The organism is Olivibacter sp. SA151, assembly GCF_054130995.1.
In genome coordinates this window covers 2,998,914-3,229,599 of the sequence record NZ_CP096391.1, presented here as the reverse complement: position 1 = coordinate 3,229,599, position 230,686 = coordinate 2,998,914, and the positions used below count along the sequence as shown (strand labels likewise).

210 protein-coding genes, 1 tRNA gene and 1 riboswitch (2 of these 212 only partly in view) are annotated in these 230,686 nt (G+C 39.4%); of the genes, 71 read left to right on the top strand and 140 right to left on the bottom strand.

Annotation, left to right across the window (positions count from 1 at the left end):
- A protein-coding gene (locus tag M1D52_RS13320) for a peptide chain release factor 3 (RefSeq protein WP_013666900.1) crosses the window boundary here: on the top strand, positions 1-493 show its end. Its footprint begins 1,094 nt before the window's first position; the window shows 493 of its 1,587 coding nt (coding positions 1,095-1,587); the start codon falls outside the window, past its left edge; the stop codon is at positions 491-493.
- Between the two features lie 20 nt (positions 494-513).
- Here the strand turns inward: M1D52_RS13320 and M1D52_RS13315 are convergent, their stop codons facing one another.
- The 9 genes from M1D52_RS13315 to M1D52_RS13275 all read right to left on the bottom strand — a co-directional run bounded on the left by M1D52_RS13315 (position 514) and on the right by M1D52_RS13275 (position 10,939).
- The gene (locus tag M1D52_RS13315) at positions 514-1,950 is read right to left on the bottom strand and encodes a COG3014 family protein (RefSeq protein ID WP_437392785.1); all 1,437 of its coding nucleotides are present in this window, start codon (positions 1,948-1,950) and stop codon (positions 514-516) included.
- Positions 1,951-1,971: 21 nt separating this feature from the next.
- Positions 1,972-2,565 carry a penicillin-binding protein activator LpoB gene (locus M1D52_RS13310; RefSeq protein WP_013666902.1) on the bottom strand — a complete coding sequence of 198 codons (594 nt, stop codon included), beginning with the start codon at positions 2,563-2,565 and terminating at the stop codon, positions 1,972-1,974.
- Between the two features lie 30 nt (positions 2,566-2,595).
- Complete coding sequence (locus M1D52_RS13305) at positions 2,596-2,973, bottom strand: hypothetical protein (RefSeq protein ID WP_437392784.1); 378 nt, start codon at positions 2,971-2,973, stop codon at positions 2,596-2,598.
- 187 nt (positions 2,974-3,160) lie between these two features.
- Positions 3,161-4,282, bottom strand: coding sequence for a YncE family protein (locus tag M1D52_RS13300; RefSeq protein WP_437392783.1), 1,122 nt, complete (start codon positions 4,280-4,282; stop codon positions 3,161-3,163).
- A 2-nt stretch (positions 4,283-4,284) separates the two neighbouring features.
- Complete coding sequence (locus M1D52_RS13295; protein WP_437392782.1) at positions 4,285-6,306, bottom strand: TonB-dependent receptor plug domain-containing protein; 2,022 nt, start codon at positions 6,304-6,306, stop codon at positions 4,285-4,287.
- Positions 6,307-6,312: 6 nt separating this feature from the next.
- Positions 6,313-7,173 carry a cell surface protein gene (locus M1D52_RS13290; RefSeq protein WP_013666906.1) on the bottom strand — a complete coding sequence of 287 codons (861 nt, stop codon included), beginning with the start codon at positions 7,171-7,173 and terminating at the stop codon, positions 6,313-6,315.
- 102 nt (positions 7,174-7,275) lie between these two features.
- A riboswitch (cobalamin riboswitch) is annotated at positions 7,276-7,465 on the bottom strand.
- A gap of 66 nt (positions 7,466-7,531) precedes the next feature.
- Positions 7,532-8,779: a glutamate-5-semialdehyde dehydrogenase gene (locus tag M1D52_RS13285; protein ID WP_437392781.1), complete on the bottom strand. Its 1,248-nt coding sequence runs from the start codon at positions 8,777-8,779 to the stop codon at positions 7,532-7,534.
- A gap of 65 nt (positions 8,780-8,844) precedes the next feature.
- Positions 8,845-9,927 carry a glutamate 5-kinase gene (gene proB / locus M1D52_RS13280; protein WP_437360689.1) on the bottom strand — a complete coding sequence of 361 codons (1,083 nt, stop codon included), beginning with the start codon at positions 9,925-9,927 and terminating at the stop codon, positions 8,845-8,847.
- A gap of 166 nt (positions 9,928-10,093) precedes the next feature.
- Positions 10,094-10,939 carry a universal stress protein gene (locus M1D52_RS13275; protein WP_130856006.1) on the bottom strand — a complete coding sequence of 282 codons (846 nt, stop codon included), beginning with the start codon at positions 10,937-10,939 and terminating at the stop codon, positions 10,094-10,096.
- A 186-nt stretch (positions 10,940-11,125) separates the two neighbouring features.
- On the opposite strand from M1D52_RS13275, the gene M1D52_RS13270 reads away from it, so the two are divergent.
- Positions 11,126-11,668 carry a TetR/AcrR family transcriptional regulator gene (locus M1D52_RS13270; protein WP_013666910.1) on the top strand — a complete coding sequence of 181 codons (543 nt, stop codon included), beginning with the start codon at positions 11,126-11,128 and terminating at the stop codon, positions 11,666-11,668.
- A gap of 251 nt (positions 11,669-11,919) precedes the next feature.
- Here M1D52_RS13270 and M1D52_RS13265 read toward each other — a convergent pair whose 3' ends face one another.
- Positions 11,920-12,282 carry a hypothetical protein gene (locus tag M1D52_RS13265; RefSeq protein WP_437392780.1) on the bottom strand — a complete coding sequence of 121 codons (363 nt, stop codon included), beginning with the start codon at positions 12,280-12,282 and terminating at the stop codon, positions 11,920-11,922.
- 243 nt (positions 12,283-12,525) lie between these two features.
- On the opposite strand from M1D52_RS13265, the gene M1D52_RS13260 reads away from it, so the two are divergent.
- The 3 genes from M1D52_RS13260 to M1D52_RS13250 are packed head-to-tail and all read left to right on the top strand — an operon-like array spanning position 12,526 to position 15,264.
- Positions 12,526-13,848 (top strand): M23 family metallopeptidase, encoded by a 1,323-nt coding sequence (locus M1D52_RS13260; protein ID WP_437392779.1) that lies wholly within the window; start codon positions 12,526-12,528, stop codon positions 13,846-13,848.
- A gap of 31 nt (positions 13,849-13,879) precedes the next feature.
- Positions 13,880-14,539: a TatD family hydrolase gene (locus M1D52_RS13255; RefSeq protein ID WP_130856003.1), complete on the top strand. Its 660-nt coding sequence runs from the start codon at positions 13,880-13,882 to the stop codon at positions 14,537-14,539.
- 5 nt (positions 14,540-14,544) lie between these two features.
- Positions 14,545-15,264, top strand: coding sequence for a tRNA threonylcarbamoyladenosine dehydratase (locus tag M1D52_RS13250; protein WP_437392778.1), 720 nt, complete (start codon positions 14,545-14,547; stop codon positions 15,262-15,264).
- A gap of 263 nt (positions 15,265-15,527) precedes the next feature.
- On the opposite strand, the gene M1D52_RS13245 is transcribed toward M1D52_RS13250, so the two are convergent.
- Positions 15,528-16,049, bottom strand: coding sequence for a hypothetical protein (locus tag M1D52_RS13245; RefSeq protein ID WP_437392777.1), 522 nt, complete (start codon positions 16,047-16,049; stop codon positions 15,528-15,530).
- 101 nt (positions 16,050-16,150) lie between these two features.
- Between M1D52_RS13245 and M1D52_RS13240 the strand changes: the two genes are divergently transcribed.
- Both M1D52_RS13240 and M1D52_RS13235 read left to right on the top strand, forming a co-directional pair.
- Positions 16,151-16,762, top strand: a complete 612-nt coding sequence (locus M1D52_RS13240) for a MarR family transcriptional regulator (RefSeq protein WP_013666916.1) — start codon at positions 16,151-16,153, stop codon at positions 16,760-16,762.
- 9 nt (positions 16,763-16,771) lie between these two features.
- Entirely contained in the window at positions 16,772-17,482 is a 711-nt protein-coding gene (locus M1D52_RS13235; protein ID WP_013666917.1) for a DUF3307 domain-containing protein, read from the top strand.
- A gap of 105 nt (positions 17,483-17,587) precedes the next feature.
- Here M1D52_RS13235 and M1D52_RS13230 read toward each other — a convergent pair whose 3' ends face one another.
- The 4 genes from M1D52_RS13230 to M1D52_RS13215 form a co-directional block, all read right to left on the bottom strand.
- The gene (locus M1D52_RS13230) at positions 17,588-19,543 is read right to left on the bottom strand and encodes a heavy metal translocating P-type ATPase (RefSeq protein WP_437392776.1); all 1,956 of its coding nucleotides are present in this window, start codon (positions 19,541-19,543) and stop codon (positions 17,588-17,590) included.
- Positions 19,544-19,595: 52 nt separating this feature from the next.
- A complete protein-coding gene (locus M1D52_RS13225; RefSeq protein ID WP_437360702.1) occupies positions 19,596-20,807 on the bottom strand; it encodes an efflux RND transporter periplasmic adaptor subunit in 1,212 nt (403 codons plus the stop codon).
- 30 nt (positions 20,808-20,837) lie between these two features.
- On the bottom strand, positions 20,838-25,217 hold the full coding sequence (locus M1D52_RS13220; RefSeq protein WP_437392775.1) for a CusA/CzcA family heavy metal efflux RND transporter: 4,380 nt from the start codon (positions 25,215-25,217) through the stop codon (positions 20,838-20,840).
- Between the two features lie 196 nt (positions 25,218-25,413).
- Entirely contained in the window at positions 25,414-25,824 is a 411-nt protein-coding gene (locus M1D52_RS13215) for a hypothetical protein (RefSeq protein ID WP_437392774.1), read from the bottom strand.
- Positions 25,825-25,929: 105 nt separating this feature from the next.
- Here M1D52_RS13215 and M1D52_RS13210 point away from each other — a divergent pair, with 105 nt between their 5' ends.
- Positions 25,930-26,802 carry a DMT family transporter gene (locus M1D52_RS13210; protein WP_013666922.1) on the top strand — a complete coding sequence of 291 codons (873 nt, stop codon included), beginning with the start codon at positions 25,930-25,932 and terminating at the stop codon, positions 26,800-26,802.
- A 124-nt stretch (positions 26,803-26,926) separates the two neighbouring features.
- Positions 26,927-27,253 carry a YegP family protein gene (locus M1D52_RS13205; protein WP_013666923.1) on the top strand — a complete coding sequence of 109 codons (327 nt, stop codon included), beginning with the start codon at positions 26,927-26,929 and terminating at the stop codon, positions 27,251-27,253.
- 134 nt (positions 27,254-27,387) lie between these two features.
- On the opposite strand, the gene M1D52_RS13200 is transcribed toward M1D52_RS13205, so the two are convergent.
- Both M1D52_RS13200 and pnuC read right to left on the bottom strand, forming a co-directional pair.
- Positions 27,388-28,497 (bottom strand): acyl-CoA dehydrogenase family protein, encoded by a 1,110-nt coding sequence (locus M1D52_RS13200; RefSeq protein ID WP_013666924.1) that lies wholly within the window; start codon positions 28,495-28,497, stop codon positions 27,388-27,390.
- 11 nt (positions 28,498-28,508) lie between these two features.
- On the bottom strand, positions 28,509-29,117 hold the full coding sequence (gene pnuC / locus M1D52_RS13195) for a nicotinamide riboside transporter PnuC (RefSeq protein ID WP_013666925.1): 609 nt from the start codon (positions 29,115-29,117) through the stop codon (positions 28,509-28,511).
- Between pnuC and M1D52_RS13190 the strand changes: the two genes are divergently transcribed.
- Complete coding sequence (locus tag M1D52_RS13190) at positions 29,116-30,456, top strand: AI-2E family transporter (protein WP_083812311.1); 1,341 nt, start codon at positions 29,116-29,118, stop codon at positions 30,454-30,456. The two genes, pnuC and M1D52_RS13190, sit on opposite strands and share 2 nt — an antisense overlap.
- Before the next feature lie 62 nt (positions 30,457-30,518).
- On the opposite strand, the gene M1D52_RS13185 is transcribed toward M1D52_RS13190, so the two are convergent.
- Positions 30,519-32,360, bottom strand: a complete 1,842-nt coding sequence (locus M1D52_RS13185; RefSeq protein WP_437360713.1) for a DNA topoisomerase 3 — start codon at positions 32,358-32,360, stop codon at positions 30,519-30,521.
- Positions 32,361-32,479: 119 nt separating this feature from the next.
- Between M1D52_RS13185 and M1D52_RS13180 the strand changes: the two genes are divergently transcribed.
- Both M1D52_RS13180 and M1D52_RS13175 read left to right on the top strand, forming a co-directional pair.
- Positions 32,480-33,262, top strand: a complete 783-nt coding sequence (locus tag M1D52_RS13180) for a M90 family metallopeptidase (protein WP_437360715.1) — start codon at positions 32,480-32,482, stop codon at positions 33,260-33,262.
- Between the two features lie 311 nt (positions 33,263-33,573).
- Positions 33,574-35,202 carry an NADP-dependent glyceraldehyde-3-phosphate dehydrogenase gene (locus M1D52_RS13175; RefSeq protein ID WP_013666929.1) on the top strand — a complete coding sequence of 543 codons (1,629 nt, stop codon included), beginning with the start codon at positions 33,574-33,576 and terminating at the stop codon, positions 35,200-35,202.
- A 72-nt stretch (positions 35,203-35,274) separates the two neighbouring features.
- On the opposite strand, the gene M1D52_RS13170 is transcribed toward M1D52_RS13175, so the two are convergent.
- Together M1D52_RS13170 and M1D52_RS13165 are read right to left on the bottom strand one after the other, a co-directional pair.
- Positions 35,275-36,564 carry a M16 family metallopeptidase gene (locus M1D52_RS13170; RefSeq protein WP_437392773.1) on the bottom strand — a complete coding sequence of 430 codons (1,290 nt, stop codon included), beginning with the start codon at positions 36,562-36,564 and terminating at the stop codon, positions 35,275-35,277.
- A 1-nt stretch (position 36,565) separates the two neighbouring features.
- Complete coding sequence (locus tag M1D52_RS13165; protein WP_013666931.1) at positions 36,566-37,801, bottom strand: M16 family metallopeptidase; 1,236 nt, start codon at positions 37,799-37,801, stop codon at positions 36,566-36,568.
- 116 nt (positions 37,802-37,917) lie between these two features.
- Here M1D52_RS13165 and M1D52_RS13160 point away from each other — a divergent pair, with 116 nt between their 5' ends.
- Together M1D52_RS13160 and lat are read left to right on the top strand one after the other, a co-directional pair.
- On the top strand, positions 37,918-38,802 hold the full coding sequence (locus M1D52_RS13160) for a 1-aminocyclopropane-1-carboxylate deaminase/D-cysteine desulfhydrase (protein ID WP_437360721.1): 885 nt from the start codon (positions 37,918-37,920) through the stop codon (positions 38,800-38,802).
- A 137-nt stretch (positions 38,803-38,939) separates the two neighbouring features.
- Positions 38,940-40,271 carry an L-lysine 6-transaminase gene (lat, locus tag M1D52_RS13155; RefSeq protein ID WP_437360723.1) on the top strand — a complete coding sequence of 444 codons (1,332 nt, stop codon included), beginning with the start codon at positions 38,940-38,942 and terminating at the stop codon, positions 40,269-40,271.
- 4 nt (positions 40,272-40,275) lie between these two features.
- Here lat and M1D52_RS13150 read toward each other — a convergent pair whose 3' ends face one another.
- The 3 genes from M1D52_RS13150 to M1D52_RS13140 form a co-directional block, all read right to left on the bottom strand.
- Complete coding sequence (locus tag M1D52_RS13150; RefSeq protein ID WP_437360725.1) at positions 40,276-41,550, bottom strand: hemolysin family protein; 1,275 nt, start codon at positions 41,548-41,550, stop codon at positions 40,276-40,278.
- A gap of 99 nt (positions 41,551-41,649) precedes the next feature.
- Positions 41,650-42,630: a GlxA family transcriptional regulator gene (locus M1D52_RS13145; protein WP_013666935.1), complete on the bottom strand. Its 981-nt coding sequence runs from the start codon at positions 42,628-42,630 to the stop codon at positions 41,650-41,652.
- A gap of 146 nt (positions 42,631-42,776) precedes the next feature.
- The gene (locus M1D52_RS13140) at positions 42,777-42,998 is read right to left on the bottom strand and encodes a CDGSH iron-sulfur domain-containing protein (RefSeq protein ID WP_013666936.1); all 222 of its coding nucleotides are present in this window, start codon (positions 42,996-42,998) and stop codon (positions 42,777-42,779) included.
- Between the two features lie 126 nt (positions 42,999-43,124).
- On the opposite strand from M1D52_RS13140, the gene M1D52_RS13135 reads away from it, so the two are divergent.
- Positions 43,125-43,595, top strand: coding sequence for an NUDIX domain-containing protein (locus tag M1D52_RS13135; protein WP_013666937.1), 471 nt, complete (start codon positions 43,125-43,127; stop codon positions 43,593-43,595).
- A gap of 27 nt (positions 43,596-43,622) precedes the next feature.
- On the opposite strand, the gene M1D52_RS13130 is transcribed toward M1D52_RS13135, so the two are convergent.
- Entirely contained in the window at positions 43,623-44,681 is a 1,059-nt protein-coding gene (locus M1D52_RS13130; RefSeq protein WP_130855985.1) for a DNA topoisomerase IB, read from the bottom strand.
- A gap of 661 nt (positions 44,682-45,342) precedes the next feature.
- Between M1D52_RS13130 and M1D52_RS13125 the strand changes: the two genes are divergently transcribed.
- From M1D52_RS13125 to M1D52_RS13115, 3 genes are read left to right on the top strand one after another with little or no spacing between them, the layout of a single operon-like run.
- Positions 45,343-52,386, top strand: coding sequence for an SDR family NAD(P)-dependent oxidoreductase (locus M1D52_RS13125; RefSeq protein ID WP_437392772.1), 7,044 nt, complete (start codon positions 45,343-45,345; stop codon positions 52,384-52,386).
- 10 nt (positions 52,387-52,396) lie between these two features.
- A complete protein-coding gene (locus tag M1D52_RS13120) occupies positions 52,397-56,680 on the top strand; it encodes a type I polyketide synthase (RefSeq protein ID WP_437392771.1) in 4,284 nt (1,427 codons plus the stop codon).
- Positions 56,668-56,970: an acyl carrier protein gene (locus M1D52_RS13115; protein WP_013666941.1), complete on the top strand. Its 303-nt coding sequence runs from the start codon at positions 56,668-56,670 to the stop codon at positions 56,968-56,970. The genes M1D52_RS13120 and M1D52_RS13115 overlap by 13 nt, the downstream gene beginning before the upstream one ends.
- Positions 56,971-57,093: 123 nt before the next feature.
- Here M1D52_RS13115 and cfa read toward each other — a convergent pair whose 3' ends face one another.
- On the bottom strand, positions 57,094-58,203 hold the full coding sequence (cfa, locus tag M1D52_RS13110) for a cyclopropane fatty acyl phospholipid synthase (protein ID WP_437392770.1): 1,110 nt from the start codon (positions 58,201-58,203) through the stop codon (positions 57,094-57,096).
- Positions 58,204-58,383: 180 nt separating this feature from the next.
- Here cfa and M1D52_RS13105 point away from each other — a divergent pair, with 180 nt between their 5' ends.
- Together M1D52_RS13105 and M1D52_RS13100 are read left to right on the top strand one after the other, a co-directional pair.
- On the top strand, positions 58,384-59,850 hold the full coding sequence (locus M1D52_RS13105; RefSeq protein WP_130855981.1) for an MDR family MFS transporter: 1,467 nt from the start codon (positions 58,384-58,386) through the stop codon (positions 59,848-59,850).
- 128 nt (positions 59,851-59,978) lie between these two features.
- The gene (locus tag M1D52_RS13100; RefSeq protein ID WP_437392769.1) at positions 59,979-60,980 is read left to right on the top strand and encodes a fatty acid desaturase; all 1,002 of its coding nucleotides are present in this window, start codon (positions 59,979-59,981) and stop codon (positions 60,978-60,980) included.
- An 85-nt stretch (positions 60,981-61,065) separates the two neighbouring features.
- On the opposite strand, the gene M1D52_RS13095 is transcribed toward M1D52_RS13100, so the two are convergent.
- The 9 genes from M1D52_RS13095 to M1D52_RS13055 all read right to left on the bottom strand — a co-directional run bounded on the left by M1D52_RS13095 (position 61,066) and on the right by M1D52_RS13055 (position 70,706).
- The gene (locus tag M1D52_RS13095) at positions 61,066-61,626 is read right to left on the bottom strand and encodes a biliverdin-producing heme oxygenase (RefSeq protein ID WP_289553109.1); all 561 of its coding nucleotides are present in this window, start codon (positions 61,624-61,626) and stop codon (positions 61,066-61,068) included.
- Positions 61,627-61,804: 178 nt separating this feature from the next.
- Positions 61,805-62,032 carry a hypothetical protein gene (locus tag M1D52_RS13090; protein WP_130855978.1) on the bottom strand — a complete coding sequence of 76 codons (228 nt, stop codon included), beginning with the start codon at positions 62,030-62,032 and terminating at the stop codon, positions 61,805-61,807.
- Between the two features lie 478 nt (positions 62,033-62,510).
- A complete protein-coding gene (locus M1D52_RS13085; RefSeq protein ID WP_437392768.1) occupies positions 62,511-63,806 on the bottom strand; it encodes a S41 family peptidase in 1,296 nt (431 codons plus the stop codon).
- A gap of 49 nt (positions 63,807-63,855) precedes the next feature.
- Positions 63,856-64,842 (bottom strand): hypothetical protein, encoded by a 987-nt coding sequence (locus M1D52_RS13080; protein ID WP_157622257.1) that lies wholly within the window; start codon positions 64,840-64,842, stop codon positions 63,856-63,858.
- Between the two features lie 173 nt (positions 64,843-65,015).
- A complete protein-coding gene (locus tag M1D52_RS13075) occupies positions 65,016-65,612 on the bottom strand; it encodes a hypothetical protein (protein WP_013666949.1) in 597 nt (198 codons plus the stop codon).
- Between the two features lie 57 nt (positions 65,613-65,669).
- Complete coding sequence (locus tag M1D52_RS13070; RefSeq protein WP_437392767.1) at positions 65,670-66,635, bottom strand: hypothetical protein; 966 nt, start codon at positions 66,633-66,635, stop codon at positions 65,670-65,672.
- A 14-nt stretch (positions 66,636-66,649) separates the two neighbouring features.
- Positions 66,650-67,453, bottom strand: a complete 804-nt coding sequence (locus M1D52_RS13065; protein WP_149105706.1) for an HmuY family protein — start codon at positions 67,451-67,453, stop codon at positions 66,650-66,652.
- 23 nt (positions 67,454-67,476) lie between these two features.
- Entirely contained in the window at positions 67,477-68,235 is a 759-nt protein-coding gene (locus tag M1D52_RS13060) for an HmuY family protein (protein ID WP_437392766.1), read from the bottom strand.
- 92 nt (positions 68,236-68,327) lie between these two features.
- A complete protein-coding gene (locus M1D52_RS13055; protein WP_437392765.1) occupies positions 68,328-70,706 on the bottom strand; it encodes a TonB-dependent receptor in 2,379 nt (792 codons plus the stop codon).
- Between the two features lie 180 nt (positions 70,707-70,886).
- Here M1D52_RS13055 and M1D52_RS13050 point away from each other — a divergent pair, with 180 nt between their 5' ends.
- Genes M1D52_RS13050 through M1D52_RS13040 form a run of 3 tightly spaced genes read left to right on the top strand, consistent with a single transcriptional unit; the run spans position 70,887 to position 73,621 of the window.
- Positions 70,887-71,723, top strand: coding sequence for a heme/hemin ABC transporter substrate-binding protein (locus tag M1D52_RS13050; RefSeq protein ID WP_437392764.1), 837 nt, complete (start codon positions 70,887-70,889; stop codon positions 71,721-71,723).
- A 2-nt stretch (positions 71,724-71,725) separates the two neighbouring features.
- Positions 71,726-72,763 (top strand): FecCD family ABC transporter permease, encoded by a 1,038-nt coding sequence (locus tag M1D52_RS13045; RefSeq protein WP_130855972.1) that lies wholly within the window; start codon positions 71,726-71,728, stop codon positions 72,761-72,763.
- A 9-nt stretch (positions 72,764-72,772) separates the two neighbouring features.
- Complete coding sequence (locus tag M1D52_RS13040; protein WP_437393128.1) at positions 72,773-73,621, top strand: heme ABC transporter ATP-binding protein; 849 nt, start codon at positions 72,773-72,775, stop codon at positions 73,619-73,621.
- On the opposite strand, the gene M1D52_RS13035 is transcribed toward M1D52_RS13040, so the two are convergent.
- From M1D52_RS13035 to M1D52_RS12990, 10 genes are all read right to left on the bottom strand, one after another.
- Positions 73,614-74,585 carry a helix-turn-helix transcriptional regulator gene (locus M1D52_RS13035; RefSeq protein WP_013666957.1) on the bottom strand — a complete coding sequence of 324 codons (972 nt, stop codon included), beginning with the start codon at positions 74,583-74,585 and terminating at the stop codon, positions 73,614-73,616. The genes M1D52_RS13040 and M1D52_RS13035 overlap by 8 nt on opposite strands.
- A 152-nt stretch (positions 74,586-74,737) precedes the next feature.
- Entirely contained in the window at positions 74,738-75,271 is a 534-nt protein-coding gene (locus M1D52_RS13030) for a hypothetical protein (protein ID WP_437360754.1), read from the bottom strand.
- A gap of 95 nt (positions 75,272-75,366) precedes the next feature.
- A complete protein-coding gene (locus M1D52_RS13025) occupies positions 75,367-75,906 on the bottom strand; it encodes an SAM-dependent methyltransferase (RefSeq protein WP_013666959.1) in 540 nt (179 codons plus the stop codon).
- Positions 75,907-75,981: 75 nt separating this feature from the next.
- Positions 75,982-77,322: an APC family permease gene (locus tag M1D52_RS13020; protein ID WP_437392763.1), complete on the bottom strand. Its 1,341-nt coding sequence runs from the start codon at positions 77,320-77,322 to the stop codon at positions 75,982-75,984.
- A 91-nt stretch (positions 77,323-77,413) separates the two neighbouring features.
- On the bottom strand, positions 77,414-77,869 hold the full coding sequence (locus M1D52_RS13015; RefSeq protein WP_157622258.1) for a hypothetical protein: 456 nt from the start codon (positions 77,867-77,869) through the stop codon (positions 77,414-77,416).
- 74 nt (positions 77,870-77,943) lie between these two features.
- Positions 77,944-79,242, bottom strand: coding sequence for a condensation domain-containing protein (locus M1D52_RS13010; RefSeq protein ID WP_437392762.1), 1,299 nt, complete (start codon positions 79,240-79,242; stop codon positions 77,944-77,946).
- Positions 79,226-80,557: a condensation domain-containing protein gene (locus tag M1D52_RS13005; protein ID WP_437392761.1), complete on the bottom strand. Its 1,332-nt coding sequence runs from the start codon at positions 80,555-80,557 to the stop codon at positions 79,226-79,228. The genes M1D52_RS13010 and M1D52_RS13005 overlap by 17 nt, the downstream gene beginning before the upstream one ends.
- A gap of 5 nt (positions 80,558-80,562) precedes the next feature.
- Positions 80,563-81,759 carry a glycosyltransferase gene (locus M1D52_RS13000; protein ID WP_437392760.1) on the bottom strand — a complete coding sequence of 399 codons (1,197 nt, stop codon included), beginning with the start codon at positions 81,757-81,759 and terminating at the stop codon, positions 80,563-80,565.
- A gap of 21 nt (positions 81,760-81,780) precedes the next feature.
- Positions 81,781-82,980 carry a glycosyltransferase gene (locus M1D52_RS12995; RefSeq protein WP_013666965.1) on the bottom strand — a complete coding sequence of 400 codons (1,200 nt, stop codon included), beginning with the start codon at positions 82,978-82,980 and terminating at the stop codon, positions 81,781-81,783.
- 46 nt (positions 82,981-83,026) lie between these two features.
- On the bottom strand, positions 83,027-83,803 hold the full coding sequence (locus M1D52_RS12990) for an alpha/beta fold hydrolase (protein WP_289553126.1): 777 nt from the start codon (positions 83,801-83,803) through the stop codon (positions 83,027-83,029).
- 174 nt (positions 83,804-83,977) lie between these two features.
- On the opposite strand from M1D52_RS12990, the gene M1D52_RS12985 reads away from it, so the two are divergent.
- A complete protein-coding gene (locus tag M1D52_RS12985; protein WP_013666967.1) occupies positions 83,978-84,352 on the top strand; it encodes a YccF domain-containing protein in 375 nt (124 codons plus the stop codon).
- Between the two features lie 48 nt (positions 84,353-84,400).
- Here the strand turns inward: M1D52_RS12985 and M1D52_RS12980 are convergent, their stop codons facing one another.
- The 6 genes from M1D52_RS12980 to M1D52_RS12955 form a co-directional block, all read right to left on the bottom strand.
- Entirely contained in the window at positions 84,401-84,913 is a 513-nt protein-coding gene (locus M1D52_RS12980; protein WP_437392759.1) for a hypothetical protein, read from the bottom strand.
- A 199-nt stretch (positions 84,914-85,112) separates the two neighbouring features.
- A complete protein-coding gene (locus tag M1D52_RS12975) occupies positions 85,113-85,700 on the bottom strand; it encodes a DUF4202 domain-containing protein (RefSeq protein ID WP_013666969.1) in 588 nt (195 codons plus the stop codon).
- Positions 85,701-85,849: 149 nt separating this feature from the next.
- Entirely contained in the window at positions 85,850-86,713 is an 864-nt protein-coding gene (locus M1D52_RS12970) for a DUF4249 domain-containing protein (protein ID WP_437392758.1), read from the bottom strand.
- A 36-nt stretch (positions 86,714-86,749) separates the two neighbouring features.
- Positions 86,750-89,074: a TonB-dependent receptor gene (locus tag M1D52_RS12965; RefSeq protein WP_437392757.1), complete on the bottom strand. Its 2,325-nt coding sequence runs from the start codon at positions 89,072-89,074 to the stop codon at positions 86,750-86,752.
- Between the two features lie 53 nt (positions 89,075-89,127).
- Positions 89,128-89,430 (bottom strand): hypothetical protein, encoded by a 303-nt coding sequence (locus tag M1D52_RS12960; protein WP_437360776.1) that lies wholly within the window; start codon positions 89,428-89,430, stop codon positions 89,128-89,130.
- A 117-nt stretch (positions 89,431-89,547) separates the two neighbouring features.
- A complete protein-coding gene (locus M1D52_RS12955) occupies positions 89,548-89,781 on the bottom strand; it encodes a hypothetical protein (protein ID WP_013666973.1) in 234 nt (77 codons plus the stop codon).
- A gap of 479 nt (positions 89,782-90,260) precedes the next feature.
- Between M1D52_RS12955 and M1D52_RS12950 the strand changes: the two genes are divergently transcribed.
- Positions 90,261-90,449: a hypothetical protein gene (locus tag M1D52_RS12950; RefSeq protein ID WP_013666975.1), complete on the top strand. Its 189-nt coding sequence runs from the start codon at positions 90,261-90,263 to the stop codon at positions 90,447-90,449.
- An 18-nt stretch (positions 90,450-90,467) separates the two neighbouring features.
- Here the strand turns inward: M1D52_RS12950 and M1D52_RS12945 are convergent, their stop codons facing one another.
- Positions 90,468-92,813: a sensor histidine kinase gene (locus tag M1D52_RS12945; protein ID WP_437392756.1), complete on the bottom strand. Its 2,346-nt coding sequence runs from the start codon at positions 92,811-92,813 to the stop codon at positions 90,468-90,470.
- 215 nt (positions 92,814-93,028) lie between these two features.
- On the opposite strand from M1D52_RS12945, the gene M1D52_RS12940 reads away from it, so the two are divergent.
- Complete coding sequence (locus M1D52_RS12940; RefSeq protein ID WP_437392755.1) at positions 93,029-94,498, top strand: MFS transporter; 1,470 nt, start codon at positions 93,029-93,031, stop codon at positions 94,496-94,498.
- A gap of 184 nt (positions 94,499-94,682) precedes the next feature.
- Here M1D52_RS12940 and M1D52_RS12935 read toward each other — a convergent pair whose 3' ends face one another.
- A complete protein-coding gene (locus tag M1D52_RS12935) occupies positions 94,683-94,943 on the bottom strand; it encodes a hypothetical protein (protein WP_130855956.1) in 261 nt (86 codons plus the stop codon).
- Positions 94,944-95,278: 335 nt separating this feature from the next.
- Here M1D52_RS12935 and M1D52_RS12930 point away from each other — a divergent pair, with 335 nt between their 5' ends.
- Complete coding sequence (locus M1D52_RS12930) at positions 95,279-95,488, top strand: hypothetical protein (RefSeq protein ID WP_013666979.1); 210 nt, start codon at positions 95,279-95,281, stop codon at positions 95,486-95,488.
- Between the two features lie 20 nt (positions 95,489-95,508).
- Here M1D52_RS12930 and M1D52_RS12925 read toward each other — a convergent pair whose 3' ends face one another.
- The 4 genes from M1D52_RS12925 to M1D52_RS12910 form a co-directional block, all read right to left on the bottom strand.
- Positions 95,509-96,540, bottom strand: a complete 1,032-nt coding sequence (locus M1D52_RS12925; protein WP_437392754.1) for an SDR family oxidoreductase — start codon at positions 96,538-96,540, stop codon at positions 95,509-95,511.
- A gap of 109 nt (positions 96,541-96,649) precedes the next feature.
- Positions 96,650-97,435, bottom strand: coding sequence for an alpha/beta hydrolase (locus M1D52_RS12920; RefSeq protein ID WP_437392753.1), 786 nt, complete (start codon positions 97,433-97,435; stop codon positions 96,650-96,652).
- 87 nt (positions 97,436-97,522) lie between these two features.
- The gene (locus M1D52_RS12915) at positions 97,523-97,768 is read right to left on the bottom strand and encodes a hypothetical protein (protein WP_013666981.1); all 246 of its coding nucleotides are present in this window, start codon (positions 97,766-97,768) and stop codon (positions 97,523-97,525) included.
- 14 nt (positions 97,769-97,782) lie between these two features.
- The gene (locus M1D52_RS12910) at positions 97,783-98,493 is read right to left on the bottom strand and encodes a YciE/YciF ferroxidase family protein (protein ID WP_437392752.1); all 711 of its coding nucleotides are present in this window, start codon (positions 98,491-98,493) and stop codon (positions 97,783-97,785) included.
- Between the two features lie 341 nt (positions 98,494-98,834).
- Between M1D52_RS12910 and M1D52_RS12905 the strand changes: the two genes are divergently transcribed.
- The 3 genes from M1D52_RS12905 to M1D52_RS12895 all read left to right on the top strand — a co-directional run bounded on the left by M1D52_RS12905 (position 98,835) and on the right by M1D52_RS12895 (position 101,263).
- Positions 98,835-99,608, top strand: coding sequence for an OBAP family protein (locus M1D52_RS12905; RefSeq protein WP_437392751.1), 774 nt, complete (start codon positions 98,835-98,837; stop codon positions 99,606-99,608).
- 63 nt (positions 99,609-99,671) lie between these two features.
- Positions 99,672-100,187: a CinA family protein gene (locus tag M1D52_RS12900; RefSeq protein WP_013666984.1), complete on the top strand. Its 516-nt coding sequence runs from the start codon at positions 99,672-99,674 to the stop codon at positions 100,185-100,187.
- Between the two features lie 20 nt (positions 100,188-100,207).
- Entirely contained in the window at positions 100,208-101,263 is a 1,056-nt protein-coding gene (locus tag M1D52_RS12895; protein ID WP_437392750.1) for an AI-2E family transporter, read from the top strand.
- A gap of 5 nt (positions 101,264-101,268) precedes the next feature.
- On the opposite strand, the gene moaCB is transcribed toward M1D52_RS12895, so the two are convergent.
- From moaCB to nirB, 16 genes are all read right to left on the bottom strand, one after another.
- Positions 101,269-102,180, bottom strand: coding sequence for a bifunctional molybdenum cofactor biosynthesis protein MoaC/MoaB (gene moaCB / locus M1D52_RS12890; RefSeq protein WP_437392749.1), 912 nt, complete (start codon positions 102,178-102,180; stop codon positions 101,269-101,271).
- Positions 102,181-102,232: 52 nt separating this feature from the next.
- Entirely contained in the window at positions 102,233-103,330 is a 1,098-nt protein-coding gene (locus tag M1D52_RS12885) for a ThiF family adenylyltransferase (RefSeq protein ID WP_437392748.1), read from the bottom strand.
- Positions 103,331-103,341: 11 nt separating this feature from the next.
- Positions 103,342-103,575, bottom strand: coding sequence for a MoaD/ThiS family protein (locus M1D52_RS12880; RefSeq protein ID WP_013666988.1), 234 nt, complete (start codon positions 103,573-103,575; stop codon positions 103,342-103,344).
- 1 nt (position 103,576) lies between these two features.
- On the bottom strand, positions 103,577-104,317 hold the full coding sequence (locus tag M1D52_RS12875) for a sulfite exporter TauE/SafE family protein (RefSeq protein ID WP_013666989.1): 741 nt from the start codon (positions 104,315-104,317) through the stop codon (positions 103,577-103,579).
- Complete coding sequence (locus M1D52_RS12870) at positions 104,310-105,509, bottom strand: molybdopterin molybdotransferase MoeA (RefSeq protein WP_437392747.1); 1,200 nt, start codon at positions 105,507-105,509, stop codon at positions 104,310-104,312. Before M1D52_RS12870 ends, M1D52_RS12875 begins: the two co-directional genes overlap by 8 nt.
- Positions 105,510-105,530: 21 nt before the next feature.
- Complete coding sequence (gene moaA, locus M1D52_RS12865) at positions 105,531-106,511, bottom strand: GTP 3',8-cyclase MoaA (protein ID WP_013666991.1); 981 nt, start codon at positions 106,509-106,511, stop codon at positions 105,531-105,533.
- Positions 106,501-107,139, bottom strand: coding sequence for a nucleotidyltransferase family protein (locus M1D52_RS12860; RefSeq protein ID WP_437392746.1), 639 nt, complete (start codon positions 107,137-107,139; stop codon positions 106,501-106,503). The genes moaA and M1D52_RS12860 overlap by 11 nt, the downstream gene beginning before the upstream one ends.
- Positions 107,140-107,148: 9 nt before the next feature.
- Entirely contained in the window at positions 107,149-108,330 is a 1,182-nt protein-coding gene (locus tag M1D52_RS12855; RefSeq protein WP_437392745.1) for an XdhC family protein, read from the bottom strand.
- Positions 108,331-108,335: 5 nt separating this feature from the next.
- Entirely contained in the window at positions 108,336-109,523 is a 1,188-nt protein-coding gene (locus M1D52_RS12850) for a cysteine desulfurase family protein (protein WP_437392744.1), read from the bottom strand.
- Between the two features lie 324 nt (positions 109,524-109,847).
- The gene (locus M1D52_RS12845; protein WP_013666995.1) at positions 109,848-111,095 is read right to left on the bottom strand and encodes a hypothetical protein; all 1,248 of its coding nucleotides are present in this window, start codon (positions 111,093-111,095) and stop codon (positions 109,848-109,850) included.
- A gap of 9 nt (positions 111,096-111,104) precedes the next feature.
- Positions 111,105-112,364, bottom strand: a complete 1,260-nt coding sequence (locus M1D52_RS12840; protein ID WP_437360799.1) for an alginate export family protein — start codon at positions 112,362-112,364, stop codon at positions 111,105-111,107.
- 62 nt (positions 112,365-112,426) lie between these two features.
- A complete protein-coding gene (locus M1D52_RS12835; RefSeq protein ID WP_013666997.1) occupies positions 112,427-113,098 on the bottom strand; it encodes a response regulator transcription factor in 672 nt (223 codons plus the stop codon).
- On the bottom strand, positions 113,095-114,954 hold the full coding sequence (locus tag M1D52_RS12830; RefSeq protein ID WP_437392743.1) for a sensor histidine kinase: 1,860 nt from the start codon (positions 114,952-114,954) through the stop codon (positions 113,095-113,097). Before M1D52_RS12830 ends, M1D52_RS12835 begins: the two co-directional genes overlap by 4 nt.
- 39 nt (positions 114,955-114,993) lie before the next feature.
- Positions 114,994-115,860, bottom strand: coding sequence for a formate/nitrite transporter family protein (locus tag M1D52_RS12825; RefSeq protein WP_377608852.1), 867 nt, complete (start codon positions 115,858-115,860; stop codon positions 114,994-114,996).
- Positions 115,861-115,878: 18 nt separating this feature from the next.
- A complete protein-coding gene (nirD, locus tag M1D52_RS12820; protein WP_377608850.1) occupies positions 115,879-116,295 on the bottom strand; it encodes a nitrite reductase small subunit NirD in 417 nt (138 codons plus the stop codon).
- Positions 116,296-116,313: 18 nt separating this feature from the next.
- On the bottom strand, positions 116,314-118,815 hold the full coding sequence (nirB, locus tag M1D52_RS12815) for a nitrite reductase large subunit NirB (RefSeq protein ID WP_013667001.1): 2,502 nt from the start codon (positions 118,813-118,815) through the stop codon (positions 116,314-116,316).
- Positions 118,816-118,930: 115 nt separating this feature from the next.
- Between nirB and M1D52_RS12810 the strand changes: the two genes are divergently transcribed.
- Complete coding sequence (locus tag M1D52_RS12810) at positions 118,931-119,650, top strand: SAM-dependent methyltransferase (protein ID WP_377608848.1); 720 nt, start codon at positions 118,931-118,933, stop codon at positions 119,648-119,650.
- Here the strand turns inward: M1D52_RS12810 and cobA are convergent.
- The gene (gene cobA, locus M1D52_RS12805) at positions 119,647-120,369 is read right to left on the bottom strand and encodes a uroporphyrinogen-III C-methyltransferase (protein ID WP_013667003.1); all 723 of its coding nucleotides are present in this window, start codon (positions 120,367-120,369) and stop codon (positions 119,647-119,649) included. The genes M1D52_RS12810 and cobA overlap by 4 nt on opposite strands.
- Before the next feature lie 231 nt (positions 120,370-120,600).
- Here cobA and M1D52_RS12800 point away from each other — a divergent pair, with 231 nt between their 5' ends.
- Genes M1D52_RS12800 through M1D52_RS12785 form a run of 4 tightly spaced genes read left to right on the top strand, consistent with a single transcriptional unit; the run spans position 120,601 to position 128,066 of the window.
- Positions 120,601-121,773, top strand: coding sequence for a molybdopterin molybdotransferase MoeA (locus M1D52_RS12800; RefSeq protein ID WP_437392742.1), 1,173 nt, complete (start codon positions 120,601-120,603; stop codon positions 121,771-121,773).
- A 26-nt stretch (positions 121,774-121,799) separates the two neighbouring features.
- On the top strand, positions 121,800-123,101 hold the full coding sequence (locus tag M1D52_RS12795) for an MFS transporter (protein WP_437392741.1): 1,302 nt from the start codon (positions 121,800-121,802) through the stop codon (positions 123,099-123,101).
- Between the two features lie 10 nt (positions 123,102-123,111).
- On the top strand, positions 123,112-126,621 hold the full coding sequence (locus tag M1D52_RS12790) for a molybdopterin-dependent oxidoreductase (protein WP_437392740.1): 3,510 nt from the start codon (positions 123,112-123,114) through the stop codon (positions 126,619-126,621).
- Positions 126,622-126,626: 5 nt separating this feature from the next.
- Positions 126,627-128,066: a rubredoxin gene (locus M1D52_RS12785; RefSeq protein ID WP_437392739.1), complete on the top strand. Its 1,440-nt coding sequence runs from the start codon at positions 126,627-126,629 to the stop codon at positions 128,064-128,066.
- A gap of 92 nt (positions 128,067-128,158) precedes the next feature.
- Here M1D52_RS12785 and M1D52_RS12780 read toward each other — a convergent pair whose 3' ends face one another.
- The 3 genes from M1D52_RS12780 to M1D52_RS12770 form a co-directional block, all read right to left on the bottom strand.
- Entirely contained in the window at positions 128,159-128,338 is a 180-nt protein-coding gene (locus M1D52_RS12780; protein ID WP_013667009.1) for a hypothetical protein, read from the bottom strand.
- Between the two features lie 100 nt (positions 128,339-128,438).
- Positions 128,439-129,065, bottom strand: a complete 627-nt coding sequence (locus M1D52_RS12775) for a TetR/AcrR family transcriptional regulator (RefSeq protein WP_013667010.1) — start codon at positions 129,063-129,065, stop codon at positions 128,439-128,441.
- Positions 129,066-129,166: 101 nt separating this feature from the next.
- Positions 129,167-130,051 carry a helix-turn-helix domain-containing protein gene (locus tag M1D52_RS12770; protein WP_157622261.1) on the bottom strand — a complete coding sequence of 295 codons (885 nt, stop codon included), beginning with the start codon at positions 130,049-130,051 and terminating at the stop codon, positions 129,167-129,169.
- Between the two features lie 188 nt (positions 130,052-130,239).
- Here M1D52_RS12770 and M1D52_RS12765 point away from each other — a divergent pair, with 188 nt between their 5' ends.
- A complete protein-coding gene (locus M1D52_RS12765; RefSeq protein ID WP_457941568.1) occupies positions 130,240-130,737 on the top strand; it encodes a hypothetical protein in 498 nt (165 codons plus the stop codon).
- Positions 130,738-130,762: 25 nt separating this feature from the next.
- Here the strand turns inward: M1D52_RS12765 and M1D52_RS12760 are convergent, their stop codons facing one another.
- The 4 genes from M1D52_RS12760 to M1D52_RS12745 all read right to left on the bottom strand — a co-directional run bounded on the left by M1D52_RS12760 (position 130,763) and on the right by M1D52_RS12745 (position 137,158).
- Positions 130,763-132,523, bottom strand: a complete 1,761-nt coding sequence (locus M1D52_RS12760) for an ABC transporter ATP-binding protein (protein ID WP_437392737.1) — start codon at positions 132,521-132,523, stop codon at positions 130,763-130,765.
- A complete protein-coding gene (locus M1D52_RS12755; RefSeq protein WP_437392736.1) occupies positions 132,513-134,234 on the bottom strand; it encodes an ABC transporter ATP-binding protein in 1,722 nt (573 codons plus the stop codon). Before M1D52_RS12755 ends, M1D52_RS12760 begins: the two co-directional genes overlap by 11 nt.
- A gap of 34 nt (positions 134,235-134,268) precedes the next feature.
- Positions 134,269-135,840 carry a M61 family metallopeptidase gene (locus M1D52_RS12750; RefSeq protein WP_013667015.1) on the bottom strand — a complete coding sequence of 524 codons (1,572 nt, stop codon included), beginning with the start codon at positions 135,838-135,840 and terminating at the stop codon, positions 134,269-134,271.
- A 91-nt stretch (positions 135,841-135,931) separates the two neighbouring features.
- On the bottom strand, positions 135,932-137,158 hold the full coding sequence (locus M1D52_RS12745) for an MFS transporter (RefSeq protein WP_165446959.1): 1,227 nt from the start codon (positions 137,156-137,158) through the stop codon (positions 135,932-135,934).
- A gap of 376 nt (positions 137,159-137,534) precedes the next feature.
- On the opposite strand from M1D52_RS12745, the gene M1D52_RS12740 reads away from it, so the two are divergent.
- Positions 137,535-138,074, top strand: a complete 540-nt coding sequence (locus M1D52_RS12740) for a pyridoxamine 5'-phosphate oxidase family protein (protein ID WP_013667017.1) — start codon at positions 137,535-137,537, stop codon at positions 138,072-138,074.
- A gap of 35 nt (positions 138,075-138,109) precedes the next feature.
- Here M1D52_RS12740 and M1D52_RS12735 read toward each other — a convergent pair whose 3' ends face one another.
- The 5 genes from M1D52_RS12735 to M1D52_RS12715 form a co-directional block, all read right to left on the bottom strand.
- Positions 138,110-138,766 carry a hypothetical protein gene (locus M1D52_RS12735; RefSeq protein WP_437392735.1) on the bottom strand — a complete coding sequence of 219 codons (657 nt, stop codon included), beginning with the start codon at positions 138,764-138,766 and terminating at the stop codon, positions 138,110-138,112.
- A complete protein-coding gene (locus M1D52_RS12730; RefSeq protein ID WP_013667019.1) occupies positions 138,763-139,596 on the bottom strand; it encodes an ABC transporter permease in 834 nt (277 codons plus the stop codon). The genes M1D52_RS12735 and M1D52_RS12730 overlap by 4 nt, the downstream gene beginning before the upstream one ends.
- Positions 139,593-140,444 carry an ABC transporter ATP-binding protein gene (locus tag M1D52_RS12725; protein WP_013667020.1) on the bottom strand — a complete coding sequence of 284 codons (852 nt, stop codon included), beginning with the start codon at positions 140,442-140,444 and terminating at the stop codon, positions 139,593-139,595. The genes M1D52_RS12730 and M1D52_RS12725 overlap by 4 nt, the downstream gene beginning before the upstream one ends.
- The gene (locus tag M1D52_RS12720; RefSeq protein ID WP_013667021.1) at positions 140,419-141,000 is read right to left on the bottom strand and encodes a hypothetical protein; all 582 of its coding nucleotides are present in this window, start codon (positions 140,998-141,000) and stop codon (positions 140,419-140,421) included. The genes M1D52_RS12725 and M1D52_RS12720 overlap by 26 nt, the downstream gene beginning before the upstream one ends.
- A 227-nt stretch (positions 141,001-141,227) precedes the next feature.
- Positions 141,228-142,421, bottom strand: a complete 1,194-nt coding sequence (locus M1D52_RS12715) for an anhydro-N-acetylmuramic acid kinase (RefSeq protein WP_437392734.1) — start codon at positions 142,419-142,421, stop codon at positions 141,228-141,230.
- 190 nt (positions 142,422-142,611) lie between these two features.
- Here M1D52_RS12715 and M1D52_RS12710 point away from each other — a divergent pair, with 190 nt between their 5' ends.
- Positions 142,612-144,882, top strand: coding sequence for a S41 family peptidase (locus tag M1D52_RS12710; RefSeq protein ID WP_437392733.1), 2,271 nt, complete (start codon positions 142,612-142,614; stop codon positions 144,880-144,882).
- A 112-nt stretch (positions 144,883-144,994) separates the two neighbouring features.
- Positions 144,995-147,520, top strand: coding sequence for a family 20 glycosylhydrolase (locus M1D52_RS12705; RefSeq protein WP_437392732.1), 2,526 nt, complete (start codon positions 144,995-144,997; stop codon positions 147,518-147,520).
- Between the two features lie 77 nt (positions 147,521-147,597).
- On the opposite strand, the gene M1D52_RS12700 is transcribed toward M1D52_RS12705, so the two are convergent.
- The 7 genes from M1D52_RS12700 to M1D52_RS12670 all read right to left on the bottom strand — a co-directional run bounded on the left by M1D52_RS12700 (position 147,598) and on the right by M1D52_RS12670 (position 153,162).
- Positions 147,598-148,383: a DUF4261 domain-containing protein gene (locus M1D52_RS12700; protein WP_242627180.1), complete on the bottom strand. Its 786-nt coding sequence runs from the start codon at positions 148,381-148,383 to the stop codon at positions 147,598-147,600.
- A gap of 272 nt (positions 148,384-148,655) precedes the next feature.
- On the bottom strand, positions 148,656-149,156 hold the full coding sequence (locus M1D52_RS12695) for a hypothetical protein (RefSeq protein WP_013667026.1): 501 nt from the start codon (positions 149,154-149,156) through the stop codon (positions 148,656-148,658).
- 26 nt (positions 149,157-149,182) lie between these two features.
- Positions 149,183-149,833, bottom strand: a complete 651-nt coding sequence (locus M1D52_RS12690) for an MgtC/SapB family protein (protein WP_013667027.1) — start codon at positions 149,831-149,833, stop codon at positions 149,183-149,185.
- Positions 149,834-149,865: 32 nt separating this feature from the next.
- Entirely contained in the window at positions 149,866-150,546 is a 681-nt protein-coding gene (locus M1D52_RS12685) for a DUF2490 domain-containing protein (RefSeq protein WP_130855919.1), read from the bottom strand.
- Positions 150,547-150,559: 13 nt separating this feature from the next.
- Complete coding sequence (locus M1D52_RS12680) at positions 150,560-151,189, bottom strand: hypothetical protein (protein WP_457941564.1); 630 nt, start codon at positions 151,187-151,189, stop codon at positions 150,560-150,562.
- 26 nt (positions 151,190-151,215) lie between these two features.
- Entirely contained in the window at positions 151,216-152,664 is a 1,449-nt protein-coding gene (locus M1D52_RS12675; RefSeq protein WP_437392731.1) for an amino acid permease, read from the bottom strand.
- Between the two features lie 213 nt (positions 152,665-152,877).
- Positions 152,878-153,162, bottom strand: a complete 285-nt coding sequence (locus M1D52_RS12670) for a hypothetical protein (RefSeq protein ID WP_013667031.1) — start codon at positions 153,160-153,162, stop codon at positions 152,878-152,880.
- A 476-nt stretch (positions 153,163-153,638) separates the two neighbouring features.
- Between M1D52_RS12670 and M1D52_RS12665 the strand changes: the two genes are divergently transcribed.
- From M1D52_RS12665 to M1D52_RS12650, 4 genes are read left to right on the top strand one after another with little or no spacing between them, the layout of a single operon-like run.
- Positions 153,639-154,133 carry a YbhB/YbcL family Raf kinase inhibitor-like protein gene (locus M1D52_RS12665; protein WP_041388467.1) on the top strand — a complete coding sequence of 165 codons (495 nt, stop codon included), beginning with the start codon at positions 153,639-153,641 and terminating at the stop codon, positions 154,131-154,133.
- The gene (locus M1D52_RS12660; protein ID WP_437392730.1) at positions 154,126-155,217 is read left to right on the top strand and encodes a glycosyltransferase family 9 protein; all 1,092 of its coding nucleotides are present in this window, start codon (positions 154,126-154,128) and stop codon (positions 155,215-155,217) included. The genes M1D52_RS12665 and M1D52_RS12660 overlap by 8 nt, the downstream gene beginning before the upstream one ends.
- Positions 155,218-155,253: 36 nt before the next feature.
- On the top strand, positions 155,254-156,252 hold the full coding sequence (locus tag M1D52_RS12655; protein ID WP_437392729.1) for a glycosyltransferase: 999 nt from the start codon (positions 155,254-155,256) through the stop codon (positions 156,250-156,252).
- 13 nt (positions 156,253-156,265) lie between these two features.
- Positions 156,266-156,994, top strand: coding sequence for an SDR family oxidoreductase (locus M1D52_RS12650; protein ID WP_437392728.1), 729 nt, complete (start codon positions 156,266-156,268; stop codon positions 156,992-156,994).
- A gap of 59 nt (positions 156,995-157,053) precedes the next feature.
- On the opposite strand, the gene M1D52_RS12645 is transcribed toward M1D52_RS12650, so the two are convergent.
- The 9 genes from M1D52_RS12645 to M1D52_RS12605 all read right to left on the bottom strand — a co-directional run bounded on the left by M1D52_RS12645 (position 157,054) and on the right by M1D52_RS12605 (position 162,410).
- Positions 157,054-157,416, bottom strand: coding sequence for a response regulator (locus tag M1D52_RS12645; RefSeq protein WP_013667037.1), 363 nt, complete (start codon positions 157,414-157,416; stop codon positions 157,054-157,056).
- A gap of 334 nt (positions 157,417-157,750) precedes the next feature.
- Positions 157,751-157,882, bottom strand: coding sequence for a VOC family protein (locus M1D52_RS12640; RefSeq protein ID WP_437392727.1), 132 nt, complete (start codon positions 157,880-157,882; stop codon positions 157,751-157,753).
- Positions 157,867-158,529, bottom strand: coding sequence for a chloramphenicol acetyltransferase (locus M1D52_RS12635; RefSeq protein ID WP_130855912.1), 663 nt, complete (start codon positions 158,527-158,529; stop codon positions 157,867-157,869). The genes M1D52_RS12640 and M1D52_RS12635 overlap by 16 nt, the downstream gene beginning before the upstream one ends.
- Before the next feature lie 112 nt (positions 158,530-158,641).
- Positions 158,642-159,637: an MvdC/MvdD family ATP grasp protein gene (locus M1D52_RS12630; RefSeq protein ID WP_041387557.1), complete on the bottom strand. Its 996-nt coding sequence runs from the start codon at positions 159,635-159,637 to the stop codon at positions 158,642-158,644.
- Positions 159,627-160,601 carry an MvdC/MvdD family ATP grasp protein gene (locus M1D52_RS12625; protein WP_437392726.1) on the bottom strand — a complete coding sequence of 325 codons (975 nt, stop codon included), beginning with the start codon at positions 160,599-160,601 and terminating at the stop codon, positions 159,627-159,629. The genes M1D52_RS12630 and M1D52_RS12625 overlap by 11 nt, the downstream gene beginning before the upstream one ends.
- A 61-nt stretch (positions 160,602-160,662) precedes the next feature.
- Positions 160,663-160,839, bottom strand: coding sequence for a microviridin/marinostatin family tricyclic proteinase inhibitor (locus tag M1D52_RS12620; protein WP_013667042.1), 177 nt, complete (start codon positions 160,837-160,839; stop codon positions 160,663-160,665).
- A 120-nt stretch (positions 160,840-160,959) separates the two neighbouring features.
- On the bottom strand, positions 160,960-161,718 hold the full coding sequence (locus M1D52_RS12615; RefSeq protein ID WP_437392725.1) for a DMT family transporter: 759 nt from the start codon (positions 161,716-161,718) through the stop codon (positions 160,960-160,962).
- The gene (locus M1D52_RS12610; protein WP_437392724.1) at positions 161,715-161,894 is read right to left on the bottom strand and encodes an EamA family transporter; all 180 of its coding nucleotides are present in this window, start codon (positions 161,892-161,894) and stop codon (positions 161,715-161,717) included. Before M1D52_RS12610 ends, M1D52_RS12615 begins: the two co-directional genes overlap by 4 nt.
- Positions 161,895-161,990: 96 nt before the next feature.
- Entirely contained in the window at positions 161,991-162,410 is a 420-nt protein-coding gene (locus M1D52_RS12605) for a hypothetical protein (protein ID WP_437392723.1), read from the bottom strand.
- A gap of 267 nt (positions 162,411-162,677) precedes the next feature.
- On the opposite strand from M1D52_RS12605, the gene M1D52_RS12600 reads away from it, so the two are divergent.
- On the top strand, positions 162,678-163,271 hold the full coding sequence (locus M1D52_RS12600; RefSeq protein WP_437392722.1) for a PAS domain-containing protein: 594 nt from the start codon (positions 162,678-162,680) through the stop codon (positions 163,269-163,271).
- Between the two features lie 74 nt (positions 163,272-163,345).
- Here the strand turns inward: M1D52_RS12600 and treZ are convergent, their stop codons facing one another.
- From treZ to M1D52_RS12580, 4 genes are all read right to left on the bottom strand, one after another.
- Positions 163,346-165,154, bottom strand: a complete 1,809-nt coding sequence (gene treZ / locus M1D52_RS12595; RefSeq protein WP_437392721.1) for a malto-oligosyltrehalose trehalohydrolase — start codon at positions 165,152-165,154, stop codon at positions 163,346-163,348.
- Between the two features lie 72 nt (positions 165,155-165,226).
- Positions 165,227-165,742: a ferritin-like domain-containing protein gene (locus tag M1D52_RS12590; RefSeq protein WP_013667047.1), complete on the bottom strand. Its 516-nt coding sequence runs from the start codon at positions 165,740-165,742 to the stop codon at positions 165,227-165,229.
- Positions 165,743-165,779: 37 nt separating this feature from the next.
- Positions 165,780-166,007, bottom strand: coding sequence for a hypothetical protein (locus M1D52_RS12585; RefSeq protein ID WP_130855904.1), 228 nt, complete (start codon positions 166,005-166,007; stop codon positions 165,780-165,782).
- 474 nt (positions 166,008-166,481) lie between these two features.
- Entirely contained in the window at positions 166,482-166,937 is a 456-nt protein-coding gene (locus M1D52_RS12580; RefSeq protein WP_437392720.1) for a hypothetical protein, read from the bottom strand.
- A gap of 104 nt (positions 166,938-167,041) precedes the next feature.
- Here M1D52_RS12580 and M1D52_RS12575 point away from each other — a divergent pair, with 104 nt between their 5' ends.
- The gene (locus tag M1D52_RS12575) at positions 167,042-167,761 is read left to right on the top strand and encodes an FRG domain-containing protein (protein WP_130855902.1); all 720 of its coding nucleotides are present in this window, start codon (positions 167,042-167,044) and stop codon (positions 167,759-167,761) included.
- On the opposite strand, the gene M1D52_RS12570 is transcribed toward M1D52_RS12575, so the two are convergent.
- From M1D52_RS12570 to M1D52_RS12530, 9 genes are all read right to left on the bottom strand, one after another.
- A complete protein-coding gene (locus M1D52_RS12570; RefSeq protein WP_437392719.1) occupies positions 167,758-168,948 on the bottom strand; it encodes a zinc-dependent alcohol dehydrogenase in 1,191 nt (396 codons plus the stop codon). The genes M1D52_RS12575 and M1D52_RS12570 overlap by 4 nt on opposite strands.
- A gap of 87 nt (positions 168,949-169,035) precedes the next feature.
- A complete protein-coding gene (locus M1D52_RS12565) occupies positions 169,036-169,710 on the bottom strand; it encodes an SRPBCC family protein (protein WP_437392718.1) in 675 nt (224 codons plus the stop codon).
- Positions 169,711-169,778: 68 nt separating this feature from the next.
- On the bottom strand, positions 169,779-170,516 hold the full coding sequence (locus M1D52_RS12560; protein WP_437392717.1) for a DUF72 domain-containing protein: 738 nt from the start codon (positions 170,514-170,516) through the stop codon (positions 169,779-169,781).
- A 10-nt stretch (positions 170,517-170,526) separates the two neighbouring features.
- Complete coding sequence (locus tag M1D52_RS12555; RefSeq protein WP_130855899.1) at positions 170,527-171,252, bottom strand: hypothetical protein; 726 nt, start codon at positions 171,250-171,252, stop codon at positions 170,527-170,529.
- Positions 171,253-171,257: 5 nt separating this feature from the next.
- On the bottom strand, positions 171,258-171,539 hold the full coding sequence (locus M1D52_RS12550; protein ID WP_013667057.1) for a hypothetical protein: 282 nt from the start codon (positions 171,537-171,539) through the stop codon (positions 171,258-171,260).
- Between the two features lie 52 nt (positions 171,540-171,591).
- Positions 171,592-173,232 (bottom strand): alpha-amylase family protein, encoded by a 1,641-nt coding sequence (locus tag M1D52_RS12545; protein WP_437392716.1) that lies wholly within the window; start codon positions 173,230-173,232, stop codon positions 171,592-171,594.
- A complete protein-coding gene (locus tag M1D52_RS12540) occupies positions 173,229-174,866 on the bottom strand; it encodes an alpha-amylase family glycosyl hydrolase (protein ID WP_437392715.1) in 1,638 nt (545 codons plus the stop codon). The genes M1D52_RS12545 and M1D52_RS12540 overlap by 4 nt, the downstream gene beginning before the upstream one ends.
- Before the next feature lie 34 nt (positions 174,867-174,900).
- Positions 174,901-175,797 (bottom strand): SDR family oxidoreductase, encoded by an 897-nt coding sequence (locus tag M1D52_RS12535; protein WP_437392714.1) that lies wholly within the window; start codon positions 175,795-175,797, stop codon positions 174,901-174,903.
- Positions 175,798-175,875: 78 nt separating this feature from the next.
- Positions 175,876-176,070: a hypothetical protein gene (locus M1D52_RS12530; protein WP_437392713.1), complete on the bottom strand. Its 195-nt coding sequence runs from the start codon at positions 176,068-176,070 to the stop codon at positions 175,876-175,878.
- Between the two features lie 278 nt (positions 176,071-176,348).
- On the opposite strand from M1D52_RS12530, the gene M1D52_RS12525 reads away from it, so the two are divergent.
- Complete coding sequence (locus tag M1D52_RS12525) at positions 176,349-176,519, top strand: hypothetical protein (RefSeq protein WP_437392712.1); 171 nt, start codon at positions 176,349-176,351, stop codon at positions 176,517-176,519.
- Positions 176,520-176,546: 27 nt separating this feature from the next.
- Here M1D52_RS12525 and M1D52_RS12520 read toward each other — a convergent pair whose 3' ends face one another.
- The 3 genes from M1D52_RS12520 to M1D52_RS12510 form a co-directional block, all read right to left on the bottom strand.
- On the bottom strand, positions 176,547-176,747 hold the full coding sequence (locus tag M1D52_RS12520) for a hypothetical protein (protein ID WP_013667063.1): 201 nt from the start codon (positions 176,745-176,747) through the stop codon (positions 176,547-176,549).
- A 138-nt stretch (positions 176,748-176,885) separates the two neighbouring features.
- Entirely contained in the window at positions 176,886-177,092 is a 207-nt protein-coding gene (locus tag M1D52_RS12515; protein ID WP_013667064.1) for a KTSC domain-containing protein, read from the bottom strand.
- Positions 177,093-177,109: 17 nt separating this feature from the next.
- Positions 177,110-177,904: an adenine nucleotide alpha hydrolase family protein gene (locus M1D52_RS12510; protein ID WP_041387560.1), complete on the bottom strand. Its 795-nt coding sequence runs from the start codon at positions 177,902-177,904 to the stop codon at positions 177,110-177,112.
- 188 nt (positions 177,905-178,092) lie between these two features.
- On the opposite strand from M1D52_RS12510, the gene M1D52_RS12505 reads away from it, so the two are divergent.
- The 4 genes from M1D52_RS12505 (at position 178,093) to M1D52_RS12490 (ending at position 181,136) form a co-directional block, all read left to right on the top strand.
- Positions 178,093-178,836, top strand: coding sequence for a nucleotidyltransferase (locus tag M1D52_RS12505; RefSeq protein ID WP_013667066.1), 744 nt, complete (start codon positions 178,093-178,095; stop codon positions 178,834-178,836).
- Positions 178,836-179,585 (top strand): metallophosphoesterase family protein, encoded by a 750-nt coding sequence (locus M1D52_RS12500; protein ID WP_013667067.1) that lies wholly within the window; start codon positions 178,836-178,838, stop codon positions 179,583-179,585. Before M1D52_RS12505 ends, M1D52_RS12500 begins: the two co-directional genes overlap by 1 nt.
- A 111-nt stretch (positions 179,586-179,696) precedes the next feature.
- Entirely contained in the window at positions 179,697-180,347 is a 651-nt protein-coding gene (locus tag M1D52_RS12495) for a response regulator (RefSeq protein ID WP_437392711.1), read from the top strand.
- Between the two features lie 150 nt (positions 180,348-180,497).
- Positions 180,498-181,136 carry a response regulator transcription factor gene (locus M1D52_RS12490; RefSeq protein WP_013667069.1) on the top strand — a complete coding sequence of 213 codons (639 nt, stop codon included), beginning with the start codon at positions 180,498-180,500 and terminating at the stop codon, positions 181,134-181,136.
- Between the two features lie 216 nt (positions 181,137-181,352).
- Here M1D52_RS12490 and M1D52_RS12485 read toward each other — a convergent pair whose 3' ends face one another.
- On the bottom strand, positions 181,353-181,871 hold the full coding sequence (locus M1D52_RS12485) for a GNAT family N-acetyltransferase (protein WP_013667070.1): 519 nt from the start codon (positions 181,869-181,871) through the stop codon (positions 181,353-181,355).
- Between the two features lie 211 nt (positions 181,872-182,082).
- Entirely contained in the window at positions 182,083-182,301 is a 219-nt protein-coding gene (locus M1D52_RS12480; protein ID WP_013667072.1) for a hypothetical protein, read from the bottom strand.
- 598 nt (positions 182,302-182,899) lie between these two features.
- Between M1D52_RS12480 and M1D52_RS12475 the strand changes: the two genes are divergently transcribed.
- Positions 182,900-183,172 carry a hypothetical protein gene (locus M1D52_RS12475; RefSeq protein WP_437392710.1) on the top strand — a complete coding sequence of 91 codons (273 nt, stop codon included), beginning with the start codon at positions 182,900-182,902 and terminating at the stop codon, positions 183,170-183,172.
- On the opposite strand, the gene M1D52_RS12470 is transcribed toward M1D52_RS12475, so the two are convergent.
- Together M1D52_RS12470 and M1D52_RS12465 are read right to left on the bottom strand one after the other, a co-directional pair.
- Positions 183,169-184,134, bottom strand: a complete 966-nt coding sequence (locus M1D52_RS12470; RefSeq protein WP_437360876.1) for a TIGR03885 family FMN-dependent LLM class oxidoreductase — start codon at positions 184,132-184,134, stop codon at positions 183,169-183,171. The two genes, M1D52_RS12475 and M1D52_RS12470, sit on opposite strands and share 4 nt — an antisense overlap.
- 180 nt (positions 184,135-184,314) lie before the next feature.
- Positions 184,315-184,578 (bottom strand): hypothetical protein, encoded by a 264-nt coding sequence (locus M1D52_RS12465; protein ID WP_437392709.1) that lies wholly within the window; start codon positions 184,576-184,578, stop codon positions 184,315-184,317.
- A 294-nt stretch (positions 184,579-184,872) separates the two neighbouring features.
- Here M1D52_RS12465 and M1D52_RS12460 point away from each other — a divergent pair, with 294 nt between their 5' ends.
- Genes M1D52_RS12460 through M1D52_RS12450 form a run of 3 tightly spaced genes read left to right on the top strand, consistent with a single transcriptional unit; the run spans position 184,873 to position 188,608 of the window.
- Entirely contained in the window at positions 184,873-186,648 is a 1,776-nt protein-coding gene (locus M1D52_RS12460; protein ID WP_457941557.1) for a carbamoyltransferase family protein, read from the top strand.
- Positions 186,649-186,656: 8 nt separating this feature from the next.
- Positions 186,657-187,646, top strand: coding sequence for a glycosyltransferase family 2 protein (locus M1D52_RS12455; protein ID WP_013667077.1), 990 nt, complete (start codon positions 186,657-186,659; stop codon positions 187,644-187,646).
- Complete coding sequence (locus M1D52_RS12450; RefSeq protein WP_013667078.1) at positions 187,643-188,608, top strand: glycosyltransferase family 9 protein; 966 nt, start codon at positions 187,643-187,645, stop codon at positions 188,606-188,608. Before M1D52_RS12455 ends, M1D52_RS12450 begins: the two co-directional genes overlap by 4 nt.
- Positions 188,609-188,610: 2 nt before the next feature.
- Here the strand turns inward: M1D52_RS12450 and M1D52_RS12445 are convergent, their stop codons facing one another.
- The 4 genes from M1D52_RS12445 to M1D52_RS12430 are packed head-to-tail and all read right to left on the bottom strand — an operon-like array spanning position 188,611 to position 193,697.
- Positions 188,611-189,678 carry a glycosyltransferase family 9 protein gene (locus M1D52_RS12445; RefSeq protein ID WP_013667079.1) on the bottom strand — a complete coding sequence of 356 codons (1,068 nt, stop codon included), beginning with the start codon at positions 189,676-189,678 and terminating at the stop codon, positions 188,611-188,613.
- On the bottom strand, positions 189,679-191,175 hold the full coding sequence (gene rfaE2 / locus M1D52_RS12440) for a D-glycero-beta-D-manno-heptose 1-phosphate adenylyltransferase (protein ID WP_437392707.1): 1,497 nt from the start codon (positions 191,173-191,175) through the stop codon (positions 189,679-189,681).
- The gene (locus M1D52_RS12435; protein WP_013667081.1) at positions 191,138-191,758 is read right to left on the bottom strand and encodes a D-glycero-alpha-D-manno-heptose-1,7-bisphosphate 7-phosphatase; all 621 of its coding nucleotides are present in this window, start codon (positions 191,756-191,758) and stop codon (positions 191,138-191,140) included. The genes rfaE2 and M1D52_RS12435 overlap by 38 nt, the downstream gene beginning before the upstream one ends.
- Positions 191,748-193,697 (bottom strand): glycosyltransferase, encoded by a 1,950-nt coding sequence (locus M1D52_RS12430; protein WP_437392706.1) that lies wholly within the window; start codon positions 193,695-193,697, stop codon positions 191,748-191,750. Before M1D52_RS12430 ends, M1D52_RS12435 begins: the two co-directional genes overlap by 11 nt.
- Positions 193,698-194,155: 458 nt before the next feature.
- Here M1D52_RS12430 and M1D52_RS12425 point away from each other — a divergent pair, with 458 nt between their 5' ends.
- Positions 194,156-194,632: a hypothetical protein gene (locus M1D52_RS12425; RefSeq protein WP_437392705.1), complete on the top strand. Its 477-nt coding sequence runs from the start codon at positions 194,156-194,158 to the stop codon at positions 194,630-194,632.
- Here M1D52_RS12425 and M1D52_RS12420 read toward each other — a convergent pair.
- Positions 194,629-195,783 carry a baeRF7 domain-containing protein gene (locus tag M1D52_RS12420; protein ID WP_013667084.1) on the bottom strand — a complete coding sequence of 385 codons (1,155 nt, stop codon included), beginning with the start codon at positions 195,781-195,783 and terminating at the stop codon, positions 194,629-194,631. The genes M1D52_RS12425 and M1D52_RS12420 overlap by 4 nt on opposite strands.
- Positions 195,784-195,821: 38 nt before the next feature.
- On the bottom strand, positions 195,822-196,397 hold the full coding sequence (locus tag M1D52_RS12415) for a DUF4142 domain-containing protein (RefSeq protein ID WP_013667085.1): 576 nt from the start codon (positions 196,395-196,397) through the stop codon (positions 195,822-195,824).
- Between the two features lie 359 nt (positions 196,398-196,756).
- On the opposite strand from M1D52_RS12415, the gene M1D52_RS12410 reads away from it, so the two are divergent.
- The 3 genes from M1D52_RS12410 to M1D52_RS12400 all read left to right on the top strand — a co-directional run bounded on the left by M1D52_RS12410 (position 196,757) and on the right by M1D52_RS12400 (position 198,663).
- Positions 196,757-197,203, top strand: coding sequence for a low affinity iron permease family protein (locus M1D52_RS12410; protein WP_437392704.1), 447 nt, complete (start codon positions 196,757-196,759; stop codon positions 197,201-197,203).
- A gap of 277 nt (positions 197,204-197,480) precedes the next feature.
- Positions 197,481-197,942 (top strand): ferritin-like domain-containing protein, encoded by a 462-nt coding sequence (locus M1D52_RS12405; RefSeq protein WP_130855877.1) that lies wholly within the window; start codon positions 197,481-197,483, stop codon positions 197,940-197,942.
- An 85-nt stretch (positions 197,943-198,027) separates the two neighbouring features.
- A complete protein-coding gene (locus M1D52_RS12400) occupies positions 198,028-198,663 on the top strand; it encodes a LuxR C-terminal-related transcriptional regulator (RefSeq protein ID WP_041387569.1) in 636 nt (211 codons plus the stop codon).
- 75 nt (positions 198,664-198,738) lie between these two features.
- Here the strand turns inward: M1D52_RS12400 and M1D52_RS12395 are convergent, their stop codons facing one another.
- A complete protein-coding gene (locus M1D52_RS12395) occupies positions 198,739-200,928 on the bottom strand; it encodes an ATP-dependent helicase (protein ID WP_437360892.1) in 2,190 nt (729 codons plus the stop codon).
- A gap of 86 nt (positions 200,929-201,014) precedes the next feature.
- Entirely contained in the window at positions 201,015-201,878 is an 864-nt protein-coding gene (locus M1D52_RS12390) for an AraC family transcriptional regulator (protein ID WP_437392703.1), read from the bottom strand.
- 233 nt (positions 201,879-202,111) lie between these two features.
- Here M1D52_RS12390 and M1D52_RS12385 point away from each other — a divergent pair, with 233 nt between their 5' ends.
- Both M1D52_RS12385 and M1D52_RS12380 read left to right on the top strand, forming a co-directional pair.
- On the top strand, positions 202,112-203,131 hold the full coding sequence (locus M1D52_RS12385) for a zinc-binding alcohol dehydrogenase family protein (protein ID WP_437392702.1): 1,020 nt from the start codon (positions 202,112-202,114) through the stop codon (positions 203,129-203,131).
- A 96-nt stretch (positions 203,132-203,227) separates the two neighbouring features.
- The gene (locus tag M1D52_RS12380) at positions 203,228-203,761 is read left to right on the top strand and encodes an OmpA family protein (RefSeq protein WP_013667095.1); all 534 of its coding nucleotides are present in this window, start codon (positions 203,228-203,230) and stop codon (positions 203,759-203,761) included.
- A gap of 93 nt (positions 203,762-203,854) precedes the next feature.
- On the opposite strand, the gene M1D52_RS12375 is transcribed toward M1D52_RS12380, so the two are convergent.
- Positions 203,855-204,238 carry a helix-turn-helix domain-containing protein gene (locus tag M1D52_RS12375; RefSeq protein WP_013667096.1) on the bottom strand — a complete coding sequence of 128 codons (384 nt, stop codon included), beginning with the start codon at positions 204,236-204,238 and terminating at the stop codon, positions 203,855-203,857.
- A gap of 323 nt (positions 204,239-204,561) precedes the next feature.
- Here M1D52_RS12375 and M1D52_RS12370 point away from each other — a divergent pair, with 323 nt between their 5' ends.
- Positions 204,562-205,653 (top strand): Gfo/Idh/MocA family protein, encoded by a 1,092-nt coding sequence (locus M1D52_RS12370; RefSeq protein WP_437392701.1) that lies wholly within the window; start codon positions 204,562-204,564, stop codon positions 205,651-205,653.
- 31 nt (positions 205,654-205,684) lie between these two features.
- On the opposite strand, the gene M1D52_RS12365 is transcribed toward M1D52_RS12370, so the two are convergent.
- The 3 genes from M1D52_RS12365 to M1D52_RS12355 are packed head-to-tail and all read right to left on the bottom strand — an operon-like array spanning position 205,685 to position 208,329.
- Positions 205,685-206,434 (bottom strand): DeoR/GlpR family DNA-binding transcription regulator, encoded by a 750-nt coding sequence (locus M1D52_RS12365; protein WP_437392700.1) that lies wholly within the window; start codon positions 206,432-206,434, stop codon positions 205,685-205,687.
- Between the two features lie 22 nt (positions 206,435-206,456).
- The gene (locus tag M1D52_RS12360) at positions 206,457-207,098 is read right to left on the bottom strand and encodes an HAD family hydrolase (protein WP_437392699.1); all 642 of its coding nucleotides are present in this window, start codon (positions 207,096-207,098) and stop codon (positions 206,457-206,459) included.
- Between the two features lie 16 nt (positions 207,099-207,114).
- Positions 207,115-208,329: an MFS transporter gene (locus tag M1D52_RS12355; protein WP_437392698.1), complete on the bottom strand. Its 1,215-nt coding sequence runs from the start codon at positions 208,327-208,329 to the stop codon at positions 207,115-207,117.
- A gap of 283 nt (positions 208,330-208,612) precedes the next feature.
- On the opposite strand from M1D52_RS12355, the gene M1D52_RS12350 reads away from it, so the two are divergent.
- Positions 208,613-209,461 carry a cold-shock protein gene (locus M1D52_RS12350; RefSeq protein ID WP_130855869.1) on the top strand — a complete coding sequence of 283 codons (849 nt, stop codon included), beginning with the start codon at positions 208,613-208,615 and terminating at the stop codon, positions 209,459-209,461.
- 126 nt (positions 209,462-209,587) lie between these two features.
- On the opposite strand, the gene M1D52_RS12345 is transcribed toward M1D52_RS12350, so the two are convergent.
- Positions 209,588-212,518 (bottom strand): FAD-binding and (Fe-S)-binding domain-containing protein, encoded by a 2,931-nt coding sequence (locus tag M1D52_RS12345; RefSeq protein WP_437392697.1) that lies wholly within the window; start codon positions 212,516-212,518, stop codon positions 209,588-209,590.
- A 399-nt stretch (positions 212,519-212,917) separates the two neighbouring features.
- On the opposite strand from M1D52_RS12345, the gene M1D52_RS12340 reads away from it, so the two are divergent.
- The 3 genes from M1D52_RS12340 (at position 212,918) to M1D52_RS12330 (ending at position 215,234) form a co-directional block, all read left to right on the top strand.
- Positions 212,918-213,583, top strand: coding sequence for a FadR/GntR family transcriptional regulator (locus M1D52_RS12340; RefSeq protein ID WP_013667103.1), 666 nt, complete (start codon positions 212,918-212,920; stop codon positions 213,581-213,583).
- Positions 213,584-213,614: 31 nt separating this feature from the next.
- A complete protein-coding gene (locus M1D52_RS12335; RefSeq protein ID WP_130855866.1) occupies positions 213,615-214,832 on the top strand; it encodes an MFS transporter in 1,218 nt (405 codons plus the stop codon).
- Positions 214,833-214,928: 96 nt separating this feature from the next.
- Positions 214,929-215,234 (top strand): hypothetical protein, encoded by a 306-nt coding sequence (locus tag M1D52_RS12330; RefSeq protein WP_013667105.1) that lies wholly within the window; start codon positions 214,929-214,931, stop codon positions 215,232-215,234.
- A 76-nt stretch (positions 215,235-215,310) separates the two neighbouring features.
- On the opposite strand, the gene M1D52_RS12325 is transcribed toward M1D52_RS12330, so the two are convergent.
- From M1D52_RS12325 to M1D52_RS12310, 4 genes are all read right to left on the bottom strand, one after another.
- A complete protein-coding gene (locus M1D52_RS12325) occupies positions 215,311-215,529 on the bottom strand; it encodes a hypothetical protein (RefSeq protein WP_437392696.1) in 219 nt (72 codons plus the stop codon).
- Positions 215,530-215,565: 36 nt separating this feature from the next.
- The gene (locus M1D52_RS12320) at positions 215,566-217,842 is read right to left on the bottom strand and encodes a cation:proton antiporter domain-containing protein (protein WP_437392695.1); all 2,277 of its coding nucleotides are present in this window, start codon (positions 217,840-217,842) and stop codon (positions 215,566-215,568) included.
- Between the two features lie 104 nt (positions 217,843-217,946).
- The gene (locus M1D52_RS12315; RefSeq protein ID WP_437392694.1) at positions 217,947-218,651 is read right to left on the bottom strand and encodes a LytR/AlgR family response regulator transcription factor; all 705 of its coding nucleotides are present in this window, start codon (positions 218,649-218,651) and stop codon (positions 217,947-217,949) included.
- Entirely contained in the window at positions 218,648-219,391 is a 744-nt protein-coding gene (locus M1D52_RS12310; RefSeq protein WP_437392693.1) for a sensor histidine kinase, read from the bottom strand. Before M1D52_RS12310 ends, M1D52_RS12315 begins: the two co-directional genes overlap by 4 nt.
- 307 nt (positions 219,392-219,698) lie before the next feature.
- On the opposite strand from M1D52_RS12310, the gene purL reads away from it, so the two are divergent.
- From purL to M1D52_RS12295, 3 genes are all read left to right on the top strand, one after another.
- Complete coding sequence (purL, locus tag M1D52_RS12305; protein ID WP_437392692.1) at positions 219,699-223,358, top strand: phosphoribosylformylglycinamidine synthase; 3,660 nt, start codon at positions 219,699-219,701, stop codon at positions 223,356-223,358.
- A 698-nt stretch (positions 223,359-224,056) separates the two neighbouring features.
- On the top strand, positions 224,057-226,486 hold the full coding sequence (locus tag M1D52_RS12300; protein WP_437392691.1) for a TonB-dependent receptor domain-containing protein: 2,430 nt from the start codon (positions 224,057-224,059) through the stop codon (positions 226,484-226,486).
- A gap of 175 nt (positions 226,487-226,661) precedes the next feature.
- Positions 226,662-226,907 (top strand): hypothetical protein, encoded by a 246-nt coding sequence (locus M1D52_RS12295; RefSeq protein ID WP_457941738.1) that lies wholly within the window; start codon positions 226,662-226,664, stop codon positions 226,905-226,907.
- A 14-nt stretch (positions 226,908-226,921) separates the two neighbouring features.
- On the opposite strand, the gene M1D52_RS12290 is transcribed toward M1D52_RS12295, so the two are convergent.
- On the bottom strand, positions 226,922-227,098 hold the full coding sequence (locus M1D52_RS12290) for a DUF6496 domain-containing protein (RefSeq protein ID WP_437392689.1): 177 nt from the start codon (positions 227,096-227,098) through the stop codon (positions 226,922-226,924).
- Between the two features lie 249 nt (positions 227,099-227,347).
- On the opposite strand from M1D52_RS12290, the gene M1D52_RS12285 reads away from it, so the two are divergent.
- The 3 genes from M1D52_RS12285 (at position 227,348) to M1D52_RS12275 (ending at position 229,216) form a co-directional block, all read left to right on the top strand.
- Entirely contained in the window at positions 227,348-228,538 is a 1,191-nt protein-coding gene (locus M1D52_RS12285; RefSeq protein ID WP_437392688.1) for an ATP-binding protein, read from the top strand.
- 69 nt (positions 228,539-228,607) lie between these two features.
- Positions 228,608-228,931 (top strand): hypothetical protein, encoded by a 324-nt coding sequence (locus M1D52_RS12280; RefSeq protein ID WP_437392687.1) that lies wholly within the window; start codon positions 228,608-228,610, stop codon positions 228,929-228,931.
- A 209-nt stretch (positions 228,932-229,140) separates the two neighbouring features.
- Positions 229,141-229,216, top strand: a tRNA-Gly gene (locus M1D52_RS12275).
- Positions 229,217-229,243: 27 nt separating this feature from the next.
- Here the strand turns inward: M1D52_RS12275 and M1D52_RS12270 are convergent.
- Positions 229,244-230,686, bottom strand: partial view of an SbcC/MukB-like Walker B domain-containing protein gene (locus tag M1D52_RS12270; protein ID WP_437392686.1) — the end only. The gene runs 1,623 nt beyond the window's last position; 1,443 of the gene's 3,066 nt are visible here — the last part of the coding sequence; the start codon falls outside the window, past its right edge — the gene reads right to left on this strand; its stop codon occupies positions 229,244-229,246.

The window sequence follows — 230,686 nt, the reverse complement described above, 5'->3', positions numbered from 1 at the left end:
ATTATATGATGCCGGTAACTTTAAAATTGGCGATACATTGACTGAGGGCGAAACGTTAAAGTATTTGGGTATTCCAAGCTTTTCTCCGGAAATTTTTAAAGAGCTGGAAAACATGGACCCGATGAAAACGAAGCAATTGGAAAAAGGAATTACGCAGCTTGTGGATGAGGGTGTGGCGCAGCTTTTTACGCAAAATCTGGGAAGCAGAAAGTTTGTTGGTACGGTGGGTGAGCTTCAGTTTGAAGTGATTAAATTTCGCTTACTTCATGAGTATGGTGCGTCATGTAATTTTAGGGCAATCAGTTTCACAAAAGCAAGTTGGATAACATCCAATGATCAAAATCAGATGGAAAAGCTCATGCGGTCTCAGGCCAATCGTATTGCTTTTGATAAGGAAAATAGACCCGTGTACCTTTCAAACTCCAAGTGGGATATTGATTCAACAATGCGTGAGTATCCCGATGTTGTGTTTCATGAAACCAGTGAGTGGTAAGTTGAGCTTGATTCAGCTAATTAACGTAGCGTTGGATAGCTTAAAAATTGTAAGTTGCCGTTGCCCTTTACGGTAAGGGTATCGGTATGGAAATTGCCGTCTTTGCTCTTCAGTTGGAGGGCGATTTTGTTTTCTCCTAATTTTAGTGGAACCCTGGTGTAAAGTATTTGGTTCGGGAGGGATTGCCAATTTCGTGTGTCAGCTTTTTCAGAAAGTAGACTGTATAATTGAACGCCGAAACCTAATCCTTCCAGTAATGCATTGTCTTTTCCGTTTTTTCCGGAACCTTTTGCGCTTTCCTTTAATGCGTACTCGGCACCTTTTTTTATGGCTAAACGGGTAAGTGTTTTTCCCATTTCTTTGCCAAAACGTTGTTTTAATGTTTCTACAGCTAATGCGTTGATATCTTCCGCTTTTTCAAAATAAAAATGGTTACTGTCAACGTTAATCGAAGCGTCCGTAAAATAAGCTGGTTTTGAGACGTATTTAGGAAAGGCCACCCGCACACTATGTACATCGTTCAAACTGGTACTGTTATTACGGTACACATCATGATCAATTGGAATAAGAATCGTTCCCGCTGCATTGGTAAATACAAAATCACCATTACTTCCTTTAACCAAAGAAAACACTAAATCCTCTTGTTGCTTAATGGGTGCCAAGCCGTTTTCCCAGAATAAGACGAGTTCTCCTCCCGCACCTACTTGGTAATGTTTGTAAGGCATATTGAAAATTTTCTCAAAACGTTGAAGCTCCGATTCGAAACCATTAAGGTAGGCCATTCGCATTACATCATATTTTAAACCGGTTGGGATGGGGGTATCGTAATAGATCGTGTCCTTTTGTTTAAGATACACTTCTACCGCATTTCGATAAGCGATAAAGGCATTATTAACATCCCGATCACGTTCATAAATAAGCCCTTGTAACATAAGGGAGAAAGCGTCCTGAGAATATCTATTGGCCTTATCGTTGTATTTATCTGCTTGCGCCTGCGTTTGTAAACTAATGCGTCTGGCCTCTACAATGGCTTCCTCAGTATTATTCAGGTATATATAATTGAGTGCCTTGTAATAATGAATCATAAACTTTTCAAAGTCTTCGCCCTTATAGTTTTGCGTCATTGGATTTACCAGTGTTCCAACTATCGCATCTCGGGTGTTCCCTAAACCGATTTCCAGCAACCTGTCTGCTTCGTTAAAATAACGGTTACTAGCCTCGTAATTACCATTTAATTGACTAACACGGCCAAGTTCCATTAAGTACAGCAATTTGTTACGGGGTTTCTTTAATAAAGAGTTCCTTTCGAGATCTTTTTCTGCTGCCAGGTAATCACCTTCTGCGATTTTTTTGTAGTATGATGCGACTCGCTCGTTATAACTTGCACAGCCATAAACAAATACCATCAAAAATAAACCCATTAATGATATTGGTATTTGTTTAGAATATTTCTTCATACTGCAACGATGATTCAACTACTAGTTTTTAACGTATTTAGCAATTTTTTTATCTCCAATCCAGACAACTTCATTTGTTTGGATGTCGGTCAATTCCAAATCTACCTGGTAATAAACAACTTTTTGCCTTTTATGTGAATCGACTATAGAGTTGATCGAGCCTTGAAGTATATAGTCAGCACCATTTTCCAGTCCAAACTTCTTCATGGTAGAAAGCGAAGCGTTTTCCTGCTGATCGGCCTTTTCTGCTCTTAGCTCTTCGCGCTTCTTCCCTCCCTGAACTAAGCGTACCCGTTGTGTTTGTATAAAAGCTCTTTCTACATCTTTTACAAAGGTTTCAGCATCAATATGCTCATGGCTTTTATTTTGCATCATACCTACAATTACTACTGGTTTTTTCCCGGCATGCTTTTCTAGATGATCAGCTAACCAATCCGCTCCAAGAATCGTTTTTGTCATTTCGTCAGCTACCATCCTCGAATCCGTATTATTCCAATTTCCACTGATATCTATGGTTTCTTCGGGACTTACACGAGTGACTTGGCGTGCACAGGAAAATATAGTGAAAGAAGCAGCCGTTATAGCGGCGGAAAATAAAAAGTGCTTAAGTTTCATTTTAATTTTTTATTTTTTAAGTTAAAAGTGTTAATACCAAAAGCCTCTGGAGTTGAATCCTAAACCCACATATGGCGACCAACCCCAATTGTTATAGCCGTAATAACCAAATCCAATGGAAGGATAATACCAATCATTATAGTAGGGATTGGCCATTCGCTCTAAATGCCTTCTTTCTCGTCGTAAGGCTCTTCGCTCTTCTCTTGCCTGGTACCAATCATACGCCTTGTAAGTTTGTTGAATGGTCGCTCCCTGGTAACGAAGTAACGAATCACTTAGCCTCACATAGCGTTGAAGACTTCTATTGAAGTTTGGGTTTTGATCTGCCGATTCTATTTTCTGAGCGTTTGCCACTGCAAATGACAAGAATGTCATGCAAAGTAGCTGAAATATACCCTTCTTGTTCATAACAAAGAAAATTAAATATGAGCAAAGCTATTAAATTAACATAGATATTTGTCAATAAACGTTAGCTCACAAGCAATAATTTTGTACTTCTGTTGATTTTGACAATAATTAAACACAATAGATTAATAGAGGTTAATTTTTTTATCCCGTAAAACCATGAAGGGAAAAAGTTCCTCCAACCTATTGATCAATTACCCAAAAATGCCATATGGGCGGGGATATCACCTGTTTCAAAAGACCTTAATAACCTACCTGTTGCGTTGAACTCATACAATGTTCCCGGACTAACATAGTTTTTTGCATCCGTTAGATAAACGTTTTTAGTATTAGCATCAACGGCGATGCCATACGGGATGGTGATGCGGCCGGCTATGTCAGTATCTATATAAGGAAAACCGTTATTCAAGTCGTTAATCAAAAATGAATTAAAAAGAATCGTGTTCTTTTGTGCGTCGCTATCCCATTCGGTAGCATAGGTATATATTTTTTCGTCGTCAATCCAAAAATTACTTACGGGTTTATCCAATTGTTCTATTATACGATCCGTGTAGGGATCGATGAAAAAAAGATTAGAATGCTTGCCTTTATAATCTCCCCTGGACGTTACGTAGATTTTGCCGTGTTGATCTACTTTTACTTGTTGTAGGTTTATGGCAACATCAATTCTCTTTAGCTCTTTGAAGGTTGGCAGATCAATAACGGACAACGTTCGCTCATAGGTATTCGGATTGTATCCGCCTGAATTGGCGACATAAAGCTTATTGTTAGAAACAGCAAGCCCTTCCGGTTGCCGACCTACTGAAACTTCTCTCAAAATGTTTAGCGACATGGTATCGATTTCAACTACCGTTCCGTTCGGAGAATTAGGACCTAAGGATATGGATGCGTTATACGAGCTGACATAGACTTTCCCCTGTGCGGCTGTTATATAGCGGCAGTTAATAAGATCAATCGACTTAATACGTTTGGCAGTAAACGCATCTAGTACTTCTATTTTATTGGATGCGTTTACAGCAATGTATAGTTTGCCTCCATACAGTTGTATATCATTACCGACATCGCCCAAACCCAAGACAACGGATGGATTAGCTCGCTGATATACATTTCTCTCATAGGTTCCGGTAGTAAAATCATAAAAGTCGAGAGACGCTTTGTTCATCGACATATTACCCTCGTTCAGTAAATATAGGCCCCTACTAAAACGAAAGGTTTCCTCTGCTAAAGGGATTGTATCCTTTCTGCAAGTACTCAAAAGCCCAAAACCGAGTATCACAATGAAAATATAAAATATTGTAACTGTATTGCGCATGCTTAATATTTAAATGATATTCTTATACGGAAATTTCTTCCCGGCATAGGGAAATTTTTAACAACCTCGTAGGGTTGATTGAGAAAGTTATTCATTTCCAACATCAAATTCAGCTTTACCTTTCCTGTAAAGGTAAGATCCTCTTTTCCGATTGAAATGTCATGTGTGTACCAAGGTTGCAAGTAATTGTCTGCACGATTAGCTGCCTGACTGTACCGCTCACCGGTATAAAGAAAGCTATAATTTAAACGAAAGCTTCGATAGTCCATTTGTACTATTAATGAACCGCTATGTTTCGGGATATACGGAATCTGCTGTCCGCGATTAAAGGCTTGGTGATTTTCCTGATTTTTTGTCATATCCAATGCCTCTTCGAACGTATAATTCAATCCCATGGTAATATTGGCCTTTTTAAAGGGCTGATAAACCACTTTTGCCAGGACATCGACACCCTTTGTTTCTACGCGATCTAAGTTATACATTATCCAACGGAATTGATTATTGGCCGGGGAGGCAATTATTTTGTCGTTAATCGTGTTATAGTATACATCTGCCTGTATACTGAAATATTTCAGTGCCTTTGCTAAAGACTTCCCATAAGTTGTACCTACATTGAATTGGTTGGCATTTTCGGGCCTCAATGAAGTGTTTCCAATATCAGTATAATATAGATCATTGAAGGTAGGCATTCGGAAAATGTTCTTATAAAATGCCCTTATTCGGAAATCTTGATAAGTAAAGGGCTGCCAGGATATAGAAAAAGTGGGGCTCAGCCTGCGTTTAACTCCTGCGCCCGCATCATGTTTTGCATGATCTTGTACCAAGGTTGCCAACAAACTCGATTGAAAGGTAACCCGATCTACTTTATATTGCGACGCTAATGCTAAGAGCGTAGTATATCGCGTAGGATAGGCAAAATCGTCTAAGTTCGCGTTTAATTTATTCCATTGCCAGTCCGCACTTAATGACAGGCCCCATTGTCGGGTCACTTTATATTGATTAGCGAACGATAAAAAGATTTCCTGTTGCCTGAAATTATTCTCCAGCGGTCCTTCGATCTTAATGATATTCGGGTTTAAATAATACGTATAATCATTTGCGTATTTAGCATTTACCAAAAACGAATACCGGTTGAGTTCTTTTCGATAGGAACTTTGAAAAAAAATATTGCGATCTTTTTGACGCTGTCCTGTCTCCGGACTTGTGGGTTTCAATCGATTGGCAATAATTGCGTCGGGAAGTCCCCTATCAGATGAATAGATGTATACATGACTACGCCAATCACCGGATAACCATTTTCCATTGATGATTGATTCTGCTCTAAAAGCTTTGATATCGGCGTTTTCTCGGTAAGCCACCGTATCATAGTTTGGGTCTTGCAATCGGAATTTATATTTTCCGCTCGCCTGAATATATTCGGTGCTGATAGTAGCATTTAAATTTTCGTTGATTTTTCTTTCAACTAATAAAGAAGGATTGATTAGGTCAAAAGAGCCATGCTTTAAACCTGCGGTTAGATTATAATCTTTGCCTTCTTTAAATTGAGGTGTTTTACTTTGTAAATACATATAAGAAGCCGAGGCAAAACTTTTGGCCGGTTGTAGTAAAGCTTGGCGGTCGCCATTGTAAAGGCTAATTTGTTCTATGTTTTCAAGCGAATATTTTCCGAGGTCAACTTGTCCGTTTTGCATATTGCCTACAGCAATACCATCTAAGAGTACTTGTGTATGACTGGACCCCATGCTTCTGACATTGATAGTTTTTAGTCCCCCCACTCCTCCATAGTCCTTTAGCTGGACTCCGGAAAGGAAGCGTGTGGCATCTGCTACCGATAAACTATTTAATCCTTTCAGTTCGTTAGAAGTTAAAATCTGGACAGGAACCGCCGATTGAATGGTGAGGTTGTTTTTTGTGCCATAAATGGAAACGGTGTCCATTTTGTTTGTTTGCGCACTTACATTTCGCGTAAGAAAAAGCGTAAAAAGGACAAGCCAAAAAGAAGGGTATAGTGAATAATTATTCAAGTGTTATCAAGGGATATTAAGATCTTCTACAGCCGTTATTTCAGTGGATAGCTCTCCTAGCCTTCCAAGATCTGCCAAAATACCGGTTTGTATCTTGATAAAATTAATAGAAGGAAGATTTACCTTTACCCCTTTTTCGTCTATTGCATCGGCGATGTCTATCTCATCTCCATTATACCTATTGTCTGCATAGCCATAAACAAATGGCGCGCTCGTAATAAAGTCGGGGTTTGTTTGATCAATATTAGTGCTAGGGAGTAAAGAGCCCTGCAATGAATAGGAGTCCTGATCAATCCAACTCGGGAAATAGAGTTGGCGATGTGTATTATTCCTTTTTATTTTTCCTTCATTTCCTGAGCTATCTTTCCACAGAATATCGGAAGTATCTGTAGCAGGCTTAAAATAAGTAACCATATAATCACGCACGTATCCGGGTTTCCCAAATTCACTTCCTTGGATTTCATACCAAGTATCATCCGGAATCCCATTACCGTTTTCGTCTCTCATGAGCCAGACAACTCCCGGTTCTGCAAAGTTGTCCATGGAATTACCATAAACGACGATATCTGCTTTATCAGGTACGTTAATCACCGGGTGGTCGAACCCCAGAACAATGTATCCCCCAAAAGCGCCCAAAGAAACGATTCCTTGATTGCCTCTCAGAATGCTTCGCGCGCCGTTTTCATTATCTAATGATTGACTGATAAATTGTCCGGGTGCCGGTTGGTAGTCAAAGAGTTCTGTTACATATTTGATCGGCCCGGTATCAGTTGGTTCGGTATCGCTCTTTGAGCAGGCCTGTGTTAAGCATGCGGTACAAAGGCCGAAAAAAAGAGTTCTTTTACGTATAACGATTCGTTTTAACATAGCTTGATCCGTTAAGGCAGTAAAAGAAGCGGCAGAATAACTCCTTGTTTATAAGTATAATACAGGGTAAAGTTTAATCTGATGCTTCAATCCACGAAAGCCTAGATTTTTTATTATTCGGCAGGTATTCTGACTTGTTCTCAATTGTTTCGCCTTCCCATACATCCTGTACAGTGGCCAATGAAACATAGTTTAATGAACTTACAGCTGCGGGACAGTTTTGGATTTGCACCAAATTCCCTTTTTCATTTCAATCTAATCTAGATTGAAAACCAAATAACAGGACAAACTTAGATAAAATGCACGACATTGCGAATAGCTACGACGACTAATCAGTATTTTGATAGCTAATCTTAAGCTATTCTCTTATTTGCCCATCGCCCCTAACTATCCACTTGTAAGAGGTCAGTTCCTCCAAGCCCATGGGGCCTCTCGCGTGCAACTTTTGGGTGCTGATACCTATTTCAGCACCTAGACCGAACTGAGCACCATCTGTAAATGCGGTAGAAACATTTGCATATACCGCGGCTGCATCCACGGTATGTAAAAATCGAGCGATTGTTTCAGGGTTTTCAGCGATAATGGCTTCGCTATGTTTAGAGCTGTATTGCGCTATATGTGTAAGTGCATCGTCAATGTCTTTTACCACTTTTATGGCCAGTTTAAGCGAAAGGAATTCGGTTCCGAAATGGCTTTCTTCCGCTTGACGAAGTAAATGTTGAGGGTAATGACTTTCAAGCTGTCTGTAACTTTCTTCGTCGGCGAAGAGCTCAACTTCTTTATGGGATAAAGGCTCTGTCAGTAAAGCTAAATCAGCTAATCGTTCTTTATGTACAAGCAGGCAGTCTAGCGAATTACAAACACTGACACGGCGAGTTTTTGCATTATGAATAATAGCTTTTCCTTTTTCCACGTCGGCAGATACATCAAAATAAGTGTGGACAATGCCTGCGCCTGTCTCAATAACGGGGATCTTACTCGCGGTACGCACATAGTTTATTAACTGCTGGCTACCACGAGGAATAAGTACGTCTACATAACCCACAGCTTGTAGTAAAGCCTCTGTTGCTTCGCGTTCGGCAGGCAATAAAGTTACGACCTTTGACGATACATTGTGCCTCTCAAGCACAGTTTGTATGATTTTAACAATAGCCGTATTAGAAAATGCTGCGTCGCTGCCCCCTTTTAATAGCGTCACATTGCCTGTTTTAAAGCAGAGAGCGAATACATCAAGCGTTACATTTGGACGAGCTTCGTAAATGACACTTATAACACCCAGTGGAACCCTTACTTTTTCAATATGAAGCTTATTAGGAAGCGTGCGACTTTCAAGGATGCCCCCAATTGGATTTTTAAGATGAGCAACATGCTCTATATCGGATGCGATTGCTGATATTCGGTGTTCACTTAACAGTAATCGGTCATATTTCGGATCATCAGTCGGCATCCTATTAAGGTCCTTCTGGTTTTCTTCCAATAAAAAAGAAGTCTTATTTCTAATCTCATTCGCAAGATCAGTCAGTATTAGGTCGATCGTTTCATTTGATAGACGCAGCATTTCTTGTTGTGCGTCTTTCGCATGCTGAAAGTATTGCAAGTAATTCATCTTTTACAGTATTTTGTCTTGCCTTTGTAGGTTACCGCTAAAATGGGTACCTGATAAAAATTAAACTAATAAACAGAGTACAGGTAATCGTAATGAACAAGTGGTTTTTGATTTTTTACACCCATCCGTTCACGCGCTTTGTCGGCACCATATTGAGCAATTCCCCAGCCAATAGTTTGCTGGTGTTCGTCGAGTATCTTGATAACATCACCTTTCTTGAATTCACCGGATACAGCAGTTATGCCAATAGGCAAAAGGCTGCTAACTTTACCGGAAGTCAGTACCTCTTTGGCGCCGGTGTTCAGTTGAACCGTACCCGATGCAGCGCCTTCCGCATGTGCAATCCATTTCTTCCGTTCGGATTTGTGTTTTTCCGGTAGAAAATGTGTATGCACCAAATCTTCAAATAATAGATCTTTTAACACATTGTCGCGTTTGCCGTTTGCAATATGTACCGCAATTCCCAGTTTTGCAACTTTACCCGCAATAGAGGCTTTTGTAATCATGCCGCCTCTCCCAAAAGTAGACTTCTCGGCTTTGATAATAGCGGAAAAATTATATTCATTTTGTTTAACCTTTTCTATAATATGCGTATCGGGAAGTTTGGGGTCACCATTATATATCCCATCTATATTAGATAGTATAATCAGCGCATTTGCGTTTAACATAGATGCGATTAGGCCTGCTAATTCATCATTATCCGTAAACATCAGCTCCGTTACCGAAATCACATCGTTTTCATTAACGATGGGAATTACATCATTCTGTAATAGAGAATGGAAACAGTTTTTCATGTTTAAGTAATGTACCCGATCACGAAAATCTTCCTTTGTAACCAAAACTTGCGCGCATAGCATCTCGTGTTCGTTAAACAGTTGCGAGTAGGTGTTGATAAGTTTTACCTGTCCGATGGAAGATAATACCTGTCTTATAGCAACGGTATGTTTAGCTTCTTTTATCGAGGGAAGTAAGCTTCTGCCTGATGCAACAGCACCGGACGACACGACGATCAATTCAATACCCTTTTTCTTTAAATAGACTAATTGTTCGACGAGATGCTGAATACGGGAATAATCCGGTAACCCATTTTCTTTTGTTAGCACATTCGACCCTATCTTGACAATAATCCTCTTGTAGCTAAATGCCATTTTTTAAGCTGAATTTTATTGGAACCAATAAGCGGGGCTTAGTGGTTTCCAAATTAACATCTTTTTATCGCAATAGGCAAAAAAATGACAATAAAATATTCAGAAGGCTTATCCTTTGTTATTATTTGAATTACAGTGCCTTAATATTTGCCAGCTCTATACAAGGCTACGTTTTATTTATAACAAGCATCGGTACAACCGCATGAAAAGCTAAATCTTCTGCTAAGTCGGACAGAAACAACTTGTGAAAGAAGGACCTATGTCTTTTTGTAAATAAGACTAAAATGGAAGGTTTCATGCGCACCAGCTGATCTCTTAGGTTTTTTAACAGCGTATGAACCGGATTCGTTTTCTCAAAATGGAACGTAATGCCATAGTTGTATTTTTTTTCAACTTCCTGTTGATTATACTTGTCCGGTATAAGAGCCAGATCCGGAACAAAATGTAGTACTTCAATAGGGGTTTTAAGTGCGGAAGAAAAATTAACAACCCTTTCAATCTCCGCATCAAAATCTTGCAGATCTGATGCATATACGATCTTGGTAAAAGGTTGAATTGCATAGTCTAGCGGTACAACAATTACGGGGACATCAGATTTTGTTACCAAATTGCCGGTATTTGTTCCGAAAAGCCGGTCTATCTTGTCCGCTCCCTTCGTGCTCATGCATATATAATCGATACCCGAAGTTTTTGCGCAGTAATTTAACAAGGCACTGTCTGCTCTAACGCCTCTGATTACTTCTACAGAAAAGCGCTTTGGCTGGATTCCCATTTCGTTATATATACCTAAAACGAACTCCTCCAGTTTTACCTGATATGCTGACTGTTCCTTATCCTCGGTGAGAGAAGTTTGAACAACAGGATCTTCCTTGACAGCGAATACTTTGGCTAAATGATTCACATATATAAACTGTAAATGAATTTCAGCGTCCGTTTGATTTGCCAAATGTATGGCAAAATGAATACCGGCAAGGGAATTAATGGAAAAATCAGTTGGCACTAAAATTTTCATAATCTTTATTTTTTAAGTTAACTAAAGCAACTTTACGTTAAAGTTACCGCTAATTTTTCAATATTTTAATGACTTAGATCACCTTCCCTTTTTAAACACTTGTTGAAATCGATGCGATCGGATAAATATTTGCAAAGAATAATATCTTTGCAAATAATCTGAACATGCAAGCATTAGAATTGCTCTATGAAGAAACAGGGAGCCAATAGAAGAGAAAAAATAATGGAAGCTGCACTTCTGCTGTTTTCAGTTAAAGGCTATGCAGACACATCGACTAAATTGATTGCCAAAGAAGCCAATGTTTCAGAGGCCCTTATATTTAAACATTTTGAGAATAAAGATAAATTGTTATTTCACCTTATTAAATCGGGTTATCGCAGGGTACTAGTCCAGAATAAGGGAATGTTAACCTATCATGATCCCAAATCTTTTTTGCGTTATATGATTGACCTTCCCAAAAAATTAGTAAGTGAAGAGCCACTTTTCTGGAAATTGCAAGAAAGGCTTTCTCATCATGAATTTTCGAAGCAACAGCATATATTATTTATGAAACCTGTTGATACGGTTGTTAATAAAGCGTTTACCGAGTTGGGAATGGAGAATCCCGCACTTGAAACGCAATTTCTTTTATTGTTGATTGATACACTGTGGAAAAAAGAAGCTACCGGGGATATGGAGAACATAGATGAAATTGCGAGACTGATAAAGATGAAGTATGGCTTGGAGTGAAACAATTGTTTTACCGAAAGGTGAGTGTTTACTTACTTAATTTTCAAATATTTTTTTGGTTTTACGTTTTAAACGTTACATTTGTTCAACTAATCAATTATAAAACTAAGATTTTTTACATAGAGCATCCGTGAGTTTTACAAAACCCTTGCAAAACTCACGTTTTTCTTTATCCTCGAGATGGTTCGCTAACGGGCGAAAAGTCTTTTACTTCTCCCCGTGTTAATAGTAAAAACGAATTGCTAAATATATTATTGTTTAACTAAATGTTTTCCTTCATAATCACGATCGTCTGCCCGGTCTTTTTCTAATGCAAATGATTTTATTTGAGGTTTAATGGGGTTCAAATGAGTACCTTCTTGTTTCTCCTCTTCTTTGGTTTCTACATTTCCTACGGCTCGTACGGAATCTAAATATTGAAAAAGCTCTTTCAGTGCTTTGCAAATGTTTCTTAAATATTTTTCATTCGTAGAACAGAGAACACTATCGTTGAGATCTCCAATGTCTTGAAAGTGAAGTGTCGTAATTTTTCCATTGCTAATAACAGCATGGAATTCGTTGGTATCCGGAAAATCCCATTTAAGTTGATGTATAGTAGTAGTTGTAATCTCCATGGTGATATGGGTTAATGGTTAATGAAATAGTGCATTTTAAATTTTCCCCAGATGGTTTTAATCACGTAATAGTTACCAATATGTATACCACTTTTCCGTATCTGAAGAAGAGTAGATCAGTCTATCCATAATATTTCGGCGTATTACACAATAAAATTGTTCTTTTTTTGTTATTCTAATACATTATTTAGATTTTAGTACACAAATTTGATACATAACAGTAAATCGCCCAAACCCGACTATATGAAATTCAATAAGTATACCATTAAGATCCTGGTAGTTTTAATACTTGTTTTAGGATCAGGTATTGTATTCTTTTCTGGATTCGAAATAAATAGACCATCAGAAGAATCACCCACCAAAGCAGTAAATGCCCAAGAGAAGATTCCGGTTCCACTTCCAAAGCAATTCAATCTAGCTGTCGATTCCTTCGATGTTCACAATAATAAGGTTGAGAGAAATCAATTCATGTCCAATATTCTGTCGGCTTATCAGGTTGATCCTGTTACGATCAGCAAACTTGCTGATAAATCAAGAGCTATATTCAATGTACGTAAAATTTCAGCCGGAAATCCATATACGATCTTTACGTATAAAAGTAACCCACAAAAAGCAGCCTACTTTATTTATCAACCGAATCCGATAGATTATATTGTATATGATCTCCGGGATACGTTAAATGTGTATGCTGGTAAGAAGGATGTTGCTGTCAGGTTGGAAACCGTGTCGAGTGATATCAATCATTCGCTTTATGAAGCGCTGCAGCGGAACGGTGCAGATCCACAACTAGCTATCAAGTTAGCGGAGATTTATGGATGGGCGATCGATTTTTATGCGATTGGTGAGAATGATTGGTTTAAAATCCAATATGAAAGGCGATATGTAGATGATCGGCCTGTAGATGCAGGTCATATTGTGTCTGCGGTGTTTTCACATAAAGGCAAGGAATTGTCGGCATTTTATTTTCAGACAGACAGTACAACTAAAGGAGAGTATTATGATGAAGAAGGTAATAGCGTAAGAAGGGCTTTTTTGAAAGCACCCCTGAAATTTAGCCGGATAACCTCGCGGTATACAAAGCGGCGGTTGCACCCTGTACAGAAAATTTGGAAGGCGCATTTGGGAACCGATTATGCTGCTCCGAGAGGCACACCCATCATTGCTACCGGTAATGGCGTGGTTACCGAGTCGGCCTTCTCTAAATTCAATGGTAATTATGTGAAAATAAAACATAATGGAACTTACACTACGCAGTATTTACACATGAGCAAACGGGCGGTTCGTTCCGGTCAACGTGTTCAACAAGGTCAAGTTATCGGCTACGTGGGAAGCACGGGATTGGCTACCGGTCCACATGTCTGCTACCGTTTTTGGAAGAATGGAAAACAAGTGGATGCACTAAAGCAAAACTTTAGAGAAACCACGCCCCTTCCCTCTAAATTTCTATCGGCTTTCAAGGCTGTCGTAGCAAGAGAGCAAGAGGTTCTCGCTTCGCTCAACGTAGTTGCAGGAGATGCATTAGCGTCTTCCACTGAGCTAACTGATCGTGAGGAAAAAGCGCTGTAAAAATAAAAATCATTTTGTTTAGGTAGATCTTTTGCGAAAGTTTATAAACATTCATACCCATAATAAACAAACAGAAGGGGTTGTAAGTGTTATTAACCTTGGAGATAACTACAACCGATGCCTTGATTTCAATCCGTGTTCGATTGGTATCCATCCTTGGTTTGTGACAGATACCTCCTTTAAAGGTCAACTGGATGAGCTAGCAAACTATGCTGCACATGAAACGGTTTTCGCAATCGGTGAATGTGGTTTGGATAAACGGTGTGAGACCGAATGGCTTCTTCAGGAAAAGGCTTTCTTTGAACAAATAAAGCTTGCGAATCGGATTGATAAACCCCTACTAATTCATTGCGTAAAGGCTTTTGGCGAAGTTGTTCAGTGCCTGCAAAAAGTTAACAGCAAAGTGCCTGTCATTTTTCATGGTTTTAACAGGGGCATAACTGTTGCTCGTACTTTGATAGAGAAAGGATATTATTTGTCATTTGGCCGTTCTCTAATTAGAGATCAACATCTTGAATCGCTAAAAGCATGTCCGCTCACTCAACTCTTTCTGGAAACAGATGATGCCGAATTAGAAATAGAAACGGTTTACAACAAAGCATCGGTAGTGCTAGGTATGCCGGTAGAGGCATTGGCCGTACAACTTCACGAGAACTATGCCCGTGTTAAAAAGACAAAATTTAATATATAAAATACATGCAAGAAACAGCTTGGTTGTCAAGAACAGAAGTTCTGATAGGTAAGGAAAATTTGAATAAATTAATTAATAGCCATGTAATGGTACTGGGCTTAGGTGGTGTCGGTTCGTTTGCAGCCGAATTTTTATGTAGAGGAGGTGTAGGAGAAATGACCATAATCGACGGCGATGTGGTGGATCCGAGCAATAGAAATAGACAACTGCCCGCATTAGCAACAACGCATGGGCAATCAAAAGCGACATTAATGGCTGAACGCTTGTACGCCATTAACCCCGAATTGAAATTGCATGTCATCAACGATTTTATGAGCCCTGAACGCATTGAATCCCTAATTAATATGAATCCGGATTATGCGGTAGATGCTATAGATAGTATAACACCCAAACTTTCTTTTATTAGGCAAGCCTATGCAAAACGAATCCGTTTTGTCAGTTCAATGGGAGCCGGTGGTAAAGTAGATCCCACCAAATTGGAAGTGGTTGATATTTCACAGACTTACAATTGTCCATTGGCGCAACATATTCGTAAAAAACTTAAGAAACACAAAATTTACAAAGGAGTTAAAGTCGTTTTTTCTTCTGAGCTTCCTGATAAGAACTCACTGATCTATACAGATGGAAGTAACTATAAAAAATCTGCTTACGGCACGATGTCTTACATACCGGCAACATTTGGAGCGGTGGCTGCCTCAGCTGTTATAAGAGATTTAATAAAATAGTTTTTTTCTTATTTCTTTATAAGTAAAAAGGCCTCCAGGGAGATTGGAGGCCTTTGTTATTATTAAAAAAAGCGGCCGGATGGCCTAGACATAGGATTGCAAATATACTGAGAAAGTCTAGAATTGTTTCATAATTCTATTGTTTTTTTCATATTTATAAAATATTGTCTTCTGATATGCCCTTTGTCGCCATTCTTTTTTAATTCTATTGATCTTTTGTTTAACAATATCTTAATAGTTAATAATTGTAGCTAATCCGGTAATCATTGCACAGTCCAACCATCCTTGGTTAGGCTCAGTTTAGCTTCATGCTTTTTTATTTGGCTATAGTCTTTCTTATCTAACTTTGAAAAGGGATTAACATTTATATACTTGGTTGTAAAGGTAACAAGGGCGGTTTTTTGTTGTTCGCTGACTTGTACCGACACAACCGAATCAAGTACCTCCTCTGCGATTTTTACCTTCTGGACAGAGCTTAACTGCCCTTTATCGGGAGGCAATAAGAGCTCACTTGCTTTGTCAGTAAAACGAATAATAGCCTTTTGATTCTCTCCTGTTTTATGATTGCGTTCTACCTGTACTAATCCATCTTTTTCCAAACCGGTATCTAACACTCGACGTCCGTCTTCGGCATCTTTCGTATAAATTTGATAGCTCTGAATCTGCGGATATTTTCTATGCTGCTCAATGAGCTTGTACGCCTCTTCCTTTGTTAACGATATTTTATTACAGGCGCATACTATAAGTGCTGCAGAAAATAAAAATAAGATTTTGAAAGTCTTCATTTTATATAGTTTTATCATGTAAAAATATAGGTTTTAACGATTTTTATAGATTATTTAGCCGATATTTTTTAATATCGGATTTTTGTCCGATATTGCTGCTCATGATAGCGGTACTAACAGGAGATATAATCAATTCAAGAAAGGCGAAATCTGCGAGAGAATGGAATGATCTGTTAAAGGAAAGTCTTTCCAAGGTGACTGAAAGTGATACAGACTGGGAAATCTTTAGAGGCGATAGTTTTCAGCTGGAACTATCAAATCCAGTAAATGCCTTGCATAGCGCTTTGTACTTAAAAGCGAGCTTAAAGACCGTAAAGGACTTAGACGCTCGAATATCAATAGGTGTTGGAGCGAAAAGCTTTACAGGAGAGCGTGTCACCGAATCATATGGTGACGCCTACCTTTTCTCGGGCGAACAATTTGAATTACTTAAAAAAAATAAACAAACTTTGGCCATTCGAACCGGGAACAATACTTTTAATGAAGATTTCAATTTGTTTTTCAGGCTTGCCCTTACCTTCATCGACAATTGGACACCAAATTCGGCTATGTTGGTACAAACGGTTTTTGATCATCCGACCTTATCACAAAAGGAATTGGGTGAAATTTTGGGAATAAGCCAGTCGTCGGTAAGTGAACGGTTTAATCGTGCCTATCTTGCGGAAATTAGGGATCTCATTGAATTGTTTGAAAAAAGACTGAAATCAATTTAATAACTTATAATGGAGCTGTTTTTAAGGTTGTTATTGGCCCACTTGATAGGCGACTTCTTTATACAAAGTGATAAAGGCGTAAAGTCAAAAGAACATAAGAAAGTAAAATCCCCTTACCTCTACTACCATTGTTTGCTTCATATCGGTTTGGCATGGTTGATGGCTTGGGATATCCAATTTTGGCCTTATGCTGTTTTCATTGGATTGACACATTATTTAATCGATTTGGCGAAACTATATTTTCAACAAAAGAAATGGCAGGTGGAGGCGCTAATTGTTGACCAGATCTTTCATGTTTCAATTATTGCTGCGGCCGTTATAATGGCTGAAAGTGTGGAGATACGCTCTTTGGACAAGCTGTTCGATGCGGAAAAACTGGTCCTATACCTTTCCCTGCTATTTCTCACAAAACCATGTTCAATACTTATTAAAACGGCTATTTCTAAATGGACACCTCAAGAGGACGGAAGGGTTGACAGTTCATTGCAGAATGCGGGGAAGTGGATTGGTTATTTGGAGCGATTATTGATTTTTGTCTTCATTATCGTAGGAAAGTTCGACGCGGTTGGTTTTTTATTGGCCGCTAAATCAATTTTCAGATTTGGCGACTTGAAGCAAGGTGATGACAGAAGACTGACTGAATATGTGTTAATAGGTACATTACTAAGCTTTGGTATTGCTGTCGTGGTTGGCTTGTTTTATTACGGTTGGTTTGGATAAGAGGAACGTCTAGGCGTATTGCTTCACTATCATCCCGATTCTAGCGTTTCAAATCATTCCATTCAATGCGCGACGAAAATGCAACTTATAGACGTTCCCCCTGTTTTAATTTTTATAAGCCAATAATCTCAACGCATTAAGAACGACCACCAAGGTAGAGCCTTCATGAGCGATAATAGCCAGGCCAATAGAGGCAAGCTCGAACATAGTTAGCGGAATGAGAAGCACGACTACTCCTAAGCTTATCCACAAATTCTGACGAATAATTGCTTTCGACTTACGGCTTAGGCCGATCGCAAAAGGCAGGTTTTCTAACTTGTCCGCCATCAAGGCTATATCTGCTGTCTCCAGTGCAACGTCCGAACCCGCCGCTCCCATTGCGATTCCAACCGTACTTTTTACCATGGCGGGGGCATCGTTCACCCCGTCGCCCACCATGGCTACCTTGCCTTCTTCGTCTGTGAGTTGTTTAACGGCTCTTACCTTATCTTCAGGCATTAAATCACCGAACGCGTCTGTTAATCCGATCTCCTTTGCAATAGAATTTGCAACCTGTTGATTATCGCCCGTTAACATGATCATTCGTCGAATGCCAAGCTTTCGGAGCGCTGCGAGTGTTTCTTTTGCGCCTACTCGGGGTTTGTCCATTACAGAAATAATTCCGAGAAAATCTTTTCCTTTTTTAACTAACATCACCGTTTTTCCTTCTGCTTCTAATGTCTCCACTTGTTCTTTATAATCTTGTGGAAGATTCCCATCGTCACTTGAGAAAAGAGCCTTATTCCCTATCAAAACTAAGCTGTTGTCGATCGTACCTTTCACGCCTTTACCCGTAACACTTTCTATATCGATAGCCTCACTTATCCTATTAGGTTCAACGATTTCATTAATGCCGTTAACGATTGCCTGAGCTAAAGGGTGATCGCTTTGCTGTTCGACAGCTAGAACTGTGGAATAAAATTCTTGCTTATCAACTCCGTCGAATATGATTAGTTCAGCTAACTTTGGCTTGCCTTCTGTCAAAGTCCCTGTTTTATCGAAAGCTACGGCATCTAATATACCCAAATCTTCAAGTGGCCTACCTCCTTTGATCAAAACTCCTCCTTTAGCTGCACGAGCTACACCACTTAATACAGCACTCGGTGTAGAAATAGCTAAGGCGCATGGGCTCGCCGCTACCAAAACTGATATGGCCCGATAAAAACTTTCGTTGAATGTTTCATCAACAATTAAAAACGCGAAACATAGTAGGATCACTAATAAAAGAACGGCCGGAACAAAATATCGCTGAAATTTATTGGTCAATAATTGGGTAGGCGACTTTTGTTCTTCTACTTCATTAACCATATGTATTAATCGTGCAATGGTCGAATCTTTCGCCTCTTTTATTACCTGGACCTCTAGCACTCGGTTTCCGTTGATAGTGCCCGCAAACACCCGGTTTTTTTGATCTATCTTCTTAACTTTGGAATAATCTCTCGTAGGGGCATCAATGGCCATTTTATCTACCGGAATACTTTCACCTGTAATTGGTGCCTGGTTAACAGTCCCCTCACCTCTTACGACAACCCCGTCTGCCGGAACTTTGCTATTCGGTTTTATACGTATAGTATCCCCTAATTGCAATTCTTCTATTTTGATCTCCACTTCCTTGCCTGCTTGCAGTAACAGGGCGGTCGGCGGGGCTAAATCCGTCAATGCTTGTATCGATTTACGTGCTTTACCGAGTGCATAGTGTTCTAAAGCATGACCAAGACTGAATAGAAAAAGTAACAGGCCGCCTTCTGACCATTTTCCTAATATAGCTGCTCCAACTGCTGCGGCAAACATGAGAAAATCAATCTCGAAAGCTCCTTTCGCTATGGTTTTGATTGCTTCTTTTAATGTGAAAAACCCGCCGAAAAAATAGGCCAAAATAGAGGCTGCCAATGCCATGAATGTTTCGTTGTTTATTGATAGTAAATAGCCGATGCCCAAAGCGAGCCCCGAAAGCAGCGCAAATACGAGCTCCATATTGGAAAAAAAACCGGTATTGTGCTGCTCTTTATGCTGTTCTTTCATAATAATAAAATTAATAAATAAAAAAATTAGATGCCCTTGTTCATAATCATTGTTAATGACCATGCTGATTGCCGCCGTCCATTTTGGCTTGAATGAATACCGCGCCGGATGTGGCGACTTTAACACTGTCAGGTAATACATCGATTGGGATAATTTCGGTGTAGCCGAGCGAGCTTGCACCCTTTTTTATTCGAATACGTTTGAAGAGATATTCTTTTTCTTTGTCTGTGTTGATCTTTTCTTCGTTAACGTAAAATATATAACTGTTACCCTCTTTCTGAGCAATTCCGTCATTAGCAATCGCGTTAACCGTGGTATTTCCGATGCTTAGTATCGCATTTACACCCATTCCGTCTATGAACCCATCCCGATTGCCTACTATTCGTGCATGCACCGCAACCGCTTTATTTTCTCCTTCGAAAGAACTTCCTACTTTATCGACAATTGCTTTGCCCTCTTTGTTGGGATTATTTGAAAGGCTGAATGTGATTTCCTGCCCTATTTTTACTTTCTCCAAATCTTTCTCATAAACATACAGATCGAGATCTACTTCCTCATTATTAACAATGCGTGCAATAATCATCCCTGCATCAGCACTGGCACCAAGCCCCATTTCAACACTGGCAACAGTGCCGGCCATTGGAGCTGTTACCGATAGGCTTTCTCTTATGTTTTCTACGCTTAGTTTCGGGGCATCTATGCCGGCCAAACTTAGCTGTTTCCGGATAGATGCGAGTCGGATTTGTTGTTGGGCAAGCTGCGCTTTTATGTTTTGGTAATTCTTTAATGCACCGGCATTTCCTCTCATGAGTTCCTCTTGTCTATTTAATTCGATCTTTGTAAGCTCGATGCTGTTTTTTAATGTCAGATACTCCTCTTGCAATACGATAATTTCCGGATTAAGCAGCGTAGCGATTAGTTGTCCTTTCTTTACAACAGAGCCGGGAGAAATATATAAGGATTGTATTTTTCCTCCATATAACGACGATATGGAGGCTTTATCTTGATTGTGTACCCGAACAAAACCCACAGCTTGCAAGCCGTTTTTTAGATCCTTTTTTTCAATATAACCTAAGGTAGCATCGATGGCCTTGAGTTGATCTTCGCGAATACTGAGCAGGCCGAACGTTTTAGCCTCTTTTGAGGTGTTTTCTGCCGTTTCGGTGCGGAAAGAATTGGTTGATGCTTTATTTGAGCGATTTGACTGACAGGATAGATTCAACAGGACGGCACAAACGCATCCCCATAATTTTATTCTTTTCATTTTTTGTTTTTTTGAGCTATGCTGGTATGGTTATTTCCCTGTTAGATAATTTATAGTGGCTACCACCTGATTATACCGATTAAGTGTTTCAAGGTATTGGAGGTGGGTATTAAAAGCTTGTTCTATACTTTGTGTATAAGCTACGTAGTCAATCTCACCTTTTCTATATCCTAATCTCGAAGAGGCGATCAATTCGTCCGCTTCTTGCAGTCCACTATCTTCATAAAATATAAGGGCAGCCTGTAACGGTCGGTAATAACTTAATTGTTGCATAAAAGTCGTTTTTAAATTACTGAAGGTCTGCTCATATGCGTATTCAGCAGCTTTGGTTGCCAGTAGAGAAGCTTTTACTTTCGCTTTTTGTGCGGCTAAATTAAATAGAGGTACTGCGACCCCTAGAGAAACACCAGCTATTTTAGTTCTTTGTCCGTATGATTTGTTTATTCCTTCTGGATTCCATCCCTGAAGAATGAGTTGCTGTTGATAGCCAACAGTGATATCCGGTAAAAAAGCCGATTTCTGTACCTTGACCGATTCTTCCGCTACGCGGATTTGTTGATTAGCAAAAGATAGCAGCGGGTTGTTTTTAAGTGCGACACTATCTGTTGTTGATAAAATACTTAATTTATAATCTTCTTGCTCTTTTATATCGTATGGTTCGGATACATTAAGCAAACGCATCAACTCCTGCAAAGCAGCTATTTTAGCAGCGCCTGCCTGTTGCTGTTGTAATTGAAGCTGTCGATAACGATTGGATGCAATCAGTAACTCGGTCTTTGAAGTTTCTCCTGTATTATAACGCAGTTCGGCGATTTTGAGAAATTCATTCAAGATGCTATCCTGTTTTGTCCGGAGCTTGAGTGATTGATTGGCATAAACGAGATTAGCAAAAGCGATACGCACTTCACGTATAAGGTCGTTCTTACTTACTGTTAGACTTGTTGCCGCTAATGTGGTTTGTTCTTCTAACAGCTGTCTTTTAGCACCGTATACCGTTGGGAAGCTGAATGTTTGACCAATACCTATGTTGTTGTCCGGACTGGCGCCTTCTAAAGGAGATTGCGCTGCCGAAATATCTATGTTGGCCGGATCAAAAGCGCTTTTTTCCAAAGCTTTCTGTCTAAGCTGATTTACATCAGCTTCTTTAAGTCCAGGATTGTTTTTCAAGGCCATGTTTATGGCTTCGTCTAAGCTAATTCTGCCTTGGATCATGTCTTGTTGATTTTGAGCGGAAACGATAAGGGAAGGTCCGGTAAGCAGTACTAGCGCTAAGGAAATCATTCGGATCAAGCGTTTAGGACTCCTAAGTTTGAAAGAGTAGAAAAGAAAATAAAGTATCGGCAAAACAAATAAGGTAAGGAGTGTCGCAGTTACTAAACCTCCTATGACAACGGTGGCCAATGGCTTCTGAACTTCAGCCCCGGAACCGGTGGATATAGCCATAGGTAGAAACCCGAGGGACGCCGCTGTTGCTGTCATCAAAACAGGTCTCAGCCTGGAGAGTGATCCTTCAAGAATACGGCGTAGGATGTTTCCCTGTCCTGCTTTTTTCAACTGATTGAATGTACTAATCAATACGATACCATTCAATACGGCTACGCCGAACAAAGCAATAAAGCCGACGCCGGCTGAAATGCTAAATGGCATATCACGAAGCTTTAGAGCGATTATTCCACCGATAGCCGACATCGGGATGGCGGTAAATATTAATACGGATTCTTTCGTCGAGCCGAATGTAAAAAACAGTAAAACGAAAATTAGCAACAAAGCTAGGGGTACTGCGATGAGTAGTCTCGATTTTGCTTCTTGCAGATTCTCAAACTGACCTCCAAAGGTATAAAAGTAACCATCCGGTAATTTTACTTCTTCATCAATTTTATTTTTGATGTCGTCAACAACACTTTGGACGTCACGACCTACAATATTGAAACCGACTACTATACGTCTTTTTGCATCGTCGCGACTAATTTGCGCGGGGCCATCTTTAAACTCGATATTTGCCAGCTGAGAAAGTGCAACTTGTTCACCATTTGAAATCGGCACGAGCAAATTACGAACATCGTCAATATTGTTTTTAACAGTACTATCTAAGCGTAAAACTAAATCAAACCGCCTTTCATTTTCATAAATTACACCGGCAATTGCACCGGCGAAGGCCGTATTTAGTGCTGTGTTTAGTGCTTTGATGGTTGTACCGTAGTTTGCAAGTTGGTCATAATTATAGGTTACTGTAATTTGCGGTAATCCACTGATGGGCTCGGGTAATACACCGGAAGCTCCGCGAACGGTGGCGATTGAAGTTGTCACCTTATCAGCATAAGTCGCAAGCGAATCTAAGTTCTCGCCAAAAATTTTGATTGCCACATCTTGCCGAATACCCGTCATTAACTCGTTAAAGCGCATTTGTATGGGCTGATTGGCTTCGATATAGACGCCTGGTAGTAAATTTAACGCCTTCTCCATATCGGTCGCAAGCTGCTCATAACTGCGGTCGCTTTTCCATTCTGATTGATTCTTTAGAATAACCATGAGATCGGTTGCTTCAGGTGGCATTGGATCGGTTGGGACTTCAGCAGAACCCGTTTTTCCAACCACCATTTTTACTTCATCGAAAGTTTTGAGAATTTTAGCGGCCTTCATCGACGTTCCGATACTCTGTGAAAGTGACGCACCTTGTGGAAGTACACACTGAAAAGCAAAGTCACCTTCTTTTAGTTGCGGAATGAATTCTGCTCCCATTCTTGAGAATAGGTATGCACTTCCTCCAAAAAGCAACAAGGTAAATGATAGAATCCAATAGGGTGCTCTTAATGCTTTTTTTAATAAAGGAGTATAAAACCGTTGTAATTTATACATTAAACGATCGGAAAAAGTCTTTTTTTGTATCGGTTTTTTAGAAAGAAAAAGCGCGCACATCATCGGGACATAGGTCATGGAAAGTATGAGAGCACCAATGATCGCAAAACTAACAGTCTGCGCCATTGGTTTGAACATTTTCCCCTCAATACCCGTTAATGCTAGAATAGGGATGTATACCATTAAAATAATGATTTCGCCAAAAGCAGCACTCGATCGGATTTTTACAGCTGAATCAAATACATGATCGTCCATTTCTTCTTGGTTTAATCTGAAGGCAGATTTTCGTAGGCCAAAGTGATGCATTGTCGCTTCTACGATAATAACTGCTCCGTCTACGATCAAGCCAAAATCGATCGCACCTAAACTCATCAGATTGGCACTGACACCGAAGATGTTCATCATTGAGAATGCAAAAAGCATGGAAAGTGGAATAGCAGATGCAACGATAAGGCCGGCACGAAGGTTACCCAGAAACAGGACAAGAACCAAAATAACGATCAAGGCACCTTCTATTAGGTTACTTTTGACGGTATCAATGGCGCGATTCACTAGATTTGTTCGGTCTAGATAAGGTTCGATTACAATATCTTTGGGAAGCGACTTTTGTATCGTCCGCATCTTTTCCTTAACTAGCTTTACGACCTCTGCACTATTAGAGCCCTTTAACATCATAACCACACCTCCCACTGCCTCCCTTTCTCCATTATAGGTTAAAGCGCCATATCGTATGGCTCCGCCAAATTGTGGACTGGAGACATCTTTAATTAAAATTGGAACACCCTTACTATCTTTTTTGATCACAATGTTTCCAATATCGGTTAAACTCCGCGCCAAGCCGAGTGAACGGATATAATAAGCATTGGGCTTTTTATCGATATATGCCCCGCCTGTATTCTCATTATTGTTTTGTAAGGCGGTGAATACTTCGGCAATTGTAATGTTATAAGCCTGCAATCTATCCGGACGAACTGCAACTTCGTACTGCTTTAATATTCCGCCGAAGCTATTAACCTCGGCTACACCGGGAGTTCCATACAGTTGCCGCGCTACTATCCAATCTTGCATTGTTCGAAGATCAGTAGGTGAATATCGTTTTTCAGCACCTGGTCGGGGATGGATGATATATTGGTAAATTTCCCCTAAACCGGTACTGATAGGTCCCAATTTCGGTTCGCCGATACCTGGTGGAATTTGGCTTTGAGCTTCTTTTATACGCTCGGCAATCTGTTGCCTTGCCCAATAAATATCTACTTTCTCTTTGAATACTACCGTAATCACTGAAAGACCGAAACGACTAATACTTCTTATTTCGATCATCTGCGGAATGGTGGCAACGGATAGCTCAATTGGAAAAGTAACTAATCGTTCGATTTCCTGAGCTGCCAGACTGGGAGCACTGGTAATTATTTGCACCTGATTATTGGTAATGTCAGGTAACGCATCAATAGGAAGTTTAGTTGCAGACCATACCCCCCAAACAATGAGTACAAAGGTAAATATACCTACAATCAGCTTGTTTTTTATACTAAAAAAAATGATTTTATTCAACATAAGTTACACGTAATGTATAGCATACCGTAACGGTATCTATACAAATTATTCCAATATGACTAACGATTGTTCACGGGCGGATTATAAGACTTTCCCGTGAATGACATTTTTATGGAAGGTGTAATCTGTTATGCGTCAATAGCAAAAAAGGTAATTATTGAAGAATTACCATCACTAAACACATAGTTTCTAAGTATTACACAACATCCTTAAAGACTAATGTGCTTTTTGGAGGCTGCCAGATACTTGATACCTGTTCATTTGAGAAGTAAACTGTTAAAGGGATTGCCGGACAAGTTTGTAAGGGTATATACGGTAACCAATCATTCGTTGCCGGAAGAATTTTAAAGTTATGTAGGGAATAACTGCAACTTTCATTATGGTGATGATCACAGGGGAAATTTGTGTCTTCTTCATTATCTGAAGCATCATGCTTTTCAACTCCCTGACTGTGCTCTTTCAGAAATTCTAAAAGTGATATTTTTCCATGATCTTCTAAATGATGAGCGTAGTGTGCAGGAAACGAGGTCACAAATAGCAAAGCATCTTGTGGAATTATCATCCAAATAAAGAAATAGATAACACTTATTTTCTTTAATATTGCCATCGCTATTGATCAACTACGAACAAAGCTATTAAAAATTATTGAAAATGAATAGGATCCTTTTCCGTATTGTTCGAGCGGGATACCGAACTAAGCGATGACAAACACATGTATATAAAGCAATTACAATATATACTGGCGGGCCTAGTATTCGCAGTTTTATGGTCGTCTGCGTCCATAGCTACGAAATGGGGATTACAGGTTTCACAACCTTTTGTTCTAGCGATTACTCGATTTTGTCTGGCCGGCGGCATTATGATTTTTATTTCTCATATTATGCTGAAACATCGTTTACCTCATGGGAATGAATGGAAACAGCTGTTTGCCTACGGTATTCTCAATATTGGCGTTTATTTGGGATTGTATGTCCTTGCTATGCAGCACGTGTCCGCAGGTCTTGGATCACTTTTTCCCGCAACAAGTCCAGTTTTTGTGAGTGTGATTTCCGCGTTGGTTTATAAACAACGAATCACCGCCAAAATATTGTTCAGCTTAAGCTTGTGCCTCATCGGTATTGTTGTTGCCGCCTATCCTTTATTAATGAAGAGCTATGCGTCCCCTATCGGTTTGTTTTTGCTTCTACTGAGCATGTTATCTTACTCGTTGGGGTCTATTTACTTCGCTAAGAAGAACTGGCAGAAACTAAATATACTTACTATAAATGGTTGGCAAACGATATTAGGCGGTTTACTGCTTGTACCCTTCATGCTCTTCTATTACGATCGGTCCCTAAATACTTATAATATAACATTTTGGAGCGCGGTGAGCTGGTTAGCATTTGTTGTTTCGATTGGTGCTGTTCAAATTTGGCTTTACTTGATTAGGCAAGATGCCGTTAAAGCCTCTTTTTGGCTCTTTTTGTGCCCAATATCCGGTTTTTTTATTGCCTGGTTGCTTGCCAACGAACCAATTGATGCATATACCGGCCTAGGTGTAATGTTGGTGATAGCGGGGCTAGCCCTTGTGTTAAAAAGAAAATAGATCGGATAAACCAATCCGTACATGCCATACGATCATTTGTTACTTTAAAAGAAATAAAATGGATAAAACCATTGTTATTAAATAACTTAATTATTATGTTTGTTTAGGTATTAAACTTATTGTTATGGGAAAATTTGTTATTAAAACAGCTAAAAACGGCCAATTTTATTTTAATTTAAAAGCAGATAATGGTCAGGTGATTTTATCAAGCGAACAGTATACAACCAAATCAGCTTGTAATAATGGTATATCGTCCGTGAAAGAAAACGCAAAGTTAGATGAGCGGTACGATAGCAAAGAATCTAGCAATGGAAAATTCTTTTTCAACTTGAAGGCAAAAAACGGACAGATTATTGGTACCAGCGAGATGTATGAAACGAGTTCCGGTCGTGATAATGGTATCAGTTCCGTTAAGAAAAATGCACCTGACGCCACAACCATAGAAGAATAAAGAAATAGAATGGTAGCTAACTTAAGTTGGCGGCACCAAAAGTTGTATAGGATCCGATTCTACGGAAAATGTACAACTTTTTTTATTTTATGCGATGTTTACCTTGCTATATATTGCTGTCGACCAATTTATTACTAGTCAATTTCATCGATGATAGGCGATGTAAACAGACTGTGTTGACTGGCAGTGAACAAGTCTCTCCACATACGATTAATTTCTTCGGTGGGTCTAGCTGCTTTCATACCACAATAGGGATATAGTTTGGCTACCCATTGCTGCGCGGTCTTAACCAACAAACGAGTATGTTTACTGATTTGTTCGAGTAGAGCTAAGTCGATAGCATTCGTTGTATTCAATTGCATCCAGGATTTTTCAACTAATTCATAAAGTTCGCGTTGTAAGTTATTCATTTCCAGTTTGGCATTTGACAAATATTGATCGGGTAACTTCATTTTCCCATGGTAATTATCCCGTACGTCACTGTACTTTTCATCAAAGATTTCGTGGCATAAATCGAGAAACCTACAGGTCATACCGAGGGTGTTAACGCATAATGTAGCTTCTGCGAACTGTTGAAACGGATAACGATAAATCGGAGCCTTTAATATTGCACCTTGGGGGTCTATTTTGAAAGCCCTCCTCTTTTCTACTTTTAGATTATTTACCTCAAAACTATGACTCGCTGTTGCTTTCAAGCCCATGGCATTCCAGTCGTGCAAAATGGTGACTTCATCCTGTAAAAAGAAAAAGGATTTTACTACCGGCTTCTTTGCCGCATCCAGTAACGGTTCTCCATTTTGGTAAATTTCACAATTTGCCGTGAAAACAGTATTATGTGCAGCCCCGGTGGCATATTGCCATTTACCGGATACTAAATAACCCTCTTCCATTATTTCAGCATGGCCACCTACTCGTCCGCTGCCACCGAAACACACTTTTTTGTTGCTGAATAAGGGGTGTGCGATGTCCTGATTTAAAAAGCCGACAAACATGTTGGCTCCGCTGCAGAGCGTCACCGTCCAGCCTAGGCTTCCATCTATTTCGGCCAACAACCGTTCTATTTGAAGGGCTTCTGTTAGGGAGAGGTCTAGCCCGCCGTAAGCTTTGGGTACAAAGAGATTAAAAAGCTTGTTTTCGTATATAACTGCTAATTGTTTAGTTGTTAAGCTACCTTGTAATTCGGCTTCTAAGCTTTCTTGACGCAATTCTGCAGCTATTTTTTTTAATTCTTGAAGAAGTTTCATTGATTTATCATTTATACATTAAGCTGTCGGTAAATCTTCTTTTTCCATGCGAAATAACCAAAAATGGCGACAATGAAAAGTATCAACGTTAATATCGCATAAAGCAAAAGATCTTTATGAATATAAAGCGGGATCGCAAAAGCGTTGCTTATATTCAGTAGCAACCAATTTTCAATTTTTCTTTTTGCCAATAACCACATCCCGGCCCAAGCCGTTACACTTACCCAAGTATCCCACAGTGGGACGGTAGAATCCGTGAAATGGATGAGAATCTTATATAGAAAAGGCGTTCCCAGCAAAAGAAAACCAGCAACGACCAGCCAATCACTTGTTGAGCAGGTCGTAATGGGCACCTTTTCACTACTTCCTTTTCTAAGCCAGTAATACCATCCATATATGCTCATTACGAGGTAGTAGGCATTTAATAAAATTTCCGCATATAGGCCCGCTTCGTACAAAACAAACATCGTAATGAGAATACTGATAATGCCGCAGGGATACAGAGCTACTTTGTTGTACCGTGCCAGTAACACCTCCGCTATTCCGAAAAGGACTCCAAACCATTGTATCAGTGGTGTTTGTATTAACTGTTCTTTAAAGATAGTTAGCCATTCTGCCATGTCACGCATTTTAACGAGCTATTTGCCTATTAATTTTACAAGAGCTGCGAAGTTAAGCTTAATTTGTGCCAAATTTGAAATATTCATCGTTTCTTCTGCAGCGGGAAATAATCTCAATTTTCACCAAATACAGCACAACGAAAACAATTATGCTAAGCTATTGTTAAGTGATGGATTTATTAAAGATTCATTTATTCACATGTTAAATTCCCCTTCTCCGGAAAAAAGACCTTATTCTTTTGAGTTGGCTTCAAGCTTATTGTCATTAGTACTCATCATTGCAGTTCTCTACTTTTTACAAAGCGTGCTTGTCCCTCTCATGTTTTCTATTCTAATTGCTATTTCGCTTTATCCCGTAACCAGGTTCCTCGAAAGGTTCAATGTTCATAGAGCACTTTCAGCAATTCTTTCTGTTATATTAGCGATATTAGTTATAGCCGGACTCATCTGGTTTATTGTACATCAGGTAATCGTGATTGGCCATAACGGAACAGATCTTCAAAGTAAATTCTTGACCATATTTAATACCATCCAACAATGGATAACTGTTAAATTCGGTGTTGAGCCGGGGGAGCTGACCGCAAAGGTAAAGGAGTTGTCTAATCGGGCTTTATCGAACGCAGGCACCTATCTTTCAGCTGCTTTTGGCTCTGTGGGCGGTATTTTAGCAGGTCTTGTGATTGTGCCACTTTTTTCTTTTTTCCTTCTTTATTACCGGGATTTTTTTCGCGAATTTTTCTTTCATGCCTTCCGCAGTACATCGCAAGATAAAGTTCACGAAACCCTTAATCGTATTTATAGTGTTGTTCAAAGCTATTTGCTTGGTTTGATTACGGTAATGGCTATTGTTGCCGTTTTGAATACGGTTGGATTACTGTTGATGGGAGTGGAATATGCTTGGTTCTTTGGCACCTTAGCATCTCTACTGATGTTACTGCCTTATATTGGTATTGCCATTGGGTCTATACTACCTGCAGTGTTTGCACTTGCCACGAAGGATAGTTATTGGTATGCCATTGGCGTTGTCGCTTGGTTTCAAGTTGTGCAATTCTTGGAAGGCAACGTTATTACACCGAATATTGTCGGTAGTAAAGTGAGTATTAATCCGCTAATGGCGGTAATTGCTATTTTGCTTGGGGGAATGTTGTTCGGACTAGCGGGTTTAATACTGGCACTGCCGTTAACGGCGGTTATTAAAGTTTTATTTGACGCTATTCCTTCCATGAAAGCTTTTGGTTTTCTAATAGGAGAACCCGAAAAATATCATTTGAAAAAGCATTCGACAATGGTATTACTAAAAAGATGGAAGTTAAAGGATAAATTAGATAAGGATAAATAACTTGTTCATCATGATCGACTGTCAGCGATTGCGCAATTTTTGACAATCGCTGATAATACATTTTATCCCTGATCTTCCAACAAAAGCTCAAGTTCTTTTCCTGCTATTAATAGCTCTTCCGTGATTTTTCTCGTGTACTGCTTAATTTCTTCTTTAAATGCCTTGACGGACGCTCCGGAGCGTATTTCTTCCAATCGCTTTTCCCATTGACCTGTTAGCTCCGCTTGTGCAATTAGTTTATCTTTCACTATGTCGTATACAGCAAGCCCGGTTTCCGATGGCAGTAAGTTCTTTTTCTTTCTTGTAATATAAGAACGCTTTATCAAGGTTTCGATGATTGATGCGCGCGTTGCCGGAGTCCCTAGCCCACTTCCTTTCATTGCATATCGCAGTTCTTCGTCCTCAATTTCCTTACCTGCCGTTTCCATTGCTTTCAATAAGCTTGCCTCGGTATAAAGTGGTTTAGGCTTGGTTTGTTTTTCAGCGATGCTTTTTTCTATAATAGCCAAGCTTTCGCCTTCACTTACTTTCGGTATGGTGTTGTTCTCCGGTTGATCTTGATCATTCTCTTCCGGTTCATTGTATACGGCGCGCCAGCCCGCAGATCGAATTACGGTACCATTTGCGATGAATGTTGAACCTGATTCAATGGTAATCTTAGTGAGGTCCTTCACACAGACTTCATGAAAAGCCTCTAACATCCTTCCAATAATCATGTCATATAGTACCTGCTTATCAGGTGACAGGTTTCGTGCCGGTTCTCCCGTCGGTAAAATAGCATGGTGATCTGTCACTTTCTTGGCATTGACACTTCTTTTGTTGAGTTTGTTATTGGCCAAAACTATAGCTTGTTTCGAAAAAAAAGGATGTTGTTGTTGCTTTTCGATGAGTTGCGGAATGGTTTCAAAAACATCATCACCTATATATTGACTACCTGTACGAGGGTATGTTATTAATTTTTCCTCATATAGGCGTTGTAGAATTGCCAGCGTTTCATCAGCGGTGTATCCTTTCTTTTTGTTCGCTTCTTGCTGTAAGCTACTGAGGTCGTGCAGCAATGGAGGTTGCTCCTTTTTTGTTTTTGTTTCGACTTTGCTGATATCCCCCCCTGTAGCAAATCCATCTGCTACACTTTTGACGGCATTAAGAATTTCTTCTGCCTCTTCCCTTTTATAATAGTTTTTTTTGGAAACGGCTTTGAAGTTCTGCCCGTCCTTTTGCAAGGAAATGATGACCTGAAAATAAGTCTGAGGGATAAAGTTCTTGTTCTCCAGGTATCGAGCGCAAATCATTGCCAAGGTGGGAGTCTGCACCCGACCCAAGGATAACACGGTTTTAGATCCGGCTGATATACTCAGGGCTTGGGTCGCATTCATCCCTACGAGCCAATCAGATTCAGAGCGGCAATGAGCTGAATAAAACAAGGTATCATAATCCTTGCCGGGTTTAAGGTTCCTAAACCCATCTTTAATGGCTGCATCAGTCTGTGAGGAGATCCAAAGTCGCCTAAACGGCTTTTGACAATGGAGATAATGATAAATGTATCTAAAGATAAGCTCTCCTTCCCTACCGGCATCCGTTGCTACAATAATCTCCGTCGCTATATCAAAAAGAGCTTTTATGGTATTGAGCTGCTTGCGTACAGATGGATCCTCAATCATACCTTCGTTCGTTCTGATTTTTCGAACACTCAGCTTTAGTTTTTGCGGAAGCATCGGCAGATTTTTTACTTTCCATCCTATATATCCATATTCTTGCGGTGGGGCTAATTGCAGTAAATGACCAAAGGCCCAGGTGAAGGAGTATCCTTTGCCTTCTATATATCCGTCTCTTTTCGTCGTAGCTCCAAATACCTTTGCCAGATCACGTGCTACAGACGGCTTTTCTGTTATAATGATCTTCATTAAGATTGCTTTTGGAACCGCTAAATTAGGGTATCTACGCTTAAATTTCGTCTTTTTTTATTAGATGATTGATTGTCTTTTGTTTAGCAAATTGTATTTTAGTTTACTTTAAAAATAATATGGAAATCTTATCATACCTCTTTTTTGGAATAACGATTTCGATCGTGTTATTGTTTATCTGGTCAAAGAGGAAACGAGCCGGGAGAAAGGGGGCGCAGGAAGGCTTGACCGAAACTTATAGCGGGATATTAGAACAATACGTATCCTTTTATAGGGACCTTAATGACGCGGACCAAGAGCGCTTTCTTAACGAGATTACCATTTTTTTAAGAGACGTGCACATTGAAGGTGTTGGTACAGAGGTGAATGAGCTGGACCGGGTCTTGATTGCCTCGAGCGCTGTTATCCCAATTTTTAATTTTCGCGGTTGGCGCTATAAAAACCTTAGTAACATTGTCTTATATCCTGATACGTTTAACAGTGACTTTCAATTTGTTGGCGCACGCCGAAACACGTTGGGTATGGTAGGCGAAGGTTTTATGAATGGCCAAATGATATTATCGAAAAGTGCCTTACATCACGGATTTTCGGAAAATAGCAATGAGAGTAATACAGCAATTCACGAGTTTGTTCATCTGATCGATAAGCGAGATGGAAGTGTCGACGGAATCCCTGAGCTTCTTTTGGCACGCCCCTACGTGATTCCCTGGATAAAAATGATGCATGCTGAAATGCATCGGATTAAAGCGGGTCGTTCCGATATTGATCCTTATGCGCTAACAAATGAAGCAGAATTTTTGGCTGTTGTATCGGAATATTTCTTCGAAAAGCCAACTAAATTCAGAGATCACCATCCCGAACTTTTCGATCTCCTGACAAAGATGTTTGGTAAAAAGCCTTGAAAAATGGACTTCGCTCCGTTCTATCCTGCATACGATTAACTCGTTTGTTTAGCAAGAAAGAAGCGGTAAATGGTTGCCTTGTTTGTTGGTTAAAGCAGCTGCTAAAACGAAAAAGGATTTAGTATTAGATTTTCAGTCCTTTTTTGTTTGTTAAAATAAAGCCTTAAAAATTATTTAACTGTTTATTAATATGCGTTTTTGTTGTGAAAATATTAATAAATTATCTATTTTCACCAAATCCAAACAGAAGGCGATGATAAGTTGCCACAGCTTAATATCGACTGTTTTACAATCATTATCAAACAAAAGAAATGAACTTTAACGATCAATTAAAATCTCTATTTGTACCGGAAAGCGAAATACCGGAAGAGTTTGCCATTCATGAAGAACTCCATCAGCGAGAATATCTCTGTGATGGGGAGATGCGTAGCTGGACAGGTCCTGTCAGCGAAGTGTACTCGCCTATATGTGTACCCGACGCGCAAGGAATTTTGCAGCGTAAATTTATTGGCACCTATCCTATTTGTACCGACAAGGAAGCCTTGGAAGCACTGGATGCCGCTGTAAACGCCTATGACAACGGTCGTGGCGAATGGCCTACTATGAGTATTGACAATCGGATTAAATGTCTACAAAAATTTGTTTTCAAAATGAACGAGCAACGCTCGTTAGTAGTTAAGCTGATTATGTGGGAGATTGGGAAATCTCATACGGACGCGGCGAAAGAATTTGACCGGACAGTTGATTATATAAACGCTACGATTGATGCACTAAAAGATATAGACCGTCAGTCATCCCGATTTGAGATCGAAGAAGGCGTCGTAGCACAGATAAGACGGTCGCCCATTGGTGTAGTTTTATGCATGGGGCCATTTAACTATCCTTTAAATGAAACATTCACAACGCTGATCCCGGCGATTATTATGGGAAATACGTTGCTTTTTAAACCACCGAAACACGGTACATTATTGCATTATCCTTTATTGAAGGCTTTTCAGGAGTCTTTTCCAAAGGGTGTAGTTAATACGATCTATGGACGAGGAGCAACGATTACACCGGGCCTGATGCAAACAGGCAAAATAAATGTGTTAGCTTTTATAGGTTCAAGTAAAGTAGCAAATGACCTTAAAAAACGCCATCCAAAGATTAATCGCTTGCGGGCTGTACTTAGCTTAGATGCCAAAAATGCGGCAATCGTTACTAAAAATGCCGATATTTCGCTTGCTGTTAATGAAACTGTATTGGGCGCTTTATCATTTAATGGACAGCGGTGCACCGCTATTAAGATCGTTTTTGTTCATAAGGACATTGTGGATGATTTTCTTATTAAGTTAGGGGAAGCCATTGCAAAATTGAAATTCGGTATGCCTTGGGTTCCGGGTGTTAGCTTAACCCCCTTACCGGAGCCAGGTAAACCGGAATATTTAAAAGAGTGCATCGATGATGCTCTCCTGCACGGTGCAAAGGTCGTTAACGAAAATGGCGGAGCTAGTCTAGCTTCTTTTGTTTACCCCGCAGTGGTTTATCCTGTAAATGAAAAAATGAAATTGTATCGCGAAGAACAATTTGGCCCCGTTATTCCGGTAATTCCCTATGACTCGATTGAGGAGCCAATTAAATATCAGATTGATTCTCCCCACGGTATGCAGGTAAGTATTTTTAGTAATCATGCGCAGGAGATTGCATCGTTGATTGATCCATTCGTAAATCTCGTTAGCAGAGTGAATATCAATAGCCAGTGCCAAAGGGGACCTGACAAATTTCCCTTCACTGGTAGGAAAGATAGTGCAGAGGGCACCTTGTCTGTTGTAGACGCTTTGCGTTCCTTCTCTATTCGATCATTGGTAGCCACCAAAATGAATGACAAGAATAAAGAACTCATCAATGAAATTGTAAATCATCAAGATTCTAATTTCTTGAGTACTAATTTTATATTCTAAAAAAGAAGCAGTCTCCGGTTCTTGACGAAGACCCCTATCGGAGACTGCCTTTATGAATGCGTTTATTTCGGATTAACCAACCATTTTGCCAACTACTACCTTGATCATATTATTATAATCAAGATATTTGTTAGCAGTATTCATAATGGTTTCGGGTGTACTACTTTTTACAATCTGTAAGTGGCGATTATAGTATGTTAAATCCAATCCAACGAAGTGTACGTTTTTAAATTTATCTACATGAGAGAAAACGTTTTCCAGTGAGCCAAGAAAAGCACCATTCACGTAATTTTTTACTAAGTTTAGCTCTTCTATCGGTATTGGCTCATTTCGCAAACGATCGATTTCTTTTTCGATTTCTACCAGTGTTGCATTGGTTACCCCTACGCCAACTTCAGTTGCTATGGTAAAAAAAGCCCCATATTTTAAAGATGCGATGCCTGATCCGATGCCATACGTAAAACCTTTTTCTTCGCGAATATTGGACATCAATCGTGAACCGAAATAACCTCCTAAAATCGTGTTTAATAGCTGAAGTGAAGAAAAGTCAGGATGCTTCCGGTTGATGGTTTGGTAGCCTACTCGAATAGCTGATTGTAAGGCATCCGGTCGTTCAATAAGTATGAGATTTCCCTTTTGCGAGCCCTTGTCCACCATGCGCTGTTGCGTTTGATCAAGCGGGCGGGCATCCCATTGATCTCCGAAAATCTTTCTAACAGTTTGATGGACTTGGTTTGTCACTCTTCCCGATATAAATATCGTGCAATTACCTGCATTTATCTGGTGCTGATAGAGCTTCAAAATATCCGAACGCTCTAATCGATCATAGTCTTCTATTTCGGGGGAATATGCATATCGATTGCTGTCGAAAATAGTTTTGTTAAAAACTCTTCTTGCAACAAAGTCGTTTTTCTTTAATGATACAGAAAGATTTTGTTTGTTGTTACGAACATAAGTATTTAGCTCACTTTCGGGGAAAATACTTTCTGTTAGAACGCTTTTTACAATAGGCAATAACTTCTCTACGTGCTTATTTAGGGCATATAAAGTAAGAGAGGTATGATCAAAAGAATACTCCGGCTGCAAAAATGCGCCATAAAAATCTACTTTTTCCGCTATTTCCGCGCTCGCATATTGTTTAGTGCCCTCCAAAAACATACCGGCTAAGGCAATATTAAGTAATGGAAGGTGCAGATCTTCGGTATTCAGGTTTTGAAATACCCATTCTATTTTTACCAAATCCTGCTCCCCGGAGTTGAAAACAAAGAGATCTACTCCGTTTTGTAACACTTCGTGTTCGGGTTGCAAAAGCCTTACTTCTTCTACAACATTAAATTGGGGGGCAATGGTTCTGTCTATCATGCTAACTTGCTAAATAAAATAAAGTGGACGAATTTTCTAATTGAAATATTTGTTGTGCTGTCTTCTGTATATCCTCAGGGGATACATTTAGGTATTTTACAACTTCGTCGTTAAGCATATCTGCGTTGCCTAGCAATTCAAAATATGCCAGATTCATCGCCTTGTCGAGAATTGACATCTCTGCAAATACCATGGTCGATTCTATTTTATTCTTTACCTTTTCAAGTTCATATCCCAACACGGGCGTATTTTGTAAATCACGTAATTGTTCCCATACAGCGTTTTCGGCAAGCTCCATTGTGGTACCTGGCAAAGGTTTACCTTCTACTATAAATAAACCATTATCTAAACTGCCCAATAAATAAGCATTTATTTCACTGAAAAGCGATTGCTCTTTTACTAATCGACGGTACAATCGGGATGAATTACCTCTTGATAATATGTCTGAAATCAAATCGCAGGTATAATAGTCTTTTGAACGCCTATCGCTCATATGGAATGCCATATAGAGACTATTAACCGGTACATTGGCGGTAACTACCTCTCTTCGCGCCTCCAATTGCTTTGGCTCCGCCTCAAGATTGCGAATATATTTGGTACCGGAAGAAATGGAGCCGAACCACTTTTCGGCTAAATCTTTTACCACACTTACGTCCACGTCTCCTGCAATAACTAATATGGCATTTTGCGGCGTGTAATGTTTCTTAAAAAAATCCTTCACATCTTGTATTGATGCCAGTTCTATGTGGGAAATTTCCTTTCCGATGGTGGCCCATTTGTAGGGATGCTGTTTGTATGCCAACGGTCGTAACTTAAGCCATACATCTCCGTAAGGTTGGTTAAGGTAACGTTGCTTGAATTCTTCCGATACTACTTGTTTTTGCGTTTCCAGGCTTTTTTCGCTAAACGCCAAACTTAACATGCGGTCGCTCTCCAACCAGAAAGCAGTTTCCAGATTAATGGCAGGCAGCGTTATGTAATAATTTGTGATATCATTGCTGGTAAAGGCGTTACTTTCGCCACCAACTCGTTGCAGCGGCAAATCAAACTGAGGGATATTAACGGATCCACCGAACATCAAATGTTCAAAAAGATGAGCAAACCCCGTCTTATCGGGTTCCTCATCCCTTGCTCCTACATCGTAAAGTATATTGAGTACGGCCATTGGAGTCGACTTGTCTTCGTGTACCAATACCCTTAAGCCATTGTTTAACGTGAACCTTTCATATTTTACCATAGATTGTTGTTTTATTTTGGGTTAGCAAACCTACTATAAATTTTAGAATAAAAAACCTAACAATCTAATATTTGCCGGCTTTTCCGTTTAGTTTTGTATGGCAAAAATTACGCAGCATGTTTCCTTTTAATTTTTTTAGTCCTATAGAGCGACTACGATACGAGCCTTTTTATAAAAAGAACTATACAGTAGATATCAAACGAGATGATCTGATCCATCCCTTTATCTCAGGCAACAAATGGAGAAAGTTAAAGTATCTGTTGCAAGATGCTCATAAAAACGGAAGGAATCATTTGGTAACATTTGGCGGAGCTTGGTCCAACCACCTCCTTGCAACCGCCGCTGCCGCTGCTTCATTCGGATTTAAATCTACCGGCTTTGTGCGAGGCGAGCCGGTAGACAACGCCAATCTGAAACTTTGTCAATTATTTGGTATGCAGCTTATATTTGTTGAAAGAGAGGCTTATAGAAATAAACAACATGTGTTTGATCGCTACTTTGGACAGCATAAATATGCCTATTTCATCAACGAAGGAGGCGCTTCCTCTCTGGCTTTACTCGGTTGTGCGGAAATAATTGATGAGCTTCACGCAGATTATGATCATATCTTTTGCGCCTGTGGGACGGGTACGACTTTAGCTGGCTTAAGTATGGGATTAAAACAGCGTAACCAACAAACCAAATTACATGGTGTTTCTGTTCTCGCCGGTGGTGATTTTCTCTTAGAGGATATAAAAAAATTGTACGATGAAGCAGACAACATTACAATACATACAAGCTATCACTTTGGTGGATACGCAAAAACAAAACCGCCATTAATGGATTTTACTAAGTCGTTTGTTAGCAGCACCGGTGTCTTAATAGAACCTGTGTATACAGCTAAAACCTTCTATGCGTTGATGGATTTGATTGAAAACAATTACTTCCAAGAAGGTGCAAGAATTTTAGTCCTGCATACCGGTGGACTAATCGGTATTTTAGGTAAAATAGACGAGTTTTAGTGATATTTTGTTGAATTGGTATTTTTTTGTCATAAATAATAGGTTGAAATTGAAATATGAAATAATTATTCGGTATAAATTGCGTTTTTTTGAAATTTTATCTTATGTTTGATAATAAACCAAATCAATAGCATTTTATGAACAGGATCTCCATTACTCCCGAAAATGCACAGGCCATTATTGGTAAACACGTACTTACTGATGGTTATGACTTAACATTGGATCTAAAGAAGAGCCAAGGCGTTATGATGTACGATTCAAAGCATGGCAGAGAAATTCTCGACTTCTTCACTTGCTTTGCTTCCGTACCACTGGGTTATAACCATCCTAAAATGTTAAATGATGGCGATTTCAAAGAAGATTTACTACTAGCAGCATTAACAAATCCATCTAATTCGGACATTTATACAATGCAGTACGCTAAATTTGTAGACACATTTGATCGTGTGGGGATTCCCTCTTATTTACCGCACGCTTTTTTTATTGCGGGAGGTGGTTTGGCCGTGGAGAACGCGCTGAAAACAGCAATGGATTGGAAAGTACAAAAAAATTTCCAAAAGGGATATATTAAAGAAAGAGGGTTTAAAGTTATACACTTTCAGAAAGCTTTTCATGGTCGTACAGGTTATACCCTTAGTTTGACCAATACACAACCGGAGAAAACGAAATGGTTTGCCAAATTTGACTGGCCCAGAGTGAGCGTTCCGTATATCGAATTTCCTTTTACTGACCAAGGATATGAAGATCTTCTTAAACGCGAAGAACAGTCGCTAGCTCAAATTAAGCAAGCTTTTGCCGACAATAGAGATGATATTTGCGCTATTATTATTGAACCTATACAATCTGAGGGTGGCGATAATCACGTAAGGAGAGAGTTCTTGGAACAACTACGTATTTTAGCGAATGAAAATGATGCGCTTTTAATTTACGATGAGGTGCAGACCGGCGTAGGTTTAACAGGTAAATTTTGGTGCCACGAACATTTTGGGGCGAAGGCGAGGCCTGATATTATCGCATTCGGGAAGAAGATGCAGGTCTGTGGCATTTTAGTAGGCGAAAAAATTGATGATATAAAAACAAATGTCTTTAAGGTTCCCTCACGGATTAATTCTACTTGGGGCGGAAATTTGGTTGACATGGTAAGAGCGACTAAAATTTTGCAAATCATTGAAGAAGACAAGCTCGTTTCGCAAGCCGCCGAACTCGGTGAATATTTACAGCAAAAGCTTTTGACATTAGCAGACAAGTACACGATAATTAATAATGTTAGAGGTCGAGGATTACTAGCAGCTTTTGATTTTCCGAACAAAGAAAGTCGAAATCATTTTTTAAAGAAAAGCCTTGATAAAAATGCGTTATTGTTGGGATGTGGAGAGCGAAGCATTCGTTTTCGGCCAGCTTTGGTAATACAACGTGACGATATTGACAAGGGTGTTAGTATAATGGGCGAAGTTCTTCAGTCCTTGTAATAGGCTATTCGGGAATGCGGGTAATAAGTATCTTATCGATACGCATTCCATCCATGTCAACAACCTCAAGCTCAAAATTATTCCATCTAACTTTTTCAGTCAAGGTAGGGATATGGTCTAACAGTTTTAACAATAAACCTCCCAGCGTGGTGAAATTATTGGTTTCAGGGACATCAGACACCTTGAAATATTGAATAAATTCAAAGAGGGGCAACTGACCGTCAGCTAACCATGTATTTTCAGAACGCTGTATAATTTGATAATCGTTTGCTGTATCCGTCTTATCACTTATCAATTCATCTAATATATCATTGATAGAAATCAGTCCCTGAAGATCACCATATTCATCTAAAACGATTCCATAATGCTGCTGTGCGCTTCTTAATAGCTCCAAAACTCGATAGGCCGCGGTATATTCCGAAACAAACAGCGCTTTTCTGACATGGCGCTTCAGGTTCGGTGAAGAAGTGGAGGATTCTTGCAGAAAAAGTTCCCTAACCGAAACCAGTCCTAGTAAATTATCCAACGATCGTTCACATACCGGATAAACCGAATGAGGTCGACTTCGGATTTTTGATTTTATGGTCTCCCAATTATCGTTTATATCAATCCAAACAAGATCCATGCGATGAGTCATTAGTTCGCCGGCCCTTCTATCTCCTAATGAAAAAACACGCCGGACAAGATCTTGTTCTATTGGTTGTATTTCCCCTCCCTCCGTACTATCTTTAATGATGGCATTTATTTCTTCTTCAGAGACGGCCTCATCATGATAGTCCTTTATTCCAAATAAGTTAAAAAAAAGATTGCTGGTTTTCGTCAAAATCCAGATAATAGGTAAAGAGATTCTGGAAAGTATGGTCATTGGCGCCGCGATAGTTGTCGCAATTGCCTCAGGATAATGCAAACCTATCCGTTTTGGAATGAGTTCACCGAATACAATAGTAAGATAGGTAATAAATAAAACGACTAAAAAGACTGCAACTGATTCCGCGTAAGGGGCAATTAACTCGATGCTTCTTAAATAGTTGGCCACGGTCAGCGTTAAACTTTTGCCGCTAAAAAGTCCGGTAAGAATACCAACAAGCGTAATACCTATTTGAACCGTTGATAAAAAGGTCGTTGGATTGTTGGCTAATTCGAGCGCTTTAGCTGCCCCCGTATCCCCTTTCTTTATTGAAGCTTCCAGCTTGAACTTTCTGGTTGAAACCAAGGCGAGCTCACTCATCGAAAAAAGGCCATTGATAAGAATGAGTGCAATGATGATTACAATTTCCATTATTCTATTAAATAAATCTAAAAGACGGGTTTATCTCTATCTTTATCTAACAAAATGGGCATCTATTGGTTTTTAGTACTTCTGAAGTTCTTATTCTATTTAAACGGCAATCTGTCTATTATACTTACTTTTATATTGTGTTGGTGAAAGGCCCGTGATACGTTTGAAGGTTGTCCGAAAGGACTTGGAATCACTATAGCCCACGTTATACATTACCTCATTTACGTTTTCATTGCTTGTCTCAAAACTTAACTTGGCGGCTTCCATTCTGACGCGTTGTATGTATTCTAAGATCGTGTTGCCGGTTGCCTTTTTAAAGCGTCGTTCAAAGTTCCTTCTTCCAGTGGCCAATTTATCCGCAAGATCTTCAACGGTAATGCGTTCGCGGAAATTCTCCTCAATAAGCTCCTGTGCACGCCGAACGGTTAAATCTTCATGATCTTTCTGTCTTTGAAAGATGATAAACTGAGATTGATTGTTTCTTTCGATATCAATTTCAAACATTTTCGATGATCGAATGGCCATTTCACGCCCGGCAAATTTCTCCACCAAATACAGGATGAGATTTAGCGACGAGTAGGCACCCCCACTTGTATAAATTCCCCTTTCGTCCGTAATAACCTTGTATGGCATCAGTTTCACGTGTGGGAACATACTACTGAATTCATTAGCCGATAACCAATGCGTTGTGCAGCTTCTACCGTTTAACAAGCCAGTAGAGGCCAAAAGAAAGGCACCGACACATAATGAGGCAATTTCGGCCCCAAGTTGATATTGCTTTTGAATCCAAGGCACAAATTCACGATTTACGGCTACAATATCTTTCATATTTCCGTGAATAGCAGGAATAACAATGAGGTCTGTTTTTTTTAGCTGATGAATCGTCGTGTCAGAACGTATGCTAAAGATTCTGCCCGATGAAACTGCTTCGTCTGAAAGGCCCACTATCTGAATGTCGAAAAGAGCTTCCTTTCCGGTGCTTTGTAGCGCTTCATTAATTTTAGAGAACATTTTATAGGTGGCTTCCATGCTACTCAAGCTCGTTTCGCCTATTGGATTAAGTAAAGAGATATGTTTCATGGAACGAGGTTTTAATGTTAAAATACCGCCTTAAACGCTTTAATTCAGATAACAAATTTAGCATAAAAGGGTGTCGCAAGCAACACCCTTTTATGACGCAATTTGCCTTGAATGACAACTGCTTTTAAATTTGGAGAATCGTTGTTCTATTTTTTCGGCGGGAGATCGAACGCGATTGCTTCGTGTTCGAAATGTCCTTTATGAGAGCCGTCGCAAAACGGTTTTTTTGATGACAGGCCGCAACGACAGATCGATACAACCGTGCGTCCATCCAAACCATATGGTGTACCGTTTTTGTCAACTATTTCAAATTCTCCTTCCACCCTTAGGGAGCCGTTTTCGTTGATTGTTAGTTTAGTTTTAGTCATGAGTTATAATTTGTGCAAAAGTATAAATATGTGGCAGCTCCTGTAAAAATAAACGCAATTCAGATTGATTCTTCGATTTTCTCTGACAGAAGGTATACATTTGTCAATTAAAGAGCCCTTATACTTATGAAAAGAAGCGCAGGTATTTTGCTTTATCGACTAAAAGACGGAAAGGTGGAGTTTTTCCTCGTTCACCCCGGTGGGCCATTTTTTGCGAAAAAAGATCAGGGCTTTTGGACGATCCCTAAAGGAGAGTTTGAAAATGCCGAACCTCCACTTTCCGCAGCAAAACGCGAATTTGAGGAAGAGACGGGATGCTCCATTGAAGGCGAATTTATTGAGCTGGACCCTGTGATTCAAAAGGGCGGAAAGAAAGTCCTATGCTGGTTGTTGGAAGGGAATATGGACTTGGATAACATCCGAAGTAATACCTTTGAGATGATATGGCCTCCCAAATCGGGAAGAATACAACAGTTTCCCGAAATAGACAAGGCTGGATGGTTTTCCATAGACGAAGCAAAACGATTGATAAACGAAAAGCAAATTTCGTTCCTTGATCAGGCTTTTTCTCTCCTTAGTGCTCGGATGAATAGTTGAATAATCACTTCGTCCTATTTGGATCAATCAAGAAGTTAATCTCAATAGGATTTGCTGGCTTTTCTTTAAGTTATGAAGAAATGTTATCAAGAGTGGTTCGACTTCATGAATAGGCAGTGATTTCACTTCATCGCTAGTAGTTTTGCGAAGATAGCTTTGCAAGCTGCCCGCTAAATAGGCATCAATTAAGTCATTACAAACATATGAAGCTCTACATACGGCTCTTGTGTTTCCCAATTTTTTAGCAACGAAATCCAGACAGGCATTTAGGTTCTTTTTATAAGACTTCACCTGTTGCTCTTCAGTGCTTAGCTCAAGTAGGTACTTAAAAGCCCATAAGGTTGCATACCATGTTCTAAAATCCTTTGACGTAAAGTTCTGTCCGGTGTGCCTTTGGATATATTCATTTAAATCGCCGGAATCTAAGGAGCAGATTTCCTGATCGTCATTATAATATTGAAAAACCTCTTGGCCTGGAATTTCCATAACCTGACGAAGCCTCTTAGTCAAACTACGATTACTGAGTTTAATGTTGTGCTTTTTGCCCTTTTTTCCTGTAAAGTTAAAAGTAACAATTTGTCCTTCTATTTTTACATGTCGACTTCGTAAGGTCGTTAATCCATAACTGTTATTCTCCCGTCGATAGCGGTCGTTCCCGGCGCGCATAAGAGTGTTTTCCATGATGCTGAGTGCAATGGCAGAAACGCGGTCTTTACCAAGGTTTCGTTGTCTGCAATCAGCCGTAATCGCCTCTCTCAATGATGGTAGTACCTTTCCAAAGGCGAGGATACGATTAATTTTGTGCTTTTCTCTTGTTTCGTTCCATAGCGGGTGATATAAGTATTGCTTTCTCCCCTTATCGTCCAATCCGGTGGCCTGAAGATGGCCATTATCGTAAGGACTTATCCAAACGTTTTTCCAAGCTGGCGGAATCACTAAACTTTTTATTCTTTTTATTAGTTCTTTATCAACGATCGGCTTTTTATTGATGTCTAAATAGCAATATCCCTTCCCCTTTTTTACCCGAGTATAACCATCAGAACTATCATTACAATAGCGCAACTGCTGCTTGCTTACTTTTAACATAACTGTCCGAATTTAGAATAGTTAACATATATTACTAAGCTTTTGTGTGAATTAGGGAGCTGGATAATCGAATGTTTTTTACTAAAGTGTCAGACACTTCATTTTAGCACATGATGACGCAGAATAGGCTTAGCATGTTTTTTGGTACCGCATTAGATTTATGCTAATGCGGAGGGCGCTCGCATAATATTTGGAACTTTTTTTATGCGTATTTAACATGGAATCGAGCTTCTTTAATGTTTTCTTAACAAAAAATCAACAAAACCATCATTACCGATCGAAAAACAGTTGAAATGTTGCCGATTTGCTTTAAAAAACCAATGAACAAAATGAACAAAAGAAAAAAGTCCATCATTTACTAATTTGCATCACAAATAACAGATAGAAATGCTTTGTTATAATCTCACGCTATTCGAGGCAAACACAAAAGAATGATGATTGCATATTGTAATTTAAAGACACCTCTTCTATTTCTTTGTTCGCTTTTGAATTTATGCACATACAAAGCAAATTAATAAAACGAATGCTGATTTGGCCTTCGTAAGAACCTCACATAATAGTTCATCAAATTTATGAAACAGAACAATAAGCAGATCCCTTAAACGAAAAAAATCCAACCAACTATTTTTTATCGTTTACTACACTTATAATTATTAGCATCATGAAAACAGCAAAGTTGATTGGTATTACCCCTTTCGAGCTTCCTGATTTGGCTTTATTGAAGGCACTTAGTAAAACCCCTTTTGTACCGGTTCTCCATATCGGTAGAAATCACGATCAGATAGAAAAAATATACGATAATATAAAATCCTATAAGCCAAAGTCCATAGGTCTTTGTTTTCCTGACTCTCACATTCCATCAAAGGAACTTCCATCGTCTGTAGCATATATTATTATGCCATTTTCTAACGAAATCTCAATGGAGGCTATTGACGTAGAAATTATTTTTCAAGTTTATTCTGTGGAAGAGGCAAGACTCGCCAAGGCCAGAGGTGCAAAAACAATTATTATTAAGGGAAATGAATCGGGAGGTCAAGTTGCCTATGAAGCCACTTATATTCTATTCCAGCATGTGATCCAGGATTTTGATCTGCAAAGTCTATCAGTATGGGTACAAGGTGGTATAGGGATTCATTCTGCCGCAGCACTTATTGGATTAGGAGCGGACGGAATCGTAATGGATAATCAACTATCGTTATTCCCGGAATGTAAGGCACCGCAAGCGCTAAAAAATGTCATTGAAAAATTAAACGGCACCGAAACTAAATTAGTCGGTAACTTCCGCGTATTAAATCGCCCTAATGCACCGGAACTTCCCCAAGGTGCTACTTTCTCGGATTTACTTCCATACTTGAATGGAAACTATACACTGGAAGACTCTTATTTGCCTATGGGGCAAGATGTTATCTTGTCAAAAGGACTTGTTAGCAACTATAAAACAATCAATCACCTCGCATCCGGTTTACTTGAAGCTATCAATGGTCATATTAAGCAAGCCAAAACTGAGCATGTGTTAAGAGAAGATAATCCTTTAGCGGAGGAGCTTAAGATACGCTATCCAATAGCGCAGGGACCAATGACTCGAGTGAGTGATCTTCCAAGTTTTGCGGAAGCTGTATCTTTGGGAGGTGCACTGCCTTTTGTAGCACTTTCGTTAATGACGGGTGAAAAAGCAAAAGAATTGATCGTAAAAACGAAAAAAGTGCTTCAAGACCAAACCTGGGGTGTCGGAATCCTCGGTTTTGCGCCGCAAGAATTAAGGGAGGAACAGTCTCGCTACATTTTAGAGGCAAAGCCCCCTGTCCTACTCGTAGCCGGTGGTCGTCCGTCCCAAGCGATTCCTTTTGAAAAAGCCGGGATTAAAACCTTCTTGCACGTTCCTTCTCCTACCCTTCTTGACCTATTTATAAAAGAGGGTGCAAGAAAGTTCGTATTCGAAGGAAGAGAGTGTGGGGGGCACGTTGGTCCGTTATCGTCTCTGGTACTTTGGGAACTTCAAATTGAGCGTATTTTAAAAGAGGAACAGCTACCATCATTTGAACTATTTTTTGCCGGTGGAATACATGATAGTTTTTCAAGTGCCTTTGTATCCATCATGAGTGCTCCATTAGCTATCGGTGGTGCAAAAATTGGTGTGCTCATGGGGTCAGCTTATATTTACACAAAGGAGGCGGTTGATTCGGGTGCTATTCTGCCTGGTTTTCAGGAACAAGCGATAAAGCAGGCGGAAACCGTTCTGTTAGAAACTGCTCCCGGCCATGAAACCAGATGTTTGCAATCGCCTTTTACCTCCTACTTCGAAGAAGAAAAGCGGAGACTTGAAAAGGATGGTGTCGATAAAAAGCAGATATGGGAATCATTGGAGCAGTTAAACGTGGGGCGTTTGCGCATCGCTAGCAAAGGAATCGAACGGGTATCTGAGAATCTGATATATCTGAACGAGGATGTGCAATATCAAAAGGGTATGTACATGATCGGACAGGTAGCCGCTTTAAACAATAAGATCAGAACCATAGCTGATTTACATGAAGATGTCGCCAAAAACAATTATAAACATATTGAACATGCAGAGACCTTTACCTTAACAGAAACAACCAATCATGCGATCGATATAGCTATTATTGGAATGGCATGTATCTATCCGGGAGCACAGGATATTGACGCTTTTTGGCGGAATATACTAGATGCTAAAAATTGTATTACGGAGGTACCTGATGAAAGATGGAATAAAGAGATTTATTATGATCCATTAGATACCAACGGCAGCAAATCTCCATCAAAATGGGGTGGATTTATACCGAAGATCGAATTTGACCCGCTTGAATTTGGAATCCCCCCGCAGTCGTTGGCCGCTATTGATCCAACACAGCTGTTGAGTCTGCTTGTTGCAAAGCGGGCACTTGAACATGCAGGTTATGCCGCGAAGGACGCTAATAAGGAGAATGTATCGGTTATCATAGGTGCGGAAGGTGGCAATGACTTGGCCAATAATTACAGTTTCAGAGCACTTTTCTCGCAATTTTTCGGCGAAATACCGAAGGAAGTTGATGAATCTTTACCAAAACTTACTGAGGACTCGTTTCCGGGGGTATTGGCAAATGTAATTGCCGGTCGAATTACCAATCGATTAGACCTTGGTGGCCGCAATTATACAGTGGATGCTGCATGTGCTTCTTCGCTGGCGGCTATCGACTTGGCATGTCAAGAGCTCATCCTCAACAAATCTGATATGGTGATTGCCGGAGCGGCGGATTTACATAATGGTATCAATGATTATCTGATGTTTGCCAGTACACATGCTCTTTCGAAAAAAGGTCGATGCGCAACCTTTGATGCGGAGGCTGATGGCATCGCTTTAGGCGAAGGTGTGGCAATGGTTGTGCTGAAAAGATTGGAAGATGCTCAACGGGACGGTGATCAAATTTTTGCCGTGATTAAAGGTGTAGGCGGCTCCAGCGATGGAAAGAGTCTGGGGTTAACAGCACCTCGACTTGCCGGACAAACGAAGGCATTGGAAAGAGCCTATTCGCAGGCGGGTTTATCCATATCATCTGTTGAACTCTTCGAGGCACATGGTACCGGCACGGTGGTTGGAGATCGCACTGAATTGAGTGCATTAACGCAGGCAATGGTTAAGAGCGGAGCCATCCCGCAACAAAGCCATCTTGGTTCAGTTAAAACCCAAATTGGGCATACAAAATGCGCGGCAGGTATGGCAGGCCTAATTAAAAGTGCGTTGAGTGTATATTACGGAATTAAACCACCGACTATTAACTTAAAAGAACCTAATGGTTTTTACAACGAAAAAACAAGTCCGTTTGTATTTACCGACAAAGCTGGTTTATGGTCCAATCCACAACGAGTAGCCGGAGTTAGTGCTTTTGGTTTCGGCGGCACAAACTTTCATGCCGTTATTTCCAATCATGCAGATAACAAGGAAATACCGTTCTCTGTTACGAAGCAATGGCCCGCGGAGCTCTTTGTTTTCAGAGGAAATGATTACGAAGAGGCCAGTCTCCTACTCAAGAAAACAAAACGATTAATTGATCTGAACGACTCGGTAAAGTTACGTGATATTGCGTTCTCTCTTGCTACCTATAGCAATGCTCCGGTACAATTATCTATAATCGCTGATTCCATAGCAGATCTGCAATTCAAGATAGATTTGGTATTGTCCGGTACGCATGCGAAGGATACATACATAACAAAGGAGGTTAAGGGAAAAACGGCCTTCCTGTTTGCTGGTCAAGGAAGTCAGCGAATACACATGGCTAGAGAGCTATTGGTGAACTTTCCACGGATGAGATCACTTCTCAGTCGTTACCCGGCATACGAAAAAATACTTTTTCCTAGCAATGCTTTCAGTGAAGAAAGTTTAAAGAAACAAAAGGAAGCCATTAAAGATACGCGTATGGCGCAACCGCTTTTAGGAATAATAGATATAGCGATTGCTAACCTTTTGAGTGATCTTGGCGTCATCCCCGATATGCTGGCAGGCCATAGCTACGGAGAGCTTCCGGCACTCGCATTTGCAGGGGTGTTCAATGAGGGGGATCTCGTTGCTTTAAGTAAAGGGAGAGCCGAAGCTATCTTGGCCTCGACAGGTGACGACAAGGGGATTATGGTAGCCGTAAACGGTGATAAAGCGATGATCGATCAGTTGTTGTCTTCGAGAAAGAACATATACGCCGTCAATCATAATTCTCCACAGCAATGGGTTCTAGCAGGTGAATCCGCTGTGATGGAAAGCTTTATGCAGGTCTTAAAGGAACAAAAAATTTCCTACCGGCAACTGGAAGTAGCCTGTGCTTTTCATAGTCCGTTAATTGCAAAGGCGGAATCTCTTTACGCTGATTTATTGAACGGTTTTTCATTTAAACAGCCTAGCATTCCTGTTTGGTCAAATACAAGTGCTGCTTTATACCCAACGGAAAGTACCGAAATCAAGAACCGTTTGGCTTCTCATATTGTCAATCCTGTGCTTTTTTCAGACCAAATAGAAGAAATGTACGCGAATGGTGCCCGAATTTTTATTGAGGTTGGGCCAGGTAAGACGCTAACAAGTTTGACAAAGTCGATTTTAGGCAAGGAAGAGGTTGTTATACATACAGAGGAAAATGGAAAACACGGTATTTTTCAACTATTAGTGGCTTTAGCGCAATATATAGCTACAGGGAAAACCGTACAGATAGATGTTTTATTTGCAGATCGACAAGCAACTTGGTTAGATCTGGACAACCCGGAGAAACTCAAGAAAAGTTCCTCAATCTGGCTCGTGGATGGTCAGATGGCGATGCCTGCTCAAGGCAAGCTACCCGCTTACAGTGCACTGCCTGTAACGAAGCCTATCATTAATTTTAAAGAACTGACCGTGCAAAACAACACAAAAAGTGATACTTTATCGGTACAAGGATCTGCTGAGCAGCTCACCTTGGAATATTTAGCAGGTATGAAGATGCTAATTCAAGCACAACGGGATGTCCTCCTCGCCTATCTAGGACAGCCTAGTACGAACAATTATATCCATACAAATCCTAATACGGTTCCGGCATCAATGCCTAGTCTCATTGAAAAGAGAGAACAATCTCCGGATCCTGTAGGTAAGAAAGCTAATGAAAACGAACTAATAACATCCGGTCCAAAAACGACAAAGCCTTTGTCTACGATTCTGATGGACGTGGTAAGCGAAAAAACAGGTTATCCAAAGGATATGCTAGGAATGGATCTGGATCTGGAAGCAGATTTGAGTATTGATTCCATTAAGAGACTCGAAATTATTGGCGAGTTGCGTATACAGTTAAGTAACTTTCAGTTTAAAAATAAAAGCCAAGATGAAATGGTGGAACAATTGGCTTCCATCAAAACACTTAATGGTTTACTTGGATGGTTTGACGCAAACATTATAAACGATGTTAATGAAACCTTAACAACGGAAATAACCCGGCAACAACCTGCGCTTCAGAAAGGTGATATCCAAGATATGATTCTAGGAATCGTAAGTGAGAAAACAGGATACCCAACGGAAATGCTCGGTCTTGATCTCGACTTGGAGGCTGATTTAAGTATAGATTCCATCAAAAGAATCGAAATAATCGGTGAACTCAAAGGTAAATTAGAGGCTATTATGCCTAGCGATGAGGAAAACCAAGAGCAAATGGAAAAGCTGTCTGCGTTTAAAACCTTAAATCATTTGATCGATTGGATAGCCGCCAAACTATTAGCTAACGGTGAATCTAAAAGCCTTGCAGATAAAGAAAAGCCGTTCGTTGACACCTTACTTGGAAATAACGAACTTAGTGATACATTGAAACGGATCAAGTTTGAATTGACAGATGTTCATGCTTTATTAAAACAGGAATATCCTAATACCTTGCAAGGTGCAAAAGTTGCCATTACACGCGATGGGAATCTCGGTTTTCTGATTAAAGAGAAGCTGGAAGAACGAGGCGCAATTGTCGATATTGTACCACAAGAAAAAGACCTGGCAGGCTATGACGGACTGGTAATTTTAGATATGGTCGCATCTAATCACCGATTAAATATTATCGATGCCGTCCGCATGGTAAAATCCTTGGATATGAACCGTGTTAAGTGGGTCTATGTGTTATCTGATCACGGTGCTCATGTTGATAAGAATGAAGACCCCAAATTTCTACGAAGTTATCAAGGATATACGGGTTTTATTAAAAGTTTAGATAAAGAATATGATCAGGCAAAATGTCGGACCATTCATTTTATGAATGAAACAAAAGAAGATAAAATTCCTGACTTATTGATTGATGAAATGCTTTGCACGGATGAGCCATCAGTTATCTATTACAAAGATAATTTTAGACATGCAGTTAAAGAAACGAACGATCCTTTACAGACTGCAAACAGAAGTCCGTTTGTTATGGATAAGGATGCTGTTGTTCTTGTTTTAGGGGGTGCCCAAGGGATTACCGCCGCGTTAACTACACATTTAGCGAAGGAGTATCCTTGTAATTATGTGCTAGTAGGCCGGTCTTCATATCCGAGTGACGTGGACTCAAATCAGATTATCATGCAAAGCAAAGAGGAAATCAGAAAGAGCCTAATTGAGCAAGGGTATTCCAAGTCACCTGCAGAGATTGAACAAAGGACAATACAGTTGCATAAAACACAACAAATCCTAAGTAGCATGCAGGCTATTAGGGAACAAGGTGCAAATGTGAGTTATCATGCTGTTGACGTAAGAGATGAAGATGCGCTAGTGCTTCTGATACAGGAGCTCTATAAGAAATATGGCAGAATTGATGGCGTAATTCATGGAGCAGGTATTTTGGAAGATAAGTTGTTTGAAAATAAAACGGCTGATTCCTTCGAACGGGTCTTTAGTACGAAAGTGACCCCATTACGCGTACTCGCTGAACAATTGAGAAATGATACGCAATTTATTGTGTTCTTTTCCAGCATAGCTTCTGTTTATGGAAATAGAGGCCAAACCGATTATGCAGCGGCAAACAGTGTGCTGGATCATTATGCAGAGGTGTTACGAAAGAAAATGAAAGGTCGAGTAATGGCAATCAATTGGGGACCATGGAAAGGTGCCGGGATGGTGTCCTCCAGCCTCGAGAAAGAATACGAACGCCGAGGCATATCTTTAATTCCTTTGGAGAGAGGAAAAGAAACATTTGCCAATGAAATAAAATATGGAAATGAGAGTCGGGTTTTAATTATGGCATAGTTACGCAGAAATGAATAAAAAAGATATTGCAATTATCGGGATGTCTGCTGTATTTCCGGGAGCTCCCGATATCAATTCGTATTGGAATAACATTTTAAAGAAAGTTGATGCTACGGGACCCATACCGTCAAGTAGAATTAACGAACGGTATTTTATTCCCGATGATGAATCCTACGATCGATTCTATTGCTCGCGTGGTGGCTTTATTGATGATTATGCGCATTTTGACCCCGTTACATTCGGTATTCTTCCACTTGCTGTAGAAGGGATGGAACCTGATCAATTACTCACGCTTCAGTTAGTTCATAGCGCTTTGGAAGATGCCGGTGTTTGGAAGAACAAATACAAACTTGATAGAACTTCTATTATCATAGGAAAAGGCAATTACGTGGGGCCTGGGGCGACGCGAGCGGTCGAAGTTGTACATGCAGCAGAGCAGCTGGTGAATGTTATACGGCACTTAATGCCGGATTTAAAAGAGGAGGAGATCAAGCGGATAAAAAAGGAGTTCCAGAAGAAAAAAGGGCGCTTCACTCCGGATACTGCGATGGGCCTCATACCTAACCTGATTGCTTCATTAGTGGCTAATCGTTTTAACCTAGGAGGAGCCGCTTATACCGTTGACGCTGCCTGCGCAAGTTCTTTATTGGCTATAGACCATGCCGTGAACGAATTAGTAAACGATCGATCGGATATGGTCATTGCCGGAGGTGTTCATGTCGGCCAAAACGCCACATTTTGGAGTATTTTCCATCAATTGGGAGCGCTTTCCAAACGGCAGCAAAGTAGGCCGTTTGATAAGGACGCCGACGGATTAATAATTGGTGAAGGTTGTGGTTTCGTAGTCTTGAAAACGCTCGATAAAGCATTATTAGACGGTGATCGGATTTATTGTGTCATAAAAGGTGTCGGTATAAGCAGCGATGGTTCGGGAACGAGTGTCATGAGTCCCTCCACCAAAGGACAAGCGAGGGCAATCGAACAGGCATGGCAACAAGCTGGTTTGTCTGTTAACGATATCGGTTACTTAGAGGCCCATGGTACCGCCACGGTTATTGGCGATCGTACTGAACTGGAAACGCTTAAATTGGTGTTTGGTTCGGCTAGCAAAGGGAATAAAGCAAAAATCGGGAGTGTAAAATCCATGATTGGACATGCGATGCCCGCGGCTGGCATTGCCGGTGTAATAAAAACGGCTCTAGCCCTGTATAATGACACGCTGCCCCCTACCCTGCACTGCGATTCACCTATTGAGGTTATGGCCGAAACTCGATTTGAACCGGTAAATGAACCGATAAACTGGTCTAACAGCGGTTTACCGCTAAGGGCCGGTGTAAATGCCTTCGGTTTTGGCGGCATCAATGCGCATGTTGTATTGGAAGCTTTTACAGTAAAAAATACGGTACATCAGGCCAAGCTAACAGCAGAGGATGAAGTGCGAGTATTGGCACGAAAAAGTGTGGATGAATTAATATTAGCGCTAGAAAGTGACAGCAATGATATAGGCGATGGTGATTTTCGCATAGCAGTTTTTAATCCAACGGTAGACCGGATTAAAAAGGCGATCAATATCGTGACTAAAAATAAGCCCTGGCGTAATAGACAGGATATATGGTATACAAATGCGCCGCTACTACGCGGAGAGAAGAAAATTGCTTTTCTATTCCCCGGTCTAGATGGCTTATCATCGGGCGAAACCGAAAGTGTTTCCAAATACTTTAAAATAGAGCAGGAGTTTCTACTTGAAGATTCTATGCATGAGACAAAAGTTTTTGTTTCTGCCTTGAATCAACTTCAAAATAGTAGAACGATTGATCTAGCGATGAAAAAACTCGGGGTTGTACCGGATATCAATGCAGGACATAGCATGGGCGAGTGGCTGGCGGCCATGTCAGCAGGTTTGGTTACAACGAGTTCTGTCAAACATCTAATAACAAAGCTTGATCCTCAATTGTTTGAAGTAAGCTATGCCAGGTTTATCGCAGTTGGTTGTAGTTATGAACGTATTAAGGGGATTTCAGAAAAAATTCCGTCCCTCTATTTAGCAAATGACAATTGCCCTCAGCAAGTAATACTCTGCGGTACATACGAAGCAATTGAGCAGCTCATTACAGAATTGAAGGTACACCAAATTTTTCATCAGGTTTTACCATTTCAATCCGGTTTCCATAGTCCTTTTATTAAAGATAGAGTGCCTCAAATATTGGAAGGCATCGAAGAAATAGATTTTTTAAGGGTAAAGATTCCAGTTTGGTCTGCCACAAACCTGGCCCCTTACCCTGATACAGTGGAGGCGATAAGACAACTTAATGTTGAACATTTAATACAGCCGGTTAGATTCAGGGAGCTTATTGAAAAATTATACCATCAAGAACAAGTGCGTGTTTTTATCCAGATTGGAGCAGGCGGCATAACAGGCTTTGTTGATGATACCCTCAAAGGAAATCCATATAATGCTTTATCTGCTACTTCTCCCTATCGAGATGGTTTATCTCAGTTGCGAAGAATACTTGCCTCATTGTATGTCGACGGTAAAGAAGTCGACTTAGATTTTTTAGGTCTTCAAACAAAATCACAGAAGGCTGCATCTGTTAAGTTAAATCTTGGTTCACCGCTTGTAAGCACATGGGATTTTCCGGTCCATTCATCGTTTACAAAGCCACCTAAAGATACCGGTTATGTGAGAACACAACGAACGGTAAAACATCCACTTGCAATGGCTGTGATGGACAATATGGAGGAAGCGATGGGTATGTATTCGGATCTGATCGAACTGATTGAAAACAAGGAGTTTTTGAATCCACTACCACAGCGTTTTAATAGGTTTGGAACCGAATCTCATGTGCCCGGGCATTTTGAAACACCGTTCAATATTTCGCTAGATCAGCATCCCTATCTTATAGACCATGCACTGGTAAAACAAAAGCCAGGGTGGCATTGTCCGGAAGATATGGATCCGGTAATTCCGATGACAATGATTTTGGAATTGCTAGGTGAAGCTGCTTTTAATCACGAAAGACAACGAAAGTTGAGCAGAATACAACAGATCCGGGTTTTCCAATGGATGAATGTGAGTAAGCCGTTCAGGGAAAAAGTAGTTGGTGAGAGGAAAAATGACTCTATATGGAGCGTCCGAATTGATAAGTATGCCGAGGCGGAAGTTGTATTAGCCGAAAAATTGGAGAGCTCTTCTTTGCAACTGTTAACGGTGGGTAATTTATTGGATATACAAATTGATCCCGTAACCATTTATGATCGACACATGTTCCATGGGCCAGCTTATCAAGGTATAAAAGCTGTCAATTCTATTGGTGATAAGGGAATAAGGGGAATAATCGTTGGCAGTGGAGGAAAAGGCTCACTGCTAGATAATGCCGGGCAATTATTCGGCTTATGGTTGCAATTAACCTTAAAGGTGAATAAAGTTGCATTTCCTATCAAAATCGATGAAATTATATTTTATCAGGATTTCGCTGATCAGACAGGCGAATTCGAATGTACGTGTTCGCTAACGGACATCAATGACGAAACGGCTACCGCCAACTTTCTGCTTAAAAGAGACGGAAAGGTCTGGGCGGTGATTAATGGATGGCAGAATATACGGTTGGAGTTTGACGAACGCCTATGGCAAGTGTCTATGTCTCCTAAATTCAACCTACTGTCGGAGGAGATATATCCGGAGGTATTCAAATTTCACAAGGCTTACCAAAAAGTTATTTCGTGGGATTTTATTGCAAAACGTTACTTGCCACTAGCGGATCGTAACTTCCTAAACGGCTTAGCGCTTAACAAGAGAAAGAAATGGTTAGTTAGTCGTGTTGCCTTAAGAGATGCGATAAGATCATTACTCTTAAGAGAAACGAACACTGCCTATTACCCCATAGAATTTAGTATTGCTAAACTTGCTACCGGACAGCCCGTTATACAAGGGCCTTTAGCTGCAGATGTTCAGATCTCAATAGCACATAAAAATGATGAAGCCGTAGCCATTGCACGACTCGGTAAACCTGTTGGAATCGATATGGAAGAAATCAAGTCGAGAGGGGTGGGTTTTGAAGAAATCGCCCTGACGGCCAACGAACGACTTTTGTTAAAAGGAAAAGAAGATCGGGACGAGTGGATTACGCGCTTTTGGGTAGCAAAAGAGGCTTATGGGAAGTCAATTGGGAAGGGCTTGGCCGGCAATCCAAAGACTTATCAAGTAGGTGCAATTGAAGGGGATGAGCTGATTATTGAAAGTATAAAAGTTAAAACAATTAAGTACAACAATTATATCATAGGATGGACACTGTAGAAAATTACAACAAACTAAAAAGTGAGGAAATCTTTAGCTTATTGAAGCAGTTTATAACAGATATTATCGGTGAAGAATTTATTGAAGAAATGGACATCTCGATGGAAAGTTCTTTTACAAAAGATTTAGAGATGGATAGTATTGAGATCGTCTCTTTTTCGGAAAAAGTAAAAGCACATTTTGGAGAGGGTATCGATTTTACCGGTTGGCTCTCTGGTTTGGATTTGGATCAATTGATTGATTTAAAAATAAAGGACATCGTAAATTATATACTTTCTTCTCAAGTTTAATATTCCATTTAATCCGTAGGATGTCTGGAAGTCGCTACGCTGCCAGCGTCAGGGTTCTTTCATTACATGAACTAAACATGTCGGTCCACAAAGACGGCTTTTAGACATCCTCGGAATGGGCTCTTAACGTACAGAGAAATAGCGGGCTATATTCCGTTTTTTTGATAAGACCAATTGCCAAACGTTATTATGACGGGCTTTAAACGAAGCTGCACTTACATTTAAATAATACAGCCACATCCTGTAAAAGAGATCGTCATAACTGTTTTTTATGCAATGCCAATAGTTTTTAAAATTTTCTTGCCAGGCATTCAGGGTCAACTCGTAATCAGGACCAAAGTTATGCCAATCTTCCAACGTGAAATAAGGTTCCATGGCAGCGGTTAATTGCCTTGGTGAAGGTATTAGTCCGTTTGGAAATATATACTTATGTATCCACGGATCAGTTGCTGTTGAAGCCTCGTTTCCACCAATACAATGAAGCAGAAAGAGACCGTTGGATTTTAAACAATTATGCACTGTTTGCATAAAGATGCGATAGTTTTTGTATCCGACATGCTCGAACATTCCAATGGAAACGATACGGTCAAATTTTTCATCCAAGTCGCGATAATCCTGCAATCTAAATTCAACGGGCAACTTATGGCACCATGTCTTGGCAAACTCAATCTGCTCCGCGGCAATGGAGATTCCTGTTACGGTAACACCATAATTTTCACTTGCAAACTTTGCAAAACCGCCCCAACCGCAACCTATATCCAAAACAGTTTGACCGGCGGATAAATCCAGTTTTTTACAAATAAGATCGAGTTTTCTTTCTTGGGCCTCCTCTAGAGTCTTGGCATCTTTCCAATAGGCACAAGAATACATCATCGTTTTTCCGAGCATATATTGATAAAGTTCGTTGCCAATGTTATAATGCTTTAAGGCTACATCTATCGATCTTTTCTTATTCTGTAAATTAAATAGCCTTGATTTCAGATAGTACCAGAATAGGGTTGGTTTTCTTTTAAATTTGTCACTTAAATTAGCTTGGATTAAACGATATAAGAGTTCCTCAATATCGTTTGAAACCCACCAGCCTTGCATAAATGACTCACCTAAACCGAGCGAACCTCGTTTTAGAACTTCTTTATAGAATCGACTGTCAACAACCTGTAAGTCGTGGGGTCTGGAACCGTTAATCTGTATATCACATGGTGCTAAAAAATCGTTCAGTAAATCTCTTAACATAGCGTTCAAGTTAAATTAGTTCAGTTAAGCAACTATGTTTTTAACAGTTAAAGGGGTAAGATGTTTATTATCGGGTGAAGTTCTCGAGAATAAAGCGCCGATTAATCTCAATATAAACCGGCATGAGATATGAAGTTGATCAACTAGAGTTTATATACGATTTGAGTATCTTTGCAAAACATGTTAATAAACAGGTCCTTTGTACTCGCTACATTAATGATGGCTACGTCCATGGCCGCAATTGATAGTAGCATTGTAAACGTTTCTTTGCCGGTAATGCGAAATGATTTCGGGGTTGATCTTAACCAAATTGAATGGGTAATCACCGCCTATATGATTTCGTTCTCGCTTTTTATACCCTTGACGAACTGGCTAAAGAAACGCTTCGGCTACTATTATTTGTTTCTTGGAAGTATTGTCATTTTTACCCTTGGTTCCTTATTGTGTAGTCTTTCGGTAAGTTTGGACATGCTAGTTATTTCCAGGATAATACAGGCTATAGGCGGCGGATCGCTATCCCCCACTTCGCTGGCAATTTTAAGCGAGACCTTTCCGAAAGAAGAACGGGGTACTGCAATTGGTTGGTGGGGAATGGGAAATGTGATGGGCCCCGCCTTGGGCCCAACACTTGGTGGAGTACTCACGCACTACTTGGGCTGGGAATCTATTTTTTATATTAACATACCGATCGGGGCTTTAACGATCTTTTTTTCAATACGTTACTTAAGCTTTTTAAAGCGGCAAGTGGATAAGGAAAGTAGGTTTGATGTAAGGGGATTTATATTCTTTTCAATCTTTATTATCATTTTACAATACACGATATCGACGATCAGTAAGCAAGGCTTTTTATCTGTTTCATTTTTCGTTGGCCTCCTGATTACACTTTTGATGCTGTACTTCTTTGTACAGTCAGCAAAGAAGCCCCAATCACTGCTCGACCTGAATGTTTTTAGAATAAGGCAATTTAATGTTGCTGCTACGATAACGATTATTCGATCTTTGGCTCTTTATGGCGGCATGTTCTTTTTACCTTTTTTGCTTCAGGGACTGTTAGGTTATACCGAAATTGAATCCGGTTTGTTAATGCTGCCAAACGCATTAATTATGCTGGTAAGCAGGCCATTATCGGGTAGATTAGCCGATAAAGGAATGATCCGAAATATATCAATTAGCGGTATTTTAATAGTATCTATTTCTTTCTTTATGCTGGCTAGAATTGATATCGGTGTTTCCGTATGGTTTATTTTGTTTACGATGGCGATAAGAGGACTCGGCATGAGCCTACTGGTAGCACCGGTTTCTACAGCACTTCTCAATGCTGTTAAACCAAATCAGACGCAAACTGCAACGGCGCTGAACAGTTTGTTCCTACAGGTAGGAGGCTCCATTGGAATAGCCGTAAGTGCAGTTATACATACATTTATATATGATCGTTATTTGGAAAACCAATACCCGGATCAAGTAGCGGAACATTTCGCCTTGCAAAATAGTTTTCTAATAACGGCCGTTATTATCCTGCTAGCTGTTTTGCCTGCGCTAAAACTGCCGCAAAAATCGAGTCTTATCTATATGCTTCGCAATAGAAATAGGGATAAAAAAGGAGATATAAGTGCTGAGGAAAAGGCTAATTTATTGAATAAGAAATGATTGTGTGTCGATTAATCGTTTTGATTTCAAAAAGAGAAATAATTTCGTGAATTTTTACAAAAAAATTGCATTTCTAATACTTTTGCAATATCTTACACGTTATTAAGAACAAACCCTAATGTGTATAAATGAGTAAGAAAAAGAGCTTTAGCTGGTCGGAAAATTGTGAACCGCATAAACTTAGAACCAAAGAAATCATATCCAGTCATCCCGAAATTCGACATTTAATAGGTAGAAATCCGTATACCTTTTTAGTGATAGTCCTATGTGTAGGTATACAAATAGCCATGTCATGGATTTTGTATGATGAATCGTGGTGGTTTATCTTCCCATGTGCTTATTTAATTGGTGCTTTTGCATGTCATACATTATTTATTTGTATCCATGAATGTTCACACAATTTGATCTTCAAAAATAGAGTGCTTAACACACTTTCAGGCATTTTTGCAAATTTACCCCTCGTATTCCCAAGTTCAGTATCCTTTCAGAAGTATCACTTGAAACACCATGCTTTTCAGGGCATCGAGGAATTGGATGCTGATATGCCCAGTGAATGGGAGGCAAAGCTGGTTAACAACTCTACGCTGGGAAAAGCACTATGGTTACTTTTATATCCTATTGTTCAAGCATCGCGCTTGGGACGGATGAGCAAAGAGATTAAGATGTTTGATAAATGGGTAGCGTTGAATTATCTCGTACAGCTCATCTTTATGGGTTTGATTTTTTATTTCTGGCAGTGGAAAGCAGTGGTTTATTTAGTTGCCAGCTTTTTTTTCTCGGTAGGGTTGCATCCACTTGGTGCTCGATGGATTCAAGAGCATTTTTTAACCCATGATGAAGATCAGGAAACAAAAAGCTACTATGGGGTATTAAATGTTGTCAATTTAAATGTCGGCTATCATAATGAACACCATGACTTCCCATCAATTCCATGGAACAATTTGCCAAAAATTAAGGAAATTGCAGGTCCTTACTATGACTCCTTGGGCCATCACAGATCTTATACGCGTTTATTATTAAGGTTTATTTTTGATAGAAAATTGTCACTTTATTCGAGAATGGCACGTGATAACAGAGGGAAAACAAAGGCTACCCCAAGCAATAGCAAATCAGTTGTCAACGTAGAATAATCGGATTATAACGGTTACCTTAAGTAATAAACAGAAAGGCCGAATTATTTCGGCCTTTCTGTTAGGTTTTAAAATCATTTACGCGTTAAGCCACTTCTTCGCGTTCAAATGTTCTTCCAAATAGCGAAAAAGTGTTGTTGGCGGCTTTAATGGCTAGGTTCTCCTCTCCTTCATTTTTAGCGTGCGCATTTAAAACAGTTACAAATATGCTCCATTTCTGTGGGGTTTCTGCTCCATAGCCTGAAAAGAAGGACAATCCCCTTGTTATGCCAAGCTTTTCAAGCATTTTAACAATGATACTTCCTCCCATAATTGAACCTTCTAACACATATAACGCACCTAAGGCTTCTTGAACCGTTGTTATAGTAGGAGCTTCTACTTCGGGTAGCTGATCTGTACTTTCGCCTAAAGCTTCTATATCGGCTTTTATGTAGCCGGAATTTCTTCTTTCTTTATAATCCGGTAAAACAGCGTCTGTAATATAGGGCTTGATAGCCTCTTCTACCGCATTAAAATAGGCGTAGAAAAATTTTAGAAATTCAGCATAATCCTTATCACCGTTGATTGCTTTTAATTTTCTCACTACTACGCCTTCCAATTGTTGATGAGGTGCTTTTGTAGCTTCTTTTATTTTAGTACTTAACATATTTTGTTATTCGTTATTTGTTGTTAATATGACCGATAACCGATATCTAATTAAACGATCGACTGAAACAAAGATTGTAAAATTTGAAAATAAAGTCTGTATGCAATCCGCTTAATTTTGTATCAATTTCGTCGACGGTTGACCTACGACTGCAAGTGAAAGAAGACGTTTATCTTACCTAATTTATAACTATCTTAAGTAAGACGGAAGTAAACTCCGGTAAGTTTTTAATATCTTTAGGTAACATTAAATTAAATATGGCCAACTTTGCAATAACTTTTTGTGCGTTCGTTATAAACGCAAGCACTTTTACTGTAAACAGTACTGCTATTATTGCAGAAGTATTTGCATTTGTTGCAGCTTTACCTAAAGTTGTCATAAACTCACATAATTTTGTTGCAACCATTCGTAAGTTTCTTATAGCTGTAACCATGTTCATACGAGCTCCATGGAACACTATAATAAAGTTGCGAACCTTTGCTATAAAAACAACTAAGTCTTTTGTAGCTCAACGAAAGTTAATTGCAAAAGCGAAGGTTTTTCTAATCAACGCAGCTACTTTTGTTGCAAATTAGATCAACTTTGTTGTAAAGCAATCGACTATTGCTGTAAACTTACACACCTTTATCTTAACTGTCGTTGTGTTTGCTTCAAGCTTGGGTAAATAAATCAGTTTAGCGACGGGCACCGCCTTAACCTAACCACGTTTACTTGTTTTCAAAGGAGTTCATGAGTTCATCGTTTCGCTCTTCGGTTTTGCGCATGTTTGGATTAAACCAAAGCGATAACAGCGAAATCGTTGAGTCAATATCACTTCAATTCCCCTTGCTTTTACCAGCCCATCTGTAAAGGCCTTATTAGCATGATGGCAACTGGCGCACTGTTTATTTCAGCTTGAATTGCTTTTTATATATAGGTATATAATTTCCCGATAGGCTCGTTTGAATTGTAGATGAATTTTCTTTGTTCATATCCTCGTGACTACTGCTTGTAAAAGATTTTCGATTTGAAAAGCTGCTCGAGTTGAAGCTACCTCCTATTAAGGAAAGAGCGGTATACAATCCTGGTTCATCTAGATTACCCAAGGAAGTATCGGTAGAAAAAGTTATTGTCACATCTGGTTGCATCCCTTCAAAATAATCATACCAACCCACGGCATTTTGCAAAATAAAACTGCTGAGATAAATGGTATAAGAACCAATATGAACACCAAAAAAGCCTACCGGTTTACCATATGTTTTTTGGCCAATAAGCTTAACATCAAAGTAAGGTTTTAAACTACTGATCAATAATTCACTGGCTGAGGCGGTATTACCGGAAATGATAAAATAAACATTGTTAATCGTTTCGAGATTGCCGGCTTTTTGAAACAGAATGGTATTGAAGCTTTTGCTATAGTTCACATCCGCCATGGTAGCTAAACGCTCTTTATAGCGCACTGCGTTACCATTGGCATCTCTATATAATTGATTTTTAAGGATGGTGGCCTTTCCGTTTTGCATCAGGTCATTAAATTTCTCACTGTACATGACCTTTCCGGTTAAGTTGGAAGGCACGATTAAATTAGCCAGGTATTCGGCAGTCTCAACATAACCACCCCCATTTGATCGAAGATCAATAATAAGGCCGGTAATCCCTATTTTAGCGAAGGAAGCGAAAATAGCATTCAATTGCTCTTTAATGGCAGTAAGAGCGGGAAAAGAGGCGAGGGAAAGATAGCCGATTTTTTTATTATCAGTTTCAACAACCTTATATAGAGGCATGAACTCCGAACCGGTGTTCGCTATAGTGGCCATTGTTGAGATGCCATTGTTTGGAGTTCCGTGCTCCAGGTATGAATATTTAGGACTGCCTGCATATACAGGCAACTCATAAGAATTGCCTGTTTGAGGGTTGACGTTCATCTGTGAAATATCGTATAACTCCGATTTATAAGCCCTTAATTCAGGACTGACAGCTCCGTAACGATTTCGAGGATCAAATTCAGTATAGCTGGGCAAAGTTTCACGCCATAAATACACTTGTTTTGCGTAAAGGAAAATAGAATCCAATGTAAACTCCACCGGTGTACCGGTTGTTGGCGAAACTACTTCGTCTGTTAATCCTAAATCCTCCTTTTTACAGGAAAAAAGAATTGTTACTAAAAACGGATAGCATAATATCTTGCTAATTAGACGCATGAATTGTTTCTTTTCTCTTTAGTAGCCATTCAATGATATTCATATACTATTACTCTGTCACCGTAAGAGTATTGTTTAAAGAAAGCGTATTAATCGTGTCCGAGAAATAAGGAGTGGACTCATAGATAAATCGCACCGAATGATAGGTGTTTAGTGGGAAATCAACCGGAATTCTTAACGTAATTTCATCGGATGAGACGTTTACTATTTCTACCGGTATATAAGTTCTGGAATTTTGATTATTCAAGAGCAGTTGGGTTACTTTGTCTAGGTTTTTCCCCGCCAGCTTATATTCTTCTCCTCTTTTCAATGTAATGGCTTCGTTTAAGGGTATGTTACTTGGCCGCGGATCTTCAATTACTTCAAAATCTCTTTCTACAGTAATGGTATACGGAGCACTTTCTAATCGAACAGACGTGTAGGTGCCGACAGTCATTTCATCTGGAATAGCCCAAATATTTAGCGATGTACTATTGGAAATAGGTACTTCCACTTCTCGCCCATCTGCTGTGAGAAAAAAGACTTTCAGTTGCCCTTCCGTTGTATTGAAATAATCTCCGGCGAAACTAAGCTGATCACCAACTAATATGAAATTTTTATCGTTGTAACTTGTTATGCCACTGAAGTCCGTCACATAAGGTTTCGGTACATTAATGATTCGTTTTAGTTTATATACCTTGGCTGTTCCGTCTTCGGCAGTAACCGTAAAACTTGTACCGTCTGTAAAAGCTATCGGCGTATTGGAGGCAGGTTGTACATTAGCTCGCTCCGATACTGTCACCGTAGGCGTCACGGTTTCGGGAACAGCTTGCTCGGGTGGCCAATAAATAATGATTTCGTTATTGTCAACAGCTGCTTTTAGCACAGCGCCGTTGGCATCGATGATACTGAAATTGATAATCTCCGCATAGGGATAATCTATGTATTCCTTTTTGCACGAAGAAAATGCAATACATATTAAGCTAACAAGACACCAAGGCTTTACGAAATTTTTAAAAGGGTACATTTCTTTTTTACAGCTATATAATGGTTTCATGTAAATAATTGTAAGTCAATTTTTTTTCATTCTATTCCTTATCTTTGCCTCAATAAATACCATGAACAATCCGGGCATTTATTAAAACTTGCAGGCTAAGCCTGCTAAATACTGCTGAAATAGGGTTTGCACGCGAATGTATAACCCTGTTTCAGTATTTTAAGTAGGGTGTTTTATTTCAATCTTTTAGTGGAGAAATCAACGTCCGTGTGGTAAGGGCCGGTTCCAGTACCTACAATGGAAGTTAACTGCACAACGAAGACCTCAGTTGCGGTGCTCAAATTAGTGTTATTAGCCACTACAGCATAACGATTAGCTACCGGTGTTATAGTCCTGGTGCTTGAGTTATAGTTATACCAACCGATTACCGCGCCATTGCTTCCTAATGTGGTAACGCTCCAATTGGTTGTACTTAAATTAGCCAATGTTATTGCCGATACGTTGCTTACACTAGGGAGATCTATGTAACCTAAATTATAGCCATTTGCCTCGGTGATATTGCCGTTAAAATTCTGGTTAAATACGACCTCGTTTCCACTGGTGCTAACGGCATTATCGAAAAGGCTATATCCTACATTTCCCCAGCCCGATGCCGAAGGCGTGGTAGCCGTGTTCGTAAAGCCACCCGTTGCAGTTCCTCCAACAGGAATAACCGCCGTTTCTTGTTCTAATGCCAAATTCGGCTCAGCTGTTTCTGATTTATTACAAGCAGTAAATGTTAAAGCTAAAAAGGCGAATGCCGCCATTGATTTTAAGATATTTTGTTTCATTTTTTCTTTTTTAATTAAACTTATATATAACTAATAGGCAATGCCCGGATTGTTTTCTTATTCACTGACAACGGTTATGGGCCAATTCGTGCTGAATGGACTAAAAGTTCCGAAAAATGCTGTCGGATAGTATTGTCCAGGAGGTACACTGTTGGGTACGCGAATCACGGCTTCGGTACGCGTATAGCTTTCGATTGGTAGTAATACCTTTTCGCCATTTACGATAATGCTAAATTCCCGAAAATCGTGGAAGACATTGGAAGTCGTTTTTATGGTGAAATTATCCCCACCCCTTACAGTAATGGTATGATGATCTATAACGGGTTGCTGGTACGTCAATCGCACGGGATACTGACTTTCCGCTGATAAGGCCTGCACCTTAACCTTAACCTTATATAAACCCGTATCTAATGTTTGCGGTATTTGTAAGTTACCGAATGTATAAAGCTTTTCGTTGCCAATTATTGAGACCGTTACGTTGGCAGGACCGATGCCGGTATTGGCAGAAAGTGCGGTTTCTTGTCCTGCTTCGTTCACTAGGTACGCTGAAATCTTGGCTGGATCATTGGTGTTAAAATTGCCACGAAGTACAATGTTAGAAGCTCCTACGCCCCATGCTGTAATAGCCGTTTCACTCGAAAGTTCTTGAATAACTAAGGGAGCAATTTGTTGTAACACAATGATAAGTTTATACGTAGCCGTGCTCTGATCAGCCCCTTTTACGGTATAAGTGATAGAACTGTCCAATACAGCAACAGGCTTTACTTCCTCTTGCAAGCGGGCACCATCGGCTACGGTTATTTCGGGATCGATAACATCTAATTGATAATAAAATGGTAAGTAAACAGTAATCGTTTTATCGCTCTCATCAATTGCTCCTAAAATAGTACCATCTGCTACAGGTACTTTATAGGCTACAATTTTACTGTTGGAAAGTGGAGGAAGATTCGCTGTTTTTGTACAGGCACTGAGGCTTAGAAAAACGATAATAATGAAAAATAGGTTTGCTGACTTTCGTTTCATTTCAAATATATAGATTAGGATTTAATTTCAAAGGTGGTGCTGCCTTTGGGGACAAGAACATACTCAAAGGTGAAAAACATATGGGGAGTGTTTCTAAACCATTTATCAGACGTGAAAGCATCCTGATAACAACTGATCATTCTGATTTTGGCATAATTACCCTTTGCTGTGCGAATTACAATGGTTCTAGCTTTTACGACTGTTCCATTCGTTAACGTTAAAGGATTACTAAGTGCGTAGGCCACGTGTTGTTTGTCGTAACTTCCATCTCCTACTATTGTTCCACTGAAATCATATAAATACCAGCCTATCCCCTCGCCAAAGTCCCCGGCAATATCGGTGCCCACGATTCCGCTTCCGGTTTTAAATAGATTGTCTGCCGGAATGGTTGTTACTTCGTCAAAGGCTTGTTCAAGCACCAGAATCCCTCCCTGACCGGCACCACCATATCCATTACTGGTGCTGTTTTGACCATTATTAGCACCTAAGAAGCTGTTATACAGGTGGGTGAATGAAACATCCCAACGCTGTGTTTTTGCATAGGTCAGCTGCACTTCTTTCTTATCCTCCAAAGAGAAAAGTACGGCTGTTTTTGCCGAGGTGGGGTTCTCATCGTCTGTTTCCATCGCTAGGTTTTCCACTCGTTGCAAAGTGTAAAATGGGACTGTTTCACCGGGCTCCTCTTCTTTCGGTTCTTCCACGGGGCTTGTATTGTCCTTCGAGCAAGATGTGTTTACTAAAGCGATCGTAAATAGAAGACAAAAAATCATGTAGACTATCTGTGATTTACGGTTTAAAGAATATGGTACTTGTATCATACTTTTCTATGTTTTGAAAATGACTAATTAGTTGTAAGATTTTTACTCCCATCCTCTTGAACAAAATAGCGGAAGGTATAATAAGGTGCCGGCCAATTCAGATCAGTTACTGATGGCGGATTACCTTTGTATACATTAATAAGCTCAAGCTTGGCGTATTTACCACTGGCAAGACGAATGACATATACCCTGTTCTTAATGGGTACTACCAAATGCGTGTTAAGGCTATAATTGAACCAACCATTCGAATTTTCTCCTGATGCCCAACCGATTTTACCGACCTTACTTTGATTAAATACCTCATCGGATGGGGCTTCGGTTACGGAAGCATAAGGTCGGTCGTACTTTACAACAGCGGTCTGTGTTGCCGGACCTTCAAATCCCGGATTAAATTCGTCACCGGCATTATTGACATAAATCTCGCTATTGTAAGGCCCTGTGAAGGCCAGATCCCATTCGGCTGTTTTAAAATAGCGGGCCGAGTCGGCCGCATCACGTATCCAAATTTGTCTCCTATCGCTTAGACGATAAAGAAAAGTATAAAACGGTCGTTTTTCTTTACCATCCACACCATTCGACATGGATGCATCTGTATCTCCTGCCAGGTCATATATGATTGTACTTTTCCCATCTTCGTAACCTGGAGTTACTGCTTCATCTGTTTTACTGCAGCCACTTATTAACGATAGGCCGATAGCAACACTTAAAAATAATCTTCTATCGGCATCGAATAGCCAGTTTAGGTATCGGAACCACCGGCATCTTGATTTTATTGTTTTCATGTTGTTATTAGTATTCGTTTTAGCCTTTAGTTATTGGCTGTTTGTTATTGGTTAATGATTATCCGTATTCATCATTCCTCGTTCATAGTTTATCATCCCTCTTTAAAAAATCGATAAGTTACTCCCGCTAACACGACACGGCCTAATTGTCCGGGCATCAGATAATCGGTGTAATTAGCGATGTTTTCGGCTGTGACTTGCAGAGTCAGGTGTTTTTTAAATATCTTTTTCTCAATTGATGCATTGAAGAGCAAAAAACCATTAACAAAAATGTCAAATCGATCGATGTAGTAATTTCCGTTAGCATCTTCAAAAGGATATTTACCACGATAGTTCAACCTAAAAGTAAGTCCAAGGTCCCAAGGCTGATAGTTATAAAAGACACGGAGATTGGCCATATGTCGTGAGCGATTTTCCAATCCCCAGTAGTCGGAAGTCTCCGAGCGAAAAGTTTCTCCGGTTGTAGGATTGCGAAGAGTGTAATATGGCCAATTCCCCGTTAAAATGCTATCCTTCACGCTTAGGTCTTTGGAAACCAGGTATTGGTAACCTATTGAAAGATCCAAATCCGGTAAAGGTCTATAAGAAAATGAAGCCTCGAAGCCTTTATTGTTAACCTTTGGAAGATTTAAATAGGAATAGATCATTTGTCCATCGCCTGCCGTGGCTACCTGAAAACTGTTGATTTGGTTCTTTATGTGATGGTAAAAACCACTCAGCTCTACCTGCCACGTACTTGAAGGAGCAATTGTCGCAGTCAGGTTGAAAGTATTGCTTTGTTCAGCCTGTAGGCCATCTTGTTGTAATTTATTGAACGTATAATTTCGCAGTTCACTCAGCTGCCCAGCCTCTTGCATGGCCGTTAATTGTGTTCTGGCAATGTCTGCTCCCAATACCGTGTAGCCAACGAGCGGATTAGTGAAAATTTGAAAACGTTGACGAAAATCGGGTGTTTTAAAGCCGGTACCAAAGGCCGCTTTGAGTGTTACAAAGTGAGCAGGAGTATAAGTAATCCCCAGATTAGGATTGAAGCGACCACCATAGTATGCATGATAGTCATAACGACCACCCCCTAAGATTTGTAGATGATTCGTTAACTGCCATTCCGCCTGACCATATACAAACCCATTTTTCATAGAAGGAACATCACCAAGTAATTGATCTTCCATCGTTTCCAGTGTACCGCCAAAGCCACTGGTTAATGATAAATCGGTAATTCTATTATAAGCGAATTGCTGTTCTAAGCGGAAGATGGATTGTGAAAAATTGCTCTGCTCACCCGGTGAGCCGGTATCCCATATGATTTTCGAATGCCAGGTATAATGCGTGAAATAAAAACGGCTGAGGGATTGCAAGCCATTTTGGTAAGAAGTATTTAAATAGGTTGAGGCGTTGATATCGCCCTCATTCATATCATCTTTATAGGTATCACTTCCATATCCACGTGTCATCACTGATTCCCGCAATCCATAACGCCCGCTTGCACCAATGCTCGTGTTCTTACTTAAACGATAACGCACTCGGCCTTGTAAGGTATAATTGTCTGACGGCGGCACGGTAGTACCCCTAGTTTGATACCGACTGTTTACATTGAATCCATCGCTGTGATAGAAATTGGCGGATAAGCTGGCTTCCCCTCGATTGGATGCAAAAGGTGTTTCGCCTTCTAAGGTGGCATCTAGCATATTAAGCGATCCATAACGCAAGGATGCCGCTCCTTGCGTTTGTAGGGCGCCATGGCGAGTAACAATATTGATGGCACCTCCCATTGCCTCACTTCCGAAAAGACAGGATGCGGCTCCTTTGATGATTTCAACACGTTCAATGTTCATTACGCTGATCCGCGACAAATCAAAACTTCCTCCATTACGGCCAACCATAGGCTGTCCATCTATTAAAATCATGACATATTCTGAAGAAAAACCTTGTAACTGAACGCCTACCGAACGGTTTCCCCCGGCAATGTTATTGACGATGGCAATGCCCGTTTGTTCCTTTAATATTTCATCCAATCGTCGACTTCCCATCAATTCAATTTGTCTACGTGTTATAACGGTTACCGGCATGGCCGAATTAATCGTCGAGATAAGGTTATCCTCTTGAATATGCTTATCGGTAACGGCTACTTCATTTAAAGCATGTTCGTCTTTTATTAGTATTATTCTTATATGTGTAGTCTCATTCTCTTTGATGTCTATAGATTGCGTATAGCTTTTATAGCCTATACGGGTAATAGCTAAGGTGTAGGTTCCAGCATATAAATCATTGATTTTAAAGGAACCATCACTCTCTATCGCTATTAAATGATTATCGGGGTTTAAAGTTAAAGTAGCAGCAATAGTTTGTCCCTCTTCGTTAGAAACCGAACCAATTAGCCCCCCTTTGACTTGGCTATATACAACTGAAGGAAACAAGCAAAACATAAACATGTAGAATCTGAGCATTTTTGCCTCAATATTATTTTTAATCATTCTAAATAATGATACAAATGTTGAGATAATCCATTAAAAAGGTTGTATGAGAAACGCCTTATTTTGTATGAATTCCGCCATAAACGGAAGAATGCATTGAATATGAAGCTTTCGTATTTTGTAATTGTTCTAAATAACGTTTGTTTTGCGTTGTAATTTTTGCGTGTATCAATAACATATATGAAAAGAGAATTATTTCTTACTTTTTTAATGGGTTGCATTATTTCTTCCTGTTATGCAATTCCAAACAGGATTATAACACTTAGTGGTGCGCTGACGGAGACTGTAGATGCCTTAGGGCTTGGCGCCAAGCTTGTCGCGACGGATGTGACGAGTATTTATCCTGCTTATGTCAAACAGTTGCCACGGGTCAGTCGGAACCGATCGGTTTCTACGGAGGGTTTATTGTCTTTTGCGCCCGACTTAATACTAGCGCCAAAAGGTCATGTTAGCAAAGAAATACAGCATCAACTGAAAGCCACCGGCATACGTTTAGTTATTTTTGATCAACAGTACAGTTCTCGGGGAGCTATCGAATTTATCCAATCCGTCGCAGACGCACTTGATATACCTGAAAAGGGAAAGATACTTGCCCAAAAAACTGAAAGGCGACTTCAAGCTGCAATAGCGGCAGTCAAAGCGTCTAAACAAGTGAAAAAGAAAGTGTTATTTATATATGCACGAGGTACGGGTACAATGAGCGTGGCAGGTAAAGGCAGTAGTATTGATGCAATTATCAGATTAGCAGGTGCAGAAAATGCCATTCAAGAATTTTCAGATTTTAAACCTTATACCACAGAAGCTATGGTAAGGGCTAATCCCGATATCATACTGATGTTTAACTTCGGTTTGAGTAGCCTCGGCGGAAAGGCTTCCGTTTTAAAGATGCCAGGCATCAAATTAACCAAGGCCGGTAAGAACGAGCGCATTATTGATATGGATGGTCAACTTCTTACAAACTTTACGGTTCGTTTACCTGATGCGATTTTAGCACTACATAAGGAATTGGTAAAGTGAACATGAGAAAGTCAGTTATATATGCTTTACTGATCAGCGGTCTAGTGTTGATTGTTTTTTTTTCGTTAACACTTGGAGCTTTTCAGATTTCCATGCGTGAAGTGATGACAATTTTGGCTAAGCTGTTAGGTTTTTTCAAAGGACAAGTGGATGCGACCAGTGAAGGCGTTATTTATATTGTCCGACTTCCGCGTTTACTATTGGGACTACTCGTAGGAGCTGCACTTGGTATATCCGGTGCTGCCATTCAGGGGATATTCCGTAATCCACTTGCGGAACCTGGCTTGATAGGCATCTCCGCGGGTGCTTCTCTTATGGCGGTTATTGTCATCACATTGGAATTAAGTTTACTTGCGGGATTAAGTAGTCTGTTTGGATATTATTTATTATCATTCGGAGCCTTTATCGGAGCTGGTGTCGTCGCTTTCATGGTATATAATATAGCACGGACCAACGGTCGTGCCAATGTAGCCACCATGTTACTTGCCGGCATCGCGATTAATGCCTTTGCTACGGCGTTGACTGGGCTAATGACCTATTTGGCGAACGAACAACAATTACGTACCATTACATTTTGGATGCTGGGTAGTTTGGGTGGAGCCACTTGGCAGACAGTGGGGAGTGCTGCTCCTTTCATTCTAATTCCTTTAATTATCTTACCGTTTTTAGGAAAATCATTGAATGCCTTTTCTTTGGGCGAGACACAGGCTAGCATTTTGGGATTAAACCCTAACCGGGTGAAGATGCAAGTGGTGGTGTTGGCCACGATGGCTGTTGGCGCTTCGGTAGCTGTATCCGGAATTATCAGTTTTGTTGGCTTACTCGTGCCGCATATTATTCGTTTAGTGGGGGGAGTTGATCATAAGTTTGTATTACCGGCATCTGCAATATTTGGCGCACTTACTTTGGCCGTAGCGGATGTACTGGCGCGCATTTTAGCGGCTCCGATTGAATTGCCGATTGGCGTAATTACCGCCCTTTTGGGTTCACCCGTTTTCTTGTTTATACTTATTAAAGAGAAGAAAAAACTCTTTAGCTAACATAAATTCATTATGCTTACAGCCACTGCCTTGAACTATAAGGTTGGAAAACATCATTTGCTGCGTGACATCAGCTTTCAGATCCGACCAGGAGAATTACTGGCCGTTCTTGGTGCGAATGGCGCCGGAAAATCGACCTTAATAAATATCCTGAGCGGAGAAAAAAAGCCAACATCAGGTAAGGTCTTACTTTTTGATAAGGAATTGTCATCCTATTTACCGCAAGAACTGGCCAAGAAAAGGACAATTCTCCAGCAACACAATAGTGTACATTTAAACTTCTCAGTTAATGAAGTTCTTCTTATGGGAAGGTATCCACATTTTAGGTTTCGCCCGGATATAAAAGATCTCATTGCTGTGGAGGAAGCGATGGAGGTATGTGGTATCAGCCATCTTGTAGATCGGTCTTATCTATCGCTTTCGGGTGGCGAGCAGCAACGCGTCCAATATGCCCGAGTACTGTGTCAAATTTGGGATCAACCCGAAAGCCTTTTATTGATGGATGAGCCTGTTGCTGCCTTAGACCCTCAATACCAGCAACAGACAATGGCAATTGCCAGAGCATTTAGCCAACGGGGTTATATGGTTATTGCTGTATTGCATGAAATCAATTTGGCAGCACAATACGCTGATCGTATCCTCATGCTAAAGGGTGGCAGAAAATGGCTGGATGGTACGCCGGTTGAGGTTTTGACACCTAGCCATATTTACGCTATTTTTAGCACGGAAGTTGATGTGATGGTTAATAAGAGAACCTTGCAGCCAATAGTTATTCCAAAACAAATAAATCTTGATATTAACCGTTTCAACTCGCTATTTTATCCAATTGCGATTGGTCATACGGAGGTTACTACCTAATATCACTCGGTGCGATCCCAAAATATTTTTTAAAGGCGGCACTGAAATTCTGTTGATGGTTATATCCAGTTGCATTGGCTACTTCGGCTATACTTTTGCCTTCATCCAGTAAAAGTGACCGGGCTTTTTCCATCCGAACCCTCGTTAGGTAATCATATATGGTAATTGAAAAATAATCTTTAAATGACTGGCGCAGTTTGGATTCACTCATGCCAATCTCTTCAGCTAAGGTCTTTTGCGTTGGAGCTTGTGCGTAACGTTCGTCTAGAATAGCCCTTGCTTTAAGCAATTTAACAACGTCGTCACTAGCTAATGGTTCTCTTTCTTCTATAAAGCTGTCATTTAGCTGCTCTAGTTGATATACAAGCAGCTCAGATATTTTGGACTCCGTATGGATGCGGCGTAATTCACCGGTACGTTTATTGTCTTTCAGTTCGGATATAACTTTGAGCATTTCATGCGTAACAAACATGTCGTCGTGAGCAAAAGATGTATATTGCCCCTTATTGATCTTTTGTACAAAATCTTCATGTAAAACGGATTCAGGTGCAATCAGCCTGAAATAAAAATCTTTTGATAAAACAACCAGGAAGTAATCGTATTCAGCACCCGATTGTAGTTCGTAATCTTCTACGAAGGAAGGTATGTAGCGTACATTATGCCGCCCCCTGCCATGAAAAGATGTCTTGATTTTTCTGTTATCCTGATGCCGATAGAATACAAATTGGCTTGTAACGGTTTCGCCTTGAACTTCTGTATGTATGCGAACCGGCCCTTTGAAACTCATTTCGGAATAAAGAATGAATAGACCGCCGGTAGAAAGCTGATAGTTGGCCATATGAATAGGATGGCGTTCTATGACGGTCTTTTTTTCGTTCAGGGGGCTATTTGGAAGACAGGTGTCGGGTATGTCTTCTATAAATAACCAATCCTGTAAGCCTTCAATTCTACTTTTTACAATCATGATTTGGCTATTATTTTCACAAATATAAGCTATTACTTTAATTTATACTTATTCTAAATAATATATTTCATGATTGGTCTTGCCACTAATACATGTTCTTTGTCGGTTACGACGAGGCTATAGGTCTTGTTTATAAACTGTTTAAAAGGCTGTTATTGGTTTTCATTAACTTTTTCCCACCAATGTTGCAGTCTTTTATCCTCAAGATCTTCTTTTTCAGATAAATCGATGCTTTTATTTACCATGTATAGGTTGTTTTCCTGTAGCGTATCGGGTTCCGGAAAAGGAGAACTATAATTTTTACTTATTTTTATTTTTCCGGTTAGTGACTCAACAGATTGTCCCTGATCACGATCATAAGCAGCTATTCTAAAGGTTGACGGCGCCATTACCTCCAATTTCATTAAGCTTGTATAGATATAAACGGGATACTTTTCTCGATCGATCTTAAAGAACATATCCCCATTTGCTCTCCAGCATTGTACGTTGTCTATAAGGGTATCCTTTAATGTACTCTCTTTATCAATAACATAGAGTATATCGGTGCCGTTTAATTTTTTAACTTGAGCGGGTAATGGGATATCGCCATTTAAACTCGAAATTTTCTCCTGATTGTCATTGGTTGACTGAGTGCATCCATGGGTCAAAATGACTAACAAAAGCAAAAAAAATAGAGAAACTCGCATACTTAATTTGGTTGAATAGTATGCAAAATAGGCAATCAAAATTTGATTGTCAATTTATTTATATTCTTCCTTACAAAAAACTTAAAAGTGTATAACTATTTGACATCAGGAACTGTCCACAAATAAATAGTTGAGTTACCCACTACCATTTGTTTATCGGGCTTCCAGTCACCCATATCGAAAGCATGTGAAACAACGCGTGTTCCAGGTTTTAACTGGAGTAATTTTGGACGTAATTTCATATTAACAGAAGGCAATAGATAAAGCGAAACCACCGAAGCCTTACTGAAATCGGCTTTGAACAGATCTTGTTGTAAAAAGGCAACCTTATTCTCTACAGCTGCTTTTTGTGCATTTTCGCGTGCTTCTTGAATACGTTCCGGATCTATATCAATTCCCACAGCTTTGGCGCCGAATTTCTTTGCGGCTGTTACTACTATACGACCGTCCCCACAACCCAAATCATATAACATATCGTTTGGCCCTACATTGGCCAAGGTCAACATCGCTTCCACCACCTCCTGTTTAGTAGGTACGTAGGGAACATCCTTGTCGATCATTTGCTGGGCTTGCATGGTAATTGGAACCATGAATGCCAGCATCAACATACCGTAAAGAACTGTAATTGCCTTCATCTTATTGGATTTTAGTTAACAACTTGATTTTCTTAACGTTTTGAAAAAACAATAGTTTTTATTTTTTCAAAATTGTTACCTTCGAAAAAGACTGAAAACGATAAATCCAATAAATAATACGAATACGCCGAACATAGCCCCCACACCGGTATAGGCTAAGCTGCTATAAAGGAGCAGGGAGCTACTTATACAGAAGATGGCGGGGAGCACAGGATAAAGTGGAACTTTGAATGGGCGTGTTATTTGAGGGTCTTTTTTTCTTAGAATAAATACTGCCACGCCGACTAACAAAAAGAAGAACCAAAAGACGGGTGCCGTGTAGTCAACTATCGTTTCAAAACCTTTCCGAGTCATTAATCCTAACAACACTAAAATAGTAGCGATTATTCCTTGTATTATTAAGGCTTTAACAGGGGTAGACGTTCGATGATTCCACTGGCTCAAACTCTTAAAAAAGGGAAAATCCTGACCGAGTGCATAATTTGAACGAGCTCCTGTAATGATGGTAGCGTTTGCAGAAGTCAATGCGGAGATGGCAACAAGCAGGCCTATAAATTTTGCTGCATTTTCTCCCCATATAAACCGCATTAAATCGGCTGCGACCGCATCGGAAGAAGCCATTCGTTCGTGTCCTAAGACATAAATAAAGGTGTAATTGACAAGAAGGTAGACAATTGTAATGATCAAAATACTCCAAACCAACGCTTTAGCCATGCCTTTAGCCCCCGTTTTCAATTCAGCCGAAATATAGGCGGCTTCATTCCATCCACCAAAGGTTAATAGTACGAACACCATTGCCATCCCTAAAGAAGAAGAGGTAGATATATCAGATTTAATCGGCAGAGACGACGCTTCTATTGTAGGGGTAACGAACAAACCGACAATGATAATCAATACAATGCCGCCTACTTCCAACAGCGTAAAAAGCTTTTGTGCGATAGCACCAAAAGTGAGCCCCAGTATATTTAGAACGGTTAGTGTTATAACGATCGCAAGGGCATACATTCCTTCAGAATAGGGGCCGATTGTGTAGAATTGCGTTGCATAGTCACCGAAAATAAAAGCAAGTAACGCAATGGATCCTGTTTGAATGACTACCATTCTTGTCCATGCAAATAAAAAGGCAAGAGGTTTTCCGTATGCACGGTATAAAAAATGATAATCGCCCCCTGTATGCGGATAGGTAGCACACAATTCTGCATAGCTCAATGCCCCTATAAGGGAAACCGCTCCTCCTACTAACCAGGTAAGTAGAAATAAGGTGTCATTGCTTGTATTGAGTGCCACCAACGAAGGTGTTTTAAATACGCCGGCTCCGATCACAATTCCCACGATGAGCGCGACCGCGTCTACCGTGCCGAGCGTTTTCCGGGGCTTGTCATTTAAGCTGGCATTTTCTATTGATTTCCAGGGCACGTATTAGACAAATTAAAGAGTATAAACCATATAAGCCTCTGCTTTAATACAAACTTCGGTTGCCAATTGTTTTTAGAAGTAAAGAAAGCCTCTATTGACCTTTTATTTCCGTACCGGATTTTTGTATTAGCGAATTCAGTTTATGGGTACTCCAAAAAGTGTAGTAAACGGCTATCAGACAAGCAAAAACTGCATTAAAACAAGCCAATAGCGCACCGTCAAAGGTATACTTTGGAGGGACGATATAGTGGATAAACAGTAATCCAATAAAGGTAATTGCTAATGACGTTAAACCATTGTAAAGTCCTAATCGTAAAAACAAAGAGGTGTTTAAGCTATCTAATTTTCCTTCCAGGCCCAAGGGAGTAGCTACTATAAATTCAGTCGCCTTTTTCAGAAAATCAACGGTAATCGCCAACGGAATAAATAAAGCCATGGGTAATATAAATCGAGCGAAGCAGAACTCTCCTTTAAAAAGTGCAACAGAAGCAGGATTCTCAAAACTATAATAAGGAATGAAACCGTTGAATACTAAATTAGGTAACATATACCAAATAAGCTTTTTGCGAATGAATATTCGGATTGCTTTATATTCACTTATTTTTTTTGCTGGATGCGTCGTCATGAATTAACCGTATTAATTGGTGTAGGGATCGTCTCTTCTTCTATTAGACTGCTGAGTTTTTGTATTGCCTGTTCTAAAAATTGATTCGCATCCTTTTGGGGTAACACTGCGTCATTTGAAGTAAATGTTATATCTAAAACGTTGTTATATGTGCTCATTACCATCGTGTTCGGGTTTTTCCATGGGAATGCTACAGTCGGACTGTAGATTTGTTCAACCGTGAACTTGTCAAAATGTGAGGGGATCGCTAGATTGCCCATGTTAGAGAAGGTAAAATCATGTGAGCCTTCGTTTACTCGTAAATGATTTAATAGTTTGAGAACGATGGATTGAAAATGTGCATTTATGTAGGCAACTTCATTAGCATTGATTTTAGTTAAACCGACTTGTAACTGTTGCTTTAGATCTTTAGCATGCTCCCAAACGGATGTATTTTTGCTACTTTTAAGGTCAACAATTGGCGCAAAAGCAAAAAGCTGGTCCTCTTTTAAACTAGTTATATATTTTCTGATGTCTACAGGGCATATTAATTTCCCTTTTGGTTTGGGAAAAGCGTGCGCTCCAACGTCAAAAAATACCGCAGACATTAATGTATATAAAGAAACCTGGTTCTTTTTACAACAAGTAAGGAGCTTTCGGGTATCAACTGATGAAAAGCGGTGGCGCACCATATAGGTGTTATTCAAGTCAATTGTTTTGCTCTTATCCAGCTGCTTTGGTAAAAATAGATGGGCAGCGCACTTTCCTATCAAAGCTTTCAAATTTAGTTGGACTCTTCTGATAGTGGATAATTTATGCGACACCAAATCATTTCCAACCAAGGCTTGTGATTCACCGATATCCTTGCTAACGTCATCCAGCAAAAGAAGGAACTCTCGTAAAACGGCCGTAATGCTAACACCATCCGCTATGCAGTGTGGACAAATAAGTATAAAATCCGACGTCGGATTGCCACGTATCCATATTAATTTAGCAAGTGGGCCTTGACTTACATTGAAATAGTCTTGCCAGCTTTTCTTAATTAAATTTAACCATTGAGTTTCATTGAACCGATCATATATCGTGATCGGAATAATCGGTGCATTTTCCGGTAAAATAAACGATGGATACCCATTTACCTGTTTAATGACGGCACGTAAAAGTGGATGCTTTTGTTGAAGTTTATTGAGTGCCGCTTGGATTTGGTCCTGATTGAACAAACCGTTTAAGCTAAATGGAAAAATGCAATTGATGGCTTCTGTTTCGGCCACATACATGATCCGCTCTCCAACAGATAATCTACGTTGTGTTATCATGGTTTTTCTTTGCTGAGGTTATTAATAAAATCATCTCATTTCGTACAAATTCAATAATGCTTTTTGCTTTTTCTTGAGGTAAAAAGCCTTCATTTGATACGAAGGAAAAGTCCAATTCATCATTAAAGGTTGAGCAGATAATGGTAGAAGGATTAGCAAAAGGACCAATTACCATAGGGCTAAACACTGTTTCCAACGAGAAATTTTGATATTCATTTTGTAATGGTATTCTTCCAATATTTGAAAACATAAGGTCATTTCCAACCTTTCCGTAAGTCAGCATTTTTATCATGCGGGGCAGAGCCCTATGTAATTTTTCAAAGGTCATTAGAAACTCGTAAGGTTTTAATGCCTTTATTTGTTTATCCACCACGGTCTGAAGTATTTGTGCTTCAGGCCAGAATGATTTATGGTTCGCCTTTTTATTGGTTAATGTCAGTACCATCCCGAAAGAGAAGAGCTGATTTTCTCTTATTTGTTTAGCAAACTTCCTGATATCTACGGGACAGGAAATTTTGTTTTTTGACTCCGGTCCAGCCACTTTTTCATAAGCTTTAAGCAGAAGCAAGCCAATTGCAGTATTTACCGTAACGCCGTGTTTTTTACATATGGAAACCCAGATTGAGGTGCTTTCACGATCTAATTTTGAATGGAGCAAATAATCCCGGCTTCTGGTTAAGGTGCCACTGTTCTTGGTAGAAGTAAAGATAGCCGATATAGATAAAGCGGTTTTCAGAAGGCCGGACAAACAGGAGGTTTTTACTTGATTGATCTTACTTTTACGAACTTCTATAGGGATGATATCATCGATTCGCAGCAATCGGTTTTGCTTGTCAATATTTGATTCTTTGCCATCGAGAAAAGTCAGCAATTCACGTATTAAAAGTACGCCTCCTCCGCCATCGCATATGCAATGATGGAAAGACAGAATAAGATCTGAAGTTACATGGTTCGACAAACAGCTAACATGAAACATAGGCCCTTTCACGACGTCAAATTTAAGTCTAAGTCCCGCCAACGCTTCCTCCTGCCATTGATTGGCATGTTGCCACTCTTTTACAGTCAATGGAATAGGACTAATGGTGTCCGGGATGAAAAAATAAGGTTTTGGTGATGTAATCTCTGCGATTGCCATTTGAAGCTGAAGGTATTTAGCTTGCAATTTGGCTAAGGCTGCGACCAAAGATTCATGTTCTATTTTACCTTTCAACCTAATAGCGAATACGCCATTAAATGGTTCAGTTCCATCTCCAACCAGCGTTCGTTCTAAAAAAAGAAGCGGTCGTTCTTTCCTATATACGTTAATATCCGGCATGGTAGCTAACTATAAATCAAATCCTCCGCTTGAGCTGTTTGCTCTAATAAAATTACTGCGCTATCATTACTTCCCGCGGCGAGAAAAGTCTGTTTAACGTGGCCGGCCTGTTTTTTATAATCGGGTTGCTCGATGAGCTCCCATACTGCCTTCCGAAGATCTGCAATCCGCATGCGTTTGTAACGAATTTTTTTTCCGCAACCGGCTTTTTCAACGAGATCAGCAGTATGAAAATGATCATAGGCAATAGGCGTTATTAATAGGGGCAATTCGTTCAAAATAGCATCGTTAACGGTATTAAATCCTCCATGGCAAATAACCAAATCCATTTTTTTCATCACTTCGGATTGTGGAACAAAACCCTGAACAATAAAGTTTTCGGGCCAATCTTCTATGATCTCCGGTTTTGTCGCGGCAACGATGGTTAAAGGTTCATCTCTAAAAGCTTCAATGACTTTTAAAAAAAACTCCTTTCTAATATCTTCCAATAAAGTTCCCAAAGAAACGAAAACTTTAGGCCCCTTACTTTTTTCCAGTCGATCCCAGTCGAACGCAACTTTGTTTGGACGTCCTGCAACCGGGCCTACGAATCGCATATGGGATTCGGGCTTTGTTATGGAAGCAAAGTATTGTGAGGTGAAAACAAGATTAAGTTTTCGGGAATGAAAAATTAATTCATTTCGCTCAACTCCGAGTTTTCTTTGCAAACTGAACATTAGATTTTGTTGCCATTCCCATATCTTTGGACTATTCATGGCATTTGCACCTAAATCTGGGGGTACCGGTGTTGTCGTAACATAGGGTATTCCATGTTGATAAGCACAAATACCACCGGCAAAGGTAATGCAATCACTTACGACGACATCTGGCTTAAATGTGCTTATTACATCATTCAAGCCCTGATACATAATCTTACAAAATGGAATGTAAGTATCTTCCAGCGCCAATTTCCAAGTTTCAACACCGGAAAGTAGCGGTCCTTGATCCTGCATTATTAAAATCCGCTCGATTTCTTCACCGTGCTTATCCCAATAAATTGCCGGAACAGTAAAAACCCCTCCTTCTGGAACTTGTTCTGCTTTTATATTGACCAAAGATACCCATTGCACTTCATGGCCTCTCTTTAAGAGGCTAGCCCCAACACTTAAGGTTGGGCTGACATGTCCAAAAAACGGGGGGACCACAAAAAGGAATTTCGACATAGCTGTTATTTAAATTGTAACCTAATCGGCTATTATGGAATTGTAAGCAAAGTCTTCCAGAAGCTGCGCAGCATACGAAACGCCACCGGCTAATTGAAATGAAGAGCAAAGCTTCTGTGCTTCTGTTTTAAAGCTAGGCTCTGTTAAAACACGTTCAAGTGCGTCTTTGAGATGTTCCGATTTGAATCGTTTATAATTAAGCCGCAAACCACTCCCTGTGGCAACCACCCTTCCGGCAACATAAGATTGGTCGTAAGCGATAGGCACTACAACCAGGGGAATCCCCTGCATAAGGGTCTCACAAACCGTATTGTGGCCTCCGTGGCAAACAACGGCGTCCATTAAGGGGAGTAGTGAAAGTTGAGGTACCTTTGGCGCCACAATAAAATTCGAAGGCCATTTGTCAAATAAAGCCGGATCGGAAACAACCACCACCGATATATCTCGATTGCCCAAGGCTTCGATAACCTTTGCAAAAAAATCTCGTTTAAAACTGTGATCAAATGTCGTTCCTATTGAAACTAATACTTTTCGCTGATGGTTCATGGCTTCCAGGGTTTTCCAATCAAAATTGAAATTCACTGGTCTGTCGAGAACTGAAAGGCCGACAAACCGATAGCCCTTCGCTAATTCCATATCACCGAAGAAATCACGCGATGTATAAATGATCGTTAGATCTTCTGAACAAGCTATGGATCGATTCAGGTTGAGTCCTAACTCTTGTTGAAGGGAAATAATCTGATTGTCTTCCCATTGTGAGACGCCCGGTAGGTCCTGTTGCATTTTAACGGCTGCCGGTGCGGTAACAGATGTGACATATTTGACATCTGCTTGTATAGCAACTATCGCTGCACTGAAAAGTTGATGATCATTAACGATTAAATCCGGTTGATAAACCTTAACCCAATCGCGAATTCCATGATACATGAATCGATTAAGAGGAATAAGTACATCTTCGTACAAAAATTTCACGCTTTCTATGCCTATTACGTTTTTTTCGGAAATTTTAGTTAAAAAAACATGCTGTTGCGCACGTTCTGCCTCGGAAGTATTGTATTTTAGTGGCAAAAACTCACCGCCTGGTGGCAACATGGCCTCAAGTTTCTCATCAACGCTCAACCAAGCCACTTTAAAGCCTTTTTCCAGCAACGCTTTACCTAAACTTAATGTCGGGTTTACATGCCCCATCAGGGGAGGTACAACAAATAGTATTTTTTTCATGGAGCTGTTTTTTTAGTCGACGCCCTATTTATTCATTCGTGTGCTACTATGCCAACACAGCTTGTTTGGATAGAAATCCAAGTAGTTTGTTCGCGATCAACTCAGGTGCCTGCATCGGTAAGTTATGATCTCCCGGTAAGGTTACGAATTCTGCGTTGACAATATGTTTTGCTAGAAACTTACCCGATTCAAGGCAATTAGACTGCTTGCCGTAGATTAGTAAAGTGTTTTGTGTTATACTACTTATTGGGGCGCTTGAGAAATATGCTATCTCCTTCTCCATATCATCCTTAATACTGGTATGATCAAATAAGTATTGATACATTCGATGATTTTTCTCGAGCTGGCGTTTTCCCATTTTGACTTTCGTCGTATCCGTAAAGTTTTGTATATAATGTTCAAGAAATTCTTTGCTATAGATATCGATAATATCCATCGTTTTCCGATCGCCTGGGTCGGGAGCTTCGATTACACCTAACCTATCAATCCTACTTGGATATTTTAAGCAGGTATTTAATGCAACCAGGCCTCCGAAACTATATCCAACGAGATGTACCTTTTCAAGCATTAACGTATCCATGAGGTCGATTAAATCGTATGACATATCATCAAAACGGTATCCATGATCAACTCGGGAAGAGAGACCATGACTTTTTAAATCGTACATAATGACATGGAAGTATTTGGCTAAAAGAGGCGCTATTCGAAAATAGTATACAGAAAGATTGCTGAACATACCATGTATTAATACGATTGTTTGAGGGGCATCTTTGTTCAGTTCCTGAATATGTATTTCTCTATTTTGAATCTGTATATGTGGCATCGGCTACAACTTTTAAATCTCGCTTTTTGCTAAAATACATGGTATATGATTTAATTGAGCACAAAGAGCCTAAAGCATTTTGTTCACTTTTTTGCTATCTTGAAAACAACTTCAATATGTAACAAATTGGAGTGAACATTATCTATAGAAATATAAAAATGACGAATTGGACTTATGAATCTTATCGGTAACTTAATTTGGCTTATTTGTGGAGGTTTTTTAGCGGCGCTAGGTTACTTAATCGGCGGGTTGGTGTTATGTGTGACCATTATAGGAATTCCTTTTGGCATCCAGTGTTTTAAATTAGCAGCTATTGTTTTATTTCCATTCGGGAAGCGCGTGGTTAACACGCCAACTTCGTCCGGCTGCTTAAATTTGGTTGCCAATTTGATTTGGATTCTATGCGGTGGCTTATATACGGCGCTCAATCATCTCTTTTGGGCAGTTTTGTTGGCTATTACCATTATAGGCCTCCCTTTTGCTAAACAACATCTTAAGCTTTTGGAAATTTCGCTAATCCCTTTCGGAAAAAAGGTGGTAGAAAATTAGTGAATGGCGTTTTACAAAGTCTGACGGTGAATGAACGATGTCATTGGATCATTTTTTTTCAATTACGTTATGGTCGTCCATTACCCCATGCAGCAATTGTTGTGCATAAGCCCTTAATTGGAAAATATGGTTATTTAAGCCATAGTAAAGAATAAAAATAACAAGTGCCCATGCAGCCAGAATACTTGTGACAGAAATGATCTGTATTCCGAATAAATAAAATATATAGAAGGCCAGAACTAATAAAAACAGAGCAATGGATGTTATTCCTTTTATAATAGTAGATTTACTGCATGGTTGTACATCGTAAATGATTTTTGTCCCGCTTTCCAAAGGATGCAGCTTAAAAGAAACTTCACCGGCTCCTCTAAAGCTTTCGTATAATGAAGGCTCGCGTTTTATCTGTATCCGGTCATCATAAACCTTCATGTAAGAATGTATCGCAATTTGCTGATTATCATAATTGGTTATACGAATGCTACATAGACGTTCTATGATATCTTTTTTTGATAATTCGGTGTATATCTCTTTCACCGGAAGAACCTTTTTCAATAGTTTCATGGTCGATTCACAAGATGCTAATATTCAAACCGAAGTTCAATATCATTGTATATACTAAGGTACGCATTTGTGATAATTTCACAATATTTATGTGAATATTTGTTTTATTTAGAGAAATATTGATGTAGGTTGTGCTGTGGAGCTTAGGAGTGCTCCAATATAGCTAACCGTTTTATGGACGTAATGTTTTGAGGGTATATTAATGAATTAGTTTTAGCGCTTCTTTAATATATTCATGCCCATCGGGGGAATAAGGCAAGGAAAGCGCGAAGCTATGGCCGTGGGCATCCATTTTTAGCAGGGACTTTTTTAAGATATTTACAATTTTATCCCGATGCTTGCGATAGAATTCTTCGTACTGATAAGCAAGAAATACAAGGCAAAGCGCATTTTCCATTGTTTGGACAGCTGAATTTACCTTTATTTTCTTTTTAAGGATAATATTTTGGACTGCATTAATTTGATCGGTTGAGTAGCCGACCTCTTTTAGAATTTCGCTTGCTTTCTTTGCGTGATAAATAGCCAGTTCTTTCCGCCATTTTAAATAACCTTCTCTATCGGGTGCGTAGCTTTCACGTGGGATTTCCCAGCGACCGATATGCTGACACCTTGACGCAAGAAGCAGTGTCTCTTCTGCCTGAGGATCCAGCTTTTTTATCCAATCATGTAATTTGATTGCCAAGAAGTATTCTTGGGGGAAGGATTGCCCCTCCCAAATAATTCGGTTTGGATCTCTTTTATTATAAGCGTCAAATAAATCGAACGCTTGTTGCAGTTTGTCATTCATACACGATGTCGATAAGCTTTGGTAAAAATAACATATTGTATGAAATATAAGCAATTTTTTATCAGTATTAGTCGAGCTGGAAAACAATAGAGTACCTCCTTAACTTTTGTCTTCGACAATAAGGAGGTACTCATGTTTTTTTGATTCGCTTACGGAACGCTGATTTCTTTACTTTGTATGTTATGAGCGCTAAAGTATCCCAAGGCATTTCCTTGTATGTTGCTCACGGGGTTAGAAGGCGTGGCTGATTGGTTTTCTCCCGTTGCACTATTATCCAAACTAAAGAAATATTTGTAGACGGCTTGATCGATACCTAACATTTCTACCCGTACAAGATCGCCGCTTCTGATGCGTCTGTTTTCCGGATTGTCTTCATCTTCGCCCACATCTGCATATAACCTAATCGAATTTGCCCTCCCGTTAGACAACTCATCGTTTATAACAAAAATCTGTTTCTTTTTTACTCCATTTACATATAATAGAAAACGGTAGCTATTCACTACGTTGGCCGGGTCCTGAAAATCAATCGTTGGCAGTTTATAATTATCTCCGAATATCAGGTCATCAACAATATAAAGACTATCCATCTTAACCAATGCGGGCATGGTAGAACTTGAAGTAAATATTTCAGTACCAATCTGTACTCGTAAGTTATACGTATGTCCTTCTAAGCCTCTCAAAGTAGGTGCAGTATAAGTTCCGGCTTCGGTTTCCTGCAGCTCATGCGTTTCGGCCCCCTCACTAATAAAGACCTGCGCTCCTGTAACAGTTACTCTGCTATTATCGTCATTAAAATCTTTTGTCTTGCTTATCAATACTTTGCATCCCCCCTCTTGATCCGTTATAACTCCTTCTATTACATAGCGTTGATCAGCTCCTTTGAGTTCGATATCAATTTCTTTCTCGCAGGAAGAACTTAATAGAACGCCTACAGTTAAGCATATGATGCTAAACAACCTATTCCAATATTTCTTAAAGACTGTATAGGCTATAAAGTTTGAACGATCGTTCATTATAGGATGTATATTATTCAAATGCATGGTAATAATTTATTTAAACTTAAAATTGTATGAAACTGAGGGGATGAACTTAAAAAGAGCGATTTGATTAGCAACTGTTTTATTGGGATCATTCTTACTATCCATAAATTCAATGGTGTAAGCATTCTCTCTACCATAAGCGTTGTATAGGCTAAAGCTAAGTTCAGAACTCCATCTTTTTTTCTGCTTTAGCTGCATGGTTGCACCTAGGTCTAATCGGTGGTAATTAGGCATGCGATAACTGTTACGTGCTGTGTAATAATAAACTGTGCGATCGTCAATTATGTATTTTCCGGCGGGGAAAGTAACAGCGTCACCGGTATAAAATACCCAGTTGGCTGATAATGTCCACTTCTTGTTTAGTTGGTACATGGCTACAATAGCTATATCATGTGTTCGATCTTGTCGGGCATTATACCATTCGTTATCATTAATCCCATCGATTTTACGTTCTGTTTTTGATAACGTATAACTTATCCATCCCGTTAATCTGCCTGTACTCTTTTTTAATAACCATTCGATCCCATATGCCCTGCCTTTTCCATACAGCAGCTCGGTTTCAATAGCGTTGTTGCTATTGTAAACGTCGGCACCATCCCGATAATCGATTTGGTTTTGGAGTGTCTTATAATAAGATTCAACGCTAAGTTCGTAGCGATTGTCTGCCAGGTTTCTGTAATAACCTATTGAAAACTGATCTGATAATTCGGGCTTTATAATATTTGTACTTGCAATCCATTTATCTGTGGGGCTCGTGCTGGTACTATTAGAAATTAAATGGAGATATTGCGCATTGCGAACATAAGAAGCTTTAACTGAATTGGCACTGTTCCATTGATAACTGGCAGCGAGGCGAGGTTCAAGATTTACGTACGTTTTTACAAAATCACCTTTGCCATAATGCGTGGTGTCTATAACTTTACCTTCACTGTTAACATTGTAGAAGTCCCCTTCGCCAAGTATACTAAAAGTACTTAACCTCAGACCGTAGGTTAGGTTAAACTTATCTGACACGCTCCAAGTATTACTTGCATAAATCCCATTTTCCCATGAATAGCGGTTCTGCATGCGTATATCATTAATCGATGACTCTTCATTTTTGCTTCTTACCTCACCTGGTTTGATATTATGGTATATGGAATTAAGTCCCATTCTTATACTATTGCGGTTATTAGGATACCATTGAAACTCTTGCTTAAAGTTATAATCGCGTATGTTTGATCGGATATCAAAATTATTAGTTCCACTGTTAATAGATATATTGTAATCGTAATTGCTGTATATCAATGATGTATTTGAAAAAAGTTTGCTGTTGAAAACATGATTCCAACGCATAGTTGCAGTTTTATTTCCCCAATCAAGTCCGAACAAGTCGCCAACACCAAGATGATCTTTTCCTAAATATCCTGAAAAGTAAATGCGATCCTTCTCACCCAATTGATAATTCAATTTTGCATTTAAATCATAGAAATACAGCGAATTACTATTTATACTTGAATCGTTTGATAATTTTAGAAACATATCTGCATACGTTCTGCGTCCTGTTAAAAGAAAAGAAGATTTTCCTGTTTGTATGGGGCCTTCCACGTTCAGTTTAGCTGATATAAGTCCCACACCTCCACTTACATTGAAATCCTGATTATTTCCGTCGTTCATTTTGATATCCAGAACGGATGATAACCTTCCACCGTATTGTGCAGGCATACCTGACTTATAAACAGATACATCTTTTATTGCATCTGAATTAAAAGTTGAAAAAAAGCCAAGTAAATGCGAAGCGTTATATACGTTAGCTTCGTCTAGCAGTACTAAATTTTGATCAGCGGCTCCTCCTCTCACATACATCCCACTACTACCGTCTCCTGCTGATTTAATACCCGGTAATAATTGCAGCACTTTGACAACATCCTTTTCGCCCATTAAAACGGGAACTTTTGCAATTTCATTGGGAGTGACTCTTTCTAGTCCCATCTGAGGGCTACTTAAGCTTCTACCCCTACTTGAAGATATCACAACTTCATCCAAGGTTTGGGCATCATCTATTAATTCTACATGCAGGGTGATATCCTTATTTACGATGATTTGCTGGCTATAAGGTGCAAACGACACATTGGAAATTGTCAGCTCGTATGTACCGGTCGGTACGGTGAGCGAATAAAAACCATATTCATTGGTCTGCGTTACATATCTACCCCCAGCACTTATTGTGGCACCAATAACAGTTTCTCCTTTACTGGCTGATTTAACAGTGCCGCTAACGGTAAACTTGTTTTGGGAAAAACATGGAAGAGCGAATAGTGCTCCAATAACAAAGAATAGAAAAGCTTTCATCATGCATCTTATTTTAATGCATGACAACATACTCTCTATACACCCCTATTCGTTCGCTAAAGTTTTGGATTTTTTTTAAATGGAATATTACCTTGTGAAGATAAAAAAGCATTTACCTCGTCTTTGTTATAGACAATTTTACCTTTTTTTGTTCCATAATTGATGACGGCAGAAGTAACGTGGGAAGGATCGACCTGATTTCCGTATTTTTTTGGGTAATGCTCTTCGATACCGATCCACGGTTTGTCCCTATGTATATAATATCTTATAACAATATAGTCGAAATTATCGCTTGATACCGGACCTTCTGAATCTTCAAAACCTAGTTTTAAAAGATCGTCACGATTTATAGTTGCCATTATTTCTAGATTAAATCGTACTGCCTATCTCCTTTTTCAGAATAAGGCAACTGTAAGGTAAACAATATACAGCAACTTTTGTTTCCCTGCAGGAGCGACTAGTCTTGTCTTTGCGATTTAGTTAAGGTTATCAAAATCCACTCTTCTTACCCAGTCGGGAGTGTAACTGTTTTCTTTACAAGGGATTTCGCTGATCAACTGCCCCGTCACTTCACAGTAGCCTAATCCATTTTTCTGACAATACAATGTCGCCGCTTCCATAGTCGGAGCTGTGATATAAGGCCCCAACCATTTTTTAAGTTCCCTGGTATGTGGATCTATTGCCGTGATTTCTGTTACCCATTTTTTCATATCTCCTATTGCGCCAGCTTTAAAATTTCACTCAACTATTATCACTATGGATACCGAACCTTAGCTTTTGACCATTTTTTACGATGTATATTCATTTCATTCTTTGAAATAAATAGCAAACGCCACAAGTGATCCTAAAAATAAAGTAGCACCGCATATGATTATTACCACGCTAAAGTCATTGTGTACAATGGCAATTGCGAAACGAAACAACATGGCGGCCGCAATAACTAGTGCGAATGCCACCCACATCTTATTCCTGCGTTGCCTCATATATTAGAATGCCCAATAGCCTTGCCAAAAACTGATTCAATATGCCGGTGTAGGTGTTTAAATTGCGACGAAGGAAGAAATTATAATATTACATACACAAAATTCTTGATTTAGGACATGTTAAAAACCGTTCCATTTTTTTTCCATTCTATAAAAACACTAGGGCGTTTGGGCTGTTACCTTAATGTAGCAATAGCATAGAAGACATGACAGAAGACAAAGCGAATAGTTCGAAAACGAAGATGGAAACCGATTACGGAAAACATGAAGAAAATCCTGGGCCGCCGAAAGCAGCACTTGAGGAAAAGGATGATAAAAAAGTAGGTTTTACGATCCATTGGGCGATCATTGTTGCAATAGTAGCGCTTGCTATTGCTTATTTTTTCTTTATGTAACTTAATTAAGGATTCTTTTCAACTTTTTCCTTTCTTATAAGGAAAGTGGATATGAATCTTTGTTCCGTTTCCTTTCGTTGACTTTATGTCAACAGTACCATTTAATAATTTGACTTTGTTTTGGATTGTGCCTAGGCCTATTCCGCGTTTTGGAGATACTTCTCGGAAACCCACGCCATTATCTTCAATAGAAATGGAGATTATGTCGCCATTAAGTGTTATTAAAATAGACGCTCGAGTAGCTCGTGCATGTTTAATAATATTGATGATGAGCTCTTGAACCATTCGATATACGGCTATTTCGATATGTTTGTCAAGTTTTCTATCCAGCCCCTGAAATTGGCAGTTAAAATCGATAGTCTTATTGAACTGCTCACATATATCTTCGATAGCGGCTTGCAAACCAAAGTCCTCTAAAATAGCAGGCATCAGCTCGTGTGATATCCTCCTGCTTTCTCTAATAGCTTCCGTTAACAGCCGTTCAGCTTGTTTTAGTGAGTTGAAATGAATTGCAGGATCATTTTCCAATTTAGGATTCAATTGCTCCAAGTTAAGCTTTACACTGTACAATAACTGTCCTAAACCGTTATGTAAGTTTTCGGCGATCCGCCGCCTCTCTTCCTCCTGAGCATTCAGCGTTGCCATAAAAATCTCCCGTTGCTGTTTCTTTTCCAGTTCGTTTCGTTCCAGCCTTAATTGAAGGTTCTTCTTTTGTAAATATACCTGCTCGGTAATATCCAGCGAGATACCTATGATATGAGTTGGTCGGCCATCACTATCTCGTTTAAATACCGTTCTCCGTGTCTGAATCCAATGCAATCTGCCATAACCATCTACTAGTCGATATACAAGCTCTTTTATTTCGTCGTCCTTCGTTGTTTGCCTGAGCGCATCAATGTTATTATCAAATTTTGCGCGGTCGTCCGTGTAAATTATTCGATCGAAAAGCTCGGCGCCCATTTCTTTGATGTCGTTCAATGACCTATTGAGAAGTTTAGCTAGTTTATTGTTCCCATATACCATCTGCATCGAACGGATGTCAATTACATATACCATATCAGGTGCAGCTTCAGCGATACCTCGTAAAAGCGCATCGTCCTCCTTTATCTTTTCTTCAGCGATCTTCCGTTCGGTTATATCAAGATTAGTGGCCACCAAGCTATCGTCCATTTTAACAAACATACAAGAGAACCACTTATGAAAGCCATCGTATGTATATAGATATTCCATCTGCTCCGGCTTACCACTTTCGATTACACGGAGCATCATGTCAAAAATACCCACCTTTTTTATTCCGGGATATTCTTGTAAGTAAAGCTTCCCTTCCAAGTCTGAGCGCTTAGTTTCCCGTTCAAGTTCTTTACTGACGATCTTTATGCGGAAATCGGTTACGCGGCCGCTGTCATCGCGTATCGCCTCCAACACAGACATGCCAATTAAACTTGTGTCAAAAATGGATTGGAGTAACTGGTTGCTTTTTCTCAGATTAATTTCGGCTTCTTTTCTTTCCGTAATATCCAAGCCTTTTACCACTAAACCGTCATTTAGCTTAATTAGCGTCATATCATACCACCTCAGTGTTCCATTTATAGAAAGAGGTTGTTCAAATGTACTATCCTTGCCGGTTTCAACTATCCGTGAATAACGATCGAACAGATCGAGGTGATTAGCATACGACGATATGTTCGTGCCGGCAATATGCCCAAAAATTCGCTCCCCCAACTTATTTGAAAAGACGTATCGAAAGTCGACAATCATGCCCTCTTCATCTCGAATGGCCTGCAATACTTGCGTTATATTTTTTGAACTGTTCAATGTTGCCCGCAAAAGATCTTGACTTTCTTTTAAGGCTGCTGTCTGTTCCTTAACCTCTCGTTCTAATTGTAATGTAAATTCTTTTGTAAGTTTTTCTGCTCTTTTTCTTTCTGAAATGTCGTTAAATAATATAGCTACTTTATTGGTATCATGTTCCATCGGAAAGGCGTCCACTTCATACCAACCGCCGATAAGAAGCTCGGCTTGCGCTTCAAAGTGTCGCGCTTTGCGGCTTTTCGCTATTTCCCCATAAATTTGAAACCAGTGCTCCTCATGTGATGGTTCTATTTCTTTCATTGTACGACCAACGGCGTTCTTAATGCCCGTTTGTCGTTCGAATGCTTTATTTACCTGTATAAACCGATAATCGATAGGGACTTCCCGGTCGTTCCAGATTAGCTCTATAATACAGAAGCCTTGATTAATATTGTCGAGAAGGAAAAAATACTTCTCTTCTGTGAGTTGTTTTTGTTGAGTCAACAAGGCAAGATTATGCTCATCGTGATCGATTCTATAATTATTTTTATGGTGGTTGTCGCCGGGTTTCATGTTTTTTTGACAGGATCTATGTTCGCAATAAGAACGTTATAGTATCTGTTTTGTTTAACACATACAATAACTAAATCTGTCTTCCGTTGAATTTGCTTCGTATCATTATGACTTTCTTATCTTAAAAGAAAAAAATTATAGCATACCGGAGAATCTTTACTCATGAGACTTTTAGGAATAATAGTTGGACTAATATTCAAAAAATCTGTACTCTCATGAAGCTAACGCCTAAAGAAGTATTAACAGAAGAGGAAATTCGCCATGGACTTAATATGGTTATATGGGACGGACTCGCTGCTGAAATCATGACCTCTTTTACAAGCGGAGCGTTTTTAGTTGCCTTAGCGATTTTGATAGGTGCTAATAATGTTCAGATCGGTTTGCTTGCCGCATTACCCATGATTACCAATCTCTCCCAGCTCATATCAATATGGCTTGTGCGTAAATATAATAATCGAAGGGCTGTAGCCGTTTTCTGTGCTTTTTTAGCAAGGACACCCTTGGTTCTTATAGGTCTTACCGTATGGTGGACAACAAACATTTCGGTAAATATATTGATCTTCTTTCTTTTTTTCTATTATTTTTTTGGCTCTATCGCAGGGCCCAGTTGGAACTCGTGGATGAAAGACATGGTTCCTGAGAATATGCTGGGAAGTTATTTTTCTAAACGCAGCAGGTATACGCAAACAGTAAATGTTATTTTAAGCATAATATTGGCGCTTTTACTCGATTTTGTAAAAAATCGTTATCCGCAATACGAATTATATACGTATGCAACCTTTTTTATAATCGCAGGTGGCATAGGGATTTTAGGAGGATATTTATTGTCTAGGGCACCGGAACCTCAGTCTTACTTGACGAGTGCCAATATTTTTTCTTTGTTCACACTTCCGTTAAAGGACGACAACTTCAGGCGATTACTTGTTTTCAACTCAGCTTGGGTATTTGCATTAAACATCGCTACGCCATTCTTCACTGTTTTTTTAATAAAAAGCTTAGGCTTACCGCTGTCGTATATTATTGTTTTGGGAATTATAAGTCAACTATTCAGTATATTGACACTACGTATATGGGGCATATTTTCTGATCGATATAGCAATAAAAGTATTATTAGATTAAGTGCCCCACTCTATATCGCCTGTATTATTGGATGGTGTTTCGTAGGGATTTATTCACATTTATATGCCAACCTCGCGCTATTGGTAATCATATATATTTTGAGTGGGATCGCTACGGCAGGTATTAACTTATCATTAACGAATGTTGGCTTAAAATTAGCGCCAAAGGGCGACGCTATTGTTTATTTATCGGTAAAGAATATCGTCACGGCCGTTTTTTCATCGCTTGCACCATTAATCGGTGGCTTTTTGGCAGACTACTTTACCGATATAAAAATTTTGGTGACCGCCCAGTTGAGCAGCCCCTATTATAGCAAGCTGGTTAAACTCCTTTCTTTACATGAATGGAATTTTCTTTTTTTAATCGGGGCGCTACTTGCCTTGGTTGCACTTGAGTTCTTAGGTCGCGTGAAAGAGGTTGGCGAAGTTGAAAAAGACATTGTCAAACGTATTATGCGAACGAGTATAAAAAATAACCTACGTGAATATTTTGTAATTGGAAATATTATCAATTGGCATGAGCAGCTGGTTGCCATACTGAAACGAAGAACAAAAAAAACACCTTAGTTTCATTTGCGCATAAGCTAATATTACCTGATAGCAAAATTAGACCAAATTTCTATACGCTTTTTCTTTGCTTTACTAATGGTGTCTTTGTATGAGAAAGAATAGATTACCCTTTGGTATTAGTGACCAAACAATATGAAAATAGCAAAAAGCGACTTCAGCTATTTGTAAAAAAAGCGATCGCTTATTTAAATCTCTCCGTGTTTAGTACTTTGTTTAGGCCGAAATGGGAAATTAAGGCCTTTCCAATGTTATCGACGCTTTGTTGATCGGCCACCCCATTGACTAAACGCCATGTGCCTTCACCATTGCTAATAATCGACAACTGCTCTCCTCCCCCCCTGTTAATAACGAAAACATCTCCTTGCCGTAATACATCTACAGTCTCTATTTTACCTGCTCCATTGATATCGATATTTATTTTGTTATTCTTGTTTGGTATCATGTTACATCTATTTGTGAGTCGTATACCATCGGGTGCAATATTCCTGCCATCGACCAATTTTGCCCATGCTTAATATTGACTGTTTAAAAAATGCACAGATTTTCAGGATATGAATTTATCTATGTTAAAAAGAGTTACAGCGGTATACAAATTTTAGTACACCGAAAAAATCGGTCCAAATGAAAAGACTGCCTCGCCAAATATAAATGTTGTTGGACCGACTCGCTAAAAATAGAAATTTGGGGTAAATACCAGCTGCAATCAAAAGACTATCATCGAAAGCGTATATTTAAGTCAAATGGAATAAAAATTGATCTATCTATTAAAAAAACACTATGAAAAGCTCAAAATTGCTCTTTTATATTTTCTTCGTTGTCTTTTTTATAAATGGTTGTGGCTGTGACAGTCAATCACCTGATGATGTAGAAGAACAGTTCGATCCGGACACGATTGAAAAGCAGCAGCCTTCAGATTCAACTTTAAGTGAAAAAATGTATCCAATGAACACCGATAGCGCTGCTCAAAGGGACAGTTTAAGAAAATAAAAGCAGCTAATAGAGACGAATTATTCAGACAGTTGACGTTTTCTTGCAATTCCTTTTACCTTCCTGGATAATAGCGGTGCTACTAACAACAGAGCCGTTAATCCGAGGATCCCTAAGGCACCTTTCGCTAAAGTAGGTACGATCTTCTCTTTCGTAGCGTATCGCCACCCACCTATTATACCTACATTATAGGCGAGCGGAAGAAAAACATTACCATCAGTTTTCGCCGATAAATCTGCGCGTTTCAGGTATGATGAAATTATCCTATAAGAAAAGTACGAAGTTAGCTTTGGGAAAAGCCGGTAAGCAAGAGAAAGCGCGGCGGCAGACAGATGAACCCAGTTAAAGCTTGCAGGATCATCAGCTAATTTCAATATACTTTTTGCAAATCTGACAGGGTCATGTACAGGAGGCATCGGTTGAATCACTTTTCCGGTATAGTTGGCCGCATGCGACATACCCGGTGTATCAAGAAAAGCAGGATATACATCGCAAATATGAATATGAGGCCATTTCCTTAATTCCGCCTTTAATGCATCTGAGAAACCTCTAATACCAAACTTACTGGCGGAATAACTTACGCCATAAGGTACTGGTAAAAAGCCGCCAACCGAGATATTATTAATGAGCGTTCCTCTGCCCTGCTTCTTAAAATAGGGTATTACTGTATGCGCACCATGTAAATAACCCATTAGGTTGGTCTGAATAAGTTGATCATGTACTTCTATAGGCATATCTTCGAAATTGCCTACCGCCAGAACACCGGCATTGTTAATCCATATATCAATTCTTTTTTTAAAAGAGGCTGCCATATCAGCCAAGCGAATAACTTCTAAAGGCTTGGAGACATCGGTTTGCTGGACGAGAACCTCAGCTCCAAGAGATCGGCAATCGGATGCCAGCTCTTCTAGTGCTTCTATGTTTCTAGCCGCTAATACCAAGGTTGCTCCTGCTAGAGCGAACTGTTCTGCCATTGCTTTACCTGATCCACTAGACGCGCCGGTTATGACGATGACTTTATCACTGAAATTTTTCCTATATCTTCTTTTCATATCCCTTTCTTCTCTAGTGGTCTCAAGCATCAGACAGTCGCGCCACATCACAAGAACTGTTTAAGGGTGCCGCAGTACCGTAGGTTGAGAATGATAGCTATAAGCTATGCTATATTAATTTTACAGAGGGTTCGGTTTGCTGGCCTTTAATCCAGGTATATACATAATCCGCCACCTCTTCCCATCCTGGTTCTCCACAGATGAAATGGCTTCGTTGGGGAAAAGATTTAAAATTGACAATGCTCTCACTATCTGTATAAGCCCTTGCATTTTTTTGCGCTAAAGCCACGGGGATAATTTTGTCTTCTTCCCCTATTATAAAAAGTAATGGGATATGTGGTTTATTTAAATCGACTTGGCCTACCGGTCCCATACAATCGCGTAAAATATTACGACTATCATAAACAGCGTAGTCCTCCCAAGCTATGTCGGAAGTGCTTTTATCTAATGTGTTGGCAAAAAATTGATAGAAAGAAGTTTCGTCCATCACAAAAGGCTTATTGCCCTTTAACGGATTTGTTATCAGCGCACTGTTTTTAATAAAGTTCCAATCGAATTCAAGCATAGCATTCGGTGCAACGGAACTAATGGTTACAGCAAGGCTAACTAAGTCTTTATTGGCAAGTAACTGGGCTATTAAACCGCCAACTGAATGACCGATAACGACTGGCTTGTCATGCTTCAAAATTTCATGCGTCATACTCGCTACCACCTCGTCTAAATGTAGATCGCCAAGATTAGCAGGTGGATTGCTCCTAAGAATAGCAGGTTCGTCCTCATGTAAAGGCCAAAAAAGCGAACGGCAATTATAACCACGCGCTCCGAAGAATTTTTCCCACGGTTTCCAACTTTTGGCAGTTAAGAACATGCCATGAATAAAAATTATATCTTTCATTCTTACATAATTGCTTTTGCTTACTATTGAGTTCCCCGGTATATTTAAAAACCAGCCTTCGTTTATTATAAGATGGAGCTAATTCTATCAAAATACAACATCACTATTTGGATTGTTCGCCCTTTCTCGAAGACCATTAACGATTACCGACAATATTTCCGGATTAAAATCCTCTTCATCGACAACTTTCCAATCCTCACCCTCCTTTACAATCACAAACGATTCTTTATCCGGATAAAGAATCCGCCAGCCCTGTTGTCCGTTATAGTCCTCAGGTTCAGCACTCAAACGTACCACAGTGTCGGTAACAGGTTCTTTTATTGTAAATTCCATAACTCAACCTTTGTTTATTTCTTAATCTTTGATTCCCCGTTCATTTTATCAGTTTTATTAGCTTTACTCCCTTTGCTTGTCCCCGTAGGTGATTTAGTCCCTTTAGCTCCCTGTTTTGCAACATTAGTCTCCCGTTCTTCTTTCAGCGGCGCTTTTGACGATTTCTTTCGGCCGCTTACACTTATCGGTATTGGCTCATCTGACAATTCACGCTTAGCGGCTTTATTCAGCTGTTCTTCCGCCAGTTTAGTCAATTTAGCGTCTGTCGCTTTTTCTTCTTCTAAACTTTGTTTAAGCAACCCTACTATCGAATTGTATCCGAGTAATGTTGCCAGATTGATAAGACTGCCATAGCAGGCAATTTCATAGTGCTCAACCTTTTGCGCTGCAATTACCAAGGCTACATCTCGCTGGAAAGATCCTTCCTCTGTTTCGTCAATAACTCGCCAGCCTTCATCAAATAATCCCTGCATACCGAGACTGCTTCTTTCATTGATTGGTTTTCCTAACTGATCAAATATTTGCTCTATTCGTCTCAATTGTTCATGCGTCTCGCTCATATGCATATCGAAAGCCTTCTTAAGTTCATCGGTCGTTGCCGTGCTTTTCATGGTGTGTAGCACATTTCCGAGATGTTTTTCCGACCAATATATTTCGCTGATCATAGTATGGAAAAAAATAGATAGTGTAGAGTTTTCGCTGCTCAATTCTTGTATGTTGTTCATAATACTGAAGTAAATCGTTTATTGTTTAAATTACTTAACATTCCTATACAATATCTCTACCTAATTGCCTTAAAAAAATACATTCTTAAAAATAAATGGATAAGGTGTTCAAAACGGCATTTTCAACTATATTCTTCAAACATATTAACATTGATCTTTTTTTGGCTTCATTTTAATAGTGTACTAAAATACATAATAGAGTGTCTTACATCTTAGATAACAATTGGAATGGAGTGGTACTGCTTTAGTAAATGGTTTACTTAATATCTTCCTTAGAAAGCGTATCCTCAAAAACATGGCATCTTAATTGGAACATAATGAAACTAACTAATATCGACTCTATGAGAACACTAGTGCCCATCGTTTCCGTTGTTTTTATTTTTGCTTGTGGAGGAAATAACACGCAAACATATATGAATGAGCAGGGAAAAGATAAAACAATCAAAGACAAAGCATTAAACACGGGTGCTGATATACTACAGAATAAAGCTCCTTTAAGTGCATTTAACGTCTATCTAAACGGCTTTCACTTTTACAATGGTAATATGGATGCTCAAATGGAAGCGCATCATTATGTTAGCCAATTAAGTGAAGATTTCTATCAAGCTATTATTTTTGATGGCAATTCGAAAGACTCGAAAATAATGGGTATTGAATATATAGTCACTGAAAAACTGTTTAATACCTTGCCCAAGGAAGAAAAAAAACTATGGCACTCGCATCATTACGAAGTCAAATCAGGTACGCTGGTTGCACCTGGCATTCCGGAAGCAGTGGAAAAGGAACTCATGGAAAAATTAATTTCCACTTACGGTAAGACCATACATACATGGCATACCGATCAGCAACATACCTTACCCATAGGCAGTCCCATGCTTATGATGGGATTTACACGCGATGGACAATTAAAAAACGATCTACTACGAGATAGGGATCACAGATTAGGCGTTTCATCTAGAGAAAGAAAAAAACAACGAAGTGAAATTCCTTTCCCAACGGTGGATCCGATGGCTAATGCTTGGGAGAAAGGTGAGTTACGCCAATTTATCGTTTCTGATCAAGTTGATAGTGCGCAAGATAAACATCAGGGATTATTGCCCCAAAGAACGAAGTAATCTTTAACAGGCTACAGAACAAAATAAAATTAGGATGGTTATTTCTATAGTAATGATATAATTATGATAGAAACAGATTCAGTAGCCATTGAGCAATGCGCTAAATTACTTAAAGACAACCGTTTAACTATCGCCTTTGCTGAAAGCGCTACCGGGGGTAGTTTGACATCAACCTTCGCGAAACTGCCAGAGGCGGGGAGCTTCCTAAAAGGTGGCATAGTTTGTTATGATGCGAAGCTTAAAGAAAAACTCCTAGGTGTACCTAAAAGCTTGGTAGATCAGTATTCCCCCGAATCAAAAGAGGTAACACAAGAAATGGCCGTTCGGCTGAAAAATTTAATAGATGCTGACGTGTTAGTGGCGGTAACTGGATTGCCAAGTGCCGGAGGTAGCGAAAGTGCTGAAAAGCCTGTTGGAACCATGTTTTACAGTATTGTTCTTGGAAAGAAAGTGATGAACTGTCGAGAATTGTTTACGGGAACACCTGACGCCATTATTAGTCAGACGATCGAACAAATTGGTAAAACGATTACCAAAGCACTGATAAACCATCATCGTTTAGCAAATACTGCAGTTTAAAAGAAATAATAGAGAAGATAATGTCGGAAAATAACTCCCGGGACACCGAAAAAAATGATTTAAAGCATTATACAAGAAAGTTGTGGATAACTGTTGGCATCATCTCTCTCCTGGTTATTGTTATTTTTATCTTAAAGGCTGCGTTTAATGTCTTGCTTATGGTTTTTGCCGGTTCACTGATGGCAATATATTTTCATGGGCTGGCCAACCTTTTAGAAAGAAAAATTAAACTCAGTCATGGATGGTGCCTGTTAATAGGCATCTTTATAACGCTTGCGTTGGTGGGTGTTCTGTTTTGGTTTCTTGGAGCGAAAATTTCTATGCAGGTAGGTGAAATGACACAGGATATACCGGAAATTTTGAAGGATGTAAGGGAGCGTTTAGGCCGTTCTGACATAGGCAGGAAATTACTTTTTTATCTGTCTGACGGAAATGGCGAAAAGATGATGAAATCTTTTCAGGATGTGTTTCGAACGAGTTTTGGGGTGGTGGGCGATATGTATATCATTCTTTTTATCGGGATTTTCTTTACGGTTAACCCTAAACTATATCGTGAAGGAATTATAAAACTGATCCCCCCCGGAAATAAAAAGCAAGCAAGGGATGTAATCCGAAGGCTGGACTTCACATTGAAAGGATGGTTAAAGGGGATGCTAATTGCGATGTTTTTCATCGCTTCGTTATCCTTTATCGGATTGTCCCTTATCGGTGTTCCTATGGGACTCGCCTTGGCTTTTCTAGCCGGTTTTCTGAATTTTATTCCAAATTTTGGGCCTTTAATCGCTATGATTCCTGCCGTTTTGATCGGATTTACCGTAAGTGCCAATACCGCGTTATTAATCGCCCTGCTTTATGTGATCATTCAAGCAATAGAAAGCAACGTTGTTACTCCAATGATCCAAAATGTAATGATAAAGATTCCCCCCGCGCTCATAATAATCAGCCAAGTATTGTTCGGAACGCTAACGGGAGGTTTGGGAATTATATTGGCCACCCCGTTGTTAGTGGTTATTATTGTTTTAGTTGACGAATTATATGTCAAAAAACAACGTCCCATGACGGATCAATTGGATTGATTGGGTTATCCATGGTTAAATCCATTTTTTATTTTAAAAACGTGTAAAATAGCTGGGAACAACGCATCTATACTTTCCTCAACCCCTCTTGTGGAGCCCGGCAACGTAATGACCAGCATTTCTCCGATAAAACCTGCGATGCCTCGCGATAGCATTGACAAAGGCGTGCGCTGTTGCCCATATGCGCGGGCGGCTTCCATAATTCCAGGGATCTCTTGATCTAATAAGGGCCGTATGGCGTCAGGGGTTACATCACGTGGTGAAAGGCCCGTACCTCCGGTATAGAGCACCAGTTGATAACCATTTTCTTTAAAATAATTTGCCTTTTCCCGGATAATATCTTTCTCGTCGGGGATAATGATGTATTCGCTAATCTGAATATCATATTTTTTCAGCTTACTTGCTATGATTTTTCCCGAACGATCTTCTTTTACACCTTGTGCAATGCTATCCGAGCAGACTACAACGGCGCATTTAAACGGTATCGGTACGGCTTCCCGAAGGTTCGATTTTCCTCCTTTTTTACTCTCTAGCCTGACGCCTCTTATCTCTATTGCCCTATCGATCGGTTTTAGCATATCATATATGGTAAGAGCAACGTTCATCGCACCATGCATGGCTTCCACTTCAACCCCTGTTTTGTAAATTGTGTGTACTTCCACTCGAATAACGATCGATAGCTCTACTATTTCAAAACTGATATGTGCATATTCAATGGGAACGGGATGGCAATCGGGAACCAAATCAGCTGTTTTCTTGATAGCTAATAGGCCGGACGCCCTTGAAAATTCGAAAATGTCTCCTTTCGGAACGGCCTTATTACGAATGGCATGTATTGTCTCTTCTGATGATACTTGTACAGTAGCGATAGCAACCGCTTGTCGTAATGTGTTAAATTTATAAGTAATATCAACCATTTTACTTCTCTGTTTTTTTCAATAAGCTTTTTTATTAGGTAACATCACGAGATTAAACCGGACATGCCAATGAGCTTATCCCACCTTTTAAACTATAAACTCTCTTCTGCTGCACCTCTACGATTTCTTTATACTGTTCGGCAGCAAATAAGCTGCGCTTTCCGCTCTGACAGACAAACACAACAGTATCTTTTTGAATCAATTTGACCTGGTCCTTTAAAGTAGACAACGGGATTCTTAGATGATTGTATTTAGTGATTTTTGGTTTCTCGGAAATCTCGCGCACATCTACAATATCTACTTGGTCGTTCATGTATAATGCAGCCAATTGATCGGAATTGATTTCTTCTACGCTTGCAATTGGCGCAGAACACAAATATCCGTAGTCAATTTTTCGAAAATCTTCTTGGCTTTTTGGTTTTAATTGACTGCTCAACTCAGTGCTGTCAATTTCTATCGTATAACTTTGGTTATTTAGCGCGTTATAGGTTAAAAGTTTTCCTATAAGTGGCTCACCGATTCCGGTTACCAGCTTAATACACTCATTTGCTTGAAAATTGCCAATAATGCCGGGTAATATGTTTAAAACGCCAGCTTCACTACAGTTCATAATCTCGCCATTTCGCGGAGGAGAGGGGAAGATATCACGGTAATTTATACCATTTGCAAAAATAGCGACTTGACCCTCGTATTTAGATACAGCTCCGTAAATCAGTGGTTTTTCCAGAATAGCGCAGGCGTCATTGATCATATAGCGAGTTTCAAAGTTATCGGTACCGTCAATTACAATGTCATAATCTGCTATAATATCCAGCGCATTCACAGAGGTGATCCTTTCGTCGAATAAATCAATCTCAACTCCCGGGTTTACCTGTAGAAGCACACTTTTAGCGCAATCAACTTTCTTCTTCCCAATATCTTGCGTTCCGTATAATATTTGCCTATGGAGGTTACTCAATTCAATTAATCCATCGTCTACGATACCAATTCTCCCAAGACCTGCGGCAGTTAAATAAAGTAAAGCAGGACATCCCAGTCCGCCAGCTCCGATCATAAGTACCGACGATTGCAAAAGTTTCTTCTGTCCTGCAACGCCAAACTCGTTTAAAATAATTTGTCGGTGATAACGCTCGATTATGTCTTTTTCCATTTTCTCACCTTTTACCCTCCCGAGAACGGTGGAAGTAAAGCTACTTCTACTTCTTGGGATAGTGCTACTTTCGTTCTAATGATTTTCTTGTTGATTGCAATTACATACTTGGTCTGTGTAAGCAAAGGATATTGGTCCGTTAAAACGGCGTTCAGTTGATCTGTGTCTTCGACATGATCCATTTTCAATTGCGAACAACCCGTAATATCGGTTAATTGACCAAAGAATAATATTGAAATAGACATTTTATATCAAATTAGGTAAAAATAATTTGAAGGACGCGACCATCAGAACTAAGGCCAGTAATAACTTGATTGCTGATTGTTGAAAACGTAAGGCACCAAAATAGGAGCCAAATAATCCTCCTGTAAAGGCAACAAGCACATAACTGACCATATCCGGGCTAAACGTTATACCCTTTGTTATTTGACCGAACAAACCTGACAACGAATTTACAAAAATAAATAAGGCACTGATGGCCGCCGTTTGTTTTTGATTTGTCCAGGCTAGCAATAATAAGATGGGCGAGAGTATGACCCCACCTCCTATTCCCAGCAATCCCGACAAGAAACCTATACTTCCTCCAATCAAGAGCAACCAACCTATAGCCGGCTTTTTTGTTTCATCTACTTCTATATCTTTAAAAAATAAAAAACGAATGATCGGGATGAGTAGAAATATACCTAATAGCTTTTTATAAAGATCGGCATGAACCACCATACTTCCTCCCACGAAAGCCATTGGTATAGAAGCTAATGCGAGCGGCCAGAATAATCTACTATTAAAATATTTTCCCTTATAATAATATGTGAATGAAGTAAGTGCTACGAAGAGATTAAGCATGAGGGCGGTTGGTTTCATTACGGCAGGCGTAATCCCGAACAAAGCCATAAGGGCAAGGTAGCCACTAGCTCCGCCGTGTCCGACGGAAGAATATAAAAAAGCAACTGCAAACAGTACTATGTAAAATACCAATAAATTATCCATAAGTGGGAATTAAATGTATTTCAACCAACTCGTCTTCTAAATAGGTTTTCATTTCCTCATTCAGTACAACAAGGCAATTGGCCATAGCGAACGAGCGTAGCCTATAAGATTCCTGCGCATGGAGTATGGTGACTTTATCATTATCGTAATATCCTTTCAAAAAGTGTGTTAATTGATTATTTTTTGTATACGATATTCGTAAGGGTACCTTTAATGTTTTCAATTGCTTTTCGTGTCCTCCAAAGGAGCGTAGTGCCGGCCAAACGTACTCGTAAAAACAGGTTAAAACAGATGAGGGATTTCCGGGCAGTCCAAAGACCATCTGTTCTGACTTCCTTCCGAAAAATAACGGCTTTCCGGGGCGCTGTTTAATCTTATGAAAAAGCTTTTCTACTTCACATGCTTCAGCTGCCCTTACCACAAAATCGTAATCTCCAACGCTTACACCACCTGTAAGAATTACCACGTCTGCAAATGCCAATGCGTTTTGTAGCTGGATAATTGTGTCATCTAAGTTATCTTTCGCATAATATGTTTTAACTCTGTTTATTCCCATTTGCAGCAAGGCAGCTGATAACATAGCAGAAGATGCCTCATATACTTCACCATGAGCAAGGGGCGTACCCGGCTGTTTAAGTTCATCGCCTGTAACAATAACAGCGACGGAAGGTGACGTGAATATATCAACCTCGCACAGACCAATTCCACATAAAAAGCCAATGGTAGCCGGGCCAAGCACGTTACCGGCGGCCAGAGCTTGCTCTCCCTCTTTGATTTCCGAGCCTTTTAATCTCACGTTATCGCCTAAGGAAATAGACGGATCTTTGATCACAATCTGATTATCTTTTAGTTCAATTAATTCTTGCTTGACAACCGTATCTACGCCTAAAGGAAGTGCAGCACCGGTAAAAATACGTGCCGCATTGGTTTCCGGTACGCGAAGCGGCCCCTTACTTCCTGCAGGAATCTCATGGGTTACAGAAAGTGATTGTTCTTGTTTCCAATACTTAAAGGAAAAAGCGTAGCCATCCATCGAAGATTGATGAAATGCAGGAATATCAATCGGAGCATATAAATCAGTTGCCAAGACCTTTCCCAAGGCGTCTTGAACAGGCACACGAAGAATTTTCTTCTTAATTTGCTGCTCATTAATTATGTTTTTTGCTTCCTCAACGCTAATCAATCGATCCATATATCTGTGTTTATTTGTCTATTAGCCTCCGATACTAATCATGCTTCTATTTTTGAGGCTCTCCTGCTTAAGCTTGCTGAAATCTACGCTAAATTGTCCGCCTAATTTTTCTGCTTTTGTTGATATGTTTTGTAAAATCAACGGTTCGAGCGGTAAACCATCTCTCAGGGCGCTCAATAAATCACTCTCATTTTTTGAGAATAAACAATTCTTCATTTTTCCATCGGCGGTTAATCGTAAGCGATTACACCCTTCACAAAACGGCGCACTCATTGTACTAATAACTGAAAACCGCCCCTTATGCCCACTGACCTTATAATGTTTGGCCGTGTCGTGTAATGATCCTTCAATCACTTGAATTTTGTGTTTTGATTCAACGAGACTTACGATTTCTTTGAGGCTGAATACTTGATTGCTTGTCCATTTATTACCTTCAAAAGGCATAAATTCAATAAATCGTACATCCAAACTTTCCTCCTTTGTCCATGCCACAAAATCCAATATTTCATCTTCATTAAAATCCCTCATCACCACCATATTGATTTTCACCTGAAAACCCTGTTGTAGCGCCATATGAATATTTCGCATAGTTAAATCGAATTTATCTCTTCGGGTTAACCTTTTGAACTTTTCGGCTGATAGGGTGTCCAAGCTAATATTAAGTGTGCCAATACGTGCCTTTCGTAAAACATCAAAATAACGATCTAATAGAATGGCATTGGTTGTAATATGCAAGCTTACAGGCAGTTTCGCCAGACGCAAAATAATGTCGCCAAAATCACTTCTAACCATCGGCTCTCCTCCCGTAAGTCGAATTTTATTTACACCTAATCGGACAAAATGACCAGCTATGATTTCTAACTCGGTTGCGGACATTAAATGTTTCATCGGCGTAAAGTCGTAACTCTCTTCGGGCATACAGTAAAAGCAGCGCAGGTTGCATCTATCAGTTAACGATATCCGCAAATAATCATGTACCCTATTGTATCTATCAACTATCATTTTTTCGCTGTTTTAATTGCTTTTTTTCAATCGTTGAGGCAATTAGACGTGTGTAAGCCTCTTCTGTATCCACATCTATTTCACCGTACGACAGCGGAATGGCTATTGCTTCTGCGCTATGTTTTTGGATGAGTTTTTTTGCTCCTATATCTCCTGTTAAGAGAGTCAGCTCTTTGAACAATGTTTTATTGAACAGAGCAGGCACGCCCAGTTGATCCGCGTATGAGCTCGCAACTATTTTTGCATCTGTTTTTCGCTGCTCTTCCATCAGTCTATTTATATGTTTCTTGCTTACATAAGGCTGATCACATACCATAATAATTATGTTCTCGATTGCCGCATAATGTTTTAAGAGATAATCAACTCCACACCGGATGGAGGAGGCAATACCGTTTTTAAAATCGGGATTATAAACAAGGTTAATCTTTTGTCCTCGTATTTCGTCTTTTACGAGATCTGCAGCTGCACCCAACACGACGACTAATGCAGCAGGATTCGTTGCTTCAGCAATCTGAACACTCCGGCGAACCAAAGTACTCCCGCGATAAGATAGCAGTTGTTTCGGCCTACCAATGCGTTGAGAGGAACCGGCCGCTAATAAAATAATTCCATTCTGTATATTTTTCACCTTTGATTACTATCCTATAAATTGCTTGTTATCCGGTATGACAATCTCATCGTTTCGGTTATGGATTTTTCCGGGATAATCCCGTAAAGACCCGCCATCTCTCCTAGCAAAAATAGCTTTTATTTCGGCAATTACAGACAGCGCTATCTCCTCCGGTGTTTCTGCGCCTATATTCAACCCCATGGGGCTATACAAATGAATTAAAGCCTCTTCTTGCCAATGGGCACCGGCTTCACGTAATTCCGTTAACATGCTGTGCTTTTTCTTTTTTGGACCCAGCATGCCGATATAGGGTACTCTGTTTTCTGATAGTAAGGAGTTTAACAAGCTTTTGTCATATTGATAGTTATGAGTCATTAAGACGACAGCTGTCCTGTCATCTAATAAAACCTCATGCAATGCCTTATCGGCATCAGCAACAATTAGATGACAGGATGGAAAACGTGATGCTGTTGCATAAGCCGGTCGGCCGTCGATTAATGTAATCTGCCAACCTAACACTTCAGCCATGTCTATTAACGGAAAAACATCATTTCCTGCCCCCGCGATCACTAAGGAAATATCGGGAGCTAAATATTCAAAAATTGCCGTGAGTTCTTTGTGGTTTGAAGACATCGTCGAAATGTTGTATTTTACAAGATACGTATGCTTATGCTCAAGTGTTTTATTGATATCATGTAAGAAAATATCAATTGATAGGGGTAGTGCGCCGGACTTAACAACCATTTTATTGTTTTTCATCAGCAAATAGGTTCCTTGTAAGGGATTCCATTTGTCGTCTAAGGAGAAAAAAGTAACGATCACGCTTGGGTCTCGCGTGTCTGCGGCTTTTCTCAGAAGTTCAATAGGGTTCGCATCATCATTTGTATTGATAGGTTCAATCAATATGCGAATAATACCATTACAGCCTAGCCCCATGCCAAAAATAGCATCCTCGTCGTCGCTCGTATCATAGGTTGCCAATAGCGGTCTTTGTTCCGCAATAGCCATAAGCGCCTTTCGTAGAGCGTCTCCTTCTAAGCAACCGCCACTAATGGCGCCGGTAAGGGTGCCATCTTCACTCACCAGCATCCTCGCACCCGGCCCTCTGTAAGAGGATCCGTCGACGTGTACAACCGTCGCCAAGGCTACACGCTGTCCCTTTTGACAAGCTATATCATATGCTCTTAAGATTTGCCTTATTTCTTTCATGAAATTTATAAAGTTAGCGGTTTTAATACGCTTAATCCATTTCCCGATAATGCTTCTTCTACAGCATCGGTTAATACGTTAATAGCATATACCACGTCTTCCATTTTTGTAAACCTACCCAAACTTATGCGAATCGCTTGGCCGGCTTCTTCCCTACTTAAACCCATCGCCTTTAACACATGCGATTCTTTCTGCATTAGCCCCGAACAGGCGCTGCCACGACTTAGAGCTAAATATTTGGAAACTTTCAGTAATAATCTTTCTGCATCCACCCCGGGGAACCGTATATTGCTTATATGAGGTAACCTGCTTATTCTTCCATTGACAGTGGAGCCTGCTACCTTTTCCAGGAGTGATTCCTCAAAACGATTTCGAAGCGATTGTAGGCGAGCTCCCTCGTCATTCATCTCCTCTTTACATATAGCTGCAGCCTGACCAAAGCCAACGATGCCTGGTATATTCAATGTGCCACCGCGACGACCCCGTTCCTGAGATCCTCCGTGCTGTTGCTTAGAAACAAGTGGCTTTTGTGATTTCTCGTTAATGAAAAGTGCTCCTACTCCTTTAGGTCCATATATTTTGTGTGCCGAAAAACATAACAGATCGATTTCATCCGCTTGAACATCAACGGGGATTTTCCCTACGGCTTGTGTAGCGTCACATACGAACTTAACTTGATGTTTCCGTGCAATAGCGCCTATTTCTTTTACCGGATTAACCACGCCTGTTTCATTGTTTGCGTACATAATTGAAATGGCAAGCGTTTCGGGTGTAATGGCCTGTTCCAATGCTTCAAGCGAAAGATCTCCCTCTTTATCAACGTCGAGATATGTAATCTTATTTCCTTGCTGCTCGAGGTACCTACACGAATCTAACACGGCCTCATGCTCGACTTTTGTTGTTATGATATGGCTGCGCTTTCGGTTAGTTCCTTCCATCAGTCCTTTTAATGCCAAATTAACAGATTCCGTAGCACCGGAAGTAAATATCACTTGATTTGGTTTTGAACCAATTAGATCAGCTACTTGTTCTCTTGCTAATTCGACCGCATCTTTTGCCATCCATCCGTAATGGTGGTCTTTACTAGCAGCATTGCCGAAATAGTCAGTAAAATAAGGCAGCATCCTTTCCAAAACTCTTGGATCACAGGGTGTCGTTGCGCAATAATCTAAATATATCGGTAATTCTTTCATGCAAAAAATATTTTTTAAATGGCTGCACGTCAAGGCAATTCAACATCACTTTATACTCTTTTTCAGTTAGTTTTCCGTTAGCTTTTCTCCAATTTGGCTACATCGACAAGTTGGATTTGAACCGAAAGTGAACTGCAAAATATTTCAACAGCTTGCCGGACCGCCGCCACAAAACCTATGAGATTGTTATTATTTTGCCTATAGCACAGGAAGCCTCTATCAAAAATAATTTTTTTTAGCACAAATTTTTACAACCGGTTAAGAATGTTACATACATCATTAATTAAGCATAACAGGATGAATAATCAAGGGCAGCTAGGTCCTTTATATTCTGAACCGTTTATAATAGAGTTTACTTAATTCAATAAGCAAGGCTGGTAAAATTTCCTTACCCACTAATTTTGCGTAACTGTAATAGATGGTACTGTTGGGGTTAAAGCCCTTGGCATATAACACATTGTATGCTGCCAAATGATGGCTGCTTAATATATTGTCTTTTTGTATGACAATACTTGTAAACCATCTTTTGTCTTCAGCCGTTTCAATGGTAAATGTAAGACCATGGGTACAGATGTCCTGTTGGTCAAGCTCTTGAACCAGGTATCGCTTTAATAGTAACGCTTCTTCATCTAGTACCGGAATGTGCCAATTTAACTCTAAACTGGAATGTCGCATATTAATTCCCATTTGTCCCATTAACTTTTCCCATTTTAACTGATGCGTAGATTTTATTCCCTTAATCACAAAAGATTTCCATGGACTGATATAAATAAACGGAATACCACTTTCAATACATAATGTGCAGGATTTTTTTAGAAATTCGATATCAAATCTATTGTTACGCCAATATAAGCCAAGCCATAGGTTGGTTTCGTCAACATTGTTAAGCCCTTCATAATAGGGAAAGAATGTGTCCGGCAATTTCAGTTCGTCATTGCTTACAATACTATCCAGTTTTAGATACTCCGCCAAACCTACGATTAAATCGGGCAGTAGTAATTTCGGATTTTTCTGCCATTTGCTCTCAATAAATTTACTAAGTTTAGGAAGGTCCGACGAATGAATTAATGTAGGCCATTTTTCGAGCTCGTGTCTATTTTGTTCGCTGCGTAGGTATAAATACCAATAATCCGTATATTCAGAAGCGACGAAATTTAAATGCCCTGTAAAGAGGGGAACCATAGCCTGTTTAGGATCCGATAAATTAATTTTAAGCCGGGGCACAAAATGGAAGCTTTCCAATATGAAACGATATTTTTCCAGATTTAACCAAGAGGTATTAGCCGTTATATCCAGCGCAATGGCACTGCTGACAATATTTTGAAACGCATCCCGCTTTCCGTATTCGAAATCTATTTGATGCATTGTTAAATGTTGTTCTACGATAGGCAGTCTACTCTGTTCGACCGGAAACAATATATCTTCCCTAGATCCGAAATGGACGAAATCGTTGTTCGCCAGTTCACTTGCACGTAAAACAGATAGTAGATAGTTGGGGGCAATCATGCCTCCCTTTACAAATACTCGAACTAAATGTGCCCGATCGTATACGGATAACAAGTTTTCGGCCATATGATATATTTAGTGTTGTGCATCCTGAAAAAGTGTCGGTTTGAATGTGATCATTAACCACGCCCATGATGATTGTCCATGTAGGCTGCCTACCTGCTTAATAATCGCCATACTCGAGGTGTAAAATAGGTGCGAATAACCACCTTTTAAGTTAACATCCTTTGCCAAACTATATGAAAAGGTCCAATCCAGTTCGGTGCCTAAATCGCGTGATCTAGGGATTCCTTCTTCATCCGTTATGGCGGAGGCCGCTGAAAAATGATGCCCATCCATAGATATTGTCCAATTTTTCTTGATCCAGTTTACTTTCAAAAATAAGTCATTTAGCCCTTTATTGCCATGGCCGCTCCCCACATAGAAATAATCCATATAACCGTAAAACTTATGATGGGTTCCATAGAGCGGATCAAAGGCTTCATTTGTATTAGAACTTTGTTTGTCGCCACTAAGATAATCGTTTCCAAGCTCTATCTTATAAGTGCCCGTAGGTTTAAAAGACAGTTGTAAGGAAGCTAAAAAAGCGCGTTTTGAAAAACCGTCTTTATTTTTTCCGGTTTGATAGTACCCCTCTCCATAAAATACAAAAGGAGCGAATGATGCTTGCATATTGAAACCCGCAGTTTGCATAAAGTAACCGGTGTCCGGTGCATGTTGCCGCCCCTCATTTAGAGCAATAATAGAGGTACTTATTTGCTTAAAGTCGTGATGAAACCAGGCGAATTGAAGTGATTTATAGTTGTTTAATCCCTGATAATAGGTTTCACTTAATTTGGTGGGTTCGGGATTATTTGCGTCCTGGTTAAAGGCCAAGCCAATGTGGATGCGATTTTTGCTTCCATTATATTCATATTTAAGCAAGTCATGACTTCTGCCCTGCTGAGCCCAGTCAAGATTTCCTAGAATACGTGCGTTATCATAGTCTAATTCCATTCGCCCAACTAAAAAGCGCTGCGCGCCATTAAATTTAAATCCGGCCCAAGCCTGCTGAAAATTTGTCAACGACGGATCAGTCTTACCCGCTTGATCCGTATTGCCCCAAATGCGCACATCTTGTGGAACCAGTACGAGATCCATTTTCTCGTTACTATAACTCAGGTAAATTCTGGAACGTTGTTCTATAAAAAAGGCAGGACGCTCAGTTTGATTTAGGGGACTTTTAAAGCCATCCCGAAACTCTGCTCGTGGCCGAATTTCTGCGCTTACCGTGATTTGCGCTTGCGTATCTAAAACTAGAACCAGAAAAACAATTAAAGGGAATACAACTCGCATAAGGTTTTATATATTACGTAAATATACGTAAAATATAAAACAAATCAAGTAAAATTACGTGTTTATATTAGATTTTCCTTCATAGCCTTATTAATCATGTCGACGGCATTGTTTACCCCTAATTTTTTCATGATATTAAAACGATGTGTTTCAATTGTGCGCACACTTTTCCCAAGTACTTCAGCTATATCTTTATTATGTTTACCGTTTATGACCATGCCAAGTATTTGTTTTTCACGTTTAGAGAGGCCGTAAATATCGGTGTTACTTTCAACCGCTTCGTTCACCCGTATGCTACTACTTCCAGCTCCTCCCAACAATTGATTGGCCAATACATTGGATACAGAACCGCTGTAATACCGGATACCATTGTTGATTTGTTTTAGTGCTTTTATGAACTCATTCTTATCAGTATCCTTAAGCAAATACCCCCATGCGCCAACCCGTAAAGATTCGAGTACGTAATCTTCGGTATCATGCATAGACAACATAACGACTTTCGTGTTTTCCTTGTTTTGGGTAATAGCCTCACATGCTTCCAGACCGTTCATTTCAGGCATACGAATATCCATAATAGCTAAATCAGGCTGAAGCTCCTGTACACGTTGAATCGCTTGCATACCATTATCCGCTTCGCCTATAACCATTATATCGTCATCTGCCTCCAACATTGCTTTGATTCCATTACGCACTAATATGTGATCGTCGGCTAAAAGCACCGTAATTTTACTCATATAGCTATATTTCCTGGTTTATTTTTCAAAGGTACAAAAAGCTTTATAATTGTCCCTAATCCAGGTTTTGATTCGATCAATAGCTTCCCATTAATATAAGTGGCCCGTTCTTGCATATTTAGGAAGCCGTGTCCATAATCTGCATGAAATAGATCGGTGGATTTACTTTCGAAACCCACACCGGTATCTTTTATTGTAAGAATAAGCTCATCTGTGTTATGCTCTAAAGACACGAGCACTGTCGGTGAGTTCGCGTATTTAATAGCATTGTTCACAGCCTCTTGCACAATCCTATATATGTTGTTTTCTACTTTTGGCGAAAGCCTTTGTTGGAAATCAGTTATATTTTCAAAAATTAAGCGATTATTGCTGAGTTTATCTATTTCCTGAACCAGGTTTTTCAATCCGGCAACCAAACCATAATCACTCAACACAGGCGGCTTTAAGTTGAATGTAACGATACGTACTTCTTGAATGATATCTTTTATAAGTTTATTTATATCCAGTAATTTCTGCTCAGTTTCTTTTGTTTTGGAAAGGTCGATCGAAGCAGTTTGAAACTTAAGCGAAGTAAGCATTTGTCCGATGCCATCATGTATATTCATGGCGATACGTTTTCGCTCTTCTTCTTGTCCTTCTAATACCAGGATAGATCTGAATTTCTGTTCATTAACTTTCCGCTCTATTTCTGCCCTGTCCTTTTTATACATGTCTTGTTCGGCTAATCGTCTCGGCGTCATATCAGCAGCAAAAACCTGTAGCACATCTACTTCGCCTTCTTGATTATATATCGGTATAATATGTATATCCATATGCCGTTTCTCGCCTGACTTATCGCTGTAAACCAGTTCTTTATGCCAGTTTTTTAAATTTGATACCACATCGATCAATTGGTCATTAAAGTCATCTGCGGCTTCTCCTGCTAAACCGAATAAATTGGCAATAGTTTTATATCGTTGCTCTTCATGAGAGAAGCTGCGTAAATAATAATCGCTTACATAGTAAAGGTTTCCGCCTTTATCTGATTTGGCAATTAGACGGGGGGGCGCAACGGGTAAGGTAATGCCTGATATGCGTTCATAAGATTCCTCCAGTGAAGCATAAAGAGCCCCGATTTCCTTGCTCATTTGCTGGGCATCACTTTCAGATTTGATTAGTTTGATGAGTGTTTCATTTACTTTTCGTGTTGTAGGTATAAAAATCAACAGTACTTCCAATATGATTATAAGCAGAGAAATACCAAAGAGAATATACTCCGTTCGTTTCAACTTCACGATCTTTCCCGACGCAAGTTTTTCATAGGTGTACACGATTGAATCCATATGCCGAAGAAAGATGGGCTCATGTTTCAAAACAGTTCGCATATCATTTTCAAGAAATGGATAACTAGATTTATCCCCATTTTTCAACTGAGAATAAATACGGTTGCTGGCAAAATAAATGCTATCAAAAACAGGTTGATTTTCAAGAAAAAGTCTGTTGATCGCTTTGCTTTTACTGATTGGTATGGCTGCCGCTTCATTTCCGTAGCGTAGGCTGGTGTTGTTCTCGATCCATTCCGCGTTAACGGAAGCGAGCTCTTTTAGAAGGCTGTCACGTTCTTTTGTGTTTAACCTATTTATTAGTAAAATGAGTTTGCTTATCTTTTGGCTCAACATCCGCTGCCTACCCGCCATGTTGACGATATGTGCATCACTTTCCTGCTCCCTTAAGTGCCTTTGTACTAAAAATTGCCCTATGATAATACTTAAGGCTATAATGCTAAGCGCTAGAAGATAATACGCTCTTAGTCTGCTGAATTGATTATGCTGTGTATATATTCGCACGATGTTTTGGCGTTCGTTTGTATTATCCAAAGCTACGAATATTGCGTTATTATCATACACCACGCTGCTTTATGAAAACTGTTCTTCCTTTACCTCCGTTTGTATTCGCTTGGAGGATGGGTACCTTTTTTCAATGTCGCTGGTTTGTTTTGTTTTTTTATGAAATGAGTAATACAGTGGAAGTGCCGTAAATAGGATGCCGCCTATGAAATTGCCGAATGTAACCGGGAGTTGATTGAATAACCACCAGTCAGCAAAAGAAACGTTCGCGCCCAATATAATGCCGGCTGGAATTAAGAACATATTTACAACTGCATGCTCAAAACCTTGTCCGAAGAATATAAAAATAGGCAACCATGATGCGACGATCTTTCCGGTAGAAGATGTCGAGCTCATGCCCAATACGATACCGGTTGTAACCATCCAATTGCAGAGGACACCTTTAGTGAAGGCGCTGAAGAGGCCGTCAAAACCGTAAGAAGCATAAGTTAAGGTTTTCGTTTCAGCAAGTTTTACAATGAGTAGTGCCACCGCATTCTTTTCCTCGTGCCCAAATTGGGTGGTTGATAGGCAAAAGAGAAAGGCGTAGAGAAGTCCACCAAGTAGGTTGCCGAGAAAAACCAACAGTAGGTTTTTGAGTACCGATAGCGCATCCGTTTTCTTGTCCATGTAAGCCATGGGAAGCACGGCAAAGCTACCGGTCACAAGTTCTAACCCCATTAAGACGATGATTATGAAACAAGCCGGAAATAATGCTGCACCTACGATGGCGAGTCCGGTTTGTGTCGTAGCCGTTAGTGCTAAGGTTGTACCAAAGCCTAAAATAGCACCGGACAACACACTCCTGATTAGCAAGTCTCTACTCGCTAACATAAGCTTATCAACGCCTGCCTGAATCATACTTGCAGCGATTTGTGTTGGTTTATTATAATCCATAATCCGGAATTTATGTTGCTATACTGTCAGGTCCTGCTGAATTGCATGTTCTGCTCTTTCTATTAACCCAACATATATTTCCCCGTTGATCTCTTTGACAGGAAAGGTGGTTATATGGCACTCGTCTCCGTTTAGACATTCGCCTGTTTTCAATGAAAAGGTTTTTTTATGAAAGGGACAAGCCACTTTAGGTTCTCCTTGCTGCGAGCCGATCATGCCTCTCGATAAAATCATCTGCATTTTATGAGGGCAAAGGTTTTGGCACGCATACCATTCATTCCGATTAGTGAAATTAAATACGGCAATCTGGAGCTCTCTGTGCTTGAAGCACAGCCCGCCATTTTCCGGAAACTCATCACTGGTACCAACCTTCAACCAATGATCTACATGTTGTTCGTCGGATGGTTTATAACTCAAATAATCTATTTTTTGCATTTTTATTCATTTAAAACGTTACACAATAACATTCCAGTTAGTAGGAATTCGTTGTCCGCGAAGCTCCTCAAATTGCAGGAAAGGATCGCCTTCGTCACTATTAGCAAAATGTTTGAATCGTCTCCTTATTGATTCGTTTTCGACAGCATGCTTCCATTCGCATTCATAGTTCGCAATTAAGCTTTCCATCTCAACTTCCAGTTCAGCTCCTATACCCAGCACATCATTAACTACCACATCATATAGATAAGGTAGTCCGCCTTCTAACTTGTTCAACCAAGTAGCCGTACGTGTGAGCGGTTCAGCCGTTTTAATGTAGTACATTAGGAAGCGGTCTAAATAGCGTATACAACTATCTTTATCAATATCTCCAATCAGCAATTGCGCATGCTGCGGTCTTGCTCCACCATTGCCGCAGACATATAAATTCCATCCTTTCTCTGTTGCAATAATTCCAAAATCTTTGGATTGAGCTTCTGCACACTCGCGTATACAACCGGAAACCGCTCCTTTTAACTTGTGAGGCGCTCGTAAACCCTTATAGCGATTTTCTATTTCTATGGCAAAACCAACTGAATCCTGCACGCCGAATCGGCACCAAGTTGATCCGACACAGCTTTTTATGGTTCTTAGCGACTTTCCATAAGCATGGCCGCTTTCAAAACCGGCTGCAATAAGCTCTTCCCAAATGGCGGGAAGCTCGTGTAATTGGGCGCCAAATAGGTCTATACGTTGCCCACCGGTAATCTTCGTGTAGAGGTTATACTTCTTTGCTACCTGCGCAATTACTAGTAGTTTATCCGGCGTAATCTCCCCTGCAGGTATTCTCGGTACTACCGAATAAGAGCCACCCTTCTGGATATTGGCTAAGAAACGATCGTTCGTATCTTGTATGGTGCTTTGTTTAAGAATAACTTCGTTCCATATGCTGGCAAGCAACGATGCTACTGCCGGTTTGCAGACCTCGCATCCGTCACCTTCGCCATAACGACCCAAAAGCTCGCTATAGCTCTTTATATTTTGAATTTTAATGAGGTCGTATAGTTCTTGTCTTGTATAGGCAAAGTGCTCGCATAGTGTTTTCTTGACAACCTTACCTTGAGATTCCAAAACAGATTTTAAAAGATCAGCCACCAGGGGTGTGCATCCGCCACATCCTGTGCAGGCCTTCGTGGCTTTCTTTATTCCTGCTAAATCAGTCAATTCATCTTTTGCAATCGCCTCACAAATGTTCCCTTTGCTAATTCCCTCGCAGGAGCAGATTTGAGCGGTATCGGGCAAGGAATCGACGCCCTGTCCACTGCTTTGTCCCGCACTACGACTTCCCAGAATCAAATCAGCAGGATCTTCCGGTAAAGGCAAACCGTTTTGTGCAATTTGTAAAAGCATGTTATAAGAATCCGCCTCGCCTACCAGAATTCCTCCTTTAAGGTACTTACCATCTCTTGTTACATTAATTCTTTTGTAGACACCCTTCGCTTTATTTTCAAAAACAATGGGAACACACTCCTCTTCTGGATCCAGTGCGTCTCCAAAACTTGCAACATCAACACCTATTAATTTAAGTTTAGTTGACATGTCAAAGCCGGTAAATGATTTGTCATAGTCCCCACATAGCCTGGAAGCTACGACTTCGGCCATTTCATAACCTGGGGCTACTAATCCATAGATCATTTCATTATGTAATGCCACCTCTCCGATCGCATAGATATCCGGGAAATTGGTTTGCAAATGGTTATCTACCAAAATTCCACCTCTGCTGCCCGTTTGTATCCCACTTTTAGAAGCCAATTCATCCCGGGGTCTTATCCCGGCGGAAATAACCAACATATCACAATCCAATATACTTCCATCTGCAAAGGCAAGTCCAGCAATTTTGTCGGTTCCTAATATTTCCTTGGTGCTTTTTGACGTATGTATGTGTAAGCCGAGCGCTGATAACTTATTGCGCAATATGAAGGCTCCCCTTACATCTAATTGACGCGGCATTAAGCGGTCTGCAAATTCCACAATATGCGTTTCCAGTCCCATATCCAGCAAGGCTTTAGCTGCCTCTAATCCCAACAGGCCACCACCTATGACGACTGCTTTTTTTGCCGTTTTGCCGTAGATCTCCATCTGTTGTAAATCCTCGATAGTTCGGTAGGCAAAAACGCCGGTTTTATCGATTCCATGCAAAGGGGGGATAAAAGGAGATGAACCGGTTGCCAGTATAAGTTTATCGTAACTATCGCTTGTTCCTTTATGAGTGGTTATTTTCTTTTTTGTCGGATCAATTTCGGTAACCAACTCCCCAGTCACCAATTTAATATGATGTTCATTGTACCAGCCGGTAGGTGCCAACAGCAAATCGTCGGCTGATTTTCCCGAAAAATATTCACTCAGATGAACTCTATCGTACGCGGGACGATGTTCTTCTCCATAAACGGTAATTTCGATGTGGTTACTGTTTGATTTTTTACGTATTTTTTCGCAAAACTTGTAACTAACCATGCCGTTTCCAACGATAATAATTTTCATACCAGAGGTGTTTTACGTATATCAACTTAATTTTTATCAAAAAAAGGAATATATTTTTAAAATAGCAAATGAAAAGCAAAATATTTTACGTATTTTTACTTAAAAATAAGATGTTATGAAATACACACTCATAAAGGATGCCGAAGACCTTCGCTTTCTTACCGTAAAAGCGGCGAAATGTATTGCCGAAGCACAATTTTTGGTGGTCGATTCAGCTATTTCGGATGAAATCAATGAGCTGGTACCTGTAAACAGTATTAAACTCCATATAAATGAACTTCGTAGCTATTTGTCAGCCCGTCCGGATAGACTGCCAAGCAACATTGTACACATTAGTGGTAATGATACCGACATCAGTGAGGAGGAAGGGTCGATAGTCTGCTATCTAAAAGGGATCGGATATCAGCTATCGATTATTCCCGGTGTGAACGTGGTTAATAGAATTGCAGGACAGAACCATTTCCCTTTAACCATTCGAAACCGTAATGAAAGCTTTTGGGTATGTGATGCCCGATTTTTTTATCCATCTGTAAAAGAAATGATTGAAAAAATTCATGCGGTAGCTTCTTCAAACGCTGCAATGGCAATTAAACACATAAATATAGATGCCTTAAGATTCATGGCAACTATTATTAGTATCTATCGGCATCAAGAGACACCTGTCCTTGTAAACGATTTTGGCGGCGGTGTTGATTGTTATACGTTAATGGAAATACAAGACAGATTAGCGGAAGATCAATACAAGCTTGTTGTCATAAATCCCTGCGTACGGATGTTGAAGGCTGCGGCCTTTTCGGTGGAAGAAGTTTTAGAGAGTCGATTAGCAACGGGTTAACACCGCTCGATTGCCGCCGATTTCCCGATAACAAGAATTGCCGGTGTTAGAACTTGCTTATCAGCAATCTCATGTAGAACCGTTTCAATAGTAGAAAAAAACATGCGCTGATTATCCAGTGAGCCATTTTGGACAATCGCTATGGGTAAACTGCCCCTACCCTCCATTTTATAAAGCTCAACAATCTTTTCTATATGCTGGATTCCCATTAATATTACAACGGTTTGATCTAATTTGGCGGCAAGATATAAATCCCTTGATAAGCCCCCATCCTTTGTTGAACCGGTAATTACCCAGAAGTCAGAAGAACCGTTTTTATTTATAAGCGAAATGCCTGCTAATTCCGCAACTGCGATGGCACTGGAAACTCCCGGTATAACGGAAGTTTCAATATTTTTCGATTTGGCGAATTGAAGCTCCTCGCTTCCACGTCCAAAAATATAAGGATCGCCACCTTTTAAACGTACTACATGTCCATAGCTATTGGCAAAATCAACTAACATTTTATTAATATTGTCTTGAACATAGGAATGACACCCTGCTCTCTTTCCAACAAATATTTTTTTTGTATTTTTTTTTGCGTATGCTAAGATTGCGGGATTAACCAGCGCATCGTACAAAACAACATCCGCTGTTTCGAGTGCGCGAACACCCGCAAGACTTAGTAATTCCGGATCTCCGGGACCCGCACCCACCAATGTAATCTTCGGTCTTTTCATCCTACTTCTTTATTTATATTGAACCCCTTAATTGCCAACTGTAGTGCTTTACTTTCAATTGACTTATCAAAAATAAGTATATTTACTTAATATAAAACAATAATTTACGTAAAAATTTGCGTATATGGATTTTTTTATGCTAAATTTGATCACAATAAACCTCTCTTTACGTATAAAATCGTATAACAAGGGGTTGCGAAAATCAAAAGTTATTAAACGCGACGAGAAGCCATGATTTCATACGAAGACGCCTTACGGCTTATTTCCTCAAGCACAAAAAAACTCCATCAGATGACAATTTGTCTTTCTGATGCCTCGGGTTATCGCTTGGCTCAAGAGGTAAGAGCTGATAGGCCCTATCCTCCCTATAATCGGGCAGCCATGGATGGTATTGCTATTCGTTTTCAAGATTATTTAGACGGTGTGCAAAATTTTAACATTCAGGAGGTTATTTATGCAGGGAGTGCTAGTAAAGGGGTATTAACCCATGGAAATTGCTATAAAATTATGACAGGGGCTGCAGTGCCATCTTCTGCTGATACGATCGTGCGTAACGAAGATTTACTATATGTCGCAAACAAGGCGTCAATTGTTCATCATGAAAAGATCAAAAGCCATGCAAATATTGCTTTACGCGGACAAGATTTGCAAAGTGGCGAAGTGGTTATCCCATCCAATACTTACATAACGCCTTCTATAATAAGTTTATTGGCCACACTTGGTGTAACTAATCCCGTGGTTTTCCGTAAACCGAAGGTCAGCGTTTTTACAACGGGCGACGAAATTGTAGGACCGGAAGAAAGTCCAAATGAAGTGCAAATACGAAATAGTAACCAATATCTCTTAACGGCTTTATTGGCTAAAGACGGCATTATACCTGAATCCATTCAGCATATTAAAGATGCTGAAGCGGATCTGTATAAAGGTTTTATGGAACATATGGATAGTGACATCATGCTCGTTAACGGTGGGGTTTCTGCCGGTGATCGCGACCTGGTGCCAACCGTTATGAAAACACTCGGAGCAGAATTGCTCTTTCATCATGTAGCGATAAAGCCCGGAAAGCCATTATGGTGCGGAAAACTTCCCGGTGGCTGTTTGGTGTTTGGTATACCTGGGAATCCATTTTCGTGTTTGACAACCTATATATTGTTTATTAGACCTTTCTTAAATTCCAAACCAACTAGCTCTGTTAAGTTTCCGTTGGCATGTGATCGGATTGGAAAGTCAACCTTCGACGATTTTTTTCCTGTTCAATTTTCTGAGGAACATAAGTTAGCTCCTATCCCAATCAATGGTTCCGGTGATGTACGACTTGGTCTATTTGCCGATGGTATAGCACGTCATCATCGTGCGAATCGAATACTTAAAAAAAACGATTTAATTTCATTTTACGCTTTTTAGTCAACAATCAATTTAACATTATGCTTATGAAAGCCTCGACTCTCCAACCTTTAAAAAAACTGCCCTTGTTCAGTCTAAAAGGACTACAGATGCGCACCTTCCACATAACTTGGCTTATGTTCTTTATTTGCTTTTTTGGATGGTTTGGTCTTGCTCCGCTAATGCCCACTATCAGGGATGAAATGGGGCTTACAAAAGAACAGGTCGGAAATATCATTATTGCTTCCGTATCATCTACAGTCATAGCACGCTTAATTATTGGTCGATTATGCGATGTCCTAGGGCCTCGGAAAACTGCCGTCTGGCTTCTTATAATCGGTTCCGTGCCAGTGTTTTCGGTTGGATTAGCGCGTTCTTATGAGACCTTTCTTCTATTTCGTTTAGCTATCGGGGTTATCGGCGCATCCTTTGTCATCACTCAATACCATACCAGTATGATGTTCGCAGCGAATATTAAAGGAACTGCAAATGCCATTACAGGCGGTTGGGGTAACTTAGGTGGAGGGGTAACCAACATGGTTATGCCATTGATATTTGCCTGTATTGTTGGGTTTGGTTACGGGCCGGCGTATGCATGGCGTTACGCGATGATTGTTCCCGGTATACTGATGTTGATCGTCGCTTTTCTCTATTGGCGATACACCAAAGATACGCCTGCCGGTAACTTTGATGAAATTGATCGACATACAAAACAAAATCATAAAACGGATTGGAAAGTTTTAAAAGATTGGCGCATATGGGCATTAACACTTGCTTATGCGATGTGTTTTGGTATGGAGATAACTTTTGATAACGTTGCGGCACTTCATTTTGTGGACGCGTTTTCTCTTTCTCAAAGTAGTGCAGGATTCTGGGCAGGCATCTTTGGTTTTATGAATTTATTTGCACGCGCCTTAGGAGGGATAGCAGCGGATAAAGTGGGATTATCTTACGGAATTAGAGGTAAAGGGGTGCTGCTTGGCCTCGTACTGCTATTGGAAGGTCTTGGTGTTCTGTTGTTTGCTCAGGCAGGATCATTTCTTTTTGCTATCGTCTCCATGTTGACCTTTGCGCTATTCTTAAAAATGGCAAACGGAGTTACATATGCCATCACACCGTTTGTAAACAAGAAGAATGTTGGACTTATCAGTGGCATTGTAGGGGCCGGTGGTAATGCGGGCGGAATGTTTTTCGGCTTCCTTTTTAAGTCAAACCAGATCACCTATACCGAAGCTTTCCAATATATAGGCTTTATTATTCTCGGTGTGGCTTTCGTGATTTTCGCTACCCCATTTAAAAAATCGAAATCAGGTTTGGTGGAAGACACAGAATTGATTATACAGGCTTAATCAATCTTACATGAAAGATGCTAAGAACAGTTCAAAAGAATTAAAAAGCACCTGCTGCTATTGTGGGGTGGGATGTGGTGTTGTCATTGAAAAACAATCGGATGGAACTATTCGTGTAAGAGGCGACGAGAGCCATCCTTCAAATAAAGGTTTACTTTGTAGCAAAGGTATGAATCTTCATCATACCGTGAATGATCAAAGTGATCGCTTACTATTTCCTCAAATGCGGTACCACAAAGATATGCCTTTACAGCGTGTAGATTGGGACACTGCACTTGAACGCACGGCCGCAGTATTTAAAACGTTCATAAAAAAGTATGGTCCAAACAGTGTTGCCTTTTATGCGTCCGGCCAATTTCTAACCGAAGAATATTATGTGCTGAATAAATTAGTGAAAGGCTTTATTGGAACCAATAACATTGACACTAACTCGAGACTATGCATGAGTAGCGCAGTTGCGGCTTATAAAATGACTTTAGGTGAAGACAGTGTACCGGTGTGTTATGATGATATCGAGTTAAGTGATTGCATTTTGGTTGCAGGGGCGAATCCCGCATGGTGTCATCCCATCATTTGGCGTAGAGTTGAGAAACACAAAGCCAACAATCCAGCTGTTAAAATTATTGTCATAGATCCGCGTGTTACTGATAGTTGCGCTATAGCCGATCTGCATTTGCAGATACAACCGGGTACAGATGTTACACTATTCCATGTCATTGCAAAACTCCTCATCGAGGCGGGCAAAGTGGATTGGAACTTTATTGAGTCGCATACTGACGGTTTTGAAGAATTAAGGGACCTAGTTTTGACAATTTCCGTCAGTGAGGCATCGGATATATGTGGTATCAGTGAAGACTATATCTATAGGGCCGCTGAGTACATTGGATCTGCCAATGCATTTTTAAGTATGTGGACAATGGGCTTGAATCAAAGCGTCGTGGGGGTCGATAAAAACGTCAGTTTACTGAACTTACACCTACTGACAGGTACAATCGGGAAACCTGGCTCCGGTCCTTTATCGCTTACCGGCCAACCGAATGCTATGGGTGGACGGGAAGTAGGTGGTTTAGCTAATTTACTTCCGGCACACAGGGATCTAAATAATCCACAACACAGAGAAGATTTGCAGGTCTTTTGGGGAGGAAAAACAATTGATTCAAAGCCCGGGCTTACCGCTACTCAAATGTTCGATGCGCTCAATGAAGGTACATTGAAGGCTATTTGGATTAGTTGCACGAACCCGCTAATCAGCTTGCCGGATGTGCGGAAAGCAGAGCAAGCTCTCAAAAATGCGAAATTTGTAGTAGTACAGGAAATAAGTAGTAAATCGGAAACACTTGCGTATGCAGATGTGATTTTACCTGCTGCCGCTTGGAGCGAAAAGGAAGGAACAATGACTAACTCCGAGCGTCGCATTACTTACCTTCCCAAGGTAAATAGGCCTCCAGGTGAAGCCTTATCTGACCAAGAGATATTTTGCCGATTTGCAAAAAAAATGCAGTTCAAAGGATTTGATTTCCCTGATGCTGAAGCTGTTTATCTAGAACATGCCCAATTAACAAAAGGAACGAATATCGATATCAGCGAATTGACTTATGATATCTTAAGGAGCAATAGAAGTATCCAGTGGCCATACACAGAACAAAAGTCAACACCCCGCCTTTTCACAGACCTTAAGTTCTATACCAATAATAAACGAGCAAAAATTTATGCTGCATCAACCTCATTAGGAAGTGAAAAGCCCGACGACGATTATCCCTTTATTCTCACGACAGGAAGAATACGCGACCAATGGCATACAAGAAGCAAAACCGGAAAAGTAAACAAATTAAACCAGCACATAGCTCGGGCTTACCTCAGTATACATCCTGATGATGCGCGAGAATTGGGATTAAGGGAAAACGATATTGCTCATGTAAAGTCGCGTAGAGGAGAAACAAGTGTGCCTTGTAAACTAGATAAAGGGATAAAAAAAGGTGTGGTTTTCTTGCCAATGCATTGGGGAAAAATATTGAACAGTGACCTTAATCGAACCAACAATTTAACGAATAATCTATTAGATCCCATTTCAAAAGAACCGGATTTTAAATTTTGCGCCGTTCGTATTGAGAAATTTTTCAAACCAAAGCAACGCATTGTGATTGTTGGAGCCGGAGCCGGGGCATTTGGTTTTATTAAATCTTATCGTGAAAAAAATCAGATCGACGAAATTATCGTGTTCAGCAAGGAAAACACCTCATTCTATAATAGGGTTATGTTACCGGATTACATTAGCGGTGAACAAAACTGGGAGCAGTTGTTGAAGATGAGCGAAGAGGAAGAGAAAGATTACAGAATAACACTTCTTAAAGGGATAACCGTCACGGGGATAGATCGTGAATCAAAAAAGGTAACAGATTCGAGAGGTGTAAAAACACGCTATGATATACTTATTTTAGCAACTGGAAGTAGACCAACGCTCCCCAAGGGGGTTCCGCTTTTGCAAGGAATATTTACGATGCGTAGCCGCTCCGATGCAGATGAATTCAAAAGCTATTTACCACCAAATGGACATGTCGTTATTGTAGGAGGTGGACTGTTAGGGCTGGAAATGGCAGCATCGTTGCGAAGTATACACCTAAGCGTCACGATTGTTCAACGTGTGTCCCGTTTCCTAAATAGACAACTTGATACACTGGGGAGCCAGTTATTACATGAAGAAATGGTCGATCAAGGCTGCGACATTTATTATGAAGATGAAATTCAACTATACTACGGGAGCAAGTATTTAACGGGTGTGGGCTTAAAAAGCGGACGGAAGATTGATTGCGACGCCCTTATATTCGCAATAGGTACCACACCTAATATTGAATTAGCAAAAGATTGCGGCTTGACCTATAAACGTGGAATAACCGTAAATGGGCGCATGGAAACGAATGATCCCGCTATATTCGCCATTGGAGAGATTGCAGAATACGAGGATACGCTATACGGTATCACAGCCGCTGCCGAGCAGCAGGCGAGCGTCGTAGCCGATTATCTAAATGGCGATGTTGCGCGTATCTACCAGGGTAGTTTATTTATGAACATCATCAAAATTCACGGCTTTCATCTATGCAGTATTGGCCTGCCAACCGCGCCGAGCGGGCAGCCAGGCTATGAGGAAGTGACTTTTACAGATCGGGCCCAGCGCTATTATAAAAAATGTGTTATCTACCAAGACCGCTTGGTCGGTACTATACTGATAGGTGACAAATCGGAATTTTTGGAGTACAAAGATTTAATAGAAAAGAAATTAGAACTGGGTGAACAAAGACTGAAGTTATTACGAAGCGGAAAAACGGCAGAACCGGTAATTGGTAAATTAGTTTGTAGTTGTAATAATGTTGGCGAAGGCAATCTAAAACAGAAAATCAACGAAGGAAGCCGAGATTTGAATTCGCTATGTACTAGCTCAGGTGCCGGATCAGGCTGTGGATCGTGTAAGCCGGAGGTAAAGAGGATACTCTCTGAGGTGCTTGAAATGCACGCAATAATATAAAACAAATGAAAGCAAAGGAACAATATATCGTCAAAATAAACTTGCCGGGAGGAATCATTTCTGCCGGCAATTTATTGCGTGTTCTTAAAGTTCTCCAAGAACTCGGAATCGAGACCGTTAGTTTCGGTAATCGCCAACAATTACTTTTTAGCGCTGCTACTGAACATTTGCATCATCTCCGGCTCAATATCCCCAACTCCATCATGGAGGTAAATGGAGATGATTATCCAAACATCGTCAGTTCGTACGTTACAGAGGAAGTCTTTGCTCCTATCGGATGGTTGAGGGAAGGTGTTTACAAGGACATCTTGGATTCGTTCAATTATCATCCTAGATTGAAAATTAATATCGTTGATCGCCATCAAAACCTGATTCCTTTTTTTACCGGGAATTTTAACTTCATTTCTTCGGATATTAGCAACCACTGGTATTTACACGTTCGTTTTCCGAAAACAAATAAAATCTATCCTTGGCCTTCTCTTATTTATTCAGCTGATATCGCAGAGATAAGTCGTCTATTGGAGCTTATTATCATGGATAACGATCATCTTTTTTATAATACGCCAAATGCAGATGGGGATCAGCTTGTGCAAATGCTAAACAGAATGGCGGATTTTCATACGCAGCACTATGATCTTCCCATGACGCACACCGATTTTCATCTTCCTTTTTATGAGGGGATCAATTATTATGGTGAACATAAGCTTTGGTTAGGCATATACAGAAGGTGGGAAATTTTTTTTGTAGACTTTTTAATCGAGATCTGTACCTTGTGCATGGATTGTAGAATAGGCCAGTTATATACAACACCTTGGAAAACAATTTTAATAAAGAATATCCTTCCATCCTACAGGATTCGATGGAGTGTGTTGTTAAACAAATATCGTATCAATGTACGGCATGCCTCCAATGAGTTAAATTGGCAACTGGAAGATCGTTCAGACGAGGCAAAAGAGCTAAAGTGGTTGCTGGTAAAGGCATTTGAAGAGGCTGATCTCCGGACGTCGAAACTTTGCTTTGCTATTAAAATCAGTAAGCAGACAGGACTTTTTGGTTCCATTATCATACAAAAAGAAATTTCGGAAGAAACGTTATATCATGTAATGCATACATCTAACTTCAACCCGAATTCCAAAGAATTTGTTGATTATGGAAGTGCCTGTGATATAAAAGAATTAGGTGAACTTCTGATCCGATTGTGTAATGTCTATTATGAGATGCATAGTACATTACGGCTTTCTGTTACTCCAAAAAAGGAAGTAAATAGTAAAAAGAACGATGCTCCTGCGCAAATTTATCAATGTAAGCACTGCTTTACCCGATATGATCCCTTATATGGTGACTCGATAAATTCGATTAGTCCGGGAACCTCATTTGATTTGTTAGTAGATTATAATTGTCCGACTTGTGACGCGCGTAAGGCGGAGTTTGAACGCGTCTTTTAATAAATGAACTAAATAAGGAGTCAACAAGAAGATCGGACGTATATAGAAGCCCAATCACTGCAAGTGATCGGGCCTAGAGCTGAATAAAATACTTATTTGCTTTCGTTTTTCTTAGCGGTAACTTCGTTACGAATATCTTGCGCTAAGGTTTTTGTTTGCTGTAATGCTCCACGTAATCTAGTACCCGCAGCCTTGTTTCCCTTTTCATAGAAAGCTACCGCATCTTGTTCTGCTGCAGCAATCAATTCCTTTAATTCATTGAATTTTTGCATTTTTGCTTAATATTTAAACAGAAACAACCATTGTTTCTGCAAGGCTGCGAAAGTAGGCAAAAAAAGCATATTCTCTAAATATTGCATAAAGAACTTTAAATTAAGTCAAAGAAAAGTTGTTTACTGGTTGACGTAATCCATTAATGAAAATTTTACTGATTTCCTTTTGCTTTTCTACGATTTCTTCCGGACTGTAACAGTCGCTCAATGTCATCCTGCAAACTCGTGCGTTAGCGCCTAAATTTAGTCCGTACAATAGTTCAGCATATAGTGTCGCAATGGATTGTAATGGAAAATCTTTGAGCTCACCGCTTCTAAGCCCCCTCCTTAAAATGAGGGTAAGCTGCTTTACGTCTGCGGATTTAATCATTGTCAAAACAGATTCGGGTAAACCCGAGTACACCCCATCATAACCATAAATCAGTTGTGTGTGGTTATACTTACCCCTCGTTCTTTCTCTTATTTCCAGGAGCTTATAAATTGAAGGTAAAACGCGCATACCCTTGGGGATAAGCCGATTAATCTGTTCGCGTTCCTCTTGCAAAGTATGTTTTACAATTTCGGCAATTAGCTCGATTTTGTTTGAGAAATAAAGCGTCATTGTTGCGCTCGAGATACCAACGGTTTGTATAATTTCAGCCATTGTTGTCTTGGCAACGCCGTAGTGATTAAAACGTTCAACAGCTGTATCGATAATTCTCTCCCGAATGTTTTTATTGTAAATCATATCTCTATTCTCCTTTAAAGTTTACTCAAATATCTTACAGTTTGAACAGACTATAAAGGCTCTTTTGACGCTATTTTTAGTCTAAAAGACGCCTAAATTAACTATATTCTGAATGAGGTCGGTGCCAATCCTACCTGTTTTTTAAAGAATTTTCCGAAAGTGGATTGATCGGCAAAATTCAATGATTGAGCAATTTCACTAATACTTAACTTAGGATCAGCCAGTAGCATTTTTGCTTCTTTTATTACGGCCTCGTCAATAAAAAAACCAGGTGTTTTTCCGGTAACCTGTTTAACTGTTTTGCTTAAATATTTACGTGTGATAAATAATAAGTTTGCATAAAACTGAACTCCCCTCTCCTTTTTGTAATATTTTGATACTTCTTTAAAAAAAAGAAGCACCAGATTCTCTTTGCGACGAAGCTTTATCTGTGTTCCAACCTGATTCCGATGGTAGGCTTGAGCCAGTTCATATATAAATTGTGAAAACGTATTGGTTAAGACCTCTTCTTGGAACAAATGATCGGATTTTGGATAATTAATTTGCTTCAACCGTTTTAGTAGCCAGTCTAATGTTGTCAATTCGTCTGCTCCTACCGCTATGATGGGAGATGGCTCAGGTGCGAAAATTTCGAGAATCTGAGGATGGCTGTAATGAAGACCCAGACTTAAGAAAAAATCGGGACAGAATGCAATACCAATGGCTTCACTCTTTGGCAGAATGGCAGACACCTCAATCAAAGCGGATGGAGGAATAACACATAACTCACCTGCTGTTGCGTGATATTCCTTTCGATTCAGCTTAAAGTAAATTTCGCCTGCTTTGACGACGAAAATATAGAAAAATTCACTTCTTATGGGACTGTTCAACATAACAGCTTCATGTAAATCTTGCATTTCATGTACAGAGAAACGAAACTTGAATGAATCTAACTCATCAAGAACTGCAGTCGAGGACTGGTGAAATAAGGACAATTCTTTTTCCATAATCGGTAACCTGATAAAAAACATTGCAATTTAACTATTTGACTTTTCAAATAAAATAGTCAGATTAAAAAAATTATCTTTACTGCTTTAGTCAGTCCATTGTCAGACATGCTCTTCAAAAAATGATTTTCACTGGATATAAAAAAGTTGTTGATTATTATTGTAAGAAGTCGAACGAAACGAAAGCTATGGAAGCAATTGTAGATTATTACAAAACGGTACTCGATACAGGAACTAAGCTTCTTTTATTAAACTTGATAGTTTTAGTGCTTAGCGTTTTTTTTCTTACGGTAAAAAAAACGCCGTTTTCATTTGGTTTTATACTTATAATCGTACTTTTTTCATTTCTGTTTGCCGGTATCGGAATAGGATTTTACAAAGATGCGTTAAAGAAAGTTAGTCAAGAAACAAAAGAGATCATCCGTTACGATATGGAGATAAGGAAGGCAGAAGTTTTCCGCAAAGAGAGTAGAACGAGGGTAGTTATTGAAATGTGTGTTGTTCTATTGGCCTTATTTTTATTACTACGCGCCAAACCGGAATCCGAAAAACAGGGGGTTGCTATTGCATTGATTTTATGTGGTGCGCTGATGTTTGTTTTTGATATTTATGTCTCGTCCCGATTAACCGATCATATTGCCGATCTAAAAATTCTTAAGCACAATTCGACAATTAATGAAAAATGAAGCAGATAGTTGGATTCGGCCCGATCTAGCTATTTTTTTTATCGTTCAACAAGCGATTTACAGCCTCTGCAAATGAACCTGCAGGGGTGACTTTTCCTAAGTTAACGAAGAAAATTTCATCTGCATTTTCAATCGTATTTAATCGATGTGCTATAATAACTAAAGTAGTATGCGCCGGTAGTTTTCTCAGGATTTTCTCGAGCAATCGTTCTGTAATCGTATCAATATTGGCTGTCGCTTCATCTAGTATAAGAATGTCAGGATTTCTGAGTACCGCACGAATGAATGCGATCACCTGTTTTTGCCCCAAGCTGATACCATCTTCCTGGAATGTAATAGGCGTATCCAAGCCGCTCTCAAAAACAGCAATTAAGTCTTCTAATCCCCGATCCTTGATCAATTCATGTAACGCTGTGCTGTCATAAGTCGCATACAGTTCATTTCCATAAAGAATATTTTCGCCTACCGTGCCGGTAAACAAAAACGGCTCTTGCAGAATAAAGCCAATTTTTTTTGACCGCTCTGAAGAACTGTATGCTCTAATGTCCTGACCATCGAGAAAAACGTGTCCCTCTGTGGGGTCATATAAACGTGCCATTAGGGATGCTGTAGTCGTTTTCCCACCTCCCGTTGGTCCTACTAGTGCATACGTCTTTCCACGTAATAGTTTAAAATTGATATCATGCAAAATTTCCTTGCCATTTGGGTAAGAGAAGTAGACATTGTTAAACTCCAATAAACAGTCTTTCGAATTAGTGCCAGTGCTTGGTATTACGTTTAAATTGGTTTCCAACGATAATATCCGAGCTATTCGGTCCCAACCAGCCATGGCAACCTGAAAACTTGACCACAAAGAGGCCAGTTGTCGCAATGGATTGTAAAAATTAACTACATAAGCGAGATAGCTTACTAATAGTCCAATCGTTAATTCGTTCACGCTAATCAGATAGATTCCGTATGTTAAGACAATTAGCTGTGCTATGCTAGAAAAAAAACTATAAATAGGCAAGAAGATGTTGTTAGCTAAACCCGCTCGGAAGGCGGTGCGATAGTTTTGTTGATTGACTTCTTGAAACCTTTTTTTATAGTAGTCACGACGGTTAAAGGCAATGATAACTTTAAAGTTCCCTAAACTTTCCTGTATTTCCGCACTCATATCCCCTGCTGCTCTCAGGCTTTCCGCATTCCGTTTTTTTACCCAGGGAGATACAACTTTGGTAAAAATGAGAATGAATAATGCTGGTGCTAAAGCGGCTAAGCCCAACTGAATATTAATAATCAGCAGAAAGACGCCGGCACCAAACATAATGACCATGCTACTGATAAACTGCGTGAGGGCCTGAGAGAAAAACTGATTAAGTTTATCGGTATCGTTGTTAATGCGGGAGATTAGATCGCCTGCTTTATTCTGATTAAAGAAGGCTATCGGTAATTGTAGCAACTTGTTGAACACAGCATTACGTAGCGTGAATAGTAATCGCTGCCCAACACCGCCCATAAGTTTTGTTTGAAGGTAACTGGTTAAGAGCAGTATGAGGTACATAATCAGCAAAATACCCGAAAACAGTAGTACTCCAGGGTATTGTTTTGTTACCACATAATGATCAATCGTATACCCAATAAAAAATGGACTCAGTAGATTCAGAAAGGAATTGATTAACATAGCCAAAAAAGCCAATATCAGTTTCCCTCGCTCATGCATAACCAGACCAAAAATGCCTTTCAAAGCGGCCATGGACGATTCCCGCTTACCGGATCCACTTTCATCATGTAAGTTATAGTTCATAATCGCTCGTACTTTGCTGTGAGGTAAAAATCTGTACATACTCGGGACTTGAGCGCATTAATTCTTGGTGTTTTCCGATGGCGATAATTTCACCTTCCATTAACAGTATAATTTGATCATAATGCTCGGCGGTTGTGACTTTCTGTGTGACGGAGATCAACGTTAAATTTGGATAGTTTTCGTTGATATTTCTCAATATATTTTTCTCCGTTAAACTATCTACACGTGCTGTAAAATCGTCTAAAAGTAATATCTGAGGATGGAGCGATAATGCTCTTGCTAACATGATGCGCTGTTTCTGCCCACCTGACAGATCCGAACCTCTCTCTGATAGCATGGTGTCCAGCTTATTCGGCAGACTATTTACGAATTCATTCAGCTCAGCAGTTTTAACGGCCATTTGCAAGTACTCATTAGTTACGGTCTTGTTGAAGGCGATGTTTTCGCGAATACTCATATTAAACAGAATACTGTCTTGAAAAACAAAACCTACTTCATCATGAAAATACGTTTCTTCGTATTCTTCTATTGAATGCCCGTTGAATGTGATCGTTCCTGCATCTTGCTTTGAGAGCCCCATTAACAAATAAAGCAGTTGCGTCTTTCCTGCGGCAGTGGGGCCAATAATAGCTGTTTTTGATCCCGGCTTTAAGCAAAATGAAATATCTTTTAGTATCGGTTTCTGCTCAATATTTAGGTAGACAGATTGGAAACAAATCTCTCCATTTACGCCTTCTTTTAGATTGCCGTTTTTCTTATTCGTAGGCGCCTCCAAAACCGTTCGTATCCGATCATAAGAAGCCGTAGCCTGTGCAATCACGTTACTCATGAATCCAATTACTAAAATTGGAAAAATAAGAAGCGCTAAATAACTATTAAAGGCAGCAAAATCACCAAGACTCATACTTGTGGTGATAACAAAATGCCCTCCTAGTAACAAAATAATCAAACCTGCCATATTGGCGGTAAATACGATAACCGGAATTAGACTTGCAAAAAGCTTTAAAATAGAAAGTCCATAATGCTTCGCTTGCTGATTACTAGCTAAGAATTTATCATACTCGAGTTGTTGGGAATTGACAACTCTTATAATTGCAGCGCCCAAAATGCTTTCGTTGATTGTTTTGTTCAATCGATCGATTACACTCCTACTTTGGATAAAAAGTACCCGTACTTTTCGGAGTATCCAAAAGAATGTTCCGCCGATAATCGGTATAATGGCGATAACCGCCAGTGCCAATTCCCACTTTATGGTAAACAATAAAATGCTAACGCCTATTATAATAAAAATTGACGAGGCGATGGAGACAACCGCCTGGGCAATGAACAACTTAATTGAATCAACGTCGGCGGTAAGGTTTGTCAGCAATTTTGATGGATTAGCAGCCTTAATATAAGAAAAATCCTGCGCGGCAATTTTTTCTGTTATTTGCCTTCGTAAATCTCTTGCGACACGTTCTGAGGTAAAGGTTTGTATGATAATCTGCAAATAAGAGAAGATGAAAACAATGAAAACCACCAAGCCGAAACGTATAAATGTTTGGTAGTAAGAAAAACTTTGATTGTTATAAGCGTCAATACCTTCACCTATTATTTTGGGAATCCATAGGTTTAAACCGTTACTTATCAAAGCGAGAAGCATCAATAATAAGAGCAAAAGCCTATATGGCTTAAGTAAAGTTAGGAGACTTGTCTTTTTTCCGGTGTCCATTAATCCTATCTATGATAGATTTATTCTCCTTATGCTAGTTTACCTGAGGAGTCAGCCATATCTTCCGTATATAACGTGCGTTTGTATCTGCCTGCTCATTAGGAATTAAAAGCCTTGTATAATCAGAAGTATATTGTATACCGGCTAACCCAAAGTAATAATCGTATGGAATGGGTTCCGTTCCCTGAACATATCGGATGAGAAATTGTTTAATTTCAGGATAACTTAATTTCTCTATTTCATCAAATAATTGGTCATCATTAAAATAGCTATTTTTTCCAAAACGTATTCCAAGGTCATGAGTTAGGTTTTTCAAACCGTATCCGCCGTCTGATAGATGTAAAAGATAGATGTCTAGACAAGCGGCAATCAATGCTCCCTTTTGATAGACGTTACCATATTGATTGGCATAAGTGCTTGCCGCGTGTTTACTTAGTTCTGTGAATGGCAACTTATCATTGTAATTTTTTCGAGAATCAACAATTTTTTCCGATAATTTATCTAAAAACTCCTGCTCAGAGTTAAGGCCATACTTAACCTGCACGTGATGAGCTGTATATTCAGTAGTGCCTTCGTATAGCCATAAATGCTTAGATAGGGCAACATGGCTGTAATTAAACTCTTTGACTTCCTTCGATGCTATAGTTAAAGGGGTTATTATATGAAAAAATTCGTGTGACGACACGTCTGTCACAATTTTTTTTAATTGATTGGCCGGCAACTCCGGAAGGTAGTAAAATGATGATGTGGTATGTTCCAAAGCCCCTGCAAGTCCAGGTTTAAATGAGTGTTTTATCTTTGGGTCTTTAAAATAATACAGAAACGCGTAACGGTCAGCTGGAAGCTTACCTCCTAAATAGCCTTTTGCCGCCCTAAGTAAATCGCCAAGCCAGGATATAATCTCTTTTGCATGAATTTGTTTATTGGGAGAATAAACTGAAACTAATACGTCGCAATTGCCTACTTTCAATGATGCAGTATCAGCAATTCCATACATAATGGGTGTATCATAAAGATCGTCAATGTTTTCCATTTTAAACACATCTTGCTGAATATTTGATGATATGGGCAGGCTACTTGACGATGCAAAGAAGTTATTGGGCTTATCAATGGTTATTTGAACGGGAATCTTCGTATGATGTTCTAAATATCCAAAAAAGCCCGGAGCATTGATTATGACGTTTCTCCCTTCTTCAATGTTTGTAGCAGCCATTGGATAAATATCATGTGGTGTATCAGCATCAAAAATGTCATTTACGGTGTATTTTATTGTATGCAAACGTCTAGCTTTTGATATTTTCCACTGATTGTCATTAAGTCGTGCAACGCGAAGTTTTTTACCCCTTCTGTCAAATGCCGCTACATTTGAGATAAATTTGCCATAATCACTTATTGCGTAGGTGCCTGGAATAATCTTTGGAAAAGAAAATATGACTTCTTTATCTTGTGATTTCGGTGGAATGAGAGAAACCTCGACTTTATCCTCCTTCGTCTGATTAAGATTAACAGCATATTGATAGTGTTGTGCGAGTGATTGTTTTATAGGATGAAAAAACAAAAAACAACTGAAAAAAAATACTTTAACGATTACCGCTATTTTGTTCATGTGATTGACGCATTAAATTTTTCTTTGGAGTAATATTACCATCGAATGTTACAACTTAGGCAGCCTAAAGCTTACCTTGGAAAATGAATATTTAAGGGTTGTCCGTCGTTAAGTCCATCGCGGTATCTATTTCCCGACCAGTGTTTTCTTTCAGTATCACACAAGTTACCAAGCCAATTAATACCATAGCCATACTGAAAGGAAAAATATAGTTCATCCCCAGTCCTTTAGCTACTAAGCCTATTAAAGGGCCGGTCACACCTAATGAAATGTCGATGAATAAGCCATAAGCTCCTAAAGCTGATCCTTTGTTGGATGCAGAGGCACGACTTACCGCCTCTACTCCTAGAGCAGGAAAGATCAGCGAGAACCCTAAACCGGTAAATGATGCTCCTAACACAGCAATATGAGGATTCGTAGCTAACCAAAGAATTAGCAAGCCCATACTCTCTACAGCCATACTTACAATAGCGACCCGAAGCCCTCCAAAACGATTTATACTTTTTGCAAATAACAATCGACCTAAAACAAAGAATAAACTGAATGCCGTGATACAGATAGCCGCTTGATTCCATCTATTAAAGGCATAATAGAGTGTGATGAACGTAGATAGCGTACCAAATCCCATTCCGGCTAAGGCCAATCCACTTCCATATGGGCTAACTGTACGTAGCACCTTCAAAAATGGTTTTCGGGGAGTATCCTGATCACCTTTAAGTGCAGGTTTTCTAACAGCTGTAAGGAGGCCTATTATTGCGGTCGCTATGGTTAAGGCGCCTAAGCTCCAATTGCCAACATAACCGGCCATCCAGACTCCCAAAGGAGCCCCAATAGCCATCGAGCTGTAGTTGGCGATGCCATTATAAGAAATAGCCGTTGCTGTATGCTTCTCTCCGGTTCGAAGCATGGCCCAGTTAACGGGGCTAGCTCCTACCATGCCCTCTCCACATCCGGTTACTAATCTGGATATGATAAGAATAGATAGACTTAAGAGCGGTTTATCCGCTAAGGTAAAAGATGTTATTAATAGAATGCCGGTAAGTAGGAAACAAATCATGCTAGCAATTACAGCAGGTTTCGGCCCACGGTTGTCGACAATATGGCCTGCGTATGCACGCATAAGAAAAGTCATTATATATTGTATACTGATAACCGCTCCAGCTATCACGGTATTGAAACCTAGTTGTTGATGGATAAATATCGGTAATACGGCCAGTGTTAGTCCGATCGAAAAATATCCATAGAAAGTCAGCAGTACATAATTTGCAATAATAAAAGAAGGCTTTTGGGACAAGCTCTTAAGGGAAGAATGATTCATAACACAAAATAGTCAATAGCTCAAGCTCCGTGCAAAAGTAAAAGTTTTTTGATCAAAACAGGGTCCTAGTTACCGAAATAGCTAATTATGACATCCATATGTAAAATACTCGTTGCCGTTTCCTTTGTCGGATACTCCTGCGGGAGACGGTTTCGCATAGGGCTACTGATTTTGTCAAGTACAAAAGCCCCCTCCCACGTTGGAGAGGAAGGCCACTGTTTCGGCTGGATACCGGTTATTAAAAAATAAAGGTAGCCAACCTCAGTATATTACTAACAGCTTAAAAACGCGAATGTTTCGTAGATGCCCAATCAATAATTGCGAGAAATCTAAACCTTGTGAAGATTTATTCGTTACTCTAAAAAAGCAATAAGTTATGGATAGTATCAATAAGCAACAAGAAGAAAGTAATAAAAAAGATTTACACGGAAAAGAGGCTATTGAAAAGGTTAAAGAGCTGGTAAATATAGCCGAGGCTTGTTTTTTTTGCACAGACTTGAATAAAGTAGGCGTTCCTTTATCTATTAGGCCGATGGCGGTGCAAAAAGTTGATGATGATGGAAACCTTTGGTTCTTAAGTGCAAGCGATAGTCATAAAAATGAAGAGGTTCAAAGAGATCCTTTCGTACATTTACTTTTTCAAGGCTCAAAATATGCCGACTTTTTGAATATTTATGGTTTAGCTTCCATTGTTAACGACAGAGAGAAAATTAATGAACTTTGGAATCCCTTACTGAAAACCTGGTTTACGGAAGGAAAAGACGACCCGCGAATAACGGTTATTAAAGTTGAGCCTACAGAAGCGTATTATTGGGATAATAAACATGGTAATGCTGTGGCATTTGTGAAGCAGTCAGTCGGCTCAATTCTAGGTAAAACGCTGGACGACTCGATTGAAGGAAAGTTGGATCTTTAGAACAAAAGAGCGATGGGTTCCAAACAGAGGAGAAATCAATGTTGTTTAATGCGGTAATCCTTTATTTGCATTTTTATTTTTCCTGTTTTGGTTTCCATTGCTCTCATTTTCTTTCGATCGATTTTTGTGTCCTTTCCCATAAAGTTAAACGGTATTTTAAGTCGTTCGATAGCAAACGTTGTTTCGACATAATTTGGAAGTATATCTTTATTACTTGCGTAGCTCATTAATAGTATATAAGAACCGTCTTTCCGTGTATTTATTTCTGATTCCACGATACGTTTCGCTTGAACATCCATATATAGCGTAGCCATTGCTAAATCGGAGCGTTTGTCGGTGGGAATCACATTAACTACTTTCAAAAGCAAACCCTTTCTTTTCTCCGTACCCCGGTCGACGGTTATAAACGGATATTTAAAAATCTCCGACATTGAAAAATCCAACCCACGCTTTGGTAGCATAACGAAATCCGTTGAGGAAAATCCCATCTTTTCCCCTTTCGAATAAGTTATTTTTGCAGATTTAGTGGGCATACGAATGAATGGTACATCTAAATCAAAGATCACGGTTGCAGAGAATTGTGGAACGGCATCCATCCTCTTTTTTATGGTCAGCAGATCTGTGTCTATTTCTTGGCCAAAGATAGGTTTGACTAACCATAAGAAAAACAATACAAAAATAACGCGAATCATCCGATATCTTTTTTATTAAAAATGTATGTGCCGATTAAGACCATTAACAAGCTGTACAATATGAGCAAAAAGTTGTTGCCAATAATACGTGTCCAGTCAAGTTCATATACAAAAAGCTGTTGCCATGTATCTATCAATTTTGGAAAAAACAAATTATTGAAACTTGCATTGCCAAAGTCTACCTTTAAAAGTAGATTTGTAATAACAAGAAATAGTGCAGATACAAGCCATGTCTTTGAAGAATCCTTTATCAGGATAGCAAGGGTCATGCTTGTAACATTGTAGAAAATCATAGCAATTGCACCTGAAATAAATGAAAAGCATATTCGTCTAAAAGCATCTCCCGATTCGAAAAAATTTAAGGTGTTAATATAAACGATTAAATCTCCTTTACCGAAAATTGCATAAGCAAAGGCGAAAGTCGTTAACATCATAAAAGTAATCACAAGGATTGTAAACAAGATAGCCATTGCATATTTGACTAAAATGAACTGCTTTTTTTTAACTGCCTGCAACATAACAGACTGCAGTGTTCCGTCTTTATATTCATCAGTAAGAAAACCAGACGTAATTATCATGAGAATTAATGGCACATTGAACCAAAGTGAATTAAGAACGATGTACATAATGAGGTTACCGTTCAGTAATGAACCCTCAAAATAAAATGATTGCTTTAATGACTCTAGAAGCAAATCCAAGACCGTGCTTCCCTGATAGTACGCGATGAGCAGAATCAGCAATTCTATTAATATAATGGCTCCCAAAGCATAATAGGTTTTGCTTTGCTTCACAATTTTCAACAGTTCGGCACTGAAAAGTGATTTCATCATAGAGTTCCCTTTATTAATTGTTCCAGGGTTAAATCCGGAATACAAGCTGTGACTTGTACTCCTTCACTTAACAATTCGTTCAACAAACCGGTAATTTCCCCGCTATTGCAAACTACTTTCACTTCATTAACGCCAAAGACGGTCTGATACTTCTTAAGTACTTCGGAAGATTCGATATTATTTGCTAATATTGAATAGCTATAAATGTATTTACTGATTAAATGTTTTGTAGTACCTGAATTTACAATTTTCCCATTGTCCATTATATATAACGAGTGACAACACCTACTTAACTCACCCATGAGATGAGAAGATAAAAGAATGGCAATTTTTTCATATTGGGCTAACGATAGAATAAGGTCAATAAGAGATGCCACACCGAAAGGGTCTAGCCCGGAAAAAGGTTCGTCCAAAATCAAACAGCCCGGATTGTTTACCAGCGCAATAGCAATGCCTAGCCGCTGTTTCATTCCTAGGGAAAAATTACCTACCGGATCTTTTCGATCTGTAGGTAGGCCTACTTTTAAAAGGTAATCCCGAATGCTGTCGGGATCAGCTTTGGCACCTTGTATGCCGGCAAATATTTTCAAATTATCATAGGCGTTCAGATAGTTATATAAGCCAGGTCTCTCAATGATGGCACCAATAGATTTGGATCGAGGTGATTGAAGAATTATTTCACCGCTATCAGCCCTGATCAAACCGGTTAATATTTTAAAAAGTGTAGTTTTCCCGGCACCATTACGTCCCAACAACCCGCAAATCTCCCCTGGGGCAACCTGTATACTGACATTATCTAGTGCAATTTTTGAGCGATAAGATTTAGACAGATTCTTTCCTATAAGCATTATAGACCATGTTTTTATTCAATGTATTACCTAAGTCGCGGAAGTTGAAACGCGGTTCATAATACTTCTCCATAAATGTACGCGACCAGAAATATCTTTTAAACAGGAAGAACGGATCACGTACCATAAACTGAGGTATGAAATGAAACCACTTAATTCCTATTTTATTATAATAAATCTCTACCTGGTTCCGAAGACCTAATTCAGCAGCAGCAACAAGTACTGCATTTCGCTGACATTTGGAGCCGCTGTAGTGTCTGGCTAATTTAGGGGTAAAACCGTGTACATAGAGATGGTCTTTTATTCTTTTGTAATTTTGAAATCTCGACCAAGCGTCCATAATAACTAAAAAAACATGGCTAAAAGCAAATAAAAGGCACCCCAACCAAAATAACGTTTGAATAATACCTCCCTCTATATAAGCACTTTTCAATTTTAACCAATAGAAATACGATTCAAGTAGAAAAAGAAAAACTGAGCAATGTAACAAAACGCCGACATTCCAATAAGAAAGCAGCCAGCTAGGCTGTTTAGGTAACGAATTCTGATTTAACATGTTACATTAATTAAACTCTTCACAAATCTTTAGCTGGGATCAAACTATAAGCACTACGCATTGCAGCATATGACAGGGGCATCAAAATTACACAAACTCCTTTACTTCTGCTTTTAGTTAAGTTTTTCAAACATAGATAAATTTGCTTTTTTTCACAAGCATTCACTTTTTTTGTGTTCAAGTTGTTTCTATAGATCCATGCATACCCAGATTAAAGTTCCTGTGGATCAATACGGAAAACTAACTTTCCCCATAGATACAGCGGGTAAACCACCCATCCGTTCAAAATGGGTCGGCCTCCCTGCAACCGCTTCGTTAGCCAATAATGCAAACAGGACGGCCTCTTTTGCATCGGGATTAATTCCCAGCTCTTTCGTCGTTCTTGTTTTTTTTTTTAAGAGTCGCTCAATTTGATCTACCAACAAAGGGTTGTACATACCGCCCCCACTAAGGTATAACGTATAGTTCTCGCCTTTCTTTACGGATGAAATGATTGCCTGTGCAATACCTTTTGCCGAAAACTGTACAAGCGTTGCCATGATATCATAATCATTCAAACCTTGCTGCTCTGAACGTTCAATTGCCCGATTTAAATAAGCCAAACTAAAAAGCTCTGGCCCCGTGGTTTTCGGAAAAGGGGCTCTAAAAAAGTCGTTGTCCAATAAAGCTTTCAAAAGGGCTTCATTGATCTTTCCGGCAGAAGCTATCGTCGCGTCTTTATCATAATATCTTCCGGGAAATTTAAGCTGAATATATTGATCCATTAATGTATTGCCGGGGCCTACATCCGTCGAAAAGCCGCTTTCCGAAAAGTTGGCTGGTAAGTAAGTGAAGTTTGCGATCCCCCCTATATTAAGCATAATTCTATTCTCTTTCGGGTGAGAGAAGATCAAATAATCCCCATACACAGCTAATGGGGCACCTTCCCCACCACCTGCAATATGTTTTTGTCGAAAATCACTAATGGTGATAATACCGGTATTTACTGCTAAATGATCAGCATCGCCTATTTGGAGCGTGGCGTTGCCATACTTTTGATTTCCATGCATATGCTTCGGTGCGTGAAAAATAGTTTGACCATGGCTGGCAATAATATCAATGTCGTCAGCTTCAAGCTGCCATTCTTTTAAACAAGCAGAGACGAGCGAAGCATAATAGCTGCCGATATAAGCGTTTAACAAGGTGATTTTCTCTAAGTCGACCATCTTCTTTGCAAACACTGATTTTAAGTCTTCTTTAAAAGCAGCGTCATAATCCTTTGTTACAAAATGCAACACCTTCACCTGAGTTTCCGGTCCGTAACCTTTGAATTGACACAACGCAATATCGAGACCATCAAAGGAAGTTCCTGACATAAGGCCAATAATATTTCGTTCTTCTTTAGCCGCTATTTTATAGAGTTTCTCGATATTTTTATTCATAAAGCCATAGAGACTGATCCAAGGAAACGAATATAGAATTTTCGTGATAAATATTGCAAGTAACCGGAAGAAAGACAAAGCATCACGTCGAAATGTTATAAAATGTTAATTCTGCTCCGCTTTTTTGTATTAGTTATCAATAGGTTATAAACTTGTCATAAAATCACCTTACTGCTAAAAATGAGGAATCATGAATAGGTTGTTAATCCTTTTTATCCTTTGTTTCCATCTTCACCCACTTGCTTATGCGCAACCAAGTAAACAGCAAAAACGAAATTTGATGGCTTTCAGTAAATTGTTCGGATATGTTAAGTATTTTTATCCTGCCGACGAACTGCAAAACGATTCTTGTTGGAATGCAATAGCCATATACGGAATACAGCGTATGCTCATGGTAAAGAACGACAAGGAATTAATAACGGAACTGCGTGCTTTATTTTGCCCTCTTGTGCCCCAAGCTAAAATTGATTTCTCAGACAAAATCGATAGCTTTACGTTAACGGATACCGTCAATAATTGTAAAGATAGATTAGTTTATTGGCAGCATCAGGGCTTCGGCTTAAATTCGAACATGTCCGTCCCTTTTAGAAGTATACGGGTAAACAGTAAAATAGAATACGACCAAAACAAAAGCCCCTTAAGTTACTTTTCGGTTACAAAAGTACTTCAATTGGAGAAATACAAAGGGAAGCCTTTTGTATTCACTTTGGATATTACAGCTAAACCGACGTCGGACAATTATAAAGACAATTTATTTGCAGGCCCTTGTGTAGCGTCGGAAGACCTAGATGAACTAAATACAGAACGAAAAGCAATTGCTGAAGTGAAAGAAAGTTTCATATTTCGTGGAACGATTGACAGAAACTTACCCCTTGTACAATTTGGATGTTACATTGATCCATCCGTGGAAAATGTACAACTAAATAGTCCGCAACTATTTATACATAATTCCGACAACAAGTTAATTCCTATAGATCTCGATTTAGCAGAATTAATTGATTTTTCAGGGGATTTAAATATTGAACGTACGAAATATGCGTTTATGATAGGAAAAGTACGTCATGAGCCGCTCTTTAATAGGGAAATTAAGGCAGGTGAAGTAATAAGGAAGGAGCTAGTGTCTGATATCAGTGTCCTAATTCCGCTTTCATTATATAGTAATGGTATACATACCTACCCGGCTGTTGACAGCGCTACGCTTGACCGATTTCAAAAGAAGGCAAGCGTAAAGTTCTTAGGTCAGGATGAAAAAGCAATTGAAACACGACTAGCTTGTCTTATTCAAGCATGGAACGTACTCAAGCATTCTTTCCCTTACTGGAAAGAAGCTTCTGCTGCTCCCGATTCAATATTTGAACGATCGCTCGAAAAAGCATTTTTTGATGTTGATAAACAGGATTTCTTAAGCACCCTTCAATTATTAACCGTCCCCTTAAACGACGGGCAAATGTATGTGGACCTTTATAATGAAACAAAAGATGATGCAACAGCCAGTGTACCACTACTTGCGACATCCATAGACAACAGGATTTTCGTTAAAATGGTGATGGATCAGGATCTTTCAAAACGCGTGCAAATAGGCGATGAAATTATGAATATAAACGGACGATCCGCAATGGAGTATCTTAGAGAAAAAGAAGATTTAATATCTGGATCTCAACAGTGGAAACGATCAAAAGGATTAACAATATTATTCAACGGCCCGAAACACAGTTCGTTAAAAATGAAACTACGAACGGCGGAAGGTGAGAAAAGGATTCAAATTCCAAGAAGTGTAATGTCGAGAGCGCCTCAAAACAATTCTTTCTCTTTGTATCAAAAAGCAACAGGGTGGATTAATAAAGCATTATATTATGTTGATCTTACTTCTGATAAGTTTGGAACAAACCCTTATATTCTGCAAGAAATGGATGAGGCAAAGGCGATCATTTTCGATATGAGGGGCTATCCTCCTGCAACGATTTCTTCAGCTCAAATGCTTAATCAAATTCAGGAACAGCTTACTACTTCAGAAATTATAGATCATCGCATTTATGTTCCACAAATTCTCTATCCAGACTATCAGAATGTGCACTATAAAGTACTGACGCATTTAATTCATCCGGCGCAAAAAAGGTGGAAAGCAAAAGCATACTTTCTAACGGATGCTAATGCAATAAGTGTGTCGGAAACCTATCTTAGCGTAATAAAGAATTATAAACTCGGAACTATTATTGGTCAAGCTACCGCGGGTGCAGATGGAGCTGTTAATATTTTGCTCTTGCCCCATGGTTATAGGTTACGCTTTTCAGGAACGTTGGTAAAAACGAATACAGGTAGTAAACATCATTTAGTAGGAGTCATACCTGATATAGAGGTGAAACCTACGCTTGAGGCGCTAAAAGAAAGACGTGACGAAATACTGGAACGAGCAATAGAACTTGCTGAACAGGACATTCAATCGGCTGCAATAGGTAAGTGAATAACGCACGTATCCGTAATATCATCGATACCAGGTGAAAACAGATGAAAATCGATTAATAATATCTTATTATTGAAGATTAATCCGATATTTAAACACAAAAAGCTAACATATGAAGATTAATCATCAATTCCTTTGGCTTTGGTTAATTCTTTTTTTCGCTTGCTCGAATAGCAAAAGTATAACAGAAGAAAGTGAACCCTTAAAGCTAAAATGGAAAATACTTGAAAGCTCCTCTGCAAAACACACAGAAAGTGAATCAGCTTTCACCATTATTAATACGGGCGAGCGTTCATTAAAACAAGGGAATTGGAAACTCTTTTTTAATATGGGCTCTTTACGATTGAGTGATAGCGATACCAATCACGTTAAAATAGCGCACATCAATGGTGATGTCTTTTCAATTGCTCCCGATTCCACTTTCCCGGAGATTAGACCTGGTGATTCAATCGTTATGCAAGTGCTTTCACGTAAGATTCGCAATATTACAGATTTTCCAAATGGCTTTTATGCAGTATTTAATCCTGATTCCACCAAGGGAGTTAGTTTGTCTTTAGCATTGGACACACCAAAATATATTAAAAAGCAGGAAATAGCACTGAATGCCAAAATCTATGAAGAAAATACCAAGATTGTATCCATTGACAGCATGTCGATTCCGCCTGTGTTTCCGACTCCGGAAAGTTATTACCGAAAACCGGGAAGCTTTACGTTTAATGAAGAGTTGAAAATTTATGCTGACTCTAGCATATTAGGGGAAGCAGAGCATTTAGTAGAACTATGTAAATTGCTGAATTGTAACGCGATATTAACTGATAGCCGTAACCAAGCGACGATACGGTTTGAAAAGAAGGCGCTCAACACGCCGGAAGCTTACGAACTTACCATAACACCTCATGACATTAGCATCTATTCGGGCGATCCTAGGGGAGCGTTTTATGCTATACAGTCCATTAAGACGCTTATAGCACCGGAATATTATAAGGGTACGCAAAAAAATATTAGCTTACCTTGTGTTAGTATAATAGATCGACCAAGATTTAAACATCGGGCTTTCCAGTTGGATGTTGGACGGAACTTTCAACCGAAAGAGCAAATTTTTAAGCTTTTAGATTTAATGGCCCTGTATAAGTTGAACGTTTTTCATTTTCACTTAGTTGAGGATGAAGGCTGGCGCTTAGAAATCCCCGGCCTACCCGAACTCACAGAAGTCGGCGCGTTCAGAGGCCACACCTTAAACGAACTGGATCACCTTCTTCCCTCCTATGGCTCCGGTCCTTTTAAAACGAACACAGCAGGGAGCGGATATTACAGCCGAAAGGATTATATAGATATCTTACGATATGCTAAGTCTAGACACATCCGCGTAATACCTGAGATAGAGACACCCGGACACGCGCGGGCAGCTATTAAAGCGATGAAAGCCCGTTATGAACATTTTAAAGCACAAGGTAAGGAAGAAGAGGGACGAAAATACCTGCTGCATGACTTGGAAGATCATTCAGATTATCGTTCGGTTCAAGGGTTCAATGATAATGTGATAAATGTTGCTCTGCCATCAACCTATACATTCTTGGAAAAAGTAAGCGATGAGTTGATCAATATGCACAAAGAGGCTGGAATGCCTCTTCAGACCATCCATTTCGGCGGAGATGAGGTGCCTTCCGGGGTTTGGGAGCAATCTCCTGCCGTTAGAAAGTTGATGGCCAACGATCCGACAATAAAATCGGTAGACGATTTATGGTATTATTATTTCAATAAGTTGCAGAGGTTCTTGTCAACTAAAGCATTGTACCTCTCTGCTTGGGAAGAAGCCGGGTTGCGTAAGGTAGCAGACGGGAAGGGAAAGAAAAAGATGATTGTGGAACAGCGTTTCGCCAAAAATAACTTTCATTTAGATGTTTGGAATAATTTAGCCGGGAATGAAGACCTTGCTTATAAACTGGCCAATGCAGGCTACCAAGTTGTGCTTACAAATGTTACCAACATGTATCTTGATTTGGCTTATAACACTAGCTTTTACGAAATCGGGCAATATTGGGGTGGCTATGTTGATCTGGAGAAACCTTTTCGATTCATTCCGTACAACTATTATAAAAATCAGGTAGAAGACGAAAGAGGAAGAGCTCTTCCCGCTAACCACTTTGTAAAAATGGAACGGCTAACAAAATTCGGCAAGGATAATATTGTCGGAATTCAGGCGCCATTATGGAGCGAAAAAATAGTCAATAAAGATCGTTTGGAATATCTGCTGTTACCGAAATTGTTAGGTTTAGCTGAGCGGGCTTGGGCACCCGATCCTAGTTGGGCCGTTGATGTTGAGCCGAAGAAAGCGGAAACCTCGTATTTATACGCTTGGTCAGTGTTTCTTAATACCGTTGGCAAAAGGGAATTGCCTCGTCTAGACTTTTACAAAGGAGGCTTTTTGTATAGAATTCCGACACCTGGGTTAAAAAAGATTGAAAACACAGTGTATGCCAATGTTCAGCTTCCAGGTTTAATTATTCGCTATACAACAGACGGTACGGAACCTAATGAAAAAAGTAAGGTATATTCAAAACCCGTTTCCTTTCAAAAAGGGCTCAAATTTAGAGCGTTTAATGTATTGGGAAGAGGCGGGAGAACGGTTTCATGGTAACTGAGAATAGACGCTACCTTGGTTATATGTAGGGAAACAATAACTGGTTGGTTTTATTTTAGCGTAATAAAGAATCTTTAATAAGAAATTTTAAGTGTGGTGCCATGAACAAATTTGCCTTTAGATTTGCTTATAGTAAACTTCTCATTCCAAGACAAGCCAACCATCTCGCCGCTTTTCAAATGTACGTTAGAAACCAAGACATAATGTACAATATTATACATAAGCGCATTTAATTCTTCAAATGTCTTTTCGGAATTTATAATCTCCATTTCTTGCTTTCCAAAATCAGACAAACCATAGGTATAGATGGATTGCTTTGTTCCAAGCTGTCTGAGGCCAAAATAAATCCAATTGTACAGTGGCAGGCGGTCTTCTGAGGCACCAATAGCATTATTTAAATAAAAGTCCTTTTCTAGTAAAAGTGTTCTTCCTCCCATATAAAAACCTAAAGAGTTGCTGCTTTTTAAGATAGCACATACAACTTTACTGAACAATAGATTTTCCTTTAAAGCGTTTTTTCCCGCATTTATAAGCGATATAATAATATGACCGTTATGTTCTGCTGTTTCTTCTATGGCGTTCGGCCAGTAATAATTGTACCTGGCAATCTCATTCACCTCATCATCCGGAATATTGCCACAAATGGGTGCAATAACTATTTGATAATCCGCAATCGTTAATACCATCATTTCCTCTCCTCGCTCATGCTCTACCATTTTGGTCTTAAATTCACTTTGAAGTAACCATAGCACCTCATCAAGTACCATTGTCGCTTCTTTTAATAATACAATTCCTAAAATAATAGCCGATGTTGAACTTTCTATTCGCTTTTCTCTATTTAAAAAACTTAAAATCCCCATAAGAATGCAATCAAAAAGAAATCCAGTGAATTCTCAGCGGCGGTTGTTCGGAGAATGTGTGCTCCTAAACCGTTACTATCGAACTCAAGCAGAAATGAACATCTTCCTTAGATCGTAAGAAATAAGACGTTCGAGATGTTAATTGGTATTTACAGATTTCTTTATTTGGTTTTGTTAATGATTTGTTTAGTTGACGTTGCTAATATAAATTATATACACATTATTTCACAATAATATATGAATATTTGAGAAATAAGATAGAGAAAGTGTATCTATTTTTCTTTCAAGTGCATATCGATTTTCATGATGAGATCATCGAGCCAATTTTTGTAATCCGACAGATATATGAGTTCAAAATTGATGTAATGTACCCAAAGGAGTTCTGTATATTTGAAGCCTAACAAATTGGATACTTTTTCAAAAATGGTTTTAGGTAAACCGCCAGCGACTAATCGAGTTAATTCTTCAGCCAGAACATTCTGAACATTCTTATAACAGGAGATAACAGTGTCGGGAAAGGCTAAGTCGAAACGAATATAGCGTCGCATGATTAAATCGTAAGCTATTGCATGGCGCCCTTTTTCGAAAAGAACCGCTAACTGTTTATAGGGAATGGTGTCTTGCGAGGCGTATATTGTATGAGGTGGTCGAAGTCTAAATAAGGCCTCATGTAAAGTGCCACCACCGTGAGCGGTCACTTGGATAAGTCCCTCCGGCACTCCCAGCTTTGATAGAAACTGAACCGACTCCTCCTTGTTTAAAATGGTGCTCATTAGGTTTACTATGTAATGGTTAATGGTTAGCTAAAGGCTCGTACATAAGGCAATTGAATTATTTCTTCATCCAAATACCTTAATTTTTTGTCACTTCCTTGTACCTCTAATATAGCAAATAATCTTTCATTTTGCTTACGCAACGAAATTCTTGTATACTTTATGTGCCTTTCCTCTAAAAAATGCTCAACATAATGAAGATGCCGAAGATCGCCATCACAAAAGTCAATATTCAGCAACTTACGATTATGGTACATTCCAATTAGATTTTCAATTTTGGTAAACAAGGACAAAACTACAATAGTAACCAACGTAAGCGCCAGAGCTAAAGCGTGGTAACCGATTCCAGCAGCCATACCTATTCCCGCCGCCGTCCAAATAACCGCCGCAGTAGTGAGGCCCAGTACCGATAGTCGATCTTTAAATATAACACCCGCGCCTATAAAGCCAATACCTGTAATAATATTTGCAGAAATACGATCATCACTTCCGGTACCATATTTTGAAACGATCGTGAAAATTGTTGAACCGAGGCAAATTAATACAATGGTTCTAAAACCGGCTGATTTATTGTTGTATTCGCGTTCGAGTCCGATGATACTACCACAAATGATCGAAACGAGAAAGCTCATCATATCGTTAGGTTCAAGTAACCATTCAATTTCAGTTGTTTTCATACTTGCTTTAAACAACCAAGATGTCGAATAGTTTAAAAGCTATGAAACCACCCCAAATTGAGCCAACATTGGTGTTCCGTATTTTTTGCTATTATATCTTCAGCTCTATAATCGAAACCGGTCTCGAATTTCATTTTATCAGATAAATTATATCCAAGCGAGGCAAGCAGTCTAATCTCTACATCCAGTTCTTTTTTCGCATAGGTTGGAAGATATTCGTTGTTAATTTTTAAGTAAAACTCTTTAGGATCTATCTCTAAACCTTCTAATGGCTTTTCAAAACTTAGTCGGTACCGGATTCTGAACGACCATTCATTATCGGTTATGGTTTGGTCACTTCGAAAACGATGGGCAAGTCGAAAGCCTATTTTATTTTGAACATGAGCATATTGTTGAATGAAACGATGGACTAACTTTCCTTCTTCAATTCGAAGGAGATACCCCACACCCACTCCGTCTAAAGGGCTTAGCTTTCTGTTTAATATTGTTTCAAAATCGCTTCTTTCAAAATGAAATCCTTTTTGTGCAGTAAGGTTTGAAGGACCATCTTTTAACAGTTGTCGTATCTCTACTTTTGAATTTAGCTCATATCGGTCACCTAAGCTAAATTCATTATTAATTTGAGGAATAACCCCTAATTGGTAGCGATCCTGCCCACGTAAAGATGAAATGCAAAATAAAAAGAAATACCCGAACAGGAAATGGTTCTTCATTTGTGTTTTATAATCAGAATATGAGATGATTTACGGCACGTTCTACAATTTTAGACAATTTAATTACCTCACCTTGTTTATTAACAAGAATTTCGTAAAAGCTATTGATCTTATCTTCGCTGCTTTTCGCTTTTATAATAAGTTCATAATTTATTATGAGTTCTTCTGTAGTTTCCCTGGTTTGATTACCAACGATTCGCTGAAGTTGAGCAGAAGAGCCTTTCAATTGTACTTGTGTTTTGACAATTCTATAATGTTGGAAGTTAGTTTGTAAGTGGGTTTCAATTTGCTTCCTGGCTATGTCTTCAACCTCTTCAAATTTAATGCCTATCTCGATATCCTGTAAATTCCCTAATGTGTCGAATTCTACACTGTGTCGCTGTCCCTTCCATTTAAGTTTTGCTTCTAAGGTAAAACCGCTTAGACCTTCTTCTCTATACCATTTTGCCTTTGCATTCAAATAAGTAGCTTTAATAAAGGATTTTGCTTTTTCAGGCACATGTTCCGCCGCTATCCTGTATTCTCTTTCTAATTTCTCTTGCGCTTCGATAGGCTGTGACAAGATAGAAAAAGCAAGAATAAATAATATTCTTAATCTGCGTGCAATCCCTTTATTTTCTATGCAATATATTAGGGTCATCAATCTATAATTGCTTTAGGTTAAAACACCTAAAATCTGTCGGTGGTTTTTTGTTTATTTCTTTTTACGGCCAAATAACTCACATATAATAGTATTAACCAGATGGGAATCAGTTCAACGGGCGTTTTCATACCCGTAAGCCACATGATAACGAGCACACCAATTAGGAACAATAGGCAGATATAATTTGTAAAAGGATATAGGAAGGTTGGGAATTTTGTTTTTAGCTGCTCAACATTTTTTGCTTTACGAAAAAACAAGTGGGTAATACTTATCATAATCCAATTGATAATCAACGACGACACCACTAAAGACATAAGAATCCCCAATGCTTGCTCGGGCATTAGTTTATTAATAACAATGCAAATAGCAGCAAAGATAGCCGAAACTAAAATAGCCATTATCGGGACGTGGTTTCTGTTCAGCTTCGACAAAAATCGGGGTGCATTGCCTTGCTTCGCCAATCCGAACAGCATTCTGCTATTGCTATAAACGCTACTGTTGTAAACAGATAATGCTGCAGTGAGTACAATAATATTTAACACATTGGCTATAATGCTTGTAAAAGAGAACGTTTTACCTAAGACTGTAAATTCAAAACCCTTTAAAGTGTCAAAAACAGCAACAAAGGGACTGCTACCGGTCGTAATTTCTCGCCATGGAGACAAGGAAAATAAAATCACCAAGGCACCGACATAAAAAATTAGAATACGGTAAATTACTTGATTGGTTGCCTTTGGGATGTTTTTTTCGGGGTTCTCTGCCTCTGCTGCTGTAATACCAATTAATTCCAGGCCTCCGAAAGAAAACATAATCAAAGCCATAGCCGTAAGTAAACCTTGGTAATTCCCTCCTTCATCGATACTAAACAGACCTTTTGGAAAGAAACCATCATCATTCCATAAATTACGAATACTTGCTTCTTCTCCGCCCTTCCCGGTAATTAGGAGATAGGTGCCAAAAAGGATCATCGCAATAATGGCAATCACCTTAACAATTGAGAACCAAAACTCAGCTTCTCCGTATATTTTCACAGAGGCTAGATTAATGGCATTTATGACGAGGAAAAAAAACAAACTGGATGCCCAAAGTGGGATTTCAGGCCACCAAAATTGTACATAAATGCCTATGGCGGTCAGCTCCGACATGCTCACCAAGATATACAAAATCCAGTAATTCCATCCCGATGCATAACCTGGAAAGGCTCCCCAGTACTTATACGCAAAATGACTGAAGCTTCCTGATACGGGTTCTTCAACCACCATCTCTCCCAGTTGCCGCATAATTAGAAAGGCGATGAAACCTGCTATTGCATAACCGAAGACAACGGCAGGACCTGCCATAACGGCTGCCGGTCCAATTCCCAAAAATAAGCCGGTACCGATGGCGCCGCCTAAAGCAATAAGCTGTATATGTCTATTTAATAATCCCCGTTTAAGTTCTTGCTGATTTGACGTGTTTTCGTGAAGATTTTCCAAAATCTATTAGTTTTTACTTAGTAAAAAGCAAAGGTAAAAGATATATGCGTTTTGTTGCGATTATTTTGAAATTATCAGCAGTAACGCCGTGTTGCATATGGGTTACTGCCGATGCTTTATGTGGGCAATTCAATGGAAGGTCGTCATGATTACCGTTAATTGGTTTAAACCAATTAAGTGTCAGCAAGATAATAACTTAAGATAAGTGTCGGACTAAGAAAGTATAATTCTCTTCAGATTAATAATATTTTTAGAGCTTGAGTAGGTAACCAGATAACTGTGTAATTTGTTAGGGTATTTTTCACCATCAATAAAAACGACATCCATGTAACGTGTATATTCATAATCTGCACTTAACCGGATATCGGTCCATGCATTTTGAAAGGGCTTCACTTTAAAATTTGTCATGTTGACTTCAGTAGGCAATTCCTCGGGATGCTCAAGCAAGTACTTTTGCAAATGATCAGGGAAGGCTGATAAAGCTTTAAAATTCTCCATAATAAGTTTGTTTTAGCGATATAAAATTAAATTAAAATGAAACAATATGATTATACATCTTTTACACAAACAGTATGAGAAAAAGAGCGTAGATGTGGCCTTCTTCGTAGCCATGAAGATTAATCAAGGAGTGGCAACTTTTATTACTGTCCTAAAAAAGGTTCTCCGTTGTTCACTTCTTTGTATAAACTGCTTTCTCCTTTTCTAATTTTTCCTTGACGTTGTGCTGATATTGAAAAAGAAATTACGTTGAATTTTATACCTAAAGCACTTCTCTTCGCTTATTTACGACTTTTTTAGATGCAGTTACTTCACAGCTTTTCCTTTTTTGGATAGGAGTTTGTGCTTGTCTGTCCGGTTCTGGCAATCATTAAGATACGGAATTTTCGATAATCAAAATGATTATAGCGAGGTTGTATTCGTGGCAGATTTTGCGCTTTACGATGCATGAATAGTTTGACGAAGAAAAAAAACAGATGAAAATACGAAGCATTTTTGAACCAGGTACCGAGATTCCGAAAAGATTTACATGTTTAGGCTCAAATGTTAGCCCATCGTTCGTATTTGAAGGTATTCCTTCTGATGCCGAAAGCTTAGTATTGTTGATCGAAGATATAGACGCTTCTCCAGTCCCATGGACGCATTGGCATGTTTTTAATATTCCTCCTGCCACTACGTTAATTGAAGAAGGGCAGGTACCTGCCGGTGGAATTGAAGGTTTGTGCAATAATCATACGTTTGGCTATGAAGGCCCCTGCCCAAAATACTTCAAAGGGATTCATCATTATGTATTCAGATTATATGCACTGGATACACGCTTAGAATTATCGGCAGCCACCGAACCTGCCACAATCAAAGAGCTGATGAAAGAACATATTATTGACTTTGCTGATTTAGTAGGGATTTGTGATAGTGGCACATATATAAATGACTTATCGGATGAAGTAACCGACGCTACAACAGATGAATAAAATTAAAGAGAAAGATGTAAAAAAAATAGCCGTTCTAAGAGCCAACGCTCTTGGAGATTTTCTTGTTACCCTGCCAGCCATTCATGCTCTTAAACACGCTTATGAAGAGGCTGAGATTGTACTGCTGGGAAGTCCTTGGCACGCCGAATTTCTTGTCAAAAAGCGAACGGTAATCGATCGTGTTGTTGTGGTTCCCCTATATAAAGGTATTCGGGATGAAGAAGGAAAAGAGGCAGATCAAGCAGAAATAGACCATTTTTTTCAACGTATGCAAGAAGAGAAGTTCGATCTAGCTATTCATTTTCAAGGCAGAGGTATAGCGTCCAATCCCTTTATAAGCAAATTAAACGCCCGCGTGACAATAGGGCATACATGCAGGGAGGCCATAGATACAGATTACTGCATTCCTTTTGTCCATTATCAGCACGAGGTAATGCGCTATTTAGAGCTGATAGATTTAGTGGGGGCATTGCCCTATACTTTAGAGCCCGAAATTACCCTGTTTCCTGCTGAGTATGCCAATGCAAAGGAGATTTTGCAAAATTTGGTTATTAGTCAGCCTTACATCATTGTGCATCCCGGTGCTAAGGATCTTCGAAGGCGATGGCTTCCGGATAAATTTGCACAATTGGCGGACGAGCTTGTAAAAAGCGGGGTTACTGTCCTATTCACTGGCGACAATGAGGATGAACAATACCTTCAGGAAATCATTGCAACTATGCAAAATCAGGCTTTTTACGCCTGCCGCAACGTATCCCTGGGAACGCTCGGAGCACTTTTTGCCAAAAGTGAATTGGTCGTTTCTAACGATACAGGACCGCTTCATTTGGCAAGGGCTGCCGGCGCTAAAACGGTAGGTATATATTGGGCACCCAACTTCGCTAAATGGGGACCGCTATTTACGAAAAAGCACCGATTTGTTATATCGTGGGATATGCAATGCCCTAGGTGCGGTGTCGTTCCGAATGAACCTTACCCTTTTGAACCTCGGGATCTTAATTGTGAACACCTTTTTTCGTTCGTAAGAGGCATTGAAGTAAGTGAAGTTTTAAGGGAAGTGAAAATTTTATTAAATGATAAATAGAAGCAAGAATGTACGAAGAAATATAAATAGACAGTTATGCAAATAATATCGCAAAAGCCATTAAGAATTTTAACCTGGCATATACATGGTAGTTATCTTTACTACCTTTCTCAGGTACCGTGCCAGTTCTATCTACCGGTAATGTCTGATAGACCGGAAGGATACGGCGGTCGCTCCGGAACTTTTAAATGGGGAGACAATGTATATGAGGTACCGGTTTCTGAACTAAAGGACATGGATTTTGATTGCATTTTGTTCCAGTCGAGAAAGAACTACCTCGAAGATCAGTATGAAATTTTAGATGAACGTCAAAGACTTCTACCTAAGATTTATTTAGAACATGATCCACCGAGAGAGGTACCTACCGATACGCGGCATATAGTAGATGATCCTGAGGTCCTATTAATACATGTAACCCATTTTAACAATCTGATGTGGGACAATAATCGTACACCTACTAGAGTGATCCAACATGGAGTTTTGATCCCTAAAGACGTCAATTATACCGGAGTGCTTGAAAAAGGAGTTGTAGTAATCAATGGCATAGCGAAGCGAGGGAGGCGATTAGGTTACGATATTTTTAAGCAAGTGCAAAAGTATGTTCCTTTAGATCTAATCGGTATGGAATCGGAAGTGGCCGGTGGATTGGGAGAGATAGCGCCTCCTGAACTACCATCCTTCATTTCGAAGTATCGTTTTTTCTTTAATCCGATACGTTACACGAGTTTAGGTTTGGCAGTCTGTGAGTCGATGATGGTAGGCTTACCAATTATAGGCTTAGCGACTACGGAGATGGCCATGACCGTAGACAATGGAAAGTCTGGGTACATTCATACGGATGTGTCATACTTGATAAATAAAATGCAGTTGTTGCTCGATGATCCACTTCACGCCAAAAAATTGGGGGATAATGCTAGGGAGACAGCAATACAAAACTTTGGAATGGATCGATTCATTCGCGACTGGCTGGACGCGTTCGAACTAGTAATCGAAAAATCAATGCAATTGAGGCAATCTAATCAGACAAATTATTAACAATATATATATTATGGAGAATTCACTGCAAGATAAAGTAGTTTTAGTTACCGGAGCTGGCCGTGGTCTAGGAGCAGCAATTTGTAAGAGGCTTTCAAGAGACGGTGCCAGCATTGCATTAACAGATGTAAGAGAAAATGATTTGGTACATACGGCAGCAGAAATATCAGCTACCGGATGCAATGCACAATCATATGTGATGGACGTAACTGATGAAACCAGTGTGATAAACGTACTAAAACAAGTAGTAGACCATTTTGGCCGACTTGATGTGATAATAAACAATGCAGGAGTAGATTATACTAAATCAGTGGAAGAATTAAGCCTCAATGAATGGGATCAAGTAATGAGTGTCAATCTTCGTGGCCCCTTTATTGTTTCAAAAAGCGCTTTCCCATATTTGAAAAAGAATGGACAAGGACATATTGTGAATATCGTGTCGACAGCGAGCAAACGAGCTTGGGCCAACGCCTCTCCCTATCACGCGAGTAAATGGGGATTGCTGGGCTTTAGTCATGCCCTACACGTGGAAGGACGTAAAGAGGGTATAAAGGTCACTGCCGTAATTGCCGGAGGAATGAAAACCCCCTTTCTACTGGAGCGTTTCCCTGACATTGATGTTAATTTGCTACAAGATCCTGAAAATGTAGCCGATACTGTTCGGTATGTGCTATCACTACCAAAAGAAACTGTGATTCCGGAAATTATGGTACTTCCTATGACTGAGACATCCTGGCCATAGGTCGCGCCTTTAGGCGGGCAGTGACTTCATATTGCCCGTCTTTTCTTTTATCCAAATCACTAAGATGCTTCTAACAATTCGACCACTTTTTGCTCCATCTGACTTAAGTCAAAAGGTTTTGAAATAAAAGCACTAATCTCTTTTCTTTTTTGCAAATCGTCACCTTTTGCGTGGGCAGACATAATAACTATTGGTTTGTTCTTAGCCAATTGATTTTTAGAAATATCAGTTGCAAGTTCCAATCCATTTCCATCTGGGAGATTTATATCCAGTAAAAATAGATGGGGAATAACAGCCAGCATGGCTTCTTTAAAGCTTTTAATGTTCCCAAAAGTTTTTACCTCTGCATATTCAGATAAGAAAATAGATAATATATCCCTTATATCCGACTCATCTTCAAGAATATAAATCAACTTCTTCATTCGTGTCTACTTTTTACGATCAGCATATATAAGCAATTCTCAGGCCACAATGAAAATCAACCGTTTAAGGCATGACGTTATGTGTATATTCAGTAGATATCTGTATACTTTATATGTCACTGTAAACATTGTAAAAGCAGGTTCCACATATAAGCTCAAAAAAGAGGGCACCCGACGAGTTTAATACGGTGGACATAAGAAGATAGAAAGCAGAATCACAGTTATGCATTTTCCAAATCAGCAATGATCAACTTTTTCATTTGCATCAAAACAGCCATCACCCTTGGGGTTTTTCCGGATTTCCTACTAATGCACTCAGTTTCTTTGGAATAATCTACCAACTTATTCCAAATTTATCTGTTAGCCAGCCACAAGCGACTTCGGTGCCCCCTTCTTTGATAAGAGGTTTCCAATAATGATCAGTTTTGCGACTTTTCGATCCCTTAGCATCTACGAATCTATCCAATCATCAATTTCCCGGCATAAGTCCTGCAGCTCATTAATAAATTTGGATGTATGATAACCGTCGGCCACTGCATGATGTACATATATAGAAAATGGCAGTAGGGTTTTTTCCATATTTTGATAGTACTTACCAAATCTAATGATAGGAACAAGTAGATCCGAGTCACTGTAAGTGTCTTGGCTAATACTTGTAAAGCTTAACCATGGAAGTGCAGAAATGGGACAGAAGTTAGCAGGACGTCCAGCCTTCACACGAATACCTTTGATATCTCTGTATTGTTCCATGTCGTGCAAAATGGTGGTATAAAAGTCATTAAACCCCGTGTAATAAGGGCTCCATAGATCCGAAAATGTTTTATCGTCCTTGTGAAAAATCGTATATGATGGCACTAAAAAGTTCCAAAGTCCCAAAATGCCATTTTCATCGAAAGCCATTCTAAACGCTTCGTTTTGATTCACCGTTTTTGTTATAAGATAGAGAAACGTAGGATAAAATTTCAGCTGTCTTTTTTTAATGGAATTGAGCAACGCGGTTATTTCCAAGTGATGATTGACATTGTACTTGGTCTTCAATTGATAATAAAAGTAATCAAAATAAGGCTTTCGCGGCCATGTATTGAGGTCTATAGGCAAAAAAGATGCTGTCATTTCACTTATTAATATCAACTTTCTTATTCATGCCCCTAACACTTGGTTTATGCTGATGATAGAGACTAATAGAATTAATACAAAAAAATCACCGGATCGTTTTTGCATGTTGTTACTCTCTTCTTAATGCGGCTCCTATAAGTACTTTGGCGATCTGTTGTGAGATGGCATGTCCGCACATTTGGTCCAGCCAAAAATATTCACCTGCCGGATTAATTTCTAAAAAATAATATTCATCATCGGGAGTTACAATGAGATCAATGGCCCCATAGTTCAATTGATAATAATCCATCAAAAGTGTCAGGCTTTTCTTTATTCTCTCCGGCAGCTGAAAAGGTTTCCATTCGTTTATCAAGCTAAGTCCATCTTTACGCCAATCAATCTTTGTGTCTTCCTGCTTTTGGGAATCGATGCTAAAGGCGAAAAACTCGTAGCCTACAATGGTCACACGCAATTCTAGTTTTTTTTCTATCTTTTCTTGGAAGATCATAGGACAATATTGAATGTCTTCCAATTGTTCAATATCCTCAGGATCTAAAAGAGTTGTAAATACAACTTGTTCTATATTATCCTTAACAATTGCAAAAGAGCTTTGCATCTTGGCAACAAACTCACCCCCAACTTGCTGCATAAATTCTTTTATCTTCTGTGGCGAATTACTGATGCAGGTTGCAGGAATCTGCATACCGCATTTATGTGCTATTTTCAATTGTTCTTCTTTGCTATCTAATCGTCGATAGGTGCTGTAACGTTCCATCTGAAAGCAGGGCAACGATTCTACCATTCCATAGAGCGTCCGTTTAACCTCTCCCAATGTCGCGGGTAAATAAGCATCATGGATTAGGTTTTTAAGGTTTCTACCAATGTAATGGCTTCTGCGATACCAAACACCGGTAAGATTGTCGTCCAACAATTGAGCCATTGTTCCTTCTAGCTCAACAGACCACTCCTGTTTGTTGTATGAACTTGTTAAGGAGGCCGTTGTTGGATACTTATCTACATCAAATCGTATTACGTTACCACCAATCTGTTCTATATAATCTGTAACGTTTGCTACACAGGCGTTATCACCTTCGTGGGTAATAATTAATACTTTCTTATTGCTCATTTTTCCTTGCGTGCTCAATTAGTTTTTCTGCTAGTGTTTCTCCGATCTTATAATTTAGTTCTTTTTGGAGCATACCCCATTCACCCTGCGGATTAATTTCAAGGAAGATATAAGCACCTTCCCTATTCCTTATCATATCAATCGCTCCGAAGCCCAGATTTAAGCGTTGCATCATCCTTCGTAATTTATGCTTTATTTCATTTGGCAGTGGATATCGCTCCCAAGATGGAGAGCTCCCTCGAGTGATTCTCCAGTCAGTCTGCATCTCTTTATGCTGAATTTTCCCGGTGAAAAACTCACCATCAACATAAATTATCCGTAATTCATATAACTTGTCTATATACTCTTGAAAGATCATAGGGCAGTAGGATAACTCTTCCAGGTTCTTCAAGTCTTCATCGGCCAGCTTTATAGTTGGAAGAAACGATTTGGCATGCATACTTTTCTCTAAGGCACCATGAAGCTTCATGATCGTTCCGTTTACGCAGGATTTATAGAACGCTCGGATAGTTGCCGCTTCATTACTAATAATGGTTTTGGGAACCCGTAAACCGACGCGATTCGCAATTTTCAGTTGATATATTTTGTTGCCCCCAACAGCATGGTCTACTTGCATATCATTTATCCAATATAAATCTTTCAAACTATCAAAGAATAACTGTAAATAGGTACGGTACTCTTTCACGAACACAGATCGATAAGTTAGATCCAAATCGTCGGGAACTGTTAAGTCCCATAACTTGCGATACCAAACGGCCGTGATTTGAGAAGATTCAATGGTTAGCCCGTTTATATTTAATCGGTAAAGTTGCCGTCCGTTATCCGTAAAATCGTAATGAATTCTATAATTTATTGCAAATTCATCAACATTTAATCGGATTGATGGTACACCCATACGATTTAAGGCGTTTTGAACGATGTCGATAGTATAAAAGTCACTGGAATGGGTAATACATAAGATCATGTCAATCAAAATGGACAAGAGGTCGGCGCCAACCCCTTGTAGATGCTAAGATTCAGATACCTTACAGACCCTCGTCACTGTCCGAAGGGAACTTCAACGTAACATTCCAATCCGGCGATTGATGAAGCTCGGACTTTGGAGATTGCTGATTACCATTCTGATTTTTAGCATTTTGAGCTGTTTGTCCTTCTAAGAATCTGGCAAAGAAGGGTTTCTTCATTTGATTTTTAGTTTCCATAACTGTTAGTTTTTAAATAAATAAATAATAAACAAAAAGTAATACGCATTACTACTTAGTAGACGAATCTTGATGAAATTATGCTACATATATGTTTAAATTATTTAAAATAACCAATAATTACGGTTCTCTTCTTGAGCTTGTCAAACGAAGCGTGTGATTTTTCTGACGGTAGCCTCTGTTGATAAAATAGACACCGGTTAAAGTCGTAAATAACGCTAGCAGCGTCATCGTCGTCAATTTTTCGTTTAGTAAAAAGAAGCCAAGCATTAAGGCAATAAGCGGGTTGATGTAAGCGTAGATGGAAGCTAATCCCACTGGTAATTTATCCAAAGCATAAATAAAGCAGGGATATGATAGAAGCGATCCTATCACAATCAGATACACTAAAGCCCAAAAGCTATCACTGGAAACTGGCTGAATTAATTTAAAGTCGTCTAAAAAAAGGCTCATTAGTAGCAGCACTATACCCCCGATGAGCATTTGCATAGCGGCGTTAACAAGTGGATCAGCCTTTGATGGTTTATATTTTGTGTACACACTTCCTGATGCCCAGGCTAAGGCTGCACCGAAAGCTACGAGCATTCCCGTAAAATAGGATGGATTAGACAAATCACTCAAATTATCGTTGAAAATGAGCATAATACCCAAAGTTCCCATGATTAGTCCTGTGACTATTGCTATATTTGGCATTTTACGATCTACCCCGCTCCCAAAACTAACGATAACGATGTACACAGGCATGATAGAGACAATCAATGCAGCTAAACCACTGGGAATAAATTTTTCGCTCCAACCTACAACACCATTACCAAGCGTAATCATCAGTATTCCGGGGATTGCTTGACGTATAAAATTAGTCCTGGTGAGCGCGTTCAACCGCCGGTTATCTTTAAGAAAAGCAATAGTATTCCTCCTGCCACAACCTGCCTAAATCCGGAAAATAAAAAAGGTGGAATGGTATTAACACCAATGCGCATAGCAAAATAAGTAGTGCCCCAAACTATACAAACAACAGCGAGGGCAAAATAAGCTTTAAGTAGATCGTTAGCCATATTAAGCGGATTTTAACCTAAGTCAAATCTCGATAAAATAATCGAGTGATTAGGGTTACATTTCCGGTAAATTTGAGAGATACAGTTATTGTATGCCTACTTTATATTCTTTGTTAAACCATCCAGATAATAGTGTTCTTCTGCGTGACCAAAGAAATAACTTGTCGGATAATAAAAAAGCTTGCTAAAACCGTTAATAACATTGGAGATGTATACAGATTTAATATGTTGGACAGCTAGGCTATCCTCCAGCGTATCATAAATGTAGGTAGCAGCTCGTTTAGGAAAATCAGCATATTTCTCGTTGTCAAAAAAAATAAATGCGTAAAGTGTCGTATTAGAGAGTTTATCTGCATTATAGCTTCGGCAATATTGTATAATTTCCTCCTTTGCTACAATGGGATCAATTTTAAAAAGAAACAATGTATAGACCTTAAAATCGAAGGTTTCAATTCTTTTTTTAAGGAAGATAATCGGTCTCTTGCTCAGTTTCGCTGTTTGAAAGGGTGTTTCCAATAATGTATCCGCAATTATTACTAATGTACACCGAGAGAATTTAATGCAAAACTACGAATTTATGTAATCAAAAACCAAGCTCGTTGTTTCAGTCGTTTATAGTAAACGGAATTTTATACAACAGTTAGATTGTAGCCTGTCATTGATTTATTATGAAGTACATAGGGGCCAAATGTTCACAAACTTTGTAGCTATTGCAATTCTTTTTTGTTAATTTAACCGATTTAATATTGGGTAACAAACGATTAACTTCCAAATACACTCTTTATGAAGAATATTGAGGAACTTTTACTTTCACTTATTGCGGAAGACAATCACTATTATTTCATATACAGTTTAACAGATAAGCTTTTTTGCTATGCTAACACATCATTTGAGTCTTTTTTCGGCATCCGCTCCGGCGATAAGAGTATAAATAAACTCACTCGTATTGTTCATCCGGATGATGTCCGGCGTTTGAAAAAATATCTCCCATTTTTACGTCAGGGAAATTCGCTCACCGATTTTGAATTCAGGACGATACGCCCTAACGAGAAAACATATATCCTTTCTCTATATGCACGTATTGACAATAGTTTAGATAAAGAACTATTTTTAGGTTATGTGACTGACATCACAACAATAAAGGAAGATATAGACTATTTGAATGAGCTGAATGATAAAAAAGACTCCATCCTTCATATTCTATTGCATGATTTAGGTGGGCCTTTGGGCAACATCAAAAATCTATCCCGTTTGCTAAACGAAAGATTGAAATCATTGAACGAGGAAGATATACAAAAGATTATTACGTCTATCGAAAAAAATAGCAAAATGAGCATACAGATTATCAATGACTTTGTCGGCCGTCAGAACCCTTAGTGATTGATCGCATATCCTATATTATTCGAAGAAATGCGATAATCACTCGTATGGAGATGATTGGCAAATGCTATTTAATATACTTCTTCTTGCGCTTCGAGAGTCTTTAATATCCACACCGCCCACGGTGTAATAGCCACCGAAGTCCCTTGGTAATAAACCGGTGAGTGATCATGAAAAAGTAGTTCCTTCCAATAAGGGAAGCCGATAGGTATCTTATACATAGTTTCGTCTTCGGAGAAATTAAAAAGACATAATGTATTATCTCTTCCTCCTTCGTTCACTCGTTGTAGGACAAGAAGCCTATCAATCACATTGACTTGTATATCTTTTTTATTAAAGTTAGAAAAAACCGGATCAGAAAACCGAAGCTTGATCAGTTTTTTGTACCAATCCAATATCATTGCGTGCTTTCCTATTGTTCGCTTATCCCAATTTAATTTGGATCGTTCGAATACGTGGGGATCTTCCGGTGCTGATACATCCTCTTTATCCATAAACGTTCCAAATTCCTTTATTCTACCATCCTTTACCGCTCTTATCAGCTGTGGATCACCGTGATTAATAAAATAAGAAAATGGATTTTTTTCAGCATATTCTTCTCCCATAAACAACATCGGAATGTAGGGTGATAGAATAACAGCGCCTGCCGTTATTTTGAGTCTTTCAAAGTCCAAACTGGTTGATAGACGTTCGCCTTGCCCTTTATTTCCTATCTGATCATGATTTTGATTAAAGACCACGAATTTACTACCCGGTATACCGGCAGAGGAAGCACCGAATCTTTTCTTTCTCGCTTCCACGTACTCACCGGTGTGTACAAAGCCCTCTTTATATGCTTTGGAAAGCTGTTCTATCTTTCCGAAATCTTGATAAAATTTTTTCCCCTCCGGAAAGACCAGCGTATATAATGCGTGATGGAAATCGTCTAACCATTGTCCATCAAAACCAAGTCCTCCGCTCCCTTGCTGAATTACCCGGGGATGATTGTAATCGCTTTCAGCGATCATATATAGTCGGCGCCCCAACTCACGTTCAAGCTCCTTTACATAGGCACAGGCCACCTCCCAGAAAGGAACGGATCCATTATCAAACATGGCATGGATAGCATCAACTCGCAAACCATCCACGTGGTAATGAACAAACCACTCCGCAATATTTGCCAAAAGGTAATTACGGACACCGTCACTCCATTCCCCATCTAAATTGATCGCCTGGCCCCAAGGAGTCATATACTTATCAGTAAAGTACGGGCCATATTCGCCAAGATAGTTTCCTTCGGGGCCTAAATGGTTATAGACTACGTCAATGAAAACAGCTAGCCCCTTTTCGTGACATTTGTTAATCAGTTTTTTGAGCCCCATCGGACCACCGTAAGAATTTTGAACCGAAAAGGGATAAACTCCGTCGTAACCCCAATTTCGCAACCCGGGAAATTGGCAAATAGGCATCAGCTGCAGCGCGGTAATGCCTAAGGTTTTCAAGTCGTCGAGCCTCGATAACACCCCTTCAAATGTCCCTTCATCTGAAAAGGTACCCACGTGTAACTCATATAAAAGTAATTGATGGGAAGCAATGCCGCGCCAGTTGGCATCCTCCCATGGAAACCGCGCATGGTCAATTACCTGAGAGGGACCGTGTACACCTTCTGGTTGAAAACGCGAGGCCGGGTCAGGATAATCCTTTTCATTATCATCAGGTTGATAAAAATATCGAATGATACCGGTTGCATCTTTCAGCTTGTAACAAAAATAGCCCTCGCTAGTTGGTTTCATGTTATATTTCGCCTCCTTAGGTGATACAATGTGTAGCACCATTGTTTCCTTAAGGGGTGCCCATACGCTAAAATGGACTTGATTACGATTATATATTGCTCCTATCATGCGGGGTATGAAATAAATCAAAGCCCCAATCTAAAACTGACTGGGGCTTTGCACTTAAATAAAACTAATGAACTATTGAGCAACATTGGCTTCAGACATGGCAATGTCCGTTAATTTCACGTCTGTTTCCTTTTCCTCATTAAGAGTAGTGGCTAGCAATTCCTCCGCTTCCGAATGTTCCATCAATTTGGCATAGGTTACCAGACATCCATAGCTTGCAATTTCATAGTGCTCCACTTTTTGGGCTGCGGATATTAAAGCAGCATCTAACACTTCCCCATTTTCAAATTCTTCCATTATTTCTTCCGCCTCATTCAACAGCCCTTCCATTGCCTTGCATTTTTTTCCCCTTGCTGTTAGACCTATGGAATCAAATACGTTTTTTAATCGCTCCACATGTTCTTCTGTTTGCGATAGGTGTTCCTGAAATGCGTTTTTTAGGGTTTCACCATTGGCTTTGGAGGCCATCTTTTTCAAACCTTTCAAAAGTTGCTTTTCGGCTCCTAGAATATCTCGCAATTCGTCTACAAATAATTCATGCAGATGCGCATTGGGCATTCCTTCTGTGTTTTTTTTTGAATTTGCCATAATCTTACTGTTTTATGTTCACCGATTTTTATTTAATTTACCGCTCTTCTTCTCTATCCCGTCCCTTGTCGACATTTCTATTTTGATGCCTAATTGTAATACCTGCTGCCGGCTTATCTGGACCGCTGGTATATTTTTCTGCCAGTTCATTGTCTTCATCTAACCCAGTAACGGCAAACGCATCACGTAGTCCGCTACTTTCTCGGCCTGTGCCCGAAGGACGTCCTTTTGGTGGCACGAAACTGCCATTTTTATCTTTTCCCATACTTGTTCTGTTTTGATCTCTCATAAGATTAGTTGATAATAGAGTTACAGGATTTGTGCCTAAATAGCGGGTTGGTTTCGTAAAAAAAAGAACAGAAACTCTTCGAGGTTAAAATTGGCTGATAAGATGTGTTTATTACAGCATCCACTGTATGGATGTCGATATTCGTTTTTCATATTATTTTTTATGCATATTTGGCAAGATTTTTTCTATGTCCTAATTTCTGATATAACCGGTAGAAAAACAGCACTTCCCACCGACCAAAACTACCTACAGTGGCGATCTATTAAAGGCCTAGATATTAGTTGTTTTGTGGATATGATTATAGTGCCTTCCTTCGTTAAGTGATTATCTGTTTAAGAAGAAAGAACGGAGGTTGGAAAAGGTGCACTTTCCAATGATGAAAAGTAAAATGAAAGTGAGCGGCGCTGCCGTTGTATCCGACGGTACTAAGTTTATGGCGATTGAATGAATCTACCTATATTTTTTAAAAGGGCTTACTAATCTGCTTGTTAACGCGACGCCGGCACTAAAAATCAAATGTGCTAAAATTAAATGGCCGTAATAACGCTTAATAGGAACTTTTGGTGAATTAGCACTCACCTTAAAAAGAGTTTGCCAAATAAGAATACCGGTTAAACCGCTAATTAGCCCCGCATAAGCGCTATCCTTTACATTAGGCTTCCGCTTTCTTTGTTTCCAAAACTCTTGAAAAACAGTCGCCATTGCAAGTCCCATCGCATAGTGCATACCCCAACCACCCGGCTTAGCTATGTATTTGTATTCTTTTGCAAAAAAATCTGATGTTAGCTCAGCGAGAAGTTTCGGTTCTTTGAAGTTTTCCTCTCGTGAGCCGGAAACAGCATAGCTGAAGATCGTCATTGCTGTGGTGCCGACAATGCTTGGAAAAAAAGCTTTTGTTGGTTTCATATCACAAGTTTATGTTATGTAATAAAAAGCGATATACATGCCGGTTTTCACAGACTGTACGGCCTTCGGTACGTTTTTAGTATATATTTCAGAAACATCATGTGATGGAAGCAGAAATTACCTCTGTCAACGAATATCTTGATACCATTAAAGATTTTAAGAGAAAACAGAACGAAAGGGAAAGCCATGACTTTCTTTTTAGGGGCCAGGCGGCTGATTATCCTCTGGTTTCGAAATTACTTAGATTACGCCCTAAGGGAGATCTTCTGAAAGTTGAGCAACAATTACTTGAAGAGTTTAAAAGGGCAAATTTCTTATTGGTGAAGGAACATCAAGCAATGAATGATTGGGATTACCTCACCCTGGGTCAACATTATGGACTGCCTACACGCCTCTTAGATTGGTCGAATAATGCCTTAACAGCGCTATGGTTTGCTACCGAGCAATATAAGATGGAGCGATCCCGGCAACCCTATGCTACTATATGGATATTGATGGCTACGGAAGCACACTATTTAAATATGAAAGAGAATCATAATCCCTTTACGGTAAATAAGACAAGGTTGTTCCGACCTCGGATCATCAAGCAACGTATCAATAATCAATCAGGTGTTTTTACTGTTCAAAGCACGGAATCCATTAAAAAAAGACTTTCCCTACATCAGGAAGAAGACTTTGCATCTCGGTTACTCAAAATCATGATTCCTGGAAAATGTCAAGAGTCCGTTCGCGATGAATTACACACATTGGGCGTAAATGCCTTTAGTGTTTTTCCAGAGCTTGAAGGGCTTTGTTCATTGCTTCAATGGAAATTTTTTCATTAGTCGCCAACGAATGATTGAGAAGGTATGAACACTGCACGCATACAATTATCTAGTTTATCATTAAAAATGCGGTATGCATACGCTCCTTCTTCCAATGACATCGGGTGTGTCAATAAAAAAGATGGATCTATTTTTCCGTTGCGGATATGCTCAAAAAGCTGAGGTACATAACGTTGCCCGTGCATTTGTCCACCTCGCATTGTCAGACCTTTATTCAAAAACAGACCCATTGGGATTTTATCAACTAAACCGGCATATACGCCCACAACTGATACCGTTCCACCTTTTCTACAGGCCGTTATAGCTTGTCTTAACACCGCCGGGCGATCGGATTGCAGTCTTAAGAATTGCTTGGATCGATCGTAATAATGTTCCATCCCAGTCGTATGGGCCTCCATCCCGACTGCATCGATGCAACAGTCCGGGCCCCTTCCTCCTGTTGACTCCTTCAACGCCTCCAATATATCCGTTGCTTCATAATTTAACACTTCTGCATGGCTATAGGTGGCAGCCGCTGCCAAACGGTAGTCAAATCGATCAATTGCAATAACTTTTTCAGCGCCCTTTAAGTAAGCACTCTGTATTGCCATTTGTCCGACACCTCCTGCGCCCCAAACCGCCACGATATCTCCTGGCTTTATGGAGGCCATTTCTGCCGCCATAAAGCCGGTGGGAATACCGTCGGAAACGAAAACTGCCTTGGTGTCAGGTATATCTTCCGGAATTTTAAAGGCCCCGTATTCTGCAAATGGAACGCGTATAAATTCGGCATGACTACCTGCGTATCCTCCAAATAAATGCGAATATCCAAAAATACCTGCTGTCGGATATTGATAAATCTTTTCTTGTAATCCGGCATTTGGATTCGAATTGTCGCAAAGCGACCAGGTTTGTTGCTTACAATAGTGGCACTCTCCACAGCCGATAACAGAAACAACCACCACCCGGTCGCCTATTTGTAATCCCTTTACCTCTTTTCCGATCGCTACGATTTCTCCTATAAACTCATGGCCGATTACGTCGCCTGCTTTCATGCTCGGGACAAAACCGTTTATAAGATGCAAGTCGGACCCGCAAACCGAACTCATCGTAACTTTAACTATTGCGTCCTTTGGATTTACAATAGTAGGATCAGGTATACGTTCTACCTTGAGGTCCCTAACGCCATTCCAACATAATGCTTTCATATTTATAATTCTATCATGTCACCTGTTCGGCGAGTGTTTATACATCATCTTAGATTGTTGAATCGAACAACAGCATGCTGTAAATACTTATTCTTTATTCAGTTTGTTCGTCGCTCGTTCTCCCGTTTCCATTATTTGTTTAAAGCCCCTTACTTCATTTGCTATTAAATACTCCAAAGGCTTATTTAGTACTTTTGCAAGCCCTTCTCCTAAAATACCGGCGGGAGGTCTATAGCTAAAGATGACCGTTATTTCGGTACCTTGATTATTTGGAGCATCTTTAAATACCACTTTTCCGGCGTTAAAAATCAGTGGATTACGAATCGATTGCCATCCGATTAGCTCATTTGGTTCATCCTTTACAATTTCCGCATCCCATGTAATCTCACGGTGATACCCTGGTATTTTAGCAGTCCAGGTAGATTTATTCTCCTGAACTTTTACCGATAGAAGATGTTCCATGAATGTAGGAAGATTTTCTAGATTTCTCCAATACTGATAAAGCTCCTCACGAGGCTTATTAATAGTAAAATAACTCCTAACATTAACATTATGTCTTTCAGTGCTATCCAGATCAATCGCATTATATAATAAACACCTACCTGTAATTCCTCTATATATTAAATAGATACTAGGAATTGTCTTCAAAAGGTTGAATTTTTTCAATGAACTTCGCAAAAGCAATGCGCCGAAACCTACTGAAATAATTCGTTCAATGGTATTTACATTTATTTTATCATCATCACTGTTCATGGTTTCCATATTTTAAGGGTATTTCTGTAAAATATAAAGACGGCTCGTCATACCGCATACGATTCTTGGATGGCAAGTTATTCGGTAAGCATTTTTTTCATGCTTTGGGCATTTAATGCAGCAAAGCCCGATTGGTCGTTGTCGAAATATACATAAACATCTCTACCCTCGTTTTGCCATTCTTGGCATCGATCAACCCATTTGCGCAACTGTTCGTCGGTATAATTGCCCTGATACTTAGCGCCCGGGCCATGCAATCGGATATAAACAAAGTCGGCAGTCACAATAATTGGTGATTGATGACCAGCTAATTCATAGATGCAAAAGGCACAATTCGCTTTTTCAAGTATATGGTAAATTCGATCCTCATACCAAGACCTGTCCCTAAATTCAAAGGTAAAGCGATGATCTTTCGGTAAAAGTTTCAGAAAATCGATCAGCCGCTGCTCATTAATATTCCATTTTGGAGGTAATTGAAAAAGTATTGGCCCTAATTTGTCTTTAAGGTGTCCCGCATGCTCAATAAACTCGTCAACAACCTCTTTTTGTACTTTCAGTTTTTTTAAGTGCGTTATAAATCGGCTTCCTTTTACTGCAAATTTAAAATGCGCCGGCACCGCGCGATACCAATTGCTGAACGTTTCGGAAGAAGGTAGTCTATAAAAGGAATTATTGAGCTCTACCGTCGGAATTTTCGTTACGAAGTATGTTAATTGTTCCGATTCTTTTAGTCCTTCGGGATAAAACGGCCCTTTCCAATGTTTGTAGTGCCACCCAGAGGTCCCAATATACGCTATTCCTTTCCTTTTTGCCATGAGATCTCATTCATTCGAAATATAAAAAGATTTGATTTCCTATCGCTTTCACAAGCCCTTTTTCAACTCCGTCCATTTTCCAACCGCTTTTGGCGCAACGGATAATGCCCAAATTTTTATCATTTAAGGTAATGGACAACTCGTAACACACGCCTTCATGACATGTTTCGGTTATTGGTATTCCCTCGCCTTCGTAATGCACTCCTTCGTAATCGAAGGTTAATGGAATAGGGTCGCTTTCTAGCTGGGCAATGATTTCTTTAAGAAATTTAACGAGGTGCTTACGTTGGGTGGGTGCCTTAGTACTCCACTTATCGCTATCTGCACGTTTATGAGCAAGCTTAAATTTTAAACCGGACATCTCCGTGGAATAGTCGTTCGCATTTAACTTTTTTACGTTTTGATGAGCCAAAATATACCAATGGTATTCCGTTCCTACCGGAACACCCGACCCTTTTGGCGCATGTCCCTTCCGTCGCTTAGTTACTGCATAAAAAATTTCCCAAAGGTCCGGTGTAATCTTTGTTTCTTTCCAGTCACCCTGGTCATATTCCCAATGGTGACTTCTGCCGATTGCCATTCCTGTATATTGCTTGCCGCCATATTGCTTAAAGGCATTATATGATTTGGAAAGATCTTTTTTTCCGGGAGCTTGCCTTTTTTTTTCGATTTCCAACGTAGGTTCTTCGAGCGCTTTCTTCTTCGTTTCCGGTTTTCGCTTTGCTGTTGTTGCCATCTCCTTTATTTTCGCTGAATGAATTTGTGAAAAGTACTCTGTTCGCCATCTGATTTTTTTTCCTGAAAAAGAAAATCCAGTTTATTTTCTTCAAATTCTTCAAAGAAATCTTCCCAGCTTATTTCCTCCAGGTCGTCATTATGCTCACTATGTTCAGGAAAATGGATTCTTAAAATACCTGCATCTTCGCCATTTCCTGTTCCTTTTACTCTGGCCGGGACACCACCCCGTTCTTTTGCCCATTGCTTTATTTCATTGTGATTGCTTGTTTGATTCGATGTGCTCATAGGTATAAAATTTATTTGTTTAAAAATATATTTAATAATAGGTAAACAATTGCTATTCCAGTTTAGACAGCTTATACCAAAGGTAACTGTAAGGAGAGAGTATGAGATTTATTTTTCCGGCAGATTCTTTCATTGATAAGGGGCTGCCCAACACACAGGTTAGCACCGGTTTTTCTTTCGTTAGATCTATTTCCACGTCTGCATTTGTATACGAAAAGTTATTAATGATAAGTATTCCATAGTCATTGAGATCATATCGATAAATGAATATTTGCGGATGATCATTCTTTAAGATTTGAAACGAACTGCAAAAAGCCAGCTTATACTCCTTTCGAGAGGCGATTATTTTTTTTGTTTGACATAATATTGAAAATTCGTCATCCATTTCTTTGGAAACATTGATGTTTTGATATCCATAAACTCCTCCATCAATCACTGTCCACTTAAGCTCGGGTGGTGAAACGGAAGAAAAACCACCATTGATGGTATCGTCCCATTGCATAGCTGTTCGCACGCTTTGTCGTTCCTGCAAGTCCAAATCATCTCCCATTCCGATTTCTTCACCATAACGAATTACAGGGCTTCCAGGGAGTGTTAATAGAAGATTCATACTTAAACAAATATGCATTCGATTGTTGTTCAACATAGGAGGCAATCTTCTTCTAATGCCCCTATCATAGATTCGCATAAATGGACAGGGTGCAAAAACTTCCATAACGCGGGCTCGTTCATCGTTTGTTAATCGTTCCAAATCCAATTCATCATGGTTTCGAAGAAAGTTCAGATACTGACCGTGGCCATTCGAGAAGGGTAAGCGTTTAAAAGCGTTTATTAGCGGTTTAACACAGTGTTCTGCAAGAGCGAGAAACAGATAGTTATTCAGGAAGAAATTAAATAATCCATCAAGTTTTTTCCCTTTGTTAAAAAAACGGGGATAGTCTTCCGGTTCAACATCCGCCTCTCCAATAAGAATCGCGTCTTTATTGATTTTAAGAACAGCTTCCTTCCATCGATCTAGAACGTCATAGGGGTTTCCTTCAAAACGCTCGTCGCCTTTGTTTTTAAGTATGTGTGGAACGGCGTCAATGCGAAAACCAAAAATGCCAAACTGCATCCAGAAGTTTAAAATTCGAAGAATCTCTTCCTGAACTGCGGGATTTGACACGTTCAAATCGGGTTGAAAGTGATAAAAAGTATGGTAGTAATAACGATTCACCTGGTGATTATATTCCCAATTGCTTTCTTCGACAGTCTTGAATACCAAATCTTCCTTGTCATTTTCCGGTTTCTCATCCTTCCATATATAAAAATCGTGAAATCTGCTGCCTCTATCGGATATTGCTTCAAGGAACCAAGGATGTCGATTGCTTGTATGATTAACTACCAAGTCGATAATTATTTTAATATTTCTTTTTGCGGCCGATTTTACCAGTACTTCAAAGTCCTGCAGTGTTCCTAACCGAGTATCAACTGTATAGTAATTAACCACATCATATCCCCCATCCTTTTCGTCTGAGCTATAAAAAGGTACTAGCCAAATACAATTGATACCTAAATATTGAAGATAATCCAATTTAGATATAAGCCCTTGAATATCACCTAATCCGTTGTGGTCAGCATCTTTAAAGCTTCGAACGTCCAACGAATAGATGACAGCTTCTTTTAACCAATGTTGAGAGCATAGGTCTTTCATGTATTAAGAACAGGTGCAGAAACGGTTTTGTTTTTTTCTAATCGAATAACCAGTGCTTCATCCCCACCTACATAGATTTCTTCTTCAAGCGATAGACCCTCAGTCTCGGGTGTTGTTGCTAAAATTACCTCGCCTTTTAAAACGGTCTTGCCTTGTTGTTTAAAATAAGCGGGTCTTGGCGTTAAATTCAATGCGATAAGAAAGGTAGGATATCCTTCGAGCGCTCGTTTATAAATAATCAACTGCTGATCGCTAAATATAGGAACATAGTTGCCGTATTGCAATGTCGGCTCTTCATTCCTCAGCTTGATAAGCTTCCGGTACAAGGTAAGCATACTATAAGGATTATCTTTCTGAATCTCTACATTCTCCCGTTTAAAACGCTTGTCGACTCGAAGCCATGGTTTAACTGTTGAAAAACCGGCGAATTCACCATTGTTCCATTGCATGGGGGTTCTGGCGGGATCCCGGCTTAAATTTTTACCGGGCATATTTAGTCCTTGGGGATCTTGCACTTCATTGCTTGGTATAGGAACATCGTACATGCCAATCTCGTCTCCATAGTAAATTGTTGGCGTTCCCCTTAGTGTAAGTAGTAAAAATGCAGCAACCCTTGCCTGTTGGCCTCCGATACGACTAGCTATACGCGGCTTATCGTGATTGCTTAGAACCCAATTGGGCCAACCATTTTCCGGAATTGCCCCCTCGTATTCATCAATGGCAACAGCAATTTGTTGGGCATCCCACGGCAATGTGAGTAATTGGAAGTTAAAAGGCAAATGCGCACCACTCGAATTAATTCCATAGTAGGTAACTAGCCGTTGGATTGGCAGGTATATTTCACCGATCAACACTTTCTCCTGATACTGTTCGAGTAGCGCACGCATTTGTCCAACTAACTCATGCACTTCCGGCTGATCGGTAGAATATACGGGGAGCAGACGATTATAATTAGCATCCCTTTCTTGAAAATCAGGATTGAGCGGATTATCCCGAAGTTGTTTGTCTTTAATTAAATGCCACATAACATCAACGCGGAACCCGTCAACGCCTTTTTCCAACCAAAATTGCATTACCTCCAACATCGCTTTTTGAACATCTTCGTTTCGCCAATTAAGGTCTGGTTGTTCTTTTAAAAATGCATGATAATAATATTGCTGTGTATCTTCATCCCACTCCCAAGCACTTCCACCGAATACGCTAAGCCAATTATTAGGAGCCGAGCCATCTGGTTTGGCATCTTCCCAAATATACCAAGAACGCTTTGGTGAATCTTTTGATGACTTGGACTCGATAAACCAGGGATGTTGGCTGGATGTGTGATTAGGCACTAGATCCAATATCAACTTCATGTTTCTCCTATGAAGTTCATCAAGGAGTGATTCCAAATCGTGCATCTCGCCGAATATAGGATGAATCTGTTTATAATCTGATATGTCGTAGCCAAAATCAGCCATCGGCGAAGGATAAATTGGCGACAGCCATACCGCTCTAATCCCTAACCATTCTAGGTAATCTAACTGCTGGATAATCCCTTTTAAATCGCCTATACCATCCCCGTTACTATCTTTAAACGAACGAGGATAAATCTGATATATAATGCCATGACGCCACCACAATTGCTCTTGGTACATTGTTAAGAAGATATAAATTTAAAATCTGTCTATACTAAATAGTAACTCGTCCACCGGTAGCGGGTATCGTTGCCCCCGAGATATAGCTGCTTTCGTCAGACGCCAAAAAAACGTAAATCGGAGCCATTTCAGCAGGTTGGGCCGGACGTCCCATTGGCGTATTTTCACCGAACTTATCCGCATTAGGCATCGTAGAAGGAATTAAAGGCGTCCATACAGGACCAGGGGCAACTGCATTGACTCGTATACCCTTCTTTTGCTCTAGAAATAATTGTGCTAGGTTCGACGTGAAGTTTTGTATCGCGCCTTTTGTAGCTGCATATGCTAATAATATGGGCGTGGGAGAATAGGCATTTACAGAAGTGGTGTTAATAATACTTGCGCCCTTTTTCATGTAAGGTTCCGCGGCCTTGCATAAATAATACATACTATGAATATTTGTAGCGAAGGTGTGTTCCCACTCTCCTTCCGGTATATCCTGTAAGCTTTCTCGTCCCATTTGAAATGCGGCATTGTTCACAAGAATATCTACTTGTCCAAATTCGGTAATCGCCTGTTCAACTAGCGATCGACAATGAGATGCCTCGCCTATGTCACCTTTTACAAGGAGCGCTTTGGTTCCTGCTTCTTGCACCCATCGGGCCGTGTCCTTCGCATCTTCATCTTCAACATCTGCCAAATAGCTGATGAGAACATCAGCGCCCTCGCGTGCAAAGGCGATTGCAACTGCTTTTCCAATACCCGAATCGCCTCCTGTAATAATGGCTTTCTTTCCTTTCAACTTACCTGTCCCTCGATAACTTTCTTCTCCATGATCAGCCTTTGGCTCCATTTCCCGCTCAACTCCGGGTGCTTCCTGCTCTTGTTGAGGGAAGGGCGGTATCGGGTGTTTTTTTTGCGGATCTTGTACATTTTGATTAGAACTGCTCATTACTTTTCTCATTAAGGTTAATAGAAAACAAGAAAGAGCCATTATATGGGTTTTCCTTTCTTGTTGGTTCATTGTTAATTAAGGCATCGATGTTGTATCCATTGCGGTATCAACCGGTGCTGCCATTCCTGAAGTATCATTAGGATGCATGGGTTCTTGTAATGTATCTGTTCCATCCCCAGCTCCCATACCATCGTTTGTATCGCCTTGACGATTACTGCATCCGATAAAAATAAATGCTGCTACTGCAGCTGTAAACAATAACTTTTTCATAAGGATATATTATAAATTCAACTAAACTTTACTTCCATTGCTAAAAAACCGAGCCAAGCATATTTTTTTACTGAAATGAATAAAAAAATAAAATCTATTCAAAGATTACTAACGATAAGACGCGTTGGAGATTGAAAGAATTCCGGATAAATAAACAACTTATCCATTTATTAGTACATCTGATAAAACCGGGCCGGGAGATGAGATGCGATTGGTCAATTTGTAAGGGTAGCGGAACGGCGTTTGCTATAAGTTTAGAAAGATAAAATGACTATTATATGGCTCGGAAAAAGAAAAACGAACGTAATCAGCAACTGAACAATGGCGGGACAGATGAACGGAAAGGTACGTTACGGAAAAAGAACCCGGACAAAAAGCCTGGCAGAATTAAGCAACCTGCAATTGAAAAGGAGGCACTTATTATTAATGAAAAAGGGAGGAAATTGTAGAATAAGTTTCGTGTCGGTTTGTATCCGTTAACTTTTATTTTTCTCCCCTAGTTTGTCCTCATCATTTGCATTCTGCCAGTCTTCTGTATTTTTTGGAACCTCATTTATCTGGTCCTTCTGTGGATCTACTCCAGCTTCATAGGATAAATCGGGCTTGTCCTCTTCTTCCCTCTTTTTAGAGGCTTTGTTTTTTAAAGGGGATAAGCGCTTGTCTTTTCTTATAGCCATTTTTTTTTATTAAGGTAATCACGTGTATAGCACATAAATTATTCCAAGTAGAACAGCGACAAAAAATGTAGTCATGCTATGTATTCTGTTTTAATCCTTTGAGCGCGCTATGGCCGTAATATCCAGTTTTAATTATGTTCAAATTTGTGATTCTCTTTTTTTAAATGGATAGTTTCCCCGTATCTTTTTATTGAAAAAAGCACCTTTCGAACGGGCGTGGATCAGTTCCTCATAAATTATGGGTGGAACATTGTAATAAAGATACAGCAAGCCAGTAGTGAAAACGATTTGAAGAACTTCGGTGTCTGCATTGTAATGAACGGAATCTATAACAGTGGAGGGCATAGCTATATAATTTTGACTTAGTCACATTTTACGAATAATGTTGGTCGCATTACCTGAACTTGCGTAAGTTCCTTAAAAAGATTTTTAGACAATATCTTTTTCACAAAGGTCTTGGCAATTGAAGTCACAACTAATACATCTATATCCTCTTCATTTATCGCCCGTTTAACTCCTTCAAGGACGGTATCTGCTTCTACTACTAAAAAGTGAATATCAACCTTCTCGATATTTCCCCTAATGTCAAGTTCCCATTCACGCATTCGTTCGTATGCCAACTCTTTTTTTTCCTCATTTGCCACATGAAATACCGTTATATCTAGTTTCCCATCAAATAACTGTTCAACAAGTTTAATGCTTTCTATTTCGTTTTCATGAAAACTCGTCATCACGCCAACATGACGAAGATTTGGCAAGTGCTGGCTTTCGGGAAGTACCAATACAGGCGTATAGCATTGCTCTACTAATCCCTCAGTAAGGTCGCGCGACGCATAATGTAAAATATCTGCATACTGTCCGGATACAATGAGATCAAAGTGTTCGCTCTTGTTTAAATCCAAAAGGAACTGCAAGATGTCACCTTGTATTGCCTCTCCCCTAATGTGGACAAGCGGAAAATCGTTTTTCGCCTGCCTCATTAAGTGTTCAAGCTTTTGATCAATATCCTCTTTATTCTCGGACTTGTCATTTTCGAATGACAAAATAATGAATACCGACCAATCGAAGAGATTCGCTTTCTTTAATACAAACTGCAGAACATAAAAGGTTTTTACTGAGAAATTCAATGGTATTAATACTTTTTTTCTTCCAGACATAATAGTTTGAATATTACCTTATTGTGTTGTCAAACAAATAGATTCGGTTAAGGTTTGAAAGCTATAGCAGATTAGGAGGTTCAGGAAAACTCCTTTTAATCCCGTTATTCATGAGTGAAGTATATTCAATACGGAAAAAGAACAAAAAAGACGGAGATGCTGTTATAACCTTATAGAATGCTAAACTTATGATAGAAACACAGGAGCAAAAAGATATTTCCAATGCATTTTTTAAAGAAGCATTAAAACTTTTAAATGATAGCGGTAGTCCGTACATGCTAGGTGGCGCCTTTGCCATGTTTCATTATACCGGTATTTTTAGAAATACAAAGGATCTCGATATTTTCTGTAAAAGCAGTGAATATCCAAAAATCCTGAAGCATTTCGCCTTGAATGGTTATCGAACCGAATTGACCGATGCGAGGTGGCTAGCCAAAGTCTTTAAGGGAGATTATTTTATAGATATTATTTTCGATACCGTTAATAACATTTGTACGGTAGACGACAGCTGGTACGCACGTGCGAGTACCGGCGAATTTGTTGGTGTACCAGTCAAATTTATTCCCGCTGAAGAGCTGATTTGGTGTAAAATGTATGTTAGGAATCGAGAAAGAAACGACAGTGCTGATATCAATCATACCTTTTTACGATATGGAAAGCATATTGATTGGAAGCATCTTTTAAATCGCCTAGATCAACATTGGCACATTTTACTAGCGCAATTAATAACTTTTCAATTCGTTTATCCGGCCGACTATCGGCACATAGTACCTAAATGGCTTTTTGATGAACTCATAGAGCGAGCGAAAGAGCAATACGAGCTACCGCCTCCCGTTGAGAAGGTATGTAGAGGTCCTTTGATTGATCAAACGCAATATGAGGTGGATATCAAAGAATGGAATTATAAGTCATCTACAATTACAACAATTTAATGATGGGAAAGAAAGTTAAAACCACAGTAGCTGCGCTAGCAGATATTCACATTCGAGTGAGTGATAAAGGCCGTTGGGCAGATTGTTTTGAGGAAATAGCTAACAAAGCTGACGTACTGCTAATTTGTGGCGATCTTACCGATACAGGAGATGAAGATGAGGCGACCGTTTTGGCTGCTGAATTAAAATCATGTAATATACCGGTTATAGGTGTATTGGGAAATCACGATTACGAGAAAGGTAGACATAAATTAATTCGTCAGATTCTGCAAGACAGTAATATGGTCATTCTAGATGGCGAAGGTATTGTTATTGATAATATTGGTTTTGCGGGTGTAAAGGGCTTTGGTGGTGGCTTTGACGAATATATGCTATCTATGTTTGGTGAAGAGTCTATGAAGTCTTTTGTTCAAGAGGCCGTAAATGAATCGTTGCAGCTGGATCGTGCACTTGCTAGATTGGAGCAAGACAATCCTAATATTCTCAAAATCGCTTTATTACATTATTCACCTATTAAGGAAACCGTAATTGGAGAACCTGAGCAAATTTTTCCTTTTTTAGGCTCTTCGAGACTAGCAGACCCTTTACATAGGAGAAAGGTCTATGCTGCCTTTCACGGCCACGCTCATGCCGGCCAGCTCGACGGTGTGACTTCGGGCGGTGTCCGGGTCTTCAATGTGGCTTTGCCAATACTTAGAAATGAAGATCAAGCCAAGCCCTATTATCTATTAGACGTACCACATAAATAGACAAAAATACATATCGGATATTAACACGTAGGCATGCTAAAACACTTTATTAAATAGCTGTCACATTATCGTGAATCAATAAGCGATTGGCCATTAACCAAATGAGATATCATGATTAACATTATTCTAGTTGACGACCACCATATTGTAAGACAAGGCATTAGGACCTTATTGGAAATTGAATCGGATATTACGGTTGTTGGCGAAACGGATCAACAAGAACAGCTGCTTTTCCTCCTCAACGAGCGACAAACGGTGGATGCGATCGTTATGGATATCAATATGCCGGATACCGATGGTATAACCTTAACTAAGCATATTAAAAATCTTTATCCAGGTATTCATATCATCGTTCTGTCAATGATGGATCATGAAAAATATGTTTCCCAAGCCTTTGAGGCTGGTGCAACAGCATATTTGATCAAAAACGTAAGCCGTGATGAACTCTTGTTCGCGATTCGGTTTGCCGCCCAGGGTGAACCCTATATTTGTGCGGAAATTAGTTTTAAACTTTTGCGACAAGCTATGAAAGTAGTCCCTTCATCGGCCAGTGCAAATGCTACTGATTTACAAATAAATAACCGTGAAATGGAAGTTTTGGCCCTCACAGCTGATGGATTTACGAATCAGGAAATCGCAGAACGCTTGTTTACAAGTAAACGGACAGTAGAAGGATACCGCCAAAGTCTTATTGAAAAAACAGGTGTAAGAAATACTGCTGCATTAATAAAGTACGCTTATCAAAATGGTATCCTGAAATAATGTATATTACCGTATTTACCGAAGCTAATTTTGGGTATTTATACGTAATTGATGTTTCCTTTAATCACGACCTTTGTTGTCAGTCAGATTGCATAGCTGCGACGTGAATTGCGCAGAAAAGTTTAGTGGTTAATTATCTAATTCTCAATTATGAAAACCAAGTTAGCGATTGCGGACAATAATCCTATACGTCGAGATGGTATCCGAGCTATATTACAACAGGACAATATAGATGTCAATTACACCAATAACTGTCTAGAAACCTTAAAAGAGCATCTAACGGATGTCGACGTACTGATTTGGGGTAATGATCTTAACTATTCTATCGACAAGGAATTGATAGCTAAGTTGAAAGGATCCGGTAATTTAAAGATTATAATTTTAGACAACGACCATGGTTTACAGCCTGCGATCCGAGCAATGCATGCGGGGGCGCACGCCTACATTACGCAATCGGTTCAAAAAGAAGAACTTTTATTTGCAATCCGCTATGTTTTGCAAGGTAAAAAATACGTTGATCCAAGCCTAACGGTACGACTTTTTAATAAACTAAGCGACTTTGAAGATCATATTAGTACGCTGAACACCGATCTCGCGCTATCTGACAAAGAAAAGGAGGTGCTTGATTTAATGGTATGCGGCTACGCCAATAAAGAAATTGCTTACCGTTTATTTACCACAAAACGCAACATCGAAGATTTACGTCAAAACCTCATCACAAAAACCGGGGCGAAAGACAATTTAAGTCTGATATTTTATCGTCTGCATAAAGAGTTCATCCAAAATTAGATTTAGCGATTTTATCGTTGGTTTGCACTCTTTAGTACCTGCCCGAAACCGTTCGAAAGAAGTATCTGCTTTGACCGAACGGTTTCTTACAATATCAGTGTACCCTTAACAAAGTAATGGTTCTGAAAACCGGCATGTGTACTGCGATAGTGATAGATTAGGTAGGAAAAAATTAATCGGACTTGATTTTAAGTCCGATTAAATATACATAAACCATTAATAAAGTAAATTGGTCGTTCTTCTCGGAATATATTGCTGTAATATTTTACTGTAAATATTAGCATTACTACTCTTATCCATCATAAAGCCCAATTTATCCATGATCTGAATAACCTGGTCATTTATAGAATTAAGTAAAATCTTTACTTCATTGACTCCATAAAAGTATTTAGCCATCTCTAACATCTGATTGAAGGCCTCCACCATTAAACCCTTGTTTCTATATTCTGGAAGTAAGGTTCCACCCACATACATATCCTTTCTGTTTTTTCCTCCTTTATAAATCATACAAGATCCGATAATTTTATCAGGTGCTGATTTCAAACGAATGGTATATACACACTTCGCTAGCCATAACAGGCGTTTTGTAAATTCTTCCGGCGATTCATCATTTTCGTATAAATCTTGATAGTAAGTACCATACTGTTGCGGGAAAGAATGCAAATGGCAAAACTCACGTGCCTCACTTAAGGATAGTTTTCTTAAAACTATACCCGTTTTTTCATAGTTTTTCATTAGATAAATAGAATATATATATGTACTGTAAATAATTTCCCGAAACATGGAAGCCCTTGACGAACGGGGGCTTTCTTGGTACCTTTTAGTTTTCAATATTTATGCCAAAAAGAAGGAAAAGCTAGATAAAAATCAAAAAAGTATATTTTTTAGGAAAATAAATTTCATAATAGGGTAAATACGTCTTCTTCAAAAAATAAGATGCTAATTCTTAGTGGGAATAACGTTTTCCTTCTCCAATAATATGATAATTATCTAAAACAGCACGGTAACTTGGATAGTTGTGGTCAATTTTGCTGATTGGCTTCTTTCCAACCTTTTGCAAAAATTTTTTTAAATGAGGACAGTGCTTACTATTCAAGTTTGTAGGATCAATATCATCGTCCACCGCAACAGCCGTCTCCAAATCGTAACAAACTAAATAATACATGGCTTTTGTTTTTTATTTTATAACAGTTTAAACGCTTTTTTGTTTTTAAGTAAAAATTCTAGTTATGCGAAATTTAACATACGTTGTTTATATTCTACTGTTTACTATCCTGAGCACTATTGTTTTATATTTTGGACGCAGCTTTCTCCCTACCGATAGCATTGGCAGCCATTATGGCCACCTTGTTCATTGAAGTTAGCAATTGGTTGATCAACGTGGGCTGAAGCGTACCATAGCATCATCGGCCGCAGTAGACCTGATCGTGCAATTCTTTCAGACCAAATATTGGAGTTTTAATAGTAAGCCGTCAAGTGAATATTAATCCACTCCTTACGATCGTAGGCTTAGTGGCAGGTGAAGCCGTGTAGGAACCGCCGGTATGATTTTGGCCATCCCTCTACTATGTGTCATGAAGATTATCTGCGGCCAAATACCAGGCTTAGAGTCTTATGGTTTTTTAATCGGAACACAAGTAAAATAAAAGAGAAAGTTTCGGATAAGCAAAAAAAGTATAAGCTAAGCCCAGCCTATTCCCAACATCGTTTGCTGAAACAAGAGACTGTTAAAATATTTTCTACGATTATAAATGATATAAATTATGATGTTTTTAAGTTCGAACGCCCTACGCCTTCTTCGTTTACTAAGAAGGTGGTCAGTTGGATCCATAGGTAAGTTTGCAGAGGAAATGCAATTGGACCCTGAAAGCGTTCTCAAGGCAGCCTACATACTGGAGCAAAACGGCTACATTCTTACAGTAGACATCGCTGATGATTGTCCCTATCCAAATAAAATGCTCGAGATAAATGCGCTGGGACTTAGTTTTCTGGAAGGGTTTGACGGTAGAGTGGATAGCACACAAGACAAAACCTAACGCTTTTTTAGCCTTGGGACAACGAATTTTCCGAAATCACGGATAAATTCTTCTTGATAGATGTTGACATTATGAAGAATAAGATGTTCGAAGCCAAGAGACAAGTCTTGCTCCAACCACTGTAGCTGATCCTGCCAATTACTGGATACTCTTATTTTTTTGGGTATATCCTCAAAGCTAACGGATGATCCAAGCGCATCGAATTCTTCTATCGTGGCTATATCACTTAGAAGTATTGGATCTAGTAAATTATTCCTCCATTGTTCGTACGCATTTACAAGGGCCAGTTCCTCTGATGTTGCATACGACAATTGCACTTTTAAAAACATAGGTTTCCCTTCTCCGCCATTTTTCCTGAATGCAGTCACTACCTCCTTCAATTCGTTATACGGCCTGCTAATTGTAATCAAACCATCTGCCCACTTACCTACCCAACCCGCCGTCTCCACACTTACAGCAGCGCCGAAAATTGGAATGGGTTTGTTGGGTCGCGTGTTAAGTTTGGCCCTGTCCACACGTACATGACCCTCATAGCTTACTTCCTTGCCTCCCAATAAAGCGCGAATAATGGTCGCGCATTCTCTCAAACGTTCATTTCTGAATTTTTTATCGGGCCAGTTGTCTCCTGTGATGTGTTCGTTGATATTTTCGCCGCTACCCAAAGATACCCATAACCGATCTGGAAACATATATCCAAGCGTCGCAATAGCCTGGGCAATTATAGCAGGGTGATAACGCTGCCCCGGGGCGCATACAAAACCAAAAGGAAGCCTGGTAGATTGCATGGCAGCGCCTAGCCAAGTGAAAGCATAGCCGCTGTGTTGTTGGGTTGTGCTCCAAGAATGAAAATGATCAGAGCAATGTATAGCCGTAAAGCCGCACTGTTCCGCTAGTATAGCCCAATCTAATAGGTCTGTTGGGCTAAATTGTTCATGAGATGCATGATAAGCGATAGTTTGCATTTTCGTTTGTTTACGTCATACCATATTTTAGGTTGCCGGTGCTAAAAAGTCACAAACCTCTGTGCATTGTGTGAAATATGCATATTTCACGTTAGTGCTTCCTATAAAAGTAGTATACGATACTGATAGCTAACAAAAAGATAATTCCAAATAAAATAGGTGCAAACATAGCGTCTTGCGTTAAATAATAAATCTATTAAATTCATTTCGTGGCAGCCAGTAATCTTTATTTAATCTACCCGAAGCGTCATGAATCATACATCGAATATATCCCTGCCCCTTTACGTTTCCTTTGGACGTTTTGCGTTCCAAAAAGGCCTGTAATGGATCGCCGGACTCGTCAGTTTTAAAACTCAGTTCGTATTGATTGCAAGAACACGCTATGAGCGACACGCAATCGTATTTTTTATGTAAGATTTTTAATATAGGTTCTTTCAATCCCATGACATCCTTATTTACCACCTATATAAGCAACTATTGAACCTATAAAACATACATAGGTATACTTCGTGCAAAAATCCTTAGCTCAAGCAATGCGGTGCCGTTGAAGGTAATATTGGCAACATTTTATTAGTGTCCTAAAAAGTGCATAGTGCTGTACCCATTCGACGAGAAGATATAACAATAACTCAATTTTAAAGAACAAATAACTAAATGAAAAAGGGTTCTTGAGCACAAAATTGAGGGTGTAGAGAAGTGGCACTGTATATGGAATCCGATTCTTATTTAACCCTATAAATGAAAGATATGTATACCTTAGGAATTAACGCAGCTTTTCATGACTCCGCAGCTTGTTTAATCGAAAATGGACACCTAATTGCAGCCGCCGAAGATGAACGATTTACACAAATCAAACATGGTAAACGCCCCATTCCATTTTCGACCTATGAACTACCTTATCATGCAATTGATTTTTGTCTAAAGCAAGCAGGAATCACCTTGTCTGCGGTTGATCACATCGCTTATTCGTTTGATCCCTTTTTATTGGTTAACCCTGGGGATGAGAAAAGGCCATGGGCGGATATTCCTTTTGTTAGAAATACAGAACACGATAAAGATTCCGAGCCGTGGCGAAATCTTTTTCTTTCCTCTATCATTAATGCTCCACGACAATTGGTTGATGGTTACCCACACCATCTGCAATCCTCTTTTTTAAATACAAGGACAAACGATTGGATCTGGCATTTTACGGATCATCATCTGTCCCATGCAGCCAGCGCATTTTTTCCTTCTCCATTTGAGGCAGCAGCCGTGCTCGTTATGGACGGTCGGGGTGAAACAGCATCAAGTTCTTATTACGTTGGAAACCAAAATGGCTTGGAGTTGATACAACAAGTACAGTTGCCCCATTCCCTAGGCCTGTTGTATGAAGATGTCACAGCGCATCTCGGATTTCTACGATCATCTGACGAATATAAAGTAATGGCTTTAGCTTCATATGGTGAGCCTGTTTTTGTTGATGAATTTAGAGAGATTGTGCGCTTAACAGGAAGCGGACAATATGAAATAAGCGATCCGCGACTTTCTGAGAGATTTGGCCCACAACGCCTAAGAAACGCTCCCTTTACCGCACACCATTTTAACATTGCACGTTCGCTTCAGTATGTTTTAGAAGAGCGTATATTGGAGTTGTTGAATTGGTTTTATGAGGTGACGCTGGAAGAAAATCTTTGTCTCGCCGGCGGTGTATTTCTCAATTGTGTTTTGAATGCCCGTATCAGGGATAAAAGTCCATTTAAGAATGTGTGGGTGCAGCCTGCTGCCGGCGATTCCGGTACAGCTTTAGGGGCTGCTATATTAAAAGATCGGGAAGAACGTAGAGAAAGTAAAAAGACTTCGATCATGCAGGATGTATATTTAGGTCCCTCTTACTCCGATAGTGACATACAACGTATTTTGGAACGAAATAAAATTCCTTATATCAAAATGCATGACATAGTGGAAGAGACCGCAACGTTACTTGCTCAAGATAAAATTATCGGATGGTTTCAGGGTGCGATGGAATATGGTCCAAGAGCCTTGGGAAGTCGTTCTATCTTGGCTTCGCCGTTAAGTCCTGAAATGCAAGCCAAATTAAATGAGGTAAAGGATCGCGAAGACTTTCGACCCGTCGCACCTGTTGTAACGGAAGAGGACGCCGAAAATTGGTTTGTGGGAGCAAAACAGTCACCGTTTATGCTGTTCATCTATGATGTGATTCCCGATAAAGCGACGCAAATACCAGCCGTAAAGCACGTCGATGGTACTGCGCGTATTCAAACGGTTAATGAAAAACAAAATCCACTTTATTATCGACTTATCAAGGCGTTCGAACGGAAAACAGGAGTGCCTGTACTCGTAAATACCTCTTTTAACACATTGGGAAAGCCAATTGTATGCACCCCAAGAGATGCTATTGAATGCTTTTGGACATCCCCCTTCGATGCGCTTATCATAGGATCCTTTCTAATTCAGAAGGATTATGTCAATGTTCCTGAAAGAATGGTCTTGGACGAAAATCTTGTTAGTTTTTAGGGCGCAGTATGGATATGTTTAGGATAACTGTAGTAATTCCGACTTACCAAAGAACGATGTTATTGTCACGATGTCTAGACGCTTTGACTAAACAAACACTTAATCAGCGTTTATATGACATTATTGTGGTGGGTGATGGTTATGACAACGAAACGGAAGAGCTGGTAGCTACGTTTAATACCGCTTTTGAAAATCGTATAACTTATCTTTATACTGAATGCAAAAAAGGACCGGCTGCAGCCCGAAACCTAGGATGGTTATACGCTGATGGACACCTGGTTGCGTTCACTGATGATGATTGTATTCCCGATGAACTTTGGCTTCAGGAAATTTTTGACGCCTATAACGGTGAGGAGAAAATCGTATATACAGGATCAGTGTATGTACCAACCCCCGAGAGCCCGACAGATTTTGAAAGGAATACGGCACAATTGGAGGTTGCAGAGTTTATCACGGCTAATTGTATTTGTACAAAACAAGCGCTATACCATGTCGGAGGTTTTGACGAACGATTTAAAATGGCATGGAGAGAAGACAGCGACTTGCATTTTAAGCTTCTCCGTGCAAAAATCCCAATAATAAAACTTAACAAAGCCGTTGTTATTCATCCAGCTAGAAAGGCCAAATGGGGAATTAGCATAAAAGAACAAAAGAAAGGCATATATAATGCGTTATTGGCAAAGAAATTTCCAAGTCTCTATCAAGCCCGAATCGGCCATCCAACAAATGCTTTATATTACAGTCTTTTATTGCTATTGATTTCCATGGTTCTCTTATGGCATGTGAACCTGAAGTGGGCCTTTTTTGCCAGTCTAAGTTTTTGGTTGTTTCTTACCGCTAAATTTATTTTAATACGTCTGAGAGGAACCAGTAAATCACCCTCTCATATTGCAGAAATGGTTTTTACTTCAATACTAATACCGTACTTATCTATTTTTTGGCAGCTGTATGGTTCTATTAAATACCGAACCGTTTATAATATTAAGATCGGAAAATGAAATCAATCGCAATTTTCAGAGCCTTACAATTAGGAGATTTTTTATGTGCGATACCGGCAATACGCTCATTAAGACAAGCGTATCCGAATGCGCATATTGCTTGGATAGGACTGCCGGGTACACAACATCTGCAACATCGTTTTGCCAATTATATTGATGAATTCATTCCCTTCCCCGGCTATCCGGGGCTGCCTGAGCAGCCCATTGAACCGAAAAAGATTTTGGCCTTTCTACAAGATATGCAGAGGCGTAAATTTGATTTGGTAATACAAATGCAGGGAAATGGCACCTATGTTAATGCACTCGTTTCATTATTTGATGCAAATAAATTGGCTGGCTTTTTCAAGGATTCACTCTTTCGACCAAACAATGAACATTTTGTTCCCTATCCTGAACACTTGCATGAGATTGAACGGCACTTATACTTGATGCATCATCTCGGCATACCTGATGCAGGTAAACAACTCGAATTTCCGCTTCTAAAAGACGATCGTCATATCTGCGAAAAATTCCATTTAACGCCGGGGAATTTCGTTTGTATACATCCCGGGTCGCGTGGCGAATCTCGTAGATGGAATCCAAAGTACTTTGCGCAAATAGCCAACCGTTGTTTAGAAGCGGGTTATGATGTCGCTATTACGGGGACAAAAGAGGAAGAAACGATTGCTAACGAACTATCAGCGCATATGAACCGCCCGCCATTATTTCTTGTCGGTCAAACAGATTTAGATGAGATCGCCCTTTTACTTAAACAAGCGAGGGGATTATTATCCAACTGCACAGGGGTAGCCCATATAGCCTATGCACTGCAGGTGCCTGCAGTGGTCGTTAGTATGGATGGTGAACCTCATCGGTGGGGCCCCCTAACTCCTACAAGGCAGCAAATAATAGATTGTCAAAGAAAGCCAAATGTCGAAAAGGTGCTTCAACATTTCAACAATACAGTGTTGTGTAATATATAAAATCACCACATGGACAATACCGCTTGCATGATATCATTCACCGATGGTAAAGGCAAGTAGTCAGCGTAATATTTTCGATCAACATAGCGAATAACTTCATTTTTGCTTTTGATCTGTTCATCAATACTATATTCAAGCACGCGTGCATTACCCATCCAAGGATGGTGTTGTGGATTTGTTTGAGCATAAAGTACAACTAGAGGAGTCTCAACGGCCGTCGCTAAATGGACGGTAGCTGTATTGACAGATATGACAAGTTTGGACATTTGGAGAAGTGCTGCAAACTCATCTATACGGAAAAGGCCTCCGGTTGAAAAAGAGTTATCTTTCACACGATCTTTCAAGCGGTTTGTTATTGAACTTTCACTATCCGAGCCGGAAAACACAATCTGCGTATCTAATAGCTTTAACATTTCTTTAGCGAGCTCTTCCCATTTTTCTTCGGGAAACTGCCTTTTTTCTTCACTCACACCTGGATGTAGTACAATGAAAGGTTTCGATAGATTTATTCCCAAAGCTTCGAGTTTGATTCTTACGCTTGAAATGGCATTTTCCTTAATCGCTACTGTTATTTTTTTCTCCTTTGCTACAGCCCCAACACGCTCAACTAAGTCGAGATCACGTTCGACCTGAGGTTTAATAAGTTCGTAGGGTTCCTTCTCAGGAATCCAATCATTTAAAAGCTCATAAGGATTTTCTCGACAATATGCTAGACGTCTCGGAATTCCCGCCATCCATGCTAACATTGCTGCGGGTAACGGACTTTGACTGTAAACGGTAAAAATCACGCAAGCATCAAACGATGCCACTTTCAATTGTGAAACTAGTTTTTCCACTATATGAGTTGCATGATTGGCTTTTAACTTAACCCAGGGCAAATCGACTGCAATGGTTTCATCAACCATAGGCAACAGTGAAACGACTTTTGATGTATCTGTTGATGTTAACAAAGTAATCCTACAATTAAAGCTATCTTTAAGCGCTCGGATTGCGGGAGACGACATGAGCACGTCTCCTGTATTATCTGCTCGAATCACGAGTATATTCTTACAGCCATGCCATGTAGTCATTTAAGCTTTCATTTTGGTGACTTGGTTTGGAGATGAATTTTCCTGGATACGTCTAATTATGTTGGTAGTTGACTTTCCATGTGTAAAAGGTAAGAGCACCAATTTTGCACCAACTTCATTTATAGCTTGCAATTCGGGCATTTGTTTGTTTCTATAGTCCTCGCCCTTCACCACTATATCGGGTTTCAATGCCCGTATTAAATTTGCCGGGTTATCTTCATCATTTTCATTACCAAAACTTATGATATAATCAATTGATGAGAATGCTGCTAAAACATGCATTCGATCTCTCAGTATATTAATCGGTCTGCTTTTTCCTTTTAAACGGCGCACGCTTTCATCGGAATTTACACCAACAATTAGTACATCGCCCATTTTTCTTGCTTCCTGTAGGTAGTGTGTGTGCCCGCAATGCATGATGTCAAAGCAGCCATTCGTGAAAATAATTCGCTTATTCCTTGCCTTAAGTTGATCTGTAAGGCTAGTCAATAACGACGTAGAAGTTAAAATTTTTGTCTTATTCACTATTTTATCAACAATATCTATTGCATGACAAACGGAGGTTCCCGACTTTTCAATTACACAATGTGAAGCGATGGCCGCAATTTGGGCGGCTTCTATCTTCTCAGCATTGGAAACAAGTGCCAAAGTTGCTGTAGCCAGGTAGGTGTCTCCTGCCCCACAGACATTTGGATTATAAACGGGATCGGCCGGTAGATGTAAGGATTTTTGCCCTCTTTCGATCCAAACAGCACCATCCGAATCCAAGGTAAGAGCAACATATTTAGCCCTCGTTTTTTCGATGAGTTGCTTGGAAATTTGGTCTACCTGCGCAATCCTATCAGGCATAGTTTCTATATTAAGTAAATTAAGGGCCTGTTTATAATTTGGCTTCACCACAGTCGGCCTCAATGCGCTAAAAGAAAACAATCGCTTGGAATCGATCGCTATGAACCTTGGGTAACGCGTCTGTAGCTGAATCAATGCAGCGATTACGCGTGCACTGATTACGCCCTTTTCATAATCGGCAATTATTACAGCATCGCAAGCTTGATATGCATCCGCTAAGAGGTCAATCAGAAGCGATTCTGAAGATTCGCTCAGGGAACAGTGATCACCTTCATCAAAACGAACAATCGTATGTTGATCTGCAAGAATACGTGTTTTCACTTCCGTTCTTCTTTTATTATCATGCACCAGATATTGTTCTTGAATTTTATGCTGCTTTAATAAAGGCTTTACAGACGATTCATAAAGGTCTTCTCCAATGACACTGCAAAGGAGCGTCGTAGCTCCTAGCGCCTGAAGATTTGCAGCTACATTTCCGGCCCCACCCAAGCATAGCATCTTTTTTTGCACATCCACTACAGGAACCGGAGCTTCAGGAGAGATCCTGCTAGTCGTTCCGTTTATGAAAACGTCTAAAATAAAATCGCCAATAACGAGTACTTTCTTTTCTTTAAACTGATGGACTAAATCTATTAATCTTTGGCTCATGATCTACTGTACTTAAATGAGTTATAATTCTATTAGCAGCTTCTAAAAAATCAGATGCAACATAGTATGGTCTCCTATAATAACCATCAACCATCCACTCTGTCTCATTGCCGTTATCTATAAGTATGGTTTTACATCCTGCACGATTTCCTGCTTCAACATCATTCAAGATATCACCTATCATCCAAGATTGACTTAGTGAAATGTGATGGTCTTCGGCAGCCCGCTCAAGCAATCCGGGCCGGGGTTTTCTACAGTTGCATGCATAGGAAAAACGAGAGACAATACCGTCAGGATGATGAGGACAGAAATAAAACCCTTCAAAAGGTGGTAATCCTTCTTCAATAAACAGTCGGGCCAATGCTTTTTTTACCTCAAAAATCTCATCTTCCGTGAAATAACCTTTTGCGACCCCGGACTGATTCGTTATGATGATAAAGACAAAACCGTTAGCTGCTAATTCCTTTAAACCTCGGACAACCCCTTTTTCAAAGGTAATTCTATTTGGGTCGACGTTATAAGGAATGTCTGGTATGATCGTTCCGTCTTTATCTAAGAACACTGCCTTTCTATTAACTTGCATGATGTTGTTTTGTCAGATAATATGCGTTGGTGTTTAAAACCGCGTATCCTAAGCGTTCATCCCGGTTTTTCATTAATCGCTTAGTAGTTGCCCTTAATTCACCGGTCTCGCGGACCAATCCCTCCGACGAAAACATACGTTGTTCAATCAACGTGCAGATCGAATGGATAACATGTAATTGTATTTCCTGAATGCGTTGTGTACTATCGGAAGGGACAATGATATTAACATCTCCGAAACGATAGGCTTCTCCTCCTTTCTTCCCCAGTAAATTAATACAGATCATTCCCAGTTCCTTAGCCTTTTTTATTGCGTGCAATATGTTTTCTGAGTTACCGCTTGTGCTAATTGTAAACAAGATATCGCCCTTATTACCAAGGGCCTCGACTTGTCTCGCGAATACTTCTTCGAAACAAAAATCGTTTGCCCATGCCGTTAACGTAGACGTATCGGCAGTAAGTGCGATGGCTGGAAGAGCTGGCCTTCGCTCAATGTCGAAACGACCTACAAGCTCTGCAGCGAAATGTTGGCTCTCTGCCGCACTTCCTCCGTTGCCACATATTAGCATCTTCTTGCCCTTTGAAAAGCCTTTGCAGATAACACTGCCAGCTTCCAGGATAGCAGGCGAAAGTAGAGCGGCTGAGAACTGAAATGTGGAAGCCGCTTCTTCAAACGCATGTGCTATAAGTTGCGACTCATCTCTATAAACAATAAAATCCGGATCAATAAGCGACTCATATATCATCATAATCGCATTACTGACGTTCCGCCAGGTAAAAAGATGATTTACTCTATCGATACCCTGTAATCCCATTAAACCACCCTCCGATTTCAAAAGCCTTTGTATCTTGTTTGCCAATTCAACAGGTTTTTTAGGCGGTACTAAATAGCCCGTCACTCCATCTACAACGCTATATTTAATGCCTCCTACGTTTGAACCGATTACAGGTGTCCCACAGGCCATTGCTTCCAAAGGTGTAATTCCAAAGGGCTCGTACCACGGAGTGGAAACAAAAACATCTGCTGCACTGTAATAATATTTCAATTCTTCTCGCTTCTTTGGTCCAACAAACTCGACGTATGAGGAAACACCTTCCTCTTCTACGATTTTCTGAAGGCGCTTCAATTCAGCACTGGCCATAAATTGTTCAGCGTTTCCTTCTCCTCCTACAACCAGAAGTCTTAGTTTAAAATCCCCTTTTAAGTATTTTAGCGCATGGATTACGTTATCCACTCCTTTTCTCGGAACCATGCGTCCTAATTGTAAAATAATTTTTTCATCATTCTGAAGTCCTAAAAGCATACGTGCGTACATTTTATCGATAGGATAAAATTCCGTGGGATTAAAACCACAAGGGACAACGGCTATTCGTTTCGCATTAGCGTTGTACATGCTAATTAAATCTTGTTTATCTTGTGGACATTCAGCAATAATGCAATCGGCTTCTCTCGCGATATTTTCTTCAATAGTCACTCGTTCTTGAGGAAATTTATCATCTTCCTGTAAATGTAATCGCCGAACTTTACCCAGGGCGTGGAACGTCACAACCAATGGAATACGATATCTCAATTTTAGGGATAGACCAACCCATGCCGACATCCAAAAGTTGGCGTGTATTAAAGCATAATTTATTCCTTCTGATTCAATAAAGGTGATCATGTCGTCCTTAAAGGCCTCCATGAAGTCAAATAATTGTTCTTTTGGTATGCTTTGCTGTGGCCCTGCATTGACATGGATAACTCTTACATCCGGAAACAGTTGCACTATTCGAGGTAGTCTATCGCAATCACTTCGTGTAAAAATGTCAATAGCATAGCCGTCTTTGGCGAGCTGTCTGGCGAGCTCCGTAACATACACATTCTGTCCTCCACTGTCTATTCCGCCTAACACGGCAAGGGGTGAGGCATGTTCGCTTATAAATGCAATTCTCTTCTTCATAATTATTCTGGATAATATGCTATTGAAATTCCCTGTAATCAGTATCTTTATTTTGCTTACGTAGTACAACTGATTAAAACATTGTACCGTGGCAGACGCCATGCTGCTTGACGAAGAGATAGCAATCAATACTTATAATTAAATTTTTCTAACCTTCGTTTCTTATAAAGAAACAAGACATATACCTAAAAAAAGAATAGAATTTGTTTTACGTAAGGTAAAAAAGAAAAAGCTCTGTAGTTGTTAGATTAGCAGAGCATTAGAAATAAGGACGATTTTATAATGAGATCGATATACAAAACCGGTCTGGTTTTCAAGCTGTCCTAAAAAGTAAATAGGCCTGTTTGCAAAAGCAGATATCTTCTTGACAACCAACTGCTAATGTGCTAACAGGGGTAAACAGCCCTTTGCTTAGCATAAAGGAATAATCATTGCTTGACAAAATAAAATTTCATAAAATGCTTTTTATTAAACTCATATTATCCGGATTGAGCGCAACCATACTGATGGTACTCGTACAAAAACTATACGTTACGGTTAGTCAAAGGGGAATTACGCTAACCGAATTATTTAGTTATTTACTAATTGAAACGCGTAAGGAGGAAACGAGGCCCACGGGAATGTCCTATCGTTTATACATAGGCTTTATTGTGTGTTATTTGTTGGGGGTCTTTTTCGTTGGCGTTTATTATCTGTTATGGCGCCTTGACGTAGGAAGATTTGATGTAATAACGGCGCTTCTATTTGGAGCCGCCCATGGATTAGCGAGTATTTTGCTCGTTAGAATTACCTTAAAGAAACACTTAATCTCTCTTGGTATAAATGCTCATTTTTACCTAGGTTTATTTTTTGCACATATCATGTTTTCATTAACTGCGATCGTGACATTCAATTTAGTCACGCAAATTATGCGCGTAGGCGAAATACAACCTTAATAACGGAGGCTTGCAACGAGCAATTTTGCGTCGGGCATTTCTTCTTCGGATAACACATATATATTTCCACCGTTCTGAATAGTATGAATGATCGCTTGATTAACAAGACACTCATCACCATATTCTTTTTCGGTATGGAGCGTTACTTGATTACGATCCTTGTCAAATTTTCCCCATGCATGACTTCGTTCTTTGACAAAAAGGTTTTCTACTTGTCCGAAAAAACTGGCTGTAATGACTTTCGAAAAGTCGTCGCAGCTGGTCCCTCCTCCAAGATTGTTATAATAGTTTGCTAACGCGCTTCTGGCCGGTTTCTTCAAAAAAGGGATCATCATATTTCTCGATTTTTCAAAAATGATGTGGGTGTCTACCCGCTCGTAATTACCGGCTAAATATTCAGGTACAATATTTCCATACCGACTGATCTGTCTATATTTCGCTGCCATATATGCTACCCCGGCTAATAGTAAAGGCGCTTTCTCATTTCCCAATTTTTCCTTCCATAATGTTTGATCGACCTCTTTTAAATAAGCTGCCACATATTCTTCTTCATCTGCGAGTCCAGCGTCATGCCCATGAGCACTACCTATGCCGGTTGCTGGGCTCCCTCCTGCTCTGAACAACCTCTGGCCACTTTTCTCTTCAAAATGGATGACATCGTCCATACCTCTTGGTAAACCCTCAATGCTCAGTTCTTCAATAGAAAAGGCAGTCCCTTTATAAAAAGCCGTTGCGTTTTTACTAATGGCTAGTACATAGAAATGTATATCATTATTAAGTAGCGGGAAAATAGGTGTGAGATAAAAGGTGTTATTAACATAGACTTCCTCTTTTATTGATATGGGTAGTTTTTTGACCAAAAAAGAGTCTGCTGTGATGAATAGCGCCAAACCATAATCCAGTTTATACCAAAATTCCTTATCATCTAACAATTCATAGCTTGGCTTAAGCAATTGTTGTATGTCTGCTTTGTCTCCGCCTGAATCAAGAACCTGCTTTTCCACATTCTTCAATATATTCTTATATAATAACCGGTCTTGTTTTTCGTTCACTTCAAAACCGGAACGGTGGGTTGGCATGTAGATGGTGATACAGCGATCGCTTTTTACATTTGCCAACCCTAGAAATTGCTCTCTCGATATGGTGTCCATAATCATTGTCTTTTTAATGGGTTTGAATATTTAGCTAGTTAATTAAGCTTGCTGCTTAGTTTCTTCGCAATTTGAAGGTGATTTCTTATAATGGGTATGTTTTTGTTAGCAAATGATTGTATATGTACATCCTTAGCATGCGCTCCAGCTTGGTCAAATAAGGTTAACGACGTTGTATGGTCTTCGATCATTTGTTGTAAAAAAGCACTTTCAAATTCTTTCCCCGACTTACTTCTTAGGCGATTAAGCTTGTCTGTGTGTGCGTCATCTAAACTTTCTGGGATTTGCACTCGTCTCTCTGCTACAATATCCTTCATGTCTTTAGTCAATTGTTGATGTTGTGTAATCAACAGTTTAGCATAACTTTGGATGGCTGTATCCCTAGACTTCTCGCTCGCCAACTTACCCGCTTCGATCTCTCCCATTCCAGACCTTATAACTGCATTCACAAAGGCTTTATCTTCAGACTCCAAAATTCCCGAGTCAGCTTCCATTTTGTTGGCAATAGAATCCTCCATGCTCAAAGGTCTATTTCTGTATTTGTTTCGTTCTTGTTCGTTACAGCTTAGTATAAAGAATAACGAACCTATCGCAATTGCCACTTTGAACATCATAAAAACTTTTTATTATAATGAAACAATTAATATACCCATTTCATTTGCTGGTGTTTAAAGGCTTTTAAAATAAAAAATGCCAGTGTTTTCGTCGTCTTGACATAATAACTAATCCACTTTTCTATACAACACATAAAACCATACCAATCATTTCGGTCGGTCCATAATTTGCATAAAACCTGTTTTCTCGCCGCGGCGCTTACCTTTTAAGGTTGACCATAGCAGTCCATTTTTTTATTTCTTGGTTATCGCAGTACTTAATTCGTTTGTATTCGAAAACTTTCAATTCCTATTCTATGTTCTTAAGAAGAATCCCACAGAATAAGGTGTTCTGTATACAGATCATAAAAAAGATTTATATGTCAACTAATAATTTTTTTGAAAAATTCTCCGATAAAATAACCGGCTGGACAGGGAGTTCTACTGCCTTCGGAATAGCCTTTGGAATTGTCATCGGTTGGGGGCTCTCCGGGCCGATTTTTAAATATTCTGACACTTGGCAGCTTGTAATTAACACAGGAACTACAATTGTTACGTTTTTGATGGTGTTTTTGATTCAAAAGTCACAAAACAAAGACTCAAGGGCAATCCAGCTAAAGTTAAATGAACTTGTTGCCGCGAATAAAAAAGCGAGTAACCGTATGGTGGACGTTGAAGATTTTACAGAGGAAGAGCTAGATATGCTCCATAAATTTTACGAAAAGCTGGCGGATAAGGCCAAACAGGAATCAGATATTCATCAATCACATTCTATAGGAGATGCAAAAGGAATCAATAAGTCGAAAAAAAAAGGAGCAGACGAATAGCTCATCTCAACCCGGCCATTTATCCCTGTTCTATATAAAGACAAATGGGGTTTATTCAAATGGGGTTTATTAAGGCTATTATTTATTGCTTATCTTACTTTATGTTTTTATTTCAAGGTAGCTGTTTTGCTTTCGTTAAATGTGTTTCTAAACATTTTAAAAGTGTATTAAATTTTACATATTACTGGTACGATTCGGGCAATATGCCTCTTAAACAAAATCCCTGGAGTCACTCGATAGAAAGACGTAACGGCATGGATTTCGCTTGAATATACATATGGAAAATCTCGAAGCGAAAACACCTCTGTTGAATGACCTAATACAGCTTAATAATGACCGAATAGCTGGATACGAAAATGCTATTCAGGAATTAGATGATAATGATACTGATTTAAAATCAGAATTTCACAATTTTATAACGCAAAGCTATCAATTCCTTACCGAATTAAAGGATGAGCTCGAGCGAACCGGTGGAAAGGCAAACGATAGGGCGACCGTTGAAGGCGAGTTTTTTCGAAGTTGGATGGATATGAAGGCTTTGTTCAGCGAAGACAAGAGACGAGCAATTCTTAAAAGTTGCATAGAAGGCGAAAATATAATTTACGAAGCCTATGATTATGCAGAAAAATTGGAAGAACTCCCTTCTGATGCGCGCTTTCTTCTTTCACAACACAAACAACAATTAAAATTGGCAAGTAATAAGGTGATGACGCTCTACGAAGCTGAAAATAGAGCGTAACTAACATGTTAAAAAAAAATAAAAAACAATTTAAAAATCAACATGTTAAATCATAACACAGTACATTTACCTTATTACTTAAGCTATGAACGCGAATATCAAATTAAGAATTCAGAATCCGCTATTAAAAACCGGCTTACAAGCCATGTTAAAGGAAGAGAAGAATTTATTGTTGTTGAGAGATGAGTCTTACGACGAACTGGCAGATGTTTGTTTGTTTGAACTGAATAATGAAGACGATATTCGGTATTTGAAAAAGATGGAATCCCTATCATTGAGGTCCCGAATGCTTGCCATCTTGTCGTCTAGCGATTTATCCCTGGTTACGCAATCGCTCGAACAACAAATAGCCGGTGTAATTATGGATAACGCTTCGGAAGAAGAGCTGTTATTCGCTATCGAATACATAATCAAGGGAAACAAATATGTAGCACCCAGTATATCCTTGCAGTTTATTCAGAAACTTGGTAGCTTGGGTTCATCAACGCTTTTTTCATCCAAAATGGAATTGCTTAATCAAAAAGAGCGAGACGTATTGGAGTTAATTATGAGCGGTCATGCCAACAGGGAAATAGCCTATCAGCTATTTACCACCAAAAGGAAGATCGAGGAAATACGAAAATCTATCATGAAAAAAATAGGTGTAGACAACAATTTAAGCTTGACGGCTTTTTATCTTAATCAAGAGCTGTATCATAAGGATCATTTAGGCACAACATAAATGTATTCACAAGACAGATTACGACAGAGTAATCCGTCTCTCAATCGAGTAACAAAATCTTCCGAAATACATACGTCATTCGTTAATGATATCGTATGTGTTGTCTGATATGCCGTATAAGAATCGACTCGGTTTTGTAAATACAGCGTCCCAAGAAGAAACATAAGCTGGCATCGTGATAAACAAATTTTCCTTGGCTCTGCTACAAGCGACGTAAAATAAACGTCGCTCCTCCTCTATTTCTTCTAAAGATGCCATTGATCTTACCGAAGGCAAGATACCATCAAGGGCAAACGGAACAAAAACGGTATGCCATTCCAAACCTTTAGCAGAATGTATCGTTGAAATCGTAAGAGGTTTTTCGTCACTTTCATCAAAGGGTATAGTCTTATCCTGATATCGGTTGGATGGAGGCTCTAACGTAAAATCAGCTAAAAATTTCTCTAAATCTTCGTATTTAGCTGCAATCTCTGCAAATATCTCAAGATCAATTTCTCTGGCGTCAAAATCGTCTTCCAATTGTTTTAATAGCGGTTTATAAAATTCATAGATCGGAGGAATTAAATCGACGGGTGCAGAACCTAATTGCTGCATTCGATTAAATAGATCTAAAAGTTCTTTTAAATGTTCTCCATGCTTTTTCCCTTCAAACAAATTAGTTTCAATTCGACCGTGTTGCTCATGTATTTTAACAATAATTTCTTTTGCGCGTACGTCGCCAATGCCTTCGAGCAACTTTAGAATACGATGCCAGGCCACGGCGTCCATCGGATTCATCATAATTTTTAGGAAGGACACCATGTCCTTGACATGTCTTCTTTCACCGAATTTTATTCCTCCTACTACAATGAATGGAATATTCCTCTTCATCAATTCTGCTTGTACAAAATTGGATTGCCATGAGGCTCTGCTTAATATAGCGAAATCAGAATATTCTAAATCATTTTCCTTCAGTGTCATGATGGTGTCCACAATATAAGCCGCTTCTTCGGTCGTATCGACTAACCGATTTATGCGAGGCTTTCGTCCCTTATGTAATCGAGAAAATAATTCTTTTTTAAAACCGATCCGAGCACTTTCCATCAGCTTGTTTGTAAAATCCAAAATGCGTTGTGTACTCCGATAGTTCTCCTCAATTTTTACTACCCCACAATTTTCAAAATGTTGTGGGAAACGAAGAATATTCTCGAAGTTAGCTCCACGGAATGAATAGATACTTTGTGCATCGTCACCGACAACCGTTATGTTTCCTTTTTGTGATAACAATTCCACGATCTCGCGTTGAATATTGTTTGTATCTTGATACTCATCTACTAAAATGTAAGCTACTTTCGCCTGTAGCACTTGTCTGAAATGCGTATTAGTTTTTAGTTTATCACGTAATATATCAATCAAGTCATCGTAATCCATTAAGTTCGACCGCTGCTTGTATGCAGCGAGCAAAGTATAAATTCGCTGAAAGTCTTTTACAAATCGCTCATATTCGGGAAAATATTCGGCAATAACATTCTCAATACCCAATTCATGATTCTTTGCTTTAGAGAAGATACTCTGAATCGTACTTGATTTAGGAAAATGCTTACTTCCTTTTTTTGGCGTTAAGTTTAATTCGGTTTTTAGAAGGCTGATGATATCGACCACATCCTCGCCATCAATGATGGTAAAGTTTGGTGGAAGGCCGACTAAAGCATGGTACTTTCGCAATGCATAATTAGCAAAAGAGTGAAAAGTTCCACCTAGTACGTTCGTAATAGACTTTGCATGCAGCAACTTTTGTACCCGGTTAAGCATTTCATTAGCCGATTTCCTCGTAAAAGTGAGCAGCAAAATCTCGTTTGGTTCAAATCCCTTTTCAATTAGATAGCTTACTTTATAAGTAATAACACGCGTCTTACCTGTACCGGCTCCTGCAATAACCAATAAGGGCTTATCTAGGGTACATACTGCAGCTAACTGCTGTGGATTTAGCTCTTTTTTATAGTTGATTTTAAGATTGGAAAGATCATAAGTACGGTAAATATCAACAAGCTTCTCATCAATATGCTTTGCAGCATCCATTAATGTCCGTAGATACGTAGGGATTTGCGTATCAAAATTCTCAACTTGAAGGGGTTTACTTAATAGGTCTTTGAGCCCTTCTTTTTTTTGCTTGGAGTAGCTTACTATGTTTGTATCAAACAGCAAACCATCCAACAAACGGTCCAAATCTACCGACTGTCCTTCCCTATCGTCCCGCTTATTTTTATCGTCATTGGTCGGATCCATATCAAAAGCTATTACTAATGAATTAAAGAATCAAAATTACACTAATTTTTTTAGCATTCCAACATATGCTTATAGATTACATTGGTTTATCCCACTCCGTGTAGCTGTAGATACGTTTTAGGGGTTTTACCTGTTACCGATTTAAAAATTTCGTGAAATGAGGTATAATTGCTAAATCCACTTTCGTAACATATCTGCTTGATTGTACCTTTGTTTTCTACTAAAAGCTTACAGGCATAACCAATACGGACTTCCTGTAAAAACCGCGTATAAGTTTTCCCGGTGCGATTTTTAAAATATCGGCAGAAAGAACTGGGTACTAAATCAGCTATGGCGGCTACCTGATCTAATTCGATTTTATTTCTAAAATTTTTAAGGGTGTAGTTGTAAATACTATGCAGGCGATTTGTTTCATTTTCACTGTGTTTATAGGAAAAACCAACGGAGGCTAGTACACAGGGTGACTTAATGTTCGCTATATAATGTAAACAGGTTAGTAGAGACATTAACCGATTGAATCCCTCTAATTCATATATAGCTGCCATGAGATCAACAACAATTGGATGCTCGTGTCCTTTTAGCATAATTCCTCGTTGTGCCGAATCAAACAAATGCTTAAACAAGCGAAACTCCGGTAAACTAAGCCATGCTGCGCCTAAAAATTTTTCATGGAAGTGTATAACCGTCGAATAAGGTTGCTCATTACTTTCGTCGTATTCTGCATCGTAACGCCAATAATGAGGTAAATTTGAACCGACCAACACGATGTCGCCAGCTTTAAATCGCTGAATATGATCTCCTACGAACTGAGTGCCACTTCCCTGATGAAAGTGTATGAGTTCTAATTCGGCGTGGCAATGCCATCGATTATTGATGTTTGCTTTTAGCTCTTTACGAACCTGAAAAGAGCTCGAATGCCCTGAATGTAAAACAATTTGCTCAACTTTCATTAAACCACTGTTATATTAGTTTTCATTGCCGAAAATATGAACCGTTCTGCGCTCTCATACCAGAACTCATAAAACAACAATATTCAATATGATAATCTATAAAAATAAGGCTATTTTTCTTTATTTGAACAATATGGAATATACAAAGTTAAAATCCCGTAACAATAGGCTAATTGTTTTAAATGAAAAATCGTTAAAATGCGTCTTATTTGTATTCGAAAAACTTAAGAGAAATGAAAACAATTATATGTCAAGAACCTGGTAAATTAGAGATAGTTCAATCAACGGTTCCGCGTCTATCGGCAGGTCATAGTATCATACAGATAGAGAATGTTGGCATATGTGGCACCGACATACATGCTTTTGACGGTACTCAGCCTTACTTCGAGTATCCAAGAATCCTTGGACATGAATTGGCGGGAAGAATACTTGAGACGACCCCTGATTCAAACTTAGAAAAAGGAGATTTGGTTACTGTTATGCCTTATCTTCATTGCGGAAAATGTATCGCCTGCAGAAAAGGAAAAACAAATTGCTGCGCTCAAATGCAAGTGATCGGCGTGCATATTGATGGCGGTATGCGCCGTTATATAAGTGTACCAAATCATCTGATTATTAAAGAAAACCAGCTTAACATACAACAACTGGCTCTAATTGAGCCTCTTGCGATTGGTGCACACGGTGTAGCTAGGGCTCACTTCGTAGCGGGCGATTTTGTGTTAGTCATAGGCGCGGGTCCAATTGGTCTTGGTACCATGGAAATGGCAAAGGTGCGTGGTGCAATAGTTATTGCTATGGATATCAATCCCAATCGTTTACAGTTTTGCAAAGAGGCGCTCAACATACCTTACACGATTTTAGCTACTGTAGAAGATTCCATGGATTCGCTGCGTACAATAACGAACGGAGAAATGCCAATAGCTGTATTTGATTGTACCGGGAATTTAAATGCGATCAATCGTGCATTTGAATATGTTGCTCATGGTGGCGAGTATATATTGATTGGCCTTCAAAAAGGCGATATTATATTCAATCATCCTGCCTTTCATAAACGCGAACTTACATTAATGAGCAGTCGAAATGCCACTATACAAGATTTCGAGCACGTTATAAAAAACGTGAAAGAAAAGGCTGTCGATCCGGAAAAATATATCACACATCAATTTGAAGCGGATCACATTCATGAAGCTTTTAAAACTTGCACAAGTACTTCATCTGCTGTCATTAAAGTTTTAGTTGACTTTAGTTCCTAATGAAAGAGCTTCAAGATAGCCTTTTTAGAGGTACTCACATAGAGAATCTTTTCTATGTTCTGGATATTCCTTATGTTTACAGAAATTTTATGCGTGATGAATATTAAGAAAACCTATCCATTTGTTATTTTACTTGCTGTTTTTGTGAGTATGCAAGCTTGTAAATCCAAGAAGATGGCTGTGCAGCCAAATGCCGTCGTTGAAACAGTTAAAAAGGAAGAGCCGGTAAAAGAGAAAGAACCGGAGCCTGCGCCTGTCGAAGAAAAGGAGGAAGAACCGGTCGTTGAGAAACCCAATTATAACTTTAAAAATATTTTGTTTGAGTTCGATTCAGGGGTGCTAAAAACCGCTTCTTATAGTGTATTGGATCAAATCGTACGAGAAATGAAGAAAGACCCCTCTGTTAAGTTCACCATTAATGGGCATGCTTCCCTAGAAGGATCAGCTGAACATAACATGGCTCTATCGGTTGATCGCGCCAACGCCGTCAAACTTTATTTGGTAAATGCAGGTATAAGTCCGGATAATTTAACCGCGCAGGGCTTCGGAGCAACCAAACCGGTGGCTACTAACGAAACGGAAGAAGGTAGGTCGCAAAACAGAAGAGTGGAAATAAAGCTCTCGAGATAATCAGTTTGCCAGCCTAACTACATTAAGTCACACAAAAGACAAGGCCAACTAAAAGTTAGCCTTGTCTTTTGTGTTTTCATAGGATAGTATACCTTACATAGAAGGATAGGATAGCGTATTTATCTTATTACTGCTTATCGCCAAAATCTGATTGTATTCTTCTAGTAGATTGATATATTTATCTTTCCAATAGTTTATTTTCTCACGCTCTTCACTCAGTAAAGCGGTGTTCAACAGCTTACTATTGTTGAATGCATGCTGAAACTCTTCTGATGAAAACAGCTCGGGAAATTCATTTGAAAAGTCGTGCTTCAAAGCGCAACCTATTTTGAAGATGATTTCCGGTTTGAACTTGGGTTGATTAAACCAGTTATAAATGGATCTACGGTTTACTTTCATCAGTCTGGCTAGTTCACTGATACTATAACCGTTACGTCTAATTGTTCTTTCGATAATTTCGCCATAATGCTTGTCCATAGTTTTTCTCATTAGTTGGTAGTAATTTTATTTTGCTACACAAAGAAACGAGACAATTAGCGTAACCACTAGAGGAAAAAGCACAAAAAAATACAGGAAATTTCCTGTTTTTGTATATTAGCTATGTAATATAGCGATAAAATACATGTTTAAACTACAATTTTTCACAAAAAAATAACCTTATATTAATCTACATGTGGAAGCTTGGGCATTTATTCCCATTCGTGAGTGTATTGTTTGTTGATTTTCCACAGATTGAGTAAAACATTTGTTTTAAGTATTTTGTTAGTTAGTTAAGTTAAATCATTTTTAAATAAACTTATATGCATTCGCGTCGGGAATTTATACATAGATTAGCAATTTCAACGGCTGGTATACCGTTTTTATCGAGCAAATTTCCTTTTTTTGACGATCGTCCACTAAGAGTAGCTATTATGGGCTTGGGTGGTTACGGTACACGTGTCGGTGAAGCAATGCAGTCTTGCAGACGAGCCAAACTTGTAGGTGTTATTAGTGGCACTCCTTCGAAAATAAAAGCTTGGCAAGAGAAATATGATATACCTGATAAAAACTGCTACAACTATGAAAATTTTGATAACATAAAAGAAAATACCGATATTGATGCAGTTTATGTTATTACGCCTAATGCGCTTCATCACGACCATGTGATAAGGGCAGCAAAAGCAGGGAAACACGTCATATGTGAGAAACCGATGGCTCTTAACGCAAAGGAAGGACAAGACATGGTAAACGCATGCCGCGAGGCTAATGTTAAGCTCTTGGTGGGTTATCGCATGCATTTTGAGCCCAAGACGTTGGAGATTGTTCGGATGAGAAAGGAAGGCGAATTTGGGAAAATTTTATTTTTTCAGGGCCTGTCCGGCTTTAAGATAGGTGATCCGAATCAATGGAGATTAGACAAAGACCTAGCGGGTGGTGGCTCTTTGATGGATATAGGGATTTACGCTATAAATGGCGCCCGTTACATGGTAGGTGAAGAACCTGTTTGGGTCACCGCGCAAGAGACAAAAACTGATCCACAGAAATTTAAAGATGGTGTAGACGAAACGATTCAATTTCAAATGGGATTTCCAAGTGGTGCAGTTGCATCGTGCTTATCAACGTACAATATGAATAATTTGGATCGTTTCTTTTTAAATGGTGAAAAAGGTTTTGCCGAGCTGCAGCCTTCAACAGGGTACGGTCCAATAGAAGGTAAAACACATATCGGACCATTAACACAACCGCACAAAACGCACCAAACAGTGCAAATGGATGAAATGGCCGGTATTATTTTGGACGGACATAAAGCGATTGTTCCTGTAGACGGAATGGAAGGCTTAAAGGACTTACAGATTATTGATGCGATTTATGAATCCTGTCGGAGTGGACAAAAAGTTTCATTACAAGCTTAACGACAATAACGACGTAAGAATATAATATTATTCAGACAATGAGGGTTTCCTTGTTACGAAACAGATCCAGCCTTTTATCTTCGCTGGGAAGATCTGTAACAAGTACATCAACAGAGGCAAGATCACAAACTTTAAAAAAATCATGATGGTTCAGTTTTTCGTGATTACTTAATACAATAGTTTTCAACGCCGCATTCATCATACTCTGCTTTACATCTCCGTCTTCTCGTATGCGGGCAGTTATTCCATGATTGGGATCTGCAGCACAAGCTCCCATCAAATAGGCATCAGCAACATACATCGAGACTTCCTGACAAGTTCTGGTTCCGACGTTGGTTTCTGTATCACGATTATAAACCCCGCCTAAAACAACGATTTCTATCCCTTTATTCTTTGCCAATATGGGTACCAATGCCTGATTGTTGGTTACCACGCGAAAATGTGCATTAAACGGAAACTGTGTGGCCACTGCACAAATCGTAGTTCCTCCATCCATAAATATCGTTTGACCGTTCTTAACAAATTGTTGTGCTTTGAGGGCGATGACATCTTTACCCTTCTTTAAGTAAGACGATCGATCCTGAAAAGTTAAAGGATTCCTAGATCGCAAAATTGCTCCTCCTCTTACTTTAGATAGGAGGCCATTTTTGTGAAGGATGTCAATATCTCTCCTTATCGTATCTTCTGATACTTTTAGACTCTGTGCCAATAATTCATAAGTGACCATTTCTGAGCCCTTTAGGACCGTCAAAATATGATCTAATCGTTGCTCTTTTACCATTTACAGGTTGCTATTAATACTTTTAAATACCCAATAGTGCAGGCAATTCACTCATTTTCCGGAACACCTGTACGCGTTCGTCGATCCATTCGTTTTCATCATAACCATTTGCAAAGGCATAAATACGAAAACCGCCAGCCAAGCCAGCCGTTATACCTGCTAAACTGTCTTCTATAACCACACATTCAGAAGGCTTATACCCCATTGATTTAGCAGCGTATAAAAATATACCTGGATCAGGCTTCCAGCTATCAATTTCGTAAGAGCTAAAAATTCGATGAGGTTCAAAGAAACGTATCAGGCCCGTCACCTGAAGATTCAATTCAATTTTCTCCCGGGGTCCGCTTGAAGCGACACAGTAGGGAAGTTTTATAGTTGACAATAGTTCGCTTACACCGGCTATCGGCCGTACCTCTTGTTTGAACCGTTCATACGCTTTTCTACGGAACTCAATCTCAAAATTCTCTGGAAAAGCTTTTCCCCGCCGCTCTTCCAATATCTTGATGGTTTCCAAAATTTGTCGGCCACTAAAAAGTTTGAGTGCTTCTTCCAAATCTATCACAGCCGGCTCCCCTGCCATTTCCAATAAAACGGAAATCATAATGGACTCGGTATCTACCAGGACACCATCGCAATCAAATATTATGCATTTTACATCTAGCATACGGTTTCTCCTTAAATTATTCTGAATAGTTTTTCAACAGTTTAGATCGCTCGTTTCTACGAACGCTATAACTCAAAGCTACCAGTAAAAGCATTAAGCCGATACATGCGAATGCTATTGGAAGCGAAAAGTTATAGGCGATGAACCCGAGAATTGCCGGCCCTATTAATTGCCCGGCATATCCCATTGTCGTAATAGCCGGAATCGTTACGGTTGGAGAAAGGCCATTTATTCGTCCTCCTTCGGTAAAAAATACCGGAACGATATTGGCAGCTCCCAATCCGAGAAGAACAAATCCAAATAATGTACCTGAAATCCAGGGAACGAAAACGACCAATGACAATCCAAACGCTGCCAATAAGCTTCCACCTACTACGACTCGCTTTCCGTCTACACGCGCCACAATTCGATCACCAACTAAACGCATAATTGCCATTGCTATTGAAAAAGCAGCATAACCGCTACCTGCAAATTCAGGTTCTACATACCTAATTTCCCGGAGATAAACGGCACTCCAATCCAACATAGCTCCTTCTGATAGAAAAACGATAAAGCACATGGCACCTAGAAATAGAACACTTCCTTTCATCCAAGAGAAGCCCCCCTGCCCGTCAATAACTTCCGAGGAATTGGATTTTCGTAATTTTATCTCCGAATCTGCTGAAAGCAAATTGGTGTATTGGCTGCAAACGATAAGTAACAACAAAAGTGAAATACTAATAGCGGCTACAATTGGCTCCAGACCGAATCTAATAAAGAAGCCTAACCCCAAAGATCCCAATAGCCCTCCCACGCTGAATAGTCCATGAAGCGAGGACATGATCGGTTTAGTAAAGATATTTTGAACCTGTACGCCGTGCGCATTCATGGCTACATCAATGGTGCCGACAGCAGCACCAAATATAAAAAGCATGATTCCCATCAAGATAGGAGACGTCATCAAAAGCAGCATCGGTAAGCTAAGGGCCATAATTAAGGTTGAATACAGAATAACCGGTCGACTCCCATATCTCGTTGTCATAACACCCGTCAAGGGCATCATTGTAATGGCCCCGGCTCCCAGAAGAAGAAGCAGTAAACCTAGGTCTGCATCATTAAGGCCTAGTCTTTCCTTAGCATAGGGAACCATAGGAGCCCAACTGGAAATTCCCAATCCACATATCAAAAAAATATATTGTGTTGCGGAACGCGCTTTAGCGGGATTAATTCCATTTATTGAAGTGTTATTCATTTTGCAATATTATGCAAAATCGCATAATATCGCAAAACGAATAACTGAGATGTATCTCCGGATATCCTGACTTCTTAAATAGAGCCCTTGAAAGCCTAGAAACGCTATAGGTTATTGACCGGAATTATGAGAGTAATTGGTGGTTTTTGTGAAAGCTACCCATATTCCATAAGATTCTGTTTACATTAATTTGATAATCAATAAATAATAAAAAAAATACTGGTATTGTAACGAATAATGCTTACTTTTATCGCCGTTGAATCATAATCAAAAACTCCAGGCCATGTTCATCGGTGCAGTGAAATGGTTTGATAATCAAAAAGGATTCGGGATAATCGCATTACCTGAAGAAGAATCCTTATTCGTTCATATTCGCGGCTTTAGTTCGACGCCACTAGCAATCGACAGTGGAGATGTTGTCATTGGTGAAAAAAAACCAGACAAGAAAAAAGGTGGTTATATCGGTCATAATTGCCATTTAGCGACAAACAGAAAAGATTGGGATATTGCTATGCAACTTCTAGATATAGAAGCTAAAATAACACTACCCCAGACGCTTGATTTGCAGCATAAAGGATATCGGAAAAAAAAAGACGAAGAATATAACCTAATAAATTTGGCGGCAAAACAGATTTTGCAAGGCAAAACCGAGGACGAAATTTATGATGTCATCACCCAGTATTTTCAGCAATCATTGAATTCCGCACTCTTTCTTAAATATGTTAAAACGTTAGATACGGTGTTACACGAACTGTTTGATCGTGATGTTGCGGATCTCTTACTGAAGAGGATATACGTGTTTTTTGGAGAATCTTTGAACCATGAAATACTTTTCCTTGTTTGGAAAAGCGGTTGCTTTCAGTATATTGGATATGAAGCTGATGGCGACTTCGAGATTCCCGAAGAAATTTTATACCTATACGCAACCGAAATTGGTTATAAGGAATTAGAACGCATTAAAGCGTACAGCTTTGGGCCTGCTTTTTGCACTGAAATCGTTGAAGCAAACATCGAAGCCCTCGACCTAAGTAACGCGCACGAAATGGAGATTGCCAAATCTTTTGTCGACGTATTAGATGGCGATGAAAAGGAGCATTGGCAAAACTATATAACCAGTAGTATAACAAGGTAAATTACGCCTTTTTAACCGCAGTCCTTTATTCACCAATATTCGTTTTATATCCTTGAAGCAAATTTACCTGCCATCGGGTGAATTTTTTTTTGGATATATTTTTAACCTACCTTCGCTTATGCATGACTATTTAACCAATGCATCCCAGAGTATCTCAACAGGGTGATATGCTTTACGGCTGGTTGCATCTTTTATTTGATGTCGACAACTTGTGCCCGGCGCGGCAATTATTTCACTGGAATCTGTCGAGCGTATCGAAGGCAATAAGACCAATTCGCCTACTTGCTGCGAAACATGGTAGTGTTCCTTTTCGTAGCCGAAAGAGCCTGCCATTCCACAACAACCGGAGGGAATGACCTCTACTTCATGTCCAGTTGGAAACTTCAATATTTTTTCTGTTTGGGCAACCAAGTGAAATGCCTTCTGATAGCAATGTCCATGTAATTTGATTTTTTTTTCGATTGCTTTAAATTGCTCTTTTTTTATGTTTCCACGATCTATTTCCTGTGCAATAAACTCATCGATTAGTAAAGCATGTCTTGCTATCCGCTGCGCGTCGGATACCAGATCTTTATCAACTAAATCTAAATATTCATCTCTAAAAGTGAGAATCGCCGAAGGTTCGATACCTATCAATGGGCTTTTATCAGAAACTACGTCTTTGAATGCCAAAACATTTTGATTGGCTATTTTTTTTGCCTTTCGTAGTAGACCTTTCGACAGGTATGTGCGGCCACTCTCTTTATGATTAATTAATTTTACTTGGTACCCCAATGCACTCAACAGTTTAAAAGCTGTTTGTCCGATCCCCGTGTCGTTGTAATCGGTAAATTCATCGCAAAAGAGATATACCGTTTGCCCAACAGCTAGATCTTGCGGCTTTTGTCGTTGTATCCACTTTCGAAGGGTTGTGTTGCCAATTTCAGGCAAGGATCGTTCCGGAGCGAAGCCAATGGCACCTTTTACTAATGACGATAAAACACGGTTCTTGATAACAGCATTATACAGACGGGGCGCATAACTCCCTATCTTTTGAGACTTGGTGAAATTTGCGATGAGCCATGTTCTAAAGGGCGTCCCATTCGCATCGTAGTAATGTTGCAAAAACTCTGCCTTCATTTTTGTTACATCAACCGCAGAAGGACATTCCGTTTTACAGGCCTTGCAACTTAGACACAGATCCATCACTTCTTTGATTTCTGCATGATCAAAGCGATTCTCTTTAGTGGAATGGGTTAAAAACTGCCGAAGCATGTTAGCACGTGCTCTTGTTGTATCTTTCTCCTCACGAGTTGCCATATAAGAGGGACACATCGTGCCTCCTGTTATATGTGATTTTCTACAGTCTCCGGAACCTGAACACTTTTCGGCTAAACGAAGAATATTCTCTTGTTTTTGATAGTCAAAAATTGTATTTATGTGAATAGCAGAGGTGTCTGTTTCGTATCGTAGAAATTTGTCCATCGGCGGTGTGCGGACAATTTTATTCGCATTAAAAATAGAAGAAGCGTCGAAAATAGATTTGATTTTTTCTAAAAGCAGATAAACCTCCTCTCCTAACACCGTCTTTATAAATTCTCCCCGCAAACGACCATCGCCATGCTCTCCGCTTAGCGATCCATTGTATTTTTTTACCAAAACAGCCGTTTCGGCCAATATCGCTCTGAATTTATGCCTTCCGTCGGCTGTTTTTAGATTAATCAAAGGTTCAACGTGTAGCTCGCCGGCTCCCGCATGTGCATAATAGGAAGCCTTTGTATCGTATTTGGTTAATATAGCCTGAACTTCTTCTATATAAGAAGGAAGATCTTCAGGTGAAACAGCACAATCTTCAATTAGGTTCACAGGCTGTGTGTCTCCAGGTAAATTACGGATCAGCCCTAATCCAGCTTTACGAACGTCCCAAACCAAATTGGTGCGACTACCTGTAATAAGCGGATAAGCATAGCCTATATTGTTGGACGCTAAAGCCGATTTTAATGTATTTGCTTTATTGACTACACCTTCTACATCATGGTCCCGGAACTCGACCATTAATAAAGCGGCCGGATCACCTTCAATAAAGAAACGATTATACCGGTAAGTGGGATGATCTTTCGTGAAATCAAGAATGTATTTGTCCACTAGTTCGGACGCTTCAGGGTGGTGTGCTAGGGCTGTAATATTGGCATGCAAAGATTCAATAAGCGAATGGCAATGTATACAGAGTATTCCTACCTCCTGAGGTGGTAGCGGGATAAGGTTTAATTTAGCTTCGGTAACCAGTGCTAAAGTACCTTCGGAACCAGCTATCAATTTACAAAAGTTAAAGACTTCGTTGGGCTTTGCCAATAGATCCAAAGCATATCCTGTATTGCGTCTTGTAATTGAATGTTTAGGATAGCCCTGTTTAATGGTCGCTTGGTTTCCTTTGTCACTTAACAGGGCATTAACCGCTCTGTATATTTCACCTTCCCTATCGTTTTGCTTTAGCTTACTAAAAAGACTTGGCTCATCGAGTGCTTCAAAAATAGCAGAACTACCATCATCCAATAAGACTTTCGTCGCCAATAGATGACTCCGTGTATCACCCCAAACGATTGAATGCAAACCACTCGAATTATTCCCAATCATCCCGCCGATCATGGCTCGGCTTGCAGTGGAAGTTTCCGGGCCAAACATTAGGCCGTAGTCTTTTAAGAACGCATTTAAATCATCTCTTATTACGCCTGGCTGTACTCTTACCCAACGCTCTTCCTGATTTATTTCTAAAATCTTGTTAAAGTGCTTAGATACATCGATAATAATACCTTTCCCAACAACCTGCCCTGCTAATGAGGTTCCAGCAGTTCTCGGTATCAAGGTGATTCCCGTTTGTTTAGCAAAATCTATTAACACCCTTAAGTCGTTTTCGTTCTTCGGAACAGCTACGGCTATGGGCAACTCTTGGTATACAGAAGCATCGGTAGAATACGCGAGTCGCACGGCATGATGCTCAGGGCTGTCATTGTAATATAACTCACCTGAAAAAATAGATTGTATATTTTCAAATTGACGATTAATATGCGGGGAATCCATATACAAGTTTATAAAAAAATGATGGTCTAGTTATTATAATATATCGCTACTATGATTCTTATGATCTATAATATAGGCCAAATCTAATTGAGTGTAATACCCGAGTCAACCTCATTTTTGATGTCAGGCGATTAACTTAAAATGATCTATCCAATATACGTTCATATCAGTCTTCTATTTTTTACAAAAAAACACTTTCTTTTCCATTAAACACTAAAAAAAATATTTTTTGCAGTTCATCGCAAGGCACCTTCATGTTGATGGATTAAATGAGGTAAACAATATAAAACACAACACTAAGAAGAATAATGTACAACAAGCTCTCGATGGGCTTTGATTTTATAAATCATTTATTACATTTGCACATTCATCTGATGATATGATGAATAAAGTAGTATAATGAAAACAGTAATACAGCGAAAATCACTTGCCGACGAAGTGGCATCTAAACTTCAAAAACAAATTCTTAACGGAAATTATAAATTACATGAGAAGCTTCCGATCGAATCGGAGTTAATGAAGTCTTTTGGAGTTGGTCGTTCTACTATTAGGGAAGCCGTTAAAATCTTAGTTAATTCCGGTTTATTGCGAGTACAACAAGGTATCGGTACTTTTGTGGAAAATAATCATATTCATAAGGAGCCTATCGAACAGCGATTTAAACGGGCAGACTTTAAAGAACTGGATGAGGTTAGGCAATTGTTGGAAATGAAGATTGCGGAGAAAGCCGCAATTAACCGAACAGAACGAGATATTATTCAGATACAAACTCATCTATATGCTCGTAAAAAAGCTGCTGATGCTGATTCGCTGGAAAACTGCATTGACGCCGACGTTAACTTTCATATTTCCATTGCAGAGGCGTCACAAAATGAGATTTTAACGGACTTATATAAAATGGTTTCGATTCATTTAAAAAATTGGTTCCATAGTATATATTCGGATACTTCTGTTTTTAGGAATACACAGCAACTCCACGAGCAGCTTCTAAAAGATATAATTGCAGGCAATGCCAAAAAAGCTTGGAACACAGCAGCAAAAATAATCGGACACATTTCACAATAATCAAAAATCTCTAATTCTCCAATCTAAAAAAATGAAAACGCTTACCAATAGCACGCTCGATTCTGACGTAAGAAAAACAGTTTATTCAATCCTCTTTACCATTAGTTTCACGCATTTATTAAATGATATGATCCAGTCGGTAATCCCTGCAATCTATCCATTAATAAAGAGCAACTTCCATTTATCATTTACACAAATCGGAATGATAACTTTTACATTTCAGCTAACCGCTTCGCTATTGCAACCTTTTGTAGGCTATTACACCGATCGAACTCCACGTCCTTATTCGCTTGCAATCGGCATGGCGTTTACGCTGTTTGGCTTGATATTATTATCAACAGCTAACGGATTCATTCCCATACTAATAGCAGTAAGTTTAATTGGAATGGGATCTTCTGTATTTCATCCTGAATCTTCCAGAGTGGCACACTTAGCGTCTGGTGGAAAAAAAGGATTGGCGCAATCTATTTTTCAACTGGGCGGTAATGCCGGCAGTGCCATTGGTCCATTGTTGGCTGCCTTAATAGTAGTTCCTTATGGACAACTTAATATTATTTGGTTTGCCTTGGCGGCTATTTTGGCTATCATAGTTCTTTTGCAAATCGGGAAATGGTATAAAGAACATCTGTATCTAAAAAGCGTCAAATCGGGTAAAACAACAATAAGCACACCGGTTTTTTCTAAGAAACGTATTCTCACAGCGCTCGGGATCCTGCTTGTCTTAATATTCTCTAAATATTTCTACATGGCTAGTATGACCAGTTATTTTACGTTCTACCTAATTGAGAAATTTCATCTTAGTGTACAACAATCTCAACTGTACTTATTTGCTTTTCTAGCATCTGTAGCAGCTGGTACAATGATTGGGGGGCCCTTGGGAGATCGCTTTGGAAGAAAGTATATTATCTGGATATCCATATTAGGGGCTGCTCCCTTTACGCTGCTTCTACCTTTTGCAAATTTATTCTGGACAGGTATTTTAGCCGTACTTATAGGGGTAATTATATCATCGGCTTTTTCGGCAATTTTAGTCTATGCTACAGACTTAGTTCCTGACAAAGTTGGTATGATTGCAGGTCTTTTTTTCGGATTTGCCTTCGGGATGGGCGGTGTAGGATCGGCTTTATTGGGGTGGTTAGCCGATCATACAAGTATCAATTATGTATTTAAAATATGTGCCTTTTTGCCGCTAATAGGAATTATAACAGGTTTTCTCCCGAATGTAGAAAGTCAACGCAAAAGGTCGTGATAACCTTTTGCGCATTTTTTTACGCTTTTCTGTGTACTTTATGTATATACAGCTATTGTTGTTAATACCTAGTTTTACCCATAACAATAAAGTATTATGGGAAACTTTGTCGCACTCAATGACTTTGCTGATCATCTTAAAAGGTTTTTTCTACAACACCCGGAAAGATTGCCGAAAGGAATAGATATAAAGAATCTGGAAGTTAAACCTTTTCAAAACGCTTGGATAGACAAGCGCCTGACGTCAGACTATGAATATGTACGTTATATGGATGTATTATTTTATGGAAATGAAAGTACGGTTGACAATCATTTTCATAGTTTTATTATTACCTACTCTTGTGATAAACATGTTATAGAAGTCACGAAAATGGAGTTTTACAACAACTTAACATCTGCCTAATATTTTTTATATCACCAACCAACCTTAAAATCCCGGTATTATATCCGGGATTTTTTGATTATCAGGTTAAAAACAGCTATTCTTCGTACATACGAATAGCGTGAATACCAATCTTCCCTAATTCATTGATGACTTCGAGATAATTTATGCCAATACCGTTTATTATTAACAGTTTATAAATGGATTCGATATCGAGCCTCCAATGATTTAGGCCTTTAATATTTTCTAACGCGCTCAGTAGTTTGCTCTTAATAAGAGGCGTTTGAATATCAGTCTTGAATATTAAAGTCTCCATAATTAAAATTTATGTTACCAAATGCTTATTTACGAGCTAGGGTTTTAGAATAAGTACAGAAGGAGTTTCAGCCAACCAGACACTTCTTGATTCAACTGCCTTCTTCCAGCTATCCAGACTAACGAGCAGCAAATCTTTCTGGCCCAATAATGCCTTATTCATCGTTCTTTCGTCTATTACTGACAGGTGATTTGATGCTACCACATCAATCGCTCTGATAGCTTCTTTAAACTCAATATTCTGTTTAATGACACCTGCAATGTCCATGATATAAATCTTGACGCCGCCATTCTGTATAAGTTTCTGAATATAAATCAATAGGAAGCTATCACTCAAGGAGAATATTGGCACGATCACTTCTTTTATTTCCCTTAATTGTTTGTCAATCAATATGCCTGTAGGAATTTTCGAGTGCTTCAATATATACTTGGTTCGTTCGTCGAATACACCAAAAGAAAAAAAGTTACCTTTCGTTTTAAACGTCTCATATAACCTTTCGGGATTTACAACGGTAGAGGTGAGCCCCAATATCCGACCTAACAATGTGCCTTCAAATACAGATTTGCCAACACCAACTAAGAGTAGATCAAATTCGCCTTTGTTGGCTGTTTCTATAATATCATCATCGATATTATCTGAAGGCTTGAACAGTGAAACAACGGACTGCCCTAACTCCTTTGACTCAGATTCTATTGGCGCAAAGCTTTCTTTTTCATATTCGAATGCGTTGAATTGATTCAATTCGTTTGCAATGGAAAGATGTAATGCTGTAACACTTACCGTATCTTTTGTTTTTCTAGTTAGACTATTGGCTAGTCGTACGAGCAGACGACCTGTTAGTGGATTACCAAAGGCGATCAGAATATTGTATTTATCAACCTGTAATGCCGGAAGTGAATTCTCCTCCTGCTTATCCTTAAAAAAATAGTTAATAAATGCTAGAGAAGGGCCTGTCATAAAGGTAGTAACCAGGGCCATAAGTACCAACATAGCAAAAACTTCGGGAGAAAGCACGCCAAGATCATATCCAATATTAAGTGCTACAAGCTCCATTAATCCACGCGTATTCATTAATGCACCTATTGTCAGGCTTCCTTTCCAACTTTGCCCTACAAATCTTGCGGCTATTGTGCTTCCCGCAAACTTCCCTACTACAGCTACTAAAATGAAAACAAGGCACAACCCCCATAGCTCGGGTTCATTTAACAGTCCTATTTGCGTACGCAAACCGGTAAAAACGAAAAAAAGAGGTAGCAAGAGGACAAGGGCTAAGTCCTCTATCTTTTCAATAAAGATGTTTCTGAAATTTATATTAGCGGGCATTATTACGCCTGCCATAAAGGCTCCAAATAGGGCATGGATGCCGATCACTTCTGTGCTCCAAGAGGATAACAGTAAGATTACGAAAAAGATACCTACGATTGGCTTGCTTAAACTCTCTTTAGTGGAATAAAGATCTCCTATTCTCTTTAAAAAAGGTCTAACAAATTTTAGCATGAGTGTTACATAAGCTACAGATGATAAAATAGTGTAAAGGGCGCTAGCAAGGGAACCTGCCTTCACAATAGCAATTACAGCCGCGAGTATACACCAGGCCGTTATATCATCAGCTGCGGCACATGTAATGGCCATAGCACCTAATTTGGTTTTTGAAAGTCCACGCTCTTGCACAATCCGAGCTAATACGGGGAAAGCAGTAATGCTCATGGAGATACCAATAAACAGTGCATAAGAAATGAAATTGACACCCTCAGGTGCTGTTTCCAGATAAATGAAATAGGCCAACGCAACGCCGAGGGCGAAAGGAAAAATTATACTGGCGTGACTCACTACTACAGCTTCATGCGCTTTGTTTCTTAAAATGCCTAAATCAAGTTCCATCCCCACAACAAACATAAAAAGTATAAGACCAATCTGGCTCATAACACCTAGATTCCCCAGTGAGCTTGCGGGAAAAAGAACCGCTGAAAAATCCGGAAAATAGGCGCCTAACAATGAAGGTCCTAATACGATCCCGGCGATTATTTCACCAATTACGCTCGGCTGACCAATTTTTCTACACATATAGCCAAAGCATCGAGCAACCAGTATAATGGCGATGATCTGTAATAATAAAGTGGCTAACGGATAAGAAAAGTTATATTTTAATGAATCGATAAAGTGACTCCAGGCTGAGCCTGAAACTCCTGTCTGTTCCACTTTTACATTTTTTTCAAATTCTAAGTTAGCACCTTGAATGATCAGCAAGTAGATGAACAGAGAAAAGCCCCCAATACTCACCACGTAAAATACGAAATCTTTATATCGCCTCATTATGAAAATTTTTAAAGTACTTTTGCGAATTTAGAACTTAGGTATCCTTTATGAAAGTGCTGACAGCCTATTCTGTAACCAACGAGAAATAAAATGTAATAAAGTTAAGCGCCGAACATCGCAAGAAAATCTTTACGATAATGTTCATTCAAGGAGAAGACAAAAGACTTGGATCCTACTAATAGGGTAACCTGATTATGGGTAAAGGCATGTACACACCGAGTGGCAATAATTGTCTGTCGGTTGATGCGCACAAAAGCGTCTCCTGGAAGAAGCTTAACGAGTTGTTCAAATGAAATATTTTTTAACATTATTTCCCTTCCGTCGTCGTAGATCACCCTCTTGTCTCTTTTATCAACTTCAGAGACCACAATAAATGCAATCATTGCAAAGTGTAATAGTATTTTCCCTTTATTGCTGTTCAACTGGACGTACTGGGGAAGCTCTTCCCGTTGGAGGAAATTATATGATTTATCAAAAGCTTTTTTTAATCGATCAAACTGAATAGGTTTTATAATGTAGTCTACAGCATCCAATTCATAGGCTTCAGCGGCAAATTCTTTATAAGCGGTAGTAAATATGATGGCTTTTCCTTTCAGTTTACCGGCCAACTCTATTCCTTTCATTTGCGGCATTTCAATATCGAGGACGCATACATTAAAATCCAGCTGATCAACCTCTTCTAGCATTCGCAAAGGGTTATTAAATGCCTTGACAACTTCAACATTACTAAACCCTTCGCAAATCGATCGCAAGTACCTAAGTGCGGGCAGCTCATCATCCAATAAAATACACCTTAATTCCTTCACAGTATTTTTATTCTTAGTTCGGTAATAAAAATTCCATTATTTATCGATTCCTTACAAGAATACCCTCCTTCGCCGTAAACAGAAGAAAGCCGATCTAAATAGATCGTATTTCCTAATCCTCCCTTCGTATTTAACGGTGCCGGCAAATCATTGATTTTATTAGCTACCTGCAGTACAAACCAGGAATCATTTTCAAAAGAGAAGCTGACGCTTATAAAGGCGTTGTCACTTTGAAGATCGGCATGTTTAAAAGCATTTTCTATAGGATTTATAAATGTCAGCGGTGCGATTACAGCTTGGTTGCAACGGGAATCTCCCTCGTCTATTCTATTCTTTATGCGTATATCGAACAACGGACTCGTTTTTAATCGATTTATCTCAATAAAATTGCGTGCAAACGCTATCTCTTCCTTTATCGTTACTAAACGTCCGTCGGTATCATATAAAATATAATCTAACACGCCTGATAGCTTATCCAAGGCGTAGTAGCTTTGGTAAGCATGTGATTGGATCGCATTCAGAGCATTTCTGAATAGATGAGGATTCAGCTTATACCGAAGCTGCTCTGCATGAACGCCTGTGTATTTTTTTTCAATTTCTTCATACTTCGTCTTTAACCTCAAATTTTCCTCCTTTAATTGCTCCTGGTTTTTCCACAAAAACAATAATACAATAATGGATGCCAGTAGCAAAATGGCTAAACCTATAGTGGAAACCAAATATATTGTATCGGTTATCATGAGTTTCAAAATACACAAATAATAAAAGGCTAATATATTCTATTTCCCGAAAAAATCAGGTGAATAACTAAAAGCAATATTGCATGGAACCGCGACTGTAGATGTAAAAGTGAATTTCTTATCATTTTACATTTTACTTACAAAATGAAAAACGGACAAATTCATGTTTAATTTCCTTTAACTTGATGATTTTATTTCTATTAGAACTTTTTCAGGCTAGAATACTTGCGGGATACGGTTTACTATCTCTTTCTTACATTGCATTTAAAAGCAATTTTGCCTAATTTTGCGGCACGTATAAAACATCATGATTTACTTCTTCAAAAACCCTCACCACACCATTTTTGCTTTACAAATAGAACGGCCAATAACAGCCAATGAAACAGCTAAACTAATATGGCTTTTTGGTGGAGCTGAATTACATATAGGCGAAAGTCTGGAAGGTTCTTTTATCGGCCCTCGAGCTACCATGATAACGCCTTGGAGTACGAATGCAGTGGAGATAACGCAAAATATGGGAATTTCCGATATTCTTCGAATAGAGGAATTTACGGAGGTTAGCCCTGATTTTACTGACTTTGACCACATGCTATTGCAAAAATATAATGGATTAAGTCAAGACATCTTCACGGTTCGTTTAAAACCCGAACCTATATTAGAAGTAGAAGATATAGCAGCCTATAATCAAAAGGAGGGCCTTTCTTTAAGTGATGAGGAGGTTGACTACCTTAATGCGTTGGCTAAAAAACTCGGCAGAAAACTTACGGATTCTGAAGTGTTCGGTTTTTCTCAAGTTAACTCGGAACACTGTCGACATAAAATATTTAATGGTACTTTTATAATTGACGGCGTAGAACAACCGACTTCTTTATTTAAGTTGATCAGAAAAACCTCTGAGAAGAACCCAAATGATATCGTTTCTGCTTATAAGGATAACGTGGCTTTTATAAAGGGGCCTAAATTACAACAATTCGCCCCCCTACGAGCTGATCAACCTGACTATTACGCTATCAAAGAGTTCAACTCAGTCATTTCCCTTAAAGCGGAGACTCATAACTTCCCCACAACCGTTGAACCTTTCAACGGAGCAGCAACAGGCTCTGGAGGCGAAATAAGAGACCGTCTCGCAGGAGGACAGGGTTCTTTGCCGTTGGCCGGAACTGCTGTATATATGACTGCGTTCTCGCGTTTGGAGGAGAATAGACCTTGGGAAAAAGCCATGGAAGAGCGGGATTGGCTTTATCAAACGCCAATGGATATCTTAATAAAAGCATCCAATGGCGCATCTGATTTCGGAAATAAATTCGGCCAACCCCTTATCGCGGGTTCTGTTCTTACTTTTGAACATGAGGAGGATGCTCGTAAGCTAGGTTTCGATAAAGTAATTATGCTGGCTGGGGGAGTTGGATATGGTAAAGAAGAACAATCAAAAAAAATGCAGCCTAGCCCAGGTGATAAAATTGTTGTACTAGGTGGCGAAAACTATCGTATCGGAATGGGCGGTGCAGCAGTTTCTTCAGCTGATACAGGGGCTTTTGGCTCCGGTATTGAATTAAATGCTATTCAACGATCCAACCCGGAAATGCAAAAGAGAGCTGCAAACGCAATTCGTGGCTTAGTTGAGAGCGATCATAACACCATTGTTTCTATACATGATCACGGTGCCGGTGGTCACTTAAATTGTCTTTCCGAGTTAATTGAAAGTACGGGAGGACATATTGATCTAGATCAACTTCCTGTGGGCGATCCTACTTTGTCTGCAAAGGAAATTATCGGCAACGAATCGCAGGAACGTATGGGCTTGGTGATTGCTGAAGAACATCTGCAAATGCTAAAGAAAATTGCCGATCGCGAACGTTCACCAATCTATACAGTAGGCCAGGTCACAGGCGATCACCGTTTTACCATCGCTTCTTCAAGCAATGGATCCAAACCGATGGATTTAGCTTTAAACGATATGTTCGGTAGTTCGCCAAAAACAATTATGGAAGATAAAACCGTAAAAAGGGTATATCGGGATCTTTCCTACAGCGAGACTCATTTGGACCAATACCTTCATCAGTTATTACAACTCGAAGCAGTGGCCTGCAAAGATTGGTTAACAAACAAAGTAGACAGATGTGTGGGTGGACGAGTGGCTAAACAGCAATGTGCGGGTCCTCTTCAATTACCTTTAAACAACTGCGGCGTCATGGCCCTTGACTACCAAGGAAAAGATGGTGTAGCCACATCGGTGGGCCATGCTCCCCTATCTGCGCTAATCAATGCAGCGGCAGGCAGTCGTAATGCGGTAGCTGAATCATTATCCAATATAATTTGGGCACCGCTAAAAGATGGGCTACAAAGTGTTTCGTTGTCCGCAAACTGGATGTGGCCATGTAAAAATGATGGTGAAGATGCTCGTTTGTATGAAGCTGTCAAAGCATGCTCTGATTTTGCCATTGATTTAGGTATCAACATACCAACAGGAAAGGATTCGCTTTCTATGAAGCAAAAATACTCGAATGGCGAAGTAATAGCACCTGGAACAGTTATCATATCTGCAGCTGCGCATTGCGTTGACATCACTGCCGTCGTAGAACCTGTATTGCAAAAAAATAAAGGGGCAATTTATTATATAAACCTTTCCGGAGATAAACCTAAATTGGGCGGATCATCCTTCGCTCAAATTTTAAACTGCATCGGTAACGATACACCTGACATAATTGATCCTAAAGCATTTAAAGAAGGATTCAATGCCGTACAGGAACTTATAAAATCCGGAAAGATATATGCAGGGCATGACATTGGAAGTGGCGGCTTGATCACCACGCTGTTGGAGATGTGCTTTGCCGATCGTCACCTTGGAGCTCAAATTGATTTATCCGCTTTAGAAGAACAAGATAGTATCAAACTTCTGTTTGCAGAGAATGTGGGTGTAGTTTTTCAAGCGGATGAGTCTATTGAACTCGAGTTGAACAATAAAGGGGTGACCTTCCATAAGATCGGTCAGGTAAGCGATCAAGCGGTCTTTGAATTAACAAACAACAGTTCGAAATGGTCCTTTGACATAGATGAACTGCGAGATGTCTGGTTTAGAACTTCTTATCTGCTTGATCAAAAACAAAGTGGTGAGCAAAAGGCTGCCGAGCGTTTCAAAAACTATAAAAATCATATACTGAAATATTCGTTTCCCAAGCATTTTGATGGTAAAAAACCACAAATTGATAATACCAAACCTAGACCAAAAGCTGCAGTGATTCGTGAAAAGGGAAGTAACTCGGAAAGAGAATTGGCTAACGCCATGTATCTAGCTGGTTTTGATGTGAAAGATGTTCATATGACCGACTTAATTTCCGGGCGGGAAAATTTGGAAGACATCCAATTTATTGGTGCTGTCGGAGGCTTCTCCAATTCAGATGTTTTGGGATCGGCAAAGGGCTGGGCGGGAGCGTTTATGTATAACGAAAAAGCCCGAGTTGCACTCGAAAACTTCTTTAAACGTCCGGATACGCTGTCTGTTGGTATTTGTAATGGATGCCAACTCTTTATTGAGCTTGGCCTTATTAATCCCGACCATGAATCTAAACCCAAAATGTTACATAATGACAGCCATAAACACGAGAGCGGATTTACAGCGCTGACAATACAGGAAAATAATTCGGTAATGCTTTCAAGTCTGGCCGGGTCGACTTTGGGGGTATGGATTTCACATGGTGAAGGTAAATTTCAACTTCCATATAGCGAAGACCAATATCATATCGTGGCGAAATACCATTATGAGACGTATCCTGCTAATCCAAATGGCTCTGATTACAATACCGCCATGTTATGTGATAAGTCGGGTAGACATCTTGTAATGATGCCTCATATCGAGCGTTCATTATTTAAGTGGCATTGGGCTCATTATCCAAGTGATAGGAATGACGAAATTTCTCCATGGATAGAAGCGTTCGTCAATGCTAGGAAATGGATTGAACAACATTAACAAAAAGCCCGGCTGCAGAGCCGGGCTTTTTGTTAATGCATATTTACGGACTGACAAATCATGCGGAATATTTATTGCACCTAAAAAGGAGAAAACAAAAGAACGGGTTCTTAACTACACATCAACTGCACGTTTACTGCGATCGGATTGTATAAGTAAAGCCCGTCGATATCAGTACTTTTGATCCAAATCAGAACGTGTCGGATGGCCGAGCGGTTAGGCGGAGCTCCGCAAGAGATCCCAGAGTGGTTCGAATCCACTTCTAACTCCCTTTATAATATATCCCTTGCTTTTCTCACGATGCATATTTAGCGGCGCACAAAGCCATACTATCAGGGGTTCATTTGCTTAAGGCTTATTTTATTTTCGAAAATATGTAATTACTTGCAACGTTTTGGCATTTTCAGCGTCTATAAGTCAGTAAACACACTAAATACGTATAAAAATTAAACCTTACTGATCAATGGAACATCAAAAGAATAAAACAATCCTTTGTCAAAAGCTAAATCGTCCTTTTAGTCTGCAACAACTAATCCTCTAGCACAATCGAAAATTTACCCAATAAAACAGGTCGTTTACCGAGATTTTGAATGCATTTACCTAATTCATCTTCAAGAACATGTATATGATAAATACTTTTGGCAAAAAGAAATTTAGCCATGAATACTCCAAACACACACAAAAAACATTATAAACCAATGCCTTTATTGAGAATCTCTGTACTAACCCTATTTTTTTTCTATTCTTTCATTATCTGCGTGCTGGCACAAGAGAAAGCAAATATTCAAGGAACCGTGAAGGACCAAACAGGTGCACCTGTTGACTTAGCGACAATCATTTTGCTCAGGGCCGCAGATTCATCTTATATACGCTCAGTATTCAGTGACCAGAAAGGTAACTATCAGATACCTGCGGTAGACGAAGGGAAGTATATATTATCTGCATCTATGATCGGCTTCCGCAAGACTTATTTACCTATTGCCATAAGATCCGGACAAAAAACGATACAAGCAGCTTCTTTTGTTCTAATGCCGGAGACAAATGCACTAAAAGAGGTAACTGTTACGGCTAGTACCCCTTCCATCGAACGTAAGGATGGCGCCTTGGTTGTAAATGTCGCTAATACTGCACTAGCAGCAGGTAACAGTGCAATGGATATATTAGAACGATCACCTGGCGTAAGTGTTGACAAAGATGGGAATATAAGCCTCATGGGACGTCAAGGCGTAACAGTTATGATAGATGGGAAACAAACCTATCTATCTGCTGAACAATTAGCTAATATGTTAAAATCGATGGACGGCAATAACGTGCAATCCATTGAATTAAACACCAATCCTTCCGCGAAATATGATGCAGCAGGTACTGCCGGGATTATTAACATCAAATTGAAGAAAAATAATATGGAGGGTACCAATGGAACATTGAGTTTGAGCGGAGGATACGGCCGTACCCATAAGTCGAATAATTCATTGCAAATTAATCACAAAACAGGTAAGGTCAATCTTTTCGGAAATTATAGCTACGTTAACAGCAATTTTAATAACACACTGGAGTTATATAGAATTGTTGGGCAAAGCGCGTCGGCAAAAGTATTCGATCAATTTGCTGATTTCCAAAATGAACGCGCGAGCAGCAGTATAAGGGGTGGTATTGATTATAAAACATCGGAACGGAATACATTAAGCGGTTTATTCTCCGGCTTTTTCTTGCAAGGAAATGATCATTCCACCAGTAACAACCGGATTTCAGATTTAAATGCCCCTCTGGATTCTACACTTACAACGCTAAATCGCGGTCGAAACAAGTATAATAATCTGTCCTTTAACGTTAATAACACGTTTAATATCGATACCAATGGACGTAAACTTGTTGCTGAAGTAGATGTTTCTAGATTCAGCGATAAAACATCCAACTACTATGACAATTATTTTTATAGATCGAACGGTGAGAACTTACGAAGCCCGGAATTCATCTTAAACGATATGCCTTCAATCATCAATATACAGACAGCGAAGATTGATTACACTCATCCGTTAAATTCTAAAAGTAAAATCGAACTGGGAATGAAATACAGCAGCGTGAAAAGTGACAACAACATGGGCTTTTACAATCAGATAAATGGTGACTGGCAAAATAACGAAAATCGCTCGAATCATTTTATATATAAAGAACGGGTTAGCGCTGCTTATGCGATCTACAATCAAACCATTAACAAAACCGAGATTAAAGCTGGTTTACGTGCCGAACATACTTATTCTGACGGTAATTCGATAACGATGAATGTGAGAAATAAACGGAATTATCTAAGTCTCTTTCCAAACATCAGCTTAAATCAACAACTATCTGATAAGCATAGTATAGGCCTGTCCTACAGTCGAAGAATAAATCGGCCAAATTATGGAAACCTCAATCCGTTTTTGTTCTATGTTGACCCTTACAGCTATCAACAAGGAAATCCATTTCTGAACCCGTCATATACAAATTCTTACGAATTAAGCTATACACTTCTAAAGAAATATACGTTAACAGCAGGATACCAGAAAACCAAAGATATGGTTGGAGAAATGATGTACCAAGATGATGAAACTAATATAGTGTATGTAACGAATGAGAATATCGCAAGCGAAAATGTATATTTTGCAAATTTGAATATTCCTTTAGAACTTGGTAAAGTCTGGAGTAGTAACACAAATATTAATGCCATGCATCTCGGTTATAAGGCAGATATTCCTGCCGCGCCTATAGATTTCGGCCAATTCGCCGTACAAGCGAACAGCAATCATACATTCAATGTAACGCAGAGTTTACGTTTCGAAGCTACCCTGCAGTATCGCTCTCCTCTACGGTGGAGCATTTACCAGATCGGCACGTCATGGGGATTAGATCTCGGTGTTAACAAATCATTCTGGAATAAAAAAGCGCAGGTAAAATTTGCAGTTACCGATATATTTAATACACGACCAAACACAGTCAAAACAGACTACTCAAATTTGAATGTCCGTGTTTTCAACACATGGGAAAGTCGCGTAGCCCGGTTGACTTTTACATTTAACTTTGGGAATCAAAAGCTGAAAATATCTGAAAGAAATTTAGATAGCTCAGAGAAAAACCGCGTAGGGAAATAAAAATATTTTCATGTGTGTTTGTGCCGCTGCCGTCGTGAGATGACAGCGGCTTTTGTCATAAACAATATGTGCTGATCAACTAATTGCCTATGATCAATCACAAACATAATGTTAATAAATTACAACAATTAGTTGGGAATTGTTGTTTCCATAAGACAGGTTTTTGAAGAAAGTTATGACATATCAAAAAAAACAACCCGCTATATCAAATATGCAATACACTCGACGTTTATTGCAAAATGGTAAAATCCAACTAGACATTAACGGTCATATTGATAATGAGTACTTCGAAGCGACTGCAATTGTAAGCCAAGCCGATGCTGACAACGGCAAGGTTTTAAATCAATTACTCACAAACCATCTATTGCAAGCAAGAGAAAAAACCATCATGCTGAAAAAAAATAAGGATTCTACTAAATAGTGATGTTGTGAAACTTACTTATTTTTTTTTGGCACTTTAGCGCCTTCTTTTCTCGCTTCCGATAAGCCAATGGCTACAGCCTGTTTTTTTGAAGTGACTTTCTTTCCGCTTCCGCTCTTCAGTTTACCTTCTTTCATTTCATGCATAGTTTCTTCAACCTTCTCACTTGCCTTTTTTGAATACTTTGCCATAATATTGCTTAATTTGTGTATCTAAGAACAAAAGAAAGACTTAGATGTTTCGTATAAAATATAAAAGTTTTAGTAGTTCAAGGATATTGTTCGTTAGAGAGTTATGCGCAGTAATCTAAAGATAAAGTGGCGTAAATAAGAATTCCGTCCTCAGAAAACGCAATTTCGTGTAATTTTTTTTATTAGTAAATAGGATTTATTGATATTAGTAAGTCAGATCAAACCACCTAACGTTGTAAATTAGATTGTATGATACTGGTTTTTGATAGTTTAGCTGAAGCCAAGAATTCTTTAATGAGAATTTTGGAAGCAAATAACCTGCCTGCCCAGGCTGCTATGTCGACGGATGAAACACTGCAACATATCTTCACATATAAATATAAACTCTTAATACTAAGAGCGGACGTTTTTGAGGGTAGCGACGCGCAAGAAGTCTTAAGAGTAATGAATAATAACCCGAATGCAAAAGACACTCCCGTTCTGTTGATTACTCCGTCATCAATCGAACAGAAAATTGAGTTCGAAACGTATACTGGATTATGGCTGGATTGTCTCTTTGGGGATTACAGTACGGATTTCTTGATTTTTAAAATTAAATCCATTCAAGACAGACAAGAATATATTGCAGGATTGTACCATGATAACAGATTCTTAAAGGAGGAGCTTCAGAAAACAAAAATGACCGAAGCCGCCAAAGAAGAATTTATCAGTATTGCGGGACATGAACTTAGTACGCCAATTACTTCTATAAATGCCTACCTACAATTGGCATTACGTAACGCTAACAGTCAAAACATCGAACAAACCATACAGCTATTATCTAAGGGCCTGAACCAAATCAATAAATTGAACCGTCTTGCAAAAGACCTTCTGGACTCTTCCAGATTACAAGCGGGAAAAATGGAGTATAATTTTGCTGTGTTTAATTGTCGGGATTTTCTAAGGCAAACGATAGAAAATGTCAGACATAGTTACCCTGATAGGCAGATTAACGTCAATTGTAATACAAAAGTATGGCTGGAAGGTGATCAGGAAAGACTAGAACAGGTGCTGACTAATTATTTAACAAATGCGCTTAAATACTCGCCTACTAGTACCGAAGTCCTTGTTTATACCGAGATTATCGATAAGAAATGGCTAAAGGTATGTGTGAAAGACCGTGGACAAGGTATTCCCAGAGAGAAGCAACCATATATATTTCATAAATACTATAGAGTGAGTGATGAGAAGCATAAACACCAAGGTTTAGGAATGGGTCTGTTTATTTGCGCACAAATTATTTCTCATCATAAGGGTAAATTCGGACTAGAAAGTGAACCTGGGAAAGGTTCAATTTTTTATTTTATGTTACCTATAAAAGCTACGAAAGAGAAAACCGAAGGACTTACCACAAGCTTTCCAAAAAGAAGTGCATTTTCTTCTTCTAATTTAAATAAGTAATGAAAACACCGAAAGTCCGTATCATCCTTCCCGAATATCTCTCCTATCCAAACCTCGCGCCATAAAACGATGGTAGAACGAATACTTCATTATCACTCATTTACCATACGCGTAGGTTATGAGCCTGGACTTATTCATATTACAAACAATATCAACCTATGGCGTTTTTTGGATAGTAATGTAAGAGAGAGAACGGAATGGTTAGCCAATGCCATACAACAGGATTATGAATCTATTTATGGGAGCCCTCTTAAAATAAAGCGAAAATCTTTTCTTATGGAAATCTGGGGTCATTTATATTTCGAGTATTACCTTCTAAAACTGACACATTTTTTGGTATTAATCATCAATCAACAACACTACAACACCTGTTACAACGTTCGGCATCGATAGATTGCGGCGAAAGTGCACAAGATAATAACCGCTTTATATGGGATTTCTTGGCATTGTTTTTTAAATTGTTCACCTATTTCCTTCCAAATAGTATATCCTCAGAAGGCCTGAAGAAATAAAGGCCTGTATCAGTGAATGCTGTAAAAAGGCCAATTTTTTCACTTACCGCTTGCAAAGAATATTTATCTATCTTATATTTGTTTCCCCATGCGAAAATAGCTCAGTTGGTAGAGCGCAACCTTGCCAAGGTTGAGGTCGCGAGTTCGAACCTCGTTTTTCGCTCCAAAGGATCATGCTTCGGTGTGATCCTTTTTATTTAATTTCCCAACTTCCACTTATTTGAGTGCCCGTAAAAGGATCATTTTTAACCTTTAGATAAACATCTATTTCCTGCTGTAACTCCTCTACGTGAGAAATAACCCCCACAATTCTATTTTCGTTTCGTAATGTTTTCAACGTATCAAACGCCACTGCCAATGATTCCCGATCTAAAGAACCAAAGCCTTCATCTAAAAAGAAAAAATTCTGCTTGGATCGATTTTGTTGTTGTACAGATTCCGCAAGAGCTAAGGCTAGCGATAATGAAGCCTGAAAAGTTTGGCCGCCGGACAAGGTCTTGGCTAATCTGGTTTTACCATCATTTAAATAATCTCTTACCTGAAATTCATTTTTATCGGTTACCTCCAGTCGCAATTGCTGTTGTGTAAGCTTATAAAAACGCTTGTTCGCTGCCTCACATAATTGTTGTAAGTAAACCGTGGATATATAACTAACAAAGCCACTTCCTTTAAATAGGCTTTTAAGAATAGTCAGGTTATCTGCTCGATGCCGTAAACGCGCCAAATCGTCTTCTAGTTGTTGTTTTTCTTCTAGTTGCTTTAGAAGCCTATCGTAATCTGCTTTGGCAGCAGCATATTTCTCTTGTTCTTGATTGAATCGATCCCTGAGCACTTCATAAGTGCTTAATGACCTTAGAAACAGCTCCTCATCGTAAACTTTATCGCTAGCCTCCGTAGCTAACTTGGTATATTGTTCTTTCGCATTATATAATTGCTGGAAGAATAAGTCTACACTGCTTCGGACCTCTTCTACAGCAATTGCTAGATTTAATATATTTTTAACTTCATGCAAACTGCCATACTTCGATTTACTTAAAGAACCTCGTAACTGATCAGTAATAAAGTCCAGACGTTCCTGCTCGGCAGCTAAGTTTTCATTGACTGCCTGAAATCTTGCTTCCAACGATACTTTTAGCTGTTGCTCCTCCTGTACCAAAGCTTGAAGTTGCTCGTATTGATTGACAATAGTTTTACTTTCACTATCTATATCTAAAATACTGTTTTCCAGATAGTTTTTATCATATTGATAAACTTCGTCTTCAGATAAGTTGTGAAGTTGTTTCGTGAGCATATTTAAGGCCCCAACCTTTACTCGTTCTTCTGCTACTATTTTTTGTATTCCGATTTCATATTGATCTCTATCTATTTCTGCTTTTTTCAAAATGGCATCATTTTCATTAATCTCCAGTTCCAGTCGTTCCAACTCTTTTTCTGCGGTTTTGTGTTCTTCAAGTAACCGATCAATAGTGCGGGCATCGTCTCTACCGCAAGTAGATTCCCAAATAAAGGATTGTAAATGCACTTGTAATGCCTGTTCGTCTGATTCGGCCCTAAAAAGGAGTTCGTCCCGACTCTTAAGAATGGTGGCTTTTTTTCCATCTAATATTTCAAGCTGGCGTATAAGCCCCTGCACGAG

Coding starts and splice junctions, on each gene's coding strand:
- M1D52_RS13175 (WP_013666929.1), top strand. CDS start 33,574: ATGAACTTTAACGATCAATTAAAATCTCTATTTGTACCGGAAAGCGAA.
- M1D52_RS12655 (WP_437392729.1), top strand. CDS start 155,254: ATGCAAATAATATCGCAAAAGCCATTAAGAATTTTAACCTGGCATATA.
- M1D52_RS12400 (WP_041387569.1), top strand. CDS start 198,028: ATGAACGCGAATATCAAATTAAGAATTCAGAATCCGCTATTAAAAACC.
- M1D52_RS12455 (WP_013667077.1), top strand. CDS start 186,657: ATGGATATGTTTAGGATAACTGTAGTAATTCCGACTTACCAAAGAACG.
- M1D52_RS12910 (WP_437392752.1), bottom strand. CDS start 98,493: ATGAACAACATACAAGAATTGAGCAGCGAAAACTCTACACTATCTATT.
- M1D52_RS13250 (WP_437392778.1), top strand. CDS start 14,545: ATGCAAGAAACAGCTTGGTTGTCAAGAACAGAAGTTCTGATAGGTAAG.
- M1D52_RS12715 (WP_437392734.1), bottom strand. CDS start 142,421: ATGAATAAAAATATCGAGAAACTCTATAAAATAGCGGCTAAAGAAGAA.
- M1D52_RS12765 (WP_457941568.1), top strand. CDS start 130,240: ATGGAAGCAATTGTAGATTATTACAAAACGGTACTCGATACAGGAACT.
- M1D52_RS12940 (WP_437392755.1), top strand. CDS start 93,029: ATGAAGCTAACGCCTAAAGAAGTATTAACAGAAGAGGAAATTCGCCAT.
- M1D52_RS12410 (WP_437392704.1), top strand. CDS start 196,757: ATGTCAACTAATAATTTTTTTGAAAAATTCTCCGATAAAATAACCGGC.
- M1D52_RS12930 (WP_013666979.1), top strand. CDS start 95,279: ATGAAAAGCTCAAAATTGCTCTTTTATATTTTCTTCGTTGTCTTTTTT.
- M1D52_RS13215 (WP_437392774.1), bottom strand. CDS start 25,824: ATGGCAATATTAAAGAAAATAAGTGTTATCTATTTCTTTATTTGGATG.
- M1D52_RS13270 (WP_013666910.1), top strand. CDS start 11,126: ATGAAGAAACAGGGAGCCAATAGAAGAGAAAAAATAATGGAAGCTGCA.
- M1D52_RS12570 (WP_437392719.1), bottom strand. CDS start 168,948: ATGAAAGCATTATGTTGGAATGGCGTTAGGGACCTCAAGGTAGAACGT.
- M1D52_RS12550 (WP_013667057.1), bottom strand. CDS start 171,539: ATGAGCACATCGAATCAAACAAGCAATCACAATGAAATAAAGCAATGG.
- M1D52_RS12800 (WP_437392742.1), top strand. CDS start 120,601: ATGATTTCATACGAAGACGCCTTACGGCTTATTTCCTCAAGCACAAAA.
- M1D52_RS12355 (WP_437392698.1), bottom strand. CDS start 208,329: ATGAATAACACTTCAATAAATGGAATTAATCCCGCTAAAGCGCGTTCC.
- M1D52_RS12530 (WP_437392713.1), bottom strand. CDS start 176,070: ATGAAAAAGTTATTGTTTACAGCTGCAGTAGCAGCATTTATTTTTATC.
- M1D52_RS13130 (WP_130855985.1), bottom strand. CDS start 44,681: ATGTTAAAAGTAAGCAAGCAGCAGTTGCGCTATTGTAATGATAGTTCT.
- M1D52_RS12875 (WP_013666989.1), bottom strand. CDS start 104,317: ATGGATAATTTATTGGTATTTTACATAGTACTGTTTGCAGTTGCTTTT.
- M1D52_RS12740 (WP_013667017.1), top strand. CDS start 137,535: ATGGATAGTATCAATAAGCAACAAGAAGAAAGTAATAAAAAAGATTTA.
- M1D52_RS13275 (WP_130856006.1), bottom strand. CDS start 10,939: ATGAAAATTTTAGTGCCAACTGATTTTTCCATTAATTCCCTTGCCGGT.
- M1D52_RS12460 (WP_457941557.1), top strand. CDS start 184,873: ATGAAAGATATGTATACCTTAGGAATTAACGCAGCTTTTCATGACTCC.
- M1D52_RS12995 (WP_013666965.1), bottom strand. CDS start 82,980: ATGAAAAAAATACTATTTGTTGTACCTCCCCTGATGGGGCATGTAAAC.
- M1D52_RS13075 (WP_013666949.1), bottom strand. CDS start 65,612: ATGAAACAAAATATCTTAAAATCAATGGCGGCATTCGCCTTTTTAGCT.
- M1D52_RS12915 (WP_013666981.1), bottom strand. CDS start 97,768: ATGGAATTTACAATAAAAGAACCTGTTACCGACACTGTGGTACGTTTG.
- M1D52_RS12665 (WP_041388467.1), top strand. CDS start 153,639: ATGAAAATACGAAGCATTTTTGAACCAGGTACCGAGATTCCGAAAAGA.
- M1D52_RS13245 (WP_437392777.1), bottom strand. CDS start 16,049: ATGAAGACTTTCAAAATCTTATTTTTATTTTCTGCAGCACTTATAGTA.
- M1D52_RS12790 (WP_437392740.1), top strand. CDS start 123,112: ATGAAAGATGCTAAGAACAGTTCAAAAGAATTAAAAAGCACCTGCTGC.
- M1D52_RS12395 (WP_437360892.1), bottom strand. CDS start 200,928: ATGGATCCGACCAATGACGATAAAAATAAGCGGGACGATAGGGAAGGA.
- M1D52_RS12825 (WP_377608852.1), bottom strand. CDS start 115,860: ATGGATTATAATAAACCAACACAAATCGCTGCAAGTATGATTCAGGCA.
- M1D52_RS12560 (WP_437392717.1), bottom strand. CDS start 170,516: ATGGCAAAAAGGAAAGGAATAGCGTATATTGGGACCTCTGGGTGGCAC.
- M1D52_RS13305 (WP_437392784.1), bottom strand. CDS start 2,973: ATGAACAAGAAGGGTATATTTCAGCTACTTTGCATGACATTCTTGTCA.
- M1D52_RS13310 (WP_013666902.1), bottom strand. CDS start 2,565: ATGAAACTTAAGCACTTTTTATTTTCCGCCGCTATAACGGCTGCTTCT.
- M1D52_RS13120 (WP_437392771.1), top strand. CDS start 52,397: ATGAATAAAAAAGATATTGCAATTATCGGGATGTCTGCTGTATTTCCG.
- M1D52_RS12385 (WP_437392702.1), top strand. CDS start 202,112: ATGAAAACAATTATATGTCAAGAACCTGGTAAATTAGAGATAGTTCAA.
- M1D52_RS12320 (WP_437392695.1), bottom strand. CDS start 217,842: ATGAGGCGATATAAAGATTTCGTATTTTACGTGGTGAGTATTGGGGGC.
- M1D52_RS13125 (WP_437392772.1), top strand. CDS start 45,343: ATGAAAACAGCAAAGTTGATTGGTATTACCCCTTTCGAGCTTCCTGAT.
- M1D52_RS13315 (WP_437392785.1), bottom strand. CDS start 1,950: ATGAAGAAATATTCTAAACAAATACCAATATCATTAATGGGTTTATTT.
- M1D52_RS13070 (WP_437392767.1), bottom strand. CDS start 66,635: ATGAAACGAAAGTCAGCAAACCTATTTTTCATTATTATCGTTTTTCTA.
- M1D52_RS12730 (WP_013667019.1), bottom strand. CDS start 139,596: ATGATGAAATCACTTTTCAGTGCCGAACTGTTGAAAATTGTGAAGCAA.
- M1D52_RS12375 (WP_013667096.1), bottom strand. CDS start 204,238: ATGGACAAGCATTATGGCGAAATTATCGAAAGAACAATTAGACGTAAC.
- M1D52_RS12505 (WP_013667066.1), top strand. CDS start 178,093: ATGATAGAAACACAGGAGCAAAAAGATATTTCCAATGCATTTTTTAAA.
- M1D52_RS12735 (WP_437392735.1), bottom strand. CDS start 138,766: ATGATTCGCGTTATTTTTGTATTGTTTTTCTTATGGTTAGTCAAACCT.
- moaCB (WP_437392749.1), bottom strand. CDS start 102,180: ATGGTTGATATTACTTATAAATTTAACACATTACGACAAGCGGTTGCT.
- M1D52_RS12905 (WP_437392751.1), top strand. CDS start 98,835: ATGAGAACACTAGTGCCCATCGTTTCCGTTGTTTTTATTTTTGCTTGT.
- M1D52_RS12350 (WP_130855869.1), top strand. CDS start 208,613: ATGTTCATCGGTGCAGTGAAATGGTTTGATAATCAAAAAGGATTCGGG.
- M1D52_RS12650 (WP_437392728.1), top strand. CDS start 156,266: ATGGAGAATTCACTGCAAGATAAAGTAGTTTTAGTTACCGGAGCTGGC.
- M1D52_RS13065 (WP_149105706.1), bottom strand. CDS start 67,453: ATGATACAAGTACCATATTCTTTAAACCGTAAATCACAGATAGTCTAC.
- M1D52_RS12770 (WP_157622261.1), bottom strand. CDS start 130,051: ATGGAAAAAGAATTGTCCTTATTTCACCAGTCCTCGACTGCAGTTCTT.
- M1D52_RS12510 (WP_041387560.1), bottom strand. CDS start 177,904: ATGTCTGGAAGAAAAAAAGTATTAATACCATTGAATTTCTCAGTAAAA.
- M1D52_RS12685 (WP_130855919.1), bottom strand. CDS start 150,546: ATGAAGAACCATTTCCTGTTCGGGTATTTCTTTTTATTTTGCATTTCA.
- M1D52_RS13230 (WP_437392776.1), bottom strand. CDS start 19,543: ATGAAAGAACAGCATAAAGAGCAGCACAATACCGGTTTTTTTTCCAAT.
- nirD (WP_377608850.1), bottom strand. CDS start 116,295: ATGCAAAAAATAGATTATTTGAGTTATAAACCATCCGACGAACAACAT.
- M1D52_RS12900 (WP_013666984.1), top strand. CDS start 99,672: ATGATAGAAACAGATTCAGTAGCCATTGAGCAATGCGCTAAATTACTT.
- M1D52_RS13260 (WP_437392779.1), top strand. CDS start 12,526: ATGAAATTCAATAAGTATACCATTAAGATCCTGGTAGTTTTAATACTT.
- M1D52_RS13050 (WP_437392764.1), top strand. CDS start 70,887: ATGAAAAGAGAATTATTTCTTACTTTTTTAATGGGTTGCATTATTTCT.
- M1D52_RS13055 (WP_437392765.1), bottom strand. CDS start 70,706: ATGATTAAAAATAATATTGAGGCAAAAATGCTCAGATTCTACATGTTT.
- M1D52_RS12950 (WP_013666975.1), top strand. CDS start 90,261: ATGACAGAAGACAAAGCGAATAGTTCGAAAACGAAGATGGAAACCGAT.
- M1D52_RS13045 (WP_130855972.1), top strand. CDS start 71,726: ATGAGAAAGTCAGTTATATATGCTTTACTGATCAGCGGTCTAGTGTTG.
- M1D52_RS12645 (WP_013667037.1), bottom strand. CDS start 157,416: ATGAAGAAGTTGATTTATATTCTTGAAGATGAGTCGGATATAAGGGAT.
- M1D52_RS12545 (WP_437392716.1), bottom strand. CDS start 173,232: ATGAAAGACCTATGCTCTCAACATTGGTTAAAAGAAGCTGTCATCTAT.
- M1D52_RS13145 (WP_013666935.1), bottom strand. CDS start 42,630: ATGAAACATATCTCTTTACTTAATCCAATAGGCGAAACGAGCTTGAGT.
- M1D52_RS12700 (WP_242627180.1), bottom strand. CDS start 148,383: ATGGGGATTTTAAGTTTTTTAAATAGAGAAAAGCGAATAGAAAGTTCA.
- M1D52_RS13165 (WP_013666931.1), bottom strand. CDS start 37,801: ATGGTAAAATATGAAAGGTTCACGTTAAACAATGGCTTAAGGGTATTG.
- M1D52_RS12810 (WP_377608848.1), top strand. CDS start 118,931: ATGAAATACACACTCATAAAGGATGCCGAAGACCTTCGCTTTCTTACC.
- M1D52_RS12720 (WP_013667021.1), bottom strand. CDS start 141,000: ATGTTAAATCAGAATTCGTTACCTAAACAGCCTAGCTGGCTGCTTTCT.
- lat (WP_437360723.1), top strand. CDS start 38,940: ATGAACAGGATCTCCATTACTCCCGAAAATGCACAGGCCATTATTGGT.
- M1D52_RS12310 (WP_437392693.1), bottom strand. CDS start 219,391: ATGATAACCGATACAATATATTTGGTTTCCACTATAGGTTTAGCCATT.
- M1D52_RS12695 (WP_013667026.1), bottom strand. CDS start 149,156: ATGAGCACCATTTTAAACAAGGAGGAGTCGGTTCAGTTTCTATCAAAG.
- M1D52_RS12515 (WP_013667064.1), bottom strand. CDS start 177,092: ATGCCCTCCACTGTTATAGATTCCGTTCATTACAATGCAGACACCGAA.
- M1D52_RS13225 (WP_437360702.1), bottom strand. CDS start 20,807: ATGAAAAGAATAAAATTATGGGGATGCGTTTGTGCCGTCCTGTTGAAT.
- M1D52_RS12870 (WP_437392747.1), bottom strand. CDS start 105,509: ATGGATCGATTGATTAGCGTTGAGGAAGCAAAAAACATAATTAATGAG.
- M1D52_RS12965 (WP_437392757.1), bottom strand. CDS start 89,074: ATGATGAAAGCTTTTCTATTCTTTGTTATTGGAGCACTATTCGCTCTT.
- M1D52_RS12490 (WP_013667069.1), top strand. CDS start 180,498: ATGAAAACCAAGTTAGCGATTGCGGACAATAATCCTATACGTCGAGAT.
- M1D52_RS12470 (WP_437360876.1), bottom strand. CDS start 184,134: ATGCAAACTATCGCTTATCATGCATCTCATGAACAATTTAGCCCAACA.
- M1D52_RS12405 (WP_130855877.1), top strand. CDS start 197,481: ATGGAAAATCTCGAAGCGAAAACACCTCTGTTGAATGACCTAATACAG.
- M1D52_RS13290 (WP_013666906.1), bottom strand. CDS start 7,173: ATGTTAAAACGAATCGTTATACGTAAAAGAACTCTTTTTTTCGGCCTT.
- M1D52_RS12300 (WP_437392691.1), top strand. CDS start 224,057: ATGCCTTTATTGAGAATCTCTGTACTAACCCTATTTTTTTTCTATTCT.
- M1D52_RS12895 (WP_437392750.1), top strand. CDS start 100,208: ATGTCGGAAAATAACTCCCGGGACACCGAAAAAAATGATTTAAAGCAT.
- M1D52_RS13025 (WP_013666959.1), bottom strand. CDS start 75,906: ATGAAGGCAATTACAGTTCTTTACGGTATGTTGATGCTGGCATTCATG.
- M1D52_RS12380 (WP_013667095.1), top strand. CDS start 203,228: ATGAATATTAAGAAAACCTATCCATTTGTTATTTTACTTGCTGTTTTT.
- M1D52_RS13170 (WP_437392773.1), bottom strand. CDS start 36,564: ATGATAGACAGAACCATTGCCCCCCAATTTAATGTTGTAGAAGAAGTA.
- M1D52_RS12590 (WP_013667047.1), bottom strand. CDS start 165,742: ATGGCAAATTCAAAAAAAAACACAGAAGGAATGCCCAATGCGCATCTG.
- M1D52_RS13185 (WP_437360713.1), bottom strand. CDS start 32,360: ATGAAGATCATTATAACAGAAAAGCCGTCTGTAGCACGTGATCTGGCA.
- rfaE2 (WP_437392707.1), bottom strand. CDS start 191,175: ATGAGCCAAAGATTAATAGATTTAGTCCATCAGTTTAAAGAAAAGAAA.
- M1D52_RS13060 (WP_437392766.1), bottom strand. CDS start 68,235: ATGAAAACAATAAAATCAAGATGCCGGTGGTTCCGATACCTAAACTGG.
- M1D52_RS13180 (WP_437360715.1), top strand. CDS start 32,480: ATGGAAATCTTATCATACCTCTTTTTTGGAATAACGATTTCGATCGTG.
- M1D52_RS12555 (WP_130855899.1), bottom strand. CDS start 171,252: ATGGCAACAACAGCAAAGCGAAAACCGGAAACGAAGAAGAAAGCGCTC.
- M1D52_RS12465 (WP_437392709.1), bottom strand. CDS start 184,578: ATGGGATTGAAAGAACCTATATTAAAAATCTTACATAAAAAATACGAT.
- M1D52_RS12540 (WP_437392715.1), bottom strand. CDS start 174,866: ATGTACCAAGAGCAATTGTGGTGGCGTCATGGCATTATATATCAGATT.
- M1D52_RS12960 (WP_437360776.1), bottom strand. CDS start 89,430: ATGGCAACTATAAATCGTGACGATCTTTTAAAACTAGGTTTTGAAGAT.
- M1D52_RS13140 (WP_013666936.1), bottom strand. CDS start 42,998: ATGACTAAAACTAAACTAACAATCAACGAAAACGGCTCCCTAAGGGTG.
- M1D52_RS12845 (WP_013666995.1), bottom strand. CDS start 111,095: ATGGCCGAAAACTTGTTATCCGTATACGATCGGGCACATTTAGTTCGA.
- M1D52_RS12525 (WP_437392712.1), top strand. CDS start 176,349: ATGGCTCGGAAAAAGAAAAACGAACGTAATCAGCAACTGAACAATGGC.
- cfa (WP_437392770.1), bottom strand. CDS start 58,203: ATGTTAAGAGATTTACTGAACGATTTTTTAGCACCATGTGATATACAG.
- M1D52_RS12885 (WP_437392748.1), bottom strand. CDS start 103,330: ATGGAAAAAGACATAATCGAGCGTTATCACCGACAAATTATTTTAAAC.
- M1D52_RS13220 (WP_437392775.1), bottom strand. CDS start 25,217: ATGTTGAATAAAATCATTTTTTTTAGTATAAAAAACAAGCTGATTGTA.
- M1D52_RS13285 (WP_437392781.1), bottom strand. CDS start 8,779: ATGAATTACTTGCAATACTTTCAGCATGCGAAAGACGCACAACAAGAA.
- M1D52_RS12985 (WP_013666967.1), top strand. CDS start 83,978: ATGAATCTTATCGGTAACTTAATTTGGCTTATTTGTGGAGGTTTTTTA.
- M1D52_RS13095 (WP_289553109.1), bottom strand. CDS start 61,626: ATGTTAAGTACTAAAATAAAAGAAGCTACAAAAGCACCTCATCAACAA.
- M1D52_RS12365 (WP_437392700.1), bottom strand. CDS start 206,434: ATGGTAAAAGAGCAACGATTAGATCATATTTTGACGGTCCTAAAGGGC.
- M1D52_RS12475 (WP_437392710.1), top strand. CDS start 182,900: ATGATGTTTTTAAGTTCGAACGCCCTACGCCTTCTTCGTTTACTAAGA.
- M1D52_RS13085 (WP_437392768.1), bottom strand. CDS start 63,806: ATGCGTCTAATTAGCAAGATATTATGCTATCCGTTTTTAGTAACAATT.
- treZ (WP_437392721.1), bottom strand. CDS start 165,154: ATGATAGGAGCAATATATAATCGTAATCAAGTCCATTTTAGCGTATGG.
- nirB (WP_013667001.1), bottom strand. CDS start 118,815: ATGAAAATTATTATCGTTGGAAACGGCATGGTTAGTTACAAGTTTTGC.
- M1D52_RS12575 (WP_130855902.1), top strand. CDS start 167,042: ATGGAAGCAGAAATTACCTCTGTCAACGAATATCTTGATACCATTAAA.
- M1D52_RS12980 (WP_437392759.1), bottom strand. CDS start 84,913: ATGAAACTATTGAAAAAGGTTCTTCCGGTGAAAGAGATATACACCGAA.
- M1D52_RS12485 (WP_013667070.1), bottom strand. CDS start 181,871: ATGAAAAACTATGAAAAAACGGGTATAGTTTTAAGAAAACTATCCTTA.
- M1D52_RS12420 (WP_013667084.1), bottom strand. CDS start 195,783: ATGGACACCATATCGAGAGAGCAATTTCTAGGGTTGGCAAATGTAAAA.
- M1D52_RS12785 (WP_437392739.1), top strand. CDS start 126,627: ATGAAAGCAAAGGAACAATATATCGTCAAAATAAACTTGCCGGGAGGA.
- M1D52_RS13240 (WP_013666916.1), top strand. CDS start 16,151: ATGATAGCGGTACTAACAGGAGATATAATCAATTCAAGAAAGGCGAAA.
- M1D52_RS13030 (WP_437360754.1), bottom strand. CDS start 75,271: ATGCGAGTTTCTCTATTTTTTTTGCTTTTGTTAGTCATTTTGACCCAT.
- M1D52_RS13015 (WP_157622258.1), bottom strand. CDS start 77,869: ATGTTACCTAATTTAGTATTCAACGGTTTCATTCCTTATTATAGTTTT.
- M1D52_RS12625 (WP_437392726.1), bottom strand. CDS start 160,601: ATGATCTTATGTATTACCCATTCCAGTGACTTTTATACTATCGACATC.
- M1D52_RS12290 (WP_437392689.1), bottom strand. CDS start 227,098: ATGGCAAAGTATTCAAAAAAGGCAAGTGAGAAGGTTGAAGAAACTATG.
- M1D52_RS13010 (WP_437392762.1), bottom strand. CDS start 79,242: ATGATAACACAACGTAGATTATCTGTTGGAGAGCGGATCATGTATGTG.
- M1D52_RS13105 (WP_130855981.1), top strand. CDS start 58,384: ATGTTAATAAACAGGTCCTTTGTACTCGCTACATTAATGATGGCTACG.
- M1D52_RS12760 (WP_437392737.1), bottom strand. CDS start 132,523: ATGAACTATAACTTACATGATGAAAGTGGATCCGGTAAGCGGGAATCG.
- M1D52_RS12970 (WP_437392758.1), bottom strand. CDS start 86,713: ATGAACGATCGTTCAAACTTTATAGCCTATACAGTCTTTAAGAAATAT.
- M1D52_RS12360 (WP_437392699.1), bottom strand. CDS start 207,098: ATGCTAGATGTAAAATGCATAATATTTGATTGCGATGGTGTCCTGGTA.
- M1D52_RS13090 (WP_130855978.1), bottom strand. CDS start 62,032: ATGGTTGCAACAAAATTATGTGAGTTTATGACAACTTTAGGTAAAGCT.
- M1D52_RS12795 (WP_437392741.1), top strand. CDS start 121,800: ATGAAAGCCTCGACTCTCCAACCTTTAAAAAAACTGCCCTTGTTCAGT.
- proB (WP_437360689.1), bottom strand. CDS start 9,927: ATGGCATTTAGCTACAAGAGGATTATTGTCAAGATAGGGTCGAATGTG.
- M1D52_RS12705 (WP_437392732.1), top strand. CDS start 144,995: ATGAAGATTAATCATCAATTCCTTTGGCTTTGGTTAATTCTTTTTTTC.
- M1D52_RS12975 (WP_013666969.1), bottom strand. CDS start 85,700: ATGAATGACAAACTGCAACAAGCGTTCGATTTATTTGACGCTTATAAT.
- M1D52_RS12390 (WP_437392703.1), bottom strand. CDS start 201,878: ATGAAAGTTGAGCAAATTGTTTTACATTCAGGGCATTCGAGCTCTTTT.
- M1D52_RS12580 (WP_437392720.1), bottom strand. CDS start 166,937: ATGAAACCAACAAAAGCTTTTTTTCCAAGCATTGTCGGCACCACAGCA.
- M1D52_RS13150 (WP_437360725.1), bottom strand. CDS start 41,550: ATGGAAATTGTAATCATCATTGCACTCATTCTTATCAATGGCCTTTTT.
- M1D52_RS13000 (WP_437392760.1), bottom strand. CDS start 81,759: ATGTCGAAATTCCTTTTTGTGGTCCCCCCGTTTTTTGGACATGTCAGC.
- M1D52_RS12990 (WP_289553126.1), bottom strand. CDS start 83,803: ATGCCACATATACAGATTCAAAATAGAGAAATACATATTCAGGAACTG.
- M1D52_RS12450 (WP_013667078.1), top strand. CDS start 187,643: ATGAAATCAATCGCAATTTTCAGAGCCTTACAATTAGGAGATTTTTTA.
- M1D52_RS12600 (WP_437392722.1), top strand. CDS start 162,678: ATGAAGAATATTGAGGAACTTTTACTTTCACTTATTGCGGAAGACAAT.
- M1D52_RS12585 (WP_130855904.1), bottom strand. CDS start 166,007: ATGGGAAAAGATAAAAATGGCAGTTTCGTGCCACCAAAAGGACGTCCT.
- M1D52_RS13300 (WP_437392783.1), bottom strand. CDS start 4,282: ATGCGCAATACAGTTACAATATTTTATATTTTCATTGTGATACTCGGT.
- M1D52_RS13205 (WP_013666923.1), top strand. CDS start 26,927: ATGGGAAAATTTGTTATTAAAACAGCTAAAAACGGCCAATTTTATTTT.
- M1D52_RS12325 (WP_437392696.1), bottom strand. CDS start 215,529: ATGGAGACTTTAATATTCAAGACTGATATTCAAACGCCTCTTATTAAG.
- M1D52_RS12480 (WP_013667072.1), bottom strand. CDS start 182,301: ATGTATTATTTAGTTTGTTACGATTTGGAGACGGCTGTTGCGGTGGAC.
- M1D52_RS12620 (WP_013667042.1), bottom strand. CDS start 160,839: ATGGAAACTAAAAATCAAATGAAGAAACCCTTCTTTGCCAGATTCTTA.
- M1D52_RS13035 (WP_013666957.1), bottom strand. CDS start 74,585: ATGATTGTAAAAAGTAGAATTGAAGGCTTACAGGATTGGTTATTTATA.
- M1D52_RS12280 (WP_437392687.1), top strand. CDS start 228,608: ATGGTAGAACGAATACTTCATTATCACTCATTTACCATACGCGTAGGT.
- M1D52_RS12850 (WP_437392744.1), bottom strand. CDS start 109,523: ATGAAAGAATTACCGATATATTTAGATTATTGCGCAACGACACCCTGT.
- M1D52_RS12415 (WP_013667085.1), bottom strand. CDS start 196,397: ATGATGTTCAAAGTGGCAATTGCGATAGGTTCGTTATTCTTTATACTA.
- M1D52_RS12430 (WP_437392706.1), bottom strand. CDS start 193,697: ATGAAGAAGAGAATTGCATTTATAAGCGAACATGCCTCACCCCTTGCC.
- M1D52_RS12285 (WP_437392688.1), top strand. CDS start 227,348: ATGATACTGGTTTTTGATAGTTTAGCTGAAGCCAAGAATTCTTTAATG.
- M1D52_RS12500 (WP_013667067.1), top strand. CDS start 178,836: ATGATGGGAAAGAAAGTTAAAACCACAGTAGCTGCGCTAGCAGATATT.
- purL (WP_437392692.1), top strand. CDS start 219,699: ATGATTTACTTCTTCAAAAACCCTCACCACACCATTTTTGCTTTACAA.
- M1D52_RS13135 (WP_013666937.1), top strand. CDS start 43,125: ATGAAAAGAAGCGCAGGTATTTTGCTTTATCGACTAAAAGACGGAAAG.
- M1D52_RS12330 (WP_013667105.1), top strand. CDS start 214,929: ATGGGAAACTTTGTCGCACTCAATGACTTTGCTGATCATCTTAAAAGG.
- M1D52_RS12920 (WP_437392753.1), bottom strand. CDS start 97,435: ATGAAAGATATAATTTTTATTCATGGCATGTTCTTAACTGCCAAAAGT.
- M1D52_RS12840 (WP_437360799.1), bottom strand. CDS start 112,364: ATGCGAGTTGTATTCCCTTTAATTGTTTTTCTGGTTCTAGTTTTAGAT.
- M1D52_RS13265 (WP_437392780.1), bottom strand. CDS start 12,282: ATGGAGATTACAACTACTACTATACATCAACTTAAATGGGATTTTCCG.
- M1D52_RS12670 (WP_013667031.1), bottom strand. CDS start 153,162: ATGGAGAATTTTAAAGCTTTATCAGCCTTCCCTGATCATTTGCAAAAG.
- moaA (WP_013666991.1), bottom strand. CDS start 106,511: ATGATAGTTGATAGATACAATAGGGTACATGATTATTTGCGGATATCG.
- M1D52_RS12745 (WP_165446959.1), bottom strand. CDS start 137,158: ATGAATCATTCTTCCCTTAAGAGCTTGTCCCAAAAGCCTTCTTTTATT.
- M1D52_RS13100 (WP_437392769.1), top strand. CDS start 59,979: ATGAGTAAGAAAAAGAGCTTTAGCTGGTCGGAAAATTGTGAACCGCAT.
- M1D52_RS12755 (WP_437392736.1), bottom strand. CDS start 134,234: ATGGACACCGGAAAAAAGACAAGTCTCCTAACTTTACTTAAGCCATAT.
- M1D52_RS13160 (WP_437360721.1), top strand. CDS start 37,918: ATGTTTCCTTTTAATTTTTTTAGTCCTATAGAGCGACTACGATACGAG.
- M1D52_RS12935 (WP_130855956.1), bottom strand. CDS start 94,943: ATGATACCAAACAAGAATAACAAAATAAATATCGATATCAATGGAGCA.
- M1D52_RS12535 (WP_437392714.1), bottom strand. CDS start 175,797: ATGAGCAGTTCTAATCAAAATGTACAAGATCCGCAAAAAAAACACCCG.
- M1D52_RS12445 (WP_013667079.1), bottom strand. CDS start 189,678: ATGACTACATGGCATGGCTGTAAGAATATACTCGTGATTCGAGCAGAT.
- M1D52_RS12370 (WP_437392701.1), top strand. CDS start 204,562: ATGCATTCGCGTCGGGAATTTATACATAGATTAGCAATTTCAACGGCT.
- M1D52_RS12780 (WP_013667009.1), bottom strand. CDS start 128,338: ATGCAAAAATTCAATGAATTAAAGGAATTGATTGCTGCAGCAGAACAA.
- M1D52_RS13235 (WP_013666917.1), top strand. CDS start 16,772: ATGGAGCTGTTTTTAAGGTTGTTATTGGCCCACTTGATAGGCGACTTC.
- M1D52_RS12660 (WP_437392730.1), top strand. CDS start 154,126: ATGAATAAAATTAAAGAGAAAGATGTAAAAAAAATAGCCGTTCTAAGA.
- M1D52_RS12880 (WP_013666988.1), bottom strand. CDS start 103,575: ATGTCTATTTCAATATTATTCTTTGGTCAATTAACCGATATTACGGGT.
- M1D52_RS12855 (WP_437392745.1), bottom strand. CDS start 108,330: ATGAAAGAAATAAGGCAAATCTTAAGAGCATATGATATAGCTTGTCAA.
- M1D52_RS12520 (WP_013667063.1), bottom strand. CDS start 176,747: ATGGCTATAAGAAAAGACAAGCGCTTATCCCCTTTAAAAAACAAAGCC.
- M1D52_RS13115 (WP_013666941.1), top strand. CDS start 56,668: ATGGACACTGTAGAAAATTACAACAAACTAAAAAGTGAGGAAATCTTT.
- M1D52_RS13200 (WP_013666924.1), bottom strand. CDS start 28,497: ATGAAACTTCTTCAAGAATTAAAAAAAATAGCTGCAGAATTGCGTCAA.
- M1D52_RS12495 (WP_437392711.1), top strand. CDS start 179,697: ATGATTAACATTATTCTAGTTGACGACCACCATATTGTAAGACAAGGC.
- M1D52_RS12835 (WP_013666997.1), bottom strand. CDS start 113,098: ATGAGTAAAATTACGGTGCTTTTAGCCGACGATCACATATTAGTGCGT.
- M1D52_RS12775 (WP_013667010.1), bottom strand. CDS start 129,065: ATGATTTACAATAAAAACATTCGGGAGAGAATTATCGATACAGCTGTT.
- M1D52_RS12630 (WP_041387557.1), bottom strand. CDS start 159,637: ATGAGCAATAAGAAAGTATTAATTATTACCCACGAAGGTGATAACGCC.
- M1D52_RS12345 (WP_437392697.1), bottom strand. CDS start 212,518: ATGGATTCCCCGCATATTAATCGTCAATTTGAAAATATACAATCTATT.
- M1D52_RS12955 (WP_013666973.1), bottom strand. CDS start 89,781: ATGAAAAAATGGGTAACAGAAATCACGGCAATAGATCCACATACCAGG.
- M1D52_RS12425 (WP_437392705.1), top strand. CDS start 194,156: ATGCTTTTTATTAAACTCATATTATCCGGATTGAGCGCAACCATACTG.
- M1D52_RS13210 (WP_013666922.1), top strand. CDS start 25,930: ATGTATATAAAGCAATTACAATATATACTGGCGGGCCTAGTATTCGCA.
- M1D52_RS12710 (WP_437392733.1), top strand. CDS start 142,612: ATGAATAGGTTGTTAATCCTTTTTATCCTTTGTTTCCATCTTCACCCA.
- M1D52_RS12295 (WP_457941738.1), top strand. CDS start 226,662: ATGACATATCAAAAAAAACAACCCGCTATATCAAATATGCAATACACT.
- M1D52_RS12635 (WP_130855912.1), bottom strand. CDS start 158,529: ATGACAGCATCTTTTTTGCCTATAGACCTCAATACATGGCCGCGAAAG.
- M1D52_RS12610 (WP_437392724.1), bottom strand. CDS start 161,894: ATGGCTAACGATCTACTTAAAGCTTATTTTGCCCTCGCTGTTGTTTGT.
- M1D52_RS12925 (WP_437392754.1), bottom strand. CDS start 96,540: ATGAAAAGAAGATATAGGAAAAATTTCAGTGATAAAGTCATCGTCATA.
- M1D52_RS12335 (WP_130855866.1), top strand. CDS start 213,615: ATGAAAACGCTTACCAATAGCACGCTCGATTCTGACGTAAGAAAAACA.
- M1D52_RS12750 (WP_013667015.1), bottom strand. CDS start 135,840: ATGAACAAAATAGCGGTAATCGTTAAAGTATTTTTTTTCAGTTGTTTT.
- M1D52_RS12690 (WP_013667027.1), bottom strand. CDS start 149,833: ATGAAAACAACTGAAATTGAATGGTTACTTGAACCTAACGATATGATG.
- M1D52_RS12340 (WP_013667103.1), top strand. CDS start 212,918: ATGAAAACAGTAATACAGCGAAAATCACTTGCCGACGAAGTGGCATCT.
- cobA (WP_013667003.1), bottom strand. CDS start 120,369: ATGAAAAGACCGAAGATTACATTGGTGGGTGCGGGTCCCGGAGATCCG.
- M1D52_RS12435 (WP_013667081.1), bottom strand. CDS start 191,758: ATGCAAGTTAATAGAAAGGCAGTGTTCTTAGATAAAGACGGAACGATC.
- pnuC (WP_013666925.1), bottom strand. CDS start 29,117: ATGGCAGAATGGCTAACTATCTTTAAAGAACAGTTAATACAAACACCA.
- M1D52_RS12945 (WP_437392756.1), bottom strand. CDS start 92,813: ATGAAACCCGGCGACAACCACCATAAAAATAATTATAGAATCGATCAC.
- M1D52_RS12565 (WP_437392718.1), bottom strand. CDS start 169,710: ATGGAAACCATGAACAGTGATGATGATAAAATAAATGTAAATACCATT.
- M1D52_RS12725 (WP_013667020.1), bottom strand. CDS start 140,444: ATGCTTATAGGAAAGAATCTGTCTAAATCTTATCGCTCAAAAATTGCA.
- M1D52_RS13190 (WP_083812311.1), top strand. CDS start 29,116: ATGTCACGCATTTTAACGAGCTATTTGCCTATTAATTTTACAAGAGCT.
- M1D52_RS13080 (WP_157622257.1), bottom strand. CDS start 64,842: ATGAAACCATTATATAGCTGTAAAAAAGAAATGTACCCTTTTAAAAAT.
- M1D52_RS13005 (WP_437392761.1), bottom strand. CDS start 80,557: ATGCCGGATATTAACGTATATAGGAAAGAACGACCGCTTCTTTTTTTA.